Source organism: Pseudomonas sp. CF161, assembly GCF_000416215.1.
In the GTDB taxonomy this organism is placed as follows: Bacteria; Pseudomonadota; Gammaproteobacteria; order Pseudomonadales; family Pseudomonadaceae; genus Aquipseudomonas.
The window spans coordinates 1-182,399 of sequence record NZ_ATLP01000033.1; the positions used below are offsets into that span (position 1 = coordinate 1).

Annotated in this window: 163 protein-coding genes, 1 tRNA gene and 7 pseudogenes; 87 read left to right on the forward strand and 84 right to left on the reverse strand. The window is 59.8% G+C overall.

The features are described from left to right. Window positions 1–378 (reverse strand): annotated as a pseudogene (locus tag CF161_RS02845) (hypothetical protein); the annotation flags it as partial. 17 nt (window positions 379–395) lie between these two features. Next, window positions 396–2,405, reverse strand: a complete 2,010-nt coding sequence (locus CF161_RS02850; protein ID WP_020295046.1) for a TonB-dependent receptor — start codon at window positions 2,403–2,405, stop codon at window positions 396–398. A 451-nt stretch (window positions 2,406–2,856) separates the two neighbouring features. On the opposite strand from CF161_RS02850, the gene CF161_RS02855 reads away from it, so the two are divergent. The 8 genes from CF161_RS02855 to CF161_RS02890 all read left to right on the forward strand — a co-directional run bounded on the left by CF161_RS02855 (window position 2,857) and on the right by CF161_RS02890 (window position 10,508). Beyond that, window positions 2,857–3,966, forward strand: coding sequence for an aminotransferase class I/II-fold pyridoxal phosphate-dependent enzyme (locus CF161_RS02855; RefSeq protein ID WP_020295047.1), 1,110 nt, complete (start codon window positions 2,857–2,859; stop codon window positions 3,964–3,966). 168 nt (window positions 3,967–4,134) lie between these two features. Continuing rightward, window positions 4,135–5,280, forward strand: coding sequence for a molybdopterin-synthase adenylyltransferase MoeB (gene moeB, locus CF161_RS02860; protein WP_043228489.1), 1,146 nt, complete (start codon window positions 4,135–4,137; stop codon window positions 5,278–5,280). 37 nt (window positions 5,281–5,317) lie between these two features. After that, entirely contained in the window at window positions 5,318–5,752 is a 435-nt protein-coding gene (locus tag CF161_RS02865) for a Mov34/MPN/PAD-1 family protein (RefSeq protein WP_020295049.1), read from the forward strand. Window positions 5,753–5,773: 21 nt separating this feature from the next. Further along, entirely contained in the window at window positions 5,774–6,046 is a 273-nt protein-coding gene (locus CF161_RS02870; RefSeq protein ID WP_020295050.1) for a MoaD/ThiS family protein, read from the forward strand. Window positions 6,047–6,068: 22 nt separating this feature from the next. Continuing rightward, window positions 6,069–6,923 (forward strand): tryptophan 2,3-dioxygenase, encoded by an 855-nt coding sequence (kynA, locus tag CF161_RS02875; protein ID WP_020295051.1) that lies wholly within the window; start codon window positions 6,069–6,071, stop codon window positions 6,921–6,923. Between the two features lie 60 nt (window positions 6,924–6,983). Then, window positions 6,984–8,384: an NAD(P)/FAD-dependent oxidoreductase gene (locus CF161_RS02880; protein ID WP_020295052.1), complete on the forward strand. Its 1,401-nt coding sequence runs from the start codon at window positions 6,984–6,986 to the stop codon at window positions 8,382–8,384. Window positions 8,385–8,403: 19 nt separating this feature from the next. Next, the gene (gene kynB / locus CF161_RS02885; protein ID WP_020295053.1) at window positions 8,404–9,066 is read left to right on the forward strand and encodes an arylformamidase; all 663 of its coding nucleotides are present in this window, start codon (window positions 8,404–8,406) and stop codon (window positions 9,064–9,066) included. Window positions 9,067–9,281: 215 nt separating this feature from the next. Further along, window positions 9,282–10,508 carry an aminotransferase class V-fold PLP-dependent enzyme gene (locus tag CF161_RS02890; RefSeq protein ID WP_020295054.1) on the forward strand — a complete coding sequence of 409 codons (1,227 nt, stop codon included), beginning with the start codon at window positions 9,282–9,284 and terminating at the stop codon, window positions 10,506–10,508. Between the two features lie 50 nt (window positions 10,509–10,558). Here CF161_RS02890 and CF161_RS02895 read toward each other — a convergent pair whose 3' ends face one another. From CF161_RS02895 to CF161_RS02925, 7 genes are all read right to left on the reverse strand, one after another. Continuing rightward, window positions 10,559–11,017 carry an Lrp/AsnC family transcriptional regulator gene (locus tag CF161_RS02895; RefSeq protein WP_052027192.1) on the reverse strand — a complete coding sequence of 153 codons (459 nt, stop codon included), beginning with the start codon at window positions 11,015–11,017 and terminating at the stop codon, window positions 10,559–10,561. A gap of 195 nt (window positions 11,018–11,212) precedes the next feature. Beyond that, window positions 11,213–11,941: an amino acid ABC transporter ATP-binding protein gene (locus tag CF161_RS02900; RefSeq protein ID WP_020295056.1), complete on the reverse strand. Its 729-nt coding sequence runs from the start codon at window positions 11,939–11,941 to the stop codon at window positions 11,213–11,215. Next, window positions 11,938–12,624, reverse strand: coding sequence for an amino acid ABC transporter permease (locus CF161_RS02905; RefSeq protein ID WP_020295057.1), 687 nt, complete (start codon window positions 12,622–12,624; stop codon window positions 11,938–11,940). Before CF161_RS02905 ends, CF161_RS02900 begins: the two co-directional genes overlap by 4 nt. Window positions 12,625–12,626: 2 nt before the next feature. Next, complete coding sequence (locus CF161_RS02910; protein ID WP_020295058.1) at window positions 12,627–13,355, reverse strand: amino acid ABC transporter permease; 729 nt, start codon at window positions 13,353–13,355, stop codon at window positions 12,627–12,629. A gap of 211 nt (window positions 13,356–13,566) precedes the next feature. Further along, the gene (locus tag CF161_RS02915) at window positions 13,567–14,466 is read right to left on the reverse strand and encodes a transporter substrate-binding domain-containing protein (protein WP_020295059.1); all 900 of its coding nucleotides are present in this window, start codon (window positions 14,464–14,466) and stop codon (window positions 13,567–13,569) included. A 54-nt stretch (window positions 14,467–14,520) separates the two neighbouring features. Continuing rightward, window positions 14,521–15,723 (reverse strand): pyridoxal phosphate-dependent aminotransferase, encoded by a 1,203-nt coding sequence (locus tag CF161_RS02920; protein WP_020295060.1) that lies wholly within the window; start codon window positions 15,721–15,723, stop codon window positions 14,521–14,523. 330 nt (window positions 15,724–16,053) lie between these two features. Beyond that, window positions 16,054–16,827, reverse strand: a complete 774-nt coding sequence (locus CF161_RS02925; protein ID WP_020295061.1) for an IclR family transcriptional regulator C-terminal domain-containing protein — start codon at window positions 16,825–16,827, stop codon at window positions 16,054–16,056. Window positions 16,828–16,971: 144 nt separating this feature from the next. Here CF161_RS02925 and CF161_RS02930 point away from each other — a divergent pair, with 144 nt between their 5' ends. From CF161_RS02930 to CF161_RS02960, 7 genes are all read left to right on the forward strand, one after another. After that, entirely contained in the window at window positions 16,972–17,790 is an 819-nt protein-coding gene (locus CF161_RS02930) for a shikimate dehydrogenase (RefSeq protein ID WP_020295062.1), read from the forward strand. Window positions 17,791–17,823: 33 nt separating this feature from the next. After that, a complete protein-coding gene (locus CF161_RS02935) occupies window positions 17,824–19,599 on the forward strand; it encodes an FAD-dependent oxidoreductase (RefSeq protein ID WP_020295063.1) in 1,776 nt (591 codons plus the stop codon). Beyond that, window positions 19,568–19,888 carry an NIPSNAP family protein gene (locus CF161_RS02940; protein ID WP_020295064.1) on the forward strand — a complete coding sequence of 107 codons (321 nt, stop codon included), beginning with the start codon at window positions 19,568–19,570 and terminating at the stop codon, window positions 19,886–19,888. Before CF161_RS02935 ends, CF161_RS02940 begins: the two co-directional genes overlap by 32 nt. Window positions 19,889–19,958: 70 nt before the next feature. Beyond that, the gene (locus CF161_RS02945; protein ID WP_020295065.1) at window positions 19,959–21,689 is read left to right on the forward strand and encodes an FAD-dependent oxidoreductase; all 1,731 of its coding nucleotides are present in this window, start codon (window positions 19,959–19,961) and stop codon (window positions 21,687–21,689) included. 47 nt (window positions 21,690–21,736) lie between these two features. Next, window positions 21,737–22,129 (forward strand): hypothetical protein, encoded by a 393-nt coding sequence (locus tag CF161_RS02950; RefSeq protein ID WP_020295066.1) that lies wholly within the window; start codon window positions 21,737–21,739, stop codon window positions 22,127–22,129. Between the two features lie 149 nt (window positions 22,130–22,278). After that, window positions 22,279–22,719: a hypothetical protein gene (locus CF161_RS02955; RefSeq protein WP_020295067.1), complete on the forward strand. Its 441-nt coding sequence runs from the start codon at window positions 22,279–22,281 to the stop codon at window positions 22,717–22,719. A gap of 30 nt (window positions 22,720–22,749) precedes the next feature. After that, window positions 22,750–25,680, forward strand: a complete 2,931-nt coding sequence (locus CF161_RS02960) for a DUF4132 domain-containing protein (protein WP_043228491.1) — start codon at window positions 22,750–22,752, stop codon at window positions 25,678–25,680. Between the two features lie 98 nt (window positions 25,681–25,778). On the opposite strand, the gene CF161_RS02965 is transcribed toward CF161_RS02960, so the two are convergent. Then, window positions 25,779–26,714, reverse strand: a complete 936-nt coding sequence (locus CF161_RS02965; protein WP_020295070.1) for a helix-turn-helix transcriptional regulator — start codon at window positions 26,712–26,714, stop codon at window positions 25,779–25,781. 433 nt (window positions 26,715–27,147) lie between these two features. Between CF161_RS02965 and CF161_RS02970 the strand changes: the two genes are divergently transcribed. The 3 genes and pseudogenes from CF161_RS02970 to CF161_RS32745 all read left to right on the forward strand — a co-directional run. After that, window positions 27,148–28,188, forward strand: a complete 1,041-nt coding sequence (locus tag CF161_RS02970; RefSeq protein WP_020295071.1) for an NADP-dependent oxidoreductase — start codon at window positions 27,148–27,150, stop codon at window positions 28,186–28,188. A 387-nt stretch (window positions 28,189–28,575) separates the two neighbouring features. Further along, entirely contained in the window at window positions 28,576–28,785 is a 210-nt protein-coding gene (locus tag CF161_RS02975; RefSeq protein ID WP_020295072.1) for a hypothetical protein, read from the forward strand. Between the two features lie 387 nt (window positions 28,786–29,172). Next, a pseudogene (locus tag CF161_RS32745) lies at window positions 29,173–29,331 on the forward strand (IS3 family transposase); the annotation flags it as partial. An 11-nt stretch (window positions 29,332–29,342) separates the two neighbouring features. Here CF161_RS32745 and CF161_RS02980 read toward each other — a convergent pair. Beyond that, entirely contained in the window at window positions 29,343–30,431 is a 1,089-nt protein-coding gene (locus CF161_RS02980) for an alkene reductase (protein ID WP_020295073.1), read from the reverse strand. Window positions 30,432–30,513: 82 nt separating this feature from the next. On the opposite strand from CF161_RS02980, the gene CF161_RS02985 reads away from it, so the two are divergent. Further along, window positions 30,514–30,879 carry a helix-turn-helix domain-containing protein gene (locus CF161_RS02985; protein ID WP_020295074.1) on the forward strand — a complete coding sequence of 122 codons (366 nt, stop codon included), beginning with the start codon at window positions 30,514–30,516 and terminating at the stop codon, window positions 30,877–30,879. Between the two features lie 90 nt (window positions 30,880–30,969). Here CF161_RS02985 and CF161_RS02990 read toward each other — a convergent pair. The 8 genes and pseudogenes from CF161_RS02990 to CF161_RS03025 form a co-directional block, all read right to left on the reverse strand. Further along, window positions 30,970–31,311, reverse strand: a pseudogene (locus CF161_RS02990) (tyrosine-type recombinase/integrase); the annotation flags it as partial. A gap of 239 nt (window positions 31,312–31,550) precedes the next feature. After that, window positions 31,551–32,594, reverse strand: a complete 1,044-nt coding sequence (locus tag CF161_RS02995) for a S9 family peptidase (protein WP_043228495.1) — start codon at window positions 32,592–32,594, stop codon at window positions 31,551–31,553. Between the two features lie 664 nt (window positions 32,595–33,258). Then, window positions 33,259–34,092: an EamA family transporter gene (locus CF161_RS03000; RefSeq protein ID WP_020295077.1), complete on the reverse strand. Its 834-nt coding sequence runs from the start codon at window positions 34,090–34,092 to the stop codon at window positions 33,259–33,261. Window positions 34,093–34,709: 617 nt separating this feature from the next. Further along, a complete protein-coding gene (locus CF161_RS31765; protein ID WP_020295078.1) occupies window positions 34,710–35,141 on the reverse strand; it encodes an SUMF1/EgtB/PvdO family nonheme iron enzyme in 432 nt (143 codons plus the stop codon). A gap of 297 nt (window positions 35,142–35,438) precedes the next feature. Then, on the reverse strand, window positions 35,439–38,549 hold the full coding sequence (locus tag CF161_RS03010) for an efflux RND transporter permease subunit (RefSeq protein WP_020295079.1): 3,111 nt from the start codon (window positions 38,547–38,549) through the stop codon (window positions 35,439–35,441). Further along, on the reverse strand, window positions 38,546–39,733 hold the full coding sequence (locus CF161_RS03015) for an efflux RND transporter periplasmic adaptor subunit (RefSeq protein ID WP_020295080.1): 1,188 nt from the start codon (window positions 39,731–39,733) through the stop codon (window positions 38,546–38,548). The genes CF161_RS03010 and CF161_RS03015 overlap by 4 nt, the downstream gene beginning before the upstream one ends. A 122-nt stretch (window positions 39,734–39,855) precedes the next feature. Further along, on the reverse strand, window positions 39,856–40,446 hold the full coding sequence (locus tag CF161_RS03020; protein WP_020295081.1) for a TetR/AcrR family transcriptional regulator: 591 nt from the start codon (window positions 40,444–40,446) through the stop codon (window positions 39,856–39,858). 229 nt (window positions 40,447–40,675) lie between these two features. Next, window positions 40,676–41,221, reverse strand: a complete 546-nt coding sequence (locus CF161_RS03025) for a LysR substrate-binding domain-containing protein (RefSeq protein ID WP_020295082.1) — start codon at window positions 41,219–41,221, stop codon at window positions 40,676–40,678. A 38-nt stretch (window positions 41,222–41,259) separates the two neighbouring features. Between CF161_RS03025 and CF161_RS03030 the strand changes: the two are divergent. After that, window positions 41,260–42,084 (forward strand): annotated as a pseudogene (locus CF161_RS03030) (dihydroxy-acid dehydratase); the annotation flags it as partial. Between the two features lie 209 nt (window positions 42,085–42,293). Here the strand turns inward: CF161_RS03030 and CF161_RS03035 are convergent. After that, complete coding sequence (locus CF161_RS03035; protein WP_020295084.1) at window positions 42,294–42,731, reverse strand: tautomerase family protein; 438 nt, start codon at window positions 42,729–42,731, stop codon at window positions 42,294–42,296. Window positions 42,732–42,826: 95 nt separating this feature from the next. Here CF161_RS03035 and CF161_RS03040 point away from each other — a divergent pair, with 95 nt between their 5' ends. Further along, window positions 42,827–43,789, forward strand: coding sequence for a GlxA family transcriptional regulator (locus CF161_RS03040; protein WP_020295085.1), 963 nt, complete (start codon window positions 42,827–42,829; stop codon window positions 43,787–43,789). 103 nt (window positions 43,790–43,892) lie between these two features. Here the strand turns inward: CF161_RS03040 and CF161_RS03045 are convergent, their stop codons facing one another. Next, window positions 43,893–44,390 carry a hypothetical protein gene (locus CF161_RS03045; RefSeq protein WP_020295086.1) on the reverse strand — a complete coding sequence of 166 codons (498 nt, stop codon included), beginning with the start codon at window positions 44,388–44,390 and terminating at the stop codon, window positions 43,893–43,895. 428 nt (window positions 44,391–44,818) lie between these two features. Between CF161_RS03045 and CF161_RS03050 the strand changes: the two genes are divergently transcribed. Then, entirely contained in the window at window positions 44,819–45,394 is a 576-nt protein-coding gene (locus CF161_RS03050) for an NADPH-dependent FMN reductase (RefSeq protein ID WP_256206315.1), read from the forward strand. Between the two features lie 106 nt (window positions 45,395–45,500). On the opposite strand, the gene CF161_RS03055 is transcribed toward CF161_RS03050, so the two are convergent. Next, window positions 45,501–45,914, reverse strand: a complete 414-nt coding sequence (locus CF161_RS03055; RefSeq protein WP_043228546.1) for a MarR family winged helix-turn-helix transcriptional regulator — start codon at window positions 45,912–45,914, stop codon at window positions 45,501–45,503. Window positions 45,915–45,931: 17 nt separating this feature from the next. Further along, window positions 45,932–46,357, reverse strand: a complete 426-nt coding sequence (locus CF161_RS03060; RefSeq protein WP_020295089.1) for an SRPBCC family protein — start codon at window positions 46,355–46,357, stop codon at window positions 45,932–45,934. Window positions 46,358–46,751: 394 nt separating this feature from the next. On the opposite strand from CF161_RS03060, the gene CF161_RS03065 reads away from it, so the two are divergent. Further along, on the forward strand, window positions 46,752–47,180 hold the full coding sequence (locus CF161_RS03065; RefSeq protein ID WP_020295090.1) for a DUF2628 domain-containing protein: 429 nt from the start codon (window positions 46,752–46,754) through the stop codon (window positions 47,178–47,180). A 203-nt stretch (window positions 47,181–47,383) separates the two neighbouring features. Here the strand turns inward: CF161_RS03065 and CF161_RS33335 are convergent, their stop codons facing one another. Both CF161_RS33335 and CF161_RS33340 read right to left on the reverse strand, forming a co-directional pair. Further along, window positions 47,384–47,809 carry a S9 family peptidase gene (locus tag CF161_RS33335; protein WP_256206317.1) on the reverse strand — a complete coding sequence of 142 codons (426 nt, stop codon included), beginning with the start codon at window positions 47,807–47,809 and terminating at the stop codon, window positions 47,384–47,386. Window positions 47,810–48,046: 237 nt separating this feature from the next. Further along, entirely contained in the window at window positions 48,047–48,400 is a 354-nt protein-coding gene (locus CF161_RS33340) for an alpha/beta hydrolase (protein WP_256206318.1), read from the reverse strand. A gap of 117 nt (window positions 48,401–48,517) precedes the next feature. On the opposite strand from CF161_RS33340, the gene CF161_RS33345 reads away from it, so the two are divergent. The 3 genes from CF161_RS33345 to CF161_RS03080 all read left to right on the forward strand — a co-directional run bounded on the left by CF161_RS33345 (window position 48,518) and on the right by CF161_RS03080 (window position 49,614). Beyond that, window positions 48,518–48,757, forward strand: a complete 240-nt coding sequence (locus tag CF161_RS33345) for a hypothetical protein (protein ID WP_084471641.1) — start codon at window positions 48,518–48,520, stop codon at window positions 48,755–48,757. 207 nt (window positions 48,758–48,964) lie between these two features. Next, on the forward strand, window positions 48,965–49,255 hold the full coding sequence (locus tag CF161_RS03075; protein WP_020295091.1) for a type II toxin-antitoxin system ParD family antitoxin: 291 nt from the start codon (window positions 48,965–48,967) through the stop codon (window positions 49,253–49,255). 2 nt (window positions 49,256–49,257) lie between these two features. Then, window positions 49,258–49,614, forward strand: coding sequence for a type II toxin-antitoxin system RelE/ParE family toxin (locus tag CF161_RS03080; RefSeq protein WP_020295092.1), 357 nt, complete (start codon window positions 49,258–49,260; stop codon window positions 49,612–49,614). A gap of 208 nt (window positions 49,615–49,822) precedes the next feature. Here the strand turns inward: CF161_RS03080 and CF161_RS32000 are convergent, their stop codons facing one another. From CF161_RS32000 to CF161_RS32005, 3 genes are all read right to left on the reverse strand, one after another. Beyond that, window positions 49,823–50,122, reverse strand: a complete 300-nt coding sequence (locus CF161_RS32000) for an Arm DNA-binding domain-containing protein (protein WP_020295093.1) — start codon at window positions 50,120–50,122, stop codon at window positions 49,823–49,825. Between the two features lie 436 nt (window positions 50,123–50,558). Then, complete coding sequence (locus CF161_RS03085; RefSeq protein WP_020295094.1) at window positions 50,559–51,500, reverse strand: glyoxylate/hydroxypyruvate reductase A; 942 nt, start codon at window positions 51,498–51,500, stop codon at window positions 50,559–50,561. Window positions 51,501–51,582: 82 nt separating this feature from the next. Next, window positions 51,583–52,482, reverse strand: a complete 900-nt coding sequence (locus CF161_RS32005; protein ID WP_020295095.1) for a LysR substrate-binding domain-containing protein — start codon at window positions 52,480–52,482, stop codon at window positions 51,583–51,585. Between the two features lie 87 nt (window positions 52,483–52,569). On the opposite strand from CF161_RS32005, the gene CF161_RS03095 reads away from it, so the two are divergent. Beyond that, on the forward strand, window positions 52,570–53,664 hold the full coding sequence (locus tag CF161_RS03095) for a tartrate dehydrogenase (protein ID WP_020295096.1): 1,095 nt from the start codon (window positions 52,570–52,572) through the stop codon (window positions 53,662–53,664). A 102-nt stretch (window positions 53,665–53,766) separates the two neighbouring features. Here CF161_RS03095 and CF161_RS03100 read toward each other — a convergent pair whose 3' ends face one another. The 7 genes from CF161_RS03100 to CF161_RS03130 all read right to left on the reverse strand — a co-directional run bounded on the left by CF161_RS03100 (window position 53,767) and on the right by CF161_RS03130 (window position 62,150). Continuing rightward, window positions 53,767–55,125 (reverse strand): aminotransferase class III-fold pyridoxal phosphate-dependent enzyme, encoded by a 1,359-nt coding sequence (locus CF161_RS03100; protein ID WP_043228499.1) that lies wholly within the window; start codon window positions 55,123–55,125, stop codon window positions 53,767–53,769. Between the two features lie 249 nt (window positions 55,126–55,374). Continuing rightward, window positions 55,375–56,850, reverse strand: coding sequence for an NAD-dependent succinate-semialdehyde dehydrogenase (locus CF161_RS03105; RefSeq protein WP_020295099.1), 1,476 nt, complete (start codon window positions 56,848–56,850; stop codon window positions 55,375–55,377). A gap of 331 nt (window positions 56,851–57,181) precedes the next feature. Then, window positions 57,182–57,898: an ABC transporter ATP-binding protein gene (locus tag CF161_RS03110; RefSeq protein WP_020295100.1), complete on the reverse strand. Its 717-nt coding sequence runs from the start codon at window positions 57,896–57,898 to the stop codon at window positions 57,182–57,184. Beyond that, window positions 57,895–58,767: an ABC transporter ATP-binding protein gene (locus CF161_RS03115; protein WP_020295101.1), complete on the reverse strand. Its 873-nt coding sequence runs from the start codon at window positions 58,765–58,767 to the stop codon at window positions 57,895–57,897. Before CF161_RS03115 ends, CF161_RS03110 begins: the two co-directional genes overlap by 4 nt. Next, entirely contained in the window at window positions 58,764–60,017 is a 1,254-nt protein-coding gene (livM, locus tag CF161_RS03120; RefSeq protein WP_371106504.1) for a high-affinity branched-chain amino acid ABC transporter permease LivM, read from the reverse strand. The genes CF161_RS03115 and livM overlap by 4 nt, the downstream gene beginning before the upstream one ends. A 31-nt stretch (window positions 60,018–60,048) precedes the next feature. Further along, a complete protein-coding gene (locus tag CF161_RS03125; protein WP_020295103.1) occupies window positions 60,049–60,960 on the reverse strand; it encodes a branched-chain amino acid ABC transporter permease in 912 nt (303 codons plus the stop codon). A gap of 71 nt (window positions 60,961–61,031) precedes the next feature. Next, window positions 61,032–62,150 carry a branched-chain amino acid ABC transporter substrate-binding protein gene (locus tag CF161_RS03130; RefSeq protein WP_020295104.1) on the reverse strand — a complete coding sequence of 373 codons (1,119 nt, stop codon included), beginning with the start codon at window positions 62,148–62,150 and terminating at the stop codon, window positions 61,032–61,034. Window positions 62,151–62,864: 714 nt separating this feature from the next. Between CF161_RS03130 and CF161_RS03135 the strand changes: the two genes are divergently transcribed. The 10 genes from CF161_RS03135 to CF161_RS32010 all read left to right on the forward strand — a co-directional run bounded on the left by CF161_RS03135 (window position 62,865) and on the right by CF161_RS32010 (window position 75,116). Further along, entirely contained in the window at window positions 62,865–63,902 is a 1,038-nt protein-coding gene (locus tag CF161_RS03135) for an ABC transporter substrate-binding protein (RefSeq protein ID WP_020295105.1), read from the forward strand. A gap of 278 nt (window positions 63,903–64,180) precedes the next feature. Continuing rightward, a complete protein-coding gene (locus tag CF161_RS03140; protein ID WP_020295106.1) occupies window positions 64,181–67,093 on the forward strand; it encodes an FAD-binding and (Fe-S)-binding domain-containing protein in 2,913 nt (970 codons plus the stop codon). 96 nt (window positions 67,094–67,189) lie between these two features. Then, complete coding sequence (locus CF161_RS03145; protein ID WP_020295107.1) at window positions 67,190–68,755, forward strand: PucR family transcriptional regulator; 1,566 nt, start codon at window positions 67,190–67,192, stop codon at window positions 68,753–68,755. A 333-nt stretch (window positions 68,756–69,088) separates the two neighbouring features. After that, on the forward strand, window positions 69,089–69,622 hold the full coding sequence (locus CF161_RS03150) for a hypothetical protein (protein WP_020295108.1): 534 nt from the start codon (window positions 69,089–69,091) through the stop codon (window positions 69,620–69,622). A gap of 92 nt (window positions 69,623–69,714) precedes the next feature. Further along, window positions 69,715–71,130, forward strand: coding sequence for a GABA permease (gene gabP, locus CF161_RS03155; protein ID WP_043228502.1), 1,416 nt, complete (start codon window positions 69,715–69,717; stop codon window positions 71,128–71,130). A gap of 194 nt (window positions 71,131–71,324) precedes the next feature. Beyond that, the gene (gene gabT / locus CF161_RS03160; RefSeq protein WP_020295110.1) at window positions 71,325–72,602 is read left to right on the forward strand and encodes a 4-aminobutyrate--2-oxoglutarate transaminase; all 1,278 of its coding nucleotides are present in this window, start codon (window positions 71,325–71,327) and stop codon (window positions 72,600–72,602) included. Window positions 72,603–72,616: 14 nt separating this feature from the next. After that, entirely contained in the window at window positions 72,617–72,946 is a 330-nt protein-coding gene (locus tag CF161_RS03165) for a tRNA-binding protein (RefSeq protein ID WP_020295111.1), read from the forward strand. A 44-nt stretch (window positions 72,947–72,990) separates the two neighbouring features. Next, window positions 72,991–73,713 carry a haloacid dehalogenase type II gene (locus tag CF161_RS03170; protein ID WP_020295112.1) on the forward strand — a complete coding sequence of 241 codons (723 nt, stop codon included), beginning with the start codon at window positions 72,991–72,993 and terminating at the stop codon, window positions 73,711–73,713. 91 nt (window positions 73,714–73,804) lie between these two features. Continuing rightward, a complete protein-coding gene (locus tag CF161_RS03175; RefSeq protein ID WP_020295113.1) occupies window positions 73,805–74,659 on the forward strand; it encodes a DMT family transporter in 855 nt (284 codons plus the stop codon). A 343-nt stretch (window positions 74,660–75,002) separates the two neighbouring features. Continuing rightward, window positions 75,003–75,116 (forward strand): hypothetical protein, encoded by a 114-nt coding sequence (locus tag CF161_RS32010; RefSeq protein ID WP_156882646.1) that lies wholly within the window; start codon window positions 75,003–75,005, stop codon window positions 75,114–75,116. Window positions 75,117–75,313: 197 nt separating this feature from the next. Here CF161_RS32010 and CF161_RS32015 read toward each other — a convergent pair whose 3' ends face one another. Then, window positions 75,314–76,174 (reverse strand): LysR family transcriptional regulator, encoded by an 861-nt coding sequence (locus CF161_RS32015; RefSeq protein WP_256206320.1) that lies wholly within the window; start codon window positions 76,172–76,174, stop codon window positions 75,314–75,316. A gap of 145 nt (window positions 76,175–76,319) precedes the next feature. Then, window positions 76,320–76,664 carry a cupin domain-containing protein gene (locus CF161_RS03180; RefSeq protein ID WP_043228505.1) on the reverse strand — a complete coding sequence of 115 codons (345 nt, stop codon included), beginning with the start codon at window positions 76,662–76,664 and terminating at the stop codon, window positions 76,320–76,322. A gap of 261 nt (window positions 76,665–76,925) precedes the next feature. Here CF161_RS03180 and CF161_RS03185 point away from each other — a divergent pair, with 261 nt between their 5' ends. The 3 genes from CF161_RS03185 (at window position 76,926) to CF161_RS03195 (ending at window position 80,591) form a co-directional block, all read left to right on the forward strand. Next, window positions 76,926–77,648 carry an HAD-IA family hydrolase gene (locus CF161_RS03185; RefSeq protein WP_020295116.1) on the forward strand — a complete coding sequence of 241 codons (723 nt, stop codon included), beginning with the start codon at window positions 76,926–76,928 and terminating at the stop codon, window positions 77,646–77,648. 181 nt (window positions 77,649–77,829) lie between these two features. Then, window positions 77,830–79,248, forward strand: coding sequence for an amino acid permease (locus tag CF161_RS03190; protein ID WP_043228512.1), 1,419 nt, complete (start codon window positions 77,830–77,832; stop codon window positions 79,246–79,248). A 2-nt stretch (window positions 79,249–79,250) separates the two neighbouring features. After that, entirely contained in the window at window positions 79,251–80,591 is a 1,341-nt protein-coding gene (locus CF161_RS03195; protein ID WP_052027194.1) for an FAD-binding oxidoreductase, read from the forward strand. Window positions 80,592–80,699: 108 nt separating this feature from the next. Here CF161_RS03195 and CF161_RS32020 read toward each other — a convergent pair whose 3' ends face one another. The 15 genes and pseudogenes from CF161_RS32020 to CF161_RS03275 form a co-directional block, all read right to left on the reverse strand. After that, the gene (locus CF161_RS32020) at window positions 80,700–81,218 is read right to left on the reverse strand and encodes a GNAT family N-acetyltransferase (RefSeq protein ID WP_020295119.1); all 519 of its coding nucleotides are present in this window, start codon (window positions 81,216–81,218) and stop codon (window positions 80,700–80,702) included. Window positions 81,219–81,341: 123 nt separating this feature from the next. Then, a pseudogene (locus CF161_RS33590) lies at window positions 81,342–82,637 on the reverse strand (IS66 family transposase); the annotation flags it as partial. Between the two features lie 344 nt (window positions 82,638–82,981). Further along, window positions 82,982–84,178 carry a Rieske 2Fe-2S domain-containing protein gene (locus tag CF161_RS03215; RefSeq protein WP_020295122.1) on the reverse strand — a complete coding sequence of 399 codons (1,197 nt, stop codon included), beginning with the start codon at window positions 84,176–84,178 and terminating at the stop codon, window positions 82,982–82,984. Window positions 84,179–84,225: 47 nt separating this feature from the next. Further along, complete coding sequence (locus tag CF161_RS03220; RefSeq protein WP_020295123.1) at window positions 84,226–84,783, reverse strand: hypothetical protein; 558 nt, start codon at window positions 84,781–84,783, stop codon at window positions 84,226–84,228. 60 nt (window positions 84,784–84,843) lie between these two features. After that, window positions 84,844–86,076, reverse strand: a complete 1,233-nt coding sequence (locus tag CF161_RS03225) for a flavin-dependent monooxygenase (protein WP_218187556.1) — start codon at window positions 86,074–86,076, stop codon at window positions 84,844–84,846. Window positions 86,077–86,162: 86 nt separating this feature from the next. Next, window positions 86,163–87,050 (reverse strand): VOC family protein, encoded by an 888-nt coding sequence (locus CF161_RS03230; protein ID WP_020295125.1) that lies wholly within the window; start codon window positions 87,048–87,050, stop codon window positions 86,163–86,165. A 52-nt stretch (window positions 87,051–87,102) separates the two neighbouring features. Further along, complete coding sequence (locus CF161_RS03235; RefSeq protein ID WP_020295126.1) at window positions 87,103–88,137, reverse strand: ferredoxin--NADP reductase; 1,035 nt, start codon at window positions 88,135–88,137, stop codon at window positions 87,103–87,105. 63 nt (window positions 88,138–88,200) lie between these two features. Then, complete coding sequence (locus tag CF161_RS03240; protein ID WP_020295127.1) at window positions 88,201–89,052, reverse strand: alpha/beta fold hydrolase; 852 nt, start codon at window positions 89,050–89,052, stop codon at window positions 88,201–88,203. A gap of 169 nt (window positions 89,053–89,221) precedes the next feature. Continuing rightward, on the reverse strand, window positions 89,222–90,328 hold the full coding sequence (locus CF161_RS03245; protein WP_020295128.1) for a helix-turn-helix transcriptional regulator: 1,107 nt from the start codon (window positions 90,326–90,328) through the stop codon (window positions 89,222–89,224). A 202-nt stretch (window positions 90,329–90,530) separates the two neighbouring features. Beyond that, complete coding sequence (locus CF161_RS03250; protein ID WP_020295129.1) at window positions 90,531–91,763, reverse strand: NADH:flavin oxidoreductase; 1,233 nt, start codon at window positions 91,761–91,763, stop codon at window positions 90,531–90,533. Between the two features lie 9 nt (window positions 91,764–91,772). Then, window positions 91,773–92,549: an SDR family NAD(P)-dependent oxidoreductase gene (locus CF161_RS03255; RefSeq protein ID WP_020295130.1), complete on the reverse strand. Its 777-nt coding sequence runs from the start codon at window positions 92,547–92,549 to the stop codon at window positions 91,773–91,775. A gap of 74 nt (window positions 92,550–92,623) precedes the next feature. Continuing rightward, the gene (locus CF161_RS03260; protein ID WP_020295131.1) at window positions 92,624–95,164 is read right to left on the reverse strand and encodes an RND family transporter; all 2,541 of its coding nucleotides are present in this window, start codon (window positions 95,162–95,164) and stop codon (window positions 92,624–92,626) included. Window positions 95,165–95,223: 59 nt separating this feature from the next. After that, the gene (locus CF161_RS03265; RefSeq protein ID WP_156882647.1) at window positions 95,224–96,297 is read right to left on the reverse strand and encodes a YCF48-related protein; all 1,074 of its coding nucleotides are present in this window, start codon (window positions 96,295–96,297) and stop codon (window positions 95,224–95,226) included. A gap of 226 nt (window positions 96,298–96,523) precedes the next feature. Further along, complete coding sequence (locus CF161_RS03270) at window positions 96,524–97,870, reverse strand: DUF1329 domain-containing protein (RefSeq protein WP_020295133.1); 1,347 nt, start codon at window positions 97,868–97,870, stop codon at window positions 96,524–96,526. 80 nt (window positions 97,871–97,950) lie between these two features. After that, window positions 97,951–99,597, reverse strand: a complete 1,647-nt coding sequence (locus tag CF161_RS03275) for a DUF1302 domain-containing protein (RefSeq protein ID WP_020295134.1) — start codon at window positions 99,595–99,597, stop codon at window positions 97,951–97,953. A 347-nt stretch (window positions 99,598–99,944) separates the two neighbouring features. Between CF161_RS03275 and CF161_RS03280 the strand changes: the two genes are divergently transcribed. The 13 genes from CF161_RS03280 (at window position 99,945) to CF161_RS03340 (ending at window position 112,679) form a co-directional block, all read left to right on the forward strand. Further along, entirely contained in the window at window positions 99,945–101,696 is a 1,752-nt protein-coding gene (locus CF161_RS03280; protein WP_020295135.1) for an FAD-binding protein, read from the forward strand. Between the two features lie 135 nt (window positions 101,697–101,831). Continuing rightward, a complete protein-coding gene (locus tag CF161_RS03285) occupies window positions 101,832–102,860 on the forward strand; it encodes an acyl-CoA dehydrogenase family protein (protein WP_020295136.1) in 1,029 nt (342 codons plus the stop codon). Next, the gene (locus CF161_RS03290; RefSeq protein WP_020295137.1) at window positions 102,861–103,991 is read left to right on the forward strand and encodes an acyl-CoA dehydrogenase family protein; all 1,131 of its coding nucleotides are present in this window, start codon (window positions 102,861–102,863) and stop codon (window positions 103,989–103,991) included. Between the two features lie 18 nt (window positions 103,992–104,009). Further along, entirely contained in the window at window positions 104,010–104,768 is a 759-nt protein-coding gene (locus CF161_RS03295) for an SDR family NAD(P)-dependent oxidoreductase (RefSeq protein WP_020295138.1), read from the forward strand. Window positions 104,769–104,808: 40 nt separating this feature from the next. Further along, complete coding sequence (locus tag CF161_RS03300) at window positions 104,809–106,929, forward strand: acetate--CoA ligase family protein (protein ID WP_020295139.1); 2,121 nt, start codon at window positions 104,809–104,811, stop codon at window positions 106,927–106,929. After that, window positions 106,929–107,408 carry a MaoC family dehydratase N-terminal domain-containing protein gene (locus CF161_RS31770; RefSeq protein ID WP_020295140.1) on the forward strand — a complete coding sequence of 160 codons (480 nt, stop codon included), beginning with the start codon at window positions 106,929–106,931 and terminating at the stop codon, window positions 107,406–107,408. The genes CF161_RS03300 and CF161_RS31770 overlap by 1 nt, the downstream gene beginning before the upstream one ends. Then, window positions 107,405–107,857, forward strand: a complete 453-nt coding sequence (locus tag CF161_RS03310; RefSeq protein ID WP_020295141.1) for a dihydroxy-acid dehydratase — start codon at window positions 107,405–107,407, stop codon at window positions 107,855–107,857. The genes CF161_RS31770 and CF161_RS03310 overlap by 4 nt, the downstream gene beginning before the upstream one ends. A gap of 4 nt (window positions 107,858–107,861) precedes the next feature. Beyond that, window positions 107,862–108,242: a Zn-ribbon domain-containing OB-fold protein gene (locus CF161_RS03315; protein ID WP_020295142.1), complete on the forward strand. Its 381-nt coding sequence runs from the start codon at window positions 107,862–107,864 to the stop codon at window positions 108,240–108,242. Continuing rightward, the gene (locus CF161_RS03320) at window positions 108,239–109,411 is read left to right on the forward strand and encodes an acetyl-CoA acetyltransferase (RefSeq protein ID WP_020295143.1); all 1,173 of its coding nucleotides are present in this window, start codon (window positions 108,239–108,241) and stop codon (window positions 109,409–109,411) included. Before CF161_RS03315 ends, CF161_RS03320 begins: the two co-directional genes overlap by 4 nt. Further along, window positions 109,408–110,166 (forward strand): enoyl-CoA hydratase/isomerase family protein, encoded by a 759-nt coding sequence (locus CF161_RS03325; RefSeq protein WP_020295144.1) that lies wholly within the window; start codon window positions 109,408–109,410, stop codon window positions 110,164–110,166. The genes CF161_RS03320 and CF161_RS03325 overlap by 4 nt, the downstream gene beginning before the upstream one ends. A 34-nt stretch (window positions 110,167–110,200) precedes the next feature. Further along, entirely contained in the window at window positions 110,201–111,010 is an 810-nt protein-coding gene (locus CF161_RS03330) for an enoyl-CoA hydratase/isomerase family protein (protein WP_020295145.1), read from the forward strand. Between the two features lie 7 nt (window positions 111,011–111,017). Beyond that, window positions 111,018–112,229: an MFS transporter gene (locus CF161_RS03335; RefSeq protein WP_156882648.1), complete on the forward strand. Its 1,212-nt coding sequence runs from the start codon at window positions 111,018–111,020 to the stop codon at window positions 112,227–112,229. 63 nt (window positions 112,230–112,292) lie between these two features. Next, window positions 112,293–112,679 (forward strand): nuclear transport factor 2 family protein, encoded by a 387-nt coding sequence (locus CF161_RS03340; RefSeq protein WP_020295147.1) that lies wholly within the window; start codon window positions 112,293–112,295, stop codon window positions 112,677–112,679. Between the two features lie 33 nt (window positions 112,680–112,712). Here the strand turns inward: CF161_RS03340 and CF161_RS03345 are convergent, their stop codons facing one another. Then, entirely contained in the window at window positions 112,713–114,092 is a 1,380-nt protein-coding gene (locus CF161_RS03345; protein WP_084471635.1) for an MFS transporter, read from the reverse strand. Window positions 114,093–114,283: 191 nt separating this feature from the next. On the opposite strand from CF161_RS03345, the gene CF161_RS03350 reads away from it, so the two are divergent. The 4 genes from CF161_RS03350 to CF161_RS03365 all read left to right on the forward strand — a co-directional run bounded on the left by CF161_RS03350 (window position 114,284) and on the right by CF161_RS03365 (window position 118,273). Then, window positions 114,284–115,117, forward strand: a complete 834-nt coding sequence (locus CF161_RS03350; protein WP_084471637.1) for a fumarylacetoacetate hydrolase family protein — start codon at window positions 114,284–114,286, stop codon at window positions 115,115–115,117. 31 nt (window positions 115,118–115,148) lie between these two features. Further along, a complete protein-coding gene (locus CF161_RS03355; RefSeq protein WP_020295150.1) occupies window positions 115,149–116,036 on the forward strand; it encodes an acetaldehyde dehydrogenase (acetylating) in 888 nt (295 codons plus the stop codon). Between the two features lie 22 nt (window positions 116,037–116,058). Next, window positions 116,059–117,093 (forward strand): 4-hydroxy-2-oxovalerate aldolase, encoded by a 1,035-nt coding sequence (gene dmpG / locus CF161_RS03360; protein ID WP_020295151.1) that lies wholly within the window; start codon window positions 116,059–116,061, stop codon window positions 117,091–117,093. Window positions 117,094–117,229: 136 nt separating this feature from the next. Continuing rightward, window positions 117,230–118,273 carry a flavin reductase gene (locus tag CF161_RS03365; protein ID WP_020295152.1) on the forward strand — a complete coding sequence of 348 codons (1,044 nt, stop codon included), beginning with the start codon at window positions 117,230–117,232 and terminating at the stop codon, window positions 118,271–118,273. A gap of 492 nt (window positions 118,274–118,765) precedes the next feature. Here the strand turns inward: CF161_RS03365 and CF161_RS03370 are convergent, their stop codons facing one another. The 7 genes and pseudogenes from CF161_RS03370 to CF161_RS03400 form a co-directional block, all read right to left on the reverse strand. Further along, window positions 118,766–120,175, reverse strand: a complete 1,410-nt coding sequence (locus tag CF161_RS03370; RefSeq protein ID WP_043228519.1) for an amino acid permease — start codon at window positions 120,173–120,175, stop codon at window positions 118,766–118,768. A gap of 1,504 nt (window positions 120,176–121,679) precedes the next feature. Continuing rightward, window positions 121,680–122,015: pseudogene (locus CF161_RS03375) on the reverse strand (Arm DNA-binding domain-containing protein); the annotation flags it as partial. Between the two features lie 222 nt (window positions 122,016–122,237). Further along, window positions 122,238–122,313: transfer RNA gene (locus CF161_RS03380), tRNA-Gly, on the reverse strand. A 63-nt stretch (window positions 122,314–122,376) separates the two neighbouring features. Beyond that, on the reverse strand, window positions 122,377–122,937 hold the full coding sequence (pgsA, locus tag CF161_RS03385) for a CDP-diacylglycerol--glycerol-3-phosphate 3-phosphatidyltransferase (RefSeq protein WP_020295155.1): 561 nt from the start codon (window positions 122,935–122,937) through the stop codon (window positions 122,377–122,379). A 32-nt stretch (window positions 122,938–122,969) separates the two neighbouring features. Beyond that, complete coding sequence (gene uvrC / locus CF161_RS03390) at window positions 122,970–124,793, reverse strand: excinuclease ABC subunit UvrC (protein ID WP_020295156.1); 1,824 nt, start codon at window positions 124,791–124,793, stop codon at window positions 122,970–122,972. Between the two features lie 2 nt (window positions 124,794–124,795). Next, on the reverse strand, window positions 124,796–125,437 hold the full coding sequence (uvrY, locus tag CF161_RS03395) for a UvrY/SirA/GacA family response regulator transcription factor (RefSeq protein ID WP_020295157.1): 642 nt from the start codon (window positions 125,435–125,437) through the stop codon (window positions 124,796–124,798). A 145-nt stretch (window positions 125,438–125,582) separates the two neighbouring features. Beyond that, complete coding sequence (locus tag CF161_RS03400) at window positions 125,583–125,948, reverse strand: helix-turn-helix domain-containing protein (protein ID WP_043228572.1); 366 nt, start codon at window positions 125,946–125,948, stop codon at window positions 125,583–125,585. Between the two features lie 81 nt (window positions 125,949–126,029). Here CF161_RS03400 and CF161_RS32030 point away from each other — a divergent pair, with 81 nt between their 5' ends. Then, window positions 126,030–126,266, forward strand: coding sequence for a DNA-binding protein (locus CF161_RS32030; protein WP_078468827.1), 237 nt, complete (start codon window positions 126,030–126,032; stop codon window positions 126,264–126,266). Between the two features lie 23 nt (window positions 126,267–126,289). Here CF161_RS32030 and CF161_RS03405 read toward each other — a convergent pair whose 3' ends face one another. Then, a complete protein-coding gene (locus CF161_RS03405) occupies window positions 126,290–126,733 on the reverse strand; it encodes an N-acetyltransferase (RefSeq protein WP_043228522.1) in 444 nt (147 codons plus the stop codon). 37 nt (window positions 126,734–126,770) lie between these two features. Continuing rightward, window positions 126,771–126,884: pseudogene (locus tag CF161_RS32750) on the reverse strand (carbon-nitrogen hydrolase family protein); the annotation flags it as partial. Between the two features lie 625 nt (window positions 126,885–127,509). On the opposite strand from CF161_RS32750, the gene CF161_RS03410 reads away from it, so the two are divergent. From CF161_RS03410 to CF161_RS03465, 12 genes are all read left to right on the forward strand, one after another. Continuing rightward, a complete protein-coding gene (locus CF161_RS03410) occupies window positions 127,510–128,589 on the forward strand; it encodes a 3-deoxy-7-phosphoheptulonate synthase (protein ID WP_020295162.1) in 1,080 nt (359 codons plus the stop codon). A 163-nt stretch (window positions 128,590–128,752) separates the two neighbouring features. Next, the gene (locus tag CF161_RS03415; protein ID WP_020295163.1) at window positions 128,753–129,034 is read left to right on the forward strand and encodes a peptidylprolyl isomerase; all 282 of its coding nucleotides are present in this window, start codon (window positions 128,753–128,755) and stop codon (window positions 129,032–129,034) included. Window positions 129,035–129,170: 136 nt separating this feature from the next. After that, window positions 129,171–131,039 (forward strand): extracellular solute-binding protein, encoded by a 1,869-nt coding sequence (locus tag CF161_RS03420; protein WP_020295164.1) that lies wholly within the window; start codon window positions 129,171–129,173, stop codon window positions 131,037–131,039. Continuing rightward, window positions 131,039–132,100 carry a microcin C ABC transporter permease YejB gene (locus CF161_RS03425; RefSeq protein WP_020295165.1) on the forward strand — a complete coding sequence of 354 codons (1,062 nt, stop codon included), beginning with the start codon at window positions 131,039–131,041 and terminating at the stop codon, window positions 132,098–132,100. The genes CF161_RS03420 and CF161_RS03425 overlap by 1 nt, the downstream gene beginning before the upstream one ends. Further along, on the forward strand, window positions 132,100–133,122 hold the full coding sequence (locus tag CF161_RS03430) for an ABC transporter permease (protein WP_020295166.1): 1,023 nt from the start codon (window positions 132,100–132,102) through the stop codon (window positions 133,120–133,122). The genes CF161_RS03425 and CF161_RS03430 overlap by 1 nt, the downstream gene beginning before the upstream one ends. 53 nt (window positions 133,123–133,175) lie before the next feature. Continuing rightward, window positions 133,176–134,750 carry an ABC transporter ATP-binding protein gene (locus CF161_RS03435; protein WP_020295167.1) on the forward strand — a complete coding sequence of 525 codons (1,575 nt, stop codon included), beginning with the start codon at window positions 133,176–133,178 and terminating at the stop codon, window positions 134,748–134,750. Window positions 134,751–134,853: 103 nt separating this feature from the next. Beyond that, the gene (locus CF161_RS03440; protein ID WP_020295168.1) at window positions 134,854–136,272 is read left to right on the forward strand and encodes a sigma-54-dependent Fis family transcriptional regulator; all 1,419 of its coding nucleotides are present in this window, start codon (window positions 134,854–134,856) and stop codon (window positions 136,270–136,272) included. Between the two features lie 319 nt (window positions 136,273–136,591). Further along, a complete protein-coding gene (locus CF161_RS03445; protein ID WP_020295169.1) occupies window positions 136,592–137,983 on the forward strand; it encodes a GntP family permease in 1,392 nt (463 codons plus the stop codon). A gap of 7 nt (window positions 137,984–137,990) precedes the next feature. Next, complete coding sequence (gene hbdH, locus CF161_RS03450) at window positions 137,991–138,764, forward strand: 3-hydroxybutyrate dehydrogenase (RefSeq protein ID WP_020295170.1); 774 nt, start codon at window positions 137,991–137,993, stop codon at window positions 138,762–138,764. A gap of 210 nt (window positions 138,765–138,974) precedes the next feature. Next, window positions 138,975–140,930 carry an acetoacetate--CoA ligase gene (locus CF161_RS03455; RefSeq protein WP_020295171.1) on the forward strand — a complete coding sequence of 652 codons (1,956 nt, stop codon included), beginning with the start codon at window positions 138,975–138,977 and terminating at the stop codon, window positions 140,928–140,930. Window positions 140,931–141,217: 287 nt separating this feature from the next. Then, a complete protein-coding gene (locus tag CF161_RS03460; protein WP_020295172.1) occupies window positions 141,218–143,755 on the forward strand; it encodes a PAS domain-containing protein in 2,538 nt (845 codons plus the stop codon). A 52-nt stretch (window positions 143,756–143,807) separates the two neighbouring features. Then, window positions 143,808–144,083, forward strand: coding sequence for a peptidylprolyl isomerase (locus tag CF161_RS03465; RefSeq protein ID WP_008369722.1), 276 nt, complete (start codon window positions 143,808–143,810; stop codon window positions 144,081–144,083). A gap of 65 nt (window positions 144,084–144,148) precedes the next feature. On the opposite strand, the gene CF161_RS03470 is transcribed toward CF161_RS03465, so the two are convergent. The 8 genes from CF161_RS03470 to CF161_RS03505 all read right to left on the reverse strand — a co-directional run bounded on the left by CF161_RS03470 (window position 144,149) and on the right by CF161_RS03505 (window position 150,796). After that, window positions 144,149–145,057 carry a sugar kinase gene (locus CF161_RS03470; protein WP_020295173.1) on the reverse strand — a complete coding sequence of 303 codons (909 nt, stop codon included), beginning with the start codon at window positions 145,055–145,057 and terminating at the stop codon, window positions 144,149–144,151. A gap of 67 nt (window positions 145,058–145,124) precedes the next feature. Next, window positions 145,125–146,342, reverse strand: coding sequence for an amino acid deaminase (locus CF161_RS03475; RefSeq protein WP_020295174.1), 1,218 nt, complete (start codon window positions 146,340–146,342; stop codon window positions 145,125–145,127). A gap of 47 nt (window positions 146,343–146,389) precedes the next feature. Further along, entirely contained in the window at window positions 146,390–147,154 is a 765-nt protein-coding gene (locus tag CF161_RS03480; protein ID WP_020295175.1) for an IclR family transcriptional regulator, read from the reverse strand. 66 nt (window positions 147,155–147,220) lie between these two features. Then, window positions 147,221–147,607, reverse strand: coding sequence for a RidA family protein (locus CF161_RS03485; RefSeq protein WP_020295176.1), 387 nt, complete (start codon window positions 147,605–147,607; stop codon window positions 147,221–147,223). 33 nt (window positions 147,608–147,640) lie between these two features. After that, complete coding sequence (locus tag CF161_RS03490) at window positions 147,641–148,438, reverse strand: amino acid ABC transporter ATP-binding protein (protein ID WP_020295177.1); 798 nt, start codon at window positions 148,436–148,438, stop codon at window positions 147,641–147,643. Beyond that, window positions 148,435–149,097 carry an amino acid ABC transporter permease gene (locus CF161_RS03495; RefSeq protein WP_020295178.1) on the reverse strand — a complete coding sequence of 221 codons (663 nt, stop codon included), beginning with the start codon at window positions 149,095–149,097 and terminating at the stop codon, window positions 148,435–148,437. Before CF161_RS03495 ends, CF161_RS03490 begins: the two co-directional genes overlap by 4 nt. A gap of 9 nt (window positions 149,098–149,106) precedes the next feature. Beyond that, a complete protein-coding gene (locus tag CF161_RS03500) occupies window positions 149,107–149,769 on the reverse strand; it encodes an amino acid ABC transporter permease (RefSeq protein ID WP_020295179.1) in 663 nt (220 codons plus the stop codon). Window positions 149,770–149,947: 178 nt separating this feature from the next. After that, on the reverse strand, window positions 149,948–150,796 hold the full coding sequence (locus tag CF161_RS03505) for a transporter substrate-binding domain-containing protein (protein WP_043228526.1): 849 nt from the start codon (window positions 150,794–150,796) through the stop codon (window positions 149,948–149,950). A 774-nt stretch (window positions 150,797–151,570) separates the two neighbouring features. On the opposite strand from CF161_RS03505, the gene CF161_RS03510 reads away from it, so the two are divergent. Beyond that, entirely contained in the window at window positions 151,571–151,843 is a 273-nt protein-coding gene (locus tag CF161_RS03510; RefSeq protein WP_020295181.1) for a hypothetical protein, read from the forward strand. Window positions 151,844–152,326: 483 nt separating this feature from the next. Next, entirely contained in the window at window positions 152,327–152,752 is a 426-nt protein-coding gene (locus CF161_RS03515) for a type II toxin-antitoxin system HicB family antitoxin (RefSeq protein WP_020295182.1), read from the forward strand. 188 nt (window positions 152,753–152,940) lie between these two features. On the opposite strand, the gene CF161_RS32755 is transcribed toward CF161_RS03515, so the two are convergent. Together CF161_RS32755 and CF161_RS03520 are read right to left on the reverse strand one after the other, a co-directional pair. Continuing rightward, a complete protein-coding gene (locus tag CF161_RS32755; protein WP_020295183.1) occupies window positions 152,941–153,120 on the reverse strand; it encodes a hypothetical protein in 180 nt (59 codons plus the stop codon). 206 nt (window positions 153,121–153,326) lie between these two features. Continuing rightward, window positions 153,327–154,760, reverse strand: coding sequence for an RtcB family protein (locus CF161_RS03520; protein ID WP_020295184.1), 1,434 nt, complete (start codon window positions 154,758–154,760; stop codon window positions 153,327–153,329). A 225-nt stretch (window positions 154,761–154,985) separates the two neighbouring features. Here CF161_RS03520 and CF161_RS03525 point away from each other — a divergent pair, with 225 nt between their 5' ends. Continuing rightward, complete coding sequence (locus tag CF161_RS03525) at window positions 154,986–156,890, forward strand: hypothetical protein (RefSeq protein WP_256206329.1); 1,905 nt, start codon at window positions 154,986–154,988, stop codon at window positions 156,888–156,890. Between the two features lie 211 nt (window positions 156,891–157,101). Here the strand turns inward: CF161_RS03525 and CF161_RS03530 are convergent, their stop codons facing one another. From CF161_RS03530 to CF161_RS03540, 3 genes are all read right to left on the reverse strand, one after another. Continuing rightward, window positions 157,102–157,335 carry a hypothetical protein gene (locus tag CF161_RS03530; RefSeq protein WP_020295186.1) on the reverse strand — a complete coding sequence of 78 codons (234 nt, stop codon included), beginning with the start codon at window positions 157,333–157,335 and terminating at the stop codon, window positions 157,102–157,104. Further along, a complete protein-coding gene (locus CF161_RS03535; RefSeq protein ID WP_020295187.1) occupies window positions 157,335–157,595 on the reverse strand; it encodes a hypothetical protein in 261 nt (86 codons plus the stop codon). Before CF161_RS03535 ends, CF161_RS03530 begins: the two co-directional genes overlap by 1 nt. A 125-nt stretch (window positions 157,596–157,720) precedes the next feature. After that, window positions 157,721–158,761, reverse strand: a complete 1,041-nt coding sequence (locus CF161_RS03540) for a zinc-dependent alcohol dehydrogenase family protein (protein WP_020295188.1) — start codon at window positions 158,759–158,761, stop codon at window positions 157,721–157,723. Window positions 158,762–158,895: 134 nt separating this feature from the next. On the opposite strand from CF161_RS03540, the gene CF161_RS03545 reads away from it, so the two are divergent. After that, the gene (locus CF161_RS03545; protein ID WP_020295189.1) at window positions 158,896–159,375 is read left to right on the forward strand and encodes an Lrp/AsnC family transcriptional regulator; all 480 of its coding nucleotides are present in this window, start codon (window positions 158,896–158,898) and stop codon (window positions 159,373–159,375) included. Between the two features lie 86 nt (window positions 159,376–159,461). Here CF161_RS03545 and CF161_RS03550 read toward each other — a convergent pair whose 3' ends face one another. Continuing rightward, on the reverse strand, window positions 159,462–159,815 hold the full coding sequence (locus CF161_RS03550; protein ID WP_020295190.1) for a hypothetical protein: 354 nt from the start codon (window positions 159,813–159,815) through the stop codon (window positions 159,462–159,464). 93 nt (window positions 159,816–159,908) lie between these two features. Beyond that, window positions 159,909–160,697, reverse strand: coding sequence for a helix-turn-helix transcriptional regulator (locus tag CF161_RS03555; protein ID WP_020295191.1), 789 nt, complete (start codon window positions 160,695–160,697; stop codon window positions 159,909–159,911). 85 nt (window positions 160,698–160,782) lie between these two features. On the opposite strand from CF161_RS03555, the gene CF161_RS03560 reads away from it, so the two are divergent. Continuing rightward, the gene (locus CF161_RS03560) at window positions 160,783–161,781 is read left to right on the forward strand and encodes a bile acid:sodium symporter family protein (protein ID WP_020295192.1); all 999 of its coding nucleotides are present in this window, start codon (window positions 160,783–160,785) and stop codon (window positions 161,779–161,781) included. A 66-nt stretch (window positions 161,782–161,847) separates the two neighbouring features. Here CF161_RS03560 and CF161_RS03565 read toward each other — a convergent pair whose 3' ends face one another. The 3 genes from CF161_RS03565 to CF161_RS03575 form a co-directional block, all read right to left on the reverse strand. Beyond that, window positions 161,848–162,636, reverse strand: a complete 789-nt coding sequence (locus CF161_RS03565; protein WP_020295193.1) for a hypothetical protein — start codon at window positions 162,634–162,636, stop codon at window positions 161,848–161,850. A 178-nt stretch (window positions 162,637–162,814) separates the two neighbouring features. Beyond that, window positions 162,815–163,915, reverse strand: coding sequence for a polyamine ABC transporter substrate-binding protein (locus CF161_RS03570; protein WP_020295194.1), 1,101 nt, complete (start codon window positions 163,913–163,915; stop codon window positions 162,815–162,817). Between the two features lie 47 nt (window positions 163,916–163,962). After that, window positions 163,963–165,264 (reverse strand): FAD-binding oxidoreductase, encoded by a 1,302-nt coding sequence (locus tag CF161_RS03575; protein WP_020295195.1) that lies wholly within the window; start codon window positions 165,262–165,264, stop codon window positions 163,963–163,965. Between the two features lie 149 nt (window positions 165,265–165,413). Here CF161_RS03575 and CF161_RS03580 point away from each other — a divergent pair, with 149 nt between their 5' ends. Next, entirely contained in the window at window positions 165,414–166,322 is a 909-nt protein-coding gene (locus CF161_RS03580) for a LysR substrate-binding domain-containing protein (RefSeq protein ID WP_020295196.1), read from the forward strand. Window positions 166,323–166,421: 99 nt separating this feature from the next. Beyond that, window positions 166,422–167,216 (forward strand): signal peptidase I, encoded by a 795-nt coding sequence (lepB, locus tag CF161_RS03585; protein WP_020295197.1) that lies wholly within the window; start codon window positions 166,422–166,424, stop codon window positions 167,214–167,216. A gap of 44 nt (window positions 167,217–167,260) precedes the next feature. Here lepB and CF161_RS03590 read toward each other — a convergent pair whose 3' ends face one another. The 3 genes from CF161_RS03590 to rpiB form a co-directional block, all read right to left on the reverse strand. Continuing rightward, the gene (locus CF161_RS03590) at window positions 167,261–168,817 is read right to left on the reverse strand and encodes a TerC family protein (RefSeq protein WP_043228531.1); all 1,557 of its coding nucleotides are present in this window, start codon (window positions 168,815–168,817) and stop codon (window positions 167,261–167,263) included. Between the two features lie 454 nt (window positions 168,818–169,271). Beyond that, complete coding sequence (locus tag CF161_RS03595; protein ID WP_020295199.1) at window positions 169,272–170,252, reverse strand: sugar-binding transcriptional regulator; 981 nt, start codon at window positions 170,250–170,252, stop codon at window positions 169,272–169,274. A gap of 92 nt (window positions 170,253–170,344) precedes the next feature. Then, window positions 170,345–170,806 carry a ribose 5-phosphate isomerase B gene (gene rpiB / locus CF161_RS03600; RefSeq protein ID WP_043228533.1) on the reverse strand — a complete coding sequence of 154 codons (462 nt, stop codon included), beginning with the start codon at window positions 170,804–170,806 and terminating at the stop codon, window positions 170,345–170,347. A 283-nt stretch (window positions 170,807–171,089) separates the two neighbouring features. Between rpiB and CF161_RS03605 the strand changes: the two genes are divergently transcribed. From CF161_RS03605 to dhaL, 7 genes are all read left to right on the forward strand, one after another. Continuing rightward, window positions 171,090–172,577, forward strand: coding sequence for a sugar ABC transporter ATP-binding protein (locus CF161_RS03605; protein WP_020295201.1), 1,488 nt, complete (start codon window positions 171,090–171,092; stop codon window positions 172,575–172,577). Continuing rightward, entirely contained in the window at window positions 172,574–173,566 is a 993-nt protein-coding gene (locus CF161_RS03610) for an ABC transporter permease (RefSeq protein ID WP_020295202.1), read from the forward strand. The genes CF161_RS03605 and CF161_RS03610 overlap by 4 nt, the downstream gene beginning before the upstream one ends. A 44-nt stretch (window positions 173,567–173,610) precedes the next feature. Continuing rightward, window positions 173,611–174,633 (forward strand): substrate-binding domain-containing protein, encoded by a 1,023-nt coding sequence (locus CF161_RS03615; RefSeq protein WP_020295203.1) that lies wholly within the window; start codon window positions 173,611–173,613, stop codon window positions 174,631–174,633. Between the two features lie 188 nt (window positions 174,634–174,821). Then, window positions 174,822–175,580 (forward strand): SDR family oxidoreductase, encoded by a 759-nt coding sequence (locus CF161_RS03620; RefSeq protein WP_020295204.1) that lies wholly within the window; start codon window positions 174,822–174,824, stop codon window positions 175,578–175,580. A 45-nt stretch (window positions 175,581–175,625) separates the two neighbouring features. Continuing rightward, a complete protein-coding gene (locus CF161_RS03625; RefSeq protein ID WP_371106505.1) occupies window positions 175,626–176,738 on the forward strand; it encodes an alcohol dehydrogenase catalytic domain-containing protein in 1,113 nt (370 codons plus the stop codon). A gap of 141 nt (window positions 176,739–176,879) precedes the next feature. Continuing rightward, window positions 176,880–177,881 (forward strand): dihydroxyacetone kinase subunit DhaK, encoded by a 1,002-nt coding sequence (locus CF161_RS03630; protein ID WP_020295206.1) that lies wholly within the window; start codon window positions 176,880–176,882, stop codon window positions 177,879–177,881. Between the two features lie 3 nt (window positions 177,882–177,884). Beyond that, complete coding sequence (gene dhaL / locus CF161_RS03635) at window positions 177,885–178,529, forward strand: dihydroxyacetone kinase subunit DhaL (RefSeq protein ID WP_020295207.1); 645 nt, start codon at window positions 177,885–177,887, stop codon at window positions 178,527–178,529. A 152-nt stretch (window positions 178,530–178,681) separates the two neighbouring features. Here dhaL and CF161_RS03640 read toward each other — a convergent pair whose 3' ends face one another. Beyond that, window positions 178,682–179,563 (reverse strand): LysR family transcriptional regulator, encoded by an 882-nt coding sequence (locus tag CF161_RS03640; protein ID WP_020295208.1) that lies wholly within the window; start codon window positions 179,561–179,563, stop codon window positions 178,682–178,684. A 103-nt stretch (window positions 179,564–179,666) separates the two neighbouring features. On the opposite strand from CF161_RS03640, the gene CF161_RS03645 reads away from it, so the two are divergent. The 3 genes from CF161_RS03645 to CF161_RS03655 form a co-directional block, all read left to right on the forward strand. Then, a complete protein-coding gene (locus CF161_RS03645) occupies window positions 179,667–180,164 on the forward strand; it encodes a heme-binding protein (protein ID WP_020295209.1) in 498 nt (165 codons plus the stop codon). Continuing rightward, on the forward strand, window positions 180,161–181,699 hold the full coding sequence (locus CF161_RS03650; protein ID WP_020295210.1) for an MFS transporter: 1,539 nt from the start codon (window positions 180,161–180,163) through the stop codon (window positions 181,697–181,699). Before CF161_RS03645 ends, CF161_RS03650 begins: the two co-directional genes overlap by 4 nt. Window positions 181,700–181,848: 149 nt before the next feature. Continuing rightward, window positions 181,849–182,399 (forward strand): FAD-binding oxidoreductase (locus CF161_RS03655; RefSeq protein ID WP_020295211.1); only part of this gene is annotated, 551 nt, incomplete at its 3' end.

Consider the following 182,399-nt stretch of genomic DNA (forward strand, 5'->3'; position numbering starts at 1 on the left):
CTGAGGCGCTGGCGCAGGCTGGCACCGGTCTGGCGCAAGGCCTTGAGCCGGTAGTGCCAGGCGTCGACACAGCCCTGGGGCCCTGGCAGCCAATAGCGGCGGGGGGTGGGTGGTGTCGCTCAGGCCATAGCGGCTGCCGTGCGGACCGTCGATGCGCTGCAACAGCGCCATGCTCCAGAGCAGTTCGAGCCAGTGCCCGGTGTTGTCCGGCGCCAGTTGCAGGCGCGCAGCCAGGGTCGGCACGTCGAGGGGTTGCTCCAGGGCACTGAACAGGTCCAGCTCCAGGGCCAGGGTCAGGGCGTCGGCCTGGACCGCAGCGCCGGCCAGTTGCCAATAGGCCTGCAGCGGGTGGCTGTGGTTGAAATCAATAATGTTCACGGTCTGGATTCCCTTATTTACAAGTCGAATGTCAGGCGCAATCCCAACTCCCGAGGTGGGCTGTAGACGTCCACGAAACCGTTCTGGTAGCCCACGGCGTCGTAGCGTTTGTTGGCCAGGTTGTTGACGTAGGCGCTGACCTCGAAGCGCTCGAAGCTGCGCCCCAGGTCCAGGTCGATCAGGCCGTAGCCGGCCCGGCGGTTGCTGTTGGCTGCGTCGAGGTAGGTGCGGCTCACAGCACTCAGGTTGAGCTGGGTGTACCAGCGGCTCTCGGCGTCGTAACGCAGCCCGAGGTTGCCGGTCAGGTCCGGGGCAAAGGGGTTGTGATTGTCGGAATAGTCGCTGGCACCGTCGGTGAAACTGTCGAAGCGGGTGCGGTTGAGGGCCAGTGCGCCCAGGACTTTCCAGCCGCTGCCCAGCAGGTAGTCGGCCTGCAATTCCAGGCCACTGGAGCGCGCCGACGCGGCGTTGGCGATGTACACCACGCCCGGGGTGAGCATCTGCTGCACCTGCATGTCGTCGATGCTCATGGTGTACAGGGCCACCGAGTACTGCAGGCGGCGGTCGAGGGCCCCGCCCTTGAGGCCGATCTCCCAGGAGCGAACCTTTTCCGGGGCGTAGGCCGGGTAGTTGGCGGCCGGGCTGAAGGTGTTGAAACCGCCGGCGCGGAAACCGTCGGCGACGCTGGCATAGACGAACGCGTCATCCATCCATTCGTATTGCAGGGCGACCTTGGGCGAGAAGCGCTTCCAGCTGGCGTCGCGGGAATCGCCGCCCTCCGGGGTGAAGCGCACAAAGTCGCGCTCGGCGCGGCCGCCCAGGGTCAAGGTCCAGCGCTCGGCCACCGGAATCATCCAGTGGCTGAACAACGCGGCGCTGTGCCCTTCCAGCTTCGAGCTGTAGGGCAGCAGGCGCATTGGGGTCTTCTGCTCCCCGCCCAGGTCGTGCCGGTCGCGATCGAAATACATGCCCGTGACCCACTGGCTATCGCCCAGGGTGCCTTCCACGGTGAACTGCTGGGACAGGGTATTGAAGTGGTTGTCGCGGCCGATGTGCAGGGAGTCGGCGGGCCGGAAGTCGGTGTCCTGCAAGACCCGGTCGTAGAAGTCGCTGTTGCCGGTCACCGAGCGCAGCTTCAGGCCCGAGGCCAGCTCGGTGCTCAGGTCCAGGGAGATGCTGCGGGCACTGGAGTGATCCCAGCCGCGCACGCCGGAGCTGACCCGGGCCCGGGGGGTGCCGGATGCGCCCCACTGGGCCGCACCGTCGTCATAGTCCTGGCGCGAATAACGCAGGATGGCTTCGGAGCTGTCGTCCGGGGTCCAGCGCAAGGCCATGCGGCCCCCGTGCTTCCTGCGGTCGTCGGCCTCGCCGCCGTGGTAGCGGTCATCGATATAGCCGTCCTGCTCGCTCCAGTTGCCAGTGACCCCGAGGTACAAGCGGTCTTCCACCAGCGGCCCGCTGAGGTCGGCCCGCGCCACGCGCTTGTCGCGGCTGCCCAGCTCAGTGGAAAGCCGGGCGTGCGGGGTGTTGTCCGGGGCGCGGGTATAGATGTTCACCACCCCGGCTTCAGCATTGCGTCCATACAGCGCCGACTGTGGCCCACGCAGTACCTCGACCCGCTCGATCCCCAGCATGTCGTGGTCGAACCCCTGGGCCATGAAGGTCGGCACGCCGTCCACCATCATCAGCGCCGAGGATGAATAAGAGGCGAAGTTGGAGCTGATGCCACGCACCACCGGCGGCTGGATCGCCGACTGGCCGAAGGGCTGGAAACCAAAACCCGGCACCCGCCGCAACAACGCCGGCAGGTCCTGCACATGCTCGCGTTCCAGGGTCTGGCCGTCGAACACACTCATCGCCGCCGGCACCGACTCGGCGCTCTGGGACAAGGCGTTGGCGGTCACGGTGATCGCCGGCAACTCTTCCAGCGCTTGGGCTGGAGCCGCGGCCGCGACCATCAGCGCGGCCCACAACGGCGTGCTTTTTCCCCAGGCACAGCGACCGATCCCGGGCTGACTGACATTCATTTGATGCGCTCCAAAATGTGCTCATTGGTTCAATGGCAAAAATGGTAACAGCGGCAAAAAATGATAATCATTCTTATTAATATGCCGTCCGACGAATTTCCTATGGGTTCCGGCGCGGACTATTCCACCCCCCTGAGAATGGTTCTAACGTGTGGCCAATCCCGACGAGACAACTCGAGATCACAGTGATGCTAAAAAGGAATTCGCACCGAGCGGTTGCCCCAGCCCACCGCCCCTGCTGCAGCCCCAAGCCGTTGACCTGGCATGCCTGCACCCGCCGCAGGCGCGCCCTCTATCAATACCTGGCAGATGCCGGAAGACACCCGGCCAACCGTCGCGGCCGGCTGTTCGCCCCACGGCCACTGCAGCCCGCAACCTGCGCCCACGCCAACCTCGCTGTCGGCTCCCCGAGCTTGCGCACGTCCCCTACTCTCCAGGACTTTTGACCGAGATGAAATTCTCCAACTTCTTCAGAAACAGCAACCTCTTCACGCCCCAGACCCCAGGCGCCAGTGCCAGCAGTGGCGGCCAGGGGGCGAGCGAGAAGCACCGCCGCGCGGTGTACCTGAACTTCAACGAATCCCCCTTCGGCCCCATGCCGCCGGCCCTGGAAGCGGCCCGCGACAGCCTGCCGGATTGCGGGCGCTACGGCTTCGCTGCGATCGATCAACTGCACCAGGCCCTGGCGCAGGAACTGGCGGTGCCCCGGGACCACCTGACCCTGCACCCGGGCTCCAACCGGGCCCTGCACTATGCCGCCGCGACCTTTACCGGGCCGGGCAAATCCCTGGTCATGGCCACCCCGGGCTACCCGATCTGCGAGCTGGCCGCGCGGCGCGCCGGGGCCGAGGTGCACAAGGTGGCCCTGGGTAAAAACGGCGCCCACGACCTGCAGCGCATGTGCGCGATCGAAGACGCCGGCCTGATCTACCTGTGCAACCCGAACAACCCCACCGGCACCCTCACGCCCCATAAGGCCATCCTCCAGGCCCTGGCGGAAAAACCCAGGGACGCGGTGTTGCTGGTGGACGAGGCGTACCTGCAATTTTGCGATGAACGCTCGATGCTGCCCTGGATCGAGCAACGCCCCGACCTGATCGTGCTCCGCACCTTTTCCAAGATCTACGGCCTGGCCGGCCTGCGGGTCGGCATGGCGATGGCCCAGCCCCAGACCTTGCAGCGCATCACCACCCTGCCCGCCGACGACGTCTCGATCACCGCGGCCCAGGCCGCCCTGGCCAGCCTCGGCCAGAGCGCTCAGGTGGCACAACGCAAGCTCGAAATCGCCCGGGCCCGGCAGGAAACCATCGACTGGCTGCAATCCCGGGACATTCCCTGCACGGCCTCGCAATCGAGCTGTTTCATGATGAAGGTCGGGGACCGGGCCCCCCAGGTCATTCAGGTCCTCGCGGACCACGGCGTGCACATCGGCCGTGCCTGGCCCGAAGCCCCGGAGTGGGTACGCGTCACCGTGGGCACCCGGGATGAAATGGACGTCTTCAAGTCCGTCATGAGCCAAACCGTGTGCGCCAACTTCCACGGTTTCTTCTATCCGATTTAAACCACCGGCGGGCATGGGCACCTCGAGGGGCCGACCCGGGCTTGGCCACTAGAAGACTGCAACGGCGCTACAACCTTCAACGGCAGTACAACCTTCAACGCCTGCATCACCTGCTGATCGAGGTGCGGGCTTCGTTCATCCAGAATTTCATTCAAGACAGGAACAACCATGCAACTTCCCCCCCTGGTAGAGGCTGACGCCACATTGAGCGCCAGTGAAATAAGCCGTTATAGCCGGCATCTGTTATTGCCCGAAATCGGCCTGCAAGGGCAACAACGCTTGAAGCACAGCCGGGTCCTGGTGATTGGTGCCGGCGGGCTGGGTTCGCCCACGCTGTTGTACCTGGCGGCGGCCGGCGTCGGCACCCTGGGCATCATCGACTTTGATGTGGTGGACGAGTCCAACCTGCAGCGGCAAGTGATTCATCGCCTCGCGGAAGTCGGCCAACTCAAGACCGAAAGTGCCAAGCGCACCCTGCAGGCGCTGAACCCCCATATCCAGATCAACCTGCACCAGCAACGCCTGGACAACGACAACGCCGTGGCGCTGTTTGCAGACTATGACCTGATGCTCGACGGCACCGATAACTTCGCCACCCGCTACCTGGTCAACGACGCTTGCGTGTTGGCGGGCAAGCCCTATGTCTGGGGCTCGATCTACCGCTTCGAAGGCCAGGCCTCGGTGTTCTGGGAACAGGCACCCGGCGGCGGGATCAACTACCGCGACCTGTACCCCGAACCACCGCCGATGCACCTGGCGCCATCCTGTTCCGAAGGCGGCGTGCTCGGGGTGCTCTGCGCCTCCATCGGGGCAATCATGGCCACCGAGGCCATCAAGCTGATCACCGGCATCGGCACCCCGCTGCTGGGGCGCCTGGCGGTGTATGACGCCCTGGAAATGAGCTACCGCTTCCTGCCCTTGCGCCCGTCGCTCAAGCGCCAGCCGATCACCGCGCTGCAGGACTACCAGCAACTGTGCGGCCTGGGCAGCGTGCCCAGCCTGGATGCCCACGCCCTGCAAGCCCTGCGCCTGGGCGGGCAGCCGCTGCAGGTGATCGATGTCCGGGAAAAGAACGAATGGGACATCCTGCACATCCCCCAGGCGCAGCTCATGCCGATGCAGCAGGTGCTCAGCGGCGCGCATAACGCGCAGCTCTCGCGGGACGCCGAGATCGTCGTCTATTGCAAGGCCGGCAGCCGCTCCAGGACGGTGGTCCAGGCCCTGACCGAGCAAGGCTTCGACAACGTGCGCAACCTCGAAGGCGGGGTCCTGGCCTGGGCCGCGGCCTATGCGCCGACGCTGCCGGCCTATTGATCGCACCCCCGACCCCGACCCTGATGAGTAGCCCTTTATGTTGCTGCTGAGCCACGACATCGTCAGCGCCATTTTCGACCAGGCGCGCCAGGCGCACCCCATCGAATGCTGCGGAATCATCGCCGCAGCCGTCGGCAGCGAGCGCGCCACGCGGCTGATCCCGATGGTCAACCGTGCCCGTTCCGAGGTGTATTTCGAGTTCGACCCGCGCCAGCAACTCCAGGTCTGGCGCGAGATGGACGCCCGGGATGAAGAACCCCGGGTGTTCTACCACTCCCACACCGCATCGCGGGCCTTCCCCAGCGCCACCGACATCGCGTTCGCCACCGACGCCAACGCCCATTACCTGATTGTCAGCACGGCGGATTACGACCCGCCGCTGCGCAGCTTTCGCATTGTCCAGGACTGTGTCAGCGAAGAGGACGTGCGTATCGATGCGCGGCCCGCACCTGCACTGAACCTGCCCGATTAACCCCCTACGGAGTGCCACCCCATGAAGATCATTGTTCCCACCCTGATGCGCCACCTGACCGCCAACCAGAAAACCGTGGAGGCCCAGGGGCAAACGGTCAGGCACGTGATCGACGCGCTCGAGCAGCAGTACCCGGGCCTTGCGGCTCGCCTGATCGACGGCGGCGAGGTTCATAAATTCATCAATATCTATGTCAACGACGATGACATCCGCTTCTTGCAGAGCCTCGACAGCGCCGTGACGCAGCAGGACCAGATCACCATCCTGCCTGCCGTCGCCGGTGGCTGCTTTTAACGCCCCGAGCGAGGAATGACCGATGTGCCCTTGCCCCTATATGCACTCCGCACCACCCCAACAATGGCATGACGCCCAACTGGATTTCGCCGAGAGCATGAGTTACGGCGATTACCTGGGGCTGGATAAGGTGCTGGATGCACAAGCGCCACGCTCCCAGCAACACAATGAAATGCTGTTCATCATCCAGCACCAGGCATCGGAACTCTGGATGAAGCTGCTGTTGCATGAGCTGCGTCACGCCCGCCAGTTGATCGACCAGGGCCAACTGGGGGGCAGTCACCGGGTGCTGGCCAGGGTCCTGCGGATCATGGAGCAGATGGTCAGCTCCTGGTCGATCCTGGCGACCCTGAGCCCCATGGAGTTCATCAGTTTTCGCTCGGACCTGGGGCAAGCCTCGGGCTTCCAGTCCTACCAGTACCGCGAGATCGAGTTCATGTTCGGCAACAAGAACCGCGCCATGCTCCTGCCGCATCAGCACACGCCGCAGATCGCCCGCAACCTCGAACGCTGCCTGCACAGCCCTTCCCTGTACGACGCGATCATCCAGCAGATGGCCCGCCAGGGCTTGCCCATTGCCGCCCTGCGCCTGGACGCCGACCCCAGCGAACCGACCCGCAGCGATGCGTCGGTGGAGGCCGCCTGGGTCCAGGTCTACCAACAACCGGAGCGCTACTGGGACCTGTACCAGTTGGGAGAAAAGCTCATGGACATCGAGGACGCGTTTCGCCAATGGCGCTTTCGCCACGTCACCGTGGTCGAGCGGGTGATCGGCTTCAAGAAAGGCACCGGCGGCACGGAAGGCGTCGAGTACCTGCGCAAGATGCTCGGCACCGTGCTGTTCCCTGAACTCTGGAGCCTGCGCTCAAGCCTTTAGCCGACGCCTTATCAAGCCCGCTGCCGCTGCGAACCGGGCACCACCCCAAGAGAATTCGCCATGACCGCTACAGACAATGTTCGTCAAGTCACCATCATCGGCGCCGGCCTGGCCGGAGCCCTTATCGCCCGCCTGCTGGCCCGTCAGGGCTGGCGTGTCAGCCTGTTCGAACAGCGCCCCGATCCGCGCATCGAAACCGGGACCCGCGGCCGCTCCATCAACCTGGCCCTGGCCGAACGCGGCGCCCATGCCTTGCGCCTGGCCGGGCTCGAACCCGAGGTGCTGGCCGAAGCGGTGATGATGCGCGGGCGCATGGTGCACGTCCCCGGCACGGCCCCCAGCCTGCAACCGTACGGACGCGATGACAGCGAGGTGATCTGGTCGATCAACCGTGATCGTCTGAACCAGATTCTGCTCGACGGCGCCGAAGCGGCCGGGGCGAAAATCCATTTCAACCTGGGGCTCCACAGCGTCGACTTCCCGCGCCAGCGCCTGACCTTCAGCAACGCCTCGGGGGCTCACCTGGGCAGCCGCTTCCAGTTGCTGATCGGCGCCGACGGCTGCAACTCGGCGGTGCGCCAGGCCATGGCCGAGGTCGTCGACCTGGGCCCGCAACTGGAAACCCAGCCCCACGGCTACAAGGAATTGCAGATCACCCCCCAGGCCAGCGCGCACTTCGGCCTGGAGCCCAACGCCCTGCACATCTGGCCTTGCGGCGACTACATGTGCATCGCCCTGCCGAACCTGGACCGCAGCTTCACCGTCACCCTGTTCCTGCACCATCAGAGCCCGGCAACCCAACCCGCCAGCCCCTGCTTCGCCCAACTGGTCGATGGACACGCCGCCCGGGCCTTTTTCGACCGCGAGTTTCCCGGGCTGTCGCCGATGCTGGGCAGCCTGGAACAGGACTTCGACAATCACCCCACCGGCAAGCTCGCGACCCTGCGCCTCGACACCTGGCATGTCGGTGGCCAGGCCGTGCTGCTGGGGGATGCCGCCCACCCCATGGTGCCGTTCCACGGCCAGGGCATGAACTGCGCCCTGGAAGATGCGGTGGCCCTGGCCGAGCAGTTGCAACAGCCCGGCGATACCGCCAGCGCCCTTGCGGCATTCACCGCGCAACGCCAGCCCGACGCCCTGGCGATCCAGGCCATGGCCCTGGAGAACTACGTGGAAATGAGCAGCAAGGTGGCCAGCGCCAGTTACCTGCTGGAGCGCGAACTGGGAAAAATCATGGCCCAGCGCCAACCCACGCGTTTCATCCCGCGCTACAGCATGGTCACCTTCAGCCGCCTGCCCTATGCCCAGGCCCTGGCTCGCGGGCAGATCCAGGAGCAGCTGCTGAAATTCGCCGTGGCCAACCACACCGACCTGACCTCGATCAACCTGGATGCCGTGGAGCACGAAGTGACCCGCTGCCTGCCGCCCCTGAGCGACCTGGCCCAGGGCCGCCGTTGCTGACTGTGAAGGAACCTGCCACGTGCCCGCACGCAAACTGTTCGACATCAGCCCACCGATCTGCAGCACCCTCGCCACCTGGCCGGGGGACACCCGCTACCACCAGGAAGCCGTCTGGGTGCTGGATCAGCAGTGCCCGGTGAACGTCGGCAAAATCACCCTCTCGCCCCACACCGGGGCCCATGCCGATGCCCCGCTGCACTACAGCAGCAGCGGCGCCGCCATTGGCGCGGTGCCCCTTGAGCCCTACCTGGGAACCTGCCGGGTGATCCATTGCTTCGACAGCGGCGCCCTGGTCCAGCCGGAGCAGGTGGCGCCGCACCTGGCCGGGGCGCCGGAACGCATCCTGCTGCGCACTTATCGCCGCAGCGACCCTTGCATCTGGGACCCGGACTCCAGCGCAATCGCCGTGGCCACCCTGCACTTGCTGGCGCGGCACGGAGTGCGGCTGGTGGGCATCGACACGCCCTCGGTGGACCCGCAACAATCCAAGACTCTGGACGCACACCACGCTATCGAGCGCCATGGCATGGCCATCCTCGAAGGGCTGGTGCTGGATGAGGTGCCGGCCGGGGACTACGAACTGATCGCCCTGCCCCTCAAGTTCATGGCCCTGGACGCAAGCCCGGTGCGGGCGGTGTTGCGCAGCCTGCCGGAGGTACGGCCGGGGTTACCGGAGGAGTAATCGAAGTAAGGTCGGGCAGGCTCTCAGCGATCTCAATCGATGCTTGAGCGATTACCACCGGTGGTCATGACGGATTCCAATCATTTAACAGGACTATGACGCGCGATTCCTGCATTTACAGGTTTCGCCCGCCCTGTTTATGCGGCCCTTATGCATGGGTCAGCCTTTAGCATAGGGCGTGTCAAATTCCCCCTAGCGATGCCGGAGTCTTGTTTATGCCCACTCTCGATTTGCCGTTCATCCGCAGCCATTTCCCGGCCTTTGCCGAGCCCTCGCTCGAAGGCCAGGCATTTTTTGATAACGCTGGCGGCTCCTATGCCTGTCAGGAAGTCATTGATCGCCTCAATCGTTTTTACCGTCAGAACAAGATGCAACCCTACGGTGTGCACCCCGCCTCTCGCCGGGGTGGCGAGGAGATGGACCGTGCTCATCGCGAAATGGCCAGCTACCTCAACGTCGCCCCCGAGGAGGTGCACCTGGGCCCCTCCACCTCACAGAACCTCTATGTGCTGGCAGAGGCCTTTGCCAATCGGCTCGAAGCGGGCGATGAACTGATCGTCACCAACCAGGACCACGAGGCCAACAATGGCGTGTGGCGACGGTTGGCCAAGCGCGGCATCGTCATCAAGGAATGGCAGGTCAACGCGACCACCGGCTCCCTGGATACAGCGGCCCTTGTAGAACTGCTGACCCCACGCACCAAGGTGGTGGCCTTCACCCACTGTTCAAACATCCTGGGTGAGATCAACCCGGTCCGCGAGATCTGCGAAATCGTCCATGGGGCCGGCGCCGTAGCCGTTGTCGACGGTGTCTCTTATGCCGGCCATGGCTTGCCGGATGTGGCCGAGCTCGGCGCGGATATCTACCTGTTCTCGCTGTACAAGACCTTTGGCCCGCACCTGGGCGCGATGGTCATTCGCCGGCCGCTGATGGATTTTCTCGGCAACCAGGCGCACTACTTCAACGCTGCCCACCTGGCCAAGTGGTTTGTCCCGGCCGGCCCTGACCATGCCCAGGTCGCCGCGGTCAACGGCGTCACGGCCTATTTTGACAGCGTGCACGCTCACCATTTTCCCGAGGCCGACAACAGCCAGCGCGCTGCAAACCTCAGGGGGCTGTTCAAGCAGGCCGAAGTCGGGCTGCTGAGCCCACTGCTGGCGTTCTGTGCCAAGGATCCGCGGATGCGGCTACTGGGCCCCACCGACGCCCAGAAAAAAGCCGCGACCGTATCACTGCAAACCATGAATGCCACGCCTCGCGACGTCTGCGAGCGCCTTGCCGGCAAGGGCATCATCGCGGGCGCTGGCCATTTCTATGCCGTGCGCCTGCTGGAAGCGCTCGGGATCAATCCCGAGGAAGGCGTACTCCGTCTTTCATGTGTTCACTACACCTCCCCGGAGGACGTGCAACAACTGATACGGGCGCTGGACGAGTCGCTCTAAGCTCACCGCCACCACGCATGGGTACCGCCGCGCCCGGGCCCATGCGGACTTCACGAGCGATCACCGACCAGCTCATCCAGGCAGATAAATGACTGCGTGCTGCTGATATCAGGGTGGCTGCTCAGCTCATCGACCAGAATCCGGGTGAAGTCGGCCATGCGCGGCGCCACCACGCGCAGCATGAAATCGACATCCCCGGTGATGCCTGTCGCCAGGCGCACCCACGGTCGGTTCTGCAGCAACAGGGCAACACGCTCGCGGGCGCCTGGCTGGTTTCGCTGCAAGGTCACCAGCACCCAGGCGTTGACATCGTTGCCGAGCTTGTTTTCATCAATGTCCGCTGAATAACCACGGATCACGCCTTCGTCTTCGAGCCTTTTCACCCGTCGCTGACACTGAGACGGTGACAGCCCCACCTGGGTGGAGAGTTGCTGATGGCTGATTCGACCCTCCTTGCGCAGCACAGTGATTATTCGTGTATCCATCCGATCAAGCTTGAAATCAGTCATGCAAGGTCACCAGAGCGCAGGATTCCCGCGCAGGAAATCATGGCGGTCACAGCAATGCAAACCTCTTGCGCGGTAGCAGAGACATCACCCAAACCTCCACTGACCAAAACCGCGACCCATGATGCAAAAACGCCCAATGCAAGGCATCGGGCGTTGGTTGCGCAGCATGGCGGCCAGGCGTGCTTTGGTCTGTGGTTAATGCTGCAGGATTTTCGACAGGAAGCTGCGCGCCCGATCCGAGCGTGGCGCACCGAAGAACTCTTCGGACTTCACGTCCTCGATGATTTCTCCGCCGTCCATAAACACGATGCGATCAGCCACTTTGCGCGCGAAGCCCATTTCGTGGGTGACGCACATCATGGTCATGCCTTCACTTGCCAGCTGAACCATGACGTCCAGCACTTCATTGACCATCTCCGGGTCGAGGGCCGAGGTTGGTTCGTCGAAGAGCATCGCGATCGGGTCCATGGCCAGGGCACGAGCGATGGCTACCCGCTGCTGCTGACCGCCGGACAACTGGATCGGGTACTTGTGGGCGTGGCTCTTGAGGCCGACGCGATCCAGCAATTGCATGCCTTTTTCGGTGGCCGTGTCGCGGTCGCGGCCCAGGACCTTGATCTGCGCCAGGTTGAGGTTTTCGATGATGCTCAGGTGCGGAAACAGCTCGAAATGCTGGAACACCATGCCCACCCGAGCACGCAGCTTGGGCAGGTCGACCCCTTTGCCGGTGACGGGCTGGTTATCGATGAAAATCTCGCCCTTCTGCACCGGCTCCAGGCCATTGACGCATTTGATCAACGTGCTCTTGCCCGAACCGGAAGGTCCGCACACCACCATCACCTCACCCCGCGAGAGCTGGGTGGTGCAGTTGTTCAGAACCTGAAAGTTGCCATACCACTTGCTCAGGTTTTTCATCTGGATCATGCGGTTCTCCCTATATTTCTTTTCAGGCGCTTGGTCAGGCTGGACAGCAGATAGCAGATCACCAGGTAGACCAGGGCCACGAACAGGTACAGCTCTACCAGGCGCCCGTCACGCTGGGCGAACTTGCTCGCAGCACCGGTGAAGTCGGCGATGGAAAGCACGTACACCAGTGAGGTGTCCTGGAACAGAATGATGGTCTGGGTCAGCAGCAACGGCGTCATGCGCCGCATCGCCTGGGGCAGGATCACGTAGAACATGGATTGTGCCGGGCGCATGCCCAGGGCCGCTGCGGCCTGTCTCTGGCCGCCACTGACGCTCTGGATGCCGCCGCGAATGATCTCGCTGTAGTACGCCGCCTCGAACATGCAGAACGTCACGAAGGCGGTGACCACCGGACCGATCTGCACCGGCCTCTCGGTGCCGAAGGCCATTTGCAGCAGCAGCGGCATCAGAAAGTAGAACCAGAAAATCACCAGCACCAACGGAATGCTGCGCATCACCGTCACATAGCCCAGGGCAAACCCGCGCATGACGCGGTTCTGCGAGAGTCGCATCAGCGCCAGCAAGGTGCCGGCCAGGATACCGACGGACATCGCCACCAGCGTCAGCAGCAGGGTGAACTTCAGGCCATTCCACAGCGCCGGCATAGCCCGCACGATTACGCTTGGATCGAGTTCAAACATAACTACCTCGTCGCGCCGCGAAGGGTCAGGGAGCGTTCGATATGACCCATGACAAAGGTCACCAGCAACGAAATGACCACGTAGATCAAGGTTGCGGCGGTGAACGCCTCAAAGGTATTGAACGAGTATTCGCTGACGTTTCGCGCCTGGGCGGTCAATTCCATCAAGCCAATGGTCAGGGCCACCGATGAATTTTTCAGGGTGTTCAGCGCCTCGGACGTCAGCGGTGGGAACACCACGCGCAATGCCTGGGGCAACAGTACCTGCAGGTACATCTGGCTCGGACGCAGGCCCAGCGCCAACGCCGCGCCGCGCTGCCCGGCGGCAACCGATTCGATGCCAGCCTTGAACAGCTCCGACAGCTTGGCCGAGGTAAAGAGGGTCAGCGCCACGACCGCGCTGAAGAACGAGGGATAGGGCAAGTCCTGCTTGAGATAGTCCCCCATCGACACCGGCAACAGCTCGGGGATCACGAAGAAGCAGATGAACATCTGCACCAGCAAGGGGATATTGCGGAACACTTCGGTGTAGAGGTTACCCAGCCACACCAGCGGTCGAAGGCTGCTGGTACGCAGGGTGCCAACCAGGCCACCGATCAGAAAGGCCAGGATGAATGCGACGAGGGTTGTCGCCAGAGTCCAGCTGGTGCCCGTGACCAGCCAATGCAGATAGGAAGACGATTCTCCGGGCGCATAGTCCCAGAACACGCTCCAATTCCAGTTGTAATCCATGAAACACCAACCTTTGAGAGAAAGCGGAACTCAGCATTCGCAGAGGCCGGCAGGTCGAGGAACGGGACGTATGCACAGGCGCAGCCGTTTGCTGGCTCGCGAAGCACCTTCCATTGCAACGTGCATCCACACCGCACGCGTCATCCTTGACGTTCATGACCAGCACACTAGCGACTCACAGATCCGTGTTCACTCGACCCACAGGGTGGCATCAGACGCCAGTATCGTTCGGGTGGGCGATGGCTTCTTTCAGCGCGTCGCTCATGGGCAGGTTGATCACAGCGTTCTTCGGCGGAATCGGCTGCTGGAACCATTTCGGGTATTGGGTATCGATCACGCCGCTGCTGTAGAGGTTGCGCAATACGTCGTCAGCGAAGGTCTTGAACTGCGGGTCGTTCTTGCGGATGCCGATGGCGTAGGGTTCAGCGGACATGGGTTCGGCCAGCAAGGTGTAGGCATCCGGGCTGCGGCTTTGCGCAATGGTCGCCATCAACTGCACATCGTCGTTGATGTAGGCCACGGCACGGCCGGTCTCGAGCATCAGGAAGGCTTCACCGCCATCTTTGGCGTTGAGGATCTTCAAGCCCAGTTGCTGTTCGCGGTCGATTTTCTTGGTGATCCACTCACCGCTGCCACCGGTGATCACCACCACCGACTTGCCCTTGAGATCAGCAATGCTGTTGATGCCCGAGGTTTTCTTGACCGCGTACTTGGCGCTGGCGACGTAGCTGGTGAGCAGGAAGCCGATCTGTTTCTGGCGCTCCACCGTGTTGGTGGTAACGCCGCATTCCAGGTCGATGGTGCCGTTGATCAGCAACGGTGTACGGGTGGCTGCGACCACCGAGACGTACTCGGTCTTCAAGCCGGGCTCGCCGACCTTGACCTTGATCTGATCAACGATCTTCTGGCACAGCTCGATGCTGTAGCCGATAGGCTGCTGGGCATCGTTGAGGTAGGAAAACGGAAGCGATGCATCGCGATAGCCAAGGGTGACAGTGCCCGACTCCTTGATCTTCTTCAGGGTCCCGGTGAGGTCGTCTGCCTGGGCAGCGCCGGCGCTGAGGCAGGCAGTCACGACGAGGGCAAGCAGCTGTTTCTTTTTATCGAGCATGGGGATCTCCGACTATTGTTTTGGCAGCTTTGGCACAGCAAAAGAGCGAGGGCTTCAGCGCAGGGCTGCGAGCGCCTCGCGGATACGAACGAGCGCTTTTTGTAGGTTTTCGCGAGACGTGGCGAACGACAGCCGGAAGTAACCCGGCAGCCCGAACGCCAGGCCCGGAACGACCGCCACACCGGCGTGATTGAGCAGGTAGGCCGACAACTCGACGTCATCGCTGATCACTTGACCGTCAGGCGCGGTGCGCCCCAACAACTGGCTGCACTCGGGGAAGGCATAAAAAGCCCCCGCCGGCGCGCTCAGGCGCAAGCCCGCGCATTGGCTCAGGCCCTCGACCAGCAAGCGGCCGCGCTCGGCGTACTCGGCGGCGCAACTTTTCACGAATGCCTGCGGCCCCTCGAGTGCGGCGCGCGAGGCTTCCTGGGAAATCGCGCTGGCGCCCGACGTGCTCTGGGACTGGATCTTGCTGATTGCCGCGATAAGCGCCTTGGGGCCGGCGGCATAACCGATACGCCAGCCGGTCATGGCATAGGCCTTGGCCACGCCATTGATCAACAGCGTGCGCTCACGCAGCTGGGGACAGGCGTTGCCGAAGGAGACAAACGGCTGGTCGGCGAGCAATACGTGTTCGTAGATTTCGTCGGACATCACCAGCACGTTGGGGAAGTCTTCGAGCACCTTGCCCAGTGCCTGCAGTTCAGCCTGGGAGTAAATGGCACCACTCGGATTAGACGGTGAATTGAGAATCAGCCAGCGGCTTTTCTCGGTCAGGGCGGCTTGCAGCGCCTCGGCGGTCAGCTTGAAACCGACCTCGATGCCACAGGCGATCACTCGCGGGCTGCCACCGTTGAGGGTGACGATGTCGGAATAGGAAACCCAGTACGGCGCGGGGATGATCACCTCATCACCGGCTTCCAGGGTCGCCATGAAGGTATTGAAAATCACCTGCTTGGCGCCGTTGCCGACGGTGATTTCGTCGACGCTGAAACTCAGGCCGTTTTCGCGCTGGAACTTGCCGACAATCGCCTGGCGCAACGCCAAAGTTCCCTGGGGCGCGGTGTAGCGAGTATGCCCGTCACGCATCGCCTGGCTGGCGGCGTCAATGATATGTGCCGGGGTATCAAAGTCCGGCTCGCCGAGGCTCATGTCGACAATGTCGCGACCCTGGCTGGCGAGTTCTTTGGCACGCATGGAGATGATCATGCTGGGAGAGGAAGAGATCTGCTTGACGCGCTGACTTTCAAAACTCATGAAATACCCGCCTTCTTTGGAGGTTTGCTGAAGATCATGGAAGATCCTCCAGCGCCTCACTGCTGTTGTACGATGTAGTATGACATGTGATTTTTTGATTTCGCAATCGGCAAATACAGCTGTTTTCTGCGCGGCGATAAAATTCGTCAAACCTAGCAAACAAGGGCTGTTCAGCCAATTCAGGCGTCAGGGATCGGCATCCGCGCAGTGAAACGCGCTGGATAAATCGACGAAGAGTGCTATGGGGAGGTCAAATTTGCATCAGACATATGATGACTATTGAGCCAGCAGCGCCCTTTCAATAGGTTCCAGACGGCCTGCCGTTGAGACTCAGAGCGTCATGATCGGCCTGAGCAGCGCCTGCCCTTCGTACAGCGCCGACAGGTAGCGCTCGCGAATGGTCTCAAGGGTCATGCGCGAGGCATGAGTGGTCAGGGTCAGCGTGGCCTGCAACTGCCCTTCCCGATCGATCAGCGGCACGCTCAGCACGCGCATGCCCACTTCATATTCCTGATCCACCATCACGTAGCCGCGCTCGCCGGCCAGGGCGATTTCCCGGCGGATCAGGGTTTCGTCGGTCAGCGTGTAGGGGGTAATGGCCCGGGGCGGGTTGCGCTCGAAGTAAGCCGTCAGCGCTTCCGGGGCAAGGCTTGCCAGCCATAGCCGGCCGCTGCCGGTGCAATACATCGGCACCCGTGAACCGGGGCGGATCGACATCGAGGTGATGTGGCTATAGCGGCTGCGCACCACGTGCACAATGTCATCCCCATCACGCACGCCCACCGACACATGCTCCTGGGTGGTCCGCGCCACCTGCTCGACAATCGGGCGCAGCATGCGCGGCAGTACCGCGGAATCGACATAGGCCTGGCCGATGCGCAAGGTTTTGGCGGTCAACCAATAATGGCGGCCATCGGTCTGGGCAAAGTCGTCGTGCACCAAGGTCAGCAAAAAGCGCCGGGCGGCGCTGTGGGTCATCTCGGCCATGCGCGCCACCTCGGGCACGCTCAAGCGCGGATGCTCCTGGGAAAACAGCTGCAACAGGGCCAAGCCCTTTTGCAGGCCGACGATCAGATCCCGCTGGTGGATGGTGGGTTGCTTCATCGGTGCGGTTCCTTGAAAGGCAAATACTGCGATTATCGCAGTGGTGCTGCGATTATCAATCTATTCCCCGGTGCGCTTGATTGTCCGCCCTGTACCCCGCTTGCAGTATTGGCCCCACAACACAGCCAATAAGCGGGATTACCCATGATCCAGGGTTCAACTGAACTGGTCGCCATCGTCGGCTCACCCATCGCCCAGGTGAAGTCGCCGGAAAACTTCAATCGCTGGTTCGCCGACCAGCAGCAGAACGTCGCAATGATCGCCATCGACCTGGCGCCAACCGCCCTGGATGATTTCGTCCAGACCCTGCGCGGCTGGCACAACCTGCGTGGATGCGTGGTGACCGTGCCTTACAAACAGCAGTTGGCCGGGAGCCTGGACAGCGTCAGTGAACGCTCGACGGCGCTGCGCTCGGTCAATGTGATCCGGCGTGAGGCCGACGGCCGACTGGTGGGCGATATCGTCGACGGCGAGGGCTTTCTCAACGCCGCGCGCAAGCATGGGTTCAACCCCGAGGACAAACAGGCTCTGGTGATCGGCACGGGCGGCGTGGGCAGCGCCATTGCTTACGCACTGTGCCAGGCCGGGGTCAGCCGCCTGGTCATCAGCGACATCAGCCACGAACGCGTCGAGGCACTCGGCACGCTGTTGCGCAGTGCCTTCCCGGCTATCGCGATCAGCGCCCGCCCGGCCTCGCTCGAGCCCTTCGACCTGGTGGTCAACGCCTCGCCGGTGGGCATGGGGGCCGCCAGCGATGAGGGCCCGATGCCGTTGCCCGACGCCCTGATGGCAACCCTGAAACCAACCACCCTGGTGGCCGATGTCGTGACCTCACCGGCAGTCACGCCCTTTCTCGCCTTGGCCCGACGCCTCGGCTGCCCGATCCAGACCGGAGCGGAAATGGCCCTGGCGCAATTGGGCAACCTGGGGCACTTCATGGGCGTGACGCCGCTGGAAATCTGACCCTCCGGCAACGTCCTCAAACAGGTGACAAGCATGAACACTACGACTTCCCTGGCCTCGGCCGATGCCGGCCAGACCTATGACGTGATTGTCCTGGGCAGCGGCGCCGCCGGTTTCGCCGCGGCGGTGACGGCCAGTTGCCGCGGGCTCAAGGTCCTGCTGGTGGAAAAGACCGAAGCCTTCGGCGGCACCTCGGCGATTTCCGGTGGCGCGGTGTGGCTGCACGATACCGATCAGGCCCGGGCCGCCGGGCAGCACCTGGCCGCCGAGCAGATGCGCGAGTACCTGAAAGCGGTGATCGGCGATGGCTACAACCCGCCCTTGATCGACGCGTTCATCGAGCACGGTCGTGAAGCCCTGCGCTTCCTGGAAGCCCACAGCGAACTCAAATACAGCCTGCGCCCGCTGTCGCCCGACTATTACCCGGACTTGCCCGGTGGCACCCTCACCGGCCGGGCGCTGGAAATCGACGAGTACGACGGGCGACGCCTCGGCGAGCATTTCAAGGACCTGAAGCGACCGCCGGACGGCATGCTGCTGTTCGGCGGCATGATGGTCAATCGTGTCGACATCCAGCACTTCCTCAGCATCAAGCGTTCGCCCAAATCCTTCTGGCACTGCCTGAAACTGCTGAGCCGCTACGCCGTCGACCGCCTCAGCCATCCCCGCGGCACGCGCCTGACCGTGGGCAACGCCTTGATCGCGCGCCTGGCCACCACGGCCCTGGCCAATGGCGTCGAGCTGTGGCTGCAGGCGACACCCGAGGCCTTGATCGTCGAGCATGGCCGGGTCCGCGGGGTGCAGATTTCCCGAGGCGCCGTCACCCGTCCGGTATTCGCTCGTGGCGGTGTGGTGCTGGCCATGGGCGGCTTTGCGGCAGGCGCCCACGCGGCGCAACAGCGGCCAGACACCGGCTCGGAGCACTGGAGCATGTCACCGCCCGCCAACGTCGGTGATGGGCAACGCCTGGCGGCGTCGATCAACGCCGCCGTCGGCGATCACCTGTCGGCGAATTTCTTCTGGGCCCCGGTCTCGGTCCTGCACAAGGCCGACGGCAGCGTGGAGCGCTTTCCCCATCTGGTCACCGACCGCGCCAAACCCGGGGTGATCGCGGTCAATCGTGCCGGACGGCGCTTCGTCAATGAATCCGATTCCTACCACCGTTTCGTCGAAGGGATGTTCGCCCAGGGCGGCGCCAATGCGCCGTGCTGGCTGATCTGTGACAGCGAAGCCCTGAACAACTACGGCCTGGGCCTGGCGCGACCGAGCCCGGTCGACAACGGCGCGCTGATCAAGGCCGGCTACCTGTTGCGCGCCAACAGCCTAGCCGAACTGGCGCTTGCCGCCGGCATCGACGCCGCGTCGCTGGAGCAGACCCTGGCGCAGTACAACGCCGATGCCGAACAAGGCGTCGACCACCTGTTCGGCAAGGGCAGCACGGCCTACAACCGCTACATGGGCGACCCGCTGCACCGGCCCAACCCCTGCCTGAAAGCGCTGCGCAAGGCGCCGTTCTACGCCGTGCGCCTGTTTACCGGCGACCTGGGCTCCGCCCGCGGCCTGGTCACCAATGGCCAGGCCAACGTGCTGGATCGCAGCCATGCGCCGATCCCCGGGCTCTACGCCGCCGGCAACGAAATGAACTCGATCATGGACGGCACCTACCCTGGCCCGGGCATCACCCTGGGCCCCGGTCTTACCTTCGGCTACCTCGCCGCCAGCGATATCGCGCGCCGGCTCAACCGCACCGCATCACCATCCCCCACTGGAGAACAGCATGTACTACGAACTGCGCACCTACACCCTTAACCCGACAAAGCTCGGCGACTGGCTGGCCCTGTACAAAAGCAACGCCCTGGCGGTGCAGCAGGAACACCTGGGCAACCTCGTCGGCTTCTTCACCACCGAAATCGGCGAAGTCAATCAAGTGGTGCACATCTGGGGTTATGCCAGCCTTGACGAACGCATCAGCCGTCGCAATGCCATGGCTGCCGACCCGCGCTGGCAGGAATTCGCGCGGCTGAACAAGGAGCTGAACGCCGTGGTGAGCCTGGAATCACGCCTGCTGCGCCCTACCGACTTCTCTCCACTCAACTAACCCCGTCGCCGTGTTGCGCCGCTTCCAATCGGCAGCGGCCAACCTCATCGTCCTTATCGCGGTAATCCCTATGTCCATCAGCGCCCCCCTGTTTTGTGATGTTCTGGTCGTCGGCTCCGGCGCCTCTGGCCTGGCCACGGCCGTCACCGCGGCGCAACTGGGCCTCGACGTCCTGCTGGTGGAGAAGGAGCCGCAGTTCGGCGGCACCAGTGCCTGGTCGGGCGGTTGGCTGTGGATTCCACGCAACCCCCTGGCCATCGCCGAGGGTATCGTCGAGGACCTGGAGCAGGCGCGGATTTACCTGCGGCATGAACTGCGCAGCGCAGTGCTCGACCCTCGGGTGGAGACGTTTCTCGAACAGGGCCCGAAAATGGTCGAGTTTTTTCAACGCCATACCGAGGTGCAGTTTTTCTCCGGCAGCAAAATGCCTGATTTTCATGCCAGCCAAGGCTGCGCAGCAGGTGGCCGCTCGGTCTGTGCCCAGCCCTTCGACGGGCGCCGTCTCGGGCCCTGGATCAACCGCCTGCGCCGCCCCCTCGACCTGATCAGCCTGGCCGGCATGGGCATCGCCGGCGGTGCCGACCTCAATCATTTGCTCAATGCCCGCCAGTCGCCGTCCTCATTGCTCTACGCCAGCAAACGCCTGCTGCGCCACGCCCGCGACCTGCTGCGCCATGGTCGCGGCATGCACCTGGTCAACGGCAATGCACTGGTGGCCCGCCTGCTCAAAAGCGCACTGGATCGCAAGGTGCGCCTGCTGGCTGATACGCCGGTGCGGGAACTGTTGCGTGACGGCGAGCGCGTGGTCGGGGCGCACGTCGAATCCGCCGGGCGCCGGGTCGAGATCCGCGCCCGGCGTGGCGTGGTGCTCGCCTGCGGGGGCTTTCCTCACGACCCACAGCGCATCGCGCGCCTGTTCCAGCATGCCGTCAATGGCGGCGAGCATTTGAGCGCGGCCCCCAAGGGCAATACTGGCGATGGCCTGCGCCTGGGCGAACGCGTCGGGGCCTGCGTGGTGTCCGACCTGGCCCATGCCGCCGCCTGGGCGCCGGTGTCGAAAGTGCCCCGCGAAGACGGCGGCTTCAGTGGTTTTGCGCACCTGATGGAACGCGCCAAACCGGGGTTTATCGCCGTGCGCCAGGATGGCCGGCGCTTCGTCAACGAGGCCGACTCCTACCACGACTACATGTGCGCCCTGTTTGCCGCCACGGGGCCGGGAGAAACCCCGCTCTCCTGGCTGATCTGCGACCACCGCGCCCAACGCCGCTACGGCCTGGGCTGGTCCAGGCCCTTTCCATTTCCGACCGCGCGCTACGTGCGCGCAGGCTACCTGTTCAAGGCCCAGACCCTGGCCGAACTGGCCCGCCAATGCGGCATCGATGCCCGGCAACTGCAAGCCACCGTCAGCGCCTTCAACCTCGGCGCGGCCCAGGGGCATGACCCGCTCTTCCAGCGTGGCGAGTCGCTGTACAACCAGGCCCAGGGCGAAGTCCTGCACGGGCCAAACCCGTCCCTGGGCGGCCTGTGCACAGCACCGTTCTACGCCGTGAAGCTGGTGCCCGGCAGCCTCGGCACCTTCGCCGGCCTGAACACCGACGCCAGCGCCCGCGCCCTGGACGCACACGGCGCGCCGATTCCGGGGCTGTTTGCCGTGGGCAACGACATGAACAGCATCATGAACGGCCACTACCCCAGCGGTGGCATCACCCTCGGCCCAGGCATGACCTTTGGCTACATCGCCGCGCAAACGCTTGCCGGCCACCCCCTTGAGCAAGCGTCAACCAGCCAACCTGCGCCTTAGTCAGGGTGAAAAACGCCAGCGCGGAAAACAACCTCCGGGAGCCCGTGATGAGCCAGACCCCGCAAAAGAGCATCCCTTCACGCCTGGCCTGCCGTTATCCCGAGGTGCAACAGGCACTGGACACCGGCCTGCCCGGCAGAAATCGGCAGGTGGCCACTCGAATCGTGTTGTGGGCAGCCAGCGAAGCCGGCCTCAACCGGGCAGAGCTGGTCATTGCGCTGGCGAAAAAAGACCCCGCGCTGTTCGACGAACTCTGCGCGGATATGGAAGAGCAGCAATTCAGATTGTTCGAGCGCGGAGACCAGAGGCACCTGGGGTTTTTCAACAAGGCACGGGTCTACAGCGCAAGCGCCTGGTTGGCCCGTGACGTCCCCCATGAAGCGATCTATGAGTCCATGTTTGCGACGGACAGCGCACTGCCGATGGCTGATTTTTTCTGAACCCTGAACGCGCTGCCCCAGGCCCACCGGGCCTTTCGCGCGGCTCCCGACCCAAGCGGCTCCCCCATAAAGCGCGATGACGTTTATTGCCCACAGGACTATGCTAAGGCGCCATCCGCCCGGCTGGCCTGACTTGCAAGGAATGCATCATGGAGTTCGTGGTTCATAGCTATTGCCTCAAAGGCGCGCGCCAGGAGCCTTTGCTGCCCTCCGTCAGCCTGACACCGAGCTCGTCGACCTTGACGGTCGCCGAGCTCATTCGCCTGACCGTGGCCCAACAGATCGCCGCGCTGTCGGTCCAGCACTGGCTGCAACACCTGTCGGCGCGTGAAGTGCTCGACCGCCAATACCTCAGCGAGCGCGACGTTCTTCAGCAGGCCCGTCAAGGCGCGGTGGCCATGCCTCAGGCCAGCGCGCCTCCGGAGCTGGATGTCGGGTTTGAGGTCGAGCGAGCCTTGAAGGGGTTTGAAACCCGCGCGTTCCGCGTTCTGCACAACGGCGTCATGCTGCAAAGCCTCGATGAATCCATCGAACTGAGTCCCCCTTCCACCCTCGCGTTTATCCGCCTGGTGCCGCTGATTGGCGGTTGACCCTCGTCGCTCATTTCTTTGGATCCCCTCATGCCATCACGCCGTCCTCTGCCGGAACAAGCCACACGCCTCGCTGCGCTGCGAACCTTCTGTGATAGAGCGCTGGATGCCTATCGCGAGCCCGGCACCGATGAAGAATCCGAGATCGATAGCTGGGAAGACCTCGACCTTCTGCGCATAGCCGATGACTGGGTCAGGCAGCATCCCGAGGATGGGCCCAAGGCACTGGTGGATGGTTTTGTATTCCCCACTGTTTGGGACGATCTGCAAGACCACCGCGATCAACGACGTTATGGCCTGCAATATCAACTCTGCGATGCGTGGATCACTGCTCACCCGGATGCCTACACGATGCAGCAGATCTGCGCGCGACTGCAGCACATGCTGCAATTTGCCTTCGAGGACAGTGACTATCCAATGCCCACTGACGAAGATGGCCCCGCTTATTACCGAAGAAGCCCCGACCAGGCCTGGGCCTTCCCGGACGTGCAAGCCTGCATCAATCGCCTGAGCAATTACCCGTCCACCCCGGCCTGGCAGAGCTTCGCCGAATGGTTGCTGGACGGCAGCTGGAACCGCACCCAGCCCTCTTCAGCGCCTGATGGAGAACAACGCACCGTCGCCGACCCGTATCACTACCTGCACCGGGATATCAAATGCATCGCTCTGGGCCTGCTGGCAGCGGGCCGCCTCGATTACCCTCGCTTCGTGCGGGCGGTCGAGACCTGGGGCCGCGCCATGATGTTCTGCTCAGACGCCGTCGGATTGGGCAGCGATGATGTGGAGCTGACTCGGTACACCGATGAAGCGTTCGACGAGGACAATGCAGATGACGAGGCCCCGCAAGAGCAAGACCTCGATGACGAGTCGTCGCAAAGCGATGAGCCCGACACAGAAGAACCCGCCGCAGTGCCTCCTGAACTGGCCAACTTCACCGCGCGTTATATCGAGAACGCCCTGGCCGGGCTACCCGACAACGCCGAGCGGCTGGCTGACACCCTGGGTTCGGTCGAGGTCTATCACAGCCGCTGGTTGCTGCTGGCCCTGGCGGTTGTCGAACGGCTGGGCATGACCCCCGATGGCTTCTTCGACCGCTTCGGCGATACGGCCGCTGTGCTCGAACGCTTCCTATTGCTTCAGGAATTGCCCAGGGAGCAATCGCCTGAGCTGCTCGCGGCGCTGAGGGGTTTTTCAAGAAATACCCTGCTGACCGCCCTGCCCTACGCCGGACACGCCAGCCGAGTGGTGCTCGACGCGCTCGGCTGGAGCGACCTGCAGGCCTTCCAGCGTGAATACCTGAACATTGCCCTGGCCCCTCAGTCCGGCTGGGGCAGCGACCTGCCCAATACCCTGGATGAAACCGTGGGCGTGGTGGACCGCTACCTGCTGGACAAGGCCCTGGCCGAGGCCGACCCGGAGCACTTGCGCCAGTACCTGGCGGCACTCAAACCCTCGCATTGGGCGTTTCCCGAGACGCGCGTGCTGCTCGATGCCTACCAGGGCCGCGGTCGACCGGCGCTGGAAAAGAAGCTGACCCGCCACGCCCAGGCGGCAATGCGCATCTATGGCCTGCTGCCTGTCACCGATGCGGACGACGTACGCCAGCGTTACCTGACACTGAAAAAACTGCACAAGGAGGTGCGTAAATACGGCGCTGAGCGTCAGGCCAACTCCCACGCCGCCGTGCAGGCCGGGCTGGAAAACCTGGCGCGGGTCGCCGGCTACCCCTCGGCGATGCGCCTGGAATGGGCCATGGAATCGCAGATCGCCGAATCCGCCCTGACCGCCGCCACCATCGATGGCTACGAGGTCACGCTCGTCATCGACGGTTTGTCACCCACCTTGCACATTCGCAAAGCCGGTAAGACGCTCAAAACCGCACCGCCGGCCATTCGCAAGCACGCGGATTTCGTCGCCCTCAAGGCCCAGCAGACCCAGCTCAAGGACCAGATCGCACGCTTCTGCCGCACCCTGGAAGCCATGATGAGCAGCGGCGAAACCCTGGCCCTGGACGAGCTGAAGCCACTGTTGAACATGCCCGCGGTGCGCCTGCTGCTGGAGCAACTGATCGTGCAGGTCGACGACGCTGCCCTGGGCTGGCTCGACAGCGCCACGCTGACGGTGACTGACCTTGAAGGCCGCCAGCACACCGCGGCAAAAACCCTGCGGATTGCTCACCCCTTTCATCTGTTTAGCGCAGGGCAACTCTCGGCCTGGCAGAAAGACGTGGTGAGCCATCGCCGCGTGCAACCGTTCAAACAGGCCTTTCGCGAGCTGTACCTGCTGACCCCTGCCGAGAAAGACAGCAGCCTGTGGTCCAACCGATTTGCCGGCCACCGCCTGAAAAGCAACGTCGCCGCGCGGTTGCTGCAGGCCCGCAACTGGTCGACCTCAAGCGTCGAGGACATCTATTACGAGAGCAAAGAGCACGGGATTTACGCCCTGTTCAACTTTCTGGAAACCGGCCATTACCTCTCGGAAACAGAGCACTTTATCTTCGACACGATTGCGTTCTACCGCGACCAGAAAGCCATCCCCCTTGAGCACGTACCGCCGCTGCTGTTCTCCGAAGTCATGCGTGACGCCGACCTACTGGTCTCCGTGGCCCACGCCGCAGACGGCTACAGCACCAGCAACGAAACCCTGCAACGACGCGCCGAACTGGTCGGCGAGTTGATCCAAGGGCTGGGCTTGCGAAACGTTGAATGTGCCGGGCACTTTCTGCACATTACCGGCCAGCGTGCGAACTACCGCATTCATCTGGGCAGTGCCGTCATCCATATCGAACCCGGCAACTACCTGTGCATCGTGCCCGCGAGCAGCAACGTCACCGAGTTCTACCTGCCGTTCGCCGACACCGACAAGATAATGGCCGAGGTGCTGAGCAAGATGTTTCTGTTGCTGGACGACATGAACATCACCGACAGCCTGATACTGGAGCAGATACAGCACGGCGGCTGACGGGGCTTGATGCAGGACGTGAAGCCCTGGATTCCATATCGTTGCTTATCGCCGCTGTGCCCCTGGCGTTTTTGGCAATCCCCGTGGCCATTTCGGTGTCATTTGGCGTGACGCAATGACTTGGGGGTGCACCCGTAATACTTTTCGAAGGCACTGCTGAAGCTCGAAAGGTGTTGAAACCCGACCTTGTACGCCACCGTGGACACGTACATGCCTGACTCCAGAAGCTCCCTGGCTTTCGCCATGCGGATATCCGTCAGCATGCGGTAAGGACTGGTGCCAAACACCTGGCGAAACCCCTGCTTGAGCTTGAATTCATTGGTGCTCAGCGCAGCGCATAAATAGCCCACGGTTAATTGCCGGTCGAACTGACTGATCAGGATATCCCGCGCTCTCAGCATCAAATCCTGGTCCTTTGAGCGGACCCTGTCCTCTACGGACGTTGGCGCGGGCGCCAGCGGTCGGATCTGCTCCGACAACAGCCCGAGCGCGGCAATGTGGATATCGAGCAGACCTCCAACCTGGTCGTGCAAATGGACCAATGAATTGGCCAGCCTTTGTGTGGCCGCGCCGTGCCTGCCGCAGAATAAACGGCTGGCCGACAGCGCCTTGACGCCGCCCTCGAGCAAGTATTCCAACCCGTACCGCTGCAGCAGCGGCGCCTTGGCCACCAGGCGCAACTGGCGGATCGCCTGTTTGGCCGGATAACACCGCTCTCCGCGCAAGTTGCCGTAGGTGGCGACGGTGCTGTGGCCTCCGATGAAATCGTAACGCTGCCCGTCCATGCCGGTGCTGCTCGACTGTCCCGACAGCGCGATCGCCACCGTCAGGGCACGCTCCCCTTCAAACGACCCACTCTCCACCAGGTCAACGTTCGGGTTGAACTGGGAGTAGGTCACTGCCAGGCCATCCTCGAATGTCAGAGAGTCAGTGAAGCAGGTGCCCAGGCTTTCGGGTAACTGGGATCGCTGCCAAGGCGTTTGCCCCAGGCGAGAAGGTGCAGCCCTATCCGTGGAGGAAAATCGATAGCTCATGCTCATCATTCCTTGTGTTGCGCTGCCCCAATGACGGGATATCTGCGAAATGCCAAACAGATAATCCGGACCGCCTAAACCTGTAAAAAGATCTATTCGCATTGGGATTCTATAGTGGCCCGACCTTAATTAGCGCCTCTTTCGGCCCTGGCCACCCCATGAATGATCTCCCTGACACGGTGCTTGGCTCTGTTGTCGTAGTGCCGCCCTTGTTTGCTGCCGGCAACCTGCCGGCGCCGGGCGCGGAGCACCTCGCTCAACCGACGCCCATCGAGCGGGCCACTGAAGCCGGGCCACGCCAGGTGTTGAGCGCCGATCAGCCATGTGTGCCCGCCTTGCGCCTTTGGCGCCTCGTCAATTTCCAGCCGTTACCGACAGCACCTCCATACGCCCGACCCAGGAGCGATCAAATGAATACCGCAGGAGTCCATTCATGACGGAACACACACTCAAAGCACGGGAGGTCAAACTCCTCGGTTACCACTCGCGGGAACTCAAGGCCGAGCATTTCGCGGTGGTCGAAACGGCGGTTGCAGAACCCGGCCCCGGGCAGGTGCTGGTGCGCAACCGCTGGTTTCGTGTCTCTATCTCGACCCGTTTGATGGCCGAAGCGGGTGCCGAAGAGGTCAAAGGCATTCCCTTTCCCCCCCTCAAACCTGGCGACACCCTCGCCGATGGCGCCATTGGCGAGGTGACCCGAGTCGGTGCCGGGGTCGGCCTGAGTGTCGGCAGCCTCGTCATGCATCCCCTGGGGTGGCGCGACTACGCGGTGCTGCCGGTCGGGCAATGCACGCTCATCGACGCCCCGGTCGTTGATCCTGCCGCCTGGCTCGGGCATGGCTGGACGGCCTACGCCGCGCTGGTAAAGGCCGTGCACGTTCGTCCGGGCGATACGGTCTTCGTCACCAGCGGCGCCGGCGCCATTGGCTCCATGGCCGGACAAATCGCCCGGCTACTGGGTGCTACACGGGTCATCGGCACCACCAGCAACCAGGAGAAAGCCCGGTGGATGCAGGCCGAACTGGGCTATGACGCCGTGGTCACGCGCGAAGGTGAGCCGATCCGCGCGCAACTGGCCCGCGTGGCGCCAGAGGGTATCGACGTTATCGTCGACATGGTGGGCGGTGAACAACTGGCGGCCGCCCTGGAGATGGTCCGGCACGGTGCACGTTGTGTACTGCTGGGAGCAGTGTCGGCGGAACTCAACCCCCACAGCGCAACCCTGAAGGCACCGGTCGAACTGGACACCTTCCCCCTGATTCTCAGGGGGGTGACGCTACGCGGTTTCAGTGCCGACGAAGAAGCACCAGAAATGTTCGACGCCTGGATACGACAACTGGCGCTGTGGCAGCGCGACGGCGGCATTCGTATCCCCCACACCTTGGTCAAAGGCCTGGACCAAGCACCGCTGGCGTTGCAGGAGGCTTGTGCGGGCCACCTCAAGAGCCTGGTCCTGGTGGAGCTTGAAGGGTGATGGAGACTTCAACCGTTTCGCCTCACGTCAATACCAGCGCGGCGCAATCATGGCTGCTGTGGGCCGGTTTTATCCTGGTGTCGCTGAACCTGCGATTGATCTTCACAACCGTCGGCCCATTGCTGGAGAACCTGCAACTGGGCTTTACCTCCACCTTGCTGGTGACGACCCTGCCCCTGGCACTGCTGGGCCTGTTCTCCATGGCCGGCGTAAGGTTACGGCACTGGTTGGGCGAGGAGCGTGCGCTGTTTTTCGCGCTGATCCTGTTAAGTCTGGGTTGCAGTGTTCGCGGGTTGGGTGAGCCCGGGTTTACACAGCGCAATCGTATGGGTCGGGGTACTCGGCGTCGGGCAAGGCGCCGGGCTTTCTCTGGGGACGTTCCTGTTCGTGGCAAAGTCCGCCAGCATCGACACCGCCACCCGTATTTCAGCCATGGCGCAAACCGTGGGCGACCTCATTGCCGTCGCGGGCCCCCTGTTGGTCGGCGCGCTCTATCAACACAGTGGAGACTGGAACCTTCCGGTGTTGTTGCTGGCGGGTATTTTGCTGATTGAATTGATCGTGGCGTTGCCAGCCGGGCGTAACGTCAAGGTGTGAGCTTTCGGAGCGAGATCTGCCGCAGATCTCGCTCCGGCTGGGTGCAACTGAGCAGGTCAGATACGGGCCGCAGCCCGCCCTGAATCAAAATATCAATGAAAGCGCGCCCATCGAAACTGGATCTGCGTGTTTTCAGAACTCGGCGACAAAAATCAGAGAACGACTTTTCTTTGGACGAAAAAAATGGATCTCTTTTCAGAGATCCATTTTTTAATGCTTGGAGCGGGAAACGAGACTCGCATCTGGCGTCCTACCCGTTGAAATCTAAGGAATTTCTTTTCTTTCCGAAACAGGAAAAGACTCAGTTCCGGACTTGTTTCTGGGGTGTTTAAAAAGCCAAAAAAGAGGTAACTCCAAGCAAGGCTATTGGACTATTGAATTTCACCCATACCGACCGTGGGCTACGAGACAGCTCAAGCAGCGCACCGCGACATCGGTCATTACCTGATGCATCGGTACCACTGGATTAGACCGCACCAATTCAACAACGGACTGGCCCCAACTCAGGCCGAGGAAAAACTTAACGTAGTGACCAGGGTTAGTTGACCACTTCACGATCACTCGGATGGGCGGTAGTCGATATAGCCGTGGTCCGTACCGCCGTAGAAAGTGCTGGGCTCAGCTTGACTAAGAGTGGCATCAGTCCGGTAGCGCGCCACCAAGTCTGGGTTTGCAATGAACGGTACTCCGAACGAGATGAGGTCTGCTTGCTCGGCAGCTAGGACGTTCTCGGCCGTTTCCTTACTGTAGCCACCGTTGAGGATAAAAGGGCCGGTGAAAATCTTGCGCAATGCGGGGGCTATCGGCTCCTTGCTCTCTTTCGGCGCCATGAAATGGCCTGGCAGTGCCTCCATCACATGCAGGTAGGCCAACCCAAACCGTTCAAGCTGCTCAACGAGGTAGCTGAAGGTAGCCCGTGGATTAGCGTCAGAGATGCCGCCCAAGTTCGCACTCGGGGACATCTTATAGCCGACACGGTCTGCACCAAATACGTCCACTGCAGCCTGCACCACTTCGAGGGCAAAACGGGCTCGATTCTCTAGGCTGCCGCCGTATTCGTCGGCGCGCAAGTTCGTGCCGTCTTGCAGAAACTGGTCGATGAGGAAGCCGTTGGCCCCGTGAACCTCGACGCCGTCGAAGCCGGCGGCTTGCGCATTTTTTGCGGCCTGACGGTAGTCTTCTACGATGGCCTTCACCTCGTGGGTTTCCAGGGCCCGGGGCGTGGGCACTTCCTCCATGCCATTACCCGTGTAGGCGGTGGCCGTGGGTTTCACGGCGGAGGGAGCCACCGGCAGGGCCCCATTGTGAAAATAAGGGTGTGAGACCGCCCCCACGTGCCACAACTGCAGAAAGATGCGCCCACCGGCTGCGTGTACCGCCTCAGTGACCAGTTTCCAGCCTGCTACCTGCTCGGCCGAATGGATGCCGGGCGTATCGATGTAGCCCACGGCTTGGGGCGAAATTTGGGAGCCTTCGCTGATGATCAGTCCTGCAGTGGCTCGCTGCGCGTAGTAGATCGCGGCGGAAGGGGCCGGTACGTTGCCAGGGCTCTGAGCGCGGCTGCGCGTCATCGGTGCCATGATCAGGCGGTTGGGAAGGGTTAGGGCGCCGACTTGAAAAGGCGTGAAAAGCAGGGAAGCGCTCATGGCGGTTAACTCTGTGTTGGTTAGGCCATGACTCTAGGATTACACTTCCCTTTTGGGAAGTACTTACCCCAGAGTGTGTACCATGACAACCATCAAAGAACGCTCCACTGTCCAGAAAAACAAGAAGGCTGTGCTCGAGGTCTGCCCTGTCACGTATGTGATGGAACGCATCGGCGGGTACTGGAAACCAGTCATCCTTTATGAGCTCTCATTTGGAGAAATGCGCTACAGCGAACTGCGTAGGCGCATGCCCGGCATCAGCGAGAAAGTACTCATCCAGCAACTCAAGCAGTTGGAGGCCGACGGCTTGCTGACGCGCGAAGCCAGACCAGTAGTGCCTCCCCATGTCACTTACAGCCTTACGTTGGCAGGCCAGGACATGCTGCCGGTGATGCGAGCCATGGTGGAGTGGGCCGAAAAGAACATTTCCAAGTCAGAGCGTGAGTGAAAGACCCTCCGCTCGCCCACCCTCGTATCACTGGGTGACGTTGCTGGATCAGCTTGAGCCCAGGACAGTACCCTTCGCGTTTTCCAGTCAGGGCAGCGAAGCTGCGCCCTCCAAACGAATAGTCAGCGGAGAACTTGCTGCTTTTGGTTTCCCCTGCCCCCAAAGGTCCAATCTATTCGCCCAATCCTGCATCATGGTCCGGCGCTGCTCGACGCATTCCGCGTGATTGTAGGCCGTACTCACCTTGTCCGGATCCGCACGAGAAAGCTGCGCATCGACCCATACCTTGGGGTAGCCAATCTCATAAAGCGCCGTCGAAATCGTCGCCCTCATCCCATGCCCGGTCAGTTGGACGGCATACCCCATTCGACGCAATGCTCCATTCAAGGTGTTCTCGCTAATACGCTGACTTAGGTCGCTCCGGTGCACGAACTGGACTGCCTCCACCCACCGATATTTCACCGCAGTTTACAACAGCGATGACTAGCCTCTCACTGCTCAGCCTTTAATCAGCATCAGTGATCGGCAACATTCCATTGCACATGAAGCCCCGCAGATATCACCACCTACAAGACAGTGAGCGGATCTGTTTAGCACACTGGTTTATCCATCCAAAGGTGTGCCCCCGGACGCTTACAAACAAATCAATTTCCCGCTGTCCTCTTGCCAACTTACGATTGGTCGTTCGATGACGAAGATTTGATCCAGTCACTAATAAAGTCCAAGGTGCCGGGAGCATATGATCGGCGCCCGAGAGCCACGAACAGATATTCCTTCCATATCGGCCATTGCGATACCAACTGATAATTAAACAGCCCTGCTCTCAACAGGCCGTGAGTGGCATCGGGGATAACGATAACTTGCCTGTCCCTGTCGCCAGAAAACAACTCCTTGTAGACGTTCGAGTCTTCGGCTGCATTGACATTCAAATCCATAGCCCCCCAAACCGCCAGAACCGGCCCCTTCATGATTTTCAATGATGGCGTCGCGTCTTCGTTGTAATTTTTCATAACGAAGTTGAAATGGGGGCGGTCCATATCTGGAAAAGCATCAGAGGTGTATGTGTCATTGGGATTGCCGAATACCTCGTCATTTTTTTCGTATTCCTCCCGTACGATTACGTCAATTTCATCTTGAGTATGCCCCTCGGCCGCTAATCGCAACCTGGTGTAGTACATGCCCTGCCGGCGCCAGCTTACCGCCCCGCCGATAATGACCGAAAAGTCGGGATCCCCTTCACTCGCAGCCCGCGGTATGACCCATCCCCCTTGGGAGAAACCAAGAAAGCCTACTTTATTTGTTGCTACGCCACTTTCCTGGCGCACTCGTGCCAGTGCAGCCACGGCTTCCGTGGCACGATCCGACATCGACTGGTTGAGCCAATTCCCACTGCTTTCCCCTACACCCTGTTTATCCCAGGTAAAGACACCTATCCCAGCATCAAGAAGGCTGTTAACGAGCGGGAAGTATCCATCGGATGCGAAGCGATCCACAGGGCCATCACCATGAATGATCAAAGCCACGGGCGCCGATTGAACATTCATGGGCAATGCCAGCGTGCCGACCAACTCCGCCCCACCTGCCCGAAACTTCAACGTAGAGACCCGAGCATCATTGAGTTCTATGTCAGATAAGTTTTGGAACACGAATACAGCCAATCCTAGAAGTATCGCAACGACACTAGCGACACCCAGAATCATAAATTTTTTTGACATCCTGACCTCGAATCCGCACCGAAAATAACAGCCAACGCCTTAATCGCTTGTGTCGTCATACATCAATGAATCAAGCGAAAATCGAGGCGTCCAACCTCATACCTCCCTGCATCTTCACGTCAGCCAGCCAACTCCCCAAAGTAGATAGCAGGCTGACGGTCGCCGTGGCTTAGGACAGATGTTTGCGGTCGCTGTTGGTAGCACTGCGTTACTTCTCCTTTATTAATAGACTAAGTGATTAGTCTATAATACGTTGCCGCCGAACCCCTCGTCTATGGGAATGAGACGGCCTGGAGAAACGTTGACTGTCGCCAGCAGCGCTGGGCCAGGACTCAGCCGGGGAAGGACAGGGTTGTTCGTTCGAGCGCAAGGGACATTGCCGCCAAAACCAGCCTAACGCATCACCCCGTCGTCGACGGGCAGCGCGTGACCAGCCCCTGTCATGCTCGTCAGCGCTCGGTGTCGAACAGAGGTCTGAGCAGCAGCTCCACGCGGCGGTGTCGTGTCGCAGGTCTGCAACAGTGGCAGGACGTGATAGCGGCCAAACGTCGGTCGCCGCCTACCCGCGGGTGGAGTGCACGGACAACCGCACGTCTAGTGCTGCCTCCAGTGCATCGCGACGATCGGGTCGCACTCCACGCAGTGTTCGCTGTGTCCCGACCTACTAGCCCAATCGCAATAGCATCGCCCCGGCAGCAATGATGCAGGCGGAGACAATGCGCACGCGGGTCAGGTGTTCCTTGAGTACCAGCGCCGAGATCACCACGCCGAACAGGATTGAGGTTTCCCTCAGGGCTGACACCGTAGCGATCGGTGCCGCCGTCATCGCCCAGAGTGCCAAGCCGTAAGACGCCACCGTGCCGAATCCGCCAACCACGCCAACGCGCCAGTGTCGGATTACGTAAGCTCGGAACTCGCTGCGCCGATTAGCCAGGGCCCAAGCAACCAGGGGGATCCCGGTCAGCAGGAATATCCACAGCGTGTAGGCTGCCGGAGCGTTGGATTTGCGTACGCCCAGGCCGTCTACCAGGGTGTAACCGGCGATCACCCCTGCCTTGATCAACGCAAGGACCAACCCTTTTCGCTGCCCCGGCGAAGGCATTGCGGCCATGCTCAGGATACCGATGGAGATGACCGCGATGCCGGCCCAGGCAAGCAGCGACAGCGATTCGGACAGCAGGCACACACTCAGCATTGCCACCAGCAATGGCGCGGCGCCCCGCATGACCGGGTAAGCCTGGCTCATGTCGGCGATTCGGTAGGTCGAGGCAACGAGCACGAAATAAAACACCTGCAAAATCACCGATGTGCCAATGAAAGGCCAACTCTCTTTCGCTGGCAACTCCAAAAACGGAATGACGGCCAACGCGATCAGGGCGGCGATGGACGTGATCATGCAGGTGGTCAGCAACTTGTTGCTACCACCTTTGACTACGGCGTTCCAAGTGGCGTGGAGCGCAGCGCCAAGCATAATGATCGAGAACACATCGAAGCTCATAAATGGGGTTCCTGTGGAATCACGTCAGCGTCGTCGAGATGGACCGCTGCGAGTATGCCCCAGCACTTTTCTGCAGGCATAGCTCACGACTGTATGCGTTGCTGCCCAACGCAAATGGGCGGCTCCATACGGTACTCGTGACGTGCTATTTCCTGGGTGTTGCTGCCAGAGCACCACCCCGGAAAGAGGTTTCGATTTGTGCGCTCTTGCCGACTTTCATGGCACGAGCCAACGGCCTGAGTCGGCAAAGCGGGTAGGTGCGCGACCCGCGGTGCAGACGGCCTTGTGTGCCAACGCTGGGCCATGACCCTAAGTAGCCAGGCGATACCCGTGCTGCGTCAGTACTTGAGAATCGCGTCAACGATCCCATCGCGCCTCCCGCCATTGCTCGATCAGAAAATCCACAAAGGCACCGATCCGGCGCGACACTGGGTCACGCAGGACGCGCACGACTTGGATGAGCGTCGAACATCTCGTTCACGTACTCGGTGTCACCCTATTCAATACGGCGCATGCCTACAGCACAGGCCAGGTATTTCGACCTCTAAAGTTCTGGCTCTCCACTACGCATAACCGGGCCGTTACAAACGGACTGAGCCAGCCTAAAACCAACGTCATCAATGCGGTAGGTGGGGTGGCTCTTCCGACGGCAAGAAGCTCGGCATCCATGATGCCGGATCGCACCCGCCTCCGCCGTGAAACACCCGATATGAGCCGTAGACTGCCGAGTCGCACTCTACTTCCCCGTCGACCGTCGTGCGATAGCACGGCGTAAGCCCCTGCTGCAGGGAGATTTGGTTGCAAAAACTGATCGCGTCCAGCCACGACACCTCAACTTTTGGGGTGTCGCCTTCCCCATCAGGGACCGCGAAATCCTTGACGAGTTGCTGGTATTGCCACGCCGTTATCGGATAACGCCCGATGCGATACGGAGGAAGATCCGCTGCCCATCGAATCCCTGCCGCTTCGTCTTTAACACTTGCTTGCTCGCCCGGGATATTGATCATCGTTGGCGGCCATGAACGGCGATCATGCAACACTTTATCCATTAAGTTGTTCTCTCCATGAGAGCTTTGCGAGTTGAGACATACGAACGCTAACTAAAATTGGCTCCCTGACTCGCTCGAGTTGCAAGCCCGAACCGCTGGCCTGATTTCGCTGCCAACGCACAACCGTTGAAGCGCACCTGTCTTTCCGACGTGCTAGCGCGTGCACTGCTGCAGATCAGCCGCTTTGGTATTGGCGAGCCCGTCCTTGCGAACCTTGATCCATACCGAGACACTCGTCGCACCTGCTTTGCATTTCAGCTGTGCGGAGCGAGTTTCCTCTAGTGGTATGGCCTGACATCACACCCGGGAATCGCTTTCCTCGCGATCCATCTCGGTGACCGAGGTCAATCGCATTAACCTTTGGGCGAGATACCTTCGCAAGTCGTCCATATAGGTGAACACCACCGGCACGAAAACCAGACTCAGGACGGTCGACGTGATCAATCCCCCGATCACAGCGATCGCCATGGGCGCCCGAAAGCCACTGTCGGCGCCACTGCTGAGGACCGCGGGCACCATGCCGGCGGCCATGGCGATGGTGGTCATGATGATCGGGCGGGCACGCTCTGCTCCCGACCGCAGAAGTGCGTCTCGGCGCGAAACCCCTTCCCGGCGTTTTTCATTGGCGAACTCGACCAGAAGAATAGAGTTCTTCGTGACGATGCCCATTAACATCAAAATGCCAATCATCGCGGGAAGGTCCAGTGCTGCGCCATAGAGCAGCAGACCTGCAATGGCGCCGCCGATGGACAAAGGAAGCGCGACCAGGATCGTGATGGGCTGCAGAAAATCTTTGAACAACAGTACGAGGACGGCATACACCATCAGGATGCCAAACCCCATCGCCACACCGAACTTGTCGAACATCTCGTTCATGTACTCGGCGTCACCATATTCAACGCGACGCACGCCGTCAGGCAACGCCTGCAGTACAGGCAAGGTATTGATGCTGTCGAGGGTATCGCCCAGGGTGGAGCCAGAACTCAGGTCCGCGTCCACCGACACCCGCCGAAGACGGTCGAAGCGTTCGATGCGCGCGGGCCCATCTGCGAAGCCGAGAGTGGCGACGGCATGAAGCGGAACGCTATTGCCATCATCGGTTGGAACGCTCAGATTTCGAAGAGTCGCCAGGTCACTGCGTGAGCGCTCATCCAGCACGACGCGAATAGGTACCTGTCGATCAGCCAGGTCGAATCGAGCAGAACTCGCATCGACTTCGCCGAGTGTGGCGATACGCACGACGTTGCCGATGCTGGACGTGGAGACTCCCGCCAGTGCTGCTTCGTGCAGACGCGGCTGAATCAACAATTCCGGGCGAGCAAGCGGCTCGTTGACCTGAACGTTGGCAATGCCTGCAACACCACGCATTTGTCGCTGAAGCTCGTTCGCTGTCTCTGACAGTTTTGCAGGATCCGCGCTGAGGAGGATGATGGAAACATCACGCGCATCGCTTCCCCCCTGGAATGTGAATCGCATGTCGTCTAGTTGACTCAGATCCTGCTGCAACAATTGCTCGAACCCTTTTTGATCCAGCTCCCGTTCGCTCGGAGGCTTGAGGCGGACCAGAAGCATGCCTTTGGTGACATCGTTCGCGCCCGCTGCATCCTGTCCTCCGGCCAGCGTGAATACCGCATTCACTTCCTCGCGCCGGGCGATCTGGTTGCCGGCCTCTCGGAGCTTCTCGTCGGTCTGAGCCAGTGGTGTGCCCGGGGTCAGCTCGACGTTGACTTGCGTAAGGCTCAGATCGCTCACGGGCATGAACCCCGTGGGGAGCAAAGGAATCAAAAGAAGCGAGCTGAAAAGGAACGCCCCCCCACTCCCTAGTGCTATACGGCGATGCCGAAGTGACCAGTCCAACAATCTGAGATAGAGCGCCATCAACTTGCCTGGTTGGGCGTGCGGGCCATGACCTACTGAACCCACATCAGCCTTCGGCTGCATCAGATAGGCGGCGAGAAGCGGTGTTGCCAGCCTTGCGACCAACATAGAGGCCAGCACGGCCACGGAAACCGTGATGCCGAACTGTGTGAAGTAACGTCCGATGTAGCCACCAATAAAACTGACCGGAAGAAACACGGCCACAATGGTCGCGGTGATGGCAACGACTGCGAAGCCGATCGCACCGGAGGCATCGATCGCGGCACGGAACGGGCGTTTGCCCATGCCCAGATGACGCTCAATGTTTTCGATTTCGACAATCGCATCATCGACCAGGATGCCGATAACCAAGGTCAAGGCCAGTAAGGTGATGCTGTTCAGGGTGTAGCCCAGCAACGCCATGGCGGCGAATGTCGGCAGGATCGACAACGGGAGCGCGATGGCCGCGACCAGGGTGGCGCGCCAGCTGCGCAAGAAAAAGAACACCACGATAACGGTCAAGCCCGCACCTTCCAACAACGTCATCATCGACATTCTGTAGCTGGCGCGGGTGTAGTCCACCGTGGAGGCGAACTGTTGGATCTTGAGATCGCCATAGCTTCGTTGGAGGCCGGCGATGGTGTCTTCAACGCCCTGAGCAACCACGGTATCACTGGAGCCTTTGGCCCGATAAACGGCAAAACCAACAACTTCTCGATCATTCAACCGGGCAAGTTCCCGATTCTCGCTACTGTCGTCGTGCACGGTCGCGAGGTCGGCCAGAGTGGCCCACCGCGCCCCAGGCAGTGAGATCGGACGGGCCGCTAGCGCCTCCATGCTTGCGGCGCTCCCTAGCGTGCGGATGGCTTGTTCGCGGCCGTAGATAATGATACGTCCGCCAGGCACATCCACATTGTCCTGTACCAATTGTGTGTTGACCTGTTCGGCACTGATGCCGAGTGCGGCAAGCCGCTCCGGTTTGAGTTCAATCCGGATCTCTCGGTCCGCGCCCCCCATGCGCTGCACACGCTGAACACCAGGGGTCGCGAGCAAGGCTCGGCTGACGGTATCGTCCACAAACCACGAAAGCTCCACGGTACTGCGTTCAGCGGAGTCGACTGCGTAATAGAGGATCGCGCCCCCTTCGACATCTACTCGCGAAATGCGCGGTTCCAGCACGGCTGGCGGGAACTCGGGGCGCACCACGGTGACGGCCTCGCGCACGTCATTGGTTGCACGGTCAGGATCGACGCCGAGTTGAAATTCAACCGTGGTCAGAGAAGTGCCATCGCTCAGGGTTGAACTCATGTGCCGGATACCGGCCAGCCCGGCAATGGCGTTTTCCACGCGGCGGGTGACGGTATTTTCCAACTCGCTCGACGCGGCTCCCGGCAGGGTGACAGCAACGGTGACGACGGGAAAGTCCACACGTGGGTTGGCGTTGATGGGCAGGCGCACGAACGCGCTGATGCCGACAACAGCCAACAGGAAGAACAGAACCAGCGTGGGAATGGGCCGCCGAATCGCCCAGGATGATACCTGGAAGCTCATGGCGCCTCCTCGATCAGCGGCGCAGGAGCAGCGGAGGCAATCACCACGTCGCCTTCGCGCACAAACGCAGATGCGTTCGCGACTACACGCTCGCCGGCCTGCAAGCCCGAGGTAATCTCCAGTAAGTCACCACTGCGCCGACCGGTTGCCACTGTTTGACGAGTGATGAGCCCCTGATCATTGATACGCATCACCCAGGCCCGATGGGCATCGATGATAGAAAACGCCCGAGCCGGCAGCGCCACGTCGAGCTTGTGCGGCGCAAGGACCAACGTCGCCTGGGCATAGGTGCCAACGCGAAGCAGAGGCGAATAGCCCAACTCAATGCGCACACGACCGAGTCGGGATCGCGCATCAACCTTGGGGACTACCCGTCGAATCGTGCCCGTCATGGGAGAAGAGATCCCGGCAATCCGGACGCTGAGCGTTTGCCCGGGTGTGATATCGACCAGATCGGTTTCCGCCACCTCCCCTTCAAATTCGATGGCCCCCTCTCGAATCAGCCGGAACATGGGCTCACCACCACTCAACGCGCCGGTACGTGCCATACGCTCCACGATGACACCTGCAAAAGGTGCCCGGATATCAGCTTTGCTGCGCTGGTGGCGAGCGTCGGCAAGTTGCGCGAGCGCCTGCTCAACTTCTGCACGCGCAGCTCGCAGATTGGCCGCTGCTGAATCCGCCTGGGCATGACGCTCATCGACCTGCTGCGCACTGACCGCTCCACTCTCCCCCAGCGACTCGATGCGCTTGAAAGTGGCTTGTGCTTCAACAGTGACAGCTGCCTGATGACCAACTGCAGCACGCGCACGTGCCCATACCGCTTGCGCCTGGCGAACCTGCGCGTCCAGCCCTTGGGTTTCCAGGCGAGCCAGCAACTGTTGCGCCTGGACACTGTCGCCCTCCTCCACATTCACCTTTGCCACACGCTGTTCCGGCACGGATGAACTGATGGCGATTTCCTCGCGGGCAACCAGTGCTCCATTCACCTGTACAGAACGATTGAGCATCGCTGGACCTGCCGTGGCTGTGCTGACGCGCAGCGGGGGCACAACGGAGGCTGCGGGCTCGTCGGAAGGCCAAAGCAGCAATGCTCCCAAGCTGACCAGCAGCAGGCATGCTCCCGCCCCAAGCCACAGGCGGTGAGATCGTGGCGCACCCGCAGAGACGAGGTTCGAGTTCATCGGAGTTTTCATTGAGGTAATCCGAAAAAACGTGTCAGCACAAAGGCTTTGCGCACACCGGTGCAGCTCCAGTTTTCACTGGAGAAGGAACGGCGTACAGGCAATGAACTTAGTGAGAAGCGCTACTCAAGAAATCGTCGAATCATGCGCATCAACGTTGGCGTATAGGTTTTTAGCTTGAAATCCCGGTCCAGAACAGAGCGGGAAACTGCACCGTCAATAAGAGCGATGAGCCAGGTAGCAGCGATCTTCGGATCCAAGGTTGCATCGATCTGACCTTGGGTGATTCCGCGCTTTAGAAGCGCGACCAGATCCCCCTTGATCGAAGCCTCGCTGGCAGCAAATAAGGCTGCCATTTCAGGGTTGCGCATGGACTCAGCAACAACCTCAACGCCGATCTTGGCGTAGATAGGATCGGCGCACTGCTTCAAGAGGTCCTTCGCCAATCGCTCGACAGCCACAATGGCATCGGGTTCATCGACAAGCCGGGCGAAGCGCTCACTCATTTCGCGCCGGTCCTCCTCCGCAATGGCCTCAATCACCGCCTGTTTATTGGGGAAGTAGTGAAACAGATTGCCAGGGCTCATGCCCGCAGCAGCACAGATTTCGTTGGTTGAAGTACCGCGAAAGCCTTTTTCGGCAAAGCACATGACCGCAGCTTCGAGGATCTGGTGCAGCTTGGCCTGGTGCTTCTCAGGATCAACTTTTCTCATTTCTTCTCCATAGAGCCAGGTGTTGATGTTCGCCCATTAATTAGATCGACTACTTAGTCTAAGTATTTAGAAAACCCCAGGCACAGTCAAGCGACGATACGAAAGGATCTTTCCGTGAGCCGACCGGCAAACTCCCCTATAACGCAAAGGCCGTTTCTATCCGCGGTCATGGTTTTAGCCGCCACGCTTGCAGGATGCGCCTGCATTCCGGGAATCGTCCGACCTCGGATCAACTCATGTCCAGTTCGAGCAATTGACTGGTCATGTGCAGGAAGTTGGCGAGGGTCGGTGTCATATGGTCGCGACGGTAAACCAGGCCTGTTTCCAGACGTGGCGCGTTGTCCTCCAAAGCCAGATAGCGCACCCCCGAGCGAGCGAGATGGCGCAATGAGGCCGGCACCAGGGCGATGCCCATGCCTGCCGATACCAAGCTAATGATCGTCTGCATCTGAATAGCGTGCTGGGCAATATGCAGGCTACCTCCGCACGCGGCGTAGTAGCCGGTGACCAGATCATAGAACGCCGTTGCCGCACGCCTGGGAAAGACCACCAGCGGGCAAGATATCATCGCGCCCGAGGATAACCGGCCCTCCACGTCAACCAAGCGCCCGTCCGCCATCCACGCCTCCGGCACAGCGGCAATCAGTGGCTCGACGACCAAAGACCGGTAGGCCAATTGATCGGGGATCGTGGCCCACGGGTTGGCAATAACAATGCCTGCGTGGCCCTTGCCCTCGACCAGCGCAGCGATCTGAAGATCACTGGTAGCCTCCATCAACGACAGTTCCACCGCCGGGTACAGGCTGCGGAACCGTTGGCGAGTTGGACCGTGCAGGCTTGATCGACACCCGTTTGCCGACAATCCACGCCCCCACCCTGAGCGACGCGCTGAAGCGCTGGGACATAGCCCGCAGCCCCACCAGACAGGTGCAGGAATTTTTCCGTGCAGCGCCGGGCAATGTCCCCACCCAGAGAGCGTTCAGTCAGTCCGCGCGCTGGAATGATCTGGACACAGACAGGTCAACAGGCGCCATCCGATGCGCTGAACAGGCGTTCAGTAAGGACGGAGGCCTCGCGGTGCTGTTTGGCAACCTGGCGCCGGAGGGCTGCATCGTCAAGACAGCCAGCGTCGACCCTTCCATGCTGGTATTCCAAGGCAAAGCCGTGGTCTTCGAAAGCCAGGAGGCAGCCGTGGCTGGCATCCTCGGCGACCAGGTCATGCCTGGCGATGTCGTGGTCATCCGCTACGAAGGTCCCAAGGGCGGCCCTGGCATGCAGGAAATGCTCTACCCCACCAGCTATCTCAAATCCAAAGCGCTGGCCAAGTCCTGCGCTCTTTTGACCGATGGGCGATTTTCCGGCGGCAGCTCCGGCCTGTCCATCGGCCATGTATCACCGGAAGCGGCGGAAGGTGGCCTGATAGGCCTGGTGGAAACAGGGGACGTGATCAAGATCGATATTCCCAACCGCTCCGTTGCACTGATGGTCGAGGAGGCAACGTTGAACCAGCGCTACCACTCGATGGATGCCCGGGAGGAGCACGCCTGGCAGCCAGCCCCACGGGCTCGAAAAGTGTCGGCGGCACTTCAGGCCTACGCGGCGCTGACATCGAACGCAGCTCGCGGTGCGGTCAGGGATGTGACGCAGGTTCAGCATCGATTGGGCGGCAGACCAGTGCCCCCGCTGCCTCACGGCGAATCGCAACAGCCCGGCCAACCGCTTGCCTCGACGGGGGACTGAAACAACCGACGGCTCAACAGGAGGATCTATCGGTTGTGATTTCAACTGATAGACGGGGGGCACGGAAAAATAGGCATGCCGGTTCAGATGCACGCTTTCTGAAGGGCCTATAGATGTCCGTATCCGGCTGCACGGGTGAAGTCGGCCAAGTACCAAATATCACCGTTCGCCCCCCAGGTTCCGTCAACAACATCCTGGATCTGTATTGAACTCAGCAACTGGCGTTGATCATCCGCCATGAGGCTCGCCTGTATTGCAGCGTGCAATTCACGTACGTAGCGCTGTCGCATCGGTGCATCGAGTACACCGGCAGGAACCTTGACAGTCACCATGCAGGGCACGAACCGAGCATGGGGATCCATGCCGCCGCACAGCCATTCAGCGGCCTGGACTTCCTCGACGAGTGCCCAGCACAAGGCACGCTGCTGAGGGGCGCTGCCCATGTGTTCATTAATCATTGCCACATCGCTCACGCTTCGCAGGAGTTGTTGGCGCTGAGTCTGGTTGAAAGCTCCGGTAGGTACCTTGATCAGGATGTTTGGCATGGGGAAACCTCGCTGTTAACTGGAGGTGCCATTGGGCCAGTTATCCCTTGACTCGATAAGTGACCGATTCGTCTTGTTTCGGGCATAATCGGACAATGTTCGATTTCACTGTCCTCATTTTTCCCGGGGCCTTCGCCTCGAGCGTCGCAGCCACCCTGGACATCCTCGGCACCGCCGCCACACTTGCGCAGCGGCGCGGCCTTGCCGTGCCACGCTGGCGCGTTTGTGGGCCGCAGCCAGGGCTGATTACGCTGGGCCAAGGCCTGCTGCTGCAGGTTGACGCGCTGACCGCAGACGTCGAGGACAACTCCTGCTGGATCATTCCGGGCCTTGGCATCAGCGACTTCGACGCGCTGCTGCAGCGTCTTGAGGAAGACGGGGTCCTTCAGACACTGCCAGCGCTGAAAGCGCATCTGAACCAAGGCAAGGAGATTGCAGCCTCGTGCTCGGCGGTCTTTGTCCTGCATGCCGCGGGGTTACTGACGGGGCGACGGGTGACGACTTCCTGGTGGCTCGCCCCTTGGCTGTCGAGCATTGCGCCTGACTGCATTGTCGACCCCAACGTCATGGTGCTCTGCGACCCACCCTTGACGACCGCCGGCGCAGCCTTCGCACAGACTGACCTGATGCTGCATCTGTTGCGCCGGCGCCTGTCTCCGGAGCTCGCCGATTATGTGGGCAAGGCCCTTCTCCTCAATGGCCGGCAGTTGCAATCCCCATTCATCAACCCGGCAATCATGGCCCAGGGCAATACGCTGGTCGTCAACCTCACCGCCTACATAGAAGCACGCCTGCCCCATCCCCCCAGTGTCCCGAGCCTTGCGGCGTACGTCGGCATGTCTGAGCGAACGCTGTCCCGGCACCTTCAAAAAGCAACCGGTCTTTCGACCCGGAATTTGATCCAGCGTGTGCAACTGAACAGGGCCCGCGTGCTGCTGGAAACCAGTAGGCACTCCGTTGAATCCATCGCCGAGCAGGTGGGATACCAGGATGCCACAGCCCTAAGGCGACTTATGCGCCGCCTGTTGAACGCCTCTCCAAAACAACTGCGCCAGTAAGCGCTATCTCTGAAGATCTCGTCCGCAGACAGCGGATCGCTTCACCACCCGCCACTGACGATTGTGGTTAACGGAGTGAGTAACCCCGATGTGGCGTCATGCCCTATAGCCCCATCGCCGACCGGGTCGCGTAGGCGACAATGATCACCGCCACGATGACAAGACCGATCAGCACTGGCCCAGGAATCGATGGTCGGCTCGACATTACCGCGTTCGATGCGTCGTACCGGGAAAGCAGGATCACCGCCAGCACCAGCGCCCCGCCGAGGACGGTGCCGAGCCATTCGAGTGTGGTCAGGAGAGGCGACATAGGGCTCGGCGGTACCGGAAAAATACGGCCGAGATCGAGTAGATAGACGCTGACAAAAGCGAGACCGGCAAGCGCCGACAGGCCATATCCCCGCCCCTTGCGCGCGACGATAAAGGCAAGCACCAGACTTCCCAGACCAAGCACGGTCAGGAGCACGTTGAATGCGCCAAGCACCATCGCTGGATAGGCGCTGAAATCACGGGTCTCGACAAACCCTCCCGGCACCATAATGCTCAGATTGACAGCGGAGGCGATCAAGAGGGTGACAACGGCGAAACGGAAAACGGTCATGAGTGCGATCCTTCACGGTGATGTGGTCGAACTTGCCAGTTCGGTGGTGCTTTCCATCGGTGCCATCATGGCGATCATGAGGCCCACGGCCCGGCGGTTAAGGTTGAGCGCGTGTTGTTCGCCGAGTTCGTGCACATTCAGCGCAAACCACCGAGAAGGTAGGTTGCACAACGCTATAGAAGCTGACTTGGCCGGACGCTTACGGCTATGTCACCGACTTAGCTGATTAATCAGCCCCATCGTAATCAAGCGTCCGCAGGATCATCCTGCATACATTCGAAATGGCTCCGCTGATACGACAAGAGTTCTCCGGCCTCACTCGCACTGTGCATCGGCAGGCATGTAAGAACATCCTTCAACTAAGCATCCATTGCCGCTTTGCTATGCCGCAATGGTGCAATGGTGCAATGGTGCATGGGGTCCGGCTCGTGCGAAACTTCACCGACTTACGAATCACGAACGGTGTTGAAATGGTGCGTCTGCTTGCTGTTTCTGGAAGTCTGCGTCAGGCCTCCTCCAACTCAGTTCTGCTACGAGCAGCTGAGCGTCTATGCCCCGAAGGGGTATTGGTCGTGCATTACGAAGGCCTAGCTGAATTGCCTCACTTCAACCCGGATCTGCTCGAGGATCCCCCCGAGGCAGTCATAGCGTTACGTGCAATTATCGGGCAGGCGGATGGGCTGTTGTTTTCTTGCCCCGAGTACGCCCGAGGTATTCCTGGCGCATTCAAAAACATGCTCGATTGGCTCGTGAGCAGTGAAGAGTTTCCGGACAAGCCTGTCGCGCTTTTCAACTCATCGCCCAGAGCCAGTCACGCGCAAGCTGCATTGCGGCTGGTCCTGGATACGATGTCGGCTCGCATCATCGAGGAAGCGTCAATGACGGTTAACCTCCTCTCCAGTCGATTGAACGCCGAGAACATTGCCACCGACCCGGTGCTGGGCCCACTGATTGGTACTGCCCTCGGCGCGTTTAAACGGTGCCTCGACAAGCAAAAACTTTGATGCTCCAACAAGGGTTGCACCCGTTGGTTTGACTGAGTGAAACGACACGACAAGTACGCGCCGGGCTTACTGGCGTTGAGCGCAGTTAAACACTCAAAAACGTCCTTCAGTCACGGCTTGCGGTTTTGAGAAAGAACGCTGTGTCGAACGCTTCAACCACAGGCATGGCGATGCGCAACTGAGCAAGCCCCTCCTTACTGAGTGATAGCAGATTCGCACGCTGATCTTGCGGGTCTATCCGTTTCTCGATAAGCCCATCTCTTTCCAAGCGAGATACGATCTGCGAGATGTGCATACGGTCCATGCCGGTGAAGTTCGCAATGCCATGTTGAGTGATCTGCTCACAGTCCCGCGTCAACCAACCGCACACAGCCAGAATCGCGAACTGCGGCTGGGTGAGCCCCAAGGGTTTCAAGAGCACATTGAGTTGGCGCTGCCAATCCAAGAATTCGCGCCAGAGTCGGAACCCCGGGCTACCACTGGGTCCCGCGTAGGCAGAACTACTCCATTTATCGTCCATGGCCAACGTGTCCCCACTCACGGTGCACTCACCTGGGCTTCGCTGGCGCGCTTAAGGCCGTACATCGTGTTGGGCAACGAAGCCTGAATGGACCTGCCAACCAAATATCGAAACAAAAAGCTCAGCGGCCCTCTGAATTCGACCCAATGGGTTGCAACGGTCGATCCACCACTCGCCGACAGGCTGTGACCGAACCACATGCGGCATAACGGCAACCGGGTCTGCACCGAGAATGACGTGCCTTGCGTCACCTCCACGATCTGTATATTGGCCTTCGGTCCGCTCCTGGGCTTCAGCCACCCCTTAGCCCCCAACTTGAGACCATCGGGCAAACTTGCCGCGGTCACCTCCGGATCCCAATCGACCCAGTGGGCAGCGTCCTGATACAGACGGAAAACGCGCTCAGGCTCAGTTTTAATCTCAATGGACGCTTTGATCTGCATGGCTCGCTCCTTGGGTCATGTATCGAAGCGATATAGTAAATACATTTACTATTCGAGACTAGCTGGAAAATGCTCAAGCCCGTAGCGGCGGCACCTCACTCTCCTGAATGCAGGGCGACCCCGACAGGCTGCACCCGTCGAGAGTTCGCATTGAAGGCGTTAGTACTGCCTGACGGTAAAATGAACGATGGCGATGCGATCCAGATGAGTTTGGAACGAATGTCCAAGTATCGTGAAGTGCCCAATAAAGCGGGCAGAACAAATATCTAAGAAACGTCTACTTGAATGTTCCTCTCAGCAATACGTTAGAATCACCGCCCTAAAAACAAAAAGAACCAGATGCACAAAAAATGGAAAAAGAAAGATTACATTATGGAATATCAGGAAACGCAAAATGAGCACTAATGAACAAGTACAAAGCACCGGCAAACACAGCTCCAAGTGGCAGGAACGCTTCAACTTCTTTGACACTTATGGCTCGCCGAGCGACCCACGATACAAGGCCGCAATCAAGACGCTGCCTGGCTTCAAGAAAAAAATGCTCATTAACGCCAACGTGATTGCGTTCTTCTTCGGGCCTATTTATCTATTCGTCTTGGGTCTCTGGAAGAAAAACCTGGCCATGCTGGGCATCATTCTTGCGATCAATGTCGTGGCGAGTGTCATCTTTGCACTCTTGGGCATGGACTTCCCTAAACCGCTGAACACGGGTCTGAACGTCGCTATCTCCATGACTTATGCGCTCATGACCAACTACTCGTACTACCTGAAAGAAGTGAAAGGCGAACAAAGCTGGAATCCGTTCCAAGGCATGCGTTTCTGATTACAGACTTAGCCAGTCAAGAGCCCGCACCTCATCATGAGGATGCGGGCTTTTTTTATTGAACGGAGCCCTCCCCTGACTGAACTCGCCGAGACTCGACAACGTCCACCGCGAACTTAGTGCTCTGGGTGGCTGAATGGGTAGTTTTCGGACAGCACAGCCGATGCAGCGATTGCCGGCTCGAACGCCGGCAGCCAGTGCATCTACTGGCTGACTCTTGCATGAACCCACTCGTTTATCGTTTCAAGGGCACCCGGCGCGTAGGCGTGACGACTTTCCATCAGGAACCTCATCGTGGTGAACCAGGACCATTCATTGGTGAGTTGCGTGTTGTAAGCCGCCGCCCTCAGGAGCCCATGGGTTGCATCCGGTATGACTTCAATCCGGTTGGCCGGATGGTTGCCGCCAACCGTCTGCCGGTAGAGGGTTGCGCTGGCTTGGGGATCGACATTCAGATCGTCCGCGCCCCACAACGCAAGCAATGGAATGTCGAGCTTTTCCAAGGCAGTGGTTGCATCTTCGTGAAGGTTTCGCCGCACAAACGCCCAGCGCTCTGGGCTCATACCGTCCAGAAAGGCAACCGGCGGCACCTGCGCAGAGGCAAACAAACGCTCATCGGCGGCGGCCATCTCAGCCATCCTTGTGTCGATCTCAGACTGGGACATCTCTGTGCGCTGCAACCGCGTCCGAGTGTACTAGTCACCTTGCCGTTGCCAGGATACGGCGCCTCCGACCAGCACAAGAAAGTCCGCATCTCCCGACGCCAGGCGAGGCAGTACCCAGCCGGCTTGTGAAAATCCAAGCGCACCCACAGGGATTGCTGGCAGCTTGCTGCGCAGGACGGACAACGCGCTGCGCACGTCTACTTAGCGGTCAGTCATGGACTGGCTGAGCCAATCCCCCGGCGAATCGCCAATACCTGGTTTATCCCACGAAACAACCGCAATGCCTGCATCGAGAAGCGCGTTGATGAGGGGATCGTAACCTTGCTGCGACGTGCGATCTTGGGGGCCATCCCCGTGAACCAGCACGACTGCCGCTGTTGCTGCATGGTCGGGCAGCCAGAGTGTGCCGGCCAGGCGCAGCCCATTTGCGTAGAATGCAAAAGGCTCGCTGGTTCTGCGATCCAGACCATATGTGTCAAGCCGCGCGAGAACGATCAAAGCGATCGCCACGATGAAACACACGACGGAAATCAACGTTACGCGGTACCGCTTCATCCAGATGTCCTTATGCTGTTGGTGCCGACGCCGAATTGACCCAGTTACCGAGATGTCACTGACCCAGTCTGATTCCTCGCGAACCAATACCTGTCCTGGATTTGTGCCAATTTGAAGATGGGTCAGTCTTGCGTCGGCACGTGGGGCAATTCGGCATCGGCGTCAACAGTCCTTGAGCGCCTGTACCCAAACCAGCTCGCCTTAGAGGCGGCCGTGATGGAATTAACCCTGAGGGCTGAGCGCCACGGCGCGACAGACACTGGCGACAATGTACGCGGTGCACTTCAAACAATCGGAGAGAACACCGGACACATCAAACAAGGCCTAGCCAAACTGAAAGGCCAAGGCCCACACTAATCAAGCCGTCCCCGACGTCTCGCCTGCAACAGCCTTTTTGGACTTTGTGCGCATACAGTCCCGAGCCAGCACGCGCTGTTCGGCGCGAAGGATGACCCCGTGCGACCCAGTTCGTCAGATACAGCTCTCAAGCTATGTGTACCTTGGTAAAATGGCATAATATGCCAATGGTCGAAAGAACCTGTTTGCCCAGAGCTGGAGCTAATTATGGCGACGCGAAACGTTGTGCTCACCCCTCACCAGGAACAGGTTATCCATGAACTGGTTCAGTCCGGCCGTTATCAGAATGCCAGCGAAGTGATGCGAGAAGGTTTGCGGCTATTGGAGCAACGCGTCGCCGAAGACACCGCCAAAATTGAGGCCCTGCGTCAGGCGACCTCGATCGGCATCATGGACCTTGAGCACGGGCGCTTCACGCAGTTGAACGAAGGGGATCTGGAGCACTACCTCGAGGGGTTGAGCCTGGAAGCCACCCTCCCCGCGAGGGAAAAACACTGAGCATGCCGCAGTATCGGATTTCCAACGCGGCGCGCGCCGACATTGTCGACATCCTCAGGCTCTCCCAGACGCAGTTCGGCGATCGAGCACGCCAGCGCTACCAGGCACTGATCCTCGCTGCGCTGCAAGCGATTGCCGACACGCCTTATCGCATTGGCAGCCACGACCGCGATGAGCTTGCACCGGGCCTTCGCAGCTATCACCTCATCTATTCACGCCAGCAGGCCAAACACCCCCATGGGACGGTCAACAGCCCACGCCATATCGTGTTCTATCGTGTGGCAAACGACGACGTGATCGAGGTCGTCCGACTTCTTCATGACGCCATGGAAGTGCAACTGCACCTGCCCAACGACTGATCACCGACCTGGCCTAAAGGCTTAACCGGCCATGAACAGCGAAGGTAAGACGCCCCCCTCTACATCTCAACCTGAGCGCCCTCGCTGTCAGCCGACTCGGCGGCCAATTGAAGCGGGAGGTTCTGGGTCCGACCGGACTATCGAGACCCACGACCAGAAACACGATGTTCAACTTTGCGTACCACTTTCAATGCTGAACAACCGCTTTCTAGGCGTTTTCCGTAGCCAGGCGCCTGGCATTACGCTCCAGCTGCCGATGGACACGCGGATCGATGCCCCTAGCGACCAGTGCCCTCGCAACATCACGCAGAGCGCGAGCATCTCGTAAGCTAATTTCAGGATAGGTACCGAGAGAAATACGGGGTTGATTATCCGCCCAGGAAAAGCGGAAGTGCCAGCACTTGGCGCCTTTCGTACTCACGAAAAGAGCGAGGCCGTTGTAATCAGGAAGGGTGTAGTCCTTGGCACGAGGTTTGGCGTGTCGGACCGAGGTATCGGTGAGAGCCATCGTACAATCTCCGTCTCGTTTGGATGGAGGAGATTTGTACGGTTTCCAGAGAGGCGAGTCCCACGAAAAAGTGATCTACCAAGCGCCGGATTAATGTACTAAAAAATGTACTAAGAAAACGTGGATGGTAGTGTTTTCGAGTGGAGCTTACTGGAACTAAAAAAGAGGCCGAAGCCTCTTTTTTCAGTTTCTGCAGACTTCAATAGAAACCTGTAGAACAATAATTGGAGCGGGAAACGAGAATCGCATCTGGCGTCCGACCCATTGAAATCTAAAGGGTTTCTTTTCCTGCTCAAGCAGAAAAGGACTCAATTCTGGACTTGTTATTGAGACGTTTCAAGAGCTAGACAAGGATAAACTCTTTGGCGATCTACTGGTCGACACATAACCATTTGACGATCAGTATCAATCGTAGAACCTCCATGCTCCTCTCCCGTCAATATCCCTTGCATAAGTCCACTTGATTGATCAGAGGAAGCATCTGCATAGCCTTGAGAATGTTCTCCGCAATTCCCTGTGCCGCACTTCTCGGACAGGATAAACCCGCAACGTGGGGAGTAATCAGAATCTGCGGGTGCGCCCATAGTCCGCTGGTTTGAGCCAAAGGCTCAATACAGGTAACGTCCAGAGTCGCCGCTTCGATTTGCCCCAGCGCTAATGCACTCAGCAGATCGTCCTCGATCAAATGCTCGCCTCGGCCCATGTTGATCAACTGAACCGGGCGACTGAATCTTGCAAACAGTGACTGATTCAAAATGCCAGACGTTTGTGCTGTCAGCGGCAATACATTGATCAGAATGTCCACTTGCCCCACCAATGCATCAAGCCCGGTCTCGCCAGTCAACGACTGCAGCCCCGCAATGTCCTTGGACGTATTGCTCCAGCCCTTGACCTCGAAGCCGTCAGCAATCAACGCAGAGGAAATGGCCATGCCCAGTCTGCCAAGCCCCAACACGCCGATGCAACGTTGCGCTGCACGAACCGGGGGGTTGAAGCTCCATCTTCTTTGGCGACTGTCTTGCTCGTAACGGTGGAGCTCACGGTGATAGCGAAACACGCAGGCTCGCGCATACTCAACCATTGAGACAGTCAGGGACTCGTCAACCAGCCGCGCAACGGGAACACCCTCGGGTAGAGTCGACAAATCCAACTGATTGATCCCGGCCCCCAGCGACAATACCGCCTTGAGGTGGATGAAACCCGCCAGCCCCTGTTTGGGGGTCGTCCATAGCAAAGCGACGTCCACAGTATGTGGATGCTCGCAGTGTGGCCCGACTGAAAACTTCACTTCACCCAACCATTCGGTCAGTGCAAGCCTCCATTGTTCCGGATCATCCAGCTCGCTATGAAAGTACAGATGTAGAGGACGATCGATCATGATTGGCTACCCGCTAGTACGCTGAAAAAAATGGCTCGGCGGTGATTAGCGTCTTCGTAATCACCGATTGAAAAACCCAGCCTTACATCCGCTTATGGAAATATGCTCTTAAAAAATCCACTGCAACTCTGACCTTCGCTGAAGTCAGAAGAGGCGAGCTGTGCACCGCCCAGATGTCTGCCGACTGGTAAAAATCCGATAGCACATGCACCAACCTTCCCTGCTTCAGGTCATCATTGATATCCCACATCGATCGCAGCAACACTCCCCGTCCATTCAGGCACCAATGTCGGGCGATCTCGCCATTGTTTGTCGAGAAGCTTCCCGTCACTTTTACCGTTTCGTCACCTCTGGGTCCCGTCAACTCCCAGACACCGAAGGGATGGTCGCGCTCCTTGATCACCAGACAATCGTGATGGCCCAAATCACCTAGGGTTCGAGGAGTACCATGCGCCTCGAGATAGCTGGGGCTGGCACAGAGCACGCGTCGGTTGGAAGCCAATGGCTTGGCGATGAAGTGCGGGGAAATTTCGTTACCCACTCGCACGTCAAGGTCGACCCCCTCCTCCAGGAGATTGACAAGTCGATTGCGAATATCCAGACGCACTTCAAGCTCGGGATAAAGCAAACCCAGTTCAGCCAATGCGGGTGCGACCAATCGGCGTCCCAGACCCGGGCTGCTCACCACCCTCAAAAGGCCCGAAGGATCATCGTGCAACGCGTCGATTTCTTCGTCCAACTGTCCGACTTGATGAAGTAGTTTTTGCGCCCAAAGGCTCACGCGTTCGCCATCATCGGTCAACGTGACACTACGGGTGGATCGATGGAGAAGACGCAGATTGAGGTCTGTTTCGAGCGTGCGCACGCGCTTGCTGACGAAGGCAGGCGACATGCCCAACTCATCCGCTGCGGTGGTGAAACTGAATCTACGGGCAACCAGTAGAAAAACCCGGAGGTCATTCAAGTTCGGGAGATTTTTCACACTCTGTAAACCCAGTTTCAATAGTTGACGAGATTATCTCTGGCGTGTGCCGCTATAGCATGGGCTTCAACTTTTACGGAGCATCCCATGACAACTAAAACGTACCGTATCGCCTCCATTCCAGGCGACGGCATCGGCCTGGAAGTTCTGCCGCAAGGTGTTCGCGTCGTTCAAGCCGCGGCAAAAAAAAACGGTATTTCCATCACATTCGATTACTTCGAGTGGGCCAGCTGCGACTACTACCTCGAACACGGAAAAATGATGCCGGATGACTGGTTCGAGCAACTGCAGCAGTACGATGCCATTTTCTTCGGTGCGGTCGGTTGGCCCGACAAAGTTCCCGATCACATTTCCCTCTGGGGTTCGCTGCTCAAGTTCCGCCGTGAGTTTGATCAGTACGTGAATATCCGTCCGGTCCGCCTGTTCCCCGGCGTACCTTGTGCGTTAGCCAACCGAAAAGTCGGCGACATCGACTTTGTAGTGGTCCGCGAAAACACGGAGGGCGAGTACTCGTCAATCGGTGGAATCATGTTTGAAAATACCGAAAATGAATTCGTCATTCAGGAGTCGATTTTCACTCGTCGCGGTGTCGACCGGATTTTGAAATACGCCTTTGACCTGGCGGAGAAACGCGATCGCAAACATGTCACTTCGGCCACCAAATCAAACGGCATGGCAATCAGCATGCCCTACTGGGACAAACGCACCGAAACCGTTGCGCAGAACTACCCGTCCGTCACGTGGGACAAACAACATATCGATATACTCTGCGCCCGTTTCGTTTTGCAACCTGACCGCTTCGACGTGGTAGTAGCGTCGAATCTCTTTGGCGACATTCTTTCCGACCTCGGTCCAGCCTGCGCCGGAACCATCGGTATCGCACCGTCTGCCAACCTCAATCCCGAGCGCAACTTTCCTTCGCTTTTTGAGCCGGTACACGGCTCAGCACCCGATATATTCGGCAAAAATGTCGCCAACCCTATTGCCATGATCTGGTCGGGCGCATTGATGCTTGAGTTTCTGGGGCAAGGTGATAACCGCTATCAACAGGCTCACGACGACATTCTCAACGCCATTGAAGCTGTCATTGCTGAAGGCGCTGTCACACCCGATATGGGCGGCCAACTGTCCACTCAGGAAGTAGGTTCTGCGGTTGTAGCAACACTCGAAAACCAACGCTAATCGAGCATCAAAGGCTGTTAACGCCTCCATTGAAAGAGGCGTTAACTACGGGTGGTGCAGGACCGGAATGTAATACCCTGCCCATCACTGGGTCACGCTTGCTTACAGGCTCGACGCAATCGTTTTATTGATGGAGTGCTTCAAGATTTCCATCAGCTTGTCGATATCCGCAGCGGTGTAATTCAGAGACGGGGCAAAGCCCAGAATATCGTCAGCGAAAGCACGGAAAACCAAACCTTCCTCAAACGCATGCTTTAGAACTTGCTGCCCCAGCTTTAGATTGGCAGCCGGTTTCGCCTTGGTGCGTTTGTCGACGACCAATTCAACTGCCGCCAGCAAACCGCGACCGCGAACCTCCCCCACGCACTCAATCGACTCCAGCTCCTTCAAGCGCTGCTGGAAGTAGGCACCGACACTAACTCCGTTCTGAAGCAAGCCACCTTCGTAGAGATCGAGGGTCGCGTTGGCGATAGCAGCACTGACAGGGTGCCCGGCATATGTCTGGCCATGGCCAAGCGCAGTGCCGTCGCGTCCTGCTTCAGCAAGCACGGAATAAATGTGTTCAGCGATGAATGTGGCGCCCATGGGCGCATAACCGGAGGTCAAGCCTTTGGCGACAGTCAGCATGTCCGGGCTGACATTATCGGTCTCGCAGGCAAACAGTGGACCTGTGCGGCCAAAGCCTGTAATCACCTCGTCGACAATCAACAGAATGCCCAGTCGATCGCAGGCCTCTCGCATGGCTTTCAAAAAGCCTTTAGGTGGAACGATCACACCGCCCGAACCCTGGATCGGCTCACAAATGAACGCCGCTACAGTATCAGCGCCCAGTTGGCTGACTTTTTCTTCCAGCGCCTTGACGGTGCTGAGCAACACTTTTTGCTCGTCAGGACCATCAGGGTGGCGATAGGTGTAGGGAGATGGAATGTGGTGCTGTTCTGGCGTAGGCACATCAAAATGGCGGTGAAACAGAGGCAATGCAGTCAAGCCGCTGCCTTCGGTAGAAGTACCGTGGTAACCGCGCTGCAAACCGATGAACTGCTTCTTCTTAGGCTGACCTATCGCATTGAAATAATAGCGAACCAAACGAATGGCGGTATCGACCGCGTCAGATCCACCTTGACCGAAAACGACGCGATTCAAACCTTGGGGCGCCAATGCGGTCAGCCGCGATGCCAGTCGAATGGCGGGCTCACTGGCGAAGTGAAAATAGCCGGTGGCGTAGGGCAGTTTTTCCAGCTGTTCTTTCGCAGCGTCTACGATGGTTTGCTGGCCATAACCCGCGTTGACACACCAAAGCCCCGAAAACGCATCCTGCACGCGTTTACCGTGAATGTCGGTGAGGTGGATCCCTTCCGCTGATGTCCAGATGGTCGGCCCTACGGCTTCATGTTCCAGTAAAGCTGTAACGGGATGAACCCAATGACGATCCTGGATTATCAAATTTTCTACACCACGCATAAAAAGCTCCAATGTGATCAAACTAAATTAAAAGCCATTGATCCTTTTAAAAACAAAGAACACCTGCAATAACGACTTGATTGCACGTGTTCTCATGCGAATTTAAAAACCAAATAAATCCTGACATATCGAACAATCAAAATACCAAAAGCACTTTAAGATGAGCCCGCTATACGATCATAAAAGATTGTGGGCCAGTAACTTCATGACATCATGGCCCAGCAGACAGCACTCCTCACTTGTCAGGAATTAATCCAGACCACCCTGGCAGGTGTATTTGATGTGCATGTACTCTTCCAGTCCGTGGGTGGAGCCTTCGCGTCCATAGCCAGAGTCCTTTACGCCACCAAACGGAGCCGCTTCTGCCGCAATGGCGCCCTCATTGATACCAACAATGCCGCACTCCAGAGCCTCTGAAACTCGCGTGACCCGGCGTAAATCATTGGTATAGAAATAGGAAGCCAATCCAAACGGCGAGGCATTGGCCCACTCCAAGACTTCTTCTTCGGTGTTGAATTTGGTCAAGGGCGCTACAGGACCGAAGGTTTCCTCGTGGAAGCATTTAGAAGACCTGTCGACATCGACCAATACGGTAGGTGCGTAGTAAGTAGGGCCGACACATTCGGCAGATTGGATACGCTTGCCGCCGGTGGTGATCCGAGCGCCCTTTTCAACGGCGTCATTGACATGGCTTTCGATCTTGTCGATGGCTTTTGCGTTGATCATTGGACCGATCTGCGACGCAGGATTTGTGGCAGGCCCCACGACCAACGCGGCTACACGGGCCGTGAGCTTGCGAACGAATTCATCGTAAATACCGGCCTGGACGTAAATGCGGTTAGGGCATACGCAGGTTTGACCACCATTTCTGAACTTCGCGACCATCAGGCCTTCGACCGCATCGTCGAGCACTGCATCATCAAATACGATGAAGGGCGCATTACCGCCGAGTTCCAGCGACAGTTTTTTCAGCGTGCCCGCCGATTCTCGGGCGAGGTGCTTGCCGACAGGCGTCGATCCGGTGAAGGTGATCTTGCGCACACGCGCGTCATCGAGCCATACATCAGCCACTTCCTTCGACTGCGCCGTGACAACAATATTAAGCACCCCTGCCGGGACGCCCGCTTGCTCAGCCAACTTGACCAGCGCCAAGGAGGTCAGCGGTGTTTCCGCGGCCGGCTTGCAAACGACTGTGCAGCCAGCTGCCAACGCTGGTGCTATTTTTCGAGCGATCATTGCAGCCGGGAAATTCCACGGTGTAATGGCGGCCACAATGCCGATCGGCTCCTTGAGTGCTGCCATCCGGCGTCCAACCGCAGGGCTTGGAATGATCTCGCCGTTGGCGCGTGTTGCCTCCTCGGCAAACCACTCAACATAACTGGCGGCATAGGCCACCTCGCCGACGCCTTCAGCCAAGGGTTTACCTTGCTCGGAGGAAATGATTTTTCCAAGGTCCTGAGCATTTGCAATGATCAAATCATTCCAGCGTTTCAGAATAGTGGCACGCTGTTTTGCAGGAACTTTCTTCCAGGTTTCAAAGGCGACAGCGGCGGCCTCAACTGCGTCCCTGGCGTCGTCGGCACCACTGTCAGGAACGGTGGCGTAAAGCTCACCCGTTGCTGGATCGACCACCGGCAAGGTATTACCACTCTTAGCCGCACACCAGACGCCATTGATAAAGTTCTTCTGAAGCAGCAGGTCTTCATTATCTATCTTGAACGACATTATTCCTCCAACACACTCGAAAAAAACACAACGTAATTAACGGTTTGCGCGCTTAGTTAAGAGTTGATAAATAAATAAGCGACCCTTGGTATTTCCCGACACCCTTTATTAGCGGCGCCAGCACGCTCATTTTTTCATGGACCATCGGTCACGACGTAGACCTTTCACGAATCCAATAATAGGGTTCGTGATAATGAGGTCACACCTACGAAAGAACGCAAAAAGAAGGGGGTTACTCGTACTTCGAGAAGGAAAGCAACCCACACAAAACGAAACGAGCCGCTTGAAAAAAAAGGCGCGGCTCAAGTCGTCCGCGCCCCGTCAACTGCACTCAGTGCCCTCCCAGATACGCGCTCCTTACCTCATCGTTACCCAGAAGCTCTTGGCCTGTGCCCGTCATACGAATCTCTCCATTGACCATCACGTAGGCTCGATCACTTAACCTGAGCGCGTGGTTGGCATTCTGCTCGACCAGAAAGATGGTCATGCCGCTCTTCGCGAGCTCGCGCAGGGTCGAGAAGATATGCTTGACCACAATCGGCGCCAAACCAAGTGAAGGCTCATCCAGCAGCAGCAACTTAGGTCGGCTCATAAGCGCTCTGGCGATGGCGAGCATCTGCTGCTCGCCCCCGGACATGGTCATGGATCGCTGATTACGGCGCTCCTTGAGTCGTGGGAAAAGCTCGAACATACGCTGACGATCCTCATCGGCATGCTCCATGCCAATAGGGATGGTGCCCATGAGCAAGTTCTCATCCACCGTCATGTCCGGAAATACTCGCCGGCCCTCCGGCGACTGGGCGATACCGTTGGACGCGACAAAGTGAGTGCTTTTGCGCGTAATCTCCTGCCCCTGATAAATGATCTGCCCTGCACTGGCTTGAGGCTGGCCGAAAATCGACATCAGCAGCGTGGACTTGCCCGCACCGTTGGCACCAATCAGGCTCACCGTCTCACCCGCATTGATATGCAGGTTCACCTTCTTCAGTGCCTGGATCTTTCCGTAATGCACATCAACGTCTTTGAACGCAAGAATCTGGGCACTCATGCCATTTCCTCTTCATCAGCACCAAGATAAGCCGCAATCACTTTGGGATCGTTCTGGATAACGCCAGGACCGCCCTGAGCGATGACCAACCCGTGATCGAGAACAATGATGTGGTCGCAGATACTCATGACCATGCCCATGTCGTGCTCGATCAGCAGCACAGTAAGGCAGTGATCATCGCGCAGCCGACGAATGATCTTGCTCAACGCAATGGTTTCCGCCGGGTTCAGACCGGCCGCAGGCTCGTCCAGACAAATCAGCTCAGGTCCGGTACACATGGCACGGGCGATTTCCAAGCGACGTTGCTGCCCATAAGACAGCTCACCAGCCAGCCGATTCGCATGCTCGACGAGATCGACAACCTCCAGCCAATAGAACGCCGTATCGATCAGCTTGCTCTCGGCTCGGCGATAACCCGGTGTATTGAGGATGCCCGCAAGCATGCTGCGTTGAGCGAGTATGTGCTGAGCAACCAGCAGGTTCTCCAGTACAGTCATTTCCTTGAACAGTCGTATGTTCTGGAAGGTCCGGGCCAGGCCTGCACGGTTGACCAAGTGCGTACCACCAAACATTTTGTACCAGAGGCGTGAACCGAACTGCTGTGGCTTGACGAAGTCATCTGCCGCGAACGGCTCCCCCAGAATCCGAATCACGTCGGTCTGTTTGTTCTGCGCATTGAGCAATATCTTGCCGCCTGTCGCGGCATAAAAACCGGTCAAGCAGTTGAATACAGTGGTTTTCCCAGCACCGTTCGGGCCGATCAGCGCGGATATCGAATGCCGCTTGATGGAGAAGTTGACGTCATTGAGGGCTTTGATGCCGCCGAAGTGCATCATCAGGCGGTTGACCGAGAGAATGTTGTCGCTCATGGCGCGACTCCTTTGCGTGGAGCAATACCGATGCGATTGATGCGAACCAGCCCACGCGGACGCCAAATCATCATCACCACCATCAGAATCCCGAATAACAGCACTCGGTATTCCGCAAGGCTGCGAAGCAGCTCAGGCGCAATGGTCAATACGAACGCCGCAATCACCACACCAACGGTCGAACCCATACCGCCCAGGACTACGATGGCGAGGATCAATGCCGACTCAAAAAACGAGAACGACGTCGGGTTCACGAAGCCTTGATAGGACGCGAAAAAAACACCGGCAATACCAGCCGTGGATGCCCCAATCATGAAGGCTGAAAGCTTGACCAGGACATGGTTCAGCCCCATCGCACGACAAGCGATCTCATCTTCGCGCAAGGCTTCCCACGCGCGGCCAACCGGCATGCGCGTCAGGCGATACTTGACGTAAAGCACCAGCGCAACCACAAGCAGCAACACCGCGTAGATGAACAGGAACTTCATATCGGAGTTGTACGCGACGCCAAAGAATTCGTGGTAAGGCACCCCACCCTCTTTCGCCCGACGAGCGAACTCCAGGCCAAAAAAAGTTGGCGACGGTGCGGTCATGCCATTAGGACCGCCGGTGAGCCCCACGCAGTTGGTCAGCAGCAGGCGAATAATCTCGCCAAAACCCAGGGTGACGATGGCCAGGTAGTCGCCGTGCATTCGCAGTATCGGGAAGCCCAGAATCATCCCTGCAAAGGCCGCCATCAGCGCCGCAATGGGCAACATGCTCCAAAAGCCCAACCCGAGGTACTGGTAGCCCATGGTCAGGCCGTACGCGCCAATGGCATAGAAACCGACAAAACCCAAATCAAGCAAGCCCGCCAGCCCCACCACAATGTTCAGACCCAGACCGAGCAACACGTAGATCAACCCAAGAATCATTACCGTCAGCAGGTATTTGTTGGCAAAGAACGGGAAGACCACCGCGAGCAGGATCAACACCGGGATGATCCAGCGTATCTGCGAGCGATAACCCGGCGGATACACGCCGACACCCCCTCCGGTATGCTCAAATTTCTCCAGCACCCCAAGCCCCATTGAGGTCTGTAGAAATAGGCTCAGCAGGAGCCGACCGGCCATTACAGCCCCCACCATCCACACCACACGGTCAAAACGAAGGTTGAAGTCGTAGCCCTGTAGAACCACGCCAACCACCGGGCCGAATACGATCAGCGCTATCAAGCCGGCCAAGACACTATCTACCAGACTTTTTTTCACATTGAGGGAATCAGAAGTTGTGCTCACGGCATTACACCTTGGTTACCTGAGGACGGCCCAACAGGCCCTGAGGACGGAAGATCAGGATCAGCACCAGCAAGGAAAACGAGAAAACGTCCTTGAAGTCGGAGTTCACCAGCCCTGCGAAATGCGCCTCTGCCACGCCAAGAATCAGCCCGCCAAGCATGGCTCCCGGCAATGAACCGATACCGCCCAGCACCGCAGCCGTGAATGCTTTGACCCCAATGATGAAGCCTGCGTAGAAATCGAACGTCCCGTAGTTGACGGTAATCAGCACACCCGCCAATGCGCCCATCGACGCACCAATGACAAACACATAGGAGATGACCCTGTCAGTATTGATGCCCAGGATCTGTGCCATCTTGCGATCCTGCTGCGTCGCACGGCACATGCGGCCCAGACGGGTGTTCTGAATAATGAAGGTCAGCGCCAGCATGCCAATGATGGCCGCTGCGATAATGAAAAGCTTCGTGTAGGTCAGCATCACGAAGCCGTCTCCCAGATGCAGACGAATAGCCCCGTCGAGCATCGTGGGAATCCCTTGCTGCCTGGCACCCTGACTAAGCTGTACGTAGTTTTGTAGGATCAACGACATGCCGATCGCTGAAATCAAGGGTGCCAGTCGCGTTGAATTTCGTAGCGGTTTATAGGCAATGCGCTCAATCGCGAAGCCGTATACGCCAGTCACCACAATGGTGAAAACCAGGGTGCCGAGAATCACCAACGGAAAGGAATGAACGCCGAAAAAACCCAGGAGGGCGATGGCGATTGCTGCCAGGTAGGCAGACACCATGTACACGTCACCGTGTGCAAAGTTGATCATGCCGATGATGCCGTAAACCATGGTGTAACCGATGGCGATCAGGCCGTAGACCGACCCGAGGGTCAAGCCGTTGATCAGTTGTTGAATGATTGTATCCACTGACGAGTTCCTGCACGTTGGGGCGATGGAGGTGCAGGCCATAGACTGGCCTGCACGCCGCACAGATCAGATCAAAGCTGACTGTAATGACCGTCCGCATCCCACTCGTACATGACATACGGCGAGTCCTTCAGGTCGCCTTGCGCAGTGAAACTTTTGCTGCCCAGGACGGTATCCACCGAATGGGACTTGAGCCACTCGCTCGCCTGGGTGCCGTCAGTGGTGCCCGCACCCTTGAAGGCGGCTGCCAAGGCCTGTACTGAGGCGTAAGAGAACAGGGTGTAGCTTTCAGGCTCATAGCCTTCAGCCCGGAACTTCGCGACCACATCCTTGCCACTGGCAAGCTTGCGTGGATCCGGATAAAACGTCATGAGCACGCCTTTGGTGTACTGCTTGCCGCCGGCAGTCGCGACCAGTTGGTCAGTTACCGTGCAATCGGTTGTGACAAAGGGAATTGTCAAACCCTGCTCACGCATCTGGCGCACCAACGGGCCCGCTTCGGGGTGGCAACCACCGAAGTAGACGACTTCGGCCTTGGAGGATCGAATCTTGGTGACGACTGCATTGAAGTCTTTCTCACCACGAGTAAGACCTTCGTAGACAACTGCCTGAACGCCCTGATTTTTCAGCGCCAGCAGCGTGGTGTCTGCCACGCCCTGGCCAAACGTGTCCTTGTCGTGAATGACCGCAACGGATTTGGCTTTCAACTTTTGCGCAATGTAATCCGCTGCAACCTGGCCTTGCTGATCGTCTCGACCCGACATACGAAATACACCGGGGAGACCGCGCTCAGTAAGCTTCGGACTCGAGGCTGCTGGCGTAATGGCAATGATCTGAGCTTCGTCATATATCTCAGTAGCAGGGATGGCCGATGAGGAGCAGTAATGCGCGATAACTCCGACCACGTGTTCAACGTTGACCATCTGATTCGCGGCGGCTACGGCCTGCTTCGGCTCGCACGCGTCATCCCCCTTGACCAATACAATCTTTTCTCCATTCACCCCTCCGCTGGCATTGATATCCGCCGCGGCTTGCGCGGCACCGCGCCAAATCTGGTCACCAAATGCAGCGTTAGGTCCGGTGAAAGGGGCTCCCACGCCGATTTTGATATCGGCAACGGCATGCGCTGAAAAAGCCACTGCAATAGCGAAAGAAAGACGGGTCGATAGTGTATGCATGCTCTTCTTCATTCTGTTGCCTCTATTATTGTTAACTTGCGGCTTTCGCGTTATAGGCCGGTTTATTCAGGCCGAAGGAAGCCACTCCGCGAAAGAGCAGCACACCTCAGTAACCTAAAATAAAGTCGAACCTCAGAATTGGCAGCGTTGCATCAAGAAGCCAGAGACCACCCTCAAGTGGCTCTATTATTTTTATTGTTTTAAGTCGCGTTTTAACGACCACAGCGCGCCGGCACTCACCTGAAAGGCATGCCAAAAGGGGGGGGAACGCTCCGTTGCGAAGATCGTAATCGCCGCCTTGCAGAAGCTCTATGCACTTGAAGTAGGATATTTGAGAGGGCTTTTCCGATTTGTCGCCGCAGCACCTTGCCCCGCAACCAAAGAGAACTTCACCACCAGCATCCACCACTCGCCAGGCCCCGCCATCAAGGTATAGACGATTGAAAACGCGCCACCAACTAAGCCGCTCGCGCTTTTTCACCATCAACTTTTAGTAGGAATTACGAGACGAAAACATCTATTTCAAATAGGTGCTAATCCGCCACGACAACGACCTAGCATGACGACGGCTGCCCGATAACGTCAAAAACTCAACAGCAGCCGGAGCGAGCAGTGGTGCGGCCATCCACTTCTTGCTTTCAGTCCGTTCTCGCCCCACCCCTTCTTAGCATGACCCCCTGCCCTTCAACTTATACAAACAACTAAAGCATTGTTGGGAGCGTCTTAATGAAACTTAAAATACTGACACTTGCCATCGCCAGCTGCGTGGCCACAACGAGCTATGCAAAAGACGAGCGCCTTACCGTCATCTCCTATGGTGGCGCAAGCAAAGACGCTCAAGTCACGGCGTTCTACAAGCCGTACGAAGCAAGTACCGGCAAACAGATTATTGCGGGCGAGTGGAATGGCGAGATGGCCAAACTCAAAGCAATGGTTGATACAAAAAGCGTTTCATGGGATGTCCTGGACGTGGAAGACACCGATCTCGCTCGCGGATGCGAGGACGGACTCTTTGAAACGCTGGACTACAGTCGCCTAGGTATCAAAGAGCCCTTGGTGGAAGGATCAAAAAGCGAGTGCGGTGTTGGAATATTTGTGTGGTCCAATGTCCTTGCCTACAACACCGAAAAGCTAAAAGAAGCCCCCAAGGGCTGGAAGGATTTTTGGGATCTTAAAAAATTTCCGGGCAAGCGCAGCCTTCGAAAATCCGCAAGAGGATCACTTGAGTTTGCACTGCTCGCAGATGGCGTGAAGCCCGCCGATGTTTACAAGCTGCTCGCCACCCCAGAAGGCGTTAATAGGGCATTCAACAAACTCAATGAAATAAAATCAAGCATCCAATGGTGGGAAGCCGGCGCTCAACCCCCTCAATACCTTATCGCCGGCGATGTAGTAATGAGCTCTGCTTACAATGGCCGCATCCACGCCGCCAAAGAGTCCGGCGCCAAACTGGGGATTGTATGGGACGGAAACCTCTACCAGTTCGATGAGTGGGCCATTCCGAAGGGAACCAAAAATATCGATGCTGCATACGATTTCATTTCATTCGCAATGCGGCCCGAACAGCAAAAGCTTTACACCGAAAAAATGGCGTACGGCCCCTCAAATTCGGCGGCAGCAGTGATGCTGGATAAAAAACTGGTATCTGAGCTGCCAACCTACCCGGAGAACATGAAGAACGCACTGCAAATGGACGTAGCCTTCTGGGCTGAGCATGGCGAAGCACTGGAAGAGCAATTCGTCGCCTGGTCAAGCCGAGACTGAACCATCAGGGCGCGCCAGCCATCAATGCGCAGCGTGATGGCTGGCCATCACCAACAACAGTTGCATCCCCACCTTCCGAGCTGCACCTCACTATTCCTTGCCCCCAACCAGACCAGCACTAAAAATAGGATAAATACCCATATTTATCCTATTTTTAGTTGGTATGGCCCAGATACCAATCTGATTAGAGTTAGCACCCTGAGATAGCTCGGTTAGCGCCGGAGCTATTGGCTTGATTTGATTACCGTGTAGCCGCTAACACAACAATAGGCAGCCTTATGACATCCAGTACCGCCGCATCCATTATCGACCTGAACGTGCTGATGAAGCTGCGATTTAAACTGGAGGCGCAAACGAGTGCAGAAATTCGTTTCGATGCCGCCACAAGGGCCATCTACGCGTCCGAGGCCTCCAACTATCGTCAACTGCCTATTGGTGTAGTCGTTCCCAAATCCATCGAAGATGTTGTGACGGCCATGCGCCTTTGTCAGGAGGCAAACCTGCCCTTGCTGCCCCGGGGAGCGGGCACCTCGATGTGTGGGCAGTCGGTCAACGCCGCCGTGATCATCGATACCTCAAAATACTTGAACAAGATCACCAGTATTGATGCGCAACAACGGATAGCTCGCGTTGAGCCAGGTGTGATTTGCGATCAACTCAAGAGCGCTGCCGCAAAGCATGGCCTTACTTTTGGTCCCGATCCTGCTACACACAGCCGCTGCACTCTGGGCGGCATGATCGGAAACAACTCATGCGGTGCCCATTCGGTCATGGCCGGGAAAACCGTCGAAAACGTCGAGCGCCTGGAAATTCTCACGTATGACGGTGCGAGATTTTGGGTCGGCCCTACAGGCGAGGCTGAATATCGTGAGCATATGCAAGCAGGGGGCAGACGCGCAGAGATCGTTCAGCAGCTTAAAAAACTGGCTGATGACTACGGCGATGAAATTCGAGGCATTTTCCCCACGATCAAGCGACGCGTTTCCGGCTACAACTTGGATCAACTCCTTCCGGAGAATGGATTCAACATTGCCCGGGCACTGGTGGGCGTCGAAGGCACCTGCGTTACAGTGTTACAAGCTGAAACCCTTCTCGTCAAAAACCCAACTCATCGCCTTCTTGTAGTTTTCGGTTATGAGAATATTTTCCTGGCGGCAGACTCGGTTCCCCAGCTATTACCGTTGGAACCCATAGCAATGGAGGGACTGGACGACGGCATTATCGGCGGCCTCTTAGAGCGCGGCATGAAGGTTGACGATATCGCCGAGTTACCTCTGGGCAATGCATGGTTGATGGTGGAGTTTGGTGCCACGACGGACGCCGAGGTACTCCAAGCCGCAACTCGAGCAAGGGATATTGCACAACAACTGCCCGGAAAACCCAGCGCCCTGCTGGTAACAGACCCAAGTCTTATGAACCGTCTCTGGACGATCCGTGAAACAGGAGCATCTGCAACCTCCCTTGGGCTCAACCCCGATGAACCAGACCCTACTGTTGGCTGGGAAGATGCTGCCGTCGAACCTCACCTGCTGGGCCAATATCTGCGCGAATTTTCAAGCCTGGTTGCCAGCTATGGTTACAAGACCAACCTCTACGGGCACTTCGGCGACGGCTGTATTCACTCTCGAATCACCTTCGACTTGAAATCCAAAGACGGTATCGATAACTGGCGAGCCTTTCTGGATGAGGCCGCACATCTTGTCGTTCGTTACGGCGGCTCGCTCTCCGGCGAACATGGTGATGGACAAGCCAAAGGGGAGTATCTGCATATTATGTATTCCCCAAAAATCATGCAGGCACTGGCCGACTTCAAGGCCATTTGGGATCCCCTGAACAAGATGAACCCGGGCAAACTCATTCATGCCATGCCGGTCGACGCAAACCTGCGCATGGGGCCCGATTACAAGCGCAAAGAAGTCAAAAGTCTATTCACCTACGATGCTCGCCTGGGCGACCTTGGTTTCGCCAGAGAAACCGAGCGCTGCATCGGCATGGGCAAATGCCGCTCGCTCGAAGGTGGAACCATGTGCCCGAGTTTCCGGGCGACCAAGGAAGAGCGCTACTCCACCCGAGGCCGCGCGCGCTTGTTCTTCGAGCTGCTCAATGGAGAAGTCATCCAGGACGACTGGAACAACAAAGAAATCAAGGACTCCCTGGATCTTTGCCTAAGTTGCAAGGGGTGCAAGTCAGACTGCCCAACCAATGTCGACATCGCACGCTACAAGACTGAATTTCTGTACCGGCACTACCAGAAGTATGCACGCTCTCTCATGGACCTCATGATCGGGCGCATCGGCGACTGGCTACCGGTGGCAACCAAAGCTTCACCGATTCTCAACTACGCAATGGGCAACCCGATTTTCAGAGCAGCAGGGTCGCTGTTTGGCTTGGCGGCCGATGTGAAGTTCCCGAAAATTGCCCGCCAAAGTTTCCGCTCAGGTAAAACGGCAAAGCGCCTGCTTAAGGACCAGGATAACCAGCACAAAACAGAGGTTTTGCTTTGGGTCGATAGCTTCAACAATGGATTCACTCCGGCCGTCCTGGAAGCTGGGGTAGAAGTACTGGAAAGACTGGGCTTCAGTGTGAAACTCATGCAGCGGCATGTTTGCTGCGGTCGCCCCTACTATGATGTCGGCATGCTCGACCTGGCAAAAGCGAACCTGGAGATGATCCTGCAGCAACTCGCCCTCCCCCTCAGCAAAGGAATGCCAATCGTTGTATTGGAGCCCAGCTGCTTATCTGTATTCCGTGACGAGATGCCGAGTCTTTTCCCTGATGATCACAGGGCCAAGCAAATGACCACGTCATTGATGACACTGAGCGAGCTCATCAAGCATCACGGTATTGAGCTGCCAAAGGTTGAGGACGACCTGAGAATTCACGGTCACTGCCATCAAAAGTCATGCGGAGGCCTCGGAGCCGAGCAGTCGATACTCAAAAAGCTGGGAGACAAAGGTGGAGTCATTCCTGCGGGTTGCTGTGGCGTAGCAGGGGCATATGGATATCATAAAAAAAGCGCGCCAATCGCCAAACTTATTGGCGAAAATGAATTCAAGCCACACTTGGACAAAATCCCGGAAGACTCGGTGGTGATCGCTGACGGATTCAGCTGTCGCGGACAAATTCGAAATGTCAGCGCACGCGAGCCAATGCACTTGGCCGAGTACCTGGCGACTGTCCTGCGAGACTGAGGCGATTAGCCCGGCTCGAGAAAACACGCATCCGCTTGATGCAAGCGGATCGCAAATTTCGGTGACCGTCTCAAAATTATCCGCACAAGGCCCGCCATGAACCTCGCCACAGCCCTTGAACAGACAGTCCTCTCCAAAGCCACTGTAGTTGCGGGTCAGAATGCCCTACACCGCGAAATCGGCTGGGTGCATATTGTTGATCACCCGGAGATCACTAACTGGCTAAAACCAGGGGAACTTCTTCTGACTACGGGCTACAACTGGCCTGCCGAGGACCAGGCCAGCAGAGAGCTCATTCGAACCCTGAGCGACATAGGTTTGGCGGGTGTAGTCCTTGCTGTGCCTCACTTTCGAGAACACTTCCCGGCAGAAGCGATCGAAGAAGCTAATCGGTGCAATTTTGCCCTGCTGGAGCTCCCCTGGGAGGTCCCCTTCAGTGAGATCACACACGACGTTCTGGCGAGAATCATCAACATTCAGACAGAGATAATTCGCCGATCCGATCTGATTCACCGCACATTGACCAACGCGGCCATACAGGCAAACAACCTCGAAAGCCTGGCAGGCGCCCTGAGCAAGGCACTGGAAAAAGAAGTCCTTATTGTTTCAGAGTCGGGCACATTACTTGGCGGTTCTTCAGCACACTGGATCGAGAAAGAGGAGCGCGCCCTGATACGCCACCTCACCGCGCGGGAATCCCTGGCGGAGGTTTTTCAAAGCAACGAGCCGGTACGGTTTGCTCCAAGCGAATACTTGAAAACTCATCGCCTCGGCAGCCCCATACGCTTGCCGGGCGAGATCACCGGTATTGTCTGGCTGGAAAGCGAAACAGATGGGTTTGAGGAACTGGACTCAAAAGCGGTTGAGCATGCAGCCGTAATCGCCGCACTACATTTGACCCACCAGCGCGAGCTTTCCGATCAAGAGATGAGGTTGGGATACGCCTTCGTCGCGGGCTTGCTGGAAGGCAAGTTCTCCGCAACACCCAGCGCCATCGAAAGAGCACAGGCGTCGGGATGGAGCGAGAACCGCGACTACAGGGTCTGCCTGATCCTTCTGGACGAACCCATTCCTCTCAGCCTTGACGGGTTCAACCGACGCAAACGCTGTGCTTCACGCGTCTCCTCGCTGATGCAGGAAATGGGAGTTCCAGCCCTCTTATCCGTTTCACTGAACCAGGTCAGCTTTCTGCTTCCCGCTGAAGTACTTCCCGAGTCGATATGGAAAGTCATGAAACAGGACGGCGGCGCAATGGCTGTTAGCCGAGTTCACCGAGGTACGCTCGGCATGTCGTTAGGCGCCAAAGATGTCGAGGCGCTCTTGCCATTGCTACGGCCAGGACGCCTTCACAGCTTTAGTGAGGTTTTGTTCCCCAGAGCGCTTATGGGTGATGCTGATGCAAGGAACATGCTGCTGGAGCGTTTGATCTATCCGTTGGCCAACCCCAAACGAGGCAATTCTTTCATCGAGACTGTCACGACCCTATCCAATGAAGGGTTTCAACTGTTGAACACTGCGAAAGCCTTGAACATCCACATCAGCACACTGAGATATCGTGTCACACGCATTGAAACGATATTGGGGATCTCACTGGAAAAACCCGAAGATCGATTTCAAATTCAAGTTGCCGCGGAGATGTATAGGCTCATCAGCGAAGACTAGGGTCCGTACGAAAACTCGCCGAGCAAAGATCAGGCAAGGCAAAAACAGAACGAGGAACGACTGGAGTCGCTCTCGACTTTACTGGCTGTAAATGAGCATTACGATCGGATTCTCGCACGAGCCTGTTTCTGCGTAGCGCGCAGCATGATCGAAGCGCAGGTAGTTTTCTTGCCGAGCCCAGACTCGTTGCGCTTCACCACATTCGTCCTATGCAACATAGGACGAAGCATTCCCCCATTGACACGTTGAAGCGGAAGAAAGCCCTTGCGCAATTACCGATGCTATATCGCCGGTTGTCTAGACCTTCAATAAAAACAAACCAAGAGGCCGAACATGAGTGAGCTTGGCATTATCAAGATCAATCAACATAGTCTCGTTTTTAACAATGAACTGTTCCACGAGGCATTCAATGAATGCGACGAGTGCCTGAATGAGCTCATTCAGCGGCGCATCAAACCGATCATCGTGATCCACGCCCCCACCCAAGGAGCCTACTACCGTACTGTCGCCTCCCCCACAGCACTCACGAGCCAAACCAAAATGATTGCCCATTGGGTCGCAAGGCTCACTACGGCTGGCTTGACCTGCGCGCAACTCATGATCGAACGTCCGTATGGCAATCATAAATATGGAATCGCTCAAACCTTGAAAACCATCCAGGCTCTCGCCGCACTGAGCGTTATCCCTATCGTTACTCATAACGAACTTACGTGGATGAGCGGAAGAGCGTCCGCTCCTCAACAGGACACAGCAGACTCGCTCGCAGAACTACTTAACGCTCCTGTAATAGAGCCGCTGTTGACGAGCATTTGTGAAGACCCCAAGCCCCATTTAGCGACTATTACAGCAGCGGCTTGCCCGCAGTAATTGCTCCCATATCCCAAAAACAAAAACACAGCCCCCCTCACTATTACACGTGAACATTACTACCTGCCTAATAAATAAAAACGGGTGAACATATGTCAAAAAGTCATTACAAAGAGGTCGGTGGCCAGGCGAACAGCTCGCTCGCACCAGGCCTCAAACAACGACACGTTACGATGCTCTCTATTGCGGGAGTCATTGGTGCAGGCTTGTTTGTTGGTTCTGGTCACGCCATCGCCGCCGCAGGGCCCGCCGTGCTGATCTCCTACCTTGCCGCAGGTACGCTGGTCGTACTGGTGATGCGGATGCTGGGCGAAATGGCGGTAGCGTCGCCAGACACCGGGTCATTTTCCACTTATGCAAATCGCGCAATTGGCCCATGGGCCGGCTTCACAATTGGCTGGCTGTATTGGTGGTTCTGGGTCCTGGTCATTCCACTTGAAGCAATTGCAGCTGCCGCTATTTTGCACAGCTGGTTCCCGGCGATTGATACCTGGATGTTCGCACTCTCAATTACTTGCGGACTGACACTGACAAACCTCTATAGCGTGGCACGCTACGGCGAGTTCGAGTTCTGGTTTGCACTGGTGAAGGTAGTGGCAATTATTGCCTTCATCGTGCTCTGCGCAATTGCCTTGGTTGGCGCCCTTCCAAATACAGAATTGAGCGGTTTTGGGGCATTGGTCAGCAGCAACGGTGGGTTTGCCCCTAATGGGTACGGCCCAGTCCTCGGCGCATTGTTGACGACCATGTTCAGCTTCATGGGCACGGAAATCGTCACGATCGCGGCCGCGGAGTCTCATAACCCGAGCAAGCAGATTGCCCGCGCAACCAATTCGGTAATCTGGCGTATTGGCTTGTTTTACCTGGTGTCCATCTTCATGATCGTGTCCATCGTGCCTTGGAATGACCCAGCCTTGGCCACCGTGGGCTCGTATCAGCGCGCGCTGGAATATCTCCAGATTCCTCACGCAAAATTCATTGTCGATATCGTGGTTTTGGTCGCGGTTGCGAGCTGTTTGAACTCGGCAATCTACACCGCTTCGCGCATGCTCTTCTCACTCGCAAAACGAGGCGAAGCACCCGAATTCCTGAAGAAAACCACGCTCGCCAAAGTCCCACGCCAGGCGGTCATTGCAAGCACAATCATCGGCTGCGTGACAACGATCATCAACTATTTCGCCCCCGAAAAACTTTTCTCCTTCCTGCTTGCCACATCAGGCGCCGTTGCGCTGCTGGTCTACCTGGTCATCGCTGTATCCCAGTTGCGCATGCGCAAAAAACTGCTGGCGCATGGCCACACCCTGGACTTCAAGATGTGGCTCTATCCTGGGCTGACTTGGGCAGTCATCGTGTTTATCGTGGGGGCACTTGGCTTCATGCTGACCCTCCCCGCTCACCAAGGCGAAGTTCTAGCCACCGCAGGGCTGGCCCTGGCAATCGTTGCAACTGGGTTCGCGGTCAAACGCCGTGAAACACGCACAACCTGGAGACCTGAGGTGCACACCTAACGCCGCGCGCAGACTTCACAATCTAAAGAGCCCGGACCGACTCAATCGGTCCGGGCTTTTTTTCTGGTCAAAAAAAGCGTTTTTTAATCCTACTAAAAACAGTACCAATAACCACAATTATCCTACTTTGAGTAGATAGAGGTGGAGACGATTTCTTCCTAGGATTCACACACTGACACAAGAAGGTGAACCCAATGAGTAATCAGAACACTGCTTCACTGCGTAACCAACATGTCTCAAATGGCATTGCTATCGCTCACCCGATCACTGTAAGCCGTGCTGCTGGCGCCTACATCTGGGACGACCAAGGCAAAAAGTACCTGGACTTCGTGGGAGGTATCGGAGTTCTGAACGTTGGCCATAACCACCCTCGCGTTGTCGAGGCCGTTCGCAAGCAGTTGGATAATTTTTCGCACATCTGCTTTCAGGTTGCTGCTTACGATCAATACATCGATCTGGCCGCGAAACTGAACAAGCTGGTAGCACCCAATGACCATTACAAGTCAGTATTCCTGACAACGGGTGCTGAGGCTGTAGAAAATGCGATCAAGGTTGCCCGGGGCTACACCGGTCGTCCTGGTGTAATTGCGTTTCGTGGCGGGTTTCATGGCCGCACCCTGATGGGAATGACCCTGACCGGCATGAGCCAACCTTATCGTCAAAACTTCGGCCCATACGCGCCGGATATTTATCACACGCCTTACCCTAACGAATACCGCGGCGTGACTTCAGAAAAGGCTCTGGCCGCTCTGCAAGAAGTGTTCGATACACAGATCGCCGCCGACCGCGTCGCAGCTATCATCATCGAGCCTGTACAAGGCGACGGTGGTTTTTTGGCCGCGCCTGTCGAGTTCATGAAAGCTCTGCGCAAGAAAACCGAAGAACTTGGCATTGTTCTGATCTGTGACGAAATCCAGACCGGATTTGGTCGGACCGGGACTATGTTTGGATTCCAGCACTCCGGGATTCAGCCGGACTTGATCACCGTTGCCAAGAGCCTCGCCGGCGGCCTTCCCATTTCCGGCGTTGTTGGTAAAGCCCATATGATGGATGCGCCCCTACCTGGCGGCTTGGGCGGTACCTATGGCGGTAACCCTCTGGGTTGCGCCGCTGCTTTGGAGGTCATCAAAATCTTCGAAACCGAGAATCTTCTGGAGCGTAGTAAAGCCATTGGCGCTCAACTGCAAGATGGCTTGAAAGCACTCGAAAGCCGTTTCAAAAGCATCGGCGACGTAAGAGCCATTGGCGCCATGTGTGCAGTGGAGTTCGTGACCGATCAAAAAACCAAAGCCCCCGACGCAGCCATCGCTCAAAAAATCATTGACGCGGCTCGTGAAGAAGGCTTGCTTGTCATCAAGTGTGGTGTTTATCGAAACGTCATTCGATTCCTTTGCCCACTGGTTATTTCAGAGCAGGATGTTGCCGAGGCGCTGCTGATGTTCGGACGCGCTCTTGAAGCAGCTCATCAGTAAGAAAGGAGCCCGACATGACGCCTTTTGAAGCATTCGACAGTGTGGATATCCGGATCGGAGAGATCGTCCGAGTCGAGCTGAACGAAAAAGCCAACAAGCCCGCCTACAAGATCTGGATCAACCTCGGAGAGCTTGGAGAGAAAACCACAAGCGCTCAGTACACCAAGCACTATCAGCCCGAAGACTTGGTTGGTAAGCAAGTCGTTTGCGCTGTGAATCTAGGATCAAGAAAGATCGCCGGTTTCACTTCCGAGGTATTAATGCTCGGCTCCGAATCCGAAGCAGGTGCAGTTGTGTACCTGACTACTGAACGCGCGACGCCCTTGGGCAGCAAAGTGTTCTAACAAATTCTTCGCCACCAACGTAACCAATAAAGCAGGAATAAAAGATGCAAGTATCTGACTATAAAGCGCTGACCTTCGATTGCTACGGCACCCTGATCGACTGGGAAACCGGCATCGTCAACGCCCTTCAACCTCTTGCCAAGCGCACTGGCAAAACCTTCAGCGACGATCAACTGCTGGAAGTGTTCGGCCGTAACGAGTCGCCGCAACAAACAGAAACTCCGGGTGCCTTGTACCAGGACATTCTGCGCGCGGTTTACGACCGTATTGCCAAGGAGTGGGGCCTGGAACCGATTGCCCAGGAGCGTGAAGAGTTCGGTACCTCTGTCAAAAACTGGCCGGCTTTCCCGGACTCGGTTGAGGCGCTGCGCTACCTGAAGCAGCACTACAAACTGGTGATTCTGTCGAACATCGATCGGAATGAATTCAAGCTGAGCAACGCTAAGCTGGGCGTCGAGTTTGATCACATCATTACCGCGCAGGATGTGGGTTCATACAAACCTAACCCGAACAACTTCACCTTCATGATCGATGCTCTGGAAAAGGCAGGCATCCAGAAGAAGGACATTCTGCACACAGCAGAAAGCCTGTATCACGACCATATCCCGGCAAACGAAGCGGGCCTGGCATCTGCATGGATCTATCGTCGTCACGGCAAAGAAGGCTATGGCGCCACTCACGTACCAGCCAAAATGCCAAACTACGAGTTCCGCTTTAACTCGATGGCTGAGATGGTCGAAGCCCATAAAAAAGCATCGCAGGCTTAAGCTTTCAGCGCAAAGGCTTCAGAGCGCTCCATAAACATAAGCCCCTTCTTAGGGGTTTATGTCTTTCTAACGAACCTGGCGGCGGACTCAAATGTCACACTCCACTACATCGACGTTCCGAATCCCGATCAATATGCTCTGCGCTATCGGTGCGGTGATTATCTGGAGCACGTTGGCGGTTAGCGTCACGTTCTGCGCAAACGTCAATCCGCTGTTCATCACTGGAGCAGCCCTGCTGATTGGCGGCATTATCGGGTTGCCATGGATTCGCGCCTGGGCGATGCCTGTGTCGTTGTTCGTGATCGGTACGTTTTGCATGCTTACCTACCACGTCATCTATTTCTATGCGCTGCAACTTGCAGAGCCTGTAGGCGTCAGCCTCATTCACTACCTTTGGCCGGTGCTGATCGTAATTCTGGCCCCCATCGTAGTACCGCACGGCAGGCCCTCGACTCGAAGCTTGGTAGCCGGTGGCATTGGCTTTGTTGGTGCAATCATCAGTTGCAACCCTCACCAAATGCCTAGCGGCAGCGACTGGGTCGGTTATGGTCTGGCATTAGTGTCAGCATTCCTCTGGGCAGGCTATTCGCTTGTCGCAAAAAAATACCCTAACGTTCAAAGCGCGTCCGTTGGACTGTTCTGCATTGTTTCGGGTGTGGTTTGTCTTGCGGTATTCAAAAGCACGAATCCATGGCCTGCGCTACGCATGCAAGAAATGGCTGCCATTTTGTATATGGGGCTAGGTCCCATGGGAGGTGCTTTCTACCTGTGGGACTACGCGATGAAAAAAGCGAACCACGAACACGTAGCCATTTTGAGCTACGCAACGCCTGTTCTCTCCACCGCATTTCTTGCGTTGTACCTTGGCCTTGGGATGCAATGGTATATCTGGGTCGGTGCTGCTCTGGTTACCGTTTCCATGGTGATGTCACAGAAAAGCAAGTGAGCCCCCCCGCCGCTTTCTGGCGGATGACCTGATGCTGATGGTAACCAGTACTGCCTCACTCAACTCGGCTGTCAGCTTCATCCCTTCAGCTCCGCATTCAGACGAGATAGTCACTTGCAAAGCCAGGGCACGAGTTATGCCAACCGCCGCAATGCCAAGATCTAAGGCGTAATTCGGGATTCGGGATTCGGGATTCGATCAAAGTAACCGCTCCATAAATCCCACATTCAACGCACTTAGCTAACTCCAGATGCTGCTGTAATCCCGATTCTCTCAGGAGCCAGCGCCGCCATGATGCGTCCTAACGCCAAAAGTCGAAAAAGTCTACCTCTACCCCAAGCCCGTGGAGTTCCGAGAATCCACCGGTGGCCTCACAGCGTTGATTGAACTGGATATAAAGGTAGCAGTATTCGATCAGAGGCTTTTCGTCTTTCTCAACAAGGCCCACAACCGGTGAAAATTTTGTCTTGGGAGAGCAATGGATTCTGCCTTTGACTAAAATGCCTGGAGTCCGAGCGATTCAAAACATCGCTCGATGCCACTGACGAGGCGATTTCCTTCAGCGCGCAGGAATTAAACTCACTACTGTACAGCTTTGGTCTCCTTCAAAAAATCACCCCCAACAAACTCATATTCTTTAGTATAAATTCAAACTCAGCAAAGTGGCGCCTCCAAAAACTCGTTAAGTACCGCATCAACTAAATTTCTCAACAATGGACCTCCAGCAGCGGGATGTGATCTAAGCACGTGACAAACCTGGGGCAACTTTGGCAACCCCCCTGCTACTTCAGTCAAGCCCTCAGTTAAATTTCTTCGACTAAGAAGTGTAACGCCAAGCCCATTCAAAACAGCAGCTTTCACCCCCTCCCGACTTGGGCACTCAACTACGTTTTCAAGCTTCAACCCAACCTCTTCCAACTTATTTTTTGCAGCAAGACCATAAAAACTATTCTTATCAAAAGAGACGAAAGGTACGCAGCTATTGAATATCAATGGATGATTGATGGACTCAACCCAAAGCAAGTCCTCACGCCATAACTCAGTATCGCCAGGTACTTTTTGATTAACAAAAACCTGTAGAATAGCCAAGTCTATTTCAGACGTATTCAACCATTCATTTAGCAGCAGACTCTGAGCGACCCTAATATGCATCGAAGCGAGGGGATTAGAACGTCGAAAACGTCCAAAAACAGCTGACATTTTGCTATCAATGGCATCTTCAGTCGTTCCTAATCTAATCTCACCAGACAAATCGGAACGTTTAAAGAACTCGACTGCTTCATCATGTATCGCTACCAGACGACTCGCAAAATTTAACAGCTGCACCCCTTCAGCAGTGGGCATCAAACCCTGAGGCCCTTTACACAAAATCGGACGCCCTAGCTTTTCCTCCAGGCGAGAGATTTTATGGCTTACGGCAGACTGAGTTAAGTAAAGTTTTTCTGCGGCCCGAGTGACTCCTCCAAGCTCAAGTACTACTTTGAATGCCCGCAAGGAATCTATATCCAATCGCATCACTAGCACCATGCTGTCAATCGTGAATGCTAAATTTTAATGCAATATAAACCGAGCGTCACGCTCTACGAGCCTAACTAGATACGTTTGTCGAAATGGCCAAATCAATGCCGAAAGCCATGGCTACAACGCTCGGTCACAATAGCTACTTCAGAATGACATAAAGCTTGCGCATAACATCAGAAATAATCCAAGTACCCTGCGTATTGGCTTCAAAAAAGAACGTATCACCCACGCCGAATTCAAGGGCTTTCTCACCATCTGGTGTAAAGCTTCCCGCGCCTTGGAGGAAATGCATCACCTCTGCTTCCTTCACAGAGCGGCGGTAGCTACCCGGAGTGCATTCAAAAACACCAGTATCAACCGACTCACCACCGATTTCAACCTTGGTTCCTGAAACGCTCACTACTGGAGAATCTGGAAGACCTACTTCGCCCCAATGCAACAGCCCAGACATTTGAGTTGGGCTGGTGAGTTTTTGTACCTTCATTACAACTACCTCATTTTGTTATGGCTTTAAGTAATAACACAGTACAGAACCATCCAAACCAAACTGTGCGAACACCATTAATCCAGAAAACCTACCTAGTTGATGAAAAAGCGTTGCAAGTCGCAACCACTCAATTCTCACTCAAAACAGTTAACACAGGCCATGACAAAATTCGATACCCGCATGACAACATGTCAATTTTCGAAATAGAAGCATTGTTATACATTTACCCCAACACACCACCACCATGTTGGAAACAAAATGAAACTGAAACAGCATAAAGTTCTGACTTTTGATGTCGTTGGTACTCTGATCGACTTCGAGCAAGGAGTTGTTAACTACATCCGCCCTCTTGCTGAGAAAGCCGGTCGCGGAGACCTGACCGATGAGCAAATTCTGGTGAGCTTTGCAAATGCGGAAACAGGTCTTCACAAAGAAACTCCCGGCGTATCGTTCACCTCGATGCTGCCGCACATATATCGCATCATGGCAACCGAATTCGGCCTATCTAGTGCTGAAGCGGACGTTGAAGGTCTGCGCTTCTCTATCTCGAATTGGCCTGCCTTCCCGGACTCCATTGAGGCCCTGAAGGCTCTGCGCAAGCACTTCCGACTAATCGCAGCCAGTAATGCTGACAACTGGTCTGTGCGCGAGATGGCGAAAACCCTGCAGGATCCTTTCGACGACGTCGTTACAGCTGAAGATGTCGAGAACTGTAAACCAGACCCACAGTTCTTCGCCTACATGCGCGGCACCCAGCGTACCCATGGCTTACATCTGAAAGACTACATGCACGTTGCCCAAAGCCAGTTCCACGACATCGGTGTCGCCAAGAAGCTCGGCTACACAGTGAGTTGGATTGAGCGTCGCTTCGAACAGGATGGCTTCGGAGGATCGCCAGTACCGAAACAAGGTCTAACTCAGCCTGACTTCCATTTCACCACTCTAGCAGAGCTCGCTGCTGCAGTAGAGTCGGAGAAGTAACAGCCCACCCAGCAAAGTACGGGGGTGACAGCAGTCAAACACTGATCACAGACATCATTTTGGATCAGTGTTCCCGCCGATGGCAGCATATCTTTACCACTCTAATAACTTTACGCAACTACACGAATTACCATGCAATCCATATATAGCGCCTAAAAATAAATACCTATATGGAACCCTAATGAAAAGAAAACAAGCAGTACAATTCCAGCACAATCCGACTGCCACTCAACCTAACTCCCTTGCGAAAGGCTTCAAACCGCGCCATGTAACAATGATCTCCATCGCAGGGATTTTGGGCGCTGGTATTTTTGTAGGATCCGGACAAGCTATCGCTGCTGCTGGCCCTGGAGCCATCCTCGCCTATATTATGGCAGGCATACTCGTCATCCTTGTCATGAGAATGCTCGGTGAGATGGCAGTAGCTTTGCCCGACACCGGTTCGTTTTCCACTTATGCCGATATAGCAATTGGACGTTGGGCCGGCTTCACCATCGGTTGGCTGTACTGGTGGTTCTGGGTTCTGGTCATTCCGCTCGAAGCTATCGTAGCCGGTGCAGTTCTCAACTCTTACTTCCCTCAGTTTGACATCTGGGTTTACGCCCTGTCTGTAACTGCCCTGCTCACGATAACCAACCTGTTTGATGTCAAAAACTACGGAGAGTTCGAGTTTTGGTTCGCCATCATCAAAGTCTTGGCTATCGTTTCATTCATCCTGTTTGGTGCAGCGGTCATTACGGGTCTTGTACCTAGCGTTGAGGTGCCGGGTGTTGTATCGCTTTCGCAAAACCACGGTGGTTTCATTCCAAATGGTTTCGGCGCAGTCATTGGCGCCTTGTTGACCACCATGTTCAGCTTCATCGGTGCGGAGGTGGTGACTATTGCAGCTGCTGAGTCCTCTAATCCGGCGCAGCAGATCGCCCGGGCAACACGCTCTGTAATCTGGCGTATCTGTATTTTCTACCTGGGGTCCATGTTCATCGTCATTTCGGTGGTTCCTTGGAATGACCCTCTTCTTCCGCTGCACGGTTCCTATCAGCGAGCTCTCGAACTGCTACACGTACCTTACGCAAAACTGATTGTTGATACGGTTGTTCTAGTTGCCGTGACGAGTTGCCTAAACTCTTCCATCTACATTTCTTCGCGAATGATTTTCTCGCTCAGTTCACGTAATGATGCTCCGCCGATTTTCAAGAAAACATCGACCAAAGGCGTCCCAAAAGCAGCTATTATCGGAAGCACGATTGTCGGCTTAATTGTAACCGCCTCAAACTTCTTTGCTCCTGAGGCGGTATTCAAGTTTTTGATTTCAAGCTCAGGCGCTATCGCATTACTTGTATACCTAGTAATCGCAATTTCGCAGCTGCGCATGAGAGCACGAAATCGAAACAACGAGACCCATAGCGCTTGTCAGATGTGGTTATATCCTTATATGACTTGGGCAGTAATTATCGCCATTTCAGGCGTTATCATCACGATGCTTATTCTACCCAACTTTAGAAGCGAAGTAACGTCAACTGCGTTGTTAGCACTGGCATTGATAGTATTGGGCACGATAAAAAAGAAGTCATCCAAAAAGACTGCAATGTCGAGGGCATAACTATGAACACGGTGCACAAATCACTACCTCAATTGAAAGAATCCGATCAACCTCCTTTCCCGGATATTTCCTCTCTGTGGCAAGCAACTGCGGAAGACGGCCCTAAGCTATCAACGCTCAATCGAGAGCTGCAGTACGATGTAGCCATAATCGGTGGCGGCTATACCGGGATGAGCACTGCTCGTTACCTTGCCGCGAAAGGACTTTCGCCTGTAATCCTGGAAGCCAGCAGAATCGGCTGGGGAGCCAGTGGCCGCAACGGCGGTGTTGTGGAAGGTAAATACCGCGTCACTCTTTCTGATGTCGCCAACCGTTTCGGTTTGGAGGCGTCTCGGCGCATGTACAACCTTGCGCATGAAGCTGTTGATCACGTTGAAGAGCTTATAGACGCTTATTCAATCACCGCCGCAAACTACCAACAGAATGGCACCATGCGTTGCGCTCACCATAAGACCGCATTAGCCACGTTGGTTCAAGAAAACGAGTGGGTACGCAAAACATTTGGCGACACCAGTACGCGCGTTCTAGATGCCGGCGAGATGTATCACGAAACGGGCTCCAGGGACTTTTGGGGCGGCATTCTCAATAGCCACGGCGGCACCATCCACCCACTGAACTTCGCTCGCGGCATCGCCAGAGGCCTTGCAGACTGCGGCGTTGACATCTTTGAGGAGTCTCCAGTCGTTAAAATCGAACACCACAGTGATGGGGTGAAGCTGTACACGCTTGGTGGCGTGATCAATGCTTCACAGATTGTTATTGCGACCGATGCATATACCAACATCACCGGTGCTACGAACGCAGTAACCAAAACCATTGTGCCTTTCAGATCCGCCATGATAGCGACAGAGCCACTGGATCTGGCGGGCGTATCGACACCGCTTCATGACGGGCGTAGCTATAGCGAGACCCGCCGCATGATGCGCTGGTTCCGTAAAAACGGTAACCGCCTAATGTACGGAGGCCGTGGCGCTTTCGGGAAGTCCGACTCCGAGTCAGCATTCCGCGCCTTGGAAGCAGCAATGCGCAAGCAATTCCCACAGCTGGAAAATGTAAAGATCACTCACCGCTGGTCTGGACTGGTGGCCCTGACATTGGATGCAGTTCCTCACTTGGGCCGCTTGAATGCCAGAACCACTTATGCAATGGGCTACAACGGGCTGGGTGTTGCCATGGCTTCGAATATGGGCAAGTACGTCGCAGAGGTAGTGACAGGTGGCAAGCCTTCCCTAGGCATGATCACCGAAGCTGAATTGAAGTCGATCCCATTCTATTCGTTCCGCGCGCCTGGAGTGAGGATGGTCGCCGGCTGGTACCAGCTTCTTGATCGACTCGGCTACTAACCCGCCAACCAAGGGGCTGTTGACCGAGCAGCCCCTTAGTTTTTTTCGTAAGCGTCCGGCAGACACATCTTCCTTTCCTAGAGGCGTGGAGGTCTGACAGTTTTGTAATTAGGTCACTGGCCATGCCATGGCACACCGACTTTCCGGAGCGAATCCATGCTTGTACTCCTCGCTCAATATTCTCGCCAGCCTCTGATCTAGGTCTGTGGTGGCTTTAGTCTGAAAACCTATGCGGGAGTAAAATGGTGCATTCCATGGCACGTTTGTGAATGTCGTAAGCGTTACGAAACTAAGTCTGCTTGAGCGCGCATAATCCTTCGCTGCCTCAATCAGACGCCGCCCTGTACCTTTTCCTTGCATCGATTGCATCACTGATAATTCACAGATGTGAAGATCACTGCCGTGGCGCTCAGCACTAAGAAATCCTTGTGGCCGATTTTCGGCATCAAGTGCAACCCAACATGTCGATAGCGCAATGAGTTGGCTATGACGTTCGATGGACATCGGAGGCGAATCAGCCAGCCAACTCAACTCATCAATCATGCGAAATGCTTGAGCAGCGGAGGTTTCAATGACGGGTAGGAGTTGTGCATCTTCCGGTACAGCGAGGCGGATAATTGCAGGCATGTGTTGCCCTTGGTGATGTGAGTGAGATAGCGGTAAAACTAGAAAAGCCAGCTTTCGATAGTCGAAGATATTATGCGCTCAGACGACCAAGTGTAAGCGGCCAGCGAACACCCCTTGCCCAGATCAGCCAGGCATCCACTGATGCGGCAGCAGTTGCTCGATCTCGCTGGCTCGCTGCGTCGGCAGCAGCGTCAGCACATCCTTGAGATAAGCATACGGGTCATGCCCATTGATGGGCGCCGACTGGATCAGGCTCATGATCGCCGCCACCCGTTTGCCGCTGCGTAGCGACCCAGCAAACAGCTAGTTCGCTCTCCCAAGCGCCCACGGCCGGATCAAGTTCTCGATTTGGTTATTGTCAATCGGCACGGTGCCATCTTCCAGATAGCGCGTCAGCGCAACCCAGCGTTTAAGGCTGTAATCGAGGGCCTTCGCCGTAGCCGAGCCCTCGGGCACAAGTTCGTATTGGGCCAGCATCCACTCATGCAATTTTTCAGCGATGGGCGCCGCTGTTTCCTGGCGTAATCGCCAACGGTCTTCGCCGCTCATTTCATTAGCGTGTAGCTCGACTTCGTATAGCCCGCCAATCGAATGGAGTGCCTGCTGCGCCAACGGCGCTTTTATTGGCTACTTGCGGCGCGCATGGGCCATGCAGCCGATTTCGGTGATACCCAGCTCGAAGCTGGCCTTGTAGCCGGAAACGTCGTCACAGACCAGATTGCCGCTCCAGTTGCCCAGGAAGTTAAGCGCATATTCGCCGGCACGGTTGGGGCTGAAGTCGTAGACCACGGCCTTGAGTGCCGAGAACGGCGTGCGGCTGTAGGCCCAGACGTAAGCGCGGTGGTTTTTCTTCTCTCCTGGCGCCAGCATTTGTACCGGCGTTTCATCGGCATGGACTAGGCGCTGGGCCAGCACCACTTCACGTAGCGCATCGACCAGCGACTGAAGCTGCACACCGGTTTGCCCCACCCACTGCGCCAGTGCCGAACGCGGGATGGCCAGGCCGGCACGGCCGAAGATCTTTTCCTGTCGATAAAGATGCAGGTGGCCGGCAAACTTGACCACCATCACGTGCGCCAGCAGGCCCATTTTCCACGAACGTGCTGTTCGACGCTGAACACGCCCGGCGTATAGTCCAGCTTCCGCTGACGTCTTGACCGATGCGCTGAAGCTGGCAGCCGCAAGCACACTGAGTGCTGGCCGGTTCGTGATGGATCACATTGCGCGGGAACTGCGGCGGCAACGGCGCACGCTTGGGTTGCTGGTGCGGTGCTGCTTGGGCAGGTGTTGGAGAAGGGCTTTTAACTCGGCCTCGATGGCTTCAAGGTCGGTACTGATGAGGTCATCGAGCAAGCTGCCTTGCGCCAGGCTGATCTGCTCGCTGCGCTTGGCGGACTTATGGCGTTTGAGAATGGCGATTACGAACACCATCGCCCTTAGTGCTGGAGTTAGGTAGGTGACGTGGCCGGACGCTTACCTTGCCGTGGCGCATTCACATATGCGCCGCCGTAGCTCACCACAACAAAATTCATTGTCATACGCCATTCCAGATCAACAGCAACCTATACAGGAAATGGCGCTTCGACATAGCTGTAACAACACTCGGATTCAGACCCGAACTCCACATGCAACGTAAAATCCAAAGACGTTGAATACGCCTACCGAGCACTGGTTGAGCACCTTAACAATAGCTATCGATTATGCAGCCAATTCGCTCGGGATTAGGATTACGCCACCTTGCGACGGCGCGATCCATTTGGGCCTTACGAATGGGCAACAGCCGCTTGCCGCGCCTCTTCAGCGATTTTCTCTGCCGCTTGTTGATCCCAGACTGGCAACGCATGCCGAGTGTCGGTTTCAGCCTCGAACAGGTTGACCATCTCGGCTTTCACATCTGCAACATCCACGAAAAACTGCTGATACCAGCGACGCAGCTGGTACAGCGGGCCGTCGCTGTCACACAGCAGCGGGTTATCGATACGGGCTTTGGTCTTCCAGATATGCACGTCCTGTAATGTGCCATAACGCAACACTTGCGCAGCAGCCTTGGCACGTTCGGCGTTCTGCTCGGCCGAGAGTGCCGGGTTGCTGAGGGTGATAAACCCCATGTGCAGCACAAATTTGTTCGCATGTACCGGGTAATGCGCCAGGATTTCGTAAGATTCCACCGGGTCACCGCCCGGAAAATTGGACATCAGCCGCGACACCAAATAGGACGGCCCGTGGTAGGTGGTCTCACCGCGAGAGTAGCCATCAAGCCCACGTAGATCACCACTGTAAACGGCATCCTTTTGATAACTCGGTACGGCTGGCTGCGGCCCCATCTCCAGGTACTGGGTAGCGAAGTGGCCTTCGAAGACGTTTTTGAAATAAGTACTGGCTGCGCCTTTACCTTCGCCGTGCACATAAAAGAAGTGGGCTACATCCACCAGGTTATCCACCAGCTCGCGACTGTTGGTATCGACCTCGTGGATCGACCAGTCCCAGTCACTCCAATCGGCGCTGAACGCGCCCTCAAGACGCGGAATGATCACCCCCGGCGGTGGAGGATTGCCCTCGGGATCGTGCCAGACGAACAACTGCTGGTTCTCCTCGCAGGTGATGAAACTTTGCGTGCGTGCGCGCAGCGGTACCCGCTTGGCATAGGGAATAGCCGCGCATTTACCGTCGCCGGCCCAGCGCCAGTCATGGAAAGGACAAGCGATCGTGTCGCCCTTGATCGACCCCTCACCGAGGTTGCCGCCCAAATGCGGACAAAACGCATTGAGCACATTGAGCTTCTTGCTGTGCTCGCCTTCAAATACCACCAGTTGGGTGCCGAATGCTTCGAGCGTATGCGGCTTGCCATCCCGGAATGTCTCACTCAGTCCCAGGCAATGCCAACCACGGGCGAATCGCTCGCACAGGTCACTGACAATGATATGGGCTTGCTCAATTGAACTATTGGCCATGTCACTCATATAAACCTCCACTCTTTTTATTTTTGCAGGCTGAATAACGTCGACTATCAGGTTGTTACACACGCCTGAGGCGCTGGATTCGATAAGGCAAAACCGCGCCGCAGATTGGGCGCCCGTTGCAGGTCAATCTCGGCGAGCACCGCCGATAACTCCTCATCCAGCGGGTGAGCGGCCTGTTGTTCAATCCAGGCATTGACCCGCTTCAACGCTCGCATCTGGACAAGCTCGGTGGCCGTCGCAGCATCGACACTGACGTGCAGTTCGCAGTCGCCACCGTCAAGCCCGGGCAATCGAAACAACACCTCCCAACCCCCATCAGTTGCCTTGCGGCAGCCCACTACCCGTTCGGCGCTCACTTCCAGTGCCAGCCAACGAGCGATCCCAAGGCGCATCAGGCGTTGAACCTCATCTGCGAAAAAAATCCCGCCTTGGGGGTTCAAGACATAACTGACCGGAACGTTCGGCAACGACTCCTCGAACACCCAGGTCACCACTGCGCCAAAGTCGACCACGACGGAGCACTGCAGGCACCCGGCGGTCTGCCCGTCGACGGTACGATAGACCTTGAGCTTCTGGGCGCCCTGAGAGAGATCAACAGCTGTCATTTGCCACTCCGAAGAAACGGGTTCAAGACCGGAGCCAACCCTGCCTCCGGCCTCGAAACACTAGAGAAAGAAGTCTTGGCTGGGTTGACCCAGTTGGACCTTCGCCCAGTTCGCGCCAAACATCTGGAACTGGTTGGCGGCGTGCTGGCGACCCACATTGATGTCGGCCAGGAAACGCCCATAAGGGTTGTTGGTGTAAACCGCCGCCCCACCCGCCGCCTTGAACAAACGGGAAGCCAGATGCGAGATTCGCTCCGGAGGAAAGCTGGCCTGGAAGCGGTATTTGACCCGCTCTTCAATGGGAGGAACCTCTCCGCGGCCCGCATAACCTTCCAGGGCATCGAAGTTGCGCCGCAGGACGAGTGTCAATTCATCGATTGCATTCGCCGCCTCGGCGACGGCCAACTGTGCAAATGAATCCTCGCTGGTCTTGGCCCCCACCACGTTGACCCGCACCTTGGCCGTTTCCATAAAGCAATCGAGCATGCCCCGCAACGCGCCAATGGCTGCCGTAGATACCGCGCGACTGAACACCTGACCAAACGGCATGCGGTACAACGGCGAGGTGTTCCATTGGTGCCCCGGGCTGTTGCAGGTGAAGCCATCAATCATCTTGTGTGTACGGTGCTCGGGGACGAATACGTCTTTGATCACGATGTCTTTGCTGCCCGTACCTTTGAGTCCCGCCGTGTGCCACGTATCGACGATTTCGTAATCCTGGCGCGGGATCAGCCAGGTCCGCGCGTCAATGGGCTGGCCCTCCGGCTGCTCGACAAAACCGCCGAGGAACACCCATTCACAATGGTCGCAGCCACTGGAGTAGCCCCAGCGACCACTGAACAGGAAGCCGCCTTCCACACGCTTGCCGCGCCCAGAGGGCATATAGGAGGACGACACCAGTGTGGAGTCATCCTTGCCCCACACTTCCTGGGCTGCACGGTCATCGAACAACGCCATCTGCCAGGCATGCACCGCCACCACCGAATACACCCAGCCCACCGACATATCGCCTTCGGCGAGCGCCATGACCACCTCGTAAAACACCTTGGGGCTCATTTCGTAGCCGCCATAGCGCTTGGGTTGCAGGATCCGGAACAGGCCTGCGGCCTGAAGCTCGGCGATGGTTTCTTCCGGCAGGCTGCGACGCTCATCGCCCAATGCTGCGCGTTTACGCAGCACCGGGATCATCGCCTTGGCCCGGTTAATCAGTTCTTCGCTGCCCGGAATTTCCGAGGCCTGCTGTTTGATCTCGACTGTTTGCATGGTATTTGCCTTCCGCAATAGTGAACCCAACGTTTTCGCTCATCACTGTCCTTCCGCCCATCATCACCAACCGCGGCAGAGCGCGCCCCGTCCATCGGGACTAGGCGCGGTGCGAATCAGTGAGAGGGAGGTGCGGACCACTGATGGCCCCAGTGGCTGCCACGGGTGGTCTCAAATACCGAGTGGTCGTTATCCCAGTCCTTGACCAGGCCACCGCAGCCGAACTCCAGGGCGAACCCCCCGGGCGTCCATACGTAAAACGACACCATGTCGTCATTGACGTGGCGACCAAGGGTGCTTGCCAAGGGCACGTCATGTGCCGCAATACGGTCCAGCGCGCGGCCGACATCATCAATGCCCGGCACTTCCAGCATGATGTGCACACAGCCACTGGGTTGCGGCATTTCGGCCAGCGCCAAGCTGTGCTGGCGCGGGTTGCAGTGCATGAAGAAAATGCGCGCGCGATGCTCCGGCGAGAGCTGGGCGTGAAGCATGTCCGAAAGCCCGAAGCCGCAGACATCACGCCAGAACACCAGCGAAGCGTCGAAATTCATCGATGGCAACACCACGTGTCCCATGCCCATGTTGCCGGTAACAAAGCGTTCCACACCCACCGGTGAAATAAACGGCGCAAAGTCGGAAATCGGCCCCCAGATCACTTCATGTCGGTTGCCCGAGGGGTCCACGAAAGAAAACAGCCCCGTGACGCCTCGCACCTGCCGATCCCGTGCAGAGGACTCAATAATCTCCACATCGGTCGCTGCCAACCTGGCTTTGAACGCAACAAATTGCTCTTGTGAAGACGCCTCCCAACCCGAGGCATACAAACCGTCACGCGAACCGGCCACCACCAGGATCCGGTATCGACGGCCGTCGGCCTTCAGGTACAACGTGCCGTCCTGCCCATCTGACTGGGCCAGGCCGATGATGTGTGAACCAAAAAATCGCCACTTCTCTATATCCGTTGACTCAACCACCACATACGCCAATTGACTGATGCTCATCACCCGCTCCTCATGCCATTTCTTGTTTTAAACAGAACCGACCGATTTGCCGTCATCCATCGAAACTGATGCAGACCCTCGTACTCACCGGTCGCGCCTGACAGGCCAAGACACAGCCGTCGGCAAGGTCGTCTTGCCCCAGTACCTCGTTATGCAACATGCTCACTTCCCCTTCAGTGACCCTGCACACGCAGGCACTGCAACGACCTTCGCGGCATGAGAAAGGCGCCATGACCCCGGCGCTGAGTAACGTATCGAGCAGAACCGCCTCCGGCGCCCAGGACAGCTCATGGGTCACACCGTCCAACTGCGCAGTGAGTTCGGTCCGGGGCGCACCCTCTGGCCTTACTGCCGGCACCTTCGCCAGAACGCCCGGGTCGCTGTTCAAGGAAGCGAAACGCTCAACATGTATGCGTGCCCGGTCCACGTTCAGCGCCAGAAGTGCACCTTCCACCGCGTCCATGAAGGGTCCAGGGCCGCAGACAAACGCGTGAGAATCAACATGGGCCTGGGCGACGCCCGCCAATTGCTCAAGCGTTGGCCTTCCCTGCACCGACTCCAGCCAATGAATGACGGTCAGGCGATGCGGGTAATCCCTGGCCAGGCGCTGTAACTCGTCGCGAAAAATCACCGAGCGCTCATCACGATTGGCGTAAAACAGCAACACCCGGCCAGTCCCCTGTAACAGACAGGCCTTGAGAATCGACATCACCGGGGTAATGCCGCTGCCGCCTGCAAACAGCAGGAAGTCCACCGCCAGTGACGTCGGGCAAAAAATCCCGGCAGGCGGCAGCACCTCGACGATATCGCCGGTGCGCAAGTGATCGCATACCCAGTTCGAGCCCACCCCGCCTTGTACGCGCTTGATCGTGACTTTCAGCGCACTGTCGGCACCAGGTGAACTGGCCAGCGAATAACAGCGCGCCACTGTTTGCCCCTGGGCAGGAATACGCAGCGTCAGAAACTGCCCTGGCTTGTAAGCGAATGCACTGCGTTGCGTCGGTTCGGCAAACACGATCGACTTACTGTCATGGGTTTCTTCAATGACATCTGCGACACGCAACCGGTGATAAAGGGATATGGACATGAACTTGACTCTTGCGATGACAACAGACCTTGTGTGCGCCGACCAACCGGCAACGGCACGCGCTCAATTCAGAAACGTCAGCACTTCGCGATTGAAGTAGTCCGGTTCTTCAAGCATGAACCAGTGCCCACTGCGGCTTGAAATCACCACCCGAACATCCTTGACCAAGCCCGCCACAATCAACGCATGGCGCACCGGCAGGAAGTTGTCCTGCTGACCCCAAAGGCACAGCACCGGCATCTGCAGGTGCGCCAGGCGCTCGGCGAAGACCTCGACTTTCATGCTGCTGAAAACCGCCGGGGGTTGCTCAAGCCATACCGGCAGGCGCGAATCGATGACCGCATCGGTAATGGTGTGTGGCGCGGCGACAATGTGCTCAAGCAATGCCCTGAAGGATGCACGATCAGTCTTGTGTTCCTGGATGAATGCGCCCATGCAGCGCAAGCCACTCATCTGCCCCGCCCATAACGCAGGCTCCTCTACTCCCCCGGGGCCCATGACGACCAACTGGCTGATCTGCTCGGGGTAGGTGAGCCCATACTGGAAGGCAATAGCGCCGCCCAGGGAGTTGCCGACCAGGACCGCCTGCGTAACTCCCCGCGCGCTCAGCAGCTCCCGCAGGACCTCGACGTGCAATGTCGAGGTGTACTGGAGATCGTCCGGTTTATCCGATAAGCCATAGCCGAGGTAATCCGGAACCACGACGTGGAAACCTTGATCGGCAAAAAACGGGAAGTTCAGGTGAAAGTTGCTGTAGCCGCTTGCACCGGGACCACTGCCGTGCAGGAAAACCAGGGTCGGACGGTCTGCGCTGGCGTGGCCCACTTCGTGGTAATGCAGGCGATAGGCGCCGCGCACCTGAAGAAATTGACCTACCGGAATCGGCGACGGAAAGATTGCGGGCTGCGAGGACATAACCGTTCTCCACGTGTTGTTATGCCTTGAATATGACGCGCCCGCAGCGGCCGTGCATGGTCCGCTTGGACTAGGCGGTGACTTTTCAAACCAGCGCGCCGACAGCGCCAAGGCATAAAAAAACGGAAGAGCAGGCTCTTCCGTTTTTTTATGCCAGCATGCCGATCCGCTAATCCGCAGGACTCAGGCTGGACAGCCCCACTACACCGTTCAGCACGATCCTGACCAACTCGGCCTGACGACTGACACCGGCCTTGGCAAAGATGGCACGCAAGTGGGTACGTGCCGTATTGCGGCGGATCCCCAACAACTCGGCCGCCTCATCAAGGGACAAGCCATTGGCCAATTCCATGGCCAGGGTTGCTTCCGCGGGGGTGAAGTCAAACACCTGGCGCAATATTTCCCGGGGTGCAGTGGTCTGCACGTCGGGGTCGCAAATAAAGATCACCCAGGCTGGTCGTCCCTTGCCTTCGGACTCCTCGCGCAACGGGATGCTCCTAATGACCACGCCTAATTTGCGCTTTCCCGAGGGCCGTGAGATAGACATGACCTGGGCGGCATGACTGGCAGTGGAGATGAGCTCTCGCAGCACGCTGCGCTCATATTTGTAGTGCGCCTCCACACCATTGGCGACCTTCTTGATTCCATCGCCTTCATTCAACATGGACGTGGCAACTTGGTTACAGCGCAGCAGGTGCTGATTCTCATCGAGAACGATTGCACCAATGTGCAAGCGGTCCAGGGCACCCTCATACAGTTCGCTCTGCGTGGCGTGCCGCTCAAGGTGGGTGGCCAAGCTCAACGCTTGACCGAAGTGCACGACCAAATCAGCCAGGCGGGCCTTGTCTTGCTCAGTAAAAGCAGGCTGGTCGGGCATGCGATACAGACGCAAACGACACACTGTGCCATTTTTGGAGACGATGTTGACCCCTAACCCGTAGCGAACCCCTCCTTGTCCAATAAACTTTTGATAGAACTCGCTGCTCAACCACTTCTCGGCGCCCAGGTATTCATCGATAGTCAGTACCTTACCGATGGGCAGATCAAGGAACGGATCCAGTGTCCAGTAATGCACACGGTAAGCGTGCTCGATTTCAGGGTTCTGCGGATGACAGACCAGAAAGCCGAGGTCGTTGCTGGTAGAAGGCCTGATGACAATAATCGCCGAAGCGTCCATATAGGCAGCGAGATGGCAAGTCGTGTCACGCCAGGGTTCGTTGTCGAGCAGGCCTTGATAAATCGCCAGCGTCATGCGGTTTTGATCAACGATCCCCAAGGCAGCCTCCCGAGTTTTTGCTCGAGCGAATAACTCCGGCAAACCGGGCCTGGAAACAGTTGCAGGTGGGATGTTCAGTACGGATGGAAAGCGCGGTATCACGGCCGGTAAGACACATGACCTTTTCACTGCATGCATAACAATCACCTCTTATTATTTTAGTTATCAGCATGTGCTTAATTACGCCCTTCGATGTTGACGGTCAATCAGCCGCAAGGCGCTTGCTCAGACCAGGATCATTTTCGCCATTGAGCACACAGCGCACACCTGACGGATCATAGATACCCATGACGCAGCGGTTGCAACTGGTGCACCCGGAGCGCGTCACGCGGGCGTATTGCATGTCGTTGATAAACGCTGGGTTATGGATGAGTGCGCGTGCGAGGGCGATGCCATCGAAACCTTCATTGATGACCTGCTGTGCCGCGGCAAGCGACTTAACGCCCCCCACCAGGGCCAACGGCATGGACACTGCCCCGCGTACCTGGCGAGCATGATCAAGGAAATACATTTCGCGGAACGTCAGGGTCTTGGGCTGCTGCAACCCCAGGGCCCAGACCCCGAGACGCCCCAGGCCCCGGGCCTGGGCCCGCATATCGGCCAGCGGCATGTGGCTGCCAAACAGCGCCCATGGACTGAAGATATTGTGCCCGCCGCTCAAGGTCAGAATATCCGCGCCGTTGTCCTGCAAGAGCTTTGCGGTGACCGAAGCCTGCCCGGCATCAATGCCACCGCGTGCGGCATCCGTCAGGTTAATCTTGCAACCCACCGCAAGATCACGCCCAACCGCTTCCTTTACCCGACGTAGCACCATGGATGGGAAACGGCTGCGCCCCTCCGTGCTGCCGCCGTAGGCGTCGACACGGCGATTGGTCAGGGGCGATAGGAATTGGTTGAGCAGGTAGCCATGGCCCATATGAATTTCGACCGCATCGAAACCCGACTCTCGCGCCAGTATCGCCGCCTGGGCGAACTCACCGGCGACCCGGTACATATCCGTTTCACTCATCGCCCGTTGCAGCAGGATGCCATGCAGAAACCCAAACGCATTGAAGCCGGAAGACGCCGACTGAGGGCGCCCACTGGCGGGACGTAACGCCGTAAAAGAGCCACCGTGGGTGATCTGCAGACACGCCGCAGCGCCCTCGGCGTGCACGGCGTCCGTCAGCACCCGCAGATGCCGCACGACGTCCCCAGACAGGTAGAACTGGTGCAGGAACGTACGTCCTTGCGGCGAAACCGCCCCGTAGGCAACGGTAGTCATTGCCGCCCCTCCGGCGGCTATATCGCGGTGGTGCTTGACCAGGGCCTTGGTCGGCATGCCATCAGGGGTCATTCCCTCGTTGGCGCCGGCTTTGATAAACCGATTACGCAACGTGATCGGGCCCAGCTTGAGGGGCGAGAATGGCGAGGTTGGCTCGGTATTGGCGATCATGTTTACCCCCTAACCGTGAGTACCGCCGTCGATCCGCAAAATCGCGCCGTTCATGAACGCACCATCCTCGGACGCCAGCATCGCGATCACTGCCGCAACGTCCTGAGGCTCGCCAAACTGCCTGTCAGGGCGGGACAAGTGCCCCAACAAGGTGAAATCCGAGCCCTCTGGAAACGCCTGGGCCTGGGCGGCAACCATCGGCGTGCTGATCCCGCCTGGAGCCACCGCGTTCACCCGCACGCCGCGATTAAGGTACTCGCGGGACAGTGCCTGGGTAAGGGCGGCAATCCCGCCTTTGCTGGCCGAGTAGGCCGCCATGTAGGGGTGCCCGAAAAACGCCGAGGTTGAAGCCGCATTGACGATGTTGCCCCGGGTTTCCAGCAGGAACGGCAGCGCTTCGCGGCAAAACAGGAAGGTTCCGCCAAGGTTGATCTGAAGTACCTGCATGAAGTCTTCGAAACTGGTGTGCGTCGTGTGCGTCGAGCGCAGGATACCGGCCATGTTCACCAGCACATCCAGCCGGCCCTGCTCCTGGACAAACGCCTGTACCGAGTCCCGAACCTCTGACTCCTCGGTAATGGAAACCTGTGCCGACCGGACGGCACCGCCGTAGCCGGCGGCCGCGTTGGCCAATGCCAGGGTTTCGCGCAGGCCGTCAGCATTTCGATCGACGGCCAGCACGGTACCGCCCTCGGACACCAGACGGATAACGCTTGCGCGTCCGATACCGGAGGCGCCACCGGTCACAATGATGCTTTTGTTCTGGAAACGGGATGCAATTGTCATGATCAGGATCCTTGTTTTTGTTGGGTCGTCATCGGGCCTGTCGGAGGGAAGCTGACGGCCTCCCCTCCTCTTCGTTAATTGCCGGCTACTGCCGCCGGAGCATCGGCTCGCTCACTGCTTCGCGTCACACCATGAGCCCCCGGTGCAACGTCATGATCAGCAACCTGAGGGTATGCATCAGCCAACGGTTGCCGGGTTTCTCCGCGCAACAAAAAGTGTGACAGCGCCGGGATCAGCACCAATGCCCCGAGCATATTCCACAGGAACATAAAGGTGAGGAGGATGCCCATATCCGCCTGAAACTTGATGGGTGAAAACACCCAGGTCAGAACACCAGTGGCTAGCGTCAGGCCAACCAGGGCAACCACTTTGCCCGTGAACATCAGCGCGCCACCGTAGGCTTGCGCCAGACTCGCGCCACGCCGTTGCAGGGTCAGCTGCACGCTGAGCAGGTAGAGCGCGTAGTCGACCCCCGCGCCAACACCCAAGGCAATCACCGGCAGTGTGGCGACCTTGACGCCCATGCCCATCACCACCATCAGCGCTTCGCAGAGCAGGGAGGTAATCACCAGCGGGATCAGGGCCACCAGCACTGCCCTCCAACTGCGGAAAGAGATCAAGCACAGCACCACCACCGAGGCATACAACAACAACAGCACCTTGACGCTGGCGTCGGCCACCACCAGGTTGGTCGCGGCCTCGATACCGGCTGGCCCGGCAGCCAGCAAAAACTGGCGGTCCTGATTATTGTGCTCGGCGGCAAATGCCTGCACGGTAGTGACCACCCGCTGCAAGGTGCCTGCACGGTGGTCAGCCAGGTAGGCGATCACCGGCGAAATCGTGCAACTGATGTTGGTCAACTCCGGCGACTGCATAGACGCAATTTGAGCCGCCTGTCCTGCCACCTCATCCTGACGCGGAATGCTCATCCATTTGGGATTGGCCTCGCCGTAGCTGGAATTGATAAAGCGCACGCCACTCGACAGGCTGGCGACCGACTGCACGCCGGGAACCTGTTGGAGCAGCAGGGTCAAACGGTCGATCTCAGTCAGGGTCTCGAAGCTGGAGCAGCCACCCGGTTGGGTCTTGACGATCACGGCGAATTGGTCGGTGGAGCGACCAAAGCTCTGATTGAAAAACGCCACATCCTGGTTATACCGCGAGTCGGGGCGTAACTCCGGCGCCCCGGCATCTAGGTCACCGATCTGCAAGCCACTGCGCACCACCACCGCCAAAACCCCCAGCGCCATGGCGAGCACCACCAATACCCGTGCGTAACGGGGGGTGGTGCATTTGATCAGCGCCGCACCAACGGCGGCATAGAACGAGTTATCCTCACCCGCAGACGCCAGTCGCTCTTCGTTGCGTACACTGCGTCGCGCCGCCGAACGGCTGACCCCGAGGTACGACAACATCACCGGCACCATGATCAGTTGCGTGAAGATCAATACACAGACACCAATACTGGTCGTGGTCGCCAAGTCGCGAATCACCGGAATATCAATCACCATCAAAATGGCAAAGCCGAAAACGTTGGCCAGCAGCGCAGAGAGGCCCGCGATGAATAACCGGCGGAAGGTATAGCGGGCCGCTACGTATTTATGGGTGCCACGTCCGATGTCCTGCATGATGCCGTTCATCTTCTGCGCACCATGGGACATGCCGATGGCAAAGATCAGGAAGGGCACCAGGATAGAATAGGGATCGATGTCGTAACCCAGAATCTGCATGATTCCCAGCAGCCAGAGCACGCTGCTCAATGACGCCACGACCAGCAGCACGGTACTGCGCAGGCAACGGGTGTAGCCGAAGATGATGACCGCGGCGATCACCGCAGCAATCCCAAAAAACCACATGACCTGAGTAAGCCCGGCAATCAAGTCGCCGATCAACTTGGCAAAGCCGATGATATGAATGCGCACGTGCAACTGGCCGTCAGGCCCCGGCACCTCGTAGCGGGCACGAATGTCTTTTTCCAGAAAGTTGGCGAACTGGCGATAATCCAGCGCCGCGCCCGTGGCCGGGTCCTTGTCCAGCAGGGGCACCAGGATCACCGAAGAGCGCATGTCGGACGAGACCAGGTCTCCCACCAGGTTGGCGCGCAAAACGTTACGCTGCAGCTCCTGCATCTTGGCAGGCGAACCATCGTAGCCGTTGGGCATTACCGGGCCGCCATCCATGCCCACTTCGCTGATTTCGCTCCAGCGCACCCCAGGCATCCACAGCGAGCGCATCCAGGCACGATCAACACCCGGCGCCAGGTTGATCCGGTCATTGATTTCCTGAAGGGTTTGCAGATAAGCACGGTCGTAGATCGAACCGTTGGGGTTCTCCACCATCACCCGAACCGAGTTACCCAGGGCGGCCAGGTCCGCTTTATTGCTCAGGTAGTTACGAATGAACTCGTGGGAACTCGGCATCATTCGCTCAAAGCTGGCGTTGACCTGCAGCTGAGTCGCCCTGGCCCCCAGCACCAGGGTCAATACCGAACACAGGACGACGAAAAACAGCCGGTGATTGAAGATCAAACGTTCAATAAAACTCCCTGAGCGGGTATCGAACTGCTGCCGGTCTTTGATGACGGGCGTTTCATTATTTTCCAGGGAGGTGGCCATTTTATTATTCCTCTGTCCCAAGCTCTGTGGTTCTAAACGGGCAAATCCAGCCCCGGACTCTAGTTGGCAGCCATGATCGTTACGCCGTTGAGTCCCACCAACGCAATGCGCTCACCGGCTAGCCCTATCACGCCGGTAAACAAGGAAGGCTGCTGGACATCCAGCAGGTTGAATGACAGACCGCCATCACGGCTGATACCGGCTTGAGCCGATTGACTGACGAGCACCAGGCGCTGGTTGTCCAGCGCAATACCGGCGGTGATACCGGCGTTAAACTCGCTCTTGACTGAGGTCCAGCTGTGCCCTGCGTCAGTGCTACGAAACACATGACCGCGCAGGCCGAACGCAAGCAGTCCGCCTGGCACACCCGTAACCCCGAACAGCGTGCCCTGGTAACCGGTTTCGCTGGACTCGAAACGCTTCGTCGCGGGGTCAAGGCGCCAGACCCGGCCGCGCTCCCCGGTGACCAACAGCGTCCCCGCGACTTCGCGGATAGACGTCAAGTGCAGCAAGTCGTTGTTGTCGATGCGGGTGTTCCAGGGTTGCCAGGACTTGCCACCGTCGCCACTGCCCAACAGCAAGCCAAATGGCCCGACCACAAAGCCGTTACCGGCGCGGTCGAACCAAACCCCCATGAAGAATTGACCGGTCCCCGGGCGCGTCATATCAAGAATCGCCGACAGGTAGCTGTTCGCGCTCTCCTGCGCGAGCCCGGAGCGGTTATTGAAATAGTCGACGAACAGCGCTTGCAGCGCGCGTCCATCCAGTTGTTTGGTCCACGTCGCCCCAGCGTCGGAGCTGTGCAAGATGGTCGCCCCGTGACCGACCGCCCAGCCCTGGGTTGCGTCGGCGAAAAACACCGCATTCAAATCGACACTCACCGGAACGGGGGCTTGCACCCAGCTTTGCCCTTGGTCGTCGGAGAATATAATCAGCCCGTTACTCCCCACGGCTACCAGGCGTTTGCCCGCACGGGCAATATCGCGCAATGGCTTCTGGCTGAGCTGCCGCTCGACCGCCGCGGGCTGGTCAAGGGGGTCGATAAAAGCATTTTCACCAAGTGCCGAATGGGCCAACAGCAACATCACGGCGAACAGCAATGCACGAGGCGTGCTCGAGATAAAGCTAGGCATTTCGTTCTCCACAAGAGCGTCTGTTGTTATTGTTATTGATCCGGCTGCACGGGCTCTGTCGGCCTTGAACACGCCGCAGGTGCGAGGATGCACAGTCAGTCTCGGCAGTTAGTCACTGACCGACATCCCCCATCTGGACTAGGCCCCGCGCAAAGATCGCCACGGCGACCAAACCCGGCCCAGTGCGTCTGCACCGGGCTTGCAGGCGTTAAGGCATAGACCCGCCTCAGCGAATGCCACTGCCCGCCATGGAGTCCGGCGTCAGCTTGCCATTGGCCCAGCGGTCGACCCTGACATAGCCCGTGCCACCGGCTAAATGCATGGAGGTGCAGTACTGCCCCTTGACCAAGTCGTAGATAACCATCGGGGTATTGGGCACTGACTGGGTGTTCCAGTCATAGGTGATCAAGCCTTGGGCAGAGCGCATGATCTTGCCGGCCTGGTCATAGCCCTCGTACAACACAATCGACCAGCTGTCCTCGTCCACGTAAAACACCTTTTTGCTCTGGGCATGGCGCATGCCCGGCCTCAAGGTCGCTTCCACCTGCCATACACGGTGCAGTTCCCAACGCATCTTGTCGGGGTTGGCGAATTGCTTGCCAAAAGCGTCGTCAGGTGAGGTGTGCATGACAAATTTGTAGTTGTTGTAAGGGACGTAGATTTCCTTCTTGCCCACCAGCTTGAAGTCAAAGCGGTCCATCTGCCCTTCCCACATCCCCAACTCATCGTTGAAATAAGCACCGCCGGCGGTCGACAAAGGGCTGTCATAGCCAAACTCCGGGGCCTGACGCACCCGACGCTGGCCCTGGGTATAGACCCAGGTCTTATTGTTACCGTCCTTCTTGGCGTGCATCACCATATAGGTGAGCGCCTTGTCCCCGACGTTGCGCGCCGGCCCCACATAGGTGCTCAAACGGCGCTGGTAGTACTGCTGCTCTTGCTCGGGATTATCGTAGTAAGGCGAGTCAGTGTAGTTATCCAGGTCATGGGTCATGATGCGGTTCCCCGCCGAATCGATCATGAATCCGGCGAACCGTGTCCGATAAGCCGGCCCGTAATAGCGCAGGTTATGGTTCCAGATCACCTCTGCCCCGGTCTTGGGCAACGGGAATGGATAACCACCCATCGCCCCTTCCAGGTCTTCGCCATTAAAGGTGCTTTTGGCACGCGTTGCGTTCTTGACGGTGGCAGCCTTCAGCCAATCGGGGAAATCCACCACGCGATGGCTCTTGTAGACTTCAACCTTGTAGTCAGGCCAGCGCTTCAACAACACTTTGGTGCCCTCGCTGACCTTGTCGGCGTACTGCTCGAGGTTCGCCGCAGTAATCGTCAGCACGGGCTTTTCGTCGGCAAACGGATCCGGGTAGATCCCACCACTCGCCGGCATCGAGGGGCCTTTCCAACCAGGCGTCCACGCCGGGATGCTGCCGTCGGCATTGCCCGCTTTTTGTGAGCCGAACTCGGTTAATTTGTCGCCGCCCAGTTGGGCGGCTTCCTCAGGTGAAGCCGCCAGGGCCGGCAGCGAAATCGATAGGCAAAGTGCCAAAGAAAATGCCAACTGCTTGATATTCATCTTGTATCTCCTATTGGCGCGTAGCGTTCCGGCATACACGCTGTCAACGGATCAGTGCCGTGCAGGACCTGAGGGCAGGTTCACAGGCTGGTTTGGAACGTCAGGGTTACCCGCCCGCGGTCAGTACTACCCATGGCACCGACGCGCTGTTCAACATCGAAGGCGTCGGAATACAGAAGCCCCACTTTGTATTTCATGTTGATATCGGCCGTAACCCCTGTCGCCCAGGCGCCCGCACGCTGGGCAGAGCCCATCAGAACTGGAGAGTTACCCTGCACGCCATAGCCGGCCAAGGTCAGGTTCCCCGTCAGGTCGACACCTGGCAGTACCTGCAGCCAGGTCGGCATCAGCACCAGTGAGAAGCTGCTGGCATCACGGGTGCCGCAACCTGGGCCGTCGGTCGCGTCCTGGCATTTGTTGAAGACGCCCTGGTTATGGGTCACCTTGTCCAGGTAGGTGTACCCCAGTTCGGCAATCACGATCCCGGTGTCATAGAGCCTTGAAGTGGGAAGTGACGCCTGGGCGTTGAGTAGCGCATGCCAGGTGTTCCCCGTTGCACCGTCGAGGTTGCCATTGAGATTCGGCCCGCCCGTACTGTCCAGAGCAGTGCCTCGGCGATAGGACACCTCCGCCCCCCAACTGATGTCGTGCCAATTGACGTTGGTGAACGCGCCAAAGAGATCGACGCCGCGGTTATACACTTGGTGGAAGCGCAGGCCGGTAAACGGATCGCTCGGGTCAACCGCGAAATTCGCGGCCCAGGGCTGCATCTCGTCCAGGCGCCGGTAAACCAGGCCGATGGTGCCGCTATACCAGTCTGGGGTGACGGTCAGCTGCAAACCATAGTTGCCACTCTGCTTGTTCCTCGGTTCGATCACTTCACCCTGGTTGATGTACAGGTTACCAAGGCCGGGAACGGCGCCGGCGAAGATCCTGCCATTGCCGTTGTAAAGAAAGTCCGGCCCCCCCAGGAAAGTGCCCCCTTCACTTTGCCGGTTGGCATCCCACTCCAGGTGGTAATAACCGGCCAGCGAGAAGGTTTTATTGAGCTGACTCTGGAAGGACAGTTGAGTCAACGGCATGGCTAACTCTTTAGGCGACGCTCCTGGCGTTTCTGCGCCCTTTTGCAGGTTGCTCGGTTGCTGGCTCCAGGATATCGCGTCGCTGGAGTTGATCTGTGCGACCCCCCACACAATCGAGTGGCGCCCGGCCTTGGCGGAAACGGGGATATCCCCCAGGTTGAATGTGCCAAACACGAACGCATCCAGAATCTCGCCGGACGGGCCGTTGTAGTAGCGCTGCGCCGAGCGTGACAACTTGTTGTCGGGATAGGCGGAGATCCCGCGCAATGCCGGGTTGCTTTTCAGGTCGTGGTCGTCATAGGCATTGTCATACCAGCCCGTGGCACTGACCCGCGCGCCGTAGTCGTCTTTATAGATGAAGTCGGCTTCGGTCAGCACGTCAAGGCGACGCTTCCACATGTCACCCTGTTTGGCCGCGTAATCGGACTGATGGTTAGTAGGATCACCACCGATGCCCTTGGAGATACCTTCTGTGCGCCACCCCATGCCCAGACGAAAATCCGTGGTCCAGTTGATGCGCAGATCGGGGTTGCCCGTATCGATAGACAAGGCGTGTGCCAAAGGGCTGATGATCGCGCCAACGATCAACAAAGGCGCCAACGACCCACGACAGCAATAGGCGGTCGTATTGTTCTTCTTGTGCATGGTGTGCTCCGCAAGTCCAAGTCTGGTGTTGTTGTTGTTCAGCTTGTCCTGGTGACAGGTTGGGGCCGGCCGGCCCCTGTTCCTTGACGTCGCAATCAGTGTCAGCACAAAGCGCAAGGCCAACATCGCCCGTTTGGATTAGTCCGCAGCGACCAGTCAAAAAAATAATCCAACCGTCTTCGGCTCATCCGGCACCTAGTCCATTCGGGCGATGCCGGCACCTCCCGTTCGCGTTGAACTAATGGGCAATGCAAGCGCAAGCGCATCAAGCCGAGCCAGCGTTTCGCCGTTCGAAAAACAAGAAAAAGCCCTCCACCTTGGGTGCTGACTTACGGAGACTGTCTGTCATGAACGCGTTCATCGAGAACAAGCAATGCGCTGTATTGGTCGTCGGCTCTGGAGCAGGCGCGCTGTTGGCCGCCAACCGCGCCCACGACTGCGGCCTGCCCGTCATCGTTATCGAAAAGAGTGATCGTTATGGCGGCACGTCGGCCCTGTCCGGTGGCGGCATATGGATTCCCAACAACCCGGATATCCGACATCTGGATAGCTACGACCAGGCCTTGACTTACTTCAAGGCCTGCACCGACAACCGGGTTGCGGAAGAAAAACTGCGCGCCTATCTCGACTCCGCGCCAGAGATGGTCACCTACATGCGCGAACACGTGGGTGTGAACTACAACGCAGTGCCAGGCTACTCCGACTACTGCCAGAACCTGCCGGGGGCGCTCGACACCGGTCGCACGATGTTCGTTGAGTCGGTGGACGCCGGCGTGCTGGGCGAGGATTTTTTTACCCTGCGTGAAGCCGATATGGGCGCCAAGCTGTTTGGCCGCATTGCGCTGGACTATTACGATGGACAACTGCTGGGCGCACGCGCCAAGGGCTGGAAACGCAAGATTTTTTCGCTGATCTGGAACTACTGGTCGGATGTGTCCTGGCGGCTCAAGACCCGCCGTGACCGCCGCGTGACCATGGGCAACGCATTGATCGCAGGTTTACGGATCGGTCTGAAAAAACGCAAGGTAAGCCTACTGCTCAACACTCGCCTGGAGCGCTTTATCATGGAACAGGGCGCGGTAGTCGGCGCCGTTGTCTCGCAGAACTGCAATGAGTTTTCGATCTACGCAAGCCACGCTGTGATCGTCGGTTCCGGAGGTTTCGAGCAGAACCAGGCGCTACGCACCGAGCTGCTCAAGGGCCACACACAGGCGCAGTGGAGTGTTACCCCGATGCACAACAATACCGGGGATGCCTTGCTGGCCGGAGAAAGCATCGGCGCGGATACCGAGTTTTTAAATGAAGCCTGGTGGGCACCCACGGTACGGATTCCTGCCGCCGACACCCCCAATGTCAACATGCGCAGCGCACTGTTCATCGAGCGCAGCTACGCCCACAGCCTATGCGTCAATCGGCTCGGCAAACGCTTCGCCAACGAAGCCATGTCCTATAACGACTTCGGGCACGAAATGCTCAAGGACGACGCCGCCACAGGTGCCAATAGCCCTTGCTGGTTCATCTTCGACGCAAGCTACCGCAAAAAGAACATCCTCGGGCGGATCATGCCCGGCTCGATCATGCCCGACTCCAGCTTGCCGCCGGAGTGGTGGGACAGCGTGCTGTATCGCGCCGCGTCACTCGACGAACTGGCACTGAAAATCGGCCTCGACCCCCAAACGCTCAACGCGACCGTGCTGGTATTCAACGGCTATGCCAAAACCGGCATCGACCTGGACTTCAACCGGGGCAAGTACAGCTTTGACCGTTTCTACTGTGACCCTCGCCATCAACCCAACGCCAGCCTCGGGGCACTAGAGCGCGCGCCCTACTACGCCATTCGTGTCGACCTGGGAGACCTGGGTACCAAAGGCGGCCTGAAGGTCGATACCAATGCCAATGTGCTGGATGACAGCGGGCATCCGATCCCCGGCCTGTACGCCATCGGCAACGCATCCGGGGCGGTGACCGCCCACTCCTACCCCGGCGCCGGAGGCACATTGGGGCCCGCCTTGACCTTCGGCTACCGTGCGGTCAACCACATTACCCAGGCCCCGCCACGTTCCAACATTGCGCCAACCACCGCACAAACCCTGGCCTGAAGGCTGGGTGTGTAGTCCGAATGCGGGATGCCGGCCGGTACTGCAGCCAGCAGAATCAACTGCAATACAGACTCAAGCCGACCGCCAATGGCACGTATCGCCATTGAAAAAAAGAACCTTTAGAGGAGCCTTTCCGTGCTCGCGTTATTCAACGAAGAACAACTGATGTTCGAAAGTACGGCCAAGCGCCTGGCGCAATCGATAGGGATCAGCAACCCCCACGACCTCCAGACCCAGGAGCCGATTCTTGGCTGGCAAATGCTCACCGACGTTGGAATGCTCGGCCTGCGCATGCGCGACAGAGGTGTACCGCTGGCATCGGGCGTGGAGGTGATGATTGCCGCACAGGCTTTGGGGACGACGCTCACCCCGCAACCGTTTATCGCAGCGGTATTGGCGGGAGAGCTGCTTGCCCTGGCGGGTGCACCTCAAGCATTGATCGAGGATCTGGCGGCGGGTGTTACACGTTATGGCCTGCTGCTGGACCGCACTCTGGAACACCTCGCCGCACCCAACGAGGCTGGGAGTATTGCCTGGGACATTGAGGGTGCCCAGTACGCGCTCGGCCTGAGCGAGGGCCAGGTGGTTCGCGTCAGTCTGGACCAGGGCTTTGAGCCTGGCCATGACGTGGCCGACCTGACCCGCGGCCTGTTGCACTGGCGCTCGACCACGCTTGTGGCGGAGCCCATCGGCAAACCGTTGACCAGCGAACAGCTCAAGCGCTGGCTGGCGCTGGCGCTGACCATAGTGTCCGCCGATATCGTCGGTGTGCTGGCCGGAGCTCAGGCCGGGGCCGTAGCGTATAGCAAAGAGCGTGTGCAGTACGGAGTACTGATCGGTAGCTTCCAGGCCGTCCAGCATCTGTGCGCCGAGATGTTTGTACAACAACAGGCTGCCCAAAGCATCACCTGCTATGCGGCCTGGGCGGTAGACCAGCTAGATGCAGACGAAGCACTACTCGCCGCACGCACCGCCAAGGCCTATGCCGCGGCAGCCGCCCTACCCGTAAGCGAAACCGTGATGCAGGTCTATGGCGGTATCGGCCAGACCTGGGAGCACATCGCCCACGTGTATACCCGTCGCGCCATGCTCAACGCCCGGATGTTTGGTGACGAGCAACATCAATTGCAGCAGATCGCCAATGCCCGTCTGGGAGCGCACTGAATGGACTACCGAGATACGCCACAAGAAGCCACGTTCCGCCTGGAGTTGCGTGAGTGGTTCAAGCACAACATTCCTGCCAACTGGCGCGAAATCACCTCCCCTGAAGGCGCACGCGCCTTGGCCAAGGACTGGCACAAGGCGCTCTATGCCGACGGTTATATTGGCCTGAACTGGCCCAAAGAGTATGGCGGTCAAGGGCTCTCGCCCAGCTTCGATGCCATTCTCAATGACGAGGCCGGGCGCGCTGATGCCCCCCGTCTGCCAGGCATGGTCAACTACCTGGGCCGGGCGATTTTTACCTATGGCACCGAGGAGCAGAAGCTTCGTTTCCTGCCCACCCTGCTCAGCGGCGAAGTGCAGTGGTGCCAAGGGTTCAGCGAGCCCGGGGCCGGCTCAGACCTGGCATCACTACGCACTCGCGCCGAGCTGCAGGACGACCACTACCGGGTCAATGGCCAAAAAATGTGGACCAGCGGAGCCCTCCAGGCCGACTGGTGTCTGTTGCTGGCACGTACCGACCCCAGTGCCGCCAAGCACAAAGGTATCTCCTGCCTACTGACACCGTTGAATGCACCAGGCATCACCGTCAAACCTATCGTTTTGCACAGCGGCGATCCGGAGACCGCCGAGGTCTTTTTCGATGACGTGGAGATCCCGCTGACACACCGGGTCGGTGACGCGGGCGCCGGCTGGCGGATTGCAATGACCACCTTGTCCTACGAGCGTGGCGCGTCTGACACGGGCTCGATTTCGGTGCTGCGCCGCCAATTGCGCGAGCTTGAAACGATCGCCGCCGAACGCGGCCTCCTGAGTGACGCGAGCATCCGCATCAAACTGGCGCGCGCCCATGTCGACATCGAAGCCTTGAGCCTCAACGTCGCCCAGCAATTGTCGTCACGTCTGGCGGGCCGCGACCCCGGACCGGAGGGCTCGGTCGGCAAGCTGCTGTGGTCCAGGGCGGCCCAGTACACCATGCACGTCGCACTTGATGTGCTGGGGGCCGACGCCCTGACCGGTAACGCACCACGTTGGTTAGTTGAGTACTTCACTTCACGCCCGGTCAGCGTGTATGGCGGCTCCTCGCAGATCCAGAAAAACATCCTGGCACGCATGCTCGACATGCCTCGCTGAATTAACAGGAGCAACTCCATGCGCTTGAATAATCGTGTCGCTGTCGTCACCGGAGCATCACAGGGCATTGGCCGTAGCATCGCCAACCTTTACGCCAAAGAAGGCGCCAAGGTCGCCATCGTCGACATCAATGTTGCCGGAGGCGAGGACGCAGCAGCACAAATCAACGCTGAAGGTGGCAACGCTCTGTTCGTACGTTGCGACATCGCTCGGCGCGCCGACGTTGAGAGTGCCGCAGCGTTGATCAAATCGAACCTCGGCCCCATCGACATTCTGGTCAATAACGCCGGGATTGTCCGCGCCGCGATGCTGCACAAAATGACCGACAGCGAGTGGAACCAGGTCATCGATGTGCATCTGCACGGCTCGTTCTACTGGCTGCAGGCGGTGGTCAACGACATGATCGAACGCCGCTGGGGGCGCATCATTTTTGCCAGCTCCTCCACGGCCCAGAACGGCTCGATTGGTCAGATCAACTACGCTGCGGCCAAGTCGGGGATGCTCGGAATGATGCGTACCGCCGCACGGGAACTGGGCAAGCACAACATTCTGGTAAATGCCATCGCACCAGCCGCGGCCACCGAAATGACCAGCGTCATCATGAACGATCCAAAGTTCGCCGATGCGCGCCAGGCCGCTCTCAAACAACACCCCCTGCGGCGTTCGGCGCAACCGGAGGAGATTGCTCCGGCGTTCCTGTACCTGGCCAGTGAAGAGTCCTCGTATATCACCGGGCAGGTGCTATCAGTCGACGGCGGATCGATGATGGTGCGTTGAGAATCAACGGTTGCGATTAGAACAGACAAGGACAATAACCATGACTCGACTCCATACCGCTGCCCCCGACCTGGACCGCCTGCTGTCACCGCGTTCCATTGCCATGGTCGGCGCGTCGAATAACCTCAACAGCATCGGCGGGCTGGTCTTCGCCAACCTCAAGCGCTCATTCAACGACCGGTTGTATCCGGTCCATCCCAAAGACCTTGAAGTCCAGGGGCTTGAGGCCTTCAAAAGTCTGCTGGAGGTGCCATACGGGGTCGACCTGGTGGTCATCGCCGTGGCCAGCCACGCCGTTGAGGCGATTATGGAGCACGCCGTGGCGAGGGATGTCGGGGGGGTGGTATTGCTCTCCTCAGGCTTTGCCGAAGCGGGGCCCGAAGGTATCGCGTTGCAACAACGGATTGCCGACAAAGCCAAGGCAGCCGGGGTCCGGGTCATTGGCCCGAACTGCATCGGTTACCTGAACATTGACGGCGGGGTGATGGCCAACTTTGCGCTCACCCCGGATGAGCCCTTGCCTCCCGGCGGCGGCGTGGCCCTGGTCTCGCAAAGCGGCGGTTTTGGCTCTTACCTGACCACCAAGGGCTTGCTGACCGGCTTGCGCCTGGGCTGGTTCGTCAGCACCGGCAATGAACTGGACGTCAACATCGCCCAAGTGCTGCGCTACCTGGTGGAGCGGCCCGAGGTGCGTGTGTTGCTGGCCTTCAGCGAGACACTGCGCGACCCAGAGGTGTTCATCGACGCCGCGCGCCGCGCCCATGCACTGGACAAACCGATGGTGGTGCTCAAGGCCGGGCGCTCGGAAGCGGCCGCTAAGGCAGCCATGAGCCATACCGCCTCGGTCGTCGGTGCCGCCGATGTATTCGATGCCATTTGCCGGCAGTACGGCGTGATCGTCGCCGCCAGCATGGAAGAGATGCTAGACCTGGGCATGATTTTCCAGGACGGGCGGCGCGTGAGCGGTAACCGCCTGGCAATCATGACCGCCTCGGGCGGTGCCGGCGTGCTGTTGGCCGATGAAGCCGGCATGAATGGGCTGGCCGTACCGACCTTTCCTGAAGACGAGCAGCAGAAGATGCTGCAGGTGTTGCACACGCCATTTTTCGGTAACGTAACCAACCCGATTGATACCACGGCCGCAGCACGCCCCGATGCAATCGGCTCACTGCTGAATGTGCTGGCCGACAGTGACTCGGTCGACATGATCACCACCGTCACCTGGGCCCGCGCCATCGGCGCGGCGCAAGACCTCGCCGCCTACTACCAACGCACCGTCAAGCCTTTGGCTGTGCTCTCCACCGACCTGGTAGCCCCCCTGAAGGAGGCCGGTGTACCCACCTACACCGACCCGCAACGCGTGGCCAAGTCACTGGCCGCCCTCTATCGACACAGTGTGCGTACGCCCCTGAGCGAACCGGATTGGCAATGCGACCTGGCACGGGCGCGACGCGCACGACGGCACCTGCAGTTGCCCGCCACCGAGCACGTGCTGATGGAAGCCCAGGGTAAACGCCTGTTCGCCGAATACGGTATCCCGTTGACGCGTGAAGAATGGGTGCATGACCTTGACGAGGCCGTCGCCGCCGCCGAGCGCATCACCGGCAAGGTCGTGCTCAAGGTGATGTCTTACCAACTGCCGCACAAATCCGACGTGGGCGCCATCCGCCTTGGTCTGCAAGGTGAGCCCGCCATTCGGGAGGCCTACCTGTCCATGCTGGCCGAAGTGCGCCAGCGCGCGCCCCACGCCATCCTCGACGGCGTGCTCGTACAAGCGATGGTGCCTGCCCGAATGGAGCTGACCTGTGGCCTGCAACGCGATCCGTTGTTCGGGCCAATGGTGGCGATAGGTCTGGGCGGGGTACTGGTCGAACAACTCGCGGAAACCGTCCTGCTGCGTCCGCCTTTCAATCTCGCGATGGCCCGTACGGCGCTTGGACAATTGCTGCACGGGCGCTTGATCCTGGGGCGCCGCGGTCTTTCGAAGCAGGAGCAGGATCAAGTCGGGGCGATCATGGTGGGCATCGGCAACCTGGCCCTTGAACTGGATGAAGTCCAGGAAATCGACGTGAACCCAATCCGTGTCGCTGATGGACTGGCCTTTGCAGCTGACGCGCTGGTGGTACTGGCCGGCAGAGCTGCCATGACGGAGCATCCGTGATGGCAGACCTCTCGCTGATCGGTTACCAGTTCCCGCCTTTTCGCTTCAAGGTCGAGGAAGGCAAACTCATCGAATTCGCCAAAGCGGTGCATTGCACAGACCGCTACTACTTTGATGCCGACGCTGCGCGGCAAGAGGGTTTCAGCGGGCAACCGATCCCGCCGACCTTCAGTACCGTGACCCTGCACTGGCAGCCCGTGACAGAGGGCAACCCGTTGAATCTGGACCTCAAGCGCATCCTCGCCGGTGGCAACGAATGGGAGTACGTACGCCCGATTGTTGCCGGCGAGGAACTGACCGTGCGTACGGCAATCATCGACGTCAGCCACAAACAGGGCAGGCAGGGTTTGATGACCTTGATCGTGCGGGAAATGAAGTTTTTCGACGCGTACGAACAACTGGCGTTGATTGCCCGCAGCACCATTATCGAGATGCCACCCCCCCCTGCGTTGAGCGAGTGCGAGGTACTGCCAACATGAACCGTGCCAGCCACAGTGATTCGTCTTACCAGGTCGGCGATACCGCGCCGGAACGCCGCGTTGGCCCAATCACCCGGACCGATATCGTGCGTTATGCCGGGGCCAGCGGCGACCTCAATCCTATCCATCACGACGAAACGTTCGCCAGACGCGCGAGTTACCGCAGCGTGTTCGGCCACGGCCTGCTGACCGCCGGCATCCTGAGTGCGTACACCACCTCATGGCTCGGTCTCGCGGCCTTGCGCAAATACTCGGTGCGCTATGTCTCACAGGTCTGGCCTGGGGACACCCTGATCCTCAGCGGCAAGGTCATCGCCATAGAGCCCGGCCAAACCGGTGGCACGCAGGTCACGTGTGAGCTGCTGGTTCAGCGCGAAGCGGCCAACGGCGAGCGCCAGGACGTGCTAACCGCCAAGGCCATTGCTGTCTACAACGACAACAGGAGCTGAGACCATGATCGATATCCATGAGCGAGCCCCATACCAGCGCTACCTTGAGGGCCTGACACGGGGCGCACTGGTCTATCAGCATTGCGCACAGTGCCAGCGTGCCGTGTTTTATCTGCGTGTGTGCTGCCCGGCCTGTGGCTCGGTGCAACTCACGCTACGCGACAGTCAAGGGTTGGGCACCCTCTACTCCACCAGCGTGGTGTTCGACAAAGAGCATAACTACAACGTTGTGCTAGTCGATCTGGATGAGGGGTTTCGCATGATGAGCACCGTCCTCGACTGTGCAGAACCGAGCATCGGCGCCCGAGTCAAGGCGCGGGTCGAACATCAGCAGGGCGCAGGTCCCCGGGTGGTATTCGAACTGACGGAAGGGGACACGGTATGAGTGCGCATGTGTTGCGTGGTGCTGCCGCGGTGGTCGGGGTCGCCGAGTCCGACCTGGGCGATGTCGGCCCTAATCGGTACGCCATCGAACTGGCCGGCCAGGCGGCGGTACGCGCCCTGGATGACGCGGGGCTGGATACTCAGGATGTGGATGGCCTGTTCGGCTGTGTGACCGGCCGGTTCATGTCCAATCTGGACTTGGGTGAGTACCTGGGTATTCGCCCGCGCTACAGTGACAGCGGCAACATCGGCGGCAGCTCGTTCGTGTCCTATCTGCTGCACGCCGCCAGTGCGCTGCATGCCGGCTTGTGCGACACCGCGTTGATCGTCTACGGCAGCACTCCCCGTGCGGATGCCCAACGCAAGCTGCCACCCGGCGGATTGATCGAGCGGCCCAACTACGAAGCCCCTTACAACCCTCGTCACCCGGTGTCCGGCTATGCCCTGGCCACAGCCCGTCACATGCATGAGTTTGGCACGACCCGCGAACAACTCGCCCAAGTCGCCGTGGATGCACGTGCCTGGGCCCTGCTCAATCCCGTTTCGTTTTGCCACGACAAGGGCGCATTGAGCATCGCGGACGTGTTGAATAGCAAAATGGTCAGCAGCCCGTTGAGCGTGCGTGATTGCTGCCTGGTCACTGACGGCGGTGGCGCGCTGGTGCTGACCCGCGCCGAGCGCGCCAGGGACCTGCGCAAACCTCCGATTTACATGCTCGGGGCCGGCGAGGCCCACTCCCATCGCAGCATTTCACAGATGCCGGACCTGACCACCACCATCGCCACCGAGTCGTCGGCCCGCGCCTATGCTATGGCCCAGGTCACACCGCAGGACATCGACATTCTGCAGCTCTACGACGCCTTTACCATCAACACCATCATGTTCCTCGAGGACCTGGGCTTCTGTGCCAAGGGCGAAGGTGGCGCCTTCGTCGGGGCGGGCCATATTGGCCCCGGCGGACCGCTACCGACCAACACCAATGGTGGCGGCTTGTCCTATTGCCACCCGGGCATGTACGGGATTTTCGCCATTATCGAAGCCGTGCGCCAATTGCGGGGTGAAGCGGGTGCACGTCAACAGGCCAACCTCACACGCGCGCTGGCCCATGGCAACGGCGGTCAGTTTTCCAGTCAGGTCACGGCCATCTTCGGCACGCAGGCAGCACTATGAGCAGTGTCCTGCGCGAGCGCCTGGGCTCGGTGTTACTGATCACCCTGAATCGACCCGAATCGCTGAATGCGTTCAACGCTGATCTGCATCGCGAGCTGTCCGATGCCTGGCATCAAGCCAGTGACCCGCAGGTTCGTGCCGTGGTACTCACCGGCAGCGGCCGGGGCTTTTGCGCGGGCGCAGACCTCAAGGCCGAGCACTCGGCAAAAGACGCGGGGCACACCACCCTGCGGCACACCTTCAACGCCCATACCCTGGCCATGGCAGCGTTGGAAAAACCGGTGATCGCTGCGATCAACGGGGCCGCCGCCGGTGCAGGGCTGTCGCTGGCCTGTGCCGCCGATCTGCGGCTGGCTGCCAACACCGCCAAATTCGTCCCGGCATTCGTCGACATCGGCCTGGTGCCAGATGCCGGCGGCAGTTGGTTTATCACTCGCCTGCTCGGCTATGCCAGGGCCTTTGCCTGGCTGAGCAGCAATCATCGAGTGGATGCCGATCAAGCCCTGGCCTGGGGCTTGATCAGCGAAGTCCTCGAACCCCAGCAGCTGCTCCCCAGGGCGCTGCAACTGGCCCATGAGCTTGCCGCCAAGCCTGGCCGCGCCGTGGGGCTGACCAAGCGGCTACTGGCTCAAGCCTCGCGACAAAGCCTGGCCGAGCAACTGGAAGCCGAAGTCACGCTGCAGAACCTGGCCTTGCTCGATCCAGAGCGCGCTCGAGCCCGCGCGGCAATGCAGGAAAAGCTCACACGGCACTGACCCCTGCGTCTTTCACAATAAAAAGGAGCCCACAATGGCCGATTACGCACGCTTTCGCAGCATCCTTGCATACCAGCAAGATGATGTGCTGATCCTGACCCTCAACCGCCCTGAACGCCTGAATGCGGTGGGCGATGACATGCACGAAGGCCTGGAGGCGATTCTTCAAGACCTGTGCCATGACACCAGTGTCCGTGCGGTATTGCTCAACGGCGCCGGGCGAGCGTTCTGCGTAGGCGGCGATGTCAAGGCGTTCGCCGACACGGCGGCGGTAGAACTCACGCCTTACGAGTCCATGGCCCTGGTGACACAAAGCGCTGCACGCCTGATCGAACGCTTCATCGCGGTGCCACAGCCGGTGGTCGCCGCCGTACAGGGCTATGCCATGGGGCTTGGGGCGACCCTGGCGTTGATGTGCGATGTGCTGATCATCGCCGAGGATGCGCAAATTGCTGACACCCATGTGCCCATCGGCCTGGTGGCAGGGGACGGTGGCGCACTGGCCTGGCCCCTGGCGATGCCGTTCGGTGCGGCCAAGTATTACCTGATGACCGGCGAACGCCTAAACGGTATTGAAGCGGCCCGCCTGGGCCTGGCGCTACGCGCGGTACCCGCCGAGCAACTTCAGGATCAGGCCCTGGCCATTGTCCGGCAGTTGGCCGCCCTCCCTCCCCTTGCCGTGCAAGGCACCAAACGCACACTGAACCAGATCCTGCGCCAGCGCAGCCAATTGCTGACGGACACAGGGCTGCACCTGGAAGCCGCGACGTTCCTCAGCGACGACCATAAAGAAGCGGCGAGCGCATTCGTGGAAAAGCGCACCCCGACCTACCGTGGGCGCTGAGCAGAACGTGAGTGGCCGCACATCGAGCCCCGGCTGGCTAGACGGTATTTCCCTGGAGGTGCGCTGTCTGTGCATCATCAGCTTTGTATCGGCGATGGGCTTTGGCATCCAGTCGCCGGCCATTCCCGTGTTCGGCCAGTCGTTGGGCATGGGCAGCGCAATGATCGGCCTGATCATCGCGTCGTTCCCTTTTGCACGCCTGCTGATGGCTTGGCCAGGTGGAAGCCTGGTTAACCATCTGGGCGAATACCGGGTGCTCGGTGGCGGCCTGACGTTACTGGCGCTCAGTAGCCTCGGTGCTGGCCTTGCGGGTTCAGCTCAGGAACTGTTGGTGTTTCGCGGCCTATGCGGTGTGGGGTCTATCTTCTACAGCATTTCCGCCATGAGCCTGATGCTGCGCACCACCGATGCCAGCAACAGAGGCCGGGCGGCGGGGCTGTTCATGGGCGCCTACTATGTGGGAGCGGTGACCGGGCCGGCCATTGGCAGCCTGTTCGTGGGGATGTCCGTACGTTTGCCGTTCTTCATTTACGGTGCCGCCACAGGCGCAGCGGCGATCGTGGCGCTGGTGCTGTTGCGGCACTTGCGCCATCGGCGGTCGCCGCAAACGGCCCAGGCCCCAGCGTCGGTCGGCGTGGCCCAGGCCTTGCGTCTGACCTCGTACCGCGCAGCGCTGGCCAGCAACTTCGCCATTGGCTTCGCGGTGTACGGCGTACGTGTCTCGGTGCTGCCGCTGTTCCTGCTGGTGGTCCTACAGCAACCAGCCAAATGGATCGGTATCGGCCTGACGGTCGGGGCATTGGCGCAGACATTGCTCTTGCCAAAATCCGGCCAGTGGGCGGATGCCTGGGGCAGAAAACCGACCCTGATCCTGGGCCTGCTGCTGGTGCTGTGTAGTTTCCTGATCATCCTCGGTGGGCAATCCCTGACGGCCTACCTCATCGGGATGGCCGCCATGGGGCTGGGCACGGCTTTTTGTTCCACCAGCGCCGCAGCGATTGCCGGTGATACGGCTGATGGCCGCGGCGGCACGGTCATCGCCACCTACCAGATGTCGGCCGATCTGGGCATGGTTGTGGGGCCCGTGCTGATTGGCCTGATCGCCCAATACCAGTCTTACCCGATAGCCCTGGCTTGCACAGCGGCGCTGCTGGTACTCGCGACCCTCATCTCGCTCGCCATGCCGGGCAAGAGGCCTCAGGAACGCCACCGCGAGTAATCGGAGTCTCTCCCTGAGGGACCGTTCGACACCCCATTTAGCCACCCCGTAACAGGAGCCACCATGCCCAGCGAAACCCAAATGAAACACCACATGCAGGCCTATCTCGACGCGTTCAACCGCAACGACCTCGCCGCCGTTGTCGCGCTCTACTGCGACGACGCCACCGTTGAGGATCCGTATGGCACCCCCTTGAAAAGCGGCAAGCTGCAGATCGAAGCGTTCTATCGCCAGGCCATGAGCAACGGCGCTGTGCTCTCCCTTTCGGCTCCAATCCGGGCGTCTTACAGCAACGCGGCCGCCATGGCCTTTGACGCGGTGATCGACACGCCTCAGGGTGAAACACGGGTCAAGGTGATCGATGTGATGACGTTTACCGAAGACGGCCTGTTCAAATCGATGCAGGCCTATTTCGGCCCCGGCGACATCAGCGTACCCGTTGTGCCGTAGGCGCAAACGAATACGGGGCCGGGCACCGCCCGATCAAGACAGTTGCAAGCGAAGGCTCAAGGGAATGAGCAATAGCGCGGCAAGCAACGCTAGCCACAAGCCTGCCACCAGCGCCTGATCAATGCCGCTGAGCCCCAGGACTAGACCCAGCAACGCGCTCCCCATGGCGCCGCCGTAGGTGCGCGCTGTCGAAAGCAGCCCCGTGGCGGCACCGATATGCGCCATGGGCGCGACCATCTGCATGAACAGAACCTGGTTCTGATTGATGATCCCCAACCCCAGGCCAGACAAACCGAAACCGACAAATATGTGAAGCCGTGAACTGTCCGGGCCTAACGCCAACAGCAAAACACACCCCATAAACAGAAAGAGCGCACCCGCCGCCATCAGACGCTGAGGCCGACGCTGGCGATGAAACAGCAAGCCATTGAGCACGCTGCCCACCGGCAGGCCGACCAACATGGGAATCATCGCCACGCCCGCTTGCACCAGGCTGAGTTTGCTGACGGTGTGCAGCAGGATCGGGCTGTAAAAAAACAAAATAAACAGCACCGCACCGCTGAGCAACGTGGAAGCGCTGACGTGCCGAACCCCTTTGCTGCGCAGGATATCCAGTGCCAGAATCGGCTGTGCTACCCGAAACTGATGCCGCCACAAACCCACCATGGCGCCCCCGCACACCAGCAGCCAGCCGGCACAGAACAGCATCGCCATGGGAACGTGCGGCCGTATCTGTAAGGCCTGCAACGACGACACGATAAATACGCAGAGCAATCCGGCACCGACAAAGTCAAAGCGTTGCTCCTGCCGATGCAACGGCCTGTTGGCCGGGATAAAACACAGAATCGCCAGCACCAGGACGGCGGCCACCGGTACCACAAACAGTGCAGAACGCCAGCCGAACGCATCACTGAGCATGGCGCCCAACAATGGCCCCATGCTGCTCGCCAGCGCGAACATGACACCGCTGAGGCTTTGCCAGCGAGCACGCTGCGCCGGGTCCGGAAACACGTCGGCCGGAACGGCAAAGGCCGTGGCGGCCATCATGCCAATCGCCACGCCGTTGAGTACCCGCATTGCCAGCAACTGATCCATGGACTGCGCCAGGCCACACCCCAAACCGGCCAGGGCCAATAGCGCAATGGACAGTTGCAGCAGGTATTTACGCCCATACATGTCCCCCAGCCGCGCGGCGATCAACGTCGTGCAGGCACTCGCCAGCATCTGCAGGGTACCGACCAAGGGGAACCGCTCGAGCCCATGAAGCTCGGTCGACGCCAGCGGCAGGATACTGCCGCCGATGGTGGTCTCCAGGCCCAGCAGAAAGAGCACCGCATACACCCCACACATCGCACGAACGCGCTGTTGCGGTGAAAGATCGCCTGATAAACCAGCCCTGGATTGAATGCTCATGGGATGCCCTCAACGGTTTCGCACCAGTGTGAGCACTTCGCGCTCTAACCGCATGGTCCGCACAGACTATCCGCGCTTTTGTCACACACCAGCCCAGCCATTCAAAATGCTCGGTGGTAATCCGATAGGACGAGGGAGAGCGTTTAAGCGTGCGGCATTATTGCCGTAGAACCTGACAAGAGGACGGTCGAATGCCTCCCATAAACCCATCGGTAACAGCTGCTCCCCTCCACGCAAGCACTACCCGCCTGCAACGCCAATTGGCCGACAGGCTTTACCTTGCCCTGCGCGATGGCGTCGCGATCGAACCCCTGACCCGCGATCACTCGCTGAGCCTTGAAGACGCCTACCGCATCTCGCTGCAGATCATGGAGCGCCGCCAGTCCGACGGCGAAATCATCATCGGAAAAAAAATCGGTGTGACGAGTAAGCCCGTCCAGGAAATGCTCGGCGTCCACCAGCCCGACTTCGGCTTTCTCACCGACCGTATGCTGTGCGCCGACGCCTCGGGGGTCAGCCTCAAACAGGCCAACCTGATCCAGCCCCGCGCCGAAGGCGAGATCGCATTTATCCTCAAACAAGACCTGCTCGGCCCAGGGGTAACCCTAGAGGACGTGCTACGGGCCACGGAATTCGTGGTGCCGTGTTTCGAGATCGTCGACTCGCGGATCAAGGCGTGGCAAATCGCGATTCAGGACACCGTGGCCGACAACGCGTCCTGCGGCGTATTTGTCCTGGGGCAACAGCGCATCTGCCCGGCAGGTATCGACCTCGCCAACGTACGCTTGGACATGTCGCGCAATGGGGTGCTGCACTCCAGCGGACTGGGCTCCGCAGTACAGGGCCACCCGGCCGAAGCGGTGGCTTGGCTGGCCAATACGCTGGGCGCATTCGGCATGCCGCTACGCGCCGGCGAAATAATCCTCTCAGGGTCGCTGGTGCCCCTGGTGCCGGTGCAGGCCGGCGATCACTTCGAGTTGACGATCAGCGAAATCGGTTGCGCCTCGATTCATTTCACAGAATGAACCCGCCCTACACTGACGCGAGAACCTGGCCATGACACGCAAAATCAGATGCGCCCTGATCGGTCCCGGCAACATCGGCACCGACCTGCTCTACAAACTGCAACGCAGTGACATCCTTGAACCCGTGTGGATGGTGGGCATTGACCCCACGTCGGAGGGTCTGAAGCGCGCTCAGGAGATGGGCTTGAAAATCACCGCCGACGGTGTAGACGGGCTGCTGCCACACGTCAAGGCGGACAATATTCAGATTGCCTTCGATGCGACCTCTGCCTACGTTCACGCAGAAAACTCACGCAAGCTCAACGAGTTGGGCGTGTTGATAATCGACCTGACACCCGCTGCGATTGGCCCCTACTGCGTACCTTCAGTGAACCTGGTCGAGTACCTGGGCCAGCCGGTGATGAACGTCAACATGGTGACCTGTGGTGGCCAGGCAACCATCCCCATGGTCCATGCCGTATCACGGGTGCAGCCCGTTGCTTACGGCGAGATCGTCGCCACGGTTTCGGCACGCTCGGTCGGCCCGGGAACCCGCAAAAACATCGATGAGTTCACGCGTACTACAGCAGGCGCGGTGGTCAAGGTCGGGGGTGCCAAGGAAGGCAAAGCCATCATTGTGATCAACCCCGCCGAACCGCCGCTGATCATGCGCGACACCATCCATTGCCTGACCGAAAGCGAACCTGACCGCGACGCGATCACCCGGTCGGTGCACGCCATGGTCGAGGAAGTCCAGAAGTATGTGCCCGGCTACACCCTGAAAAACGGCCCAGTGTTCGATGGGAACCGCGTGTCGATATTCATGGAGGTGGAAGGCTTGGGCGACTACCTGCCCAAATACGCCGGCAACCTCGACATCATGACCGCCGCCGCCGCCCGCACTGCGCATATGTTTGCCGAAGCAATGCTCAAGTCCTAACCCATTTCGAGGGGAGATCGCCATGACTCACTTACGCGGAAAAAAAATCACCCTGCATGACATGTCGCTGCGCGATGGCATGCACCCGAAACGACACCAGATCAGCCTGCAGGAAATGATTGACGTGGCGACCGGCCTGGACGCTGCCGGGATCGAACTGATCGAAGTCACCCACGGCGACGGTCTCGGTGGGACCTCGGTCAACTATGGCTTTGGTGCACACACCGACGAGCAATACCTGCGAGCGGTGATCCCTCGCATGACGCAGGCCAAGGTCTCGGCCCTGCTGCTACCCGGAATCGGCACGGTCGATCACCTGCAAATGGCCTACGACTGCGGGGTCACGACCATCCGGGTCGCCACGCATTGCACCGAAGCCGATGTGTCGGAGCAACACATTGAGTACGGTCGAAAGCTGGGGATGGACACCGTCGGCTTCCTGATGATGGCGCACATGCTGGATGCCGACAGCCTGGTGAAACAAGCCAAGCTCATGCAGAGCTATGGCGCCAACTGTTTATACATCACTGACTCGGCCGGGTACATGCTGCCTGAGGATGTGCGAGTGCGCATCGATGCCGTACGCCAAGCGCTGGACCCCAGCACCGAGCTGGGTTTCCACGGGCACCACAACCTGGGAATGGGCATCGCCAACTCCCTGACCGCGATTGAAGCCGGCGCCAACCGCATTGACGGGTCCGCCGCTGGCCTAGGCGCGGGGGCTGGAAATACGCCGCTTGAAGTATTCAATGCGGTATGCGATCGCATGGGCATCATCACCGGGGTGGACGTGTTCAAGCTGGCAGATGTCGCCGAAGAGAAAGTCTTTCCGTTAATGGAACACATCGTTCGGGTCGACCGTGACTCGCTGATGCTTGGGTACGCGGGCGTGTACTCCTCGTTCCTGTTATTCGCCAAGCGCGCGGAACAGAAATACGGCGTGCCTTCCCACGAGATCCTACTTGAGCTGGGCCGACGCAAGACGGTCGGTGGGCAAGAGGACATGATCGAAGACCTGGCGCTGGACATGGCTCGCGAACGCGGTATCAAGCGCTGAAAGCCGCATCATTGCCACCCCGCTGCACGGGTTGCGCGGGGTGCATCCACATCGTCCGTTTTGACCATGACCGCCTCCCCTGTCCGTAACACAATTCACCCTAATGAACCCAAGCTACCGTCAGAGGAGCATTCACATGATCAACGACTTACAGACCCAGCAAAAAAATCGACAGCCCCTCCCTGAAACAACCTTGGACCCCAAAGAGTTCCGACAGGCGCTGGGGACCTTCACCACAGGCGTCACCGTTGTCACGGCGCAAGGCCTGGACGGCACGCCGGTGGGCGTGACGGCAAACAGCTTTAACTCCGTGTCTTTGAATCCGCCCTTGGTGCTCTGGAGCCTGGCGCGTAAATCACAGAGTTTGGCCGCCTTTGAAAGCGCCAGCCATTGGGCGGTGCATATTCTCGCCCACGACCAGAACCATCTCTCCGGGCGATTTGCCCGCAGCGCCAGTGGTGCGGAAAAATTCGACGGTATCGAGTACGAAGGCGGACTCGGTGCAGCGCCATTGCTGTCAGGATGCACGACTCGGCTTCAGTGCCGTACCGCGCACATCTATGACGGAGGCGACCACATTATTCTGGTGGGCGAAGTGCTCAAGTTTGATAAATGCGACACCCCTCCCTTGGTGTTCCAGAGCGGCAACTATGCCATTGCAACCAGTACCGCGCAGACGGTGATGCCGCCCGTTGGGGAAGATCCCCGTAACGTCAGCGAAAGCAGTTCACTCGGTTACTTGCTGGCGAGCGCCTATTTGCACTTTTCCGCCAAAATGCGGGAGCACGCCAGCGAACTTGAGCTCAACGACATCGAGTACTTGATACTCAACGCGCTCGGGACCCGGGAGGCGCGAACCTACCACGAACTGATCACGCTTGCGGCTTACACCGGCCGCTGCGTAGGGCGCGAATCGATCAATGACCTAGCAGCCCGAGGCATGATTCGCATTGACGATGAGCCCGACGAATCCAGCAGCCCTGCGGACCACGTCGATCACTCACATATCTATTTGACAGATGAAGGAAAAGTGCTGGTTACCCGCATAGCCAGAGAAAGCCAGCAAGTCGAGGAGAGCATGATGCAGCAGCTGGGAGTTCCCGAGACCATTGCATTGAGAACTCTACTGAGTCGCTTCGTGAGAATTCATAGCCCGTTGATTCCCTACCGCTGGTTCTAAAACGAACTCCAGCCCGCCAGGATAGATCAACAGTTTACTCATCCGTCGCTCAGTCATTTTGAGGTGGGGTCCATCCCACACCACGGGTTCATCATGACAAAGCGACGATGTTTGTCTCTCTGGGGGTGTCATGCAATCTCAGGCCGCTGAGACGGATTAGACGAACTCCGCTGCGGCCCAAAAAACTGATCGGATAACTGACCATCAGTCGATTGCTAATCGTTAATAGACGCCGAGTGCAAAGCGGGTAAACACCGACAATCACTAACTGTATTAAATGAGACGCCAGCAATGATAAACGCTGCCAGCGCCCCACCCCACTCCGGACTGGCTTCAGATTTAGCAAAAACAGCGTCCCTAATTTAAGTGCCCGCTTTGTTTTGGCTTTGCGGAGCTAAGTACATGCAGGACGGATACTACTGACTCATGCGAGACTCGGATGAGGTCAGAATAGTGTGCTTGAGCAAATCATAGGATTTGTTCGGAGCCTTTCTAGCGAAGGCGCTTCGAGCAGCGAGCCTGATGTATCACCCCAACCAATGCCAGAACCATAGCTGCTGCGCCCGTAGAGACAACTAAAACTTGATAGTCGGGCATGAATGACATCATTATCAAACATACAACGATAAAAATAATCACCAACCAAGTTAACCAAGGATACAACCACATCTTCAGAGGCATATCACCACCGAGCGCTTCAAGTTTTCGACGCATTTTCAACTGCGAACAAGCAATCACAAGGTACACCAACAATGCAATTGTCCCAGTCATATTCATAAGAGTATCCAATATATCTTTTGGACGCAGCACTTCACTAAAGTTAATTAAAGCAAGTGCAACAGCCACCAAACACGAACCAATAATGGCAAACATAGGTATACCGGTATTAGCTTTAGTCAGTTTAAAACATGAAGGTGCGTCGCCACGAGACGCTAACGAAAACAACATGCGCGAAGCGGTGTAATGAGCAGATATCAAACAACTACTAACAGACGTCAGCACCACAAAGTTCATTACAAACTCTGCACCTGGCACACCTAGCAGTTCTAGGGTGCGACGATAAGAGCCATAACCTGACTGACCAAGCATCGGATCGTTCCAAGGCACCAGGCATACAATTAGGAAGATAGACCCGACGTAGAATAGGCCCACACGCCACACTACCGACTTAGTAGTTTTTATAATCTGTTTCGCTGGATTCTCTGATTCCGAAGCAGCAATCGTGGCAATTTCCGCACCTAAAAACGCGAACATTACACCGAGCATTGCACCAACCACGGGCGCAATACCATTAGGCATGAAACCATGAGCAGTTAAATTACTAACCCCTTTTACTTCTCCGATGCTCCAAATATTCATTACTGCTAGCGTGCAAACAACCAGAAAACAAATAATTGCGACCACCTTGATCAGGGCAAACCAAAACTCAAACTCACCGTAATTTTTAACATTAAAAAAGTTAATACTTAGCAAAGCAAGAGTAGTAACAAGAACAAAGACATTAATACTAATACTTGGAAACCAACCGTTAAGAATTTTTCCAGCTACATATGCCTCCCAAGCCATGAGGGACACCCAATACCCCCAATATAACCAACCGATAGTGAAACCAGCCCAACGCCCTATTGCCCGATCAGCATAGGTGGAGAAAGAACCCGTATCAGGCGAAGAGGTTGCCATCTCACCCAGCATACGCATAATCAGCATCATCAAGATGCCACCTACGAGAAAAGCTAAAAACGCAGCAGGGCCAGCACTATGTATGACGCTGCCAGAACCAACAAATAAAGATCCGCCAATCACACCGGCGATAGACATCATAGTCAGATGGCGAGACTTCAACCCAGCATTAAGCTTGCTATTCTCACCACGCTGCTGTTCGATACTTAAGCTTGTATCCACTTTCAACCTCTCATTTGTTTGTTTTTATTTAGAGCTGAGCCTGCCTAGCAAGGTCTAACCGGAAGAACACCACGACAAACACAGACGCACGTTATTTAAGATTCAATCACTCTCAACTCCCCCCAAAAATTAGCTTTTATAAATGACCGCATCAACAGCTAAACCACCCACTTAGATTAGCGGATCAAAATCTGTTTTTTCAGCATTTAAATCGATGAACCCTCATCGCAGAATTAAGCTTCAGACCTCAATCAAGTATCTGAATACAACAACTCATTAGATGATAAAAATTTTTTGGGGGGGTGAGTTTTTGGCAACGTTATCGATCGCTTTGAACGTACAGGTCAAAACTGTTAACTGCTTCGACTGACGCTAAGACACACAACCGCACTTTTGGCTTCAGCACCTCGATAGAATAATGCTGCACAGTTTCTAAAATTTCAGTTTTTTTCTCTTCAGATTTTATATATGAATGATCGCCACCACAACCCTACGCAAAATAGGATGCTTTGCAGATTAGCTATGCCACCCTTCAATCAAGAAACATTTCACCTCGAGATCAAATCAACGCTGCACAACTACAAACAGTACCCTTCCACAATTCAACTCAATCGCACAACTCAAAACAATAGCACATCAATATATATGCTGCGCACACCGGCATTACATACGCCTGCAATATGGCCGCGAGCGCACAATCATCCACCAAGAACACTTGAATACTTCCCTACTACCAAAAAAACCAATCGAGCGAAATTTCCGATAAATGCCAATTGCGCACTTTTCTGAGATCTAACCTACCGCACTTAATGACACTAAATATAAACAATCAGGAGCAAGACGCAAAACTCGCGGAAAATTTTATTGCTAAAAAACCACAATTACATAGTATATTATCGTGCACAACGGCATTACTCAGCGCGCCCTAGGCATTATAAGCGCCCGAGTATTTTTTAGTCTTGACTGCCAGTACAGTCTTTAATAATGCAACGGGCTGCCTAGTTAAGTTTTTTCCCTTCAAACGAACTGGACTTATTAAACCTTCATCAACTCAGCCGCACCGCTTAAGCCAGAGCATTTGATCTTGTGGTTCTTCAAACTCTTTTTTTCCAGTACCAGAAGAGACTTGGAGTGCCCCCACTACACAGGAAGCAGTCTGCAAGGCCTCTAGAGCGATTCAACCTTGCTCATTCAATCTATCTGGCCGACTCCAGCACCACAGCCAAATAAGACAGGCTCCATACGTGCGTAGGCAGAACATTAGCGATTCCACCCCCTATAGATGCCAGCGTGAAGACTATGGATCTACAGTGAATATTCGTCGTGCGCCGAGCGGTCGCCTAAAGCTCACGCTGTAAGGACGGGAGGTGACGCGAAGGCGAGTGTATACGCATTGACAACCGACTGCAGGCCTGCAACACCAGTATCAACGCGGCATCACAAAGCATCATGCCCAACATTGACGACGCTGACATCAAGTGAAAAGACGACAATGCCCACCCCAGCGGCAGTACTCCACCCACTGATCGAACACGGCCTCGAAGGTATGCTCTGCCGCAAAACGAACAGCACGGCGCTGCTGTTTTCGGTGCTCATAAGGATTGATGCCTTGGGCAACCAAGGCGCGCGCCTCGTCACGTCGTGTGCGCGCTTCTTTGAGGCTGATTTGCGGGTAACAACCCAAGGACATACGCTTCTGCTTGCCCGTCCAGTAGTAACGGAAAAGCCAGATTTTTCCGCCGCTGGCCGTCACATTGAGCGTGAGACCATCGCTGTCACCGAGAGTGTAGTCATTACCGGTGATTCGGGCGTGCCGAACTGCCATTTCTGAGAGTGCCATCGCGAGCTCCTGAACAGAGTCAGGGCCAGATGCTCATCTCGCTACGCAAACTGCTCCAGCAACAAACCGATTCAGTGCGCATCAGAATCCTGGACTTAATCTTGGACTTAAACGCACCGGATAATGCTGGATTTCAGTGGTTCCCGCCGGAACGAAAAAAGGACCCGAAGGTCCTGATTTCAATCACTTACAGAATTCAGTGGAACTCTGCAGTGCAATATTTGGAGCGGGAAACGAGACTCGAACTCGCGACCCCGACCTTGGCAAGGTCGTGCTCTACCAACTGAGCTATTCCCGCGTCTTGGTGGTGCGCATTTTATAGAAATCAGAAGCTGCGTCAAGCCCTTGATTCAAAAAAGTTTTATTTCTTTTCCGCATTGGTCTTCAGGTGCGGCCACGCGGCGCGCAGGTATTGCAGCATCGACCACAAGGTCAGGCCTGCGGCGATCAGCAGCAATGCATAGCCGACCAGGACCCAGAAGCTGAAGTCCGACGGGTTGGCCAGCAGGATCACCAGCGCCAGCATCTGTGCGGCGGTTTTCCATTTGCCCATGTTGGACACGGCAACGTGGGCACGGGCGCCGAGTTCGGCCATCCATTCGCGCAATGCCGAGACAACGATTTCACGACCGATGATCACCGCCGCCGGCAAGGTCAGCCACAGGTTGCCGTGTTCTTGCACCAGCAACACCAGAGCCACCGCCACCATCAGCTTGTCGGCCACCGGATCGAGGAAGGCACCGAACGGCGTGCTTTGCTCCAGGCGGCGCGCCAGGTAGCCGTCCAGCCAGTCGGTTGCAGCGGCGAAGGCAAACACCGAACTGGCCGCCATATAGCTCCAGCTGTAGGGCAGGTAAAACAGCAGAATAAAAATCGGGATAAGCAGGACGCGTAGAACGGTGATCAGATTAGGGATATTCATCGGCACAACTGGCTACGAGGTGAGGTGGCATTCTACTCGCTATGCAGGCTTGCATAAATCGACTCTGCGAGCTTTTTACTGATCCCCGGTGCTTTGGCGATCTCTTCGATGCTTGCACGAGACAGCTCCTGCAATCCACCAAAATGTTTGAGAAGCTCCCGCCGCCGCTTCGGCCCCACGCCCGCCACCCCTTCCAGGGTCGAGGTGCGCCGGGTCTTGCCACGCCGGGCACGGTGCCCGGTGATCGCGAAACGGTGAGCCTCATCGCGAATCTGCTGGATCAGGTGCAGCGCCGGCGAGTCACCTTTGAGGGTGAACTCGTGGGCCGCGTCATTCAGGTACAGGGTTTCGAAACCGGCCTTGCGCGTGGCGCCCTTGGCCACGCCGAGCAGGATCAGGTCCGGCACCGCCAGCTCGTTGAGCACATCACGGGCCATGGACAACTGGCCCTTGCCGCCGTCCACCAGCAGGATGTCCGGCAACTTGCCCTCACCGTCCTTGAGCTTGCTGAAGCGTCGGGTCAGGGCCTGATGCATCGCCGCGTAGTCATCGCCGGCGGTCACGCCTTCGATGTTGTAGCGTCGATAGTCGGACTTGATCGGCCCCTCGGGGCCGAACACCACACAGGACGCCACCGTGGCCTCACCGCTGGAGTGGCTGATGTCATAGCATTCCAGGCGCTGCGGTGGCTCGTCGAGGTTGAGCACTTCGGCCAGGGCATCGAACCGGGCCGCCACATGCTGCCGGTTGGCCAGGCGCGCACTCAAGGCCTGCTCGGCGTTGGTCACCGCCAATTGCTGCCAGCGGGCCCGGGTACCACGCACCCGGTGGCTGATGCTCAGTTCACGCCCACGCTGTTCATCGATGGCGGCAATCAGGGTCGGGAAGTCTTCGTGGACCACGTTGACGATCAACTCGGCCGGCAAGTCGCGCTCGGGGCTGCTGATAAAGTATTGGCCCAGAAACGCCAGCATGACCTCGGCCACCTCCTCCTCGATACCGACCTGGGGAAAGAAGTTCTTGCTGCCCAGCACTCGTCCGCCGCGCACGCTGATCAGGTGCACACAGGCACCGCCCGGATTGACGAACGCCGCCACTACATCCACATCGCCAGTGCCGCCTTCCATGCTCTGCTGGTCCTGGACCCGGCGCAGCAGGGAGATCTGGTCTCGCAGCTCAGCGGCCTTTTCGAAGTCCAGGGTGCTGGCGGCAGCTTCCATTGCGCTGGAAAGCTCGTCGGTCAGGGCATTACTGCGCCCCTCCAGGAACATCACCGAATGCCGTACGTCTTCGGCATATACCGGCGCTTCCACCAGGCCGACGCAAGGCGCCTTACAGCGTTTGATCTGGTACTGCAGGCAGGGCCGGGTGCGGTTCTTGTAGTAGCTGTCCTCGCACTGGCGGACCATAAAAGTCTTCTGCAGCAGGCTCAGGCTCTCGCGAATCGCCCCGGCGCTGGGGTAAGGACCGAAGTACTTGCCCTTCTGCTTTTTGGCACCACGATGGATGCTGAAGCGCGGAAAGTCGCCATCAGACAAAAACACATAGGGATAGGACTTATCGTCACGCAGCAGGATGTTGTAGGGCGGCCGCCATTCCTTGATCAGCGTCTGCTCGAGCAGCAGGGCCTCGGTTTCATTGGCGGTGATGGTGGTTTCGATCTGCGCGATGCGCCCCACCAGGGCGGCGGTCTTGGGCGCCAGACCGGTCTTGCGAAAGTAGCTGGCCAGGCGGTTTTTCAGGTTCTTGGCTTTACCGACGTAGAGCAGGCGCGCTTCGCTGTCGAACATGCGATACACGCCGGGACGGCCACTGCAGGTAGAAAGAAAAGCACTGGGATCAAACTGGTCAGTCATTATCAGGCGCTGGCATCGACCATGCCGTGGCGAACCGCGAGCAACGTCAACTCGACATCACTGCTGATCGAGAGCTTCTCGAAAATACGGTAACGGTAGGTGTTCACGGTTTTCGGCGACAGGCACAGCTTGTCGGAGATGATCTGCACTTTCTGGCAGCCGACAATCATCAGCGCGATCTGGATCTCACGCTCGGACAAGGCGTCGAACGGCGAATCACTGGAAGGCTGGAATGACTTGAACACCAGTTGCTGGGCGATCTGCGGGCTGATGTAGCGCTGGCCGGCAAACACCAGGCGGATCGCCTGGACCATTTCGTTGAGGCCGGCACCCTTGGTCAGGTACCCGGCCGCACCGGCTTGCAGCAAGCGGGTCGGGAACGGATCTTCTTCACAGACCGTGACGGCCACGACTTTGATGTCAGGATGGCTGCGCAGCAATTTGCGCGTCGCTTCAAGACCACCGATACCGGGCATCTTGACGTCCATCAGGACCACATCGGGTTTCAGCTCCCGAGCCTTGAGCAGGGATTCCTCTCCCGACTCGGCCTGTCCGACTACTTGCAGGCCATCGATGTCAGCCAGCATTCGTGTAATGCCTGTACGAACGAGATCATGGTCATCGACTACTAGCACCCTAATCAAGCAGACACCTCGCGAAATGGTCTTATAGGTTGCCGGACACCTTAGCAAAAAAGCAGCGCCCAGACCTAATGGCAGCGCGACATAAAAAGCATCTATTCACAATAATCAGCGTTTACCGAGTTATCCCTAAGTAAATGCTTGGCTCTCAGGTCTCGCGCACCCCGACCTTTCTGCGCGACACACTGGAAGCAGAGAGCTCTGCGAGGGTCACGGTCAGGCGCCGGATGGCATCCTGATCCTCCTTGAACAACGCTCTGTAGCTGTCCAGCACCTTCTCCTCCGACTGGCTCAGATGACCGACATGGACCGGAATGCGGCTGCCGGTCAACACATACAGCACATCCACCCCCTGGGCGGCGACCCGTGACAGATAATCCGCCTTGGGCGCACGATCGCCACTTTCGTATTTGCCTTGCGCGTTGGCTTCAACGCCGCCTATTTCACCAAAAACTTTCTGCGACATGCCCAGGCGCTCTCGCTCCCGTCGCAACCGCGAACCGATTCCACTCATTTGGATGTATGATCCCATTTTATACACCCCTAGGGGTGTTACACTCTTCACGCACTGAACAAATTTGAACGGTTTTGAACTATGCCCGGTATCCGCACTGCCGCACAAGCCAAGGCCTGGCTAGAACACCAAGGTAAATCCGTCCAACAGTTCGCACGTGAACACGGTGTCGATCCAGCGACCACCTATCAGGTGCTGGCCGGACGCAAGAAAGGTCGGCGCGGAGAAGCGCATAAAGTCGCGGTGCTGCTGGGCATGAAGGACGGGATCATTCTGGCCGACGAAATACCCGCTCAACTCCCTACCGTCGAGCCTTGACAGCTAATCGGAAGCAGACCCAGCTAGCCAGGTGCGACACAGTGCCGCTCCATCCGTAGAAAACACTCGTCTTCGCCCACCACCTCAAGCCCCATCCGCCGATAGAGCCCCTGGGCCGGGTTGTCCTTGAACACGGTCAAGCGCAACAGGCCGCGCCGCTCATGGCGTGCCTTCGCCAACATCTGTTCGATTGTCCAGGCGCCAGCGCCCTGCCCTCGGCGACGGGCCTGCACGTGCAGTTCGCGAATATAAAGCGCCTTGAGATCACGGCTCAGGCTGACAAAACCCAACCGCTCGACACCCCGGCAGATCAGCCAGTTCTCGCGCCCGGCCCAGGCGACGTCAAACGCCTGATCCAACCACAGCAGGTCGTGGCGAATGTAATAGCCAAGCATTGTTTCGCGGGTGAGGTCGCGGGCGAACGCCAGGTCCGCCGCGCTGGCCGGGCGCAGTTCGAATTCACTCAAGAGCACAGGACGCCCACGATACGCTCGCTCCAAGCCTGCCCTGCTCGGCGGCCGCGGCCGCGGCCATAAAGTCGAGGTGCCGGGCGATATTGCCAGGCAGGTCGCCCGCCACGGAAATCGATTGGGCAGCAGCAATGGTCAGTGTCGGCATGAATGATCCTGAAGGGCGGCAACGCTCGCGAGCAGCGAGTGTGTCATAAAACTTCCGGGGGCTTAATCCATAGATGCCGGCCTCAATCACCATAGAAATTAGTGATTGAATCGCGACCCCCGCCTCAAGTAAGCTCGCCCCACTTCACGGAGAAACAGCATGTTGCCCCTCACCCCTTCCACGCATCGTCACACTGCCAGCGCCTCGCGCTCGGTGGCGGCTGCCCGGGTGAACAACGTCTGCGCTCCGGCAAGCTTTTATTTTGGGTATTGGTTTAGCCACTGGCGCGCCTGATACCCAAACGGCGCCCATTTCACGGGTCGCCCACCAGAGAACTTCTCACCCCCGGTCGGCTTCCCGACCGGGGGTTTTGTTTTTTCAGGGCTGCAAATTTTTAGCAACACACCGAATTTACTGAGGATTGACCCATGAACTACGCCACTTATTACCGTTACCCATCCTTCGCCTGGCGATTTAGCAACCTCCGTTCGGGACAGCCTGCCGCCTCCGATCGGTCACCTACTGGTGGCAACCCAGGATCAACCGCCAACCCGGCCAATTGTCGAACACCCCAGTAGGGCCGCGCGCGGGAACCGCCCCGCCGCCTGCCCAGGAAGCCTTGCACATGAACTCGTCCGTCTCTGCCCTGCCGCTGTCCACCCTGTCTTCTGCCAATGAAGCCCTGACCCAGCGCCTGCCCAGCTCGCTTGCCCTCAAGCAGCAACTGCCCCTCAGCGCGGCCTTGCAGCAGCAAGTCGCCACCCATCGCCAAGCGGTGCGCAACATTCTCAACGGTGAAGACTCCCGTTTGCTGGTGGTCGTCGGCCCCTGCTCGATCCATGACCCACAGTCCGCTATTGAATACGCCACCCATCTGGCCCGCCTGGCGGCCGAGGTCAGCGACGACCTGCTGCTGGTGATGCGCGCCTACGTCGAAAAACCCCGGACCACGGTCGGCTGGAAAGGCCTGGCCTACGACCCACACCTGGACGGCAGCGACGACATGGCCGGCGGCCTGACCCTGTCCCGCGAGCTGATGCGGCAGATGCTCGAGCTGGGCCTGCCGATCGCCACCGAACTGTTGCAACCGATGGCGGCCGGCTACTTCGATGACCTGCTGAGCTGGGTGGCGATTGGCGCACGCACCACCGAATCCCAGATCCACCGCGAGATGGCCAGCGGCCTGGCAATGCCGGTGGGTTTCAAGAATGGCACCGACGGCGGTGTCGGCATCGCCTGCGACGCCATGCGTTCAGCGGCGCACCCCCATCGCCATTTCGGTGTCGACAGCCAGGGCCACCCGGCCATCATCCAGACCCCAGGCAACCCGGACACCCACCTGGTGCTGCGCGGCGGCCACCGTGGGCCTAACTACGACCGCGCGCAGGTGGCCCAGGTGCAGCACGAGCTGCAGAAGCTGAAGATCCCGGCGCGGATCATGGTCGATTGCAGCCACGCCAACAGCGGCAAGGACCCGCTGCGCCAACCGGCGGTGTTCAATGACGTGCTGCAACAGCGCCTGCACGGCGACCGCTCGCTGGTCGCGGTGATGCTGGAGAGCCACCTGTTCGAAGGCTGCCAGCCCCTGAGCCCCTCGATGCGCTACGGCGTATCGGTGACCGACGGCTGCCTGGGCTGGGACGCCACCGAACACTTGCTGCGCAACGCCGCGCAACAATTGCGGGCGCTGCCGGCGTCCGCCTGACAGCCCGCGCAGCGGCGACAGCACCGTAGCCGCTGCCGCCAGGCTGCGCTGACCCTTGAGGGCTGGCCAGCGGTCGCGGCGGTAACGCGTTGAAGGAACTTTGACGAGAAATAGCCACCTGAATCCGGTAGGCTCTCCACTTTCTTGAAAGGAGCAACTCCCCATGGCCAAAGCCACTGCCCGTCACATCCTCGTTGCCGACGAAGCCAAGTGCAACGCACTGAAATCCGAAATCGAAGCCGGCGCAGACTTCGCCGAAGTCGCGAAAAAGAACTCCACCTGCCCATCCAGCCGTGATGGCGGCAATCTGGGCTCGTTCGGCCCTGGCCAGATGGTCAAGGAATTCGACACCGTGGTGTTCAGCGCCCCGATCAATGTGGTGCAAGGCCCGGTGAAAACCCAGTTCGGTTACCACCTGCTGGAAGTGACCAGCCGCCAGGACTGATCCTGTCGCGTTTTGTGTCCATGACGGCCCGCCTTTTGGTGGGCCGTTGTGTTTGGGAGATGGCTTGCGGCTGGCAAGCGAGGCGCCGCTAGCGTACAAATCATGCTCTTCGATCACCCGGCTGGTAAGGCTGACAATGCGACTGTTTTTCCCCACCGTGATGTTCACCGCCCTGACGCTGATGCTGGGCGCCGCAGGTGCCAGTGCCGCACCGCAACACGCCCTGACCGTCTACGGCGAACCGGCCAAGTACCCCGAAGGCTTCAGCCACTTCGCCTACGCCAATCCGCAAGCCCCCAAGGGTGGCAGCATGCGCCGCTCGGCGGTGGAGATCGGCCGTTTCGACCATGTCCTGCCTTATATAGACAAAGGCATCGGCGTGTCCCAGCTCGACGGGATGGTCTATTCGCCCCTGGCTCAGCGCTCGCTGGATGAGCCCTACACCGTGTATGGCCTGGTGGCCGAGAAGATGGAGCGCGCCGACGACGGCCTGTCGCTGCGCTTCTACCTCAACCCCAAGGCGCGCTTCGCCGACAACACGCCGATCACCGCCGAAGACGTGCGCTACAGCTACGACCTGCTGATGACCCAGGGCAGCCTGCGCTACCGCAGCCAGTTCGAGGACGTCAAAAACGTCGAGGTGGAATCGCCGCGAGTGATCCGATTCGACTTCAAGAGCAACGAAAACCGCACCCTGCCCCTGGATATCGCGACCCTGCCGGTGTTCCCAGAACACTGGTGGAAGAGTCGCGACTTCGCCAACGGCGGCGGCTATGACATCCCCCTGGGCAGCGGCCCGTATCGGGTCGACAAGGTCGACTCCGGACGCAGCATCACCTTCGCCCGCAACCCCGACTGGTGGGGCAAGGACCTGCCGGTGAGCCGCGGCCTGTACAACTTCGACCGTTTCAGCGTCGAGTATTTCGGCGACATCGACGTCGCGCGCCAGGTCCTGCGCGGCGGCGCCTACGACTACAACCGCGAGTTCTCCGCCACCGGCTATTCCGTCGGCTACGAAAGCCCGCCCCTGAAGGACGGCCGCCTGCAAAAGGCCCACCTCGCAAAATCGGCGCCACAAATAGCCCAGGGCTATGTGTTCAACCTGGACAAACCGATGTTCCAGGACCGCCGCGTCCGCCAGGCCCTGGCCATGCTCTGGGACTACGAATGGAGCAACCGGCAGATGATGCGCAACATGTACATCCGCCAGCAGAGTTTCTTCTCCAACACCGCACTCGCCGCCCGCAGCCTGCCGGACGCCGAAGAACTGAAAATCCTCGAGCCGCTGCGCGGGCAGATCCCCGATGAAGTCTTCACCCAGGTCTTCGAAGCGCCCAAGACCGATGGCAGCGGGGTGATCCGCGACAAACAGCTGCAAGCCCTGGCCCTGCTCGAACAGGCCGGGTGGAAGGCCGAGGGCGACACCCTGGTCAACGCCGACGGCGAGCCCCTGAGCTTCACCTTCCTCATCACCCAGAACTCCATCGAACGCCTGCTGCTGCCCTACAAACGCAACCTGGCGCAGATCGGCATCACCTTGAACATTCGCCGCATCGACCCCTCGCAATACGTCAACCGCCTGATGGCCCGCGACTACGACATGATCGTCACCGGCTACCCGGTGACCACGTCGCCGGGCATGGAGCTGTTCAACTATTTCGGCTCGGCAGCGGCCAAGGATGCCGGCTCCAACAACTACATGGTGCTCAAGAATCCGGCGGTCGACACCCTGGTCAATGGCGTGGTGAAAGCCACCAGCCAGCCGGAGATGCTGCGCTACGCCCATGCCCTGGACCGGGTCCTGCAGTGGAACCACTACTGGATCCCCAACTACTACCCGCCAGGAACCTCCACCGTGTGGTGGAACCGCTTCGGTATCCCGGCAGTGCCCGCCAGCAACGACGAAGCCATCGAAAGCTGGTGGGAAGTCAGCAGCACCGCACTGACCAATGAACAGATGGCCGCCGAGCTGATCCGCCGTGGCAAATCCGGAGGACGTCACTGATGCTGGGCTACATTCTGCGGCGCCTGCTGCTGATCATTCCGACCTTGCTGATCATCCTCCTGGTGAATTTCGTCATCATTCAGGCCGCGCCGGGCGGCCCGGTGGAACAGGCCATTGCACGCATGCAGGGGATCGGCGGCGGTGGCAGCGTCGGCGGTTCCGGCGACATGAGCAGCGGCAGCTCCCGGGCCAGTCGCGGCCTCGATCCGAAACTGATCCAGGACATCGAGAAGCAATACGGCTTCGACAAACCGGCCCACGAACGCCTGTGGCTGATGCTCAAGAACTACGCGCACCTGGATTTCGGCAAGAGCTTCTTCCGTGGCGCCACGGTCACTGACCTGATCCTGGAAAAAATGCCGGTGACCATCTCCCTCGGCCTCTGGGCAACCCTGATCACCTACCTGGTGTCGATCCCCCTGGGGATTCGCAAGGCGGTGCACCACGGCAGCCAGTTTGATATCTGGAGCAGCACCGCGATCATCATCGGCTATGCCATGCCGGCGTTCCTGTTCGCCATGTTCCTGATCGTGCTGTTCGCCGGCGGCACCTCGCTGAACTGGTTTCCGGTGCGCGGCCTGGTCTCGGACAACTTCGAGCAACTGAGCACCCCGGGCAAGGTCGCCGACTACTTCTGGCACCTGGTGCTGCCGGTGACCTCCCTGGTGATCGGCGGTTTCGCCACCCTGACCATCCTCACCAAAAACTCGTTCCTCAACGAAATCACCCGCCAGTACGTGGTCACCGCCCGGGCCAAGGGCCTGAGCGAACGCCGGGTGCTGTACGGCCATGTGTTCCGCAACGCCATGCTGCTGGTGGTCTCGGGCATTCCCCAGGCCTTTATCAGCGTGTTCTTCGCCGGCTCGTTGCTGATCGAGGTGATCTTCTCCCTCGATGGCCTGGGGCGCATGAGCTACGAGGCGGCGGTGTCCCGGGATTACCCGGTGGTGTTCGGCTCGCTGTTTATCTTCACCCTGTTCGGCCTGCTGATAAAACTCATCGGCGACCTGTGCTACACCCTGGTCGACCCGCGTATCGACTTCGCCGCGAGGAACGCCTGATGCTCACGCTTTCTCCTTTGGCGCGTCGGCGCTTCGACCGCTTCAAGAAAAATCGCCGCGGCTGGTGGTCGCTGTGGCTGTTTATCGGCCTGTTTATCCTGACCCTGGGCGGCGAGCTGATCGCCAACGACAAGCCGCTGGTGGTCAGCTATCAGGGCTCGTTGTACTTCCCGGTGTTCAAGCGTTACACCGAACAGGAATTCGGCGGCCAGTTGCCGTTCCAGGCCGACTACCGCAGCGACTACGTGCAGCAACTGATCCGCAAGGATGGCGGCTGGATGCTGTTCCCGCCGATCCCGTTCAGTGAAGACACACCCAACTACGACCTGACCCAGCCGGCCCCCAGCCCGCCCTCGGCGGTGAATTGGCTGGGCACCGACGACCAGTCGCGCGATGTGCTGGCGCGGGTGATTTATGGCGCGCGGGTGTCGATCCTGTTCGCCCTGGCCCTGACCGCCATCAGCGCACTGATCGGCATCGCCGCCGGCGCTCTGCAAGGCTATTACGGGGGCTGGGTCGACCTGTTGGGCCAGCGTTTGCTGGAGGTCTGGTCGGGGCTGCCGGTGCTGTACCTGCTGATCATCCTCTCGGGGTTCGTCGAGCCCAATTTCTGGTGGCTGCTGGGGATCATGGCGCTGTTCTCCTGGCTGGCCCTGGTCGACGTGGTGCGCGCCGAGTTCCTGCGCGGGCGCAACCTGGAGTACGTCAAGGCGGCGCGAGCCCTGGGCCTGACCGATCGCAAGGTGATCGTGCGGCACATTCTGCCCAACGCCATGAACGCCACCTTGAGCTACCTGCCCTTTATCCTGACCGGCGCCATTTCCACCCTCACCGCCCTGGACTTCCTCGGCTTCGGCATGCCCGCCGGCAGTGCGTCCCTGGGCGAGCTGATCGGCCAGGGCAAGCAGAACCTGCAGGCACCGTGGCTGGGGCTGACGGCGTTTTTCACCCTGGCGCTGATTCTGTCGCTGCTGGTGTTTATCGGCGAGGCGTTGCGCGATGCCTTTGATCCCCGATCTTGATCCACGATCTTGATCCCCGATCTTGATCCACATTCATGAAGCGGACTGTAGCAATGACTGACAACCTGATCGAAATCCGCCACCTGAATGTCGCCTTCGGCGAGCAGACGGTGGTCCGCGACCTGAGCCTGGACATCCGCCCCGGTGAGTGCCTGGCCCTGGTGGGCGAGTCCGGTTCGGGCAAGTCGGTGACCGCGCACTCGATCCTGCAACTGCTGCCGCAGACCGGTTGCAGCAGCTCCGGCAGCGTGCGTTACCGGGGCCAGGAGCTGCTGGGCGCCGAGCCTGCCACCCTGCAAAAGCTGCGGGGCAATCGCATTGCGATGATCTTCCAAGAGCCCATGACCTCCCTCAATCCGCTGCACAGCATCGAAAAGCAGATCGGCGAAACCCTGCTGCTGCACAAGGGCCTGGGGGGCAAACAGGCCCAGGCGCGGATCCTCGAACTGCTGGAGCTGGTGGGCATCCAGAAGCCCCAAGAGCGGCTCAAGGCCTACCCGCACCAGCTTTCCGGCGGCCAGCGCCAGCGGGTGATGATCGCCATGGCCCTGGCCTGCGAGCCGGAACTGCTGATCGCCGACGAACCCACCACCGCCCTCGATGTGACGGTGCAGCGCAAGATCCTGCTGCTGCTCAAATCCCTGCAACAGCGCCTGGGCATGTCCCTGCTGCTGATCAGCCACGACCTCAACCTGGTGCGGCGCATCGCCCAGCGGGTGTGCGTGATGAAGGCCGGGGAAATCGTCGAACAGGCCGACTGCGAAACCCTGTTCAGCGCGCCGACTCACCCTTACAGCTGCGAACTGCTCAACGCCGAACCCGAGGGCGAAGCGCTGTGCCTCGATGCTCGGGAAACGGTGCTGGAGGTGGACAACCTGAGGGTCGACTTCCAGATCGGTGGCGGCCTGCTGCGCCGCAAGCACTACCTGCGGGCGGTGGATGGCATCAGCCTGAGCGTGCAGCAGGGCAAGACCCTGGGAATTGTCGGCGAGTCGGGCTCGGGCAAATCGACCCTGGGCCAGGCGATTTTGCGGCTGCTGGATTCCCAGGGCGGCATTCGCTTCCAGGGCCAGGCGCTGGAGGGCCTGACCCAGAAGCAACTGCGGCCGTGGCGCAAACAGATGCAGGTGGTGTTCCAGGACCCATTTGGCAGCCTGAGCCCACGGATGTCGGTGGCGCAGATCATCAGCGAAGGGCTGGAGGTGCACAGCCAGTCGACCGCCAGGCAATGCGAGGCGCAGGTGATCCAGGTGCTGCAGGAGGTCGGCCTGGACCCTGCCAGCCGTCATCGCTACCCCCATGAATTCTCCGGCGGCCAGCGCCAGCGCATCGCCATCGCCCGCGCCCTGGTGCTGAAACCGGCGCTGATCCTGCTCGACGAACCGACCTCGGCCCTGGACCGCACGGTGCAAAAGCAAGTGGTCGCGCTGCTGCGCCACTTGCAGGAAAAACACGGCCTGACCTACCTGTTTATCAGCCACGACCTGGCGGTGGTCCGCGCCCTGGCCCACGACATGATCGTGATCAAGGACGGCAAAGTCGTCGAGCAAGGCCCCAGCCACGAGGTGTTCGAAGCTCCCCAGCACCCGTACACCCAAGAACTGCTGGCCGCTGCGCAGCCTGGATAGTTGCCGTAACGCCGCAACCTAGCTGCTGCCGAGGTACGAGGCAGCGGCTACAGGGTTTGAATCATCGGGCATAATCCCGGGCGCACATTTTCTGGATGCCAGCATGAACGACAGCGAAAACCTCAAGGACTATAAGCGGGTGCGCCAGTTGGCGATCCGTTCGCTGTTCGAGATCATCGAGCAGTCCAGCGAGGGCACGGTGATCGTCGACCGCGACGCCAATATCGTCTGGATGAACGAGCGTTATGCCCGGCGTTTTGGCCTGGAATCAGCCGCCTTCGCCATCGGCAAGGCCTGCGAAAGCGTGATCCCCGGCAGCCTGTTGCGGGAGGTGGTGCGCACCGGGCGCCCGATCCTGCTGGACATGCAAGACACCCCCAAGGAGCCGCTGGTGGTGATGCGGCTGCCGATCCATGACGCCGCCGGCAGCGTGATCGGCGCCATCGGCTTTGCCCTGTTCGATGAGCTGCGCAGCTTGTCACCCATGCTCAAGCGCTACCTGAGCATGCAGGAAGAACTGGCCTCGACCCGCTCCCTGCTGCGCTCGCGGCAGACCAAGTACAACTTCGCCCACTTCATCGGCACCAGCGCCGCCAGCCTCGAAGTCAAGCGCCGCGCCCGCCGCAGCGCCAGCGCCGACTCCCCGGTGTTGCTGCTGGGGGAAACCGGCACCGGCAAGGAGCTGCTGGCCCAGGCCATCCACGCCGCCTCGCCGCGCGCGCACAAGGCCTTTGTCAGCATCAACAGCGCGGCTATCCCCGAAGCCCTGCTGGAAGCGGAGTTCTTCGGCACCGCCCCCGGGGCCTTCACTGGCGCCGACCGCAAGGGCCGCTCCGGCAAATTGCAGATCGCCCAGGGCGGCACCCTGTTTCTCGATGAAATCGGCGACATGCCCCTGCCCCTGCAAAGCAAGCTGCTGCGGGTGTTGCAGGAAAAGGAATTCGAACCGGTGGGCTCCAATGAGGTGATCCAGAGTGATGTGCGAATCATCGCCGCCACCTCCACCGACCTTGAGGCCGCCATCAAGCGTGGCGAGTTTCGCGCCGACCTCTATTACCGGCTCAATGTGCTGCCGATCCAGGTGCCCGCCCTGCGCGAGCGCCTGGACGACCTGCCGGCCCTGAGCGAAGGCATTCTCGAAGAACTGCGCAGCCAGCATGAACTGGACCGCGAGGCGCTCGCCCTGCTGGGCCAGCATGGCTGGCCGGGCAATATTCGCGAGCTGCGCAATGTGCTGGAACGGGCGGCGCTGCTGAGCGACAAGCTGATGCTCAATGCCGAGGATATTCGGGCGGCCATCGGCAGTTTCAGCCCGCTGCCACGGGATGCCGCCCCTCAGATGATCGAGGCGCAACCCCAGGAAACCTTCGCCGCCGCCCGGGAACGGTTCGATCGGCAACTGATCAGCAGCACCCTGGCGCAATGCGCCGGCAAGGTAGACGAAGCGGCCCGGCGCCTGGGGTTGGGGCGCTCGACCTTGTACAAGAAGATGGCGGCGCTGGGGATTGCCGAGTCTCAATAACGAGACATAACTCTCCACATAGAGACAACTCAGTCCGTGGCTAGGGAGCTTGCTCCCGCTGGGCCGCAACGCGGCCCAAAACCCCAAAACTTTGGTATTGCTGACCCAACCCGGAGGCTGGTTTGGGAGCGCTGCGCACCCCAGCGGGAGCAAGCTCCCTCGCCACGCCGTCTCGATTTTGAGAATTAGTGCAGCCACAACCGTGATAAAATAAAAAATATCCTTATTTTTCATAAAGTTAGATATCTGGCACAGTTCTCGCTATACGCCTCTCCACACGCAACACCCCACAAAAATAACAATTCTGGAGAGACACACCATGAGTGTGATCATTGCCCTGGCAGCCCTGGCGCTGCTGATGCTGGCGGCCTACCGTGGCTACAGCGTCATCCTGTTTGCCCCCATTGCCGCCCTCGGTGCGGTGCTGCTCACCGACCCATCCGCCGTGGCGCCCGCCTTTACCGGGGTGTTCATGGAGAAGATGGTCGGCTTTATCAAACTCTACTTCCCGGTGTTCCTGCTGGGCGCGGTGTTCGGCAAGCTGATCGAGCTGTCGGGCTTTTCCCGCTCCATCGTTGCCGCCGCCATCCGCCTGCTGGGCACCCGCCAGGCCATGCTGGTGATCGTGCTGGTCTGCGCCCTGCTGACCTACGGCGGCGTTTCGCTGTTTGTGGTGGTGTTTGCGGTCTACCCGTTCGCCGCCGAGATGTTCCGCCAGAGCAACATCCCCAAGCGCCTGATCCCGGCGACCATCGCCCTGGGCGCGTTTTCCTTCACCATGGACGCCCTGCCCGGCACGCCGCAGATCCAGAACATCATCCCCAGCACCTTCTTCAACACCACCGCCTGGGCCGCGCCGTGGCTGGGGGTGATCGGCACCATCTTCGTGTTCTGCGCCGGCATGCTGTTCCTCCAGCGCCAGCGCAACAAGGCGCAGAAGGCCGGTGAAGGCTACGGCACCGAACTGCGCAACGAGCCGGAAACCGCCGAAGATATCCAACTGCCCAACCCCTGGATCGCCCTCTCGCCGCTGTTGATGGTGGGCATCATGAACCTGCTGTTCACCCACTGGATCCCGCTGTGGTACGGCAAGACCCACAGCCTGGCGCTGCCGGGCATGACCGCGCCGGTGACCACCGAGATCGCCAAGCTCACGGCAATCTGGGCGGTGCAGGCGGCCTTGTTGATCGGCATCCTGATGGTGCTGGCATTCGGTTTCTCGGCGATTCGCAGCAAACTCGCCGAAGGCAGCAAAAGCGCAGTCAGCGGCGCGCTGCTGGCGGCGATGAATACCGCGTCGGAATACGGTTTTGGCGCGGTGATCGCCTCCCTGCCGGGCTTCCTGGTGCTGGCGGACTGGCTGAAAAGCATCCCCAACCCGCTGGTCAACGAAGCCATCACCGTGACCCTGCTGGCCGGCATCACCGGTTCGGCCTCGGGCGGCATGAGCATCGCCCTGGCGGCCATGTCCGAGAGTTTTATCAGCGCCGCCCACGCCGCCAACATTCCCCTGGAAGTGCTGCACCGGGTGGCCGCCATGGCCAGCGGCGGCATGGACACCCTGCCCCACAACGGCGCGGTGATCACCCTGCTGGCGGTGACCGGGCTGACCCACCGCGAAGCCTACAAAGACATTTTCTGCATTACGCTGATCAAGACGCTGGCGGTGTTTGTCGTGATCGCCACTTTCTACGCCACAGGCATTGTGTGAGGTATTGATGACCACTCTTTCCGGCAAGACCGCCCTTGTGACCGGCTCCACCAGCGGCATCGGCCTGGGGATTGCCCTGGGCCTGGCCAAGGCTGGGGCCAACCTGATCCTCAACGGCTTCGGCGATGCGTCGAAGGTCATCGCCGAGGTGGCGCAGTTCGGCACCCGGGTCGGGCACCACCCGGCGGACGTCAGCGACCCGGCGCAGATCACCGAGATGTTCGCCTACGCCGAGCGTGAGTTCGGCGGCGTCGACATCCTGGTCAACAACGCCGGGATCCAGCACGTGGCGGCGGTGGAAGAGTTCCCGGTGGAGCGCTGGGACTCGATCATCGCCATCAACCTGTCGTCGGTGTTCCACAGCACGCGCCTGGGGTTGCCGGGGATGCGCGCCAAGGGCTGGGGGCGAATCATCAACATTGCCTCGGTGCACGGCCAGGTGGGTTCGGTGGGCAAGGCCGCCTATGTCGCGGCCAAGCACGGGGTGATCGGCCTGACCAAGGTGGTGGGCCTGGAAACCGCCGCCAGCAACGTCACCTGCAACGCCATCTGCCCGGGGTGGGTGCTGACCCCGCTGGTGCAAAAACAGATCGACGACCGCGCTGCCAGCGGCGTCGATCCGCAACAGGCGCAGCATGACCTGCTGGCAGAAAAACAGCCGTCCCTGGAGTTCGTGACCCCGGCTCACCTGGGTGAGTTGGTGCTATTTTTATGCAGCGAAGCCGGCAGCCAGGTGCGCGGCGCGGCGTGGAACATCGATGGCGGGTGGCTGGCGCAGTAACACTGCCCATGCCCTAATGCCGATCAGTTAAGCGCTAGAGCGAACGAAACATCACCTGTGGCGAGGGAGCTTGCTCCCGTGGGGCCGGCCGACGCTCCGGGGCGTAGCCGTCGCCTTTTTGGGGCCGCTACGCGCCCCAGCGGGAGCAAGCTCCCTCGCCACAAACAGCGACACAGCCCCACCCCACATAAGAAGAAATAGAGGCCTTGCATGTCCGACATTCTCTGGCAACCCAGCGCCGAGCGCATCGGCAAGACGCGCATCGACGCCTTTCGCCGCTTGATCAATCAACGCCACCACCTGACCCTCGACGACTACCCGTCCCTGCACCAGTGGAGCATCGACCAGCGCCAGGACTTCTGGCAGGCGATTGTCGATTTCTTTGAGGTGCGCTTTGAGCAGCCGCCCGAGTGCGTGCTGCGCGAAGGCCCGCAGATGCCCAGCGCCGAGTGGTTTCCCGGGGCCACCCTGAACTTTGCCGAACACCTGCTCAGGCGCCGGGATAACGGGGTCGCCGTGGTGGCGATCAACGAGAACGGCCAACGCGAACAACTGACCTTCGCCGAGCTGGCGGCCCATGTCGCCGGCCTGCAACAGAGCCTGCGCGCGGCCGGCGTGGGCCTGGGCGACCGGGTGGCGGCGTGCATGCCCAACACCTGGCAGACCCTGGTCGGCATGCTGGCCACCACCAGCCTCGGGGCGATCTGGTCCTGCTCCTCGCCGGACTTCGGCACCCAGGGCGTGATCGACCGCTTTGGCCAGATAGAACCCAAGGTGCTGATCACCTGCGCCGGTTACCGCTACGCCGGCAAGGACATCGACCAGAGCGCCAAACTCAACGAGATCCTCGAACGCCTGCCGTCCCTGCAACAGCTGATCATCGTGCCCTACGCGCGCCCCGAAGCCCGGGTCGACGACTTCCACACCCCGGCCAAGGTCGCGCTATGGGACAGCTTCTACCGCCCCGGCGGCACGCCTGAATTCGTCGCCGTGCCTTTCGCCCATCCGCTGTACATCCTCTATTCCAGCGGCACCACCGGCGTGCCCAAGTGCATCGTCCACAGCACCGGCGGCGTGCTCCTGCAACACGCCAAGGAGCACGGCCTGAACACCGACCTGGGCCCCGGCGACGTGCTGTTCTACTACACCACCTGCGGCTGGATGATGTGGAACTGGCTGGTCTCGGCCCTGGCGGTGGGTGCAAGCCTGGTGTTGTATGACGGCTCGCCGTTCCACCCCGGCCCCGAGCACCTGCTGGACCTGGTCGACCAGGAAGCCATCAGCGTGTTCGGCACCAGCCCCAAATACCTCGCGGCCCTGGAAAAGGCCGGCCTGCAACCGCGCCTCAGCCATGACCTGGGCAGCCTCAAGACCCTGCTCTGCACCGGCTCGCCGCTGTCGCCGCACAGCTACGACTACGTGTACCGCGAACTGAAACAGGAGCTGTGCCTGGCCTCGATGTCGGGTGGCACCGATATCGTGTCCTGCTTTGTCATCGGCAACCCGTTGCAGCCGGTGCGCCGTGGCGAAATGCAAGGCAAGAGCCTGGGCATGGCCATCGAAGTGTGGAATGACCAGGGCCAGCCGGTGATCGGCGAAAAGGGCGAGCTGGTCTGCACCCGCCACTTCCCGGCGATGCCCATCGGCTTGTGGAACGACCCGCAGCAGGAAAAACTGCGGGCCTCGTATTTCAGCCAGTTCCCCGGGGTCTGGGCCCAGGGCGACTACGCCGAACAACTGGCCCACGGCAGCTGGCTGATTCATGGCCGCTCGGATGCGGTGCTCAACCCCGGCGGCGTGCGCATCGGCACGGCGGAGATCTACCGCCAAGTGGAAAAAGTGCAGCAGGTCAGCGAAAGCCTGGCCATCGGCCAGCAGTGGGACGGCGACGTGCGGGTGGTGCTGTTTGTGCGCCTGCAGGACGGCGTGCAGCTCGATGCAGCGCTGCAAGAGCAGATCCGCCAGGTGATCCGCGCCAACACCACACCGCGCCATGTGCCGGCGAAGATCCTCCAGGTCAGCGACATTCCGCGCACCATCAGCGGCAAGATCGTCGAGTTGGCCGTGCGCAACGTGGTGCACGGCATGCCGGTGAAAAACACCGATGCCCTGGCCAACCCCGAGGCCCTGGAGCAGTTTCGCGACCGCGCGGAACTCGCCACCTGACCCCGATCGCCCATCGATAACCGCCGGGCCAGAGAGGTGCCCCCTCCTGGCCCGAGCCGCCTGAACCCGCGCAAAAAACGCCTTCTGCCGGTGTCGTCATGCCCCGCAACCTGTCTAGACTGGTCATCCGTGGCAAAAACGAGTGAAATACGCCACTCACCGGCGCCGAGCCCCTCCGTTTGAATAGAAATCCCCAAGCATGGGACTTTTTGAAGTGCCAGCCGTCTACTGCTTGCATGCCTCTGCTGACGCGGCTCTAGAATCGAGCTTCACCCAGGACCCTCGACATGAACGTCTCCCCCAATGCCCGCGAAGCCGAAACCCTGATTGCTCGGCTGGACTGGACCACCACCCCCCTGGGGGCAGCCGGCCAATGGCCGCAAAGCCTGCGCACCGCCGTGGACATCGTGATCCACTCGCCGATGCCGATGATGCTGTTGTGGGGCGAACAACTGACGCAAATCTACAACGACGGCTTTGCCCTGCTGGCGGGCAACAAGCACCCCCAGGCCTTCGGCAAACCGGTGGACCTGGCCTGGCCGGAACTCAAGGAGTTCACCGCCCCCATCTACAGCGCCGTGCTCAAGGGCCAGGTGCGCAGCTTCAATGAACAACGCTTTACCCTGCAAAACGGCGGTCGCGAATCCGACCTGTGGCTCGACCTGACCTACAGCCCGATCCGCGACGAGCGTGGCGAAGTGGCCGGGGTGCTGATTACCGCCATCGAAACCAGCGAACGGCGGCGCATCGCCCTCGAACTCAAGCAGCGCTCCGAGGCCAGCCTCAAGGCCCAGCACGAAACCGAAGAGCGCCTGCAACTGGCCCTGGCCGCCACCGATGCGGTGGGCACCTGGGACTGGAACATCGGCGACGACCGCTTTATCGCCGATGCGCACTTCGCCCAGCTGCACAGCATCGATCCGTTGCAGGCCGGGCAACTGCCCATCAGCGACTACCTCAACGGCGTGCACCCCGAAGACCGTGGCATGGTGGCGCGCAGCATCAAGCACTGCATCACCCATGGCACCGAATACGCCGAGGAATACCGCCTGCAACTGGCCGACGGCCAGGTGCGCTGGGTGTTTGCCCGGGGCCGTTGCTACAAGGACCACCACGGGCGGCCGACGCGTTTTCTGGGTGCTGCCCTGGACCTTACCGAACGCAAGCAGATGGAACAGGCGCTGCGCCAGAGCCAGACCGAGCTGCAACTGATCATCAATGCCATGCCGGTGCTGATCGGCTACGTCGACCGCGATGAGCGCTTTCGCCTGAACAACAGCGCCTACCTCGACTGGTACGGCCTGACCCCGCAAGAGCTATACGGCAAGAGCATCCGCGAGGTGATCGGCGACGAGATCTACGCCACCCGCGTCGAGCAGATCAGCGCCGCGCTGGCGGGCACCCCCTGCAGCTTCGAGGCCGACTCGCCCCATCGCGACGGCCGCCCACGGCATGCACTGATGAAATACCTGCCGCGCTACAGCGCCGACGGGGCGGTCAACGGCTTTTATATTTTCGTGATCGACGAGACCGAGCGCCGGCAAACCGAAGAGGCCCTGCGCAACCTCAACGAGACCCTTGAAGAGCGGGTCAACCAACGCACCCAGGCCCTGGCCACCGCCAACCAGCGCTTGCAGAGCGAGATGTTCGAACGCGAGCGCGCCGAAGAAGCGTTGCGCCACGCGCAGAAGATGGAAGCCGTGGGCCAGCTCACCGGCGGCATCGCCCATGACTTCAACAATATGCTGACCGGCATCATCGGCAGCCTCGACCTGATGCAGCGCTATATCGACAACGGCCGCAGCGCCGAGATCGGCCGTTTTACCGAAGCCGCGGTGTCCTCGGCCAAGCGCGCCGCCGCCCTCACCCATCGCTTGCTGGCGTTCTCCCGCCGCCAGTCCCTGGACCGCCAGCCCCTGGACCCGAACCAGCTGGTGCAGTCCCTGCAAGAGCTGTTCATCCACACCAAGGGCGAGCACATCGAGCTCAAGCTGGCGCTGGGCGAAGGTGTGTGGCCGGTCAACACCGATGCCAGCCAACTGGAAAACGCCCTGCTCAACCTGGTGATCAACGCCCGCGACGCCATGCCCCACGGCGGCGAACTGCTGATCGAAACCGCCAACAGCTACCTCGACGGCAGTGACATCCGCACCCTGGAACCGGTCAAGGCCGGCGACTACGTGATGCTCGGCGTCCGCGACAACGGGGCCGGCATGAGCCCGCGGGTGCTGGCCAAGGCGTTCGATCCGTTTTTCACCACCAAACCCATTGGCCAGGGCACGGGCCTGGGGCTGTCGATGATCTATGGTTTTGCCCAGCAGTCCGGCGGCCACGTGACCATCACCAGCGAACCCAACCAGGGCACCAGCGTGCGCCTGTACCTGCCCCGGCTGTATGCCGCCCCCGAGGAAAAACCCATACCCGACGGCACCGGCGAGGCACCCTGCGCCATGGCCGGCGAAACCGTGGTGGTGGTCGAGGACGACCCGGCGGTGCGCATGCTGGTACTCAATGTGCTCGGGGAACTGGGCTACACCGCGTTCGAGGCCGAAGACGCCAAAAGCGCGCTGCCGCTGCTGGAGTCGCCGATCCGCGTTGACCTGCTGGTGACCGACGTCGGCCTGCCGGGGATGAACGGCCGCCAGCTGGCGGAGATCGCCCGGCAACAGCGGCCGCAGCTCAAGGTGCTGTTCATGACCGGTTACGCGGAAAAGGCCGCCGAACGCCAGGGCTTTCTCGAAGCCGGCATGGACCTGATGGCCAAGCCGTTTTCCATCGACGACCTGGCCCAGAAGATTCGCCAGATGATCAGTCAGCCTGGTTGATTTCAGGCATAATCCGCGGCCGCCGTCCGCACCGTTCCAAGGTAACTGCCCGATGAAAGCCCAAGCCCGCCATATCCTGGTGAAAACTGCCGAAGAGGCCGAGCAACTCAAGCAACGCATCGCCAAGGGCGAAGCCTTCGATGTGCTGGCCAAGAAGTTCTCCACCTGCCCCTCCGGCAAACGCGGCGGCGACCTGGGCGAAGTACGACCGGGACAGATGGTCGGCGCCATCGACCAGGTCATCTTCAAAAAGCCCCTGCGCACCGTGCATGGCCCCATCAAAAGCAAATTCGGCTACCACCTGGTGCAAGTCTTCTACCGCGACTAACCCGCACCGCCGCCCCCTGTAGCCGCTGCCGATAGGCTCGGCTACAGGACGACGGAACGACAGGGTTAATTTCGAGGGATCAGCGCGCCGGGGAACTGGATGACCTGGCTGGCCAAGCGGTGCCCCGCCTCAGCAGCCTCCAGCGGGCTGCCGCCCAACAGGCGCCTGGCCAGGTACGCGGCGCTGAACGAATCCCCTGCCGCCGTAGTGTCCACGACCTTTTCCACCCGCTGCCCTGGCACCTCGAAAGATTCCCCGGCGCAGCGGATCAAACAAGGTTCGGCGCCGCGCTTGAGCACCACTTCCGCCCTATCGGCATACGCCGCAAACACCGCTGCACTGTCGGCAAACCCAAACAACGCCTGCTCGTCATCCAGGGTCAACAGCGCCAGGTCCACATGCTGCAACACCGCACGGTACGCCGCCCGGGCCTGTTCGACCGACATCCACAACCGCGGCCGGTAGTTGTTATCGAACACAATCTGCGCCCCCCGCTTATGCGCCTCGATCAACACCTCCAGCAACCTCTCGCGCCCCACCGGCCCCAGCACCGCCAGGGTGATGCCACTGAAATACAGCACGTCATAGCCCGGCAGGGCCGCAAGCATCGGCGCCGCCGCCGGGGTGGTGAAGCAGTCGCGGACCGCCGCCTCATTGCGCCAATACAAAAAGCGCCGCTCGCCCTGGGCATCGGTCTGGATGCAGTACAGGCCGGGCAAGCGCCCAGGCAGGCGTTGCACCCGCTCCAGGCCAATGCCTTCGGCAGCCCAGCTTTGGCACATGGCCTCACTGAAACTGTCATCGCCCAGGGCGGTGACGTAATCCACCCGCCCCTGGCCGTGCAACTCCCGGGACAGGTACACCGCGCTGTTCAAGGTATCGCCGCCAAAACTCTGTTGCAGGCTGCCGTCGTGGCGTTGTTGCAACTCGATCATGCATTCGCCGATGCAGGCGATGCGGAGGGTGTGGTTCATGCGTGGCACCTCTGCGCCCGAAGTGATAAGGGTGCGCCCCGGGGGAGCGCACCGTTGCCGCGTGCTTCTAGAAGCAGGTGTCCAGGCTCTCGATCACTCGCAGGTGCTCATCCACCAGCAACCCGGTGCGCCATTTATCGAAGGTCAGACACGGGTGCGAAGTGCCGAAGGAAATGATGTCGCCAATGCGCAGCTCCACCCCCGGCGCCACAGTGAGAAACGCATGCTGATCCATCACCGCCGTGACCTTGCACGCCCCCACATCATCCCCGGCGCTGGCCTCGGTCCCGGCGCGATAACGCCGCAGCGGCACCGGCAGGCCGGCGTCGTAGGCCACATCGCGCTTGCCCAGGGCCACCACGGCAAAACCCGGCTCCGGCAGCGACTGCACATGGGCCCAGACCTCCATGGCCGGGCGCAGGCCTTCCTCCAGGTCGGCGCGGCGATCCAGCACGCAGCACTGCGCTTCTTTATAGATGCCGTGGTCATGGGCCACGTAACTGCCCGGGCGCAGCACACTGAGGAAACGCCCCTTGGCGTTGTGGGTCTCGAAGGATTCGGCAATCAGGTCGTACCAGGCCGAACCCGAGGCGGTGATGATCGGCCGCTCGATGGCGAACAGCCCGTCGTTGTGCAGGTCCACCGCCAGGCGCACCAGGGAGTCGGCGAACTGGCGAATGCCGCTGATGGCCTGATCGCCATGGATCACCCCCTCATAACCTTCGATCCCGCACAGGGCCAGGGCCGGCTGCGCCTGGATCGCCTTGGCCAACGCCAACACCTCCTGCTCGCTGCGGCAGCCACAACGCCCGCCGACCACGCCGTACTCGATCATCACCTTGAGCCGGACCCCGCGCTGAGCGAAAAACGCCCCCAGGTCGGCCACGCTGTCCGGGTGATCCACCATGCAATAAAAGTCGAAATCCGGGTCCGCCAGCAGCTCGGCGATCAGCGCCATGTTTGGCGCGCCTACCAGCTGGTTGGCCATCAACACCCGGCGCACGCCATGGGCGTAGGCGGCGCGGGTCTGCACCGCGGTGGCCAGGGTGATGCCCCAGGCGCCGGCCTCCAGCTGACGCTGGAACAAGCCCGGCATCATGCTGGTCTTGCCGTGGGGCGCCAGCTCGGCGCCGCTGTCGCTGACGAACGTCTGCATCCAGCGGATGTTGTGTTCCAGGGCCGCGCGGTGCAGCACCAGGGCCGGCAGGCTGACGTCCTGCAACAGGCTCGCGCCCTTGGCAGCGGCGCCCTTTTCCACCAGCGGCAGATCAAAAACGGAAGACATGTTGGCACTCCTTATTCAAGGCGGCTGCGCACAGCCGCCGGGCAGCATTAATCGTTGATACGCCGGGCCAGGCGGTTGGCGCTGTCGATCAGCACCCGGCGGTATTCCTGATAGTGGGTCTGGGCGTCGGCCCGGGGCGCGACGATGCACAGGGTGCAGATGCACACCCCGCGCTCATCCCGTACCGGCGCGGCAAAGCAATGGGTGAAGGTGTCGGCCACGCTGTCGAAGGAAAAGAACCCATCCTCGGTGGCCTGGCGGATTTGCGTGAGGAACGTCTCCAGGGGCAGGCGTTCACCGTCGGGCAGAATGAAGTCCCGCTCATCGATCAGATCGACAATCTGCGCATCGCTCAAATGCCCCAGCAACAGCCGCCCGGAAGCGGTCCAGGGAATCGGCGCGTTCTCGCCGATGTCCGAGGAAATACGGAAATGCCGCTCGCCCTCCTTCATCAGCGCCACGGTGTATTTGCGCCCGTTGAGCAGGCACATCTGCGCGGTTTCGTGGGTCTGGCTGACGATTTCCTGCAAGGCCTGATCGGCCTCGCGGCTCAGGTCGAAATGGCGCAAATGGGCCTGGCCGAGAAAGTACAACTGGCGGCCCAGGTACACATGCCCATCCTTGCCCACCGGCTCCAGAATCCGCCGCTCCAGCAAGGACGCCACCAGCTCGTAGACCGTGGACTTGGGGCTGCCGATGCCGTTGGCGATATCGTTGGGGCGCAACGGCTGACCGACCTCCTTGAGGAAATCAAGAATATCGAACGCCCGATCCAGGCCCTTGGCCCGGCGCTTGATGGTGTCTTCAGTCATCTATCTGGCATTCCCCTGGAAATTGGTCGCTCACTCTATCCTCACTTGCCCCATGCGGCAGAGCACTTAGCGCTTCTTGTAGGCAACGCAATCAATTTCAACCTTGCAATCCACCATCATATTGGCCTGTACGCAGGCCCGGGCCGGTGCATGTTCGGGCTTGAAATACTCGCCGAACACCTTGTTGAAGCTCCAGAAATCCCGCGGGTCTTCGAGCCACACGCCAACCCGCACCACGTCCTCCAGGCCGTACCCGGCCTCCTCCAGAATCGCCACCAGGTTGCGCATGGTCTGCCGGGTTTGCTCGACGATCCCGCCGGTGATGATCTCGCCGTCCAGGGCCGGCACTTGCCCCGACACATGCAGCCAGCCATCGGCCTCCACGGCGCGGGCGAAAGGACGAGGCTGACCGCCTCCAGCGGTGCTGCCGGTGCCGTAACGAGTAATGCTCATGGGTACTTCTCCTGTTTGAAAGGCAGTTAAAAATCAGAAACGGGTGTTCTTCAAAAACTCCGCCAGGCGCGGCGACTGCGGGCGCTCGAAGAGTTCTTTGGGCGGCCCCTGCTCCTCGATGCGGCCCTGGTTCATAAACACAATCTGGTCCGAAACCTCGAACGCAAAGCGCATTTCGTGGGTCACCAGCAACATGGTCATGCCCTCGTCCGCCAGGCCCTTGATCACGTTCAGCACCTCGGCCACCAACTCCGGGTCCAGGGCCGAGGTCACCTCGTCGAACAGCATCAGGCTCGGGTTCATGGCAATGGCCCGGGCGATGGCCACGCGCTGCTGCTGGCCGCCGGACAACTGCCCGGGAAAGTGATCGCGGCGCTCCAGCAGCCCGACCCGCTCCAGCCATTTTTCCGCCAGGGCCACGGCCTCGTCCCGGGCCAGCTTCTTGACCTTGATCAGGCCCAGGGTCACGTTTTGCAACGCGGTCAGATGAGGGAACAGGTTGAACTGCTGAAAGGCCATCCCGGTCATCGCCCGATGCTGGGCAATCACCTTCTCCGGGTGGCGCAGACGCTTGCCGTTGACCTCGTGGTAGCCGATGGATTCGCCGTCGAGCAGAATCTGCCCGCCCTGGAATTCCTCCAGCATATTCACGCAGCGCAACAACGTGGTCTTGCCCGAGCCGCTGGAGCCGATCAGGGTCACCACATTGCCCCGTGGCATCTCCAGGTCGACGCCCTTGAGCACCTCCACCGCGCCGTATTGCTTGTGCAGGTTACGAATGCTCAGCAACGGCTGCTGGCCGGCTGGCAGGGAAACGTGAGCGTGAGTCATGGCAAGGCCACCCGCTTTTCAATGGTCCGGCCGAAGAGTTCGATGCCGTAGTTGATAAGGAAAAACAGCACACCGGCGAACAGGTAAAACTCCAGCGTCATAAAGGTGCGGGCGATGATTTGCTGGGTGCTGAGCAACAACTCGGCGACGCCGATCACCGAGAGCAGGGTCGAGGCCTTGACGATCTCCGTCGAGGAATTGACCCAGGTCGGCAGAATCTGCCGCAGCGCCTGGGGCAACAGCACATAAGCCAGCGCCTGCTTGAACGTCAGGCCAATGGCCTGGCTCGCCTCCATCTGCCCCCGGGGGATCGCCTGCAACGCACCACGCACAATCTCCGCCACGTGAGAGCCGCAAAACAGCGTCAGGCCCAGGGCCCCGGCCTCGAATGCGCCGATCTGCCAGCCCAGGGCCGGTGCCATGTAAAAACACGCCAGCACCAGCACAAACACCGGCGTGCCACGGATCAGGTCCACATACAACCGAAACGGCGCCCGCATCCACCACCGGCCATAGGTCAGCACCAGCCCGGCGAACATCCCGATCAGGGTGCCGAACACAATCGCCAGGGCCGAACAGCCGACACTGGTCTGAAACCCCGCCCACAGCGTCTCGCGGGCCAACCACAACTCATGCCACCAACTGGGTGCTTGATACATACCGGGCTCCTAGCGACGGATCGCCAACCGCTGCTCCAGATGGCGCAACAGCATGGCAATGAGGTAACAGGCCGCCACATACAACGCCGTGGTCACCATCCAGGTCTCAATCACCCGGTAGCTTTCAACGTTGATCTTGCGCGCGTAATAAGTCAGCTCCGGCACCGCAATGGCGGCGGCCAGGGAGGTGTCCTTGAACAGCGAAATAAAGTTGTTGGACAGCGCCGGCAACACATTGCGCAGCATCACCGGCACCGTCACATAAGCCCGCACCTGCCATTCCCCCAGGCCAATGGCCAGGCCCGCCTCGCGCTGGCCCTTGGGAATACTCAACAGCCCGGCGCGAAACACCTCGGTCAGATACGCCCCCGCGTACAGCGACAAAGTGACGATGAACGACGGCACTTTATCCAGGCGAATGCCCAGGCTCGGCAGGGCGAAATAGATCAACAGAATCAGCACCAGAATCGGCGTATTGCGGATCACCGTCACATACACCGAGGCCAACACCCGCAACGCCCGATGCCGGCTCAACAAGGCAAAGGCCATCATCAGGCCGATCACACAACCGATGGCGATCGACACCAGCGCCAGCTGCAAGCCCAAACCGAGCCCCGCCAGCAAGGTGTCGAAATCGCGCCACACGGCGGCAAAGTTCAACTGATAATTCATGGTCGGCACTACCTTGAGCGGGGCGCTTTCGAGGGGCGCCCCACTCAGCAATGGGTGTGTTGAAAACGTAGCGAGCGAAAGAAAGACAAGGCGAAAACGGATGAGCAAGCGGAGTTGACGTCAGTCAATGAGCAGTGCGATCCCGTTTTCAACGCCGTATTTCCGAGCGCAGTCGTTTTCACTTGAATTCGACGGGGAAACCGATTTCTGGCGTTGGCAGATCCACACCGAACCACTGCTTGAACGACGCCGCGTAAGTCGGGAACTCAACCCCGGTCATCGCCTCGTGCAAGGTGGTATTGACGAAATTCAACCAGTCCTGATCCCCACGCTTGACCGCGCAGGCATAGGTTTGCGGGCTCCAGGCATAGGCCGGGCTGCGATAGCGCCCGGGGTTCTGCACCATCAGATACTTCACCGACGACTGATCGGTGGCCGCCGCATCGGCCCGCCCCGAGTTCACCGCCTGATACATCAAATCGACACTGTCGTACTGATCAACCTTGGCCTTGGGCAACGCCTGGTGCACCAACTCCTCGGCATACACGTTCTGCAACACCGCCACCGTCACCCCATCCCCCCCGGCCTTGAGGTCATCGATCTCCTTGTACTTGCTGTTAGCCGGCAACAGCAGCCCCACCCCCTCGCGGTAATACGGCAAGGTAAACGCCACCTGCTGCGCGCGGCTGGCGGTGACCGTAATGAACTGACAGCTCATATCGACCTTATCCGTCAGCAGATTGGGAATCCGCGCATCAGACGACTGCACCACAAACTCCACCTTGCTCGGGTCATTGAACAACCCCTTGGCCACCATCCTGGCGATATCAATATCGAACCCCTGCAACTTCCCGTCCGCCCCCTGGAAGTGCCACGGCGCATTGGTACTGCCCGTCCCGACAATCAAATGCCCACGCTTGAGCACCGAATCCAACTTAACGTCCGCCGCCTGCGCAACCCCCACAGCCCCAGCCAACGACACAGCAAGCAACACACACGCTTTAAACAAGGAAAGTCCGCGATGCATGACAAGCACTCCAAGGATGGTGTTTATTCCGCTATACCGGAATATGGTATGTAACAACGGAATAGACAGCAGGAAGTGTGCCATGGGATGGGAGGGGATAACAGGGGGATTGGGAAATTGAAGGGAATCAAGGGGATGGGGACAGCGCAGGTTTTGGCGTGACACATCGACTGAGTAGGGAGTGATACGCAAAGGTACGAAAGACGATTAGGCGGCACACAAAAGGGTGCGGGGGGGGGTAGCCCTAATGCCGATCAGTTAAGCACTAGAGCAAACGAAACATCACCTGTGGCGAGGGAGCTTGCTCCCGTGGGGCCGGCAGTGGCTCCGGGGCGTAGCCGTCGCCTTTTTGGGGCCGCTGCGCAGCCCAGCGGGAGCAAGCTCCCTCGCCACAATGACAGCGCTTGCCCTTAACTGACTGGCATTAGGGGGGCCTCATTAATCCCGATAGCTGGCAACGATGCTCAGCACAAAATTGAACCACCCCTCGACCTACAACCTTGCCTGGCTCCTTGGATCTCCCTATAGTCCCACCCGTCGCTGCAAATTCAGCGATCTGACTTGGCCGTCAGCATCCTAAGCGCACAGGCGCTCCCCATAACAAGGCAAGCGCTTTTTTTGCGCTCGCACGTTCGTGTTATGGCGACTGTGCGTGGGACACCTTCGGGTGTGCCGGGATGCTTAGGCCCGGTCGGCCAACCCGCGTACAGTTGCCACCCTGCTTCGCTTGGCCGCGATTGGTGGTGATTACCTAAGTTATGGAGTGTCACTGATATGGACTACCAAGCTTTCACCTCCTCCAGCACCACCGACCACCCCGTCGCCTTTATCAACCCTCAAGCCCCCCTGCTTGATCTGCTGAACTACGCCGGCCTGCGCATCCGCGCTGCCCGCGACATGCTCGACAGCGTCTCCAACATGACCAGCCGCAGCGCCGACGACCTCGACCTGATGCGCTTCTCCAGCGTGGCAACCCTGTTGTTGCAGGACGGATGCGACGTGTTGCGCGTGGCAGAACAACAAGCGATGGACCTACCAGAGCGTTAAGCCGTAACGCCGAGCCAAAGCCATTGCTCTTGCCGTGCTCTGGCTCTGGCTCTGGCTTTGGCTTTGGCTTTGGCTTTTGATCCTGCCCTTGATCTTGATCCACCCGCCCCTTCGGCAGGCCGAGTGGAGGTGTTCATCAGGGAATTGGCGCGCAGCGCCCTTCGACGCAGTCGAAGACGTCGCTGGAAGCGATGCCCCCTGAGGGACGCCGGAACGAGGGAACCCGAGCGCAGCGAGGGCCGTACGCTCGGGGCGAGACTTTTTGGTTCCTTTTGTGGCGTTTGACAAAAGGGACTCGCCGTAAGGGCGAAACCCTAAGCGGCCGTTACCGCAGCAACGGATATGCCCCCCCCCAACAAACTTCGCCAAGCACCATTTCATCAGGGATATCTAAGGCATTTGGGCCAACCAGCACAACCTGCGGCAGCGGCTACAGAGGAAGACTGAAGCCGAAGTCAGCATTCAGCTTGATAAGGAGTGACCATGTACGACTACGCCATTCGCTTTGAGCAGGACAGCACGCCAGGGCTTGCAGTGTTCTGCCGTGATCTGCCGGAGCTAAACAGCTTCGGCAATGATCGTGAACACGCACTCAAAGAAGCCCTTGATGCGATCGAAACCACCCTCTCGATTTACGTTGATCAGCGCCGCGCCATCCCCCAAGCCTCTGCACCGCAAGACGGGGAATACATCATTCATTTACCCACAGTGACCGTGGCCAAGATCGTGCTTTGGAACACCATGATGGAGCGAGATATGCGCAAGGCCGATCTGTGTCGGCTACTGGGTATTCACCAAGCCCAGGGAGATCGGCTGGTCGACTTCCTGCACACCTCCAAGATGGAACAATTGGAAATGGCTTTGGCTGCTCTGGGCAAACGTCTTTCGGTGTCTGTTGAAGCGGCGTAAACCAGAACGAAAACTCCTGGACCTCCAAGGCTTTTCGTTGTTGCTTGGCGGTAGGTGTTGGCCTTGATCTTGACCCGCCCGCCCTGTTACCGCAGCAACGGATATGCCCCCCAACAAGCTTTGCCAAACACCGTTTCACCACGGATATCTAAGGCGTGTGAGCCGGCCAGCGCAGCCTGCGGCAGCGGCTACAGCCGCCTCGGTTTTTGCGGCCGCAGGTAAAAGCCAGAAATAAGCGCAATCAACACCAGCATCAACGCCAGCCCCGGATCACCTTTAGGCAGCATGAACTGATAAAGACCAGCCCCCATCGTCAGCCCAGATGCAATACACAACACAAACCAAACACCTTTCTTAAACAGCTTCACGATCTGATGACATCCCTTCCACAGAAAACTTCAACCGCACCGTTCAGAACGAACAGCCCGGGGGGGCGACAATGTATCGGCCACACCCCCGAACGGCAAATCCGCAACCCCTCAGCGTTGCACCCGCATAAAACGAGCATTCACACCCGCAACTGCGGTCCTCCTTGAATGCATCGCTTCAACCCAACCCCAAGGGCCCTGCGTGTTTACGCCTTGAACGTCAAAATCGGCGAAAATCGCGCTATCACCGACACCGTGCCCTCTTCCACCTGGGACTGGATCACCTGGCCAATTTCCTTGTAGGCCCCCGGCGCTTCCTCGATCATCCGCTCTTCCTTGGTGGTGATGCACTCCACCCCCTGCAGGCCGAGAAAGGCCTTGTCCTTCTTGGCCTTGAACACCACCTCGCTGCGCGACATGGAGCGCCCGGCGCCATGGCTGGCCGAGCGCAGCCAGCGCTCATTGCCCAACCCGGTGAGCAGGTAGGAATCATGCCCCATGCTCCCCGGAATCAGCAGCGGCTGCCCGGCATAGGCCGGCGTCGCGCCCTTGCGGTGGACGTTGCCGCCCTCTTCGCGCAGCACGATGTTGTGCGGCACATCGACAATCAGCGGCGCCTCGATGCCCGCGCCAAACACCTGCCGGGTGCGCTGGCGCACCATCTCGGCGATCAGCGCGCGGTTGGCGTCGGCGTAGTGCGCGGCGCTGTGCATGGCCAGCAGGTACTCGTCGGCCATTTCGCCAAACAGGGCGAAGATCTTCGAGTCGGGATGCTTGATCCCCGCCGGCCACAGGGCCTTGGCCTTGTCCATCCAGCGCCGCCCGACATAGAAGCCCACGTCCCGCGAGCCGGTGTGAATCATCATCACCACCTGCCCCACGGACAGGCCCTGGGCGAAGCAAGCCTGACGATCCACCAGTTCGGTGACCACCTGGATCTCGACAAAGTGATTGCCGCCGCCCAGGGAACCCAGGCCCGGGTCGCGGAGGATTTTGCGCGAAAGGTCCTGCAGGGCCTCGGGCGCATAGTCGGCGCTGCCGCGGGCAAAGGACGACTCATGCAAGCCCGAAAGCTCACGCTGCAACTGGGAAAAATCCGCCCCGGCAAACAGCCCGATCGGCTCCTGCTGCTGCACCTGGGCCCAGAAATCCCCCAACCCCGAAGCAAACAGCGCGCTCATGGCTGTCGGGCTGGTGGGAATATTGCGCGTGCCTTCCAGCAGATCGCCGCGCACCAAGGCAGTCCACTTGGCCTTTTGCGCCATGAACTGCTCGTAGTTCAGCCCCAGCTTGTGCAGGCGCATGCCGCAATTGATGTCGGTGCCAATGGCTTGCGGCACCACCATGTCGTGGCTGGTGACAATCACGCTGCCCACCGGAATCGGGCTGCCGGTATGGAAGTCCGGCGTGGCGCAGGCGCACTTCACTTCGCCGCCATGGGGGTGAGCGACCTTGGCGAAATCCAGCAGTTGCAGGATGGCTTTTTCTTCGATGGCAAAGCTGTCAGGCAGCAGCAGATCCACCTTGAGCCCGGCGTCATTGATCGAAGAGATAGAGAGGGAATTGGAATTCAGGCGTTCGATGGCCACCCCGGAACGGGCGAGCTTGTGCTGAATTCTTTTCAGAGGAGTCTGGGTCATTTTCAACTGCTTTTCTTGGACGCAACAAAACAACCACCCTGTTGGTGGCTGGAATTGTCTGGTCAGCAGCGAAACGTAGACGGCGCGGATGATGAGGAATCGAGGATTTAAAGTAAAGCCCAACCAAGGCATTTTTAAGGGGTTGCCCCCAAAAATGGCACCTGTCGTTATGCCGGACGAACAGATAGCATATAGCCACCTTTTTTTGTTCACATGGACGTTTTTATGCTCCCCGTGCGTTGGTTTGCGAGTGCAATGAATGCACTCAGCAATGCCTGGAATAAATTGAAGCTGGTCAGTAAAAAGCACCCGCCCTCACCACCTGTGATCGCCCCTGTAGCGGTGGCGCCCCCAGTTGATCGCGTCGTCACAGGAAGGCTATTGGAGCATTTCAAGGAGCTGTGGCCTGCGGAAAAACGGCTGCTGAAGAACTGCGCCTCGGGCAAGTACACCGTCATAGCAGATCGCCTGACCGAGCACCCGACTGCGAACAACAGGGTTCGCGCGAGCTTCTTGCGATTTCTGATCCTGGGCGGCGACAGCAAGACACGGGTACATGAGCAAGGAGTGTTACTCAGTGGAGCCTGGATCGAAGGTGTGCTCAACCTGCAATCGGTGACACTTGCTGGCAACGTGAAGCTTCAGCACTGCCGTTTCTCCGACAAAATCCTACTGGCCCAAGCCAGGGCTCCCGGCGTCATCGATTTTTCCCACAGTACCTTGTGCGGCGTTTACGCACGCCAACTCTCCATTCAGGGAGTTGTTTGCTTTGATCACTGTGTTTCAACCGAAAGCATCAACCTGCAAGACTCAAGAATTGGCGGATCCTTGCTGTTCAGAGGCAGCCAGCTCAATGGCGTAGATCAGAAAGGCAGTGCACTGATCGTCGATCGCGCAGTGATTGAAGGCAGCGTCAGGCTGCAATCGAAGTTTATCGCCAAGGGTGAAGTGCGCCTCTGCGGCGCCCATATCCACCACCAACTGATCTGCAGCGATAGCCAGTTCCATGCTCACAATCGCAAGAGTTTGAATGCCACCGCCGCACGCATACACGGTGGAATGATGCTGTCCCCAGGGTTTGTTTCCTCAGGAACTGTTCGCCTGGACGGAACCCAGGTGGAAGGCGGCATCAACCTCGCCGGAGCTTGTCTGGATGGGCGCGGGAATCCATCGCTCTGGGGTAAGGGCTTACGCGTCAGGGATGAGCTGCGGCTCACAAAACTCACGCGCCCACTGGAAAAAGTGGTGCTGAACGACGCTCAGGTAGGCGTGCTGCAAGATGATGCCCAGACCTGGGGCAAAGCCATTTCCATCAATGGTTTTGTTTATGCCCAGTTGTCCTCCGGCCGGCCGATGACCGCCAAGGATCGTATCCAATGGCTCGATCAGCAAAATCAAGCAGACCTGGGAAAAGCCGGCGCCCACGGCCCCAATAGTTATTTCAAGAAACAGCCCTGGGAACAGATCCAGAAAGTCTTCGAAGAGACAGGGCGCGCCGAAGAAGCCAGGCAGATGGGCATGGAGCTGGAACGGCGGCTGCATCGCGCAGGTCTTGCCGGACAGTCCGCCCTGGGGCCTCACCCGGGCTTGGTGCACTGGTTGTACGGCACGCTGCTCGGCTTCGGCTACCGCCCCTTTCGCTTGATACTGTTCTTCTTTGTCATCTGGATTGTCTTCGCTGGCTGGTATTGGTACGCCGCTGCAAAGGGCGCAGTCTTTGCCCCCACCGACCCTCTGGTGTTCCAGCACGATGACTACATCACCTGCCGCCCGGAGCATGCCCAGGCCTGGATCAAGCGCTTCCCGTCGGTGCCAGAGCCCACACCTCAACTCCCTGAAGGCGCGGGCAACTGGTACACCTGCGAAGCCCTGCGCAGTGAATACAGTGGCTTCAGCCCGCTGGGTTATTCACTGGACATCCTCTTGCCGCTGATCGACCTGCAACAGGAAAAAGCCTGGGGCCCCATGACCCCGACGCCCCTCAGCAACCTGGACCAGGAACTCAAGAACTTCTCTCTCGGCCATAAGACTCGACTCCTGATTTGGATCGAAACCTTGATTGGCTGGGGAGTGAGCCTGGTTCTGGTGGGGATGGCATCGGGCCTGATCCGAAAGAAAAACGACCATTGATCTCTGCGAGCAAGGGGCTTACCAAGCCTTAGATCACTAGGGGGTGGAACTGTTTTGCGTCCTTCTGGACAGGCCGGCATCGTTGGCGCGGGTCAAGGATAAGGCCGCAGCAGTGAAACCCCGAGTCACCACTGCCGCGGCTGCGGCCTCGGGAAACAACGTCGAATACCTGACCGGCGCTCGTGCTGGCCAGCGCAGCCTGCGGCAGCGGCTACAGGGTTGTTTCGGGCGTCTGCCAACGGCCCGCCCACAGGTCAAAATACTCAAAAGCGGCCAGGGTGGCCTGGAGAGCGGGTTCGCCATGGGCCTCCAGCACCCGGCTCGGGATCGACACACCCGAAACCTCATGGTCAATCGGAAACACTTCACAACCTGGCGCAAAACCGTCCAGCGCCGCACGGATACTGCCCAAGTCGCTGGACTTGATAATGATCTGAATCCCCATCAGCGCTTGAACTCCACCTGGCACATTGACGACAGGCTTCCAACAATTCGGTCGAGATCCGACGCGGCGACCGCCTGCCCGCGAATGTCATAAACAAGCCTGCAAACCTTCAAGTTCTGAGGCAAATGCTGCCGCGAGAACAGGATGCGTGCCCGGTTGTACCTGATACTCAAGTCAACGCTCTGGGAGGTTTCAAGACTGTGGTTGGCGACGAGTATGTATTCGCCGCGTTCCTGCGAAACAAATTCGGGGGTGAACATAACGGCCTGCCTCGCTTGAACCGGTGAATGCGCAAAACCCTACCACGCTTGTGCTGACCCAGGGCAATCGCCGCCACCACCTGCCCCTCATCCACCCGGTGCTGGCAAGCGTGGCGGCCTCCCCTTTAAAAGCGATTGACCACCGTCACCCCGGCCACCTCGAACTTGTCCATATTCATCAATGCCTCGATCGACTGTTCCAGGCTGATGGTGCGGCCAATCAGTTTCTGCGGTGCCAGCTTGCCGGACTGCATCATGGCGAACATCGCGTCATAGCGGTGCGCCTGCATGCCGTGGCTGCCGAGGATTTCCAGTTCTTTGGCGATCACCGTGCTCATGGGGATGATCGGTGTGCTGTGTTCGCCGAGCATCAGCCCGACCTGCACGTGCTTGCCCCGCTTGCGCAGGTTGCTGATGGAGTTGAAGCAGGTCGTGGGGTGGCCTAGGGCATCCAGCGACACATGGGCGCCGCCCTGGGTGATGTCCCTGACCGCCTCCACCACATTCGCCACGCGGCTGGCGTTGACGGTGGCGACCGCGCCCAGGCTGCGGGCCAGTTCAAGCTTGTCTTCGGCGATATCGATGGCCACGACGTTGGCGCCGACGGCGCTGGCAATCATCACCGCCGACAGCCCCACACCGCCGCAGCCGTGGACCGCGACCCATTGCCCGGCACGGGTCTGGCCCTGGTCGACCACCGCGCGGAACGAGGTGACGAAGCGGCAACCCAGGCTCGCGGCGGTGGTGAAGTCGAGGCTCTCGGGCAATGCCACCAGGTTGATATCGGCCTGATGCAGCGACACGTATTCGGCGAACGAGCCCCAGTGGGTAAAGCCCGGCTGAAACTGCCGGTTGCACACCTGGTGCTGGCCGGCGCTGCATTCCGGGCAGGCACCGCAACCGCCGACAAAGGGCACGGTGATGCGGTCGCCGACTTTCCAGCGGGTCACGTCCTTGCCGACCGCCTCGACGATCCCGGCCAGTTCATGCCCGGGCACGTGAGGCAATTCGATATCGGTGTCATGCCCGACCCAGCCGTGCCAGTCGCTGCGGCACACACCGGTGGCCATGACCTTGACCACCACCCCGTGGTTTTCCGGCGTAGGGTCGGCCACGGTCTGGACGGTGGGCGGTGCGGAAAAGGCTTCGAAGACCACTGCTTTCATGAACTGCTCCTTATCTGAAACATTTCATCAGTATGAAGACGATCGCTGAATTTACCTTTCTATTTAGCCTTGAATAACTGAAGGGTCCGAAATAGCCTTACAGATCTCCAGCGCTGACTGAAAGGATCTTGCAGGTGGAAAAATTCGACAAACTGGACACCGCCATCGCCGACCGCCTGCAGCAGGACGGCAAGCTGTCCAACGCCAAACTGGCCGAGCACCTGGGCATGAGCGAAGCCTCCTGCTGGCGCCGGCAAAAACGCCTGGAAGACGCCGGGGTGATCGAGGGCTACCAGGCGGTGCTCAATCGGCGAAAACTCGGCATGGGGGTCATGGCCTTTGTGCAGATTGCCTGCACCCAGCACGGCGAAGAAGTCACCGCCGAATTCGAAAACATCATCCGCGCCTGCCCCAACGTGCTGGCCTGCCACAACACCACCGGCGCGGCCGACTTTCTGTTGCAGGTGGTGGCCCGAGACCTCGACGACTACAGCCGTTTTGTGGAAAAAGTCCTGAGAAAACTGCCCGGGGTACTGAGCATCTGCTCGAATATTTCCCTGCGGGAAATAAAGGTGACCAATATCCTGCCCTTGAGCCATTTGGCGACGGGTTGAAGGTGATTCGCCGCGGCTATACCCCCTGCCCCGGCGGAAATTTCATCACGCCGTTGCAACAGCCGCCCGCTTTCGCCGCGCAGCCTTTACGCAATGGATAGGTCATCTCGCGGGTGAAAACTCAGATCCGGGCGAATCGCCGCGAGTATGTCGTGCAGCAACTGATCGCCACGGGGGCAGACCGCAAGCAGGTAGTCACCATCGGCCCAATGGCTCCAGCCCGCCTGGAGCTCCAGGCCGTCACGCACGAAAGACGGCGAGATGCCCTCGTCCCAGGCATCGACACGCTCACCTTGGCGTTCAAAACCCAGTTCCTCGACCAGATAGGCGCAGACCGCCAACCAGAGTTCGCTGCCGTAGGCGTCGAACTCCAGGGTCATGTGTTTGCTGTGGACCGGGAACAATCGCGGCCGCTGAGGCGGTGTCTGTTTGTCGGTCATGGGCGCACCGATTCGGTCCTTGAAAAGTCAGGCTCGGATCTTATCCGCTGCCGGCCGCATGCCAAAAACCATTAAGGAAGGTTCGCTCAGCCATTAGCGAAAAAACTCCCCTGGCGTGGAATCAAACTGCTGGCGAAACGCGGCAATAAACGCCGAGGTCGAGTCATAGCCGCAGGCCAGCGCCACATCGGTCACACGTTCGCCCTGCTCCAGCGGGGTCAGGGCGCCGAGCAGGCGCAGGCGCTGGCGCCAGGCGCGGAAGGTCAGGCCGGTGTCGCGCACAAACAGGCGGCTGAGGGTCTTTTCCGCGACCCCGAGTTTCTGGCTCCACTGGCCCAGGGTGGTGGCCTGTTCGGGGTGCAGTTGCAGGCTGCGGTAGATCTGCCGCAGGCGCAGGTCTTGGGGCAGCGGCAGCATCAGGTCGAGCGGCGGCGCGGCGGCCAATTGGTCCAGCAGCACCTGGGCCAGGCGCCCGTCGGCGCCGTCTTCGGCGTACTCCACCGGCAACTGGCTGAAACTGCGAATCAGCTCGCGCAGCAGGCTGCTGACCGCCAGTACCTGGCAGGCCTCCGGCGCCCAGGCGGTGACGCTGCAATCGAGGTACAGGCTGCGCATTTCGGTCCGCGGCGAGCTGAACACCTTGTGCGGCATGCCGGCGGGGATCCACACCGCGCGCTGGGGCGGCGCAATGAAGCGCCCGGCACTGGTCTGCACCTCCAGCACCCCGGCGATGGCATACGACAATTGCACCCAGGGGTGGCTGTGGCGCCGGGTCAGGGCGCGATTGGGCAGTGATTCGGTGCGGCCGTAAACCGGTCGAGGCAGGCTGGGAAGACCGGGGATACTGCGCCGGACGATCTTTTCATGTCCTTTAGGCGGCATTAACTGGCTCATTGGCGTTAGTCGGCAAACAGCCGTCACGTTAGAGTCGCGCAATCGCTCTTGGCAACCCCCGGATGATCCCGCTATGACTCGCTCACGTCTTTTGCCCGACAATTTCACCCTGACCCTGATCGGCGTGGTGCTGCTCGCCAGCTTTCTGCCCGCCAGCGGCCAGGTGGCCGTGGGCTTTGGCTGGCTGACCAACGCCGCCATCGCCCTGTTGTTTTTCCTGCATGGCGCCAAGCTCTCGCGAGAGGCGATCATCGCCGGCGCCGGCCACTGGCGCCTGCACCTGCTGGTGTTCAGCCTGACCTTTATCCTGTTCCCGCTGCTGGGCCTGGCGCTCAAGCCGTTGCTGTCGCCGCTGATCGGCAACGACCTGTACATGGGCATGCTCTACCTGTGCGCCCTGCCCGCCACGGTGCAGTCGGCGATTGCCTTCACCTCCCTGGCCCGGGGCAATATCCCGGCAGCGATCTGCAGCGCGGCGGCATCCAGCCTGTTCGGGATTTTCCTGACGCCGTTGCTGGTGACCCTGCTGCTGAATGTGCACGGTGAAGGCGGCTCGACCCTGGATGCGATCCTCAAGATCAGCCTGCAATTGCTGCTGCCGTTTATCCTCGGGCAGATCGCCCGCCGCTGGATCGGCGCCTGGGTTGGGCGCAACAAGAACTGGCTGAAGTTTGTCGACCAGGGGTCGATTTTGCTGGTGGTCTACGGCGCGTTCAGCGAAGCGGTAACTGAAGGCCTCTGGCATCAGATTCCGCTGTGGGAGCTGGGCGGGCTGGTGGTGGTCTGCTGCATTCTGCTGGCGCTGGTGCTGGTGGCGTCCAGCGTGCTGAGCAAGGCGTTCGGCTTTAACCAGGAAGACCGCATCACCATTTTGTTCTGTGGTTCGAAAAAGAGCCTGGCCACCGGTGTACCCATGGCCCAGGTGCTGTTCGCCGGCAGCACCATCGGTGTGCTGATCCTGCCGTTGATGCTGTTTCACCAGATCCAGCTGATGGTCTGCGCGGTGCTGGCCCAGCGCTACGCCAAACGCCCGGAATCCATCCCCGAGCTGATGGCCCAGGTCGACCCATGATCGCCTAACCCTGCTGACCCGTAGCCGCTGCCGAGCCTGCGAGGTTGCGGCTACCGGGCTACCGCATCAGTGGGCCTTGGCGCCATTCATCCACGGGCTGTAGTCCACGGAAACGAAGCCTTGCGCCAGGCCTTCGGGGCCGGTGGCAAAGCCGGGCATGTGCCGCAGGTCCAGTTGTTTGCACTGGCTGGCGAGGCGCTGCTGCAAGGCGCTGTCGGCTTTGAATTGGCCGGGGCGATAGGGGCTTGGTTCCAGCTTCACCTGGCATTCCTGCACCTGGCCCTGGGCATTGGCGACATAGCGGAAACTGGCCACCCCCACCCCATCCACGCTCTGCCGGGCCAGCAGTTGCTCGCGCAGGAAGCGGACCTGCTGGTACAGGCTCACGCGCACCGCCTGGCGCTGCTTCTGCTCAACCGACAGCGAATCCAGGGACGGAAAAACCAAGGGCGCGACGATGACCTGGGTGTCGTCGGCGTCCTTGAACACCTGCGGCGAGACCTCGGGGAACAGGGTGTTCCAGCACAGTTCGGTTGCCAGTTTGATCAGCCCTGCGTCACTGCGCTTATCGGCGATGAGGTAGTGGGTGCTGGGCCGCGCCGTGCAGGCCAGCACACGGTTTTGCGCATCGAGGGTCATGTGCATGTCCACCGCCCCGATCAGCCCTTGGCGGTTGGCTCCCAGAGCATTGCGATAGAGCACCTGGCTGAATGCTTCGATAAACCCCTGGTCCACCTGCTGCCGGTCCACCGCCTCAGTGGCGGCGGCTTCGGCCGGGGTTGGTTTCTGGCAGCCGCCAAGCGCCAGCAGGCCGGCGGCGACGGTCGCCATGATCAACGTAGAACGGGTGGACAACGGGGAGCATTCCATTGGCTTGAGACTCACAGACAAAGACAGGGGGGTAATGGGCTTGCGCCGCGCCGGTCGCTCAACGCTCACGGCAAGCGCGGCTTGATAACACACGAATGCGTCTTTGTCCGCTTTAGCCTGCAGTTTTTACCCTGCCCCGCCCCCCCTTTACCGCCAGGCCCGATCAGGTGCCGCTGGTGATCCGCGTCCACAACCGGGTGCTCAAGCGCATGCCGGCGGGTGACATCGTCTTGATGGTGAACAGGGTTTCGAGCACCGACGGCTCGGGATAGGCCGCCGGGTTGTGGCGCAGCCCGGGCTCGATGTACGGCAGGGACGCCGCGTTGCCGTTGGCGTACCGCACGAAGTTGCTGATAGCGGCGATCACTTTCGGCTCCAGCAGGTAGTTCATGTAGGTGTAGGCGTTGTCCAGGTGCGGGGCGTTTTTCGGGATGGCGACCATGTCCACGGCCACGGTCGAGCCTTCCCGGGGAACGCTGTACCCCAGGTTGACCCCGTTACTGGCCTGCTTGGCGGTGGCCATGGCTTGCAGCACATCGCCGCTGAAGCCGATGGCGACGCAGATATTGCCGTTGGCCAGGTCGCTGACGTACTTGGACTGGTGGAAGTACAGGATCGACGGCCGGATGGCCAGCAACGCCTGTTCGACGCGCTTCAGGTCGGCCGGTTTTTCGCTGGTGGGGTCCAGGCCCAGGCTGTTGAGGGTGATGGGCACCATCTGCGTCGGGTTATCGAGAAACGCCACCCCGCACTGCTTGAGCTTGTCGATGTTTTCCGGCTTGAACAGCATCTGCCAGGACTGGGTGATGTCGGTGTTGCCGAAGATCGCCTTGATCTTGTCGACGTTGTAGCCGATGCCCACCGTGACCCACATGTAAGGGATCGCGTAGCGGTTGCCGGGGTCGCTGGCCTCGAGGATCTGCATCAGCTTGGGGTCGAGGTTGTTCCAGTTCGGCAACTTGCTCTTGTCCAGCTCCTGGATCGCCCCGGCCTGGATCAGCCGTGGCAGAAAGTGGTTGGACGGGCTGACCAGGTCATAACCGCTGCCGCCGGTCATCAACTTGGCTTCAGTGGTTTCGTTGCTGTCGATCACGTCGTAGGTGGTCTGGATCCCGGTCTCGCGGGTGAAGTTGGTCAGGGTGTCGGGGGCGATGTAGCCGCTCCAGTTGGCGATGCGCACAGACTCTGCCGCCTGTACCGAACCGACCGACAAGGCCAGGACCAGGGCCTGGGTGAACAACGCTGTGGGTATGCGATTGAGCATGTTGCCGCCTCTCTTTTTTATTGTTGCGGCGAACCTCGCCGCGACGGTTAACGTTCGTTTTGCGCGCGCCGGACTTCCCAGCCCATGCGCAGCGCCGCGCCGATATCAAAAAACGGCTTGGGCGGCAGGTAGCCGGGCCGGGCCTGGGACAACACATCGCGCAGCACCTGGGAGTCGCCCCCGGCCGCCATCTGCGCCAGCAATCGGCCCCACAGGGTGCCGCGCGCCACGCCGGAACCGTTGCAGCCGGAAACTCCGTGCAAACGCTCGGCGATACGCCCGAAATACGGCTCGCCAGAGCGCGTGGCACTCAGGTGCCCGGTCCAGGTGTGCTGCAAGTCCTCGGCGACAATCCCCGGGAAGCGGCGTTGCAAGCCGTGCACATGCTGCTGTCGGCGTTCTGCCAACTCCACGCGGTCAAGGTCGCGCTGGCGGTACTCCACGGTGTTGCGCATCAACAGCCGCCGGCCCGGCAACAGGCGCACCGTGGCCCCGCCCGGCAGGGTCGAGAGCACGCCCCAACCCTGGTCGTCGAACAGGCTTTGCCAGGGCTCTTCGGTCAAGGGCCGGGTGATGCTGGCGCTCAGTTCCAGGGCAAAGGTCTGGCTGCGACGCAGGCCCAGCCGGGGCAAGAAGGCGCCGACGCAGACCAGCACCTGCGTGGCCTCGATTTCGCCCTCGGCGCTGCGGGCTTTCCAGCCACGGCCGGGCAACGGTTGCAGGTCATCGATGGCGCTGTTCTCAAACACCTCGACCTGGTTTGGCAAGCTGTCCAGCAGGCCTTTGACGTACTTGGCCGGCTGCAACAGGCCGTTGCCGCCGCCGCAATGGATCGCTCGCTGGTAAAAGGCGCTGCCCAGCCGCCGCTGCAACGCCGTGCCCTCCAGCACACTGGCCTGGGCCCCGACCGCGTTGAGGGTGGCCACGCATTGCTGGGCATGCTCCAGGCGCTGGGGTTGATGCACGGCAAAGTGGTAGCCGGCGTTGCTGAGTTCACAGTCGATGCCCAGCTCGGCAATCCGCTGGCGTACTTCAAGGCCGGCGGCGACGCCGATCCGCGAGGCCAACTGGTAACCGGCGTGGCCGGGCTGGCCCAGCAGCTCGCTGGCTCCGGGCAGTTCGTGGCTGACCACAAACCCGGAGTTGCGGGCCGAGGCGCCCTGGGCCACGCGCTGACGCTCGACCAGCACGATGCGCTGCTGGGGGAACATCTGCGCCAGGCTGTGGGCCGCCGAGAGCCCGGTGATGCCGCCGCCGATAATCAGCCAGTCGGTTTTCTGCACGCCCGCAAGCGTCGGCCGCTGGGGCGACTCACCTGCCAGGGCAATCCAGCCACATACATTGTTCAATGCCTGCCACTCCTTCAGAATCGATGCGCCAGGGGAATCGTTACGCCTGCCCCGCCTGCGCTGAATACCTACCATCCAATGCCTACAATCTATGGAGATCAGCGCCAGGTTTCGAACGTTATTAATTCATCCATCTATTCGAGAAACGCATGGATAACCCACTCCGGATACCGTCGCTGCAGGCTCTGCAAACCCTGGTCCACGTCGCCGAGAGCAACAGCTTCACCGCTGCCGCCAGCCGCCTGCACCTGACCCAGAGCGCAGTCAGCCGACAGATCCAGCAACTGGAGGAGCATTACGCGGTGGCGCTGTTCGAGCGCACCAGCCGCCGGGTATCACTTACCGAACAGGGGCGCGACGTGTACGGCGTGGCCCTGGAACTGCTGCGCGCCCTGGGCGGCCTGCAACAACGCCTGGCGCCGGCGCCGCTGGAGCAGCCGTTTCGGATCCGGATCTTTGTCTCGCTGGCGGTGCGCTGGCTGTTGCCCCGACTCAGCGGGTTCTACGCGGCCAACCCCGGGCTGTGCCTGTCCATCGAAACTGTCGGCGGCGAGACGGTGGACACCGGCGGCGACTGCGACGCCTACGTGCTGTACCTGCGGGACGGGCTGGATGAGCGGGCGCTGACGCCGCTGTTCGATGAGCACCTGATTCCGGTGTGCGCCCCGCAGTTGAGCGACGGCCTGCCGCCGCCACGCTCCCTGGAGCAACTGGCCGAGCATGCGCTGATCCACGGCTCCACCAGCCGTCACGAATGGACCGTGTGGCTGCAGGCCCAGGCCGACCAGACCGCGCACAACTACCAGCACCTGATGTTCAACCTCGACGACCTGGCGCTGGACGCCGCCGCCCGTGGCCTGGGCGTGGCCATGACCGACCGGGTCCTGGCCCAGGACGCCATCAGCCGCGGGAGCCTGATCGTGCCCTTTGGCCAGCCGCTGAAAACCGGCGGCGTCTACGCCCTGTGGCTGCGCGACAGCGGCGCCGCGCACCCGGCCTGCAACACCGTGCTGGACTGGTTTCAGAGCCAGTCGGCGGCAGTCGGGAAAGGAGAATGAAGGCATCGGCGGCAGGCAATTCGCCCCAGGCTTGAAGCGCCTTCCGTCAGCGCACGCAACTCGTTAGGATACGGCCCCCTTTGAAGATGGACGCTGCCCATGCCCACCCTCGCTCGCAAGAACCCGCTGCTCGCTTTCGTCCTGTCCTGTGTGGCCGCGGGCTGGGGCCTGGTGTATGTCGGCCGGGTCAAATGGGGCGTGTGGACTGCTGCCGCACTCTACGGCGGCTTGGCGCTGATGGGGCTCTGCGGGCTGCTGGCCAGCCCCGTGGGGGTGCTGCTGTTTCTGCTGTGGGTGGTGTCGATCAAACTCGCCTCAGCCATCACTGCTGCCGTATCGGCCTCACGCAACAGTGCCAGCGCGCGCTACCCCAGCACCCGGATGCACCTGCTGTACCTGGCGGGCCTGGTGCTGGTGACGGTGGTCATGTTCGAACCGCTGCGCCCGTACCTGCTGGGATTCAAGACCTACTACATCCCGTCCGGCTCGATGATCCCGACCCTGGATCTGGGTGACTACATCGTCTCCGACCTGCGCCCGGGGCCGGTCAAGGTCGGCGATATCGTGGTCCACCGCTACAACGGCACCGAGGTGGTGAAACGGGTGGCGGCGGTGGCCGGCGATACCCTGGCGATTGTCGACGGCAATGTGCTGGTCAACGGCCGCAACCTGGGCCTGTTCTTCGCCCCGCCCGAGCGGGCCGAGCAAGATTACTCGCAACACCTGGCAGCGCTGCGGGTCGAGCCGGGCCATGTCTACCTGCTGGGGGACAACCGCGACAACAGCAATGACAGCCGCTTTATGGGACAGGTCGCCGAGTCCGACATTACCGGTCGGATCACCGGCATCTGGCTCGCCCCGGACCGCAGCCGGATCGGCACCCGTTTCGATTGAGGCCCTGCGTGGGGCGCGCTGGCATTCGGCAGCGCCCCTGCCGGCTACGCCAGGCGCTTGAGCAGCACCCGCGTTACCCGGCGCTCTTCAACCGCCATCACCTCAAGGCTCCAGCCCTGCCACTCCAGGCGATCGCCGATCACCGGCAAGCGGTCCAGCAGGCTGATCACCAGCCCGGCCAGGGTTTGATAGTCCTCGGTCGGCTCGGCGGCGAAGCCGGTGCGCTGGCGGATCTGTGTCAGGTTCAACGCGCCGCCGACCAATAGCCCGTCCTCGGTCTCGACAATGTCCGGGCCTTCGATTTCGCTGGCGTCCGGCAACTCGCCAGCGATGGATTCGAGAATGTCGGTCATGGTCAACAGCCCGATGAAATCGCCGAATTCGTTGATCACGAAGGCGATGTGGGTCGAGGCCTTGCGCATCTGTTCCAGGGCATTGAGGATCGAGAAACTGTCCAGCAGGTTCGGCGTCTTGCGCGCCAGGTGCTCCAGGTTCGGCGGGTTGCCGGCCAGGTACTCCTTGAGCAGCTCCTTCTTGTGCACGAAGCCCAGGGGTTCATCCACCGCGCCATTGCGGATCAGCGGCAGGCGCGAATAGGACGAATGCATAAGCTTGGTGCGGATGACCTCGGGGCTGTCCGCCAGGTCGATATGGTCGACATCGGCACGCGCGGTCATGATGCTGCGGATCGGCCGCTCGGCCAGTTGCAGCACGCCGCTGATCATCACCCGCTCGCGCCGGTCGAACAGCTCGGCAGTGGGTTCCTGGCCGTTGTCCAGCAGGTCGGCAATTTCCTCACCCACCTCTTCCACCGCCAGTTTCCGCCCGCCCAGCAGGCGCATCACCGCATGGGCCGTACGCTCGCGCATCGGCCGCAGGCCCTGCATCGACTTCTTGCGCCGGGCACGGGCGATCTGGTTGAACACCTCGATCAGGATCGAGAAGCCAATGGCCGCGTACAGGTAGCCCTTGGGAATGTGGAAGCCCAGGCCTTCGGCGGTCAGGGCAAAGCCGATCATCATCAAGAAGCCCAGGCACAGCATGATCACCGTCGGGTGCGCATTGACGAAGCGGGTCAAGGGTTTGCTGGCGACGATCATCAGGCCGATGGAAATGATCACCGCGATCATCATCACCGCCAGTTCGTCGACCATGCCCACGGCGGTGATCACCGCATCCAGGGAGAACACCGCGTCGAGCACCACGATCTGCGCCACGATCGGCCAGAACATGGCATAGGCGGCGTTGCCGGTACGCTGGCTGATATGGCCCTCAAGCCGCTCGTGCAATTCCATGGTGGCCTTGAACAGCAGGAACACACCGCCGAACAGCATGATCAGGTCACGTCCGGAGAAGCTCTTGTCGAACACCTCGAACAGCGGCTGGGTCAGGGTGACCAACCACGAAATACTGGCCAACAGGCCCAGGCGCATCAACAGGGCCAGGGACAGGCCGATGATCCGCGCCCGGTCGCGCTGATGGGGCGGCAGCTTGTCCGCCAGAATCGCGATAAACACCAGGTTGTCGATACCCAGCACCAGCTCGAGCACGATCAGGGTCAACAGGCCAAGCCAGGCCGTGGGGTCCACTATCCATTCCATAAAAACGACGCGATCTCTCTAATTGAATTCAGGCAGCCGGGCGCGAAAAAACGCCCGCACAACGGGTTGTAGCAGGAATCGGGCGCACGCGCCGACCGACCAGGGCAACCCTTGGCGAGAATCGAAAAACCGGAAACTTAGTGCGACGGCAACGCCTCAGAGCGGCCGAATGGCGCGAGGCGAATGGAACGAGGGAGAGGTGTGGCGTCCAGGGGGAAGGACGACTGGGAGGCTCCGAAAGGGTGTTCATGCAAGTCCTGATATAAAAAACGGACTTGGAGATTACAGCGGCCAGTCACATTTTCCACAGCAGGAAATCATTACAAAACTTTATAAACCCGTAGCCGCTGCCGCCGTGGCGTATCTGACAGAACACGGCGATTCCAGGGCCAGCGCAGCCTGGCGGCAGCGGCTACAGGCGCTATGGGCAACCTGAAAGCCGCACCTGCAACCCTTAGCTCTTACGGGTCGCATCATCCAGGGCGAGGATGGTGTGGGCGTTGGTGACGGTGGTCGCCAGGGTGTTGATCACCCCGGAACGCAAGGCCCCCAGGGTCGCGGCAGCCTTGGTGTTTTCACTGGCGATGGCTACCACATCGGGGATGCGTACCAACTCCTGCACACTCAAACCGATCACCCGCCCCTGGATCGCGTTGACCGCCGGCTGGCCATGGATGTCGATAAAGTCGTAGCCCATCATGTCGCCCACCGTGCCGGACAATCGCGCCTGGGCGATTTCCTGGGGCGAGAACCAGCCCATGCGCACCATATTGCTGTTTTCACTCATATCGCCGATGCCAATCAGGGCGATATCGGCGCGGCGTGCGCGATCCAGGGTCGAGCGCACGGTGTCGTTGCTGATCAGCACGCTGCGCAACTCCGGATTGGCCACCAGCGCCGGGGCATACAGGGTTTCGCTTTCAGCCCCGAAACGCAGGGCCAGACGGCGACAGATATGGTCCGGGTTCATGTATTCCCCAGCCCGCAGCGAACCGCCGATGGCGCAGACGAACGTGCAGTTGCGCGTCACCGGCAAAAACACGTTATCAGCCACCGCCCCGACATTGCGCCCCATGCCGACGGCGACGATCATGCCGTCGCTCAGGGTCTTGTTCAGGTAGTTGGCCACCAGGCTGGCCACCGCCGAGCGCTGGGTATCCGGGTCACTGTGGTCGACCGCAATCAACGCCCGATCCAACTGGAAGCGCTCCACCAGCGCCTGCTCCAGCTCATTGTTCATCGCCGGATGCTGCAGCACCCGGACCTCGACAATCCCTTCATCCCGTGCCCGTTTGAGCAGGCGGCTGACCTTGGCCCGTGACAGGTCGAAGCGCTTGGCAATGGCCTCCTGAGTGACGTTCTCAAGGTAATAGAGCATGGCGACTTCGGTCATCAGATCGATATCGCTGGCCCCGCGCTGGGTACTGTCACTCATGTGGACTGGCTTCCGTCTTGGCGTCAAAGGCGCATTCTCTCTAGTGGATACGGGGTACGTCTACAAGCGGCTTGCGCGCAGCCCTGCGCCCCTCACTGATGGCCATCACGCTCGATGGCATTGATCCGCTCGACCTTGGCGCCCGAGCGCGCCGCCTCGAACTCCGACTCCAGGAACGCCTTGACCACGCTCTTGGCCAGCTCCACCCCCACCACCCGCGCGCCAATCGAGAGAATTTGCGCATCATTGCTCTTGCGTGCGCGCTCGGCGGAATAGGTGTCATGGGCCTGGGCCGCGCGAATGCCCAGCACCTTGTTCGCCGAAATGGCCATGCCGATGCCGGTGCCGCAAACCAGCACCCCCAGCCGGTGATGCCCGTCATTTATGGCCGTAGCCACCGCCAGGGCGATATCCGGATACAGCACCGGCTCCAGGGAATGGGTGCCGAAATCCTCGACCGGATGCCCCAGCGCCTCAATGTGCCGCTTGAGCAGCTCCTTGAGTTCAAACCCCGCCTCATCGCATCCAATGGCCACTGAAAAGGCTCTATTCATCGCATTTCGCTCCGCTGACTGGGAAAGAGCATGACTGATCATATGATCACTCATTGAAACTTTGATCAGTCATTTTTCAAGCATTCACCCCTCAACTGTCAAGCGAGATTTACCAGGCTCGCGGGATAACGCCCTACACAGGGCGGTAAAAAGCCTCACTCACCACCCAGACATATTTAAAGCGAAAGGGATTGACTGATCAGAATTTCATTTGTTACACATATGATCAGCGCAAAACATGGTTATGCGATCCAATAAGAATTCACAGCACGAGGACACGCCGATGGCCACGCCATTACTGCTCCAGGCTGAACATGTCGCCAAGGCCTACGCCGGGATCCCTGCCCTGCGTGACGGTCGCCTCTCCCTGCGTGCCGGCAGCGTGCATGCCCTGTGCGGCGGCAATGGCGCCGGCAAGTCCACGTTCCTCGGCATTCTGATGGGCATCACCCAGCGTGATGCCGGCAGCATCCTGCTCAACGGCCAGCCGGTGCAGTTCGACCGCCCGAGCGCCGCCCTGGCCGCCGGGGTGGCGATGATCACCCAGGAGCTGGAACCGATCCCCTACATGACCGTCGCCGAAAACATCTGGCTCGGTCGCGAACCGCGTCGCGCCGGCTGCATCGTCGACAGCAAGGAACTCAACCGGCGCACCCGCGAGTTGCTGGCCAGCCTGGAATTCGAGGTCGACGCCAACAGCCCCATGCACCGCTTGAGCGTGGCGCAGATCCAGCTGGTGGAAATTGCCAAGGCCTTCAGCCATGACTGCCAGGTGATGATCATGGACGAGCCGACCTCGGCCATTGGCGAGCGCGAGGCCGAGACCCTGTTCAAGGCCATTCGCCGCCTCACCGCGCGGGGCGCCGGCATCATCTATGTGTCGCACCGCCTCAGCGAACTGGCGCAGATCGCCGACGACTACAGCATCTTTCGCGACGGCGCCTTTGTTGAAAGCGGGCGCATGGCCGACATCGACCGCGCGCACCTGGTGCGCGGCATCGTCGGCCAGGAATTGACCCGTATCGATCACAAGGTCGGGCGTCAGTGCGCCGCGCAAAACTGCCTCGATGTCCAGGGCCTGAGCCGCCACGGCGAGTTCCAGGACATCAGCCTGCAACTGCGCCAGGGGGAAATTCTCGGCATCTACGGGCTGATGGGTTCGGGGCGCAGCGAATTCCTCAACTGCGTCTATGGCCTGACCGAACCCCATGCCGGCAGCGTTACCCTGCAAGGCCAGCCGCTGCCGGTGGGCGTGCCGGCAGCGACCATCCGCGCCGGCATGTCGCTGGTCACCGAAGACCGCAAGGACAGCGGGCTGGTACTCAGCAGCAGCATCCTCTCCAACATCGCCCTCAGCGCCTACCGCCAGCTGTCGAGCTGGTCGCTGATCAGCGCGCGCAAAGAACTGCAACTGGCGCAGGGCATGGTCCAGCGCCTGCAAATCAAGACCAGCTCCCTGGACCTGCCGGTGGAATCCATGAGCGGCGGCAACCAGCAAAAGGTGGTGCTCGCCAAGTGCCTGTCGACCACGCCGATCTGCCTGCTGTGCGATGAGCCAACCCGAGGTATCGACGAGGGCGCCAAGCAAGAGATCTACCACCTGCTGGACGAGTTCGTGCGCGGCGGTGGCGCGGCCATCGTGGTGTCGTCAGAGGCCCCTGAACTGCTGCATCTGAGTGATCGCATCGCGGTATTCAAGGGCGGCCGGCTGGTCACCATCAGCACCGACACCGCCCTTTCCCAGGAAGCCTTGTTGAGTCTCGCCTCATGAACGCCAAGACCCTTGCCACCCCGCCCCTGCCCGCCTCCACCCAGCCCGCGCCACGCCGCCGGCTGCGCCTGGCCCTGGACCGCTTCGGCCTGCCGCTGGTGTTTATCCTGCTGTGCCTGGTCATGGCGTTTGCCAGCGAATACTTCATGACCTGGCGCAACTGGATGGACATCCTGCGCCAGACGTCGATCAACGGGATCCTCGCCGTAGGCATGACTTACGTGATCCTGACCAAGGGCATTGACCTCTCGGTGGGTTCGATCCTGGCATTTGCGGGCCTGTGCAGCGCGCTGGTGGCGACCCAGGGCTACGGCCTGCTGGCGGCGGTCAGCGCCGGGATGTTCGCCGGGGCCATGCTCGGCGTGGTCAACGGCTTCATGGTGGCCAACCTGTCGATCCCACCCTTTGTCGCAACCCTTGGCATGCTCAGCATTGCCCGCGGCATGACCTTTATCCTCAATGACGGCAGCCCGGTCACCGACCTGCCGGAAAACTACCTGGCCCTGGGCATCGGCAAGATCGGCCCAGTCGGGGTGCCGGTGGTGATCTTCGCCGTGGTCGCACTGATGTTCTGGATGGTCCTGCGCTACACCACCTACGGGCGCTACGTGTATGCCGTGGGCGGCAACGAAAAAAGCGCCCGCACCTCCGGGATCGGCGTGCGCAAGGTGATGTTCTCGGTGTACGTGGTCTCCGGGCTGCTGGCGGGGCTGGCCGGCGTGGTGCTCTCGGCACGCACCACCTCCGCCCTGCCCCAGGCCGGCACCTCCTATGAACTGGACGCCATCGCCGCCGTGGTGATCGGCGGCACCAGCCTCTCCGGTGGCACCGGCAGCATTGTCGGCACCCTGTTCGGCGCCCTGTTGATCGGCGTGATCAACAACGGCCTGAACCTGCTCGGGGTGTCCTCCTATTACCAGCAGGTCGCCAAGGGCTTGATCATCGTGTTTGCGGTGCTCATCGATGTCTGGCGCAAGAAAAAACGCTAACCCCGTTCATTGCACGGCACGACCCCAACAATAAGGAGTTCCCCATGAAGCGTTCACCGAAGAAGCTCGGCACATCCCTGGCCACGCTGGCGGCTGTCTCCCTGCTCTGCAGCAGCGTGGCCCTCGCTGCAGAAAAAACCTACAAGATCGGCGCGGCGGTGTACGGGCTCAAGGGCCAGTTCATGCAGAACTGGGTCCGTGAGCTCAAACAGCACCCGGCGGTCAAGGACGGCACGGTGCAGATCACGGTGTTCGACGGCAACTATGACGCCCTGACCCAGAACAACCAGATCGAGACCATGGTCACCCAGCACTATGACGCGATCATCTTCGTACCGATCGACACCAAGGCCGGGGTCGGCGCCGTGGCCCGGGCCATGGAAAACGACATCCCGGTGATCGCCTCCAACACCAAGGTCGCCAGCGCCAACGTGCCCTATGTCGGCAACGACGATGTCGAGGGCGGGCGCCTGCAAGCCCAGGCCATGGTCGACAAGCTCAAGGGCAAGGGCAATGTGGTGATCATCCAGGGGCCGATTGGCCAGTCGGCGCAGATTGACCGGGAAAAAGGCGAGATGGAGATCCTCAAGAAGAATCCGGGGATCAAGGTCATCGAAATGAAGACCGCCAACTGGTCCCGCGCCGAGGCCTTGTCGCTGACCGAAGACTGGCTCAACGCCCACCCCAACGGCGGCATCTCCGGGATCATCGCCCAGAACGATGACATGGCCCTGGGCGCCTTGCAGGCGGTGAAGTCTCGCGGCCTGTCGCCGAGCGACGTCCCCGTGACTTCCATCGACGGCATGCCGGATGCGATCCAGGCGGCGAAAAAAGGTGAAGTCACCACTTTCCTCCAGGATGCCCAGGCTCAGTCCCAGGGTGCGTTGGATGTGGCCCTGCGAACCCTGGCCGGCAAGGACTACAAGCCGCAATCGGTGATCTGGGAACGTTATGCCAAGGACCTGAAATGGGGTGATGGCAGCGACAAGCTGTACATCCTGCCGTGGGTGCCGGTGACCAACGGCAATGCCGACGCGCTGTACCAGCAGGTAGCGGGCAGCAAATAGGTCGGACCTGCTGCGCCAGCACTCCGGGGCCTGGAACCTGCGCTCTGCCAGCGCAATCATCCACCACTGGCTTGCACCCTCCCCGTGGCGAGCGAGCTTGCTCGCGCCGGGCAGCACAGCCGCCCCCAACACCTGGCGCAGTTGATTGGTCGGTTTTACAGCCCATCGTTTTATAAAGGAGTCATGACATGCCCGGATTCTGGGATCAGGCCTTCGACCTGAACGGCCGCTGCGCGGTCATCACGGGTGGCGCCGCCGGGATCGGCCTGGCGTGCGCCAACCTGCTGGTGGAGCGCGGGGCCAAGGTGGCCCTGCTCGACCGCGACCCGGCGGTGGCCGATATCGCCGCCAGCCTCGGCGACGGGCACCTGGGGCTGGCCATCGACCTGCGCCAGCTGGACCAAGTACGAGACGCCGTGGACCTGATGGCCGCGCACTACGGGCGCCTGGATTTCCTGGTCAACAGCGCCGGGGTCGCCCTGCTGGACAAGGCCATGGAGGTCAGCGAAAGCGCCTGGGACACCACCCTGGACATCAACCTCAAGGCCAGTTTCTTCGTGGCCCAGGCCTGTGCCCGGCACATGATCGAGCAAGGCCACGGACGCATCGTCAACCTCGCTTCCCAGGCTGCGGTCATCGGCCTCGACCGCCACGTGGCGTACTGCGCGAGCAAGGCGGCGGTGGTGGGCATGACCAAGGTCCTGGCCATGGAGTGGGCGCCCCACGGCATCAACGTCAACGCTATTTCACCGACCATCGTCGAAACGGCACTGGGCAAGAAAGCCTGGGCCGGCGAGCTGGGTGAACGGGCCAAATTGCAGATCCCGGTCGGGCGCTTCGCCCAGCCCGAGGAAATCGCCGGGCTGGTGCTGTACCTGCTCAGCGACGCGGCCAAGATGATCACCGGGGAAAACGTGGTGATCGATGGCGGCTACAGCATTCAGTAAATACGCGCTTTTCAGATCATTTCGATGAGGTCCGCTGCCATGTCCATGCTGCTCGAAACCCCGACACACGAACGCCTGTCGCCCACGATTCCGGCAACCATGCAGGCCGTGGTCTGTTATGGCCCGGAGGACTACCGCCTGGAGCAGGTGCCGGTGCCAATCCCGGGGCCCGAGGAGATCCTGACCAAGGTCGAGCTCTGCGGGATCTGCATGGGCGACATCAAGACCTATCGCGGTGCGCCCTCGTTCTGGGGCGACGCCGAGCAACCCCGCTACGTCAAGCCACCGATGATCCCCGGCCATGAGTTCGTGTGCCGGGTGGTGGCCCTGGGGCCGGGGGCGGAGAAGCGTGGGGTCAAGGTGGGCGACCGGGTGATTTCGGAACAGATCGTGCCGTGCTGGGGCTGTCGTTTCTGCAATCACGGCCAGTACTGGATGTGCCAGAAGCACGACTTGTATGGCTTCCAGAACAACGTCCAAGGGGCCATGGCGCAGTACATGATCTTCACCAAGGAAGGCATCGTGCACAAAGTGCCGGACAGCATCGCGCCGGATGAAGCGATCCTGATCGAGCCGCTGGCCTGCTCGCTGCACGCCGCTGATCGCGCCGACGTGGGTTTCGACGACATCGTGGTCGTCGCCGGGGCCGGCACCCTGGGCCTGGGCATCATCGGCGCGGTGCGCATGCGCAACCCCAAGCGCCTGATCGTCCTCGACATGAAGCCCGAACGCACCGCGCTGGCCCTGCGCATGGGCGCCGACGAAGTGTGGAACCCGGCCGAAGTCGACGTGCTGGCGAAGATTCGCGAAATCACCGAGGGCTACGGCTGCGACATCTACATCGAAGCCACCGGCCATCACAAAGCGGTCAACCAGGGCCTGGCGATGCTGCGCAAACTGGGGCGGTTCGTCGAGTTCAGCGTGTTCAACGACGAAGCCACGGTGGATTGGTCGATCATCGGCGACCGCAAGGAACTGGACGTGCTCGGCTCGCACCTGGGCCCCTACATGTACCCACGGGCCATCGACTTTATCGGCAACCGCAAGATCGACATGCGCGACGTGGTGACCCACACCTTCGCCCTGGCCGACTTCAAGGAAGCCTTCGCCGTCATGGAGCGCGGCGACCGCTCACTGAAAGTGGTGCTCAAACCCTGACCACCAAAAACCCGCAGCCACCGTAGCCGCCTCGGAAGTGGCTACAGCGATATTCTGGCGCCTTCGGACGCGGGCCCTTATCGGCAACCTGCACCATGGTCTCTGGCCAATATCAACAACAAGAACACAGGAAACCCCGTCATGAATCGAGTGATCAACGACCCGGACCAGGTGGTCGAGGACATGCTGCAAGGCATCCTGCTGGCGCACCCGGAACTGGCTCAGTTCGAGACCAACCCGCGGGTGATCTGCAAACGCGACGCCTCGCCGGCGGGCCAGGTGGGCATCGTTACCGGCGGCGGCTCGGGGCATGAGCCGGCGTTTCTCGGCTACGTCGGCCCCGGCCTGGTGGACGCGGTGGCGGTGGGCGAAATCTTTTCTTCGCCCACCGCCAAAAGCTTCTTCGACGCCTTTCGCGCCGCCGACCAGGGCGCGGGCATCGCCTGCCTGTACGGCAACTACGCCGGCGACAATATGAACGTGAAACTGGCGATGAAGATGGCCGCCAGCAAAGACCTGCAGGTGCGCACCGTGGTCGCCAACGACGACGTGGCCTCGGCGCCCCAGGCCGAGATCGCCAAGCGCCGGGGCGTGGCCGGCGAGATCTTCATGTGGAAGGTCGGCGGCGCGGCGGCGGCCAAGGGCTATGACCTGGACGGCGTGATTCGGGTCGCGCAGAACGCCGTCGACCGCTGCCGTTCCATCGGCGTCGGGCTTACCCCCTGCACCATTCCGGCGGTGGGCAAGCCCAACTTCCAGATCGCCCCCGGGCAAATGGAACTGGGCATCGGCCACCACGGCGAACCGGGGATTGAAGTCATCCCCGTCGAGTCCGCTGCGGCCATGGCCGAACGCATGTTGGCGCCGATCCTCGCCGACCGCGATTTCAGCAGCGACGACAGCGTGGTGGTGCTGGTTTCCGGCCTCGGCGCAACGCCGGTGATGGAGCTGTATATTTTCTACGCTGAAGTTGAACGGCAGATCCGCGCCAAGGGGCTCAAGGTGCATCGCTGTTACGTCGGCAACTATTTCACCTCACTGGAAATGATGGGCGTGACCCTGACCCTGCTGGGCCTGGACGCCGAACTCAAGACCCTGATCGACCAACCTTGCCGCTCCATCGGCATGACCCAGACGGAGTGAACCATGAGCCAGTATTTTCCCAGCAGTGACGGCAGCGCCATCGTGGCCGACCTGGTGAGCGTAATAGTCGCCAACCGTGAATACCTGAGCGAAGTCGACGGCGCCATCGGCGACGGCGACCACGGCATCAATATGGCCAAGGGTTTTGCCCACTGTGGCCGAGCCCTGGAAGGGCGTGAACTGGACCTGGCCGGGGCCCTCGACGAACTGACCCTGAGCCTGATGGAAGGCATAGGCGGCTCCATGGGCCCGCTCTACGGCAGCCTGTTTATCGGCATGGCCAATGAGGTGCGCGACCAACAGCAGATCGACACCGCGACCTTCGCCCGCCTGCTGCGCGGTGGCCTGACCTCGCTGCAAGACATCACCGAGGCCGGGGTCGGCGACAAGTGCTTGATGGACACCCTGATCCCTGCGGTGCAGGCGTTCGAACAGGCACACGCAGCGGGGGCTTCATTCGATGAAGCACTGGCGCACATGAAAAGCGCGGCGTCCCAGGGCCGGGACTCAACCCGCGACCTGGTGGCCCGTATCGGCCGCGCCAGCCGCCTGGGCGAACGCTCACTCGGCGTGCTGGATGCCGGCGCCGTGTCCTGTTGCCTGATCCTGACCCGCCTCGCCGACTCCATCAGCCCCCGACTCCTGTAGCCGCTGGCGCAGGCCAGCACTGCCGCCGTGGCATACCTGACAGAACACGGCGATCTCCAGGGCCAGCGCAGCCTGGCGGCAGCGGCTACAGAGCTGTGCATCTGACGGAAGGCGGCGACTTCAGGGGGCAACAGCCACGCCATTCAGCGCTATCAGGGCACTCTTCGATACTCGCGCTTGATCTGTTCGAGGTAGCGCACCACGGCCGGGGCCTGTTCGAAGCGGCGGTGGATCAGGGACAGGCGCGAGGAGGCGTCGCCGCCCTTGATCGGCCGGTACAGGACGTTGGGCAGGCTGATATGGCCGATCACCGATTCAGGCACCACGGCCACGCCCTGGCCCAGAGACACCAGGGCCAGCACGGCCACCAGGCCGCCGGGCTGGGGTCCCAGGGTCGGGGCGTAACCGCCCTGGGCCGCCACTTGCAGGGTGCCGCTGATCTGTTCGGGAAGGATAAAGGTCTCGCCGCGCAGGTGTTCCGGGCTGATGTCCCCCAGGCGGGCCAGCCAGGACTGCGCTGGCAATGCCAGCACAAACCCTTCGGCGTCCAGGGCGATGGCTTCCAGCCCCTCGGGCAGGGTCATGGGGGAGCGGATATAACCGATATCGAAGCGCCCATCGGCCACCAGTCCCGGCAGCGCGGCCATGGGCTTTTCGCGCACGCTGAGGCTGACGTCCGGGTATTGCCGGCAAAAAGCCTGCACCTGTTTTTGCAGCAGGCCCGAATACACCGCCGAGGCCACGTAGCCCAGTTCGATATGGCCGATTTCCCCGCGCCCGGCGCGCTGGGCGTTGCGTTGGGCAAACTCGAACTGGCGCACCGTGGCCTCGGCTTCCATCACCAACGCGGCACCGGCCTCGGTCAAGCTGACCTCGCGCTGCTGGCGCAGGAACAGGCGCGTGCCCAGGGCTTGCTCCATGTCCTGGATCTGCCGACTCAAGGTCGGCGGGGCAATGCCCAACTGTTCGGCGGCGCGGGTGAAATTGCGCTGCCGGGCCACGGCCAGAAAGTAGCGAAAATGACGAATTTCCATAAAGGCGTTAGCTCAAAGGTAATGAAGTCCCGCGTTGCACCTAACAAGGCACCTGAAGCGTCGCGATAAGCTGGCTCGACCTCCACCCTAGAGAGCCTATGCCATGCGCGTCAAACCCCTGTTTCTGGCGATGATCACTTGCTGCAGCCTGCAGCTCGCTTCTGCTGGCGCTGCCGACACCGGTATTGCCCGCAAGGCAATCCTTGATCTGAAGAGCGCTCAACAGCTGCTTCAGGCCGCCCAGCAGACCGCCGACGCCAAGGGCTGGCCGTGCGCGGTAGTGATCGTCGACGACGGCGGCTGGCCGATCCTCAGTGCGCGCATGGACGGCGCTCCGGTGGTCGCCGGGATCGAGCTGGCCCAGGGCAAGGCGCGCACCTCGGCGCTGTTCAAGCGGCCCTCGGGTGATCTGGAAAACGCCATCAATGGCGGGCGCCAGGCGGCGATCACCGCCGGTTTGCTGATGATGAAAGGCGCGCAGCCCATCATCGTCGACGGCCAGGTGATCGGCGCCATCGGGGTCAGTGCCGACACCCCGGCCCATGACGATGAAATCGCCCTCGCCGCCCTGGCGGCCCTGCCCCAGCGGAGGCAGCCATGAGTCAACCCAACCCACGCTGGACCCTGCTCACCGCGTCCGGGGTGTGCTCGCTGATCGTGCTCGACACCAATATCGTCGCCGTGACCCTGCCGAGCATCGCCCGCGACCTGGGGGCCAACTTCGTCGATATCGAATGGGTGGTCAGCGCCTACATGCTGGCCTTCGCCGCCTTGCTGCTGCCCGCCGGCAGCCTCGCCGACCGCTTCGGACGCAAGAAAACCCTGCTCTGCGGCCTGGTGATTTTCATCCTCGCCTCCCTCGGCTGCGGCGCCGCCCCCACGGCGTTGTGGCTGGATATCGCCCGGGCGATCAAGGGCGTGGGCGCCGCCTTGCTCCTGACCTCGGCCCTGGCCTCCATCGGCCATACCTTTCACGACGATGTGCAGCGGGCCAAGGCCTGGGCGTTCTGGGGCGCCTGCATGGGCGTGGCGATGACCGCCGCACCAACCCTCGGCGGGCTGATTACCCAGTACATCGGCTGGCGCTGGATCTTCTACCTCAACCTGCCGGTGGGCCTGGTGCTGATGGCCATGGTCCTGCGCCATGTACCCGAGTCCCGCGACACCCAGGCCGCGCGCCTCGACCCCTGGGGCAGCCTGGCCTTCAGCGCCAGCCTGCTGTGCCTGATCTGGGGTTTGATCGAAGCCAACCGCATCGGCTGGAGCAACCCGCTGACCTATGCCCGCCTGCTGGGCGGCGCGGCCTTGCTCGGGCTGTTTGTGCTGATCGAAAAAGCCCAGCGCCGGCCCATGGTGGATTTGCAGTTGCTGCGCCACCCACGGCTGATCGGTGCCCTGCTGGGGATGTTCGCCTACGCCGGTTGCGCCCAGGTGATGATGACCCTGCTGCCGTTCTACTTGCAGAACGGCCTGCAGTTTTCCGCCATCGCCTCGGGCCTGGGCATGCTGCCCTTTGCCCTGACCATGCTGATTTGCCCGCGCATCGGCGCGCGCCTGGCCGGGCGTTATGCCCCGGCCACCCTGATGGCCGCCGGCCTGACCCTGGTTGGGGTCGGCAACCTGCTCAGTGCCTGGGCAGTGCACGCCGGTGGTTACCTGAGCTTTGCCCTGGCGATTGCCGTCACCGGTGCCGGCGCCGGGCTGCTCAATGGCGACACCCAGAAAAACATCATGGCCTGCGTGCCTCGGGAGCGGACCGGGATGGCCTCGGGCATGAGCACCACCATGCGTTTCAGCGCCATCATGCTGGCCATCGGCGTGTTCGGGGCGTTGCTGGCCAGCCAGACCCAGCACCTGTTGCAGGTCGATCTGGGCCAGCAAGCGCCGCAATGGCTGAATCAGGCACCGGATATCGCCTCGCGGGTGGTCGCCGGGGATATGCAAGGCGCCCTGGCCAGCCTGCCGCACAGCGCCCGGGCCGTGGTCGAGCCCCTGGCCGTGCAGGCCTTTGTCGGCGGTTTCGGCCGGGTGCTGACGGTGGCCGGGATCCTCGCCCTGCTGGGGGCGCTGATGGTCGGTCGGCTGATGCGCAACCCCTTGCCCCAGGCCCAGGGTCTGAGCCTGAAGCTGGAATAGAAGCCCCGTTCTGCAACCGCCCCAGGCGCGCGCCCGAGCCCGGGGGCGGTTGCACTTTCATAACATTCATTCCTTTGCCTGGCGCCAGCCGCCAGGGCTAAGGTGCGGCCTCCTGAAACTCCCACTCCCCACTGGCAGCCGAGGTGCAGATGCCCCCTTCAAGCGTGATCGTGGTCGGGGCCGGCATTGTCGGCGCCTCCATCGCCTACCACCTGGCACGCCAGGGCGCACAGGTCACTGTGCTTGAGCAGTCGCTGGCGGCGAGCGGCGTTACCCGCCATTCATTTGCCTGGATCAACACCGCCGATGAAGCGCCCAGGGCGATCCAGGCCCTGCGCGCCCAAGCCCTGGCGGACTATCGGCGCCTCGAACACGAGTTGCCGGAGCTGCGCATCGATTGGTCGGGAGCGCTGTGCTACACCGACGCGGCCCTGGCCGCGAACGGTGCCAGCACCAACCCTTCGCTGCAGTGGCTCGACCAGGCCCAGGTCGCGCAGCTTGAACCCAACCTGATCACGCCGCCGCAGCGCGCCCGCTACGCCTCCGCGGAGGGCTGCCTGGATCCGGTGGCCGCCACCCACATCCTGCTGGACGGGGCACGGGCCCACGGCGCTCAAGTGCTGGAACAGACCCCGGTGCTGAGCCTGCGGCGCGACGGCAACCGGGTGATCGGCGTCGACACCGCCAACGGCGCCTGTCA

Excerpts from the sequence above, each read along its gene's own strand:
- CF161_RS02850 (WP_020295046.1), bottom strand. The coding sequence starts at position 2,405 with ATGAATGTCAGTCAGCCCGGGATCGGTCGCTGTGCCTGGGGAAAAAGC.
- CF161_RS02855 (WP_020295047.1), top strand. The coding sequence starts at position 2,857 with ATGAAATTCTCCAACTTCTTCAGAAACAGCAACCTCTTCACGCCCCAG.
- moeB (WP_043228489.1), top strand. The coding sequence starts at position 4,135 with ATGCAACTTCCCCCCCTGGTAGAGGCTGACGCCACATTGAGCGCCAGT.
- CF161_RS02865 (WP_020295049.1), top strand. The coding sequence starts at position 5,318 with ATGTTGCTGCTGAGCCACGACATCGTCAGCGCCATTTTCGACCAGGCG.
- CF161_RS02870 (WP_020295050.1), top strand. The coding sequence starts at position 5,774 with ATGAAGATCATTGTTCCCACCCTGATGCGCCACCTGACCGCCAACCAG.
- kynA (WP_020295051.1), top strand. The coding sequence starts at position 6,069 with ATGTGCCCTTGCCCCTATATGCACTCCGCACCACCCCAACAATGGCAT.
- CF161_RS02880 (WP_020295052.1), top strand. The coding sequence starts at position 6,984 with ATGACCGCTACAGACAATGTTCGTCAAGTCACCATCATCGGCGCCGGC.
- CF161_RS02890 (WP_020295054.1), top strand. The coding sequence starts at position 9,282 with ATGCCCACTCTCGATTTGCCGTTCATCCGCAGCCATTTCCCGGCCTTT.
- CF161_RS02895 (WP_052027192.1), bottom strand. The coding sequence starts at position 11,017 with ATGACTGATTTCAAGCTTGATCGGATGGATACACGAATAATCACTGTG.
- CF161_RS02900 (WP_020295056.1), bottom strand. The coding sequence starts at position 11,941 with ATGATCCAGATGAAAAACCTGAGCAAGTGGTATGGCAACTTTCAGGTT.
- CF161_RS02905 (WP_020295057.1), bottom strand. The coding sequence starts at position 12,624 with ATGTTTGAACTCGATCCAAGCGTAATCGTGCGGGCTATGCCGGCGCTG.
- CF161_RS02910 (WP_020295058.1), bottom strand. The coding sequence starts at position 13,355 with ATGGATTACAACTGGAATTGGAGCGTGTTCTGGGACTATGCGCCCGGA.
- CF161_RS02915 (WP_020295059.1), bottom strand. The coding sequence starts at position 14,466 with ATGCTCGATAAAAAGAAACAGCTGCTTGCCCTCGTCGTGACTGCCTGC.
- CF161_RS02920 (WP_020295060.1), bottom strand. The coding sequence starts at position 15,723 with ATGAGTTTTGAAAGTCAGCGCGTCAAGCAGATCTCTTCCTCTCCCAGC.
- CF161_RS02925 (WP_020295061.1), bottom strand. The coding sequence starts at position 16,827 with ATGAAGCAACCCACCATCCACCAGCGGGATCTGATCGTCGGCCTGCAA.
- CF161_RS02930 (WP_020295062.1), top strand. The coding sequence starts at position 16,972 with ATGATCCAGGGTTCAACTGAACTGGTCGCCATCGTCGGCTCACCCATC.
- CF161_RS02935 (WP_020295063.1), top strand. The coding sequence starts at position 17,824 with ATGAACACTACGACTTCCCTGGCCTCGGCCGATGCCGGCCAGACCTAT.
- CF161_RS02940 (WP_020295064.1), top strand. The coding sequence starts at position 19,568 with ATGTACTACGAACTGCGCACCTACACCCTTAACCCGACAAAGCTCGGC.
- CF161_RS02945 (WP_020295065.1), top strand. The coding sequence starts at position 19,959 with ATGTCCATCAGCGCCCCCCTGTTTTGTGATGTTCTGGTCGTCGGCTCC.
- CF161_RS02950 (WP_020295066.1), top strand. The coding sequence starts at position 21,737 with ATGAGCCAGACCCCGCAAAAGAGCATCCCTTCACGCCTGGCCTGCCGT.
- CF161_RS02955 (WP_020295067.1), top strand. The coding sequence starts at position 22,279 with ATGGAGTTCGTGGTTCATAGCTATTGCCTCAAAGGCGCGCGCCAGGAG.
- CF161_RS02960 (WP_043228491.1), top strand. The coding sequence starts at position 22,750 with ATGCCATCACGCCGTCCTCTGCCGGAACAAGCCACACGCCTCGCTGCG.
- CF161_RS02965 (WP_020295070.1), bottom strand. The coding sequence starts at position 26,714 with ATGAGCTATCGATTTTCCTCCACGGATAGGGCTGCACCTTCTCGCCTG.
- CF161_RS02970 (WP_020295071.1), top strand. The coding sequence starts at position 27,148 with ATGACGGAACACACACTCAAAGCACGGGAGGTCAAACTCCTCGGTTAC.
- CF161_RS02980 (WP_020295073.1), bottom strand. The coding sequence starts at position 30,431 with ATGAGCGCTTCCCTGCTTTTCACGCCTTTTCAAGTCGGCGCCCTAACC.
- CF161_RS02985 (WP_020295074.1), top strand. The coding sequence starts at position 30,514 with ATGACAACCATCAAAGAACGCTCCACTGTCCAGAAAAACAAGAAGGCT.
- CF161_RS02995 (WP_043228495.1), bottom strand. The coding sequence starts at position 32,594 with ATGTCAAAAAAATTTATGATTCTGGGTGTCGCTAGTGTCGTTGCGATA.
- CF161_RS03000 (WP_020295077.1), bottom strand. The coding sequence starts at position 34,092 with ATGAGCTTCGATGTGTTCTCGATCATTATGCTTGGCGCTGCGCTCCAC.
- CF161_RS31765 (WP_020295078.1), bottom strand. The coding sequence starts at position 35,141 with ATGGATAAAGTGTTGCATGATCGCCGTTCATGGCCGCCAACGATGATC.
- CF161_RS03010 (WP_020295079.1), bottom strand. The coding sequence starts at position 38,549 with ATGAGCTTCCAGGTATCATCCTGGGCGATTCGGCGGCCCATTCCCACG.
- CF161_RS03015 (WP_020295080.1), bottom strand. The coding sequence starts at position 39,733 with ATGAACTCGAACCTCGTCTCTGCGGGTGCGCCACGATCTCACCGCCTG.
- CF161_RS03020 (WP_020295081.1), bottom strand. The coding sequence starts at position 40,446 with ATGAGAAAAGTTGATCCTGAGAAGCACCAGGCCAAGCTGCACCAGATC.
- CF161_RS03025 (WP_020295082.1), bottom strand. The coding sequence starts at position 41,221 with ATGGAGGCTACCAGTGATCTTCAGATCGCTGCGCTGGTCGAGGGCAAG.
- CF161_RS03035 (WP_020295084.1), bottom strand. The coding sequence starts at position 42,731 with ATGCCAAACATCCTGATCAAGGTACCTACCGGAGCTTTCAACCAGACT.
- CF161_RS03040 (WP_020295085.1), top strand. The coding sequence starts at position 42,827 with ATGTTCGATTTCACTGTCCTCATTTTTCCCGGGGCCTTCGCCTCGAGC.
- CF161_RS03045 (WP_020295086.1), bottom strand. The coding sequence starts at position 44,390 with ATGACCGTTTTCCGTTTCGCCGTTGTCACCCTCTTGATCGCCTCCGCT.
- CF161_RS03055 (WP_043228546.1), bottom strand. The coding sequence starts at position 45,914 with ATGGACGATAAATGGAGTAGTTCTGCCTACGCGGGACCCAGTGGTAGC.
- CF161_RS03060 (WP_020295089.1), bottom strand. The coding sequence starts at position 46,357 with ATGCAGATCAAAGCGTCCATTGAGATTAAAACTGAGCCTGAGCGCGTT.
- CF161_RS03065 (WP_020295090.1), top strand. The coding sequence starts at position 46,752 with ATGAGCACTAATGAACAAGTACAAAGCACCGGCAAACACAGCTCCAAG.
- CF161_RS33335 (WP_256206317.1), bottom strand. The coding sequence starts at position 47,809 with ATGGCCGCCGCCGATGAGCGTTTGTTTGCCTCTGCGCAGGTGCCGCCG.
- CF161_RS33340 (WP_256206318.1), bottom strand. The coding sequence starts at position 48,400 with ATGAAGCGGTACCGCGTAACGTTGATTTCCGTCGTGTGTTTCATCGTG.
- CF161_RS33345 (WP_084471641.1), top strand. The coding sequence starts at position 48,518 with ATGGGTCAGTCTTGCGTCGGCACGTGGGGCAATTCGGCATCGGCGTCA.
- CF161_RS03075 (WP_020295091.1), top strand. The coding sequence starts at position 48,965 with ATGGCGACGCGAAACGTTGTGCTCACCCCTCACCAGGAACAGGTTATC.
- CF161_RS03080 (WP_020295092.1), top strand. The coding sequence starts at position 49,258 with ATGCCGCAGTATCGGATTTCCAACGCGGCGCGCGCCGACATTGTCGAC.
- CF161_RS32000 (WP_020295093.1), bottom strand. The coding sequence starts at position 50,122 with ATGGCTCTCACCGATACCTCGGTCCGACACGCCAAACCTCGTGCCAAG.
- CF161_RS03085 (WP_020295094.1), bottom strand. The coding sequence starts at position 51,500 with ATGATCGATCGTCCTCTACATCTGTACTTTCATAGCGAGCTGGATGAT.
- CF161_RS03095 (WP_020295096.1), top strand. The coding sequence starts at position 52,570 with ATGACAACTAAAACGTACCGTATCGCCTCCATTCCAGGCGACGGCATC.
- CF161_RS03100 (WP_043228499.1), bottom strand. The coding sequence starts at position 55,125 with ATGCGTGGTGTAGAAAATTTGATAATCCAGGATCGTCATTGGGTTCAT.
- CF161_RS03105 (WP_020295099.1), bottom strand. The coding sequence starts at position 56,850 with ATGTCGTTCAAGATAGATAATGAAGACCTGCTGCTTCAGAAGAACTTT.
- CF161_RS03110 (WP_020295100.1), bottom strand. The coding sequence starts at position 57,898 with ATGAGTGCCCAGATTCTTGCGTTCAAAGACGTTGATGTGCATTACGGA.
- CF161_RS03115 (WP_020295101.1), bottom strand. The coding sequence starts at position 58,767 with ATGAGCGACAACATTCTCTCGGTCAACCGCCTGATGATGCACTTCGGC.
- CF161_RS03130 (WP_020295104.1), bottom strand. The coding sequence starts at position 62,150 with ATGAAGAAGAGCATGCATACACTATCGACCCGTCTTTCTTTCGCTATT.
- CF161_RS03135 (WP_020295105.1), top strand. The coding sequence starts at position 62,865 with ATGAAACTTAAAATACTGACACTTGCCATCGCCAGCTGCGTGGCCACA.
- CF161_RS03140 (WP_020295106.1), top strand. The coding sequence starts at position 64,181 with ATGACATCCAGTACCGCCGCATCCATTATCGACCTGAACGTGCTGATG.
- CF161_RS03145 (WP_020295107.1), top strand. The coding sequence starts at position 67,190 with ATGAACCTCGCCACAGCCCTTGAACAGACAGTCCTCTCCAAAGCCACT.
- CF161_RS03150 (WP_020295108.1), top strand. The coding sequence starts at position 69,089 with ATGAGTGAGCTTGGCATTATCAAGATCAATCAACATAGTCTCGTTTTT.
- gabP (WP_043228502.1), top strand. The coding sequence starts at position 69,715 with ATGTCAAAAAGTCATTACAAAGAGGTCGGTGGCCAGGCGAACAGCTCG.
- gabT (WP_020295110.1), top strand. The coding sequence starts at position 71,325 with ATGAGTAATCAGAACACTGCTTCACTGCGTAACCAACATGTCTCAAAT.
- CF161_RS03165 (WP_020295111.1), top strand. The coding sequence starts at position 72,617 with ATGACGCCTTTTGAAGCATTCGACAGTGTGGATATCCGGATCGGAGAG.
- CF161_RS03170 (WP_020295112.1), top strand. The coding sequence starts at position 72,991 with ATGCAAGTATCTGACTATAAAGCGCTGACCTTCGATTGCTACGGCACC.
- CF161_RS03175 (WP_020295113.1), top strand. The coding sequence starts at position 73,805 with ATGTCACACTCCACTACATCGACGTTCCGAATCCCGATCAATATGCTC.
- CF161_RS32015 (WP_256206320.1), bottom strand. The coding sequence starts at position 76,174 with ATGCGATTGGATATAGATTCCTTGCGGGCATTCAAAGTAGTACTTGAG.
- CF161_RS03180 (WP_043228505.1), bottom strand. The coding sequence starts at position 76,664 with ATGAAGGTACAAAAACTCACCAGCCCAACTCAAATGTCTGGGCTGTTG.
- CF161_RS03185 (WP_020295116.1), top strand. The coding sequence starts at position 76,926 with ATGAAACTGAAACAGCATAAAGTTCTGACTTTTGATGTCGTTGGTACT.
- CF161_RS03190 (WP_043228512.1), top strand. The coding sequence starts at position 77,830 with ATGAAAAGAAAACAAGCAGTACAATTCCAGCACAATCCGACTGCCACT.
- CF161_RS03195 (WP_052027194.1), top strand. The coding sequence starts at position 79,251 with ATGAACACGGTGCACAAATCACTACCTCAATTGAAAGAATCCGATCAA.
- CF161_RS32020 (WP_020295119.1), bottom strand. The coding sequence starts at position 81,218 with ATGCCTGCAATTATCCGCCTCGCTGTACCGGAAGATGCACAACTCCTA.
- CF161_RS03215 (WP_020295122.1), bottom strand. The coding sequence starts at position 84,178 with ATGAGTGACATGGCCAATAGTTCAATTGAGCAAGCCCATATCATTGTC.
- CF161_RS03220 (WP_020295123.1), bottom strand. The coding sequence starts at position 84,783 with ATGACAGCTGTTGATCTCTCTCAGGGCGCCCAGAAGCTCAAGGTCTAT.
- CF161_RS03230 (WP_020295125.1), bottom strand. The coding sequence starts at position 87,050 with ATGAGCATCAGTCAATTGGCGTATGTGGTGGTTGAGTCAACGGATATA.
- CF161_RS03235 (WP_020295126.1), bottom strand. The coding sequence starts at position 88,137 with ATGTCCATATCCCTTTATCACCGGTTGCGTGTCGCAGATGTCATTGAA.
- CF161_RS03240 (WP_020295127.1), bottom strand. The coding sequence starts at position 89,052 with ATGTCCTCGCAGCCCGCAATCTTTCCGTCGCCGATTCCGGTAGGTCAA.
- CF161_RS03250 (WP_020295129.1), bottom strand. The coding sequence starts at position 91,763 with ATGATCGCCAATACCGAGCCAACCTCGCCATTCTCGCCCCTCAAGCTG.
- CF161_RS03255 (WP_020295130.1), bottom strand. The coding sequence starts at position 92,549 with ATGACAATTGCATCCCGTTTCCAGAACAAAAGCATCATTGTGACCGGT.
- CF161_RS03260 (WP_020295131.1), bottom strand. The coding sequence starts at position 95,164 with ATGGCCACCTCCCTGGAAAATAATGAAACGCCCGTCATCAAAGACCGG.
- CF161_RS03265 (WP_156882647.1), bottom strand. The coding sequence starts at position 96,297 with ATGCCTAGCTTTATCTCGAGCACGCCTCGTGCATTGCTGTTCGCCGTG.
- CF161_RS03270 (WP_020295133.1), bottom strand. The coding sequence starts at position 97,870 with ATGAATATCAAGCAGTTGGCATTTTCTTTGGCACTTTGCCTATCGATT.
- CF161_RS03275 (WP_020295134.1), bottom strand. The coding sequence starts at position 99,597 with ATGCACAAGAAGAACAATACGACCGCCTATTGCTGTCGTGGGTCGTTG.
- CF161_RS03280 (WP_020295135.1), top strand. The coding sequence starts at position 99,945 with ATGAACGCGTTCATCGAGAACAAGCAATGCGCTGTATTGGTCGTCGGC.
- CF161_RS03290 (WP_020295137.1), top strand. The coding sequence starts at position 102,861 with ATGGACTACCGAGATACGCCACAAGAAGCCACGTTCCGCCTGGAGTTG.
- CF161_RS03295 (WP_020295138.1), top strand. The coding sequence starts at position 104,010 with ATGCGCTTGAATAATCGTGTCGCTGTCGTCACCGGAGCATCACAGGGC.
- CF161_RS03300 (WP_020295139.1), top strand. The coding sequence starts at position 104,809 with ATGACTCGACTCCATACCGCTGCCCCCGACCTGGACCGCCTGCTGTCA.
- CF161_RS31770 (WP_020295140.1), top strand. The coding sequence starts at position 106,929 with ATGGCAGACCTCTCGCTGATCGGTTACCAGTTCCCGCCTTTTCGCTTC.
- CF161_RS03310 (WP_020295141.1), top strand. The coding sequence starts at position 107,405 with ATGAACCGTGCCAGCCACAGTGATTCGTCTTACCAGGTCGGCGATACC.
- CF161_RS03315 (WP_020295142.1), top strand. The coding sequence starts at position 107,862 with ATGATCGATATCCATGAGCGAGCCCCATACCAGCGCTACCTTGAGGGC.
- CF161_RS03320 (WP_020295143.1), top strand. The coding sequence starts at position 108,239 with ATGAGTGCGCATGTGTTGCGTGGTGCTGCCGCGGTGGTCGGGGTCGCC.
- CF161_RS03325 (WP_020295144.1), top strand. The coding sequence starts at position 109,408 with ATGAGCAGTGTCCTGCGCGAGCGCCTGGGCTCGGTGTTACTGATCACC.
- CF161_RS03330 (WP_020295145.1), top strand. The coding sequence starts at position 110,201 with ATGGCCGATTACGCACGCTTTCGCAGCATCCTTGCATACCAGCAAGAT.
- CF161_RS03340 (WP_020295147.1), top strand. The coding sequence starts at position 112,293 with ATGCCCAGCGAAACCCAAATGAAACACCACATGCAGGCCTATCTCGAC.
- CF161_RS03345 (WP_084471635.1), bottom strand. The coding sequence starts at position 114,092 with ATGAGCATTCAATCCAGGGCTGGTTTATCAGGCGATCTTTCACCGCAA.
- CF161_RS03350 (WP_084471637.1), top strand. The coding sequence starts at position 114,284 with ATGCCTCCCATAAACCCATCGGTAACAGCTGCTCCCCTCCACGCAAGC.
- CF161_RS03355 (WP_020295150.1), top strand. The coding sequence starts at position 115,149 with ATGACACGCAAAATCAGATGCGCCCTGATCGGTCCCGGCAACATCGGC.
- dmpG (WP_020295151.1), top strand. The coding sequence starts at position 116,059 with ATGACTCACTTACGCGGAAAAAAAATCACCCTGCATGACATGTCGCTG.
- CF161_RS03365 (WP_020295152.1), top strand. The coding sequence starts at position 117,230 with ATGATCAACGACTTACAGACCCAGCAAAAAAATCGACAGCCCCTCCCT.
- pgsA (WP_020295155.1), bottom strand. The coding sequence starts at position 122,937 with ATGAATATCCCTAATCTGATCACCGTTCTACGCGTCCTGCTTATCCCG.
- uvrC (WP_020295156.1), bottom strand. The coding sequence starts at position 124,793 with ATGACTGACCAGTTTGATCCCAGTGCTTTTCTTTCTACCTGCAGTGGC.
- CF161_RS03400 (WP_043228572.1), bottom strand. The coding sequence starts at position 125,948 with ATGAGTGGAATCGGTTCGCGGTTGCGACGGGAGCGAGAGCGCCTGGGC.
- CF161_RS32030 (WP_078468827.1), top strand. The coding sequence starts at position 126,030 with ATGCCCGGTATCCGCACTGCCGCACAAGCCAAGGCCTGGCTAGAACAC.
- CF161_RS03410 (WP_020295162.1), top strand. The coding sequence starts at position 127,510 with ATGAACTCGTCCGTCTCTGCCCTGCCGCTGTCCACCCTGTCTTCTGCC.
- CF161_RS03415 (WP_020295163.1), top strand. The coding sequence starts at position 128,753 with ATGGCCAAAGCCACTGCCCGTCACATCCTCGTTGCCGACGAAGCCAAG.
- CF161_RS03420 (WP_020295164.1), top strand. The coding sequence starts at position 129,171 with ATGCGACTGTTTTTCCCCACCGTGATGTTCACCGCCCTGACGCTGATG.
- CF161_RS03425 (WP_020295165.1), top strand. The coding sequence starts at position 131,039 with ATGCTGGGCTACATTCTGCGGCGCCTGCTGCTGATCATTCCGACCTTG.
- CF161_RS03430 (WP_020295166.1), top strand. The coding sequence starts at position 132,100 with ATGCTCACGCTTTCTCCTTTGGCGCGTCGGCGCTTCGACCGCTTCAAG.
- CF161_RS03435 (WP_020295167.1), top strand. The coding sequence starts at position 133,176 with ATGACTGACAACCTGATCGAAATCCGCCACCTGAATGTCGCCTTCGGC.
- CF161_RS03440 (WP_020295168.1), top strand. The coding sequence starts at position 134,854 with ATGAACGACAGCGAAAACCTCAAGGACTATAAGCGGGTGCGCCAGTTG.
- CF161_RS03445 (WP_020295169.1), top strand. The coding sequence starts at position 136,592 with ATGAGTGTGATCATTGCCCTGGCAGCCCTGGCGCTGCTGATGCTGGCG.
- hbdH (WP_020295170.1), top strand. The coding sequence starts at position 137,991 with ATGACCACTCTTTCCGGCAAGACCGCCCTTGTGACCGGCTCCACCAGC.
- CF161_RS03455 (WP_020295171.1), top strand. The coding sequence starts at position 138,975 with ATGTCCGACATTCTCTGGCAACCCAGCGCCGAGCGCATCGGCAAGACG.
- CF161_RS03460 (WP_020295172.1), top strand. The coding sequence starts at position 141,218 with ATGAACGTCTCCCCCAATGCCCGCGAAGCCGAAACCCTGATTGCTCGG.
- CF161_RS03465 (WP_008369722.1), top strand. The coding sequence starts at position 143,808 with ATGAAAGCCCAAGCCCGCCATATCCTGGTGAAAACTGCCGAAGAGGCC.
- CF161_RS03470 (WP_020295173.1), bottom strand. The coding sequence starts at position 145,057 with ATGAACCACACCCTCCGCATCGCCTGCATCGGCGAATGCATGATCGAG.
- CF161_RS03475 (WP_020295174.1), bottom strand. The coding sequence starts at position 146,342 with ATGTCTTCCGTTTTTGATCTGCCGCTGGTGGAAAAGGGCGCCGCTGCC.
- CF161_RS03480 (WP_020295175.1), bottom strand. The coding sequence starts at position 147,154 with ATGACTGAAGACACCATCAAGCGCCGGGCCAAGGGCCTGGATCGGGCG.
- CF161_RS03485 (WP_020295176.1), bottom strand. The coding sequence starts at position 147,607 with ATGAGCATTACTCGTTACGGCACCGGCAGCACCGCTGGAGGCGGTCAG.
- CF161_RS03490 (WP_020295177.1), bottom strand. The coding sequence starts at position 148,438 with ATGACTCACGCTCACGTTTCCCTGCCAGCCGGCCAGCAGCCGTTGCTG.
- CF161_RS03495 (WP_020295178.1), bottom strand. The coding sequence starts at position 149,097 with ATGTATCAAGCACCCAGTTGGTGGCATGAGTTGTGGTTGGCCCGCGAG.
- CF161_RS03500 (WP_020295179.1), bottom strand. The coding sequence starts at position 149,769 with ATGAATTATCAGTTGAACTTTGCCGCCGTGTGGCGCGATTTCGACACC.
- CF161_RS03505 (WP_043228526.1), bottom strand. The coding sequence starts at position 150,796 with ATGCATCGCGGACTTTCCTTGTTTAAAGCGTGTGTGTTGCTTGCTGTG.
- CF161_RS03510 (WP_020295181.1), top strand. The coding sequence starts at position 151,571 with ATGGACTACCAAGCTTTCACCTCCTCCAGCACCACCGACCACCCCGTC.
- CF161_RS03515 (WP_020295182.1), top strand. The coding sequence starts at position 152,327 with ATGTACGACTACGCCATTCGCTTTGAGCAGGACAGCACGCCAGGGCTT.
- CF161_RS03520 (WP_020295184.1), bottom strand. The coding sequence starts at position 154,760 with ATGACCCAGACTCCTCTGAAAAGAATTCAGCACAAGCTCGCCCGTTCC.
- CF161_RS03525 (WP_256206329.1), top strand. The coding sequence starts at position 154,986 with ATGCTCCCCGTGCGTTGGTTTGCGAGTGCAATGAATGCACTCAGCAAT.
- CF161_RS03530 (WP_020295186.1), bottom strand. The coding sequence starts at position 157,335 with ATGGGGATTCAGATCATTATCAAGTCCAGCGACTTGGGCAGTATCCGT.
- CF161_RS03535 (WP_020295187.1), bottom strand. The coding sequence starts at position 157,595 with ATGTTCACCCCCGAATTTGTTTCGCAGGAACGCGGCGAATACATACTC.
- CF161_RS03540 (WP_020295188.1), bottom strand. The coding sequence starts at position 158,761 with ATGAAAGCAGTGGTCTTCGAAGCCTTTTCCGCACCGCCCACCGTCCAG.
- CF161_RS03550 (WP_020295190.1), bottom strand. The coding sequence starts at position 159,815 with ATGACCGACAAACAGACACCGCCTCAGCGGCCGCGATTGTTCCCGGTC.
- CF161_RS03555 (WP_020295191.1), bottom strand. The coding sequence starts at position 160,697 with ATGCCGCCTAAAGGACATGAAAAGATCGTCCGGCGCAGTATCCCCGGT.
- CF161_RS03560 (WP_020295192.1), top strand. The coding sequence starts at position 160,783 with ATGACTCGCTCACGTCTTTTGCCCGACAATTTCACCCTGACCCTGATC.
- CF161_RS03570 (WP_020295194.1), bottom strand. The coding sequence starts at position 163,915 with ATGCTCAATCGCATACCCACAGCGTTGTTCACCCAGGCCCTGGTCCTG.
- CF161_RS03580 (WP_020295196.1), top strand. The coding sequence starts at position 165,414 with ATGGATAACCCACTCCGGATACCGTCGCTGCAGGCTCTGCAAACCCTG.
- lepB (WP_020295197.1), top strand. The coding sequence starts at position 166,422 with ATGCCCACCCTCGCTCGCAAGAACCCGCTGCTCGCTTTCGTCCTGTCC.
- CF161_RS03590 (WP_043228531.1), bottom strand. The coding sequence starts at position 168,817 with ATGGAATGGATAGTGGACCCCACGGCCTGGCTTGGCCTGTTGACCCTG.
- CF161_RS03595 (WP_020295199.1), bottom strand. The coding sequence starts at position 170,252 with ATGAGTGACAGTACCCAGCGCGGGGCCAGCGATATCGATCTGATGACC.
- rpiB (WP_043228533.1), bottom strand. The coding sequence starts at position 170,806 with ATGAATAGAGCCTTTTCAGTGGCCATTGGATGCGATGAGGCGGGGTTT.
- CF161_RS03605 (WP_020295201.1), top strand. The coding sequence starts at position 171,090 with ATGGCCACGCCATTACTGCTCCAGGCTGAACATGTCGCCAAGGCCTAC.
- CF161_RS03610 (WP_020295202.1), top strand. The coding sequence starts at position 172,574 with ATGAACGCCAAGACCCTTGCCACCCCGCCCCTGCCCGCCTCCACCCAG.
- CF161_RS03615 (WP_020295203.1), top strand. The coding sequence starts at position 173,611 with ATGAAGCGTTCACCGAAGAAGCTCGGCACATCCCTGGCCACGCTGGCG.
- CF161_RS03620 (WP_020295204.1), top strand. The coding sequence starts at position 174,822 with ATGCCCGGATTCTGGGATCAGGCCTTCGACCTGAACGGCCGCTGCGCG.
- CF161_RS03625 (WP_371106505.1), top strand. The coding sequence starts at position 175,626 with ATGCTGCTCGAAACCCCGACACACGAACGCCTGTCGCCCACGATTCCG.
- CF161_RS03630 (WP_020295206.1), top strand. The coding sequence starts at position 176,880 with ATGAATCGAGTGATCAACGACCCGGACCAGGTGGTCGAGGACATGCTG.
- dhaL (WP_020295207.1), top strand. The coding sequence starts at position 177,885 with ATGAGCCAGTATTTTCCCAGCAGTGACGGCAGCGCCATCGTGGCCGAC.
- CF161_RS03640 (WP_020295208.1), bottom strand. The coding sequence starts at position 179,563 with ATGGAAATTCGTCATTTTCGCTACTTTCTGGCCGTGGCCCGGCAGCGC.
- CF161_RS03645 (WP_020295209.1), top strand. The coding sequence starts at position 179,667 with ATGCGCGTCAAACCCCTGTTTCTGGCGATGATCACTTGCTGCAGCCTG.
- CF161_RS03650 (WP_020295210.1), top strand. The coding sequence starts at position 180,161 with ATGAGTCAACCCAACCCACGCTGGACCCTGCTCACCGCGTCCGGGGTG.